We start from the raw sequence: 228,934 nt of genomic DNA on the forward strand, positions 1-228,934 counted from the left end.
GTCTATATCAATTTGATACTCACCTTTGTTGCCATTGGGGTATGGCATGGCGCCGGCTGGAATTTTCTGCTTTATGGTTTCTGCCATGGCGTGTTGGTGGCGTTTGAGCGCTATATGCGTAAGTACGGCTGGTTTGGCAAGCAAACAGGCTGGCGTTGGGCGCTGGCAGTGCTTAGAACGTTTTTCCTGGTATGTTTGCTAAGGGTAATGTTCAGGGCTGAGGATCTGCATCATGCGGGTGGCTATTTACAGGCTATCTGGCATAACATGGCGTTATCGTTTCATCTTACTGCTGCCGGCGCGGTGGCGTTGCTGGTGGCCGTAATACTGCATTTGATCCCGCAGCATTATATTGCATTGTGGCAACAGCGTTATCTGACCATACCACAACTGCTGCAGGCCTCAGTCATAGTGCTATTACTTTACAGTATGCTTATGCTGGGATCGGGCGAAGCGCCTTTTATTTATTTTCAGTTTTGAAAACCTGCTATTCAGGTGTGAATAATCAGCAACATTACGGGCTTAATAAGGATATTTTAATGACAAGTAAACACTGTATTCTGTTATTTGGCATGCCCCGTTCAGGCACTACCTGGCTTGGTAAACTGTTTGATGCACAGCGCCAGACATACTATTTGCATGAGCCAGACAGCGTGCAGCCCAATATCGCTATTCCGTTATTGCTAAAGGCAGATGAAGCCACACAGTATCCGCTGCAGTCACAACTTGAGTTGTGGTTTGCCAGCAAAGCGGAAAAAGTGATTGCCTCGCGGCCGTTTTTTGCCAAAGACTACCTTAACCCGGTTAGCTGGTTGTTGTTTCTGGGCAGTGCGTATGCCACTAAAATAGCTGGCCGCTTAGGTGCGCCCCGGTTTATCAAACCCTTACGGTTGCAATCTGTGCAGCAACAAATTGTTTGGAAGTCAATCGAGTCGCTTGGCCGTATGGCGGCGATTAAACAGCTAGTGCCAGCCCGCAGTATCCACATATTACGCCATCCTTGTGGCCATATTGCCTCTACGTTAAAAGGGCAGGACGCCGGCTTGTTTGATGGTGGTTTACCAATTTGGGAAGACTGGGATCTGTACAGTAAATTATTGCAGCAAAGTGGCGAGCAGCGCTTTAGTCTGGACAGTTTAAAGCAGATGACTAAAGAAGAGCGGCTGGCCGTACGCTGGGGCATTATTAATGATTTTGCGCTGGCGCAATGTGCGGGTGACAGCAGCAACATGGTACTGGTGTACGAGAGCTTATGTAAAAAACCACAAGAGGTGTTGCAGCAGTGCCTGGCATTTTGTGGCTTAAAAGCAGATCAGCAATGTCTGCAATATCTGGCGCAGTCAGTTCATGGCAGCGACAACAGCGCTTATTACAGTACCACTAAAGACCCGCTGCAATCTGCCTATAAGTGGCGCAAACAGTTGCCTGATGACGTGCAGCTGCGGATAAAAAATATCGTGCAGCAATTTAACGCCGGGCGCTATTACCGCGATGATTTTTAAATCTCAGCCGGCTCTGGCTGGCTGTTATACAGTTTTAACGCGGTAATGCGCCGGGTAATTTCCTGCTCCAGCTGTTTAAAGCCGGCACCGTTATAACCGCCAAGTTGCTGCTGTACTTGTTGTTCAGTTAGCCCCTCCGGTAAATCTCGCGTTGGCGGCATTATCGCTTGTTCAAAAGTCAGGCTGTTAAACTGGCTTAGCTGTTGCGGTGTTACTGATGCAAGGTGCTCAGCAAAGTGGGTGCCAGCTCTGTCTGCCGCCAGATCAACAAAGCTGAAGCCTGAACCACCTTTGTCCCGGTCTGCATCCATGATTTCTTTCAGGTTGCCAATTTGCTGCGATAGTTGAGTATTACCCAGCATTTGCAGTACCGCCGAATATAAAAAGTGTAGGGTAAGGTCGCGCCGGCCGTTTAGCAGCATGGGGGGCATATTCGGCACCTGCTGCAGCTTTACATCAGGATTGGCGTAGTAAATAAATCTTTTGCTGGCAAATGCTACGGCCAAAGCCCATAGCGCGTTGTTATACTCGGTTTCCAAATCGCTGTTATCAGCCCGGTTTGTAGCAACAAGTAACAACTCGTGAGCAAAAAATGCCAGCCGGCGTTCGCGTTTATGCTGGCGTTGTAATTGCCTTAACTGTTGCAGGTAAAACTCAATATCTTGTGCTGCCGCGCTCTGATCCTGGCCCAAACCAAATGGCCGGTGAATTTGCGGATGCAGGCTTAGTTTAATCGGGCTGGCATTAGCCGCCTCAAAGTGTAGACGGTTATTTATCAGCTCGCCTCTGGCAAACAACGCTAGCAGCTGCTGATCTGCCGGTGCGGCAATGACCGAGCGTACCATGAGCCTGAGCAATGGGTTAGCAATCCAGCCTGGTAGCTTTATTGCACCCAGTTTACAGTGTTCAATAGCGAAACCTTTGTCTGACGGCATAAACAAACAGGAAGTTTGTACACCGCGCTTAGGCCAGCTCAGCGGCAGGTTTGCCTGACCATGCAAAGCTACACCAAACGGATTAAGCACGCCACTGAACTCTACTTGTGGCAGGGCATAGCTGGCGACGTTCATCAACGCGTCTAACTGTTTTTGCTCAAAAACCAGTTTTATATTGCCGTTGGGCTGCGCTAAGTGTTGCACCGTGTCAGACAGCACGCGTTGCGCCGTATTAACGTCGCTGGCTTCTATAGTACGCTGTGATAGCACTGGTTTTGATGTAATAAGAAAAAACAAAGCCACGGTAAGCACTGCTAACAACAATACGCTGCGCAGAAAATAGCGCGATAACCTATTTAGCATGGAATGGTTAAGCCCCTGAACCCGAGAATTTTATAGTGCGCCGCAGCGCTATAGCCGGAATAAAAAACCAACACAACAGCCCAAGCAGTGTGATAAAAGCCAGGCTGTAACGCATAAATAATTGCAGCGGAGCGGCATACTGGGTTCTGTCTGTACTTAGCAAAAATTGTAACGCTGAGTAAGCTTGCTGGTATTTAACGATAACACTTTCAGTAGCGTTTTGCAGCAGCCACCAAGACAGTGGCAGCACAAATAAGATAAGTAGCGGCATATATTTCCAGCGGGTATGCACCGGTGTACTGCATTGCTGAGCCAGATAAGCGGCAGCACTGAATAACAGCATCAGCCACGCAGTCAGCGCAGTTATGGCAACCAGGCTGCCGCCATCAGCCAGCAGCTCAACAATATTGTCGGTTGCCGCCATTTTTACTACGGCCAGATACCAGAGCAGAGCCACAACGGCATTCGCACCCAGCCATAGAATAGTGGCGGGTATTTTGTTACGGCTATAAATAAATTGCATTGCAGCCATGCAGTTAAACTGGATCAGGCTAAAAAAGCCGATAAAGCGCAGCATTAGCTCAATGGCCCGTGGCAGCGTTGTCACCGGGATGCCAACAATGTCATACAGTGATTCTGCCGGCACTGTGGCATACAGCAGCCAGAATATAACCAGGCCCTGCGTAAGGCACAGCAGAGGGCCCCAAAGGATAAAACGGGCGTAGCTGTTAAACGTAAAGATGGCAGGTAAAGCCAGCAGGTACAGCATCAGGCACAAACCGGGAATAGCGCTGAGATTATCGCTTAGCAGTTCACGCACATTGTAGGGTATTACCGGCAACCGGCTTAACAAAAACATGGCCAGCATGGATATAGCCAAATGGCTGGCTAGCTTTATGTAAAGCCCTGTTGCAGTTTTGGCTGGTGGCAAAGTGAATAAGCCTGGCGCTGCGGCGTTGGTGCTATTTACCTCTGCGGTTTCTGGCCGGTGCAGGCGGCTGACGAAAAAAACAGTAAAACCAAAGCCTGCTGCAGCTCCACCTGTTTGCAGTATGGCATCGGTAATATCCACAGTTTTACCGGGCAGTGCCAGTTGCATGGCTTCGCATAATAATGCCAGGCTAATCACATAAATACTGCCAACAATCTGCAGGGTTTGTTGCTGCCAGCGCAGCGACAGCTTGCGTTGAAACAGTGCCAGTAGTACTCCAAGTGGGAAGAACACCAGTAGTTTTTGCAGTAGTGCGGTAATAGCACGGTACTCAGTGCCAAAGTACAGCGATTCCAGCAGCACCTTACCCTGTGCAGCTTGCAATCTTTGGTTGATAAAAGCCCAGTCGAAATTAAAGTTAAACGGATACCAGAATAATATTAAAACAAACAAACTGTAAGCCAGTATCGCCAGGCTCCACAGCAAGCCGTGTTTAAGCTGTGCAGCAGTTGCGTCTGTTTCACCGGCGAGTTTGTGCTGCCATAAGCGCAGTAACGTTATGCTTAACCAGGTGGCAATTAAGGCGCAGAGCACATCACTGATATCAGTAACCCGGCTATAGACAAACAGTTGGCAAAATTCCAGCAGCAGCGCCAGTAACAGCACCTTGCTGTACAACCGGATGCCTGCCTGCTGTTGTTGCAGATACAACAGCACGGCGATAGGGCACCAAAGCAGAATATCGCTTAGTACCGCGTAGCCAATTTCAGCTGCAGAGCCGCGGTAACCGGAAAATGGCAGCAATACAATGCGGCCTTCGCGCCATTTTTTGTACAGCTCTACCGGGCTTAACGTCAGATCCAGCGGTAACAGGTTGTACAGTATAAAAATGGCAACATAACCAATCAGCAGGTAAGTGACTACCGAAGCATGGCCACGAATAAGCGCCAGTGAAGCCAAAAACTGTTTTAGCTGACGGCCTTTGAAGCTGTACAGAATGATACCCAGCATGGCGCCGGAGGTTTCAGCAATAATATCGTTGATGGACACTGTTCGCTGCGGAAAATACAACTGGGTAAATTCTATGCTCACGGCCAAAGCTGCACAAAGCAGCCAGATAACGCCAGCCAGTAACGAGTTTAGTGCAGTTGCGCCGGGGCGGAAGCTAAGCGCACAAAGTAAAAAAGCGAACGGGATAAATAGCAGAATATTGGCTACCCAGTCTGCTCTTGAGCGTATGCCAAGCTGCAAATAAGGAATGTGCCAAAACCGCTCTACTGCCTCGTTAAACGGCAGCGCGACATAATGCAACGGCACCAGGCTGCCGTATATAATAAAGGCCAGATAAAGCACACAAGCCAACAGTAACCATTTGTGCAAAGCGGCTTCGTTGTTATTGCTGTACATAAGCATCCTGCTCCCTGGCGTTATTTAGCCAAACGGTATTAACAGCACTTAGTTTGTGGTCTGCACAAAATTATAGCTTTGTTGCTCAACCTGCTCGCGCCAAAGCGCTGTAGAGAAGGTATGGCTGGCATCACTGATATGATAGTGCCCGGCAGCCTGCAGACACTTACCCCAGGCTGGGTTGTCGGCACATAACTGCAAAAACTCCTGCGCCGTTAAATCGTTACCACTGCTGATCAGCAACACTTTGCCGTTAAATTGCTGCCAGCCGCTAAGCATAGCCGCAACATAGTTTTGCTCTGTTACTGTAAGCTGGGCAGTAGCTGCAGCAGTGCGGGTTTTGCTGGCCCGTAATGTCTGCCAGAACGAGCCAAGGCTGCGTCGCAGCGCCAAACCGCCGCCAAATAGCTTATGCCAGAACTGCCGGCTTAACAGGCGCTTTAAATAGTAGTGTTTTAACATGGTTTTGGCATGGCTTTGCTGCTGGCGCACCCAGGGGTTTAGCAGTATTACACCACTGACGCGTGGATCTGGCCGGTTGAGTTTAATCAAAATGGCACTGGCCGCATCGCAAAGGCCCCATAGCACCACTTGTGTTAGTTGCGGGCACTGTTGGAAAAAAGCATCAATTGCCAGTTCAATATCTGCCGTTTGCTGATAAAACGCGGCTTTACTGCCGCTGCTATCACCCATGCCGGCAGTATCCAGCCGCATTGAAGGTACGCCTTGCGCAGCCAGATAGCGGCTTAGCTTAACAAACTGGCGATGGCTGCCAACACGGTACTGTGGCCCGCCCACAATTAACAACACGCCGGTTGTTGCTGCGCCCTGATGTAAAATGGCACTTAGCTGATAACCGGCGCCTGCCAGGCTGATATAGTGTTCAGTCATGCTACGCGCCTTCAGTTAAGTGCTGTAGTGTCAGGGCAATGAGTTGCTCTGCACTGGCCAGCTCGGCTGTTTGCCAATAGGGTTCGGCTTTTAGCTGGGTATAGTTTAGCTGGCAGTGTTGTTGCAGTTGCTCACGCATTTTTTGTACGGGTAAGGCCACGGTATCCAGTTGCGACGTTTCCAGCCAGTGCAGATTAACGCTGTTTAACTGCGCCGGAATGCTGCTGTTGATATTCAGCAGGCTGCGATAAAACGCCGGGCTTATCGGGTAACCCGCAATTTCGATATTTTCGCCACTGTTAAGTTGTTGCTCCAGATCTTTCTGGCTGGTTTTATTACCTGCAGCCATGGCCTCTGCCACTTTTAACCGGACAAACTGTTGCCAGAATTTACCGACATCAAATACCGGTTGCCATAACACCAGTTGTTGCACCGGCAACGGTGAACTGTATTTATTCAGCAAGTCGAACAGTTGTATCACCCCAAAACGCACCGCAATAAAGCTGACGCTTTGGTAACCCTGTTGCTGCAACAGCAGCAATAATTGGCAGAGATCATCGCGCCAGATATCTATACTGGCCTGATCTAAATCACCGGCGCTGTCGCCAGTGCCATAGTTGTCCAGCATAAAGCAGCTGTAACCGGCAGTAGCCAACTGCCGCATAGCGGCATTGACCAAATGACGGGATTTATTCATTTCTTCGGCAAAAGGTGGAATAACCAAAATGGCATGACCGTTGTCAGTGCTGTTTTGCACGGCGCGAAGAAATAACTGCCGCTGTTGCAGTTGGATAAAACCGGTACTGAGGGGGTGTTGTTGCACTTTGCCTTCCTTGTGCTTAAACCTGAGCAAGCCCTATGATAACCGTTGCTGAGGCGATGACCAAGTTTGTATCTTGGTACTTTTTGTATTTAGGCCGCTGTGACAATGACAACTATTTGTGTTGTTGTTTGTGCGGTGGTACTGCTATAGCATAGTGCGGGTGTGAATTCATGGACTGAGTCAATGCCTGTACAATTTTCTGCGCCGCTAATGGATGCCAAACATTTCCCGCCTTCGCTGATTAAAGCAGAACCCGCCTTTAGCTTAGAAGGCAGTAGCTTACGGCGACATCCGCTACCGGTTAACGATGTCAGCACTTTCAGCCGTGCCAGATATGCGCTGGCGGCAGCGGCTTTGCATTTAAAGCATAGCGCGCAGCAAAATACCGTGTTGTTACCGGCTTATCATTGTCCGGCGTTAGTAGAGCCATTTATTTATGCCGGTTATAAAATCGTATTTTACCCGCAGTTGGCCAATTTAAGCACCGATATTGCTACTTTTAGCCACTTACTTAGCCCGCAGGTAACCCATGTGGTGGTGGTGCGTTACTTTGGTTTTAGCCAGAATGCTGATGAGCTTATTCAGGCAGCGTTTGCCGCTAACAAACAAGTAATTGAAGATAACGCACACAGCCTGGTGCATTTCTGGCAAACCTGCGCGTCACAACCGCCAGCTATCAGCGCCAGTGTCAGTAGTGTTGCTAAAACGCTCGGCAGTGCAGATGGTGGCGTGTTATATCTGCCCGGTTATAGCGGCTCAACTCAGGTAGCACCGGATTTTATAACAGAATTAAAAGCGCTGCGATCCGGTAACCGGCCGGTAACTGGCTCTGCTGATGCAGGTTTGCGTTATTTTCGTGCTGCTATGCAAACGGCCGATTGTTTGCGAGCCAGCCGCTGGCTGATGTTACGCAGTAATTACGCCGCCATTAGCAGGCAGCGGCGGGAGAATTATCAGTATCTTGCACAGCAGTTGCAGCACAGCAGTGCGGGGCGGGTATTATACCCAACACTGACACAGCAGGATGTGCCTTACGTACTGCCGTTTTTACTGCATGACATTCATGGCTTTACGCGATTGCGTCAGCAGCAAATTCAGGTGCTGCGCTGGGAAGAGCTGGCAACACCAGCAACCGGCATTGCCAGCAACTATCAACAATATTTGGTACAACTGCCAGTGCATCAGGCTTTGTCAAAACAGCAACTGCAAAACATAGTTAAGGCATTAAGCTGATTTTACGGGCTGGCGATAAAAGCGGTGTGATTATTTCGGTGCGGGTTTGTGCTTAAAATTGGCAACATAATTTGCCAGCGATCTTAGTTTGCCACGCCACGTCCGCTTATTACATAGCTGAATACCATAAAGCGGCTGTTTTGCTGACATCCAGTCTTTTTTATAATCGTCATTGCCGGTAAGAAAATCTACCGTGTTAACATTATCCCGGCAAATGACATGCTCAAGCAGTGCGGCTGTCAGCACAGTTCCCGGGCTGAAGCGGGTAAAGTCTTTGTTATAAGCCAGTTTGAAAATGGCGGCGGTTTTATCGTATACAAACCAGATTTGTGCTGCTATCGGTTCGTTATTGTAGTAAATGACCCCAATACGCAGGGCGTTAATTTGCCAGTTGTGCTGGCATATGCTGTCGATAAAAGCTGGGGTGGGTTCAGAGCGTTTCCAGCTGTGGTAATACACCTGATGGTAATCAATCAGCGCTTGCATCAGTATTTCTGCCGAACCTTCACTGTATACTTTAACGGTAAAGTTACCGTCTTTATTCATCAGCTCCTGCTTACGTTTCAGCGTATTTTTTAGCTGGCTGGGCCGGCGTTGCCAGTACTGCGCTAAGCTAGTGATATCGGGTTCGTACCAGTTTACCGAGTGTTGGTAAATAAAACCTTTAAAGCCTAAGGTGGCAAAGCTTTGGCACCAGGCCTGCGCTTGGTTGCTGTAAAGCGGCAGAATATTAATGTAATCGTAGGCTGAAAATATACTGGCGTGTTGTTGTAATGTCGCCGCACAGGGCAAAGTGGCTATCGGCTGCCCGGCAATACCATAGATTGGCGAGTAGTAATTGGTCATACTATCCAGGCTGTTACCCGGCTGGCTTGGGGTGCTGCTGAAAAAAGCCAGGCCTGCCTGTCCGGTTAAAGGCAGGCTAAAGTTGTGTTTGTTATGGTTTACATGCTCAGCAAAAGCACTGAACCAGTAGTTGCAGACAAACACCGGCGGTAAAGCTGAGGGGCTCGGTTGTACTGCGGGCTCTGTCATGGCTCTGCTACCTCTGCCATGGGTTTTTTCTTCAGTTTTTGCTTTAGCCGGGTTAATAATTGTAAGGTTTTGCCAAAGATGTTTTCTGCATACACGGTGCCGTTGTAAATAGAGCGGGTGTCGGTGGCCCATTCAAGCTGTTCTGGTGAGGCGTTAGTGTAAAAATCGACCACTTTTACGCTGTGGTTGTCAAACAGCGTATGCAGGATCTGCTTTAGCAGCAGGCGGCCCAGCGCGAAGCTTTTAAACTCTTCATCAAAAGTTGTTTTCAGAATAATCAGCATATCTTGCTTGATGCAGCAAAGCCTGGAGGCAACAAGCCGGTCTTGTATGTAGTATTCGTAAACCATGGCATTGTTCTGCTGCGCCAACTGGTACAAAAAATCGCGGTAAAACTGACCTTGCCGGTTACTGGGGTGCAGGGCTGTACCGAGTTTACCTTTCCAGCCTTTAGATTCGATCATGCCGTAGCGATCTACAGCAGACTTAATATGTTGCGCACTACTGATCTGGCGAAAATCGACAGTTGTATTTTCGCGTTGCAGGCGGTTTTCATAGCGCGACATATTTTTACGCAGGTTTTTTGACCGTAACTGCCAATAGCTGTCGAAGCCGTCTTGCAACTTGATCTGCATATTAGTGGCATAAAACGCCTGCTGATGATCATGTAGTACATTGAGTAGCGCCAGATGTTCTGCCGGATCCAGGCTGAGAAAATCGATACGGGCTGCTATGCCCGGTAATGCGCGAAGTAATGCCGTTATATCTGGCGTAAAGGCCGGATTTATCAGCAGCAAGCCAACCTGAGCCTGGCTGGGCTTATACAACTCCCAAATCAGTTTGTTTCGTTGTCGGAGCAACATCAGGCATTGCACTTGCCCCTGCCAGATGGCTCGCACCTGGTATAACGGTGTATGGCCAAAATAGGCTAATAATGAGGTAACAAACTCAGTGCCAAGTAATTGATTATTGCCATGATAGCTATTGCTTAACAGGGTCCAGTCCGCAAAAAACTGCGGATCGTTTATATCAAACAGCTGTACTTGCCAGTAAACCGGGTCAGACATGTGCAGGCTTGGTATAGTTAAGGGTTAGCCGGCAGTGGAATTTCAGCGGGCTTTTATCCCAGGGAGTAAAACGGTTTAGCAAATGGGGCGGGGTAGCTGCCGTGCAAATGCCCCAGTTAGTAATCACCGCACTGCTAAAACCGGCTTCGGTGACCAGTTTTACCGTAGTGTCATCAAAATCCGTATCTTTCATGCCGTTAGGATAAGCAAAGTGCTGCACAGGTTTGCCCAGCCAGTTTTCCAGTTGTTGCCTCGATTGAGTAATTTCCTGCAACTGCTGTTCTTCAGGCATCACTTTTAAAATAGGGTGGTTTATCGTGTGCGCGCCGATAGTGACGCCGCTGTCAGATAGTTGTTTTATCTGCGCTGGCGACATCATCAGTGGCTCTTGCTCAGTGGCATTATTTTGCTGATAAAACTGGTCAATTTTTTCCAGCCGCTGGGCTATTGGCAGGTATTTTAATTTTTTCAGCCATTGCTGCGCTTTATTGCGCCGGTCTGCGGCGTCAGTTAAGGCTAATTGCGTATCGTCCAGTAGCAATTGCTGGCGCTCAGGTTGTGAAAACAGATAAATCAGCCGGTCATTCCACATATTGCTACCCTGGCTAAACGCCGTGGCCACATACACCGTGGCCGGAATGCCGTATTTAGCCAGAATTGGCTGTGCTACTGTCAGGTTGTTCAGATAACCATCGTCAAAGGTGACACACACTGCATTGGCAGGCAAAGTATGGTTTTGCAGGTGTTGCAGTGCTTCCTGTAGTGATAAAGGGGTAAAATAGTCGCGCAACAAGCGCATTTGCCAGTCGAATATCTCTGCGGTAGGTTCACTGGGCCGCATGGGATCGGGCTTTGCCAGTACCTGATGATAAATCAGAATACTCAGCTTATTCCGGCCAAGCAATTTACCGGTAACTTGCAGTATTTTATGCAACATAACCGGCCTCATGTTGTTGCAGCCACAATTCCAGCGTAACCATAATCCATACCAGTTCACCATAATAACCCGAATGGCCTTGCTGATAGGTTTCCAGTGCTTTATCGATAAAGCTTGGCTGAATAATATTGCGCTGCTTCAGGCTGGCCAGGCTATCTGCTGTTATTTGCTGCAGTTTAGGTTGTTGTTTCATCCATACGCCAAAAGGCAGGCCAAACCCATGTTTGCTTTTACTCAGTGTGGCATCGGGCAGAAACCCGGTAAAACTGCGTTTGTAAAAATCACGCAGTTTTTGCCCCGGCGCTTTTATACCGGCGCTGACTTTGCAGCTAAAATCGACCACTTCTTTTTCAAATAATGGGTAACGCACTTCAACGCCGGCCAACTGACACATGCTGCTAACTTTAACCAGATCGTTATCTGCCAGGGTAAATTTCCAGTCCAGATACATCATGCAGTCAACGGCATCCGCAGAGCGGCAAGCCTTATAACGTTGTTGCTTCTGTTGCAATGGCAACTGGCTGTCAACATGCTCGATAAACTCTCTGCAAAACATGTCGTTAATATCAAACCGGTTTAAAAAGTTGTAGCTGTCCAGCCGATCCGGCAAGGCGACTTTTGCCTGGTTAATATAGCTATATGCTTTTTTCAGCCCCGGCAGTTTTGCGGCCAGGCCGTTGTAGAAACACAGGTCAAGCGATAAGCGCAGTGGGCCAGGCAGGGCGCGGTAATGTTCGAAGGTTTTTTGTTTGACGTAGCGCTCATTACCGGCAAATATTTCGTCGCCGCCATCTCCGGCTAGCAGCACTTTTATACCATCGTCTGCTGCCACTTTGGCACAGATATACGCCGCCATTGCCGAGGAGTTACCAAAGGGCTCATTAAAGGCGGCTGCCACGGTGCTAAAATGCTGCGTGATTTCTTCCGGCTGCAGGTAATGCACTTTATGTTCGGTGCCGAAATGTTTTGCTGTGATCAGGGCGTAGGCTGTTTCGTCGTAACCTTTGGCTTCAAAACCAATCGAATAGGTTTTTGCGTTCTGACTATGTTTCGCCAGCATACCGGCTACGGTTGAACTATCCAGCCCACCGCTTAAAAAGGCAGCGCAGTCGGGGCTGACATTACGCGCAACGGCTTCAGATATCAGTTGCTGACATTGCTGCTGTAATACCTGCTGTGGTTCGGCTGATGGGGTGAAATCCGGCTGATAATAGGTTTCGCTGTGCAGGCTACCGTCGGCGCTTATTGTAAAGGCCACACCTGGCTCCAGCTTTTTAATCTGCTGATATATGGCATCAGGTGACGGAATGCAGTGAAAATACAAGTAGTTATAAACCGCTTGTGTATCCAGGCTTACGCTGGGGTTATGCTGGCGCAATAACGACAGGCTGTCGCTCAGTACCAGCTTAGCTTGTTGTCTGCTATCGATATAACACGGCACGGCGCCGACATGGTCATTGATTATGCTGATAGTGCCCTGGTGTTTGTCGACAATGATCAACACAAAGAAACCGGCAATCTGCGGATAAAACTGTTGCGGCTGTTGCTGATGCAATTGTAAAAACCACTGTGCAGCATCGCCCGGCAGGTAATCCTGATTATAGGGCCTTACCCGGCCCAGCAGGCACACCAGTGTCTGGTCATCCTCTGCTATCTGCAGCGGGCGCTGACTAAGAATATGCAGTGTGTTGAGGGCACCTGTACCTTTAAGGTTAAGCATATAGGTATGCGGCGTGCTAGTGCCGGCATCAGCTGCTGTAGAGGTGTCAGTTCCTGCATGGCGCCACATTGTTGTATTCCTTACTTTATTCACAGTTAACAATCATTGTTTCACTTAACTAATGGCTGGTATTTTTTTACGCAAAAACAGTTTATAAAGCGGCGGTACCGCACATACAGCGCTAAGCAATATCGCTTTACCCAGCCGGTAACGATAGCGAATACAGCCCTTAAACGATACCAGCGCTTTGTCTCTGTCGCCTTGCATCATCGCATTATAGCCGTAGGTAAAATGCCGTCCGCCCAGATAGTTGTTAACTACCGCCTGAGATTCGCGCGCGCCGGAAGGGCAGGTAAGGCCGTAGCGTGCCACCGCAGATTCAAGCACCAGCAGGCTGAAATTTTTCGCGTGTACTTTCTTTGTTGTGCTATCTGGGTTATCACGGTAAACCGCGTAGGTTCGGGACAGTTTCGCCATTTGATATCGCTGCGATATCCGCAGCCAGAAATCATGATCTTCGCCAATGCGGTAATCAGTATTAAACATGCCAATGGTGTCTGTTATTTCACGGCGCATTACGGCGGTGATGGTATGAATAACCGAGTCTTTAAGCAGCTTCAGATACAACCAACCGCTGTAATAGGCATCTTCAGCTGCATCCGCCTGACCGGCATCAGATAGTTGAGCAGAGATCTGCTCCAGAGAGGTTGCACCATGCCAGATGGCCCAGCCGCAATAGCATAAGCCGATATCCGGGTGTTGCTGTAAATAGGCGATCTGCGCGGTTAATTTACCGGGCAACCATAAATCATCACTGTCATTAAACGCAATAAACTGTCCGCTGGCGATACGCATACCGGTATTTCGTGCTGCTGCAGGCCCCTGGTTAGCTTGCTGCAGCACGATAATTTTGTCGCCAAATTGGCGCAAAATATCAATGCTGTTATCGGTTGAGCCGTCATCAACTACGATGACTTCGATATTGGCGTAATCCTGTGCCAGTACACTGTCAATCGCTGCAGTAATATGTGCGGCGCTGTTATAGCACGGAATGATGACGCTGACTAAAGGGCTCGTCATTTCAGATACCATTTCAAATACCAAAGTCCTGCTTAAACTGCTGTACTTTTTCCTGCAAGCGTGCCGTGTTGTTATTAAACACGGTATTGCTGCTCAGATGCGGCGGTGTAATATTGGCAATATCTGCCAGCCTTGCCGCAACCAGATCGATATGCTGCGCTGGAGATTGCTTTGGCGGTGGCATTCCCCAGTCTGAGCGCCACAACGGCGTATTTTGCAGGCCGCGCTTAAGCATGTTTTTCAGCCGCACGGTTTTTTCTGCCGACTGATCACCTCGCCATACCGGCGGAATAGCAGAAAACTCTGCAGTTAGCTGTACCGACTGCAGCCAGTCTTGCCATTTGTATTCTGATATATGCGGATAAGCTTTTACCGGGATCCATGGCACACGAAACGAGTCGGCAAGTATGGCGCCATGCATCGCTTCTGTTAGCAGCAACTCTGACTGGCGAATGCCGTCAAACACTTGCAGAAAAGGTTTTCTCGGATCAAGAAAGTGGATACCGGCCTGCTGACATACTCTTTCCCAGTCACCCAGCCGCGCGCTTTCACAATGCGGCATAAAACTGACTTTATATTGTTTTTCGACAACAGGAGTATACAGCTGTGCAGATAACGACGCCGGATCGGTAATTGCCAGCTCTGCGGGTAGCCCCAGCGCCTGAGCTGTTAACGGGCCGCGTACACAGTAGAACTTCCAGTTTGCATTGATGGCAGGTAGCTGGCCATAACCATGACCAGAGCCAAATACTGTTACTGCCGGTGCCGTTGGAATGCGGTGGTTCAGTAGCGTGCCCACACCGACAAACAGTTCGGCTGCATCGGCACGGAAGAAGTCCGGGAACAGCTGCTGCCATAACCAGGGGTTCAGATCGTCGCCGAAATTACCTTCTTTGTCTTTAAAATAATAAAGCTGCAAAATACTGTCCTTGTATCAGAGTCTGAATTTCAGGGCCTCGTTAAAACGTTCTTTAAAACATAAGCGCAGCGTCAGCGCATAAAACACTGCACCAGTCACTACCATAATCAATAGCCTTGGCAGCATAGCCATGTCAGCCAATACCAGTTGCTGCATGCCATATAATAACCCCAGCATTACAGAGGATAACAGTAACGGCGGCATAACCGCCTTAATAATTGCCATGCTGCTTATGCCTGCGCGGGAAGCGCATAAGTATACCGCAAACAGAAAAAACAGCGGGGTGGTAATAAGCCAGGACGCCGCCACTGCGGTAATGCCGTAACCAGAGGCAAAATAAATAGCAATAGCTGTCAGCACCAGCGAAAAACTGACATGAATAAGGCCGGTAGATGGAAAGCCAAGTGCCTTCATCAGTGGCGTAAACAGGTTTGAAATAATGCGCAGCGGTATCGTTAGCAATATAAGTTGCAATGGCAACACGGCATGGCTCCAGTGCTGGCCCAGTATAAGCTGCACCAGCTCATCAGCAGTAGCGGCAAAACCGTAAAATAATGGGAAGCAAAATAACGTAATAATGCGCAGCATATAACAGAAGATCTGCTGATACCTTTGTTTGTCGTGCCCGATTGCGGCATACATAGGGTAGGCAACTTCATTAATTAGCGGCATGGCTTTTGTCATTGGCATTAATGCCAGATGCATGGCCACGGCGTAATAGCCAAGCTGGTTGGCCTCAATAAATCTGGCCGCAATCAGAATATCGGCTTTCATAAACAGGGTAAACAGTATGCCGGTAGCCATCAATGTCAGGCCAAATTTTAATGCCGGCAACATGCCATTGAACTGAAACAGAGGTAAGTAAAACCGGCGCAGCGCCAGGTTATAGCCAACAGCCCGGATAAACACCACCGCAATATTTGACAATATTAATGACCAGAAACCAAAACCGTAAAAGGCTAACAGCAATGCCAGCGCACTACCGCTAAGGGTGGCAGCAAAATCAATTTTAGAGCGGCTTTTAAAGTTCATTTCTCTGGCAAGCAGGTTGGATGACACCGTGATCCATGGCATTACCAAAAACACAGTGGCGGAAGCGTACAACACATATTCCAGTGCCGGTTGCTGGTAGAAAGCTGCCACAGAAGCGGCAAAACTAAGTTGCAATATGGCAAGGCCGCCGTTGAGCAGCATCAGTAAGCAGAGGATTTTTCTGATGTAAGACTCATCCAGCTGCTTTTGCCGCACCAGTACATCACCGAGCCCGGCACTGGCAAATTGCAATGCCAGCATCAGTACCATTTCAGCAATAGCGACTATGCCATAATCGGCAGGGGTAAGCAGACGGATAACCAACAGAGATGCCAGCCAGGTAAACACCTGTGACAGCAGGCGTAAACTTAATGTCCATCTGAAAGCCGTACGGGCCCGGCTGGATATGCTATCCATGCAATCCTCTTAGATACTTTGCCGCAACCTTTACGACAATGCGCCATTCTAACGTCTGGCGCGGTAAAGTTAAAGCCGGATGATCACTAATGCTAAATCGGCCGGATTTTGCTATGGTTAATGCGTTTTCGCTTTTGATAATGTTTATCACGGATGGTAATGATGAAAAAATCAGCTTTTATTTGTACCGCAGCCCTAATATTACCGACATATGTTATGGGCTATGATTTTACGCCTACTCAGGCAGAGTTCAACACCTGGGATCAGCGCTGTAAACTGGCATACTCGGCTACCGGTTCTGCGCGTAAATCCGGTTTGTACCCTAACCAGACTAAAGCCGACAGCACTAAGGCGCTGGCCTTTGCTGAATCAGCTGGCGGAGCCTGGCACTACTGTGCCGGCGTGGTGTATCTTAAACGCGCGGAGGCGAGCTCTGGCAATTTGCGTGAGGCAAGTTTAAAACGGGCCCTGAGTGAAATTCAGTTTACTGCGCGTAATATCAATAAAGACCACAGCTGGTATCCGGAAATTTATATTGATATGGCCAAGGTGCACTTTGAAATGGGCGATAAAAAGGCCGGTTTTGATACGTTGCGTGGCTTATTAAAAACACACGCAAATAATTCGCTGTCATACACGGCTCTGGCTTATTACCTGAAAAGAAACGGTGATGCCAAAGCGGCGCTAAAAGTGTTGAAGCAAGCCCCTGAGAATTTGCAGGCCGAATCAGCTGAACTGAATTACTTTTTGGGCTGGTATTCACTTGACGCAGGGCAGGCTGATGAAGCTGTGCAGTATGCAACCAGAGCGTATCAGCTGGGTTACCCGGTGCCGGGGCTGAGAAATAAACTGCGGGCACAAGGCAAAATAATACCGTAAAGCTCTGCGCTTAATGAAACGCAGAGCTTGGCTTTAACGCGGTGCTGTTTATTTATTACGCCAGTTTTGCCTGATATGGCTTGGTTTCTACTGCTGTATCGGCTGTAACAGGCGGTTTTCCCGGCTGATAAAGTTTGTAGATAGAAATTACTGAGACGATGCCTGCCAGGGCATAAAATAAGTCAAAGTACGCCAAACTAACGTTAGCGCCAGTGACACAGAAACCTATCAGCGATAAGGATATTGCTGCGCTGAGTTTTTCACACCAGAGCTGCTGATGTTTTTTTGCTTTTACCCGGTTGCTTCTGTTTATCCATAAAATGCTGGTTAAAATCATCAGGAAGATGGTTAAGCCAACATAGCCATGGTCGCCTAATACCTGAAAATAAATATTATGTGCCGCTTTGGGTGCTGACCCTTCAGGTATCTCCGGTGTTTCAATCGGGCCATAAAATGGTGTAAAAGGCGCATAGCTGTGCCATACCAAATGATCTGTTGCACCCATAAATCCGGCACCTGTGACCGGATGATCCCGTGCTATCATCGCTGCAATTTTCCAGGCCCATAGCCTGCCGATAAAAGAAGCATCATCGGTAGATGCAGTTTCAATAGTACTTTGTCTTTCCCGCCAGTGCTCTGGCGTAGACTGATAAGCCGTGGGCAAGATAAGAATTGCTAACAACGCCCAAAGCAGTTTACGTTTAGATTTCCACCAAAATGCTAATGCCAGTATCGCCAGGCCAATAAAACCGCCACGTGAACCCGTGCCAACAATAGCAAGAATGTTCAGCAGCAGCAGGCCCCATAAGCCAAGTTTTAAGTAAGAATGCCGGGTGGCGTAGATGAGATAAACTATTAGTGGAATACACATATTAACCGCAACGGCAAAATCGTTGCGATCGCGGATAGCACCGGCCCGGCCTGTGACCATATGGCCACCACCTGACAAAATAAACTTAACGGATTCCATGGCCGCATAAGATGAAATCGCCAGTACAATTGCCCATATTAAGGTATCTATGTGTAGTTTTTTATTGATCATCAGAGTTATAAAGAAGTAAAAAACTAACACTTTGATAAATTGCTGCCAGTAGTCTGTGGCGTAGGTAGAGATACTGTGTAAGCTGGTAAACGACGTTATTAATGTCCAGATTGCAAATAACAAGATCCAGAAACTTAATGAATTAAAAGCGAAGGTTTTTCTTTTTTGTACTACGATATAGGATATAACCGTAACCAGTACAATCGTCAGATTAAGCCGGAAACTGCTGGAAAAACCAAACGCCCAGTTTGCCGGAGCCATCAGAGAGATCCACGCCCAGGATGCAATACCTAAAAATGGCCGCTTAAAACAGAAATAAATCGCGACAAATAAAAAGCCGACCAGTAACAAATCGCGCATTAGCTTTTATCCTGCCGGTCAGCCCAATACAACAGATAGCACACCGCGATTATGGCAGTTAACAGATAAAAACTGTCGATCATACCGCTGTTACCTTACTAATAACGTAGCGATATTTGCCTGATTTTTCTGGCTTTATTTCGGCGCACTGTTGCACATTAATTTCCACACTTTGTCCCAGCCTGGCTTGGAGGCCACTGCTGATTTGCTTGCGTATTTCTGCAGGTAACTCACCCTGGTGCCATACCACCTGCACAGCAGTAAGATTGAGTGATTCCTGCACAATTTTAAAGGCTGTTATACCACTAATATCGCGCAGAATATAAATCAGTGCCAGACCATGCATCATAGTACCGTCTGCCGCCATTACAAAATCGGTGCTGCGCCCTTCAATTGACTCCAGCAGCGGCAGACTGCGGCCGCAGCTGCAACTTTCTGCCGCGATGGTGCCAACATCGCCGGTACGATAGCGCACAAAAGGGAACTCAGAAGTCGCCAGGTGGGTAACCACAATTTCTCCGGCCTGACCGGCAGGCAATACCTGGCCTTGAGCATCAACTATTTCTACAATGATATCTTCGTAGGACAAGTGCATGCCGCCGTGCGGGCATTGATGGGCAATAAAGCCGGCATCGCGGCCACCGTAGCCATTGGCTACCGGTGCGCCAAATACTGTGCTTATCAGTTCTCGCTGATAAGGGTAAAGCCGCTCTGATGTAACAAAGACCACTTTAATACCCAGATTATCCATAACAATGCCATGGCGCTGTGCTGTTTGCGCCAGCAAGTGGTACACCGACGGATAGCCGAATAACATGCGAGGTTTAACATCATGTATTTGCTGCAAAAAGCTGAGTAGTTTATCTTCAGTTAAATCAAACGCCGGTACTAGTTCTGAGCGAAACAGCCGGTCACGCCAGATACGGGCTTTGTCCTGAGCATTAAGCTCAATGGGTGAGCCCCAGGCAACAATTTCTTTGTCACCAATATCGACATCCCACCAGCGCGTTGCCCGCCATTTGGCAGCAACATCGTGCGATACCCGCTCGTTACCGAGTAAAAAAATCAACGGTTGGCCACTGGAGCCGCCGGTATTAAAGCGTTTAAGCTCGCCGGCGTTACCGGCTTTTAACGCAGTAAAGTTTTCGCTAATCAGTGGCTTAGTTAAAAATGGCAATTTGCTTAAGTCGGCCGCAGTTTGAATATCATCAGGTGTAAGGCTGTGTTGTTGCATCAGGCTGCGGTAGTAGGGCACCTGCTGATAAAGCTGAGCAATAAAGCGTTGCAGGTTGTGGTTTTGCAATTGCTGTAGTTTGTCCAGTGGCAACCACTGGCTTTGCTCTAACTGACGGCGGCGGCGCACACTGTCATGCTTTTTAAAATATTCCTGCAGCGGGAAAATAACGGCTGAAATAAATCGGGTATAAAGCGCTGTCATGCCCTGTGCTCCATGGCGCGTATTGCCGAATTGTAATGTCCGGCTAGCTGGCTGCCGACAATATGCCAGTGAAAGCGACCGCTGTTTAGCAGGCCATTTTGCACTAATTGCTGGCGCAGCTCTGGTGAAGCCAGCAGCTGTTTTGCATAGGTAAACATTGTTTGATAATCGCCCTGCTCTGTCAGCAGAGCATCGATTTTATCTGTTACTAAACGTGGAATACCGCCAACGTTAGTGCTTATTATCGGCACGCCACAGGCCATCGCTTCAATAACAGAATTGGGGGAGTTATCAACCAGGCTGCTGTTTAGCATAATATCGGCACTGCGGTACAATTCGGCCATTTGTGTTGTGTCCAGCCGCCCGGCAAAGCTCACTGCCTGAGTTAAGCCGCTTTGTTGCACCTGTTGCTGCAACTGGGCTAACAAAGGGCCGGTACCGGCAATGGTTAACTTTGCCTGTGGATACTGCTGATAAACCAGCTCAAAGGCTTTTAGTGCGGTAGCAACATCGTAAATGGCTTCCAGATTACGGGTAACAATAAAATGTGGTGCTGTTACCGGCTTCGCTTTGGGCGCTGAGGCTGGATAAAACAGCGTATGATCAAGGATATTTGGCACTATCGCTGATGGCTGATCATAGCCGGCAAATACCTGCTGCAAAAAAGCAGAGGGTACCAGCACGGCACTGGCGTGGCGCAGCGAGAACTGCACTTTGCGCCAACTGGCAGCAAAAAAGGTTTCGGCGTGTCCGCCGCGGTAATTCACAATAACCGGTGTGCGGCGCAGGTAACTTATCCAGATAGCCGGTGCGGCAAATAAATGCCATGACCAGCCAGAATTAGCCATTATATGCACCACTTGTGCTCTGCCAACGGCCTGATACAGGTTAATAATATAAGGTACCAGCCTGAACAGAGCCCGTAGCCCCACAATGCGGCCAGCAAATGCCGGGCGATAAGGCGCATTTACCGCAACCAGTTCAACAGTTGCGCCATCTTGTTGCAACAGTGCTTTGAGTTGCCGGGTTTGATTTGCCATGCCACCAGCGGGCGGCGGGATAGGGCCCACCAGGCAAATATGCATGTTGCTTACGCTATCAGACACGAGCCAGCCTCGTGTAGATATCAGTATAGCGGCCTACAGATACCGCCCAGTTACGCTCTGTCTGGATGTAATGCAGCGCGTTATCAATAATGCTGTCGTTGGTACTGAAATTCTTTAACGCTCTGACAGCTTGCTCGGCCAGATCATCAATATTGTCGCGCTGAAACAGCCAGCCGGTTTTGGCATGCTCAATCAGCTCCAAATGGCCACCAACGTCAGATGCCAGCAGCATCATACCTTGTGCCATGGCTTCCAGAGGCTTTAGTGGCGTAACCAGCTCGGTTAAGCGCATGGCTTTGCGCGGATACACCAGTAAATCGACCAGACTGTAATATTGCATTACATCGCTGTGTGGCACCCGGCCTGGCATAATCACAGCATCATCAAGCTGAAGCTCGCTAATCAGCAGCTGCAACGCCTCTTGTTGTGGCCCGCCACCAACAAGCAACAACATAGCGTCCGGCACTTTTTGCCTGATCAATGGCAGGGCCCTGATCAGCAGATCCAAGCCTTCATAGGCGTAAAACGAGCCAAGGAAACCTAATACCGGCTTGTTTTTCAGTTTAAACTGCATTTCAAGTGCGGCGTTTTTTTCACGGATAAGCTGAAACTGCTCCGGGTCAACGGCATTGGGGATCACGGTTATTTTGTCTGCGCTGATACCCCTGCTAACCAAATCCTGTCTTAAGCCTTCACAAATAGTGGTAACAGCATCCGCTTTTTTCGCCACGTGGGTTTCCAGCGATTGCGTCATATTATAGCGCAGATCACCTTCGGTGCAGGTACCATGATCAACGGCAGCATCTTCCCAAAACGCGCGTATTTCATATACCACCGGCAGTTTGGCTTTTTTTGCGGCCCATAATGCAGCCAGGCCATTTAGTGCCGGTGAATGAGCATGCAACACGTCGGGCTTTTCCTGGCTAATAATCTGCAAAATACGCTTTTTCAGCGCCAGTACCACGGCCAGCTCTTTTAACACCGGTAAGCGCCAAAACCAGCCGCTGTAGGGCAGGGTGCGGTAAAAGCTGAAACCTTCTGCTTGCTCTGTGCCTTGCTCCTTAGTTGGATGCTTCGGGCTGGTAACATGACATGTCTGATAGCCGAGTTTACGTTGTTGCTGCAAAATAGCGCGTGAACGAAAAGTGTAACCACTGTGTAATGGCAAAGAATGATCGAAAATATGCAGGATCTTCATTTGCTGTTGCGCTCCAGGAAGGCGGCAAACATCAGCAGTGTCCATAGCGCGGCGCTATTATCTTTTAGTGCGCGTTTATGATCGTCAATCAGCTGCTTTAGCTCGGCAACATTAAAGTAGCCGCTGTTAATCATGACATCGGACAGCAACTTATCCTGCAGCTTTTGCTGCAACGGGCCGCGAAACCATTCGGCCAGCGGAACGGCAAAGCCCATTTTTTTCCGATACAGCACATCATCCGGCAAATGCGGTTCCAGTGCTTTTTTCAGCGAGAATTTACCCACGCCATTTTGCAAATTCGCGCTTGATTCGGCAGTAAAGGCCCACTCAACAAATTTGTGGTCTAAAAATGGCACCCGCACTTCAAGCGAGTGAGCCATAGAGGCGCGGTCTACTTTGGTTAGAATATCGCCCACCAGATAGGTTTTCATATCCAGATACTGGGCTATTTTCATCGGGTCCAGATGTTTAACCCTGGCACCGTGGCGACGAAACACCTCCAGTGAGCTATAGCCGTTAAGGCGCTGCTTAAACGCTGGGGAAAACAGCCTGTCGCGCTGATCCTGGCGCAAAATGGCAATGGAGTTGTGGTAACCGGCAACGGTGTCCATCGCCAATGACTGAAAGGTGGTTTTGGCGCGTAAAAAGCGCGGTGCCCAGTCCAGTTTAGGGTAAATTTTACCCAGCAAACCAAAAACCGGCTTTCTTATTGCCAGTGGCAGCCAGTTACGAAAACGTTCTTCATTCAGGTGCAGCTTATAGCGGCGATAGCCGGCAAATAACTCGTCGGCACCATCACCGCTCAATGCCACCGTAACATGCTGGCGTGCCATTTGGCAGACGCGATAGGTGGGTATTGCTGAGCTGTCGGCGTAAGGCTCGTCGTACAAGTCTGCCAGTTGATCCAACAGTTCAAAATCGTTCTGGCTAACGATATTTTCATGGTGGTTGGTGTTATAACGCGCGGCAACCTGACGGGCAAACTCGGTTTCATTAAACTGTGGGCTGTCAAAACCGATAGAGCAAGTGTTAACTGGATCACTTTGCAGGCCAGCCATCATGGCGACAACAGCGCTTGAATCGACACCGCCAGATAAAAAGGCGCCCAGCGGCACTTCTGCTACCAGCCGAATATCCACCGCTTCACGAAATCTTGTGATCAGCTCTGCGCTAAGTTCCTGCTCTGTTACGGCATCTTGCCACTGCGTGGGTACATCCCAATACTGCTTTGGTTCACTCAGCTTGGCCTGGCCGTGCTGCAACAATAAAGTATGGCCCGGCGCTAGTTTATAGCTGTGCTGGTAAATAGTGTAAGGCTCTGGAATATAACCAAAGCTGAAATAATCTTCGATAGTGCTGTCGCGCAGTGCGGTAATAAAATCCGGATGGTTACGCAACACTTTAAGTTCTGAGCCGAAAATAAACTGGCCATCATCAAGCAGCGAGTAAAACAGTGGTTTAATGCCAAGACGGTCACGGGCCAAAAACAGGCACTGACGGCTGTTATCCCAGATAGCAAACGCAAACATACCGCGCAGGTGATGCACGCAGTCTTCGCCCCATTCGAGCCAGGCATTAAGAATGGTTTCGGTATCGCCGTTGGTATTAAACTGATAGCCCTTGCCAAGTAGTTCCTGGCGCAGTTCGCGATAGTTGTAGATTTCACCATTAAACACAATACAGGCCTGTGCATTGGCGCTTTGCATGGGCTGCGGGCTGCCGGCAATATCTATAATCGATAACCGGCGGTGTGCCAGGCCGACCGTAGGCTCAAAAAAGTAATCTCCGGCATCGGGCCCGCGGTGCCACTGGCTGTCATTCATTTTGGCCAGAACTTGCGGATCAGGCGTAGCCTGGGTTTTCAGCTGATAAATTCCTGCTATACCACACATGGTTAGGTCTGCATCCTTGTCATTTCATAAAGCTTTTGATATCGCTGTACCATCGTATCTATACTAAAGTGCTGATGGCAATGGTTTTTCACCAGTTCTGCGTCATAAATCAGCGCATCGCGCTGTTGTAGGTAGCGCAGCATGGCGCTTGATAACTGCTGTCGGTTATCTGATGCCACCAGATTAGTATCAAGCAGCGCTGCCGGCAATAAATCCGGGTTGCCGCCCACTGCGGTGGCAATAACCGGTGTACCGGCTGCCATGGCCTCGAGCAACGTATTGGAAATACCTTCTGCCAGTGAGGGCAGCACAAATACATCAAAGCGTTGCATTAACTGGGGAATATCCTGCCGGTTGCCGGTAAATACCACCTGAGCGCCTAACTGCAGGGTATCGCGCAGTTGTTCAAGCTCTTGCCGGCAAGGGCCGTCGCCAACAATAATCAATGCACTTTCTGTGCTGTACTGCGGATATTGGCGCAGCAGCAAACTATAGGCGTGCAGCAGCAAAGCCTGATTCTTAACACTGGCCAGGCGGCCCACTGTAGCAAAAACAACCGGGCTAAGCGATGTAGTACCCGGCGGTAGCGCCAGTTCTGCAGGCGTGGCATTGGCGTATTTGGTAGTTTCTACACCGTTGCAAATACGTTCAACCCGGTTTTTGTCCAGTTTAATAATATCGGTCAGATAATGTTCCGCTTCAGATGACAAACAAATAAAGCGCTGAACAAAGCGTTTAAATACACGGCGTATCAGGCGGTTTTTTTTGTTACAGCCGCCGATATCATGGCTGTCCCAGCCGTGTTCGCCATGCAAACGCAGTGGCACTTTGCGCCACCAACCAACAACCTGTAATTCAAGTGTTGCCAGGTTGCGGCTGTGCAGTATGTCTGGCTGCAGGCTTTGCAACAGTGTATTTAACCGGCTAAATGTGCCCCAGTCATGGCCTTCGGTTTTGTCCAGACAATGCAGGTCGACATTATTTGTTTTGATGCGTTTTACAAACTGCGGGTCGTGGCCGGTTAGCGTGACAATACTGTGGCGAAATCTGTCCTGCGGTAAATGGTTTATCAGGTTAACCAGGCCATTTTCCAGACCGCCGGTGCTAAAGTGCCAGACAAGATGGGCAATATGCACCGGTTGTTGCTGGCGCTCAGTCATACTTGGCTCCGGCAACGGCCTGCTCTGTATTGGTTCGGGCTTGTGACAATAAGGCTGCGGCTTGTTGTAACACTGCCAGGTTTTGCTCTGAGGCTTTACCATTAACTGATACTGCAAAAATATAAGCACTGGACTGATCATCAGCCAGGTAGCTTAATGCCTGGCGTACTTTTACTTCCAGCTCGGGTACCACACGCTGTTCGTCGATCTGGTACCAGTACAATACAGTGCGTTGTTCATTCGTCAGGCTTGTTAGCTGCAATATGGCACTGTCGGCACCGGTAATACGCTGCTGTATCTGCCAGAGTTGTTTATCAAACAGGTTGTTCTGCCAGTTAATCAGTTCACCATTTTGTTGCTTATTACCGTAACGGGCAACGAAATACTCTGTCCCTGCAGTATCCTGAGCATGGTTCTGAGCCAGACTGTTTATAAAATTGATGCCCCAGTTACTTTTTTCTACCGGCTGACTGGCAAAAGGCATGGCAAGGTTATTTACTGCAGCGGGCTCTGCCATTACCTTTAGTGACAAGCGGTAGCTCAGGGTTAGCGCAATAATCGCAGTTGTCAGGAACAACATTGACGGCTTGGTTTGTAAACTAAAATGCTGTTTGCTGCGCCGTTCAAGCTGCAGGGTAGGATCTGAAAATCTTGCCCCCAGCCAGAAACCGGCCATTAACACCAGACCGAAAAATAACCAGCCATACAAATAATGATCGGCGCCAAAACCAAAGCGCATATCGGTTTTCTCACCAATATAAACCAGCATAAAAGCGCGTACACCATTGGCCAGCACCGACAACAAGGCCATAAACACCACAAAGCTGATTTGTTTCCAGATTTTGTTGTAATGCAAGTAAGCAAATAATGCTGAAATGGCCAGTGATGCAATAAGAAAGCGTAAGCCCGAACAGGCTTCTGCCACTTCAAATAAACCTACCGGAGTGGCGAGATAAAGCCCTTCACGGTATACAGGAATATTGACAACCTGCAACATCACCACGGTGAGATCGGCGGTAATGTTCTGTAAAAACGGTGACAACTCTTCGCCAAAAGGCACCAGAAAAATCAGGTATGCGATGGCAAACCAATGCAGGCGACTGTTGGTATTACCAAAGGCAAGCCATAACAGCGCCTGCAGCGACATAACGGCGGCAATATGCATCAGCAGGGCAATATCAGCCGCGTAGCCAAATAACCAAATCAGTTGCAGTAATATTAAGCCAATTGCAGGCAGCCATAGCCAGTAACCGGGTGCTGATGGCGTGATAAGCGGTGTTTTGGCGCGGTAAAAAAAATACAGGCAAATAGGCAGGATAAGATAGCAGTGATTATAAGTTGCAGAGCTGCGCCATACCCGCTCCATATCCAACCAGGTTGAGCTGTACAACATGACATAAGCCAGGCTGATAACAGCAAGCAGCAACATGTTCGCCTGGCGGTTAAGAGCCGTCATACAGACAACTCCGGATGGATAAAACTGTTTAACCGTACTAACGTTTGTTGCCAGGTAAAATGCTGTAAAATCCATTGCCGGTTGGCAGAGGGCGCTGAAGGTCGGTCCAACTGCCGTTTGCAAGCACGGATAAAGCCTTCTATACCCTCAGCAATCACGGCATCTTCACTAGCGGGTGCATTAATGCCCTCCATGGCCATGCCACTGCAAACTACCGCTTTGTTCATGGCCATAGCTTCAAGCACTTTGTTTTGAATACCACGCGCTATCAGCATTGGCGCTACAGCAAAGCGGGCATGGCTGATATAAGGTCGCACGTCATCTACGCGCCCGGTAACAACGACACCTGCCTGTTGGCTAAGGGCCCGGACTTCAGCACTGGGTTTTCCACCTACTATGACAAAATGTAACTGCGGATACAGCTGTTTCAGCCGCGGCCAGATATTTTGGCAAAACCAGCATACGGCATCTACATTGGCCCAATAATCCATGGCGCCGGTAAATACAATATACTGCTCAGGCAAAGTTTGTTCTGTCTTGCACGCTGGTGTTTCAGGCGAGAAATAGTCGGTATCCACCCCATTTAACACACTATGCACTTTATGTTGCAGCTGTACAGGCAGCATGGCCCGAAAGGCACTGGCTTCATCGTCAGAAACAAACAGGCTGCTGTTAAAGCGCTGACAAATGTGTTTTTCGTATTGCAGCAGCAATCTGGCTTCGCGCTGATAAAACCAGCGTTTTACGCCGCGGGATTTCTCGGCGTACTGGCGCCATTTATCTGAATCAATATCAACGAAGTCTATAACCCGGCTCAATGGCTGATATTCGGTTTTATCAACGTACTGAGCCATAGAGGATGAGTACACCAGTACCTTTTTGATCTTATGGGTGTTAATCGTGGCGTTTACCCAGGCCGCCATCGCGAAGCTGAAATAGTAGGGCAGGGTAATCGCCTGATTCGTAATAAAACCGCTCAAAGCGCAAAGCTTTGCCCGCCACTTGGCCTGGTTTACGCAAAAAACGGTAGCGCACCACTGGCTAAGTGTATCTATATATTGCCTGTCAAAAGGATCATCGATAAAGCAGCCTAAATGCACGGTGTAATGCTGGCTTAGCGCTTTCATTAAATTAAATGAGCGGATTTTATCGCCCTTATTAGGCGGATAAGGAATACGGTGTACCAGTAACAGCAAGTCCGGTTTAGGGTCTGTCATCCCAGATACCTCGACAGGGCTGGTCCAATCCACTGGCTTACTGACAGCGGCAGCTTTTGCCATAGCCGGATAAACAGCTGATATTTCGGATTATTAGGGCTCAGGTTCGGCAATTGTTGGGCCGTGATCAATTTATACTGATAATGTAGTTCTGTCGCTTCCATGCCCCAATGTTTTTTATACTGATAGGCACCAGAGTCCAGTTTACTGCGGCCAAAATCATAACGGTGACAGTTTTTATCCAGCCTGGCATGGCACATCAGCTGGTAGTACATATAATCATTACTTTTTAGTGATTTAGCTTCACTGATGCCGCCGCCATAATAGGGCAACACTTCACCTTTATGATAAAAACTCAGCACTGAGGATACTGGTTGCTGATCTTTACGCACGGTCAGAATTTCCGTCTGCTCGGGAAACACCTGCATAATTTTTTGGAAAAAGGCTTTGCTAAATACCGGAGTACCCAGGTTGCGTACGCTTTCTGAATAGGTTTGGTAAAAATCGGTTGGGTTTGTATCCAGAGTATGCTGCAAGGGCTCGTTCAACGCATGACGTATAACCGCACGTTGCTTTTTCTTTACGTTAGCCAGAATTTGCTCGGCAGTTTCAGCCAGTTCACAGGCAAAGTAAGCATGCTGGCTGCGGGTGGTAAAGTCGTTGTCCTGCACGGTTTTATAACGCAGTTCAATATGTTTTACCTGTAATGAAGTGGCAAGCTTTACCGCTTCCTGTTCCAAAAAGCGCTTAACGGCCGGCTCACCAATCGCACCGCCATAAACACAAAATGGCGTAGACACCAGCGCATCACCAAATAGCATACTTTTAACGCGGGCCAGCGGCAGCACACCAACAATCTGGTTATTTTGGCTCGCATACAGGTAATAGCAACGATGACCGGCATCGGCAATAATTTGTTGCCAGCCAGATAAATGAAAAAAGGTTGCTTCGTCACTGGCTGTTACAAAATTATCCCACGCCACTGCTTGCTCGTCCCTGAGCGACAATGTATTCAGTTGATACATCCGGTTCCCTTCTGTTTAAGCAAAATACGGTTGATATACTTCTTTGACGCTACGCCACTGATAGTCTTGCAGCAAGCGCACCAGTTTAGCTTCCATGCGGTTTAAGTTAGTGTAGTGTCTGAATTTTGATTTAAATGGTGCTTGCTCAAACCGCGGTTGATGCGGATCTATTTCCCACGGATGAAAATAAAACATATAAGGTGCATCACTTTGTTTCAGATAGCTGTCGATACACTTTTTGCTAAGCCAGTATGGCAACAGGCGAAAATAACCACCACCTGCTATGGGCCATTGCTTGCCAACTTTATTTAATACAGGCATTGGGCATTCCCAAATACCTTCGGTTCGTTTATAGGGTTGTTGCGGCCAATCTGGTGTGCCATATAAGTCGTGCACTACAGGGTAAGTGCTTGAGCTGTAGAGGTATCCAGCCTGCTGGAGTACATCAAACGCCCATTCATTAGTTTTACCAATAGAAAAGCTTGGCGCACGGTAACCAACCACTTCGGCACCGGTAATGTCTTCCAGAATGGCCTTAGCGCGGCTAACATCCTGCAAAAATTCAGCAGCTGTTTGCACAGAAGCTTTGGCATGAGCATAGCCATGGCTGGCAACTTCATGGCCTGCGGCGTGAATTTGTTTTACCAGTTGTGGGTAGCGTTCGGCTACCCAGCCCAAAATAAAAAAGGTGGCTTTAGCCTGATGTTTATCAAACTGTTGCAGCAAAATTTCAGTGTTACGGGCTACGCGTTGCGGAAAATCAGGCCACTGCGCCGGAGACACAGTGGCATCAAAAGCTGCGACATGAAAATAATCTTCAACATCTACAGTAAGCGCATTACTTCTTAACCGTGCATACTGCATTGGTATTAACGTCCTTTGCCAAAAAGTACAATTTCTACGGTTCTGACAAGAATCATCAAATCCAGCATCAGGCTGCGATGTTTGATGTAGTACAGGTCAAATTTGAGTTTTTCCTGTGCATCTTCAGCGGTAGAGCCATAAGGATATTTAAGCTGAGCCCAGCCTGTCAGGCCCGGTTTAACATTATGCCGCTGATTGTAATACGGGATGTCTTTGGCCAGCTGATTCACAAACTCTGGCCGCTCTGGCCTTGGCCCGACAAAACCCATATCACCCGACAAAACATTCAACAACTGAGGCAGTTCATCTATCCGGTATTTGCGGATGATACGGCCTACACGTGTAACTCTGTCATCGTCAGCCGTTGCCCAGCGCGCACCGTTTTTCTCAGCATCAGGCCGCATACTGCGAAATTTAACAATATAAAATGGCTTGCCGTCATATCCCACTCGTATCTGGCGGTAAAATACTGAAGCACCGGTTTTGCGGCCGTCTTCCAGATAAATAAGCAAGGTGGTAATTAACATAATCGGCCAGGTAACAGCCAGTAGCAAAATAGCCAGCACGACATTAAGTTTGTAATCGAGGTTGGTTTTAAAGCGCTGATTTAAATCCAGGCCATTGGCGTAAATAACCCAACTCGGGTAAATCAGGTTTACTGCAATCTGACCTGTTTCACGCTCAATAAAGTCAAGAATTTCGATGACGTCAATACCACGTGTTTTACATTTAAATAAATGCTCAACGGGCAACATATTGCGTCTTTCGTCACAGGCAATAACTAACTGATCAATATTGTGTTCTACAACATACTGATACAGGTCATTTTTATAGTCGAATTTTGCCAGCTTATGCTCAGCGATGCCGGCGTCTTTGTCGCCCTCAATCGGGGTAAAACCGACAATTTCAAAATTGCGTTTATCAACATTACGTCGCATCCTGCGCTCTATAATGGAAGCACGCTCACCCGCACCTAATATCAGCACCCGACGTCTGCTGATGCGGGTAATGTCGTTATAGTGAAAGAAAGCGCGAAATGCCGAGACGCTAATCGCAGAAAACACAGAGGCTACCGCCAGATAAAGCGAGCCGATATGCAATACGGAGAATAGCTGGAAAATAATCAGTTCAAGCAAAATTGCGTTAAACAGCAGAGTAATAACGACGCGCTTGATGATACCTTTTTGGCCCTCGCGCAGTTTCTGGTCATAAAGACCGACAGACAGGGCGCACAGCATTACCGAAGCCGCAAATAAAGCAGCATTAATAAGGCGGTGTTCAAAAGATACTGGAAACAGGTAGTAACTGTAGGCATAGCTGGCAAGTAAACTGGATAACACTAACAGTACTAATTCACCCAGCAAGAACAGCTTGTCTGCAATCGTATTTCGTCCGTAACGACTTGCTTTACTCATAACGACATCCTTGTTGCATCCATTGCATTTAGCTATCGCCAGCACCGAAAAGGTCGATGAGGCAAAACCAAGCGCACTAATTATACTATTTCTACAGCAAAACAAAAATTAAATTTTCAATTTTTACAGCACAAGGCTAAATTTTTAAGTTATATTATCAGGGCGTCAGTAAAAGGATGAGTAATATGATGGCTACACCAGCGAAAGGATATTGCGGTTTAACGTTGATTTTAGGTCTGTTTTTAGCAGGTTGCAGCAGCAACTCTACGTTGCCACCGGCAACGGTGCAAAACTCTTTGACTACCTCCGTTGATAATTACCAATATCTTATCGGCCCAAATGACACTGTTGGTATTTTTGTCTGGCGAAATCCGGAGCTGTCCGGCACTTTTATTGTCAGACCAGATGGTAAAGTATCGACTTCTCTAGTTGAAGACGTTCCTGTCAGTGGTAAAACCCCAACTCAGGTTGCCCGTGATATGGAGGCTATTCTGAGCAAATATATCCGCGATCCTGTTGTTACTGTGTCGGTGACCAATTTTGTCGGTCCATACAGTGAGCAGGTACGGGTAATAGGCGCAGCAGCCAACCCTCAGGCTATTAGTTATCGTCAGTATATGACGGTGCTTGATTTGATGATTGCAGTTGGCGGCTTAACTGAATTTGCTAACGGTAACGGTGCCAAGCTGGTAAGAACTAAAGATGGCCAGCAAATAACATTTAATGTCAGGCTTGATGACCTTATCCGCGATGGTGAAATTGCTGCCAACGTAGATATGTTGCCTGGCGACGTAGTAATTATTCCGGAAGCATGGTTTTAAGCAGCGCGGATACGCTGGTTAAGGTTCAGGGAGTGACTGATGAAAGAACTGCAACAAGCGATTGAGCAGGTACGCACCTATATTCAGGGTGTGTGGTTGCGCAGGCGCTATATCGTAATTACCGCCTGGCTGATTTGCCCGGTGGGCTGGGTGTATGTGTACAACATGCCGCCCACGTTCGAAGCTAATGCTAAATTGTACGTAGAAACCAGCACTGTGCTGGAACCTCTGTTGCGGGGCCTGGCCTTGCGAACTAACTCTGAAGATGAAATCAAGCTGATGGCGCGTACCCTGCTAAGCAGGCCGAATCTGGAAAAAATTGCCAGAGCGACCGATCTTGATATTCAGGCTAAAGATGAAAAAGCTTTTGAAGACCTGATAAATACTCTGCAAAAAGAAATTAAAATATCGGCGTCCGGCCGCGAAAATATTTATGTCATTGCCTACAACAACCCACAGCCACAAATGGCACTTAAAGTGGTGCAGGAAACGCTGAACAACTTTGTTGAAGGGCGCATTGGTTCAAGCCGTGCTGACTCTCAGACCGCAGAGCGCTTTTTAACCGACCAGATATCAGATTACGAGCGTCGCCTGATCGAGGCTGAACTTCGGTTGTCAGATTTTAAAAAGCACCGGATGAATATGCTGCCGGGTAATCAAAGTGATTATTACAGTCAGATCAGTGACGAAAAGAAACGTCTTGAAGAAGCTAATCTGGCCCTTAAGGAGCTGGAAACCCGGCTTGCGTCATCTAAAAGCCAATTGCTGGGTGAAGAGCCCGTATTTGGTGTTATGCCTTATTCCGGCAGTGCCAACAGGCCAGCCACCCAATTTGACGAGCGCATAAGAACCTTACAGTCACAACTGGATAATCTGCTGATCCGCTATACAGAGTTTCATCCTGATGTGCTGGAAACCAAACGATTACTTCAGCAGTTGGAACAACAACGTGACACTGAGTTTGAAGCTTTGGCGCAAATGTCGTCAGAAAATCCGGGACAAAGCAGTAACCTGAATCAGAATGCGGTTTATCAAGAGTTACGTATCAGCGTTTCACGGCTGGAGTCTGAAGTGGCTTCTACACGTGTGCGGGTACAGGCTTATCAGGACAGAGTAACGGCACTTGAGAGCAGGCTTAACCTGATCCCAGAGATTGAAGCGGAATTTACCGGCCTGAACCGTGATTATGATATTACCAAGTCTAAGTATGAAGCTTTGCTGGCCCGCAGAGAGTCAATGGAATTGTCCCGTCGTGCAGACGCATCATCTCAGGATGTGCAGTTTAATGTCATAGAGCCACCACGTGTGCCTCTAACACCTTCAGGGCCAAACCGTGGGTTGTTTTACTCGCTGGTGCTGTTAGTGGGGTTAGGCGCCGGGATATTTATGGCGTTTGTACGTAGCTTGATTTCGCCAGTACTTACAAGCGCTGTGCAATTACAAAGTATTAGCGATTATCCGGTGTTCGGTGTGGTGTCGCACACCGATAAACACGCTATTCTAAAGCAGGTGCGATTGCATTTTCTGTATTTTGCCATGCTAAGTGGCGGCTTATTGCTATGTTATGCAGCGTTGTTAAGTAACGAAGTGCTGTTTGGCCGATCTGCCGAGCTGTTGTTGAGGGTAATCCGGTGAGTATTATTGAAAAAGCCATAAGAAAACAGTCTGATTCGTCTGGCAAACAAGCGGATACTACACTGGAGCGTGCACAGCAGGTAACAGCACCTGATATCGATGCACCATTGCAGCAAGATGCTGCAGCGCCAAGACATGAGCCTGTTTACAGTGCTGTAGCACAGGACAGTGCTTCATCAGAAGAGCAAGCTGTAACAGGAGACTCTCAGGGGTATAAACCTTCTATAGTGCTGGACCTGAAAATACTGGAGCAAAAAAACTTTGTTTCATTATCCAGTGAGCGCCGTCTTATCAATGAAGAATACCGTGTTATTAAACGCAAGCTTATCAGTAACGCGTTTGGTGCGCTTAGCGGTACGTTAAAACACCCGAACCTGATTCTGGTTAGCAGTTCAAGACCGGGGGAGGGCAAAACCTTTTCTGCGATTAATCTGGCTCTTAGCATTGCACTGGAGCAGGACAAAACAGTGTTGCTGGTAGACAGTGATGTATTGCGTCCCAGCGTATCAAAAACACTTAATATTCATCATGATATAGGTTTGACAGATTATTTGCTGTCAAGCGACATTAAGGTATCGGATATCATTCTGAGCACCAATGTCGATCGGCTGAAAATTATTACTGCCGGACGGCCGCATCACCTATCCACCGAACTGCTTGCCAGCGAACGCATGTTGATGCTGGTAAATGAGTTTGCCTCGCGTTATTCAGACCGTATTGTTATTTTCGATGCCCCACCGCTGCTGGGTGTGAATGAAACTGCTGTAATGGCTTCTATGTGCGGTCAGGCAGTTGTAGTAGTTGAAGAAAATCACTCTAAACTGGCAGAAATAGAACAGGCAGTGGCATTGTTGCCTAAAGACATTGCGATTGGATTTTTAATCAACAAGGCTCACCGTAATCAGGGTAAAGGTTACGGTTACGGTTATTATTATGGCGCGGGCTAAAACCGTACTGTACTACCCAGCCAAATTAACCCCGCTGGTTACTGCTATTGCTGCATTGCTGGCACCTGCACAGGTGCTATCGGCAAAAACAGACATTAAGCCTGAAATAGAAACCCGTACCTATGGTTACTGGATCAGAGACGAACAGGCTGGTGGTGGCCTGGATAAGGGGATGGCTGCCTTACTGAAACCCTCAGTTGCTATTAACCTTACCGGTAAGAATGCTTCTTCAGCACTGTTTTTACAAAATGAATCAGTATGGTATGACGACTCGCAACGTACACATAAAAGCCTGGATAAATATAGCTGGCGCAATATCTTCAATGCATACGATGATCGTGTCAGCCTGGGTTTAAGTGCCGATTCAGGTTATCGGATCCGTGATTCACGCAATGGTGTATTCTCCGATATTATTACCGGCACTGAGAATCTGTCTAAAACCAGCAATTACGGTGCTAATGCAAATTTCCGGACGTCACAAACGGCAGATGTTAATGCTCAGCTGGGCCTGGCTTACAATAAGCTGAGTTCCAGGCAGCCTGAATTACAGGATAATTTCGGTGATTTCGACAATGATACCTTAACTACCTTTCTTGCACTTGGTAGTGCACAACGTCAGTCTCCTTTGTTTTGGCAATTATCCGCAAATTACAATAAAACCGGGCGTGATGGCAACAGAGGGGATTTTGTCAGTAAAAGGGCTAGTGGTACAGCTGGTTTACCGTTGCTGCCCAGTTTGTCAATGATAGTGCGCGGCAGCTATGATGAAAACGACAATACTTCTGGCTATGCCAATGAGTTTAGATCATATGGTTTGGGCCTTGAGTATCAGTTTGGCCAGGCATCGCGGATTAATGTTACGCAAAACTGGGCAACACGCTCTGTCGGTGAGCAGCAGGACGATATTGACGAAACTTATCTTGCGGCCGAAGTTTTTTTGGCACCAACGCGGCGAACGTCTTTGTCATATAGTCTTGACCGGCGTTATTTTGGCCGTAGCTCGAATTTGCAAGGGCAATACAATCTCAGGTTTTTGTCAGTCAGGTTGTCAGTTCGTGAGGATGTGCAGACATTATCTTCTTTTGACCAGATTATTGAAGATCTTGGTATTTTTGTCTGTCCCGATGGCGCTGCTCAGTTTACAGACTGTTTTAGGCCGCCAACAAATAACTATCAGTTAGGCACCGGAGAATCGTTTCAACAGCTGTTTAATGCAGAGCTTGAGCTAAGCGAGGAACTGATTAAGCGCAGAACTGCGGCAATGACAATAGGCTACAATAAAAGCCGCCTGGCGTTGAGTGTAATGCTTAGCCGAAGTGAAGATGAGTATGTTGAAACCGAACGTGAAAATAACCGTAATTCTTTCTCTGTTCAGTCGTCCTGGAAGTTGTCGAAACACTCCAGCTTGCTACTTAATGGCAATTATTACGATATTAACTATTTGACCGATGAACGCGAAGACAAAAACTTATCTGTAGAAATGGGCATTAAGCGCAAGTTGAATGAACGTTCTGAGATTAAAGCTATGCTAAAACGTATCAGCCGCAATTCGTCAGTAGACAGTTTTGATCTTACTGAAAACAGAGTCTGGTTAAGTTACACGATACGCCTGTAATTGCAGGCGCATCGGCGTCGTTATGCAGTGTTTATGATTCTTTATTATCTCTGCTGTTGAGTAATTGCTGCTGTCGTTTAAGCAACACATCCAGCTCTTTTGCCATGCGGATCTTTTGCTCCAGGGCACTGTCAAGCACCGCCGACAATTCACTTAGCATACTCTGGGTTGATACTGCCTGAGGTTGCTGCACTGACATTGCAGGCGCGGATGGTTGCTGGTTGGCAATCTCTTGCGACAATTCCTCCAGTACAGTTTTGACATGCTCTGCAGTAATAACCGGGCACTCTTCCAAATAACCAAATAACAGTATTCTGTCCATTACGGTATTAATTTTTCGCGGTATGCCGCGGCTATGTTGCTGAATAAGGGCGAAACAGGCGTCTTGTAAGATACCGGCGTTGCCGCCAGCTTGTAGCAAACGGTATTGGATATAGGCTTTGGTATCTTCAATCTGAAATGCTGAGAGATTTGATGATGCAATAATTCTTTGACGAAATTGCTCCATATTCTCGGCTTGAATAATGGCATTTAATTCATTTTGACCCAACAGAAAACTTTGTAACAGTGGTTTACCATTGAGTTGAAAATTAGACAGCATGCGCAGCTCTTCAATAGAGGCCAGCGGTAAGTTTTGGGCTTCATCTACCAGCAGCAGTGCTCTGCGATGCTGTGAATGCAGGCGTTTAAGATAGCTGTAGATAGCATCAAGATAGCTGGCTTTAGTATGCTCGGTTACCACCAAATTAAAACAGGACGCAATCATCCGAATAAGGTCGTCAGGTTCCAGTTTTGATGTGACAATCTGTTTGGCAATAATTTCGTCCTGATTCAACTGACTTAACAACTGGTTGGCAATAGTAGTTTTTCCGGTGCCAACATCACCCGTGATGACAATAAAACCCTCACCCTGGCTTAATCCATACTGTAAATAGGCGAGGGCGCGCTTATGCAGTTTGCTGGCATAAAACAAGTTCAGGCTTGGTGTAAGCTGAAATGGCCGTTCCTTTAACCCGTAGTACTTTTCGTACATAGTGAAAATCCTTTTATAGTAACGCAGGTCTTAATTACCGCGCTTGCGGCTTGTCTGATGTGGCTTAGTTTATACAAAAAACAGCCATAACACGATGCTGACAGGCAAATGCGGCAGGGGTTTTTTCTCTTTACCTGCAGCTGGCTTAAATCGATATCGTTAAATCGTTCGCTAAGCTGTTATAAAGTCTGTAATTTCAGCAGTTTTTGCCTGCAAATTCAGCATTGCGTTTAAAAAACGTCCGAACGATAAAAGCTGCTGAAAAAACTGTTGACACATTTTCAGTGGCACCCTAGAATGCGCCCCGTGTTCAGCGCTAACGCAGGTTAGCAAAAAGCACAAAAGTGTGGGGCTATAGCTCAGCTGGGAGAGCGCTTGCATGGCATGCAAGAGGTCAGCGGTTCGATCCCGCTTAGCTCCACCAAGATTTTTTCGTGCGTCCCCTTCGTCTAGAGGCCTAGGACACCGCCCTTTCACGGCGGTAACAGGGGTTCGAATCCCCTAGGGGACGCCAATTAATCTGCAATTTTGAATGAATGTCTTTGCGTCCCCTTCGTCTAGAGGCCTAGGACACCGCCCTTTCACGGCGGTAACAGGGGTTCGAATCCCCTAGGGGACGCCAATTCGCGTCATAATCTTAATTTACCAATACACATCCGCTAACAAACTCATCCTTGAGTCTTTACCTATTCTGTTTCAAACTCCACTAATCTGTTTTTAACGCTGCCAATAGCTTGCCGACAAATTCACTAATCAGCGGCTGTGCCTGGCTGTTCGGATGTATGCCATCTGGTAGCATCAGCTCACTGTTAATTGCAATGTCGTCCATAAAAAACGGCCATAGTGTTATTTGATGTTTTTTTGCCAGTTGCGGGTATAAATCACTGAATTGTCTGCCGTAACGTGGTCCATAGTTTGGCGGAATGCGTATTTGCATTAACACCGGCGTGGCATTACTCTGCAGTATCAATGAAATAATGTTATTGAGGTTCGATTGCACAGTATCAATGGCAAAACCGCGCAGGCCATCGTTACCGCCAAGCTCAATTAATACCGCGTCTGGTTGGTGTTGTTTTAACAGTGCGGGTAAACGTGCTAATCCGCCAGCGGTAGTTTCACCGCTGATGCTGGCATTAATCAACTGCCAGTCTTGCTGTTGCTGTTGTAGCAGGTGTGGCCAGCCCTGTTGCTGTTGCATGCCATAAGCTGCGCTAAGGCTGTCGCCAAGGATAAGTAATTTTTGTGCGAAACAAACCTGACTGAAAAATCCGATTAACAAAATTAAGAAAATACGCATGATGAAAATACCCGAAGTTCATATTAAGGCGGTTAACCTGGCTAAGAGCGTCAAAGTTACCGATGGTTCACTCACTATCCTGCATGATATCAGTTTGACTATCAATCGCGCTGAGACAGTTGCTATTGTCGGTGCTTCAGGCTCTGGTAAGTCAACATTATTGAGTTTACTGGCCGGACTGGATGTACCTACTGCCGGTGAAGTGCATTTAGCCGGGCACTTGCTGCATACGCTTTCAGAAGATCAGCGTGCGGCAATCCGTGCCAGAGATGTGGGTTTTGTATTTCAATCGTTTTTGCTATTACCCAGTTTGACTGCGCTGGAAAACGTTACTTTGCCTGCTGAGCTTGCCGGTGATAAACAGGCTAGACAGCGCGGGCTGGAATTATTGCAGCAGGTTGGCCTGGCACAGCGGGCACATTTTTATCCGGCGCAATTATCCGGTGGTGAACAACAGCGTGTTGCAATAGCGCGGGCTTTTATTACGCGCCCTGCAGTACTGTTCGCCGATGAGCCTTCAGCAAATCTTGATGCTACAACAGGACGTAAAATTGAAGATTTGCTGTTTAGTTTAAACGCTGAGCAGGGCACTACACTGGTGTTGGTAACACACAATGATGAACTGGCCGCCCGCTGTCAGCGACAGCACCGGATGCAGGCCGGACGTTTTGTTAGTGCAAATGAGGAAATGGCGCATGTGGGCTAGTATCGCCTGGCGCCTGTTTTGGCGCGAATTAAGCCGTGGTGAGTTATGGGTTATCGCTTTTGCTTTATTTCTGGCGGTAGGTTCAGTGGTGAGCCTCAGTGGCATTACGCAGGGGGTGAAAAGTGCCCTGATGCAACGCAGTGCTCAGTTTACCGCAGCAGATAAAGTACTACGCTCCAGCCAACCGTTTGATCCGGCGGTGATTGAACTTGCGCAGCAGAATAATCTGGCAACGGCGCAGCAAATGCAGTTTGATTCTATGTTGTTCGCCGGTGACAGTATGCAGCTGGCAACAATAAAGGCAGTGAGTAGCAGCTATCCATTACGTGGTGAGCTGTTGCTTAAAAAGTCAGAGAATATAGGTAGCGGTGAGGATGGCAATCTGGAACCCGGTTCAGTTTATATTGAAGAGCGCCTGTTTAATTTACTGGGTATAGCACCGGGTGACAAAGTTGAGATAGGCATGCTAAGCCTGACCGTTAACGGCGTTATTGCCAATGAACCTGACGCACCACTAAGCGTTTTTGGCGGAGCTCCACGGGTACTGATGCATTTGGATGATGTTGGCGCCACGCAAATTGTGCAGCCGGGCAGCCGTATTGGCTATCGTTATTTATTTGCCGGTGCAACGGCAGATCTTGCCAGTTTTGAAAACCAGATGACACCACAGCTGACAGCGCATCAGCGCTGGCAGGATATGGACCGCGAATCTGCCATTGGCAGCGCACTGGAACGTGCAGAGCGTTTCTTACTGCTGGCAGGGCTATTGGGTATTGTTTTAGCTGCCTGCGCAGCTGCTGTAGCGGCTGGTCGCTATAGTCAGCGACACACCCAGTCGGTAGCCGTAATTAAAGCTCTGGGCGCCACTACAGCGCAAATCAGGCTTATTTATGGTAGCCACCTGTTGCTGGTGGTTATGTTCAGTCTGTTGTGCGGTGCCGTTGCCGGGCAACTCACTATACAAGCCGCACAATGGGGCATTACGCAGTTTCTCAGCGATTACCGGGCTGAGTTTAGTTGGCGTCCGCTGTGGCTGGGCATACTAACCTGTGCTATTTGTGCCTTGTTATTTGCAGCCCGGCCTATGTGGCGATTATCTCAAACTGCAGCAATAGATGTGTTAAAGCAACCGGCAATAAGTTTGGGTCTGGATAAACTGCAACTGGTATCCGGTGGTGTGGCCATCTGGGGCCTAATGTGGCTGTTTAGCGGTGAATTTATCTTAAGTATTGGCTTGTTTGCGCTTTGCGGCTTGTTTGCTTTGCTGCTGCTCGGTGGCGCCAGTTTACTGGTGCGGCTGGCAAAGCCGGTGGCTGCCGGGCAAAGCAGCGCCAGGCGTCTGGCGTTAGCCAATTTACGTCGTCGGCTTTGGGCGAATAGTTTTCAGTTGATCACGTTTAGTCTGGCCATTTTTCTTGGCTTGTTACTATATTTCCTGCGCGCAGAGCTAATTGGTCAATGGCAGCGGCAAATCCCTCCGGGTGCGCCAAACCAGTTTCTGGTTAATATTACTGAACAGCAACGCGTTGATCTGAAACAGTTTGCTTTGCAGCATAATTTGCAGCTGGACGCTTATTATCCTGTAGTACGTGGCCGCTTATTGTCGATTAATGACGAGCAACTGCAGCAAGAGGCCACTAAAGAGGATCGCAGCCAGCAGCGCGTAGGGGTAGGGCGTGAGCTAAACCTGACCTGGCTGTCAGAGTTGCCGGCCAATAATCAAATTACCGCAGGTAACTGGTTTGACAGCACTGCCACTGCGCAGGTGTCGGTGGAAGCCGAGCTGGCTGAGCGGCTGGCGTTAAAGTTGGGTGATTCGCTGGTGTTTTCTATTGGTGGTGAACCTAAAAGTGCCAAAGTAAGCAGTATTCGCAAAGTCGATTGGAACAGTTTACAGCCGAATTTCTATATGATTCTAAGTCCTGACTTACTGGCAGATTTTCCGGCTACTTATATCACCGCCTTTTATCTGCAGCCTGAGCGCAACCAATTGCTGAACCAACTGGCGCGTTTAATGCCCACGGTCACAGTAATAAGCGTAGATAATATTATAAAACAGGTAAACGATATTATTGAGCAAGTGACAGTAGCACTGAGTTTTATCCTGGTGATTATCTGTCTGGCCGCCGGATTAGTGCTGGTCGCTCAGGTACAGGCTACGCTGGAGCAGCGTGAGCAGGAACTGGCTATTTTGCGCACTTTAGGGGCCCAGTATGCATTTTTGCGTAATGCTTTGATGCTTGAGTTTGCCTTGCTGGGGGCCATGGCCGGTTTATTTGCCACCATTCTGGCTGAGTTGATGCTGGTGATAGTGCAGCAGCGGGTATTTAATATGCCGTTTCAGTTGCATTACCATTTGTGGGGGCTGGGGCCTGTATTGGGTGTAGTGGCAGTAACCTTGCTTGGCTGGTGGCAGCTCAAGCGGCTGCTGCGTATGCCTGGTGCCCAGTTAATGCGTAAAGTGCTGCAAGGTTAACCTTGCAGCGCCTCCAGTGCATCGGGTAGTTGAGTATAGTTAAACGTAAAACCGGCATGTTGTAGTTTTGCCGGTATAACCCGCTGGCCGGTGAGTAACAAATCGGCCATTTCACCGAGCATAAGCTTAAGCACAACGGCCGGCATGGGGAGTATCGCGGGACGGTGCAATGCACTGGCCAGTTGCTGGCTGAATTCAGCATTAGTTACCGGGTTAGGGGCTGTAGCGTTAAACGCGCCGGTTAATGTAGGGTGCTGCAGCAAAAAGTCAGTTAAACGCAGCATGTCTTGCAAATGCACCCACGACATATACTGCTCACCAGTACCAATACGACCACCCAGGCCGAGCTTAAATGGTGGCAACATTTTTTTTAATGCGCCACCTTCATTTGCCAGGACAATACCCGTACGCAGCAAACACACCCGGGTATGTTCCGACTGAGCTTCCTGCGCCAGTTGCTCCCACTGCAAACACAGCATAGATGCGAACTCTGGGTTAAACAGAGTGTAGTTTTCATCAATAAACTGTTGTTGCTGGCGGCCATAAATACCGATAGCAGAACCGCTGATCAGTACCGACGGCGGTGAACTGGCGGCTTTAATCGCACCAACCAGTTGTTCCGTTATCATCCAGCGGCTTTCACACAGCAGGCGCTTTTGCGCATGACTCCAGCGTTTGCCAACAATAGGTTCGCCAGCCAGGTTTATCACCGCATCAATCTGGTTAAAATCAACCTGCTGCAATGACTGTACTGTGCATACCTCTGGCCCCAGCCGTTGCTGAGCTCTGGCCGGATCACGTGTTAGCACAACCAACTTATGCTGGTTAAGCCAGTGTTTTACCAGTGCTGTACCAATTAAACCGGTGCCGCCGGTCAGTAAAATATGCATAGATAAACCTTGCTGACAGCGTTGAACACAACCTCAGTATAGAGGTTATTTATTCAGCGACAGGGTAAGCGATACGGAATCTGCAAAACGCAGGGCGTGGGGTTTATCAATTTCTACTTCGGCATAACGCACTGAAGGGTGTTCGGCCGCAATGGCCAGCACTTCTGCTGTCAGTTTTTCTAATAAAGAAAAGCGCTGTTGCTCAACCAGGGCAATAATTTTTTTAGTAATAGTGCGGTAGTTAAGCGCCTTGTCCATATCATCAGTATTAGCGGCATCGGCGGCGCTGTAATGAATTTTCGCGTTAATGACTACGTCTTGCTTGTTGTTTATTTCTTCATCTTTAATACCAATGTAGGTACGTAGACGTAAGTTTTTAATTTTTATTACGGCGGGGTTATTCAGTTCCATCAGATGGTATCCAACTCAAATTAGAAATGCAGTATGCCATTACGCCCGGTTTGCCCGGCACGATCAGCACCGGGGCACAGGATAACGTATTTAGTTAAATTTCACGCTAAAACGGGCGCCGCCCAGCGGGCTGTCATCTAATACCAGTTCACCGGAATAAGACTCAACCAGCTCTGCAACAATAGCCAGCCCTACGCCATGGCCTTCACGATAAGTATCCAGCCGTGTACCGCGCTCAAACAACTGCTTACGCTTTGCCACTGGTACGCCGGGGCCATCGTCTTCAACACAGAGGCTGAACGGGTTTTGGCCAATAGTGACATAAACCTGATGCCGGCAGGCTTTACTGGCATTGTCGAGCAGATTGCCAAGAATCTCCATTAAGTCTGTCTCATCACCGCGAAATACCGCGTTAGCAGCGCAATCTACAGTGAAAGCAACATTCTTATCGCGATAAATTTTCTGCAGCGCTGAAGTAAGCTTCTCTATTAACGGTTTAACGGTAATTTGTTTTTTCCAGATATCCTGGCCTGAACTGCTGGCACGTTTAAGCTGGTGCTCAATCATGGCGGTAATACGATCCAACTGCTCTTTAAGCTCTGGTTGCTGGCTAAGGGCGGAGGTTTGTAATACAGCTACAGGCGTTTTCAGGGCATGAGCCAGATCGCTAAGGTGATGGCGGTAGCGCTGTTTTTGCCGGTTTTGGTTTTGCAGCAGTAAATTTAAGTCTTCTTTAATAATGGTCAGCTCCGCCGGATAGCGGCCAGTCAGCTGTTCCTGGCTGCCATTTTCGACCCGGCGGATTTCATGATCCAGCCGCGACAGAGGTTTGGTAGTCCAGTAATAGGCCAGCAGCATTAACAGTAGCAGCATAATGCCGATGCCGATAAACCACTGAATTAACGTTGCGCGAAATGTCTTTTGCGGAGCTATTAAACGTTCATGGGTTTGTACCACATGCATACTAAGTGGCCGGGTGTAATCTTCGGCATCAAATAATAATGAGATGGATAAAACCCAATACTGCACGCCGTGTTGTGTAACCTGGCGGAATAAATGTTCGCCTGGCGGCATCTCTTCTGCCGGTGGCACAAAGTTCTGGTTCAGTGACGAGTCCGATTGCCAGACTAAGTCCTGTTCATGGGTAATAAAAGCGCTCAGGCCAGAGTCTGGCCGGTAAAAATCCGGCGCCAGAGTATTGTTGATTAGCTCAACTTTGTCTTCTGACACGCTAAGTTCAGATAACATAGCGTACATATGCACTTCCAGCTTCTGTTCTGTGTTAGTCAGAAGCTGGGTGTAAAACGCACGATCAATCGCCAGAAAAGAGCTGGGAAGCAGCAACAGCAGCAAAAAAATGCTGATCAGCAGCTGCCTCAGCTTTAATGACAGTGCCATATCAGGCTACTGTCATTGTGAAGCGATAGCCTCTGCCACGCAATGTTTCTATGGGCTTAGTTTCGCCATCCGGGTCCAGCTTTTTGCGCAGGCGCAGTACAAAAACCTCAATAACATTGCTGTCCAGATCAAAGTCCTGATCATAAATATGTTCGGTCAGTTCTGTTTTTGAAATCACCTTGTTCGGGTTAAGCATAAAGTATTCAAGTACCTTGTACTCGTAAGCCGTAAGGTTTATTTCTTCCTCGCGAACCCAAACCTGTTGGGTGCGGCTATTCAGTGCAATAGGGCCTGCTGAAAGCGTAGGTTCCGGTTGGCCAGCTGCACGGCGGATTAACGCATTACAACGTGCCAGCAGCTCTTCGGTATGAAAGGGTTTAGTCAGATAATCATCCGCACCTGCATCCAGCCCTTCCACTTTTTCCTGCCAGCTGCCACGGGCGGTTAGCACAATAATTGGAGTTTTGAGCGCTTTTTGTCTGGCTTTACGGATCAGTGTCAGGCCATCCATTTTCGGTAAACCGATGTCAATAATTGCCAGATCGTAAGGATACTCAGACAATTTAAACCAGCCATCATCACCATCGGTCGCAACGTCAACGCTAAATTGTTGCTGCTGCAGTTGTTCTTTAATTTGCTGAGCCAGCAGGTTTTCATCTTCAACAACTAATAAACGCATTAATTTCCTTCCCTTTGCACCTGGCCGGAACGGCCATCAACTAATACTGTTACCACGCGGCCATCAGATTGTAACACCCTGATGCGATAATTTTGTTGCTCGGTTTGAACTTTGACGATTTTACCCGGATATCTCTGCTGTGCCAGGGTTGCAGCTTGTTCTTTTGACACAGCAGGTCGTTTAGGCGACGTCATGGCAGCAGAGGTAGCACTAAATAGCAGTGCAATTGTGATCAGAAGTACCTTAGTGCGAAGCATTGTTCTCTCCATAATGTATCAGCGGTACTGTACCGAACTATTAATTCAGCGGCAATCATCAATGTGTGTCAAAGACTTATCTTTGCTTTTCCATCACACTTCAGCACCTTTTTTAAGCTTCTGCCAGCAGCTTAGTGGCAGATGTCTTAATTAGCGCTGAATGTTATTGCTAACTAAATTGGATTTAGGTTAATTAAAATTTGCAAATGTGAATTTATTGGCTAATTTAAAAATGTTGGCATTCATAGATCTCCGATGCTGATTGGGTAGCCTGCCTGCCGGAATAATGCCAACCGTGGTATGTCAGGCTGTAGTCGAGGACGTCTTCAGGGATAGGGGAGCACTTTAAGGATGAAACAATGAAACAACTAGCTATTGCTGTGGGCATGACATTATTAACCTTAACTGCAAACCAGTGTCTGGCCCAGACGCAACCTGCACCTGAGGTTACCAAAGCCAGCGCAGCTGCGCATAATGTGCAAAAGGTAAATATCAACACTGCCACGCTGGATCAACTTGATGCAATTCCTGGTTTAGGCAAGAAAAAAGCTCAAGCCGTGCTGGATTACATTGCAGAAAATGGCCCGATTAAAGATCAGGCACAGCTAACTCAGGTAAAAGGTATTGGCGACAAACTTGCGGCTAAAATTGGCCCTTACCTCAGTTATTAAAAGCAGGAGCAGCCCTTGGGTTAGTCGCCAAGGGCTTTCATTTGCTCATTGGCCCACTGTACTGCCGTATGATAAGCATCAGGCACTTTATCTGACTGTAATTGCAGCATATTGATTGCCTGATTAGCTTCTTGCCACTGGCCTTGTTCATAAAACTGTATCAAGGTTATGTACTCCGACAACACACCTTGCTTTATGACCAGCGCATCTTTAATTTCCTTAGCTAAAGGCAGTTTGCTCATGACACTGTCTATAGGTTCGTCCAGAATTGCATCCATCAGCGACATCATGCCGGTAAGAAAAGCTTTGGCGGTATCTACTTTGCCGTGCAGTTCAGCAATACCTTCGGCAAAGCGGGCTCGGGTCATTGATAAACGCATTAGCTCTGCCGGTTTATCACTGCTTATTTGTGAGGTAAATAATAACGACAGAAATTTCTTAAGTTCAGCCTGGCCCAGCACAACCAAAGCTTGTTTTATGGTTTCAATTTCTGAGCGACGTTTAAAAATAGTGGAGTTGCTGTAGCGCAGCAACTTGTATGACAGGTGCACATCACGCTGAAATACCTGAGTAATTTTACCGAGATCCAGATCTGATTTAGATGTTTCATACAGCAATTCTGCCAGCGTCATTTGCGCCGGTGACAAGGCTTTACTTTGCATCATTTCGGGCTTGGAGAAAAAGTATCCCTGGAAATAACTAAAACCAAGATCAAGGGCGACCTGAAACTCTTCATTAGTTTCTACTTTTTCGGCCAGCAACTTAATATGCGGAAAATCAGCAATGGCTTGCTTAATATCAGTAATAGTATCGGTTGAGGTAGAACGAAAATCGATTTTTATTATGTCGATAAAAGGGTAAAAGTGCCGCCAAACCGGCTGATGAATATAGTCATCTAAAGCCAGCACATAGCCTTTTTCTTTTAAATCCTGGCATTCAGCCAGCAAGCGTTTACCCGGTTGTATGGTTTCCAGTATTTCTACTACAACCTGTTCTTTGGGCAGCATACTGGGATATTTTTTTTGCAGAGTATCCAGGGTGAAATTGATAAAGCCGGGTTTATCACCGAGAAAATCGTCCAGCCCGAAACTAAACTGGCTGCCTTCAACCATGCGTGACGTTGCTTCGTCGCCGTCTATGTCTGGAAATGCATTTTCAAGGCCATCGCGAAATAATAACTCGTAGGCGTATAGTTCTTTATTACGATTGAGAATAGGTTGGCGGGCCGCATAAAAATACATAGACGTATGGTCTCATAAGGAAACGCTGAATTTGTAATTTAGCAAAAAATTGTCAGCAGGGGATACAACTTTTTGTTGCTCCCCGGCTGATCTTTAAAGGTAAGTGTTATTAAGCCTGTTTCAGTTTAACCAGCATCTGCTCAAATAGCTGTTTTACTTCAGCGGAAGGCTGTTTTGTTAGTTTACTGACCAGAATAATAGTTACAGTGCTGACAATAACGCCAGGAACAATTTCATATACCACACTGCTTAGCGTATCGCCGTTTTCAAATACAGGTACGAAAATCCAGAATAAGACAGTTGCAGCACCGCTAACAATACCACTTAATGCGCCGGCAAAAGTCATACGTTTCCAGTACAAGCTTAGCACTACCAGAGGGCCAAAGGCTGAACCAAAACCAGCCCAGGCATTGCTTACCAGCTGTAGAATAGAGCTGTCTCTGTCATACGCCAGCACAATGGCAACCAGCGCTACTGCCAGCACAGATAAACGTCCAACCATAACCAGTTCATGCTGGCTGGCATCACGTTTAACAAAGGTTTTGTAAAAATCTTCTGTCAGTGAACTGGACGTTACCAGCAATTGTGATGAAATTGTGCTCATAATCGCGGCCAGAATTGCGGCCAGCAAAAAGCCGGAAATTAACGGGTGAAACAAAAACTCAGAAAACACGATAAAAATAGTTTCAGGATCGCTTAATGTCATTTTGGTGTTGGCAACATAAGCTATGCCCACCAAGCCTGTCATTACTGCACCAATTATAGTCACCAGCATCCAGCTCATACCAATACGACGTGCAGCTTTAATATCTTTTACCGAGCGTATTGCCATAAAACGTACAATAATGTGTGGCTGGCCAAAGTAACCAAAACCCCAGGACAATAAAGAGATAATACCCAGAGCTGATAAGGCTTGAGCTGTTTCGGCGTTAGTAAAAGGGTCGATATAATCTGCGTTAAGCGCTGTAACCTGCGAAAAAACCGAGCTTAAGCCGCCCAGATGATCTATGGCAACCACGGGCACCAGGATCAACGCAATAAACATAATACAGCCCTGGACAAAGTCGGTAATGCTCACCGCCAGAAAGCCACCAAATAAGGTGTAAGCCACCACCACACCGGCTGTTACGTAAAGGCCCAGCTCGTAGCTTAAACCGAACGAGCTTTCAAATAGTTTACCTCCACCAACTACACCTGATGAAGTATAAAGGGTAAAGAAAATAACGATAACGACAGAGGATACAATACGCAGTAAGCGGGTTTTGTCAGCAAAGCGGTTTTCAAAATAATCCGGAATGGTAATCGAGTCGTTTGCTACTTCGGTGTATACCCTTAGCCTTGGTGCAACGATAAGGTAGTTAAGATAGGCGCCAATAAGTAAACCTACGGCGATCCAAACACTACTGACACCCGACAAGTACATGGCGCCGGGTACGCCAAGCAGCATCCATCCGCTCATATCTGATGCACCCGCCGACAAAGCAGTAACACCAGGGCCCAGTTTGCGGCCACCGAGCATATAGCCTGAAACATCATCGCTGGACGTTTTGTAACCGTATAACCCTATCGCCAGCATGGCGATAAAATATATTCCCAATGAAATAATAGTGCCTGTTTCCAAAACAGTTTCTCCTTATTAAGCTGCACTGAGCTTTGGTTAGCCTGTGGCTAACCAAAGCTCAGTGGCCAACCAAAAAATATGGTTAACCAAAATACAGTACAAAAAAATACCTGATACGGGATCAGGCTGAGTTAACGTATTTATGCTAACAAGTTGCGGGCATGCTTACCAGCGTTAAACGGTAAGCATGCCAGGAGGGCAGGTAAAGCGTGGCAAGCCAAAAACGCTATTGTGGATATAGCGGTTGCAAGCCCGCTGAAACACTGCTGTTTTTTCTGCCGGCATCATATTGCTGCCATGCCTGCCACAGCGGCTCACCTTGCCACGTGGCAGCATCATTGCCATATAAAGCAGCATTTAGTTTTATAAGCTGGTTTTTAAGTTCAGCCGAGTGAATATGAGCGCTCATCTCAGTTAACGACTGGCAGCGTTGATCCAGTTGTTGATGGGCAAAACGTAACAGCTCCGCTTTTGCTGCTGTTGCATCACCTTGTTTGCAGGCGCGTTTAAGTTCAGTGCTGTTAAAGCTTACCCGGTTTTGTGTTTGCGTGGCAGGCCTAATGGGGGCTTTTAACCGCCATAATACATAGCTGCCAAGCAGGGTTAACAGCCAGACAGCCAGCAATAAACTGCTTATATAGTTCCATTGCCATGGCGACGTTTCGCTGCTGCTGGTTGGTGTTGCTAAAGGCGGGGCAACATTCAGCGCAGGCGATATAGTTGTGGTTTGCTCTGCGGCGCCTGCGATGGGCGCAACACTCAGTGTGCGGGCAGGCAGGCGGGCATGTTCAAGTTTATTGGTCTGGCTGTTCCACCAGGCTAAAGACACTTCAGGCAGCTCCAGTTCACCTTCAACATTGGCAATTACGGCGGTGGTAAAAATTTTCTGCGCCACCAGGCGGCCATTGCGTTCGGCACTTTTAGCTTGTGGTTGCTCCTGATATAGCCGCAGGCCATCAGGAAAACCTTGTTTTAAATCAGGTAATTGGTTTTCTGCTACGTCTACCGCAGATAAGGTAATAATGCGTGTTACCGGCTCGCCTTGTTTTAACTCGGTAATGTCCGGGCTCCACTCTTCCGTTAAAGTTACCAGGCCGGCTACCAGCCAGTTTCCCGGGAAATCAGCCGGAATAGCATTCACCACTACGTCTACCGGTTCGGCCTGCTGCACTACCGTTTTAGTGCGGGCAAAATAGTTATAGCGGGCGCTGTCGCGGTCAATCATTTCACCGCTGAAGGTTGGCGGCGTAATGGTGAAATTGCCACTGCGCTGCGGTGTAATAGCGTAACGGCGGGTAATAGTGCGGTAACGAATGCCGTTAACCAGCTCAGTACCTTCGGCATCCTGACCAACCTGCATAATACTGGCGCCGTCCATTTGCGGCTCTGATAAAGAACCGCGCTGTAAGTCGCCATTAAAATAAATCTTTACCTGATAATAACTTAATTGCTGCACATATAATTGCTGCTGTTCCATACTACCTTGCAGGAATAGTTCGGTATTGCTGCTGTTGTTATTTTGTGCTGTTTCGTTAAGCACCTCTAAGCTGATAGGTTTTGTGCTGAGGCTCTGTAAGGTGAATGCTGGTATGGTGTAGCTGCCGGCTTTTTTTGGTAGCAGCACAATTCTCCAGATAGTACTCTGGCTCGACTGGCCGTTGATGATCTGAGTGCTGGTGCTGACCGACGGCACCATTACAGTAAAATCTGATTCCAGTACTCTGAAATTAATGGCATCGGCTGCAACTCTGGCATTAGCCGTAACTTCGAGTGTAACGGCTTCACCGCGCAAGGCCGGGTTTTTATCAACGCTGGCGCTGAGCTGTGTCAGTGCCTGTAACGGTAAACTCAGCAGCAGCACGGCTGCCAGCAGCACACCTTTTACCATTGTTCATCAACTCCCTTGGGCAAACGCTGTTGTTGGCGTTTTAAATATTCTAAATACATTTTGTTGCGTAGCAGCAGGGCAGGGTCGTCCTGTACTTTACGCAGCAGATTATCCAGTTGCTGTTGCTCTTCCGGTGTGGCATTAGGCCAGGCTTCATGCACCGCTTGCTGCTGTTGCTGCTCAGCTTCATCTTGTTGGTCATTTTCTTCTGCCGGCATTTGCTGTTGCTCAGCGGGTTCCTGCTGCTCTGGCTCAGCATTTTGTTGCTGTTGCTCGTTTTGTTGTTGCGATTCGCTGTCGGCGTCGGCTTCGTTATCCGCCTCACTGTCGGCATTGTCGTCACTTTGTGGTTCGCCATCAGCGTCTTGCTGTTGTTGTTTATCGCCGTCCTGCTGCTGGTTTTGTTGTTGTTCTTGCTGCTGTTTTTCCTGTTCCTGCTGTTGCAGCAATTGCTGCATTAAATCGGCGTTTTTTTTGGCTGGGGCAAAGTCTTTATTTTGCTGTAAAGCCTGCTGATAAGCTGCCAGCGCCTCTTCATAGCGTTGTTGCTGTGCCAGGCTGTTACCCAGATTATGCAAGGCATCTGTACCGGGGCTTTGCTCTGCCGCCTGGCGAAACGCCTGCTCTGCTGCCATATAGTCGCCACTGCGATAAGCGGCATTACCTTGCCATAAAGGATCGTTAAACTTTTGCTGTGCCGCGGCAAAATCACCACTGGCATAATCTTGTTTCGCCTGTTGTTGTTTGGTCTGCCATAAGTCGCGCCACTCCACGGCATCGGCCTGGTAAGGCAACAGCATTAATACACCCAGGCTAAGCAGGCTGCTGTATTTACGTTGCAGCAGTAGCAGCGGTAATAATAACCAGATCAGATAAATGGCATTGTCCTGCCATTGGTCACCCTGAATTTGCTTGCCTGAATCTGCCTGATCCAGTGCTGAAAGCGCTGGTAAGTTAACCAGATCATCCAGCGCACTAGCCGAGGCAGTAGCCTGCACGTAAACACCGCCGCTGCGCTTGGCCAGTGCGGCTAGCTGGGGTTGTGGCAGCTTGGGCACCACTACTGCACCAGTAGCACTTTTTAGCAGCTCACCGCTTTCCAGTTTAACCGGAGCACCGGCTTCAGTACCAAAACCTAACACCGATAGCCGGTGTGGCCAGTTATTCAGGAAATCCTGTATATCACGTAAGCTATTGTTGTCAAAACCATCTGTAAAAACCACCACATCGCCTCTGACATAACCGGCCTGACGCAGCAGTTTATCTGCCTGTTGCAGTGCAGCCAGTAAATTAGAGCCTTGTGCCGGCATAATTTCGGGTTTTAAATCGGGGATCAGTAAGCGGATATTATTATGATCCGGCGTTAGTGGCGAAATAACAAACGCATCGCCGGCAAAGCTAAGCAGAGCCAGTTCGCCTTCTTTTAACTGCTCAGTAAAATCCAGTGCGGCAAAGCGCTGCTGTGTCAGCCGATCGGGCGCCATATCAGTAGCGCGCATCGACAACGACATATCCAGTACCAGTACGGTAGCTTTTTTCAGCGCAAATGCCGGTTGCGGCAGTTTTTGCCAGCTGGGCCCTGCCAGTGCCAGTGTCGTGATAAGCCAGCACAGCATCAGCAGGGGTAATGCCAGTGGTTGTTTCTTTATCAGTAGCTGGCCGCCGAGTAACACCTGCTGTAAATGCGGCGCAATAAGGCTGTGCCAGGGGCTTTGCTCGCGGCGGTAGTAATACAGCAATACACCAAATAGCAGCACGGGCAGCGCAGCCAGTAACCATAAGGGGCGTAAAAAATGAAAATCAGCCAGCATGTTTAAATACTCCACGCCAGTATATGTTGCGTGCGGCCAGCACAAATGACAGCAACAGCGCTAGCGCCAGCGGCCAGTGCAGCAAACTGCGTTGTGGCCGGTAGGTTACGCTGTCGCGCTCAATGGGTTCAAGCTGATCTATCAGTTGGTAAATCTGGTTTAGCTCATTTAAATCGCGGGCCCGGAAGTAACGGCCGCCGGTTTCGCTGGCCAGCCGGGTTAATAAGGCTTCGTCTAAATCTTGTGATGGGTTAACCATGCGCCGGCCAAAGACGCTTTGTTGCATCATTTGCTCTGCACCGACTCCGACGGTATGAATTTTTACCCCGGCGGCTTTAGCCAGCTGCAGAGCTTCAAGCGGCTGAATATTACCGGCAGTATTGGCACCGTCGCTGAGTAAAATAAGTACTTTGTTTGAGCTTTCATAAGTATTTAGCCGCTTTACCGCTAAACCTATGGCTTCGCCAATGGCAGTGCGGGTACCTACCAGGCGTAACACGCTGTCATCCAGCATTTTTTGCACGGTGATTAAATCAAACGTCAGCGGTGTTTGCTGATAAGCGGCATCGGCAAATAAAATTAAACCAATCCTATCGCCCTGGCGGCGTTTAATAAAGTCGCTGACTACCAGTTTTACCGCATCGAGCCGGTTAATGCTCTGGCCCTGATGCTGCATATCAGCAATTTCCATTGAACCGGATAAATCCAGTGCCAGCATTAAATCGCGGCCTTGCTGCGGCAAAGACACCGGCTCACCCAGCCAACGCGGTTGGGTAGCGCATAATACCAGTAACAGCCAAATCAGCATCGCCAGTACAGAGCTTAAACTGAACCAGCTGCGATCAACCTGTTTATCAGATGACGCCAGTTTAGCCAGAGCAGGCAGTGTTAAAGCGGCTTCAGAGGCCGCACGGCGTTTTAGCCGCAGTAATATAGGCGCCAGCGCCAGTAAAGCCAGCCAGGGGTAACCAAAATCAAGCATTGGCAGCCTCCGTGCTGTTGGTTGCGGTGGGTTGTGCTTTACCGCGATAGTTGCTGAGCCAGACTTTGGCAAATTGGTAAAATTGCTCATTAGCACTGCTGTCGCTGCCTGCCTGATACAGCAGACGGGTCAGATCAGGTAAGGGCTTACTGTGCTGCTGTGCCAGCCAGCTTTGCCATTGTTGTGGGGGCAGCGTTAGTGCCGGGTGTGACGGCTGATAATGCTGTAGCACCCGTTTTAGCAGTTGATTAATTTGTGCCGCGGCATCGGGTTCAGTCGATATCTGCTCCAGTAGCTGTAAAGCCTGGCGTCTGGCGGCGAAATAACGCCAGCGTTTATACAGCCGCAGTAATAAATACGCCACAGCACAAAACACTAGTATCAGCAGTAACCACCATACAGGTGCCAGCGCAAAACCCGTTTGCAACGCGGGTTCACTGATATCGGCCAGCTGGTCTAACGGCGAATGTGTATCAGCCATACCACTTTCTCTCTAATTGGCTTAGTACCGGCTCGGCAGCGCTAACCGGCAACCATTTACAGCCAAGCTGGCTGATATGCTGCTGCAATAGCTGCCGGGCATTTTGCTGCTGGCTGGCATAGCGTTGTTTTAGTGTGCTACTGCCAAGTTCAATATAGCCGGTGTCAGTGCCGTCACTTACCGCGGCAATGCCATGGCTGTTTACCGGTAGCATTAAATCCAGCGGATCGCTGATAGGGCAGCAGGTTACTTCGTTGTGCTGGCGAATGGCGCGAATATGGCGCAGGCCATCGTCGTTAAAATCGTTAAAGTCAGACAACAGATAAACCAGACTGCCGGGACGCACCAAACGGCGTAACTGGCTGAGTGCTTCGTTTAAACTCAGGCCACGGTTACCGCTGCTGGTTTGATGCACTTCTGTTAACGCATGAAAATAGCGCAGCACACCATGGCTGCGGCTTTGCGGTTTAAGTTCAAAGTGTTGCTGCTGGCTAAATACCAGGCCGCCGAGTTTGTCGCCACGTTGTTTAACGTGCCAGGCAATCAGCGCGGCTAAGTGGGCAGCCTGTACCGACTTAAACAGTAAACTGGAGCCAAAGCGCATGCTGTTGCCAAGATCGGTCAGAATAAATACCGGCCGCTCTTTTTCTTCGCGAAACAGCTTAGTATGTACTTTGCCGGTGCGGGCAGTAACACGCCAGTCAATGGTGCGCACATCATCACCGCTCTGGTAATGCCGTACTTCATCAAACTCCATGCCACGGCCTTTGCTTTTGGCCAGATAAGTGCCTGCCAGTTTGCTTTGGATCGCCATACCGGGGGTTAAATTAAGCACTTTGGTATAACGCTGATACCAAAGCAGCTCTGTCAGGCCAGGCGCCGTGCCATTAGTGCCGTTTTGTGCCAGCCATTGCTGGGCAGACAACTGAACGCTCATATCAGGCAGACGGCACCAGACGCAGAATTTCGCTCAGTACATCATCAGTAGTGATGCCTTCAGCTTCTGCGGCATAGGTCAGAATTAAACGGTGGCGCAGGGCGTTATGAAATACTGCCTGAATATCATCCGGCGTAACAAAGTCACGGCCCGCCAGCCAGGCTTTGGCCCGGGCACAGCGCTCTACGGCAATAGTGGCACGCGGGCTGGCGCCATAGCCAATCCAACTGGCCAGTTTATCGCTGTATGCTTTGGCGTTACGGGTGGCCATAATCAGTTGCACAATATAATGTTCCAGGCTGTCGGCCATATGCAGTTGCAAAATGGCTTTACGTGCAGCAAAGATATCGGCCTGGCTGATGGGAGACACCGCAGCTTGCTCACCAGACAGCGCTTCGCCGCGGGTTAATTGCAGTATCGCCAGTTCAGTAGCCGCATCCGGGTAATCGACTTTTAAATGCAGTAAAAAGCGGTCTAGCTGGGCTTCAGGCAGGGGGTAGGTGCCTTCCTGCTCCAGTGGGTTTTGTGTCGCCATAACCAGAAACAGCTCTGGCAGCGGGTAAGTTTTGCGGCCAACGGTAACCTGCTTTTCCGCCATGGCTTCAAGCAATGCAGACTGGACTTTGGCCGGGGCGCGGTTTATTTCGTCAGCCAGAATAATATGATGAAACAGCGGGCCGCTTTGAAATTCAAACTGGCCGGTCTCCGGACGGTAAATGTCGGTGCCGGTTAAATCGGCCGGTAATAAATCCGGCGTAAACTGAATGCGGTGAAACTGGCCTTCAACACCATGCGCCAGTGCATTTACGGCGCGGGTTTTGGCCAGACCCGGCGGGCCTTCTACCAGTAAATGACCATTTGCCAGCAATGCCAGCAAAATACCTTCAGTAAGTTCAGATTGACCCAGTACCTGGCTGTCCAGATAGGCTTTTAAACCGGAAAACGCATTCACCATAATGTTATCTGTCTTAATTAATTGGATTTATTGGTTGTTTTATCGCCATTGGCCGAAAAAACGGGCTAGGCTAAGACGTTATAACCTAAATATGGTTCCGTTTGCATTAAAACAAGTGTTTTAATTTTCAACGACTGTCGTTACAATCGATCGTAACAATACAGGTCAGACCTGTAATATTGATAACAAGAGGAACACTATGAGCTCGCCAATTAAACTTACCACCCGCCAGGGCGACCGGATCGCCATTGTTAGTGGCCTGCGTACACCTTTTGCCAAACAGGCTACTGAATTTCATGGTGTTTCGGCACTGGATTTGGGCAAACTGGTGGTAAACGAGCTGCTGATCAGAAGCGAGCTGGATGTAAAATTAATTGAGCAGGTGGTGTATGGTCAGGTAGTACAAATGCCCGAAGCGCCGAATATTGCCCGCGAAATTGTACTGGGTACCGGCATGAATGTGCATACCGATGCGTTTAGTGTTACCCGGGCCTGTGCTACCAGTTTCCAGTCTGTGGTCAGTGTGGCTGAATCGATGATGGCCGGTATTACCCAAATTGGTTTGGCGGGCGGGGCAGATTCCAGCTCAGTACTGCCGATTGGGGTTAGCAAAAAGCTGGCCCGGGCGCTGGTAGATTTAAATAAAGCGCGTACTTTCGGCCAGAAACTGGCTATTTTCCGCCGTTTGGGTTTAAAAGATTTATTACCGGTGCCGCCGGCGGTGGCCGAGTACAGCACCGGTTTATCGATGGGCGATACCGCCGAGCAAATGGCAAAAACTCACAATATCAGCCGGGCCGATCAGGACGCGCTGGCGCACCGCTCGCACAGTTTAGCTACCCAGGCCTGGCAAAGCGGCGTGATGAAAGATGAAGTAATGACTGCACATGTTGAGCCGTATTCGCGCTTTTTAGATATCGATAACAATATCCGCCAGGATTCTAAGCTGGAATCCTACAGTAAATTAAAACCGGTATTTGACCGGGTGCATGGCACCGTGACCGCAGCAACCAGCACGCCGCTGACCGACGGTGCTTCTGTGGTATTAATGATGACAGAAAGCCGCGCCAAAGCGCTGGGCTATACGCCGCTGGGCTATATCCGCAGTTATGCTTTTGCTGCGATAGATGTGTATGACGATATGCTGATGGGGCCATCTTATGCCACACCGATTGCACTGGACCGCGCCGGCATGTCTTTAAATGACTTAACCCTGATTGAAATGCATGAAGCTTTTGCGGCGCAAACGCTGGCTAATGTGAAAATGTTTGCCAGCAAAAAATTTGCTGAAGAAAAGCTGGGGCGTTCAACTGCTATCGGTGACATTGATATGACCAAATTTAATGTTCAGGGCGGCTCACTGGCGTATGGCCACCCGTTTGCGGCAACAGGTACCCGCTTAATCGTGCAAACTCTGAATGAATTAAAACGTCGTGGTGGCGGTATTGGCTTAACCACTGCCTGTGCAGCAGGTGGCTTGGGCGCGGCGATGATAGTGGAGACAGAATAATGACAACAACAACGAGTTTTAGCCTGCAAATTCGCGATGATCAGATTGGCGTTATCACGATGGATATCGCCGGTGAGTCGATGAACGTATTAAAAGCCGCTTTTGCTGATGAGATCAGCAGCCTGTTGGCCGACATTAAAGCCAACAGCCAGTTAAAAGGCCTGGTGTTTATCAGCGGCAAGCCTGACTCCTTTATTGCCGGAGCGGATATTTCAATGCTCGACGGCTGTAAAACTGCCGAAGAAGCGCAAGCTATTGGCCGTATGGGCCAGCAAATGTTTGATCAGCTTGAGCAATTATCTATCCCGTTAGTGGCGGCTATTCACGGTCCTTGCCTGGGTGGTGGTTTAGAACTGGCAATGGCGTGCCATGCCAGAGTTGCCAGCAATGACAGTAAAACCGTGCTGGGCCTGCCTGAAGTGCAGCTGGGGTTATTACCCGGCAGTGGTGGTACTCAGCGTCTGCCACGCTTAGTTGGCCTGCAAAAAGCACTGGATATGATATTAACCGGCAAGCAACTGCGTGCGGCACAGGCAAAAAAAGCCGGGCTGGTGGACGAAGTGGTGGCAAACAGTATTCTGTTAGAAGCCGCAGTGAAGCGCGCGCTTAAAGGTAAGCCACAGCGCGAGCAGCCAAAATTAAACCTGGTTGGCAAAGTACTGGAGCGTACCCCTTTTGGCCGCAATATCTTATTTAGCCAGGCACGCAAGCAAACACTGCAGAAAACCCAGGGTAATTACCCGGCACCGCTGAAAATCCTTGATGTGATAAAAACCGGTGTTGATAGTGGTATGCAGGCGGGGTTAGCCGCTGAGGCCAAAGCTTTTGGTGAGCTTTGCATGACCAAAGAATCTGCCGCACTGCGTAGCTTGTTTTTTGCTACCACTCAGATGAAAAAAGAAAGCGGCGCCGGTGACACTAAGCCCAATAAAGTGCGTAAAGCCGCGGTACTGGGCGGTGGCTTAATGGGCGGGGGTATTGCCAATGTTACTGCCACCAAAGCCGGTATACCGGTGCGTATTAAAGACATTAACGAGCAGGGGATCAGCAATGCGCTGAAATACAGTTACTCGTTGCTGGAGAAAAAATTCAAACGTCGTTTTATCAGCAAAGCTGAAATGCAAAAGCAACTGCTGTTGATCACCGGTACTACAGACTACAGCGGTTTTCACGATGCTGATATCGTGGTAGAAGCAGTATTTGAAGATTTAGCCTTAAAACAGCAAATGGTGGCCGATATTGAACAGCATTGCGCTGACAGCACCATTTTTGCCAGCAATACCAGCTCATTGCCAATAGGTCAGATTGCGGCCAAAGCGGCCCGGCCAGAAAATGTGATCGGCCTGCACTATTTTTCACCGGTAGATAAAATGCCGCTGGTAGAGGTAATAGCACACGAGGCTACATCGGCCCAAACCATCGCCACTACAGTGGCGTTTGCCCGCAAACAAGGCAAAACACCAATAGTGGTAAAAGATGGCGCAGGTTTTTACGTCAACCGTATTCTGGCGCTGTATATGAACGAAGCGGCTAATATCCTGCTTGAAGGTGAGCCGGTAGAAAAAATAGATAAAGCCTTAGTGAAATTTGGTTTTCCGGTTGGTCCGGTAACCCTGCTGGACGAAGTGGGTATTGACGTTGGCGCCAAAATTTCGCCTATTTTAACCACTGAGCTGGGCGAGCGTTTTGCCGCACCTGCCGCCTTTGACAAGCTGCTGGCCGATGGCCGCAAAGGTAAGAAAACTGAAAAAGGCTTTTACCTGTACGGCAAAAATGGCAAAAAAGGTAAAAAGCTGGTGGATGAAAGCGTGTATAGCGTACTGGGTGTTACGCCAGCCCCGAGGCTTAACAGCGATGAAATCAGCAACCGCTGCGTAGTACAAATGCTGAACGAGGCTGTGCGTTGCCTGGATGAGGGCATTATCGCCAGCGCACGGGACGGTGATATCGGCGCCATTTTCGGTATTGGCTTTCCGCCGTTTTTGGGTGGGCCATTCCGTTATATCGATCAATTAGGTGCAGCGGATCTGGTGGCACAACTGCGTAATCTGGAAAGCCGGTTTGGCAGCCGCTTTGCGCCAGCGCCGTTATTGGTAACGATGGCCGAGCAGCAACAGCGTTTTTATAACTAAAGCTTAACAGCAGCAATAGCAACAGGCCGGTATAATAACCGGCCTGTTGCTATTTTGAGGGGGTGTAAGTGTTAGTGTTACCGGTCGTATGGTTGCTAAGCGCCATTGGTATTTATATTGCAGCGCTTCGCAGCGGCATGAAGGCGTTTAAATGGGCGCTGGCGGCTTTATTTACCGGCCCGCTGCTGTTTGTTTAACAGCCATAAGCGCCTGCAGCTTAATAAAGCGCACGGTCGCAATACCGTGTTATTCAGGCCCTGAATATCTCCTGTTGTTATTTAGCGGTGCTGTGTAGCATGGTGCGCAATTGCGTAATAATATCGCTGATCTGGCTGCGTTGTGCGGCTTTGGGCAAGGATACAGCAAACAGTTCCCGCGTCATTACCGGTGCATCTTTAATCAGGCGTAAGCTGGCATCAGCCAGCAGGTTTTTTACCATGGTATCGGGCAAATAGGCCGAACCGCCGCTTTGCTGCATCAGCTCCAGTGCAATACGGGCACTGCCGGTACGTAACTGCGGTGGCGGTAAATCAGGGAAGAAACGCGCATGCTGGATATCAAAAGCAGTACCCCAATCAACCAGAATATATTGCTGCTGCATGGCCTCTGCGGCGTTGTTGCTGGCAAAAGTGGTAACGGGTAATAGCTTTATATCCCCCAATTTATCTATTTGCATTTCGTCTATTTTGGGCGCATCAAACAAAATAGCCAGATCGAGATGGCGCTCCAGCACTTGCCGGGCAATCTGATCTTTGCCCATCGATTCGGCCCGCCAGGATAAACCCGGCAGCGCTCTTTGGATGTTGATAAAGCCTTGCAATAAAAACGCATCCCACACATTAGCGGTAGCCGCGATAGACAGTTGCAAGGCCTGCTCAGCGCTTACCGCAACGTCTTGCCGGGCTCGTTGCAATGCTGTCAGCATGGCCTCAGCATGCGGTAATAAGCGCTCTCCGGCGGCGGTAAGCTGAATATTATTACGGTAGCGGCTAAACAGGTTAACGCCAAGTTGCTGTTCCAACTGACGGATGCGGAAGCTAACGGCAGACTGGGTCAGGTAGAGATTTTCGGCGGCTTTACCAAAATGCCTTGTACGCTGAACTTCTATAAAGGTTTTAAGCAGTTCGGTATCCAAATCGAATCCTTTAGTTTTTTTATGGTGTCGATAAAAAATATTTGTTTTACGACGGGAATTTTGTTAACCATACTCCGCACAGTTTAAACAGGCTGGCTTGATATTCAACGAGATTAGAGGAAAAAAGTGATGCAGCAAAGTTTTGTCGCTAACCGTCGCTTTTTCGATGACCGTAATTTCCCAAGAGGATTTACGCGGTCCGGGCGCTTTACTCTGGCAGAAGGTAACATGCTGGAGAAACATGGGGTGGCAATGCAGGAGCTGGAGCAGGGTAACCGCGCACCAGTGAATGATGAGGAAAAACGCTTTATATTGGTGTGTAAAGGTGAAGAGCCTGCCACCACAGCGTTTGAAAAAACCTGGCTGAAATACAAACAGCGCCTGGCAGAAAAGCGTAAGTTTCATACTGTGTTCGGTAAAAAGCGTATTGCCGATGGCAGTGACGACTTTTCTTATGTCGAGACCGACTCAGACTAACTTAAAGCCCCGTTATCGGGGCTTTTTTGTAGCTGCGGTTTGAGCATGAGCTTAGCTAAGCGCGGGTACAGCAACCGGTTTGTTGTGCTGTATTTTGTGCTGGCGTAAAAAGTCAGCAAAGTCATCTGCAGACAGCGGTTTACTGTAGTAGTAGCCCTGGATCACTTCGCAGCGCAGTTTGCGCAGCATCTCAAGCTGTTCTGCTTGTTCCACGCCCTCAGCTACTACCGTCAGGCTCAGGTTATGCGCAATGGTCACTATAGTATCTACCATATTACGGCCGCGTGCGGTGTTCATGTCGTCTACAAAAGCTTTGTCTATTTTCAGCGTGTTTAGCGGAAACTGTTTTAAATACGCCAGTGACGAATAGCCGGTGCCAAAGTCATCCATTGCCAGATGAATACCACGGGCGCGTAGCTTTTTCATGGTGTCAATCGCCTGCGGCGGCGACTGCATTACCGTGCCTTCGGTAATTTCCAGTTCCAGATGATAAGAGGGCAGTTCGGTTTCCTGCAAAATATCGTCTATCTGTTCACACAAAAATGGCAGGCTGAACTGGCGTGAGGATAAGTTAACTGCAACCCGGCCCTGAAATAAATCCTGATCGATCCAGCGTTTTACATCCTTACAGGCCTGGCGCAAAACTACTTCACCAATTTCTATGATCTGGCCGGTTTCTTCTGCTACCGGAATAAAACTGGCCGGGCTGATTAAGCCGCCCTTGGGGGTAATAAAACGCACCAGCGCTTCCATACCGGTTAGCCGGCCGGTGACAATATCCATTTTCGGCTGATAATAAACAGTGAAGTAATTTTCTTTCAGGCCATGGCGGATAAGGTTTTCTACCTGTAGCCGTTTTACTGCCAGTTTGTTCATCGAGTCATTAAAAAACAGATAGCGGTTGGCACCCTGGCTTTTCGCGTGGTACATGGCGGTATCGGCATTACGCAGCAGTGCCTGCGGATCGCTACCATCATCCGGGAACAATACTATGCCAATGCTACTGGTAATGGCCAGTTCATGCTGATTAACCAATATCGGTTGGTTTATCAGCGCCAGCAGCTCTTTTGCCAGTGAAGTGATAAAGTGCAGGTCGTTAGTGTGATCAAGCAGCAAGGCAAACTCATCGCCCCCCAATCGATACAAACAGTTCTGATAGCGTTGATAATTACTTAAGCGATCAGCCAGTTTACACAGCAGGTTGTCACCAAGTTCATGGCCGAGGGAGTCGTTAATTTTTTTAAAGTTATCTAAATCGAATACCAGCAGTGCATGCTCGGTTTTTTCAGTTACCAGTTGCGCCAGCTTTTGTAAAAATACCGCCCGGTTTGGCAGGCCGGTCAGGGTGTCACTACTGGCCAGCCGGCTTAGTTCGGCCTCTCGCAGTTTTCGCTCGGTAATGTCAGAAAATACCGCAACATACTGGCTGACTAAACCCAGGTCATCTTTAATTAAATCGAAAGTCAGCTCGGCCTGATACACTTCAGCGTTAAGGCGCTGCTCACGAATTTCACCACTCCAGCTGCCGTGCAGGTGCAGTGTGTGGCGGATATCATGCATAAACCGGCTGGGGTACATCGTTAGTTCAAAACGGCGGTTAAGCATTAATTCGCGGGATTTGCCGGTAATTTTACTAAAAGCCGGGTTTACCTCAATAATGTTAAAATCGGTATCGCAAATTACCACCGCATCGGAAATAGTTTGCAGGCAGCGGGCAAACAGTTGCAGTTGCTCTTCTGTTTGTTTTAACTGGTGAATGTTTTTTAGTGTGCCCGTCATGCGGCTGGGTTTACCGTTTTTGGCAAACTCTACGGCTTTGCCGCGGTCCAGTACCCAGGTCCAGTGCTGATCTGCAGTTTTAAGCCGGTAGGTGGCTTCAAAGTGGCTGGTTTTACCTTCCAGATGCAGCTGTAACTGCTGGCAAACGCGGTCAATATCCTGTGGATGAATTTGTTGCTTATTCGGCGGCACATCGCTGGTGTTAGGTTGTAGCTCTACCGGATGCAGCCAGGAGCTGGAGCGATACAGCTCGCCACTGCTGATATTCCAGTCCCATAGTTCATCGCCGCTGCCCCAAAGTGACAACCGCAGCCGCTCTTCACTGCTTTCAAGTTTTGCCTGATAACGGCGCATTTTTAAAATGCTGACATGCGCCAGAATTAAGGCGCCAAAAGAGCACAGTAAAACCATGCTGAGCACATAGGGTTGCAAGCTAGTCCAGCCCGCTGCATGCAGGTTAAAGGGCAAAAAGCTAAGGAGCAATGCGCTGATATTTATAATTTTTTTTAGTTTTACTAACACTTATGATGGCTAGTCAGCAATATGAACGCTTACGTTATATAACTTTACCGGCACTGTCAAAAGCAATTTGTTTTTGCGCCAGTCGTTGTTTCAGATCGGCGGCAGTACTGAACTGCAAATGGCTGTGTGTCGGCTTACCATCCGTCGCCAGAAAAATGGCATCATAATCGGGCAGTAACAGCTGCTGTAAAAACGCAATAAAGTCGCTAAGGCTCAACGCACTTAATGCGCTGGCAATCTGATCGTTTAACGCAAAACTATGGTCTTGCTGGCCCAGCGCCAGCCAGTAACGTTTTGCTCTTGCTCCCAGGCTATTGTCCCGCTCATGTAGTTGGGCCAGTAAGCCTTGTTTTATTTCGGCAAAATCCTCTGTTGACATTGTTTCAGTGTCGGCCAGAAAAGCGCGGAAAAACATGATAGTCGCTTCGTACAATTGTTCGCAGTGGGTGTTAGGAGACTGCACATAAAAAGCAATACCGGGTAGGGTGTTAATAGGCACATAACCGGTACCTACCAGATAACCCAATTGTTGCTCTGTACGTAGCTGATGAAAATACTCAGGTGATAACACATGATTTGCCAGCATAAACAGCGCCATGTGTTCAGGTGCAGCTTGTTGTGCCGGTAAATAAATCACCAGAGCATGGTCATTATGCTCGACATCCAGTTGCAGCCACACCGGGCCCTGGCCTTGTAAAGCAAACGCCGGGTTGTTTAGCCGCAAGCCTGTGCTGGGCAATTGCATTTGCCAGCTGTGCAGCACATCGGTCAGTTGAGTCGCCTGGCTGGCCGACCAGTTACCCAGCAATAAACTTTCAATATGCACCTGCTGCAGCAGATCGCGGTCAAATTGCAAAAAGTCGCTGAAGCTCAGTGCATCTAATGCATCTGCCAGTTGTTCAATTTCAGGGTTTAGTGGCTGTAAAATAGCCGATAACTGGCTGAATAAGCGCGAAACTGGTTTGTTTTTGCTGCTGTTGCGCCAGTGCCGGCCCAACTGGCGTTTTAGCTCGGCAAAGCGGATTTCGTCAAATTGCTGCGCCGGCATTTGTTTTAACAACTCTTGTAACAGCAGAATTTGGTTGGTGGCCAGGCCACTGGTGTGAATGCTGATCCCCTGGCGTTGCACATGCAGATGATATACCAGACCTATGGTGGTGGCAGCGTAAAACTGCTGGTTAATATTATCCAAGAACAGCTCAACCCAAAGCCGGGTAGCGGCCATTTGCATACAGTTATTAGTACTGTGCGGCAGGCTAAGCTGAACAAAAATGTGGCCTTTAGGGGTGTGAAAATCAGTATCGGCTTTATACCAGACGCTAAGTGCCTGCTGCTGGTATATCGCTTTGGGCAGTGCCATATGCGCACTTTGTTCAAGCAGGCTGATATCGCCGGTTAAATAAGGGTTGGCCGTGGGCAGGTTAATGGCGCTGTCAGGCTGGCAGTTATCCAACTGACGCAGTAGTTCTGCGCTTAGCGGCTCTACACTGTAGGGTGTTTGATACCAGCGCGCCTCATGAGTGGTGGTAACACCCGGTGCAATAAACATTAGCCGCATATTGTTACTGCTAAAATAGCCTAACACCTGCTGGTATAACGCTGTATCTGGCAGTTCCATACGGTAATCACCGAAGATGACATCTTCCATCGGGTAGTGCTGCATACTGACTGATAAATGATTGGCCGTTTGCTGCGCTGTTGAAGGCTCCTGATACAAATAACTCCAATGCAGCAGTTTTTGCCGCTCGGCAAATAAGCCGGTAGGTAAAGGCTGGCGTTTTAGCTCTGCCAGTGCACTGAACAGCGCCTGCAAAATAGTGTCACGGCCGTTAAGGCCTGCATCGGTCAGCTCAAAGGCGATGGTAAAGTCTTTATAGTTACTGCCATCTATGCCACCGCCTGCACTTAGCTGGTTTACCAGGCCCAGCTGCTTAAGGTAACTGAGTAATGAACCCTGGCCTTCATCGCCCAGTAAATGGGCAATAAAGCTGATGATTTTATGTTTATACCAGTGCTGAATATCTGGCATGGCAAAACTAACCACTAATTTTTGTGTGTCACGGTGCGGCTGAATATTAAGCTGTATTGCCTGATGCTCGGGTAAATACAGTGGCACTGTCAGGGCGGTTTTTGCCGGTAAATGGGATGGTAGTGCATTGAAATACTGCAACACTAACTGTTTTTGCTCTGCTAAGGTTAGCGATGAGACCAGGGCCATTGTCATACGGCTGGCACTGTATTGTGCGGTAAAAAAATCAAGTAGTGCCTGTTGCAGGCTGCCCTCGGCAGTGTCGGCCAGGGTACTCAGGTTACCGACAGAAAATTTAGCAAACGGATGCGCCGGATTAATGGTTTCTTTATGCACCTGATAAATCCGCCGGCCATCGTCTTTTAATTTTAGCGAAAACTCGGCCTCAATAGCGTGGCGTTCTTTTTCGACATATTCCTGGCTAAACAACGGCTGGCTAAACATATCGGCGAAACGGTCCAGCCCTTCGGCAAAAAATGCGGTATCAATATCAAAGAAAAAACTGCTGTGCTCGGTGCCGGTCCAGGCGTTATGGCTGCCCCCGTGATGGCTGATAAACTGCTGGTAGTCACCTGCTACAGGGTAGCGTACAGAGCCAAGAAACAACATATGCTCTAAAAAGTGCGCCAAACCTTCGCGCGGCAGTGGATCATCAAAGTGGCCAACATTTACCGTAAGCGCGGCGGCACTTTTTTCACTGTCAGCCTGATGTACCAGTAATACTGTTAAGCCATTGCTTAGTTGCAGGTATTCATAGCTGCTACTGTCGTTAGGGCTTTGCAATATCTGACTATTTTTCAAAAGTTATCCTTTTTTATGCGGTACTGGTGTGGCTCTGAACGGCTTTATCATAGCGATAAGTAATAAACAGCTTAGATGTTATGCGTTATTAGCAGTTACTCTGGACGACAACTTTCATTATCATAGCGCACAATTTTTACCCGGCGTATTGTTATCTTCCCGGGATTTAACAGGACTCAAACAGCAGTATGGTACTTAAGCAATGGTAAATCTCGTTATCATGCGTCATGGTGAAGCAGAGCCGCTATCATCGGAAGATAGCCAGCGACAGCTAAATGCCAGAGGTCAGCATGAGGTTAGCCAGATGGCGTTATGGTTACAGCACCACTATGCCGCCTTTGACTGGGTTTGGGCAAGCCCCTATCAACGAACCCGTCAAACTGCAGAGCTAATGTTAGCCAAGCAGGCGCCGTTTAGCCAACTTGAGATTGTGTCGCAACTGGTACCAGACGGTGATGCCGCGTTATTTAAAGCCTATTTTGACGCCCGCATCAGTGAAAAGCCCGATGCGCGTGTGTTGCTGGTATCGCATATGCCATTAGTCAGTTTTTTGGTGGAAGCTTTTACTGTGCCGGATCAGGCGCCAATATTCAGCCCGGCGCAGCTGGCTTGTATTGATTATCAGCCAGGGCAGGCTGGGCGTTTGTTAGAGCGGTTAGCTCCACAGGAGCTGGCGCTGCTGAGTTTCTGATTTTAGCTGGCTATTTTCAGTAACAGTATCAGCGCGCCATGCTTGCCCCAGCTTTTCGGCGCGGTATGAAAGGCACGTACATTAGGGTGTTGTATCAGCCAGTTAGGCACTTTTTTCGCTAAAATACCCAAACCTTTACCATGTACTACGCAGGCACAGTTAAATTGCTGTTTTTCACAGTACGCCAAAAGGCCGGCCAGTTCCGTTTTTGCCTGTTGGGTGGTCATGCCGTGTAGGTCTAGCACCACCTGGGGCTGAAATTCACCGCGGCGCAAACGTCCGGCTAAATGCGGATCATCACCGTTTTGTATCCAGCTCAGGCAGGCACCGTCGGCAACATAACCTTCAAACTCATCTGAAAACCAGAATAAATTTTCATCAAGCTGTTTGCTTAAGACGTCTGTACGTCTTTTTTTCTTGCGAGGGGCGGCAACTGGCGGTATCTTGTCCTGCGCAATAGGCTGTGCGCCTGTTATCGACTCGCGAAACAGCTGGCTGTCCTCGGCACTAATGCCGGTTGATGTTACAATGGCTTTCTTTTGCATCGCGCAAGTCTACTCAAACTGACCGGTTATTACAAAAAGAGCTTAAATCCATCATGTCCGATACTGGCGAAATCCTGTTTACCCCTGAGCTGATTAGCGACGCCCTCGCTGAACTTATTACCGTGCACGACTGGTTGCGTTTTGCCGTCAGCAAATTAAACCAGGCGCAGGTTTATCTGGGCCACGGCACCGATAACCCCTGGGATGAAGCTGCAGCACTGCTAACGCATGTGTTGTTTTTGCCGCCAATGACAGATGAAAAGCTGTTTTCGGTGCGCCTTACCCGCGTAGAACGCCAGAGCTTTATCAGCCTGTTAAAACAGCGCATTGAACAGCGCCTGCCAGCGGCTTATTTAACGCATCAGGCTTATTTTGCCGGTCTACCGTTTTATGTGGATGAACGTGTGCTGGTGCCGCGCTCGCCAATTGCTGAATTAATCAGTGCTAAGTTTATCCGTCAGTTGGGCGGTAAAACACCAAACCATATTCTGGATTTATGCACCGGCTCGGGCTGTATTGCTATTGCCTGTGCTTATGCTTTTGCTGAGGCTGAAGTGGATGCGGTGGATATCAGTGAAGATGCGTTAGAAGTGGCACAGCTAAACATTGAAAGCCATGACCTGGAACACAGAGTATTCCCGATATTATCGGATGGCTACAGCGCTTTGGCCGGCGCGCAGTATGATTTAATCGTGACCAACCCGCCGTATGTCGATGCTGACGATATGGCCGATTTACCGGACGAATACCGCCACGAGCCTGAGCTGGGCTTAGCCTCTGGTGAAGATGGCCTGGCACTGACACGGCGTATTTTGCGTGAAGCTGCCGCTCATTTAACCGACGGCGGTGTGCTGGTATGTGAAGTAGGCAACAGCATGGTGCAGTTGCAGCAGGATTTCCCCGAAGTGGCATTTGACTGGCTGGAATTTGAGCACGGTGGTTTAGGGGTATTTGCCATTACCAAAGCCGAACTTGAACGCTGCCAGCATTTATTTAAAGACTCATTACGTTAAGGAACAGCTATGGCCGGTAACAGCATAGGGCAATTGTTTAAAGTCACGACTTTTGGTGAAAGCCATGGCCCGGCCATTGGCGGCATAGTGGATGGTTGCCCGCCGGGTATGGCGTTAACGGCCGACGATTTGCAACTGGATTTAGACCGGCGTAAACCCGGCACGTCGCGTTACACCACGGCACGACGGGAAGAAGATGCGGTAAAAATTCTGTCCGGCGTGTTTGAAAATACCACCACCGGTGCCAGCATTGGCTTGCTGATTGAAAACACCGATCAGCGCTCGCAGGATTACTCTGAGATTAAAGAGCAATTTCGCCCGGGGCATGCCGACTACACCTACTGGCATAAATTTGGTATCCGCGATTACCGTGGTGGTGGCCGCTCATCAGCACGTGAAACTGCCGTGCGCGTGGCTGCAGGTGCCATTGCAAAAAAATACTTGTTTGAGCAGTGTGGTATTGAGATCCGCGGCTATTTAGCCCAGTTAGGCCCGGTAAAAGCCGATCTGGTAAGCTGGGATGAAGTACACAACAACCCGTTTTTTTGCCCGGATCCATCCAAGCTTGAAGCGCTGGATGAGTATATGCGCCAGCTGAAAAAAGACGGCGACTCTGTCGGTGCCCGGGTAAATGTAGTGGCAACCAATATGCCGGTAGGTTGGGGTGAACCGGTGTTTGACCGCCTCGATGCCGATATTGCCCACGCCATGATGAGCATTAACGCGGTAAAAGCGGTAGAAATTGGCGACGGTTTTGCCGTGGTAGAACAGCGCGGTTCAACTCATCGCGACGAATTAACGCCGCAGGGCTTCAGCGCTAACCATGCCGGTGGCACCCTGGGCGGTATTTCTTCCGGCCAGGACTTGCTGGTCAGTATGGCGCTGAAACCGACCTCCAGTATCAGTATTCCCGGCAAAAGCATTAATACCCGCGGTGAAGTGATAGATATTGTCACCAAAGGCCGGCACGACCCTTGTGTTGGTATTCGCGCAGTGCCCATTGCTGAAGCCATGCTGGCGATAGTGCTGATGGACCACTACCTGCGCCACCGCGCGCAAAATATGCATGTGCAGGTAACCACGCCTGATATTGCCCGCAACAGCAGAGATTAAACCGCCGTATGTTTAGCATTTCCGCCCGGCCAGCCTTAGTGCTGGCCTATTTTACTTATTTTGGCGTGCTGGGTATTTTTGTGCCGTATTTCGGCCTGTTTCTCGATGGCCGCGGCTTAAGCTCGGCTGATATCGGCCTGCTGCTGGCCATTGTAACCGCCAGCCGTATTGTTGGCCCTACAGTATGGGCATTGATAGCCGAGCGCAGCGGTAAGCCGTTAACCGTAATGCGCCTTGGCGCCTTGTTAGCGGCTATTGGTTGGCTTAGCAGCTTTGCTGATTATGGTTTCTGGCCTTTGCTGTTGGGTTTTGCGCTGTTCAGTTTTTTCTGGACCGCCATTTTACCGCAGCTGGAAGTGGCCACTTTTGCTTTTGTTAATGACGATACCCGCGCTTACAGCCGTATTCGTACCGCAGGCAGTGTGGGTTACATTGTGCTGGTTATGCTGGGGGGCTGGCTGTTTGAGCGCTACGGCAGTGAGTTTTTGCCGTTATCGGCATTGTTGTTTTTAGTCTTGCTGCTCACCAGCTTATTTTTACTGCCGAAGGTTAGTGTGAACGCTGAGCTGAGCAGCGAGCCGGTACGTTTTAGCAAACTGATCAAAAACAGCGTGTTGCTGCGTTTTATGCTGGCAGCTTTATTACTGCAAATGAGCTTTGCCCCTTTTTATGGTTTTTTCACACTATACAGCCGCGATCTGGGTTACAGCGGTACGCAAACCGGCTTGTTTATTGGCCTGGCGGTGGCGGCCGAAATAGCGGCGTTTTACTTTGCCGGCAACTTAATGCGTAACCGCAGTTACCGGGTGCTGTTAAGCGTGTGTTATGGCTTAACGGTGCTGCGCTGGAGTTTGCTGGCAACGGTGGCCGATAACGTCTGGCTGCTGTGTTTTAGCATGCTGCTGCATGCTGGCAGCTTTGCCATCGCCCACAGCTGTGCCATGCAGTTTATCCAGCAGTTTTTCCCGAAAAAACTGCGCAGCCGCGGCCAGGCGTTGTATGCCGGTGTTATTTTCGGTGGCGGTGGTGCAATTGGCGCTTATTTCTCTGGCTTAATCTGGCAAAACGGCAAGGGGGCCAGTTTAGCCTTTATGATTGCCGCCTTGCTGGCACTGGCGGCAACAATGCTGGCATTAACCTTGCCGGGTAGCAAAGCTGGCGCCAAGGCTTTACAATAGCCGCCATTTTTTAGGTACGCTAAAGGATATTTGCAGCATGGCAAATCTGTTTCGGCTTGGGCTTATTGTTAATCCGCTGGCCGGTTTAGGTGGCAGCGTGGCTTTAAAAGGCTCCGACGGCCAAGCCGAACAAGCTCTGGCACTGGGTGCGACACCACAGGCGATGAACCGTACCACTACTGCGCTAACTGAGCTGTTACCGCAGCGTGATAAGTTTGCTGTGTATACCGTAGCCGGTGATATGGGCCAGAGCGTGTGTGACGCGCTGGGGCTGAATTATCAGCTGGTATATCAGCCACAAACGTTGCCATCAACAGCTGCAGACACTGAGCACGCCGCCAGGCTGCTGGCCGAAAAGGGCGTAGACATTTTGCTGTTTGCCGGTGGCGATGGCACTGCGCGCAATATCTGTGCAGCGGTGGGTGAGCAAACTACAGTGCTGGGTATTCCGGCCGGGGTAAAAATTCATTCCGGCGTTTATGCTATTTCACCCCAGGCCGCCGGTAAGCTGGTGGCTAAATTAATTGCCGGTGAGCTGGTGTCACTTAGCGAAGCAGCTGTAATGGATATTGACGAGCAGGCATTTCGCGATGGCGTAGTAAAAGCCCGCCGTTTTGGTGAGATGCGCATACCTGCGCAATTGCGTTATGTGCAAAGCGTGAAAATGGGCGGGCGCGAGTCTGAAGAGCTGGTGCTGGCCGATTTAGCCGCTTATGTTACCTCGCAAATGGAAGACAACGTACGCTACGTGATGGGCTCAGGCTCTACCGTAGCGGCAGTGATGAGTGAGCTTGGGCTGGATAACACGCTGCTGGGCGTGGATGTGGTAGAAAATGGTGAGCTGATTGCTAAAGATGTTAGCGCAGCACAGCTGCTTGAGCTGGTGCAGGGCTATCCGAGTAAATTAGTGATCACGTTAATTGGTGGCCAGGGCCACGTGTTTGGCCGCGGTAACCAGCAGTTGTCGCCAGATGTTATCCGCGCCATTGGCCGCGACAATATTGTGCTGATTGCCGGTAAAGCCAAACTGCAGCAGCTTGAGGGCAGGCCGTTACTGGCCGATACCGGCGATGCCAGGCTGGATCAGCAACTTACCGGTTTAATTAATATCGTTACCGGCTATAACGATTACGTAATGTACCGCTTAGGGTACGAGGATGAAAAGTAATATGACAGCAGTATCAGTACCAGAGCAGTTTATCGACGCTGCCGCCGATTTGTTTGATGCCTTAGTGCCGGTTGCTACCGATGACGAGCTATTTGCTGCCGGTTACCTGCGTGGCCATTTCGATTTAGCCGTCGGTACCTTGCAGGTGGCTGCTGAACCTTTTACCGCCGCCGATGTTATAACTCAGGTCAGCAGCACGTTGACGCAGGCGATAGCTAATGGTGAGCTAACCGAGCAAGACCAACAGCATGTTAATGCTATCTGGTTGCGGGTACAGCAACTGGCTGACTGAGGCGGCAAGACATTCATGCGTTTTTGCGATAGCATAGGCGCACTTTTTAACCCGAAGCATTGGCTTCGTTAGCATAAGTGGAACTCATGTCAGATAAATACACAACGCTTGAACAGCACGCCAGCTATGGTATTGGTTTACAAATGGGCCAGCAACTGGCCGACAACCCGTTTGACGGCTTAGATATTGACGCCGTTGCCGCCGGTGTGATCGCCGCCTATACCGAGCAGGACGCTGAGGTAAGCGACGAGCAAATTCGTGCCGCCTTTGGTGTGATCAGCGAGCGTATGCAAGCAGAACAAGCTGAGAAAGCTGAATTACTAGCCGGTGCCGGTGAAGCCTTCCTGGCAGAAAACGCCAAGCGCGCTGAAGTAACCGTAACCGCTTCAGGCCTGCAGTATGAAGTACTGGTAGCGGCTGAAGGTGAAAAACCCACCCGCAATTCAACGGTACGCACGCATTACCACGGTACCTTAATTGACGGTACTGTGTTTGACTCTTCTTACCAGCGCGGTGAACCAGCAGAATTCCCGGTATCAGGCGTTATCGCTGGCTGGACAGAAGCACTGCAGCTGATGTCGCCAGGTTCAAAATTACGTTTATATATCCCGCACGATCTGGCCTACGGCGAGCGCGGTGCCGGCAATGCCATTGCCCCGTTCAGTGCACTGGTATTTGATGTAGAGCTGTTAGCTATTCTGTAATAGCGTTGCAGTAGCGCTGTAATAGTTAGTCAAGCTAAAACCTAAGCCCTGCATTGCAGGGCTTAGTGTTTTTTACTGTTTCATTTTTGCATCAACTAACATAACTCCCGCATGTTGTTGTAACGCTGTGCTGGGTAATTCAGTTAACCCGTTATTTGTCTGGTCAATAAACAGTACGGCCAGATTAAACTGCCCGGCTACCTTACTGCCTTGCTCTGATCCCAAACACAATAACGCTGTAGACCAGGCATCGGCTTCGGTTAAATCATTATGTATCAGCGTGACTGACACCGTTTGGTGCGTTACCGGCGCTTTGCTGCGTGCATCGATGATATGGCTGTAACGCTTACCTTCGTTGTCGTAATAATGGCGGTAAGTGCCGGATGTCATAATAGCCAGCGGCGCCGTTTGCTTTACCTGTACTATTTTTTGTAACTGCTGTGCGCCCGGCAGAGGCCGCTCTATCGCTACCCGCCAATTGCTGCCATCGGGTTTGTTGCCGCGGGTTTGCAGCTCACCGCCAATTTCAATCAGGTAATTATCAATACCAAATTGTTCAGCCACCTCTGTCAACCGCTGTACCGAGTAGCCCTGGGCAATAGAGGATAAATCGATACTCAGCTTTGGCTGCTGCTTTTGCAGTGCGCTACTATTGACGACGTCAACCTTGCCGAGCCCCAGCTGCGGTGCAAGTTCGGCTAGCTGCGCCGCAGCCGGAATACTAAGCTTATCGCCACGAAAACCCCATAGCGCAAACAGTGGTTTGATGGTCGGGTCATAGCAGCCGGCTGTGGCTGCACTGATAGTTTTGGCAATGTTGACCAACCGGACTATCTCTGCACCCACTTCAATCGGGGCAGTGCTTTGGCTTTGGTTAAATTGCTCGATTACCGAGTCATCACGGTAATTAGACATCAGTTTATCCAGCCGCTGTAATTCGGCGGCAATGGCGGCTTCAAACTGTGGTTGCTCAACCGCAGCAGTGCTCCAGTAGGTCAGGCTGTAACTGGTGCCCTGGGCCGTGCCGGAAAATTTATGTAAAGCCGGTGCTTTGTCACAGCCTGCCAGGGTGAGCAGTGGCAGGGTGAATAGCAAGATTACTCTTATCAAACGCATTATCGGTTTCTCTTACGCTGTGTCAGGGCGCTTAGCATAAGTGTTTCGCCGCCGCTTTTATCCTGCTACCAGCAAAATTTTACGAAATCTTTATGCCTAACGGCCCGGGCCAACTGGAGACTTTACGCCGCTTGCGCCTATCTTTAGCGCCGTGTTGTTCACACTAAGGATATGGCAAATGGGTTGGGTTTTACTGTTGTTAGTTGGCGCATTAAGCGCTGTGTTAATCGTTGCCATGTTGGCACCTGAAAAGTTCTGAGGAGTTGGCAATGGAAGTCATATTGATTTTTACCCTGGCACTGCTGTTAGCCTGGCCGTTAGGGCACTATATGACCGGCGTATTTTCCGCCGGACCACACTGGAGTGACAAGGTTTTTATGCCGCTGGAAAACGGCATCTTTAAACTGCTGGGCGTAACGCCAACGCAGGGTATGAACTGGAAAAGCTATGGTATTGCTTTTTTAATCAGTAACCTGGTGCTGGGCATTATTGCTTATCTTATTTTGTTGTTTCAGCACGTTTTACCGTTAAATCCTAACGGTATCGAGGGACTGAGCTGGGATTTAGCGCTGCACACTGCAGTGTCGTTTTTAACCAATACCAATCAGCAACACTATTCCGGTCAGGCCCAGCTTACTTACCTGAGCCAGGGTTTCTTAATTGTTACGCTGCAGTTTGTGACACCGGCGATGGCATTGGCGGTATGTGTGGCGATACTGCGCGGCATCTTAGGCGGCCGCAATGCCGATGACGCTGCTGAGGGCGAAGAGCGTGACCTGGGCAACTATTATCAGGACACGGTGCGTGCTGTATTGCGCCTGATGCTGCCACTGGCCGCTGTGGTTGCTGTGGCCTTGTCAAGCCAGGGCGTACCCGCCAGTTACAGCGCCAGCCCCACCGTGCCGGTGCTTGAACAAGGGCAAAGCCTGTCTGAACAAAGCCTTTCTGAACAAACGATACCGCTGGGTCCTGTATCAGCCATGGTAGCGATTAAGCAACTGGGTACTAATGGTGGTGGCTGGTTTGGCCCTAACAGCAGTAACCCACAGGAAAACCCGACACCGGTCAGCAATGCCATTCAGACTATCGCTCTGGTATTGGTGCCAATGGCGGTGGTGTTTATGGCCGGCGGTATGGTGCGCCGCCGCGGTTTTACGCTGTTGTCGCTGTCGGTGATGGCGTTTTTAAGCCTGTTGTTTATTGCCCTGGCAGTGTACAGCGAGCAGCAACCGAACGCCGCCTTTACCGGACTGGCGCAGCAAGCCGGTAATATGGAAGGCAAAGAGGTGCGTTTTGGTACTGATGTCTCGGCACTGTGGGCTACCTTTACCACCCAAACCTCAAACGGCTCAGTGAATGCGATGCATGACTCGTTAAACCCGCTGGCAGGCTTGGTAACGCGCTCGGGCATGTTAATTAACGGCATCTGGGGCGGCATTGGTTGTGGTTTTGTCAATTTCCTGGTCTATGTCTGGCTGGCGGTATTTATTGCCGGATTGATGATTGGCCGCACGCCGGAGTTTTTTGGCCGTAAGCTGGAAAAGCGCGAAATAAGCTGGCTCGGCGTGCTGTTGGTGCTACCCAGTGCGGTGATCCTAACCTTTACTGCCATTACCGTGGCCTTCCCGTCACTTACCGGTAACTCTAACCCCGGCTTACACGGCATAGCGCAGGTGTTTTATGAATATACCTCGGCCTTTGCCAATAATGGCTCCGGCTTTGAAGGCCTGGGTGATAACACACCCTGGTGGAACCTTACTTGTGTAGTGGTGCTGATCCTGGGCCGTTATCTGCCGCTGGTTATTCCACTGTTGATTGCCGGTTCCTTAGCGAAAAAACGTCGGGTACCCACTACGGCCGGCACCCTGCCGCTGTTTAACCCTACCTTTGCTGTCACGCTGGTTACCGTGATCCTGGTGGTTAACTTCTTATCTTTCTTACCGTCGATGGTGCTTGGCCCTATTGGTGAAGCGCTGGAACTATCACAGCAGAGCGCTGTGGTAGCAGGTCAATAGTCGTATGCAGGTGAATAATATGAATACTAGTTCAGCATTAACACAAGCCAGCCAGCAGGCCTTTGCCAAGCTGCATCCCAGGCTGGCGTTTAAAAATCCGGTGATGTTAGTGGTGTGGGTTGCCACCGTCATTGCCATGCTGATGACAGCGCAGCAACTGGCAACTGGCGCTAGTTTTGGCTTTGCGCTGGCCAGCAGTGTGATTTTGTTTTTTACGCTGTGGTTTGCCAACTTCGCTGAGGCCATTGCTGAAGCACGCGGCCGTGACCAGGCCGCCAGCTTAAAAGCTACCCGGCGCGATCTGACGGCGGTAAAACTTGACAGCACAGGTGAGCGCAGAATATCAGCCAGCGAGCTTAAAGCCGGTGACAACATTCTGGTGCAGGCCGGTGAGCTTATTCCGGCAGACGGCGAGATTGTGATTGGTGTGGCCAGCATTAATGAGTCGGCCTTAACCGGTGAGTCGGCACCGGTGCTGCGCGAAGCCGGCACCGATCACTCCGGTGTTATCGCCGGCACCAAAGTACTCAGCGGCACTATTACCGTGCAGGTTACCGCCGAATCAGGCCACAGCTTTCTGGATAAAATGATCCGTCTGGTAGAAGGTACTAACCGGCAGAAAACCCCGAACGAGTTGGCGCTAACGGTATTGCTGTCGGCGCTGACGCTGGTGTTTTTAATTGCGGTAGCCACTTTGCCGGCCATGGCAAGCTTTGTCGGCATTGAGCTGGACTGGCTGATGCTGATTGCGCTGGTGGTGTGTTTAATTCCTACCACTATTGCCGGTTTACTGCCTGCCATCGGTATTGCCGGTATGAACCGTGCGCTGGCGGCCAATGTAATTGCCAAATCCGGTAAAGCGGTGGAAGTGGCCGGTGATATAGACACCCTGCTGCTGGATAAAACCGGCACTATTACCTTTGGTGACCGCCAGGCCACAGCATTTTTGCCACTGCCGGGGGTTGCGCAGGCAGAGCTTATCAAAGCCGCGCTGTGGTGCTCATTACAAGATCCGACCCCGGAGGGTAAATCTGTGGTGCGCCTCGCCAACGAGCTGGACTATGCCTCACCGGCGTTGGCTGACAGCGATGAGTTTACCCCGTTCAGCGCGCAGACCCGGTTGTCGTCTATCCATTTGGCCAGTGGCGAGCAGTTTGTTAAAGGTGCTGCCGATGCAGTAAAAAGCTGGGCTAAACGCCAGGGCTTGTCAGTACCCATTGGTTTAGATCCGATAGTGATGAAGGTGGCGCAGCAAGGTGCTACACCGCTTTTGGTGGCAAGCAACCACCGCGTGCTGGGGGTTATCCAGTTATCCGATGTGATTAAACCCGGCGTGGCAGAGCGTTTTGCCAAGCTACGTGCCATGGGCGTGCGCACAGTAATGGTTACCGGCGACAACCCTATTACGGCCGGTGCTATTGCCGCAGCCGCCGGGGTGGATGATTTTGTCGCTGAAGCCAAACCGGAAGACAAACTGGCGCTTATTCGCAAAGAGCAGGCGCAGGGCCGCTTGGTGGCCATGGTTGGTGATGGCACCAACGACGCCCCGGCACTGGCGCAAGCCGATGTTGGTCTGGCGATGAATTCCGGCACCCAGGCGGCGAAAGAGGCCGGCAATATGGTGGATCTGGATTCTGATCCAACTAAGTTGCTGTCGGTGGTGGAAGTGGGCAAACAAATGCTTATTACCCGCGGCGCCTTAACCACCTTTTCGCTGGCGAATGATATTGCCAAGTACTTTGTTATCGTGCCGGCGGTGTTTGCCACTGCCATGCCTGGCATTGCTGCGCTGAATATTATGCAACTGCCGGATCCGAAAATAGCTGTGCTGTCAGCACTGGTATTTAACGCCTTAATTATTCCGGCGCTTATTCCGCTGGCACTAAAAGGCGTAAAAATTAAAGCGATTAGCGCAGAAAAGTTATTACGTAACAATATGTTGATCTACGGCTTGGGCGGTGTGGTGCTGCCTTTTATTGCCATCAAACTGATTGATGTACTACTGAACGGGGTATTTTAACCATGAGTATTATTCAACCCGGCTTTAGCCAAAACCCTGCTGAATCTTCGGCAAACTTACGCCCGGCGCTGGGGCTGGCGCTGGTGATGCTGGCAATCTGTGGCGGTATTTACAGTGCAGCGGTTACCGCTATTAGTGGTGCTTTGTTTCCACAGCAGGCCAACGGCAGTTTAATCAGCCAGAACGGCAAATTGGTTGGCTCGGCGCTGGTGGCGCAGCCTTTTAGCGCAGAGCACTACTTTCATGGCCGGCCCAGCAGCGTGGGTACCGACCCTATGGCAACCGGCGGCAGCAATTTAGCGCCGTCTAACCCGCAGTTACGCCAAAGGGTGGCGCAAACCAGTGCTGAGCTAACCGCGCGCTACCAGGTTGCCGCTACAGACTTGCCGGTAGATTTACTCGCCAGCTCCGGCTCGGGTGTCGACCCGCATATTTCGCCGACAGCCGCCATGCTGCAATTGCAGCGTGTTGCTGCAGCGCGCGGTATTTCGCCAGCGCAGTTGGAACAACTGGTGCAGCAACACACCGAGCTGGCGCAGTGGGGCCTGTTTGGCCAATCACGGGTCAATGTGTTGCTGCTAAACCTGGCGCTGGATGCACAACATCCGCTGCCATAAGTGACTTATTTTAGCCGGTTGTTACACGGGGCAACCGGCTGCTACCCGCGCAACAGGCTGCTGGTGGTTGTTTTTCCCGTTTCTTTATGCAGGAATTTATTATGCGTTTAGTATTATCTGTTTTATCCGGTTCGGTATTGGCTGTCGCCGCCGCTGCCGTATTTGCTCTGCCATCAGTTGCTAAGGCCACTGAAATCAGTAGCAGCGGTGCTGTGCTGTTTACCTCTGATTATTTATACCGCGGTATTTCGCAAACCGACGAAGGCCCGGCGTTGCAGGGTAGCTTAACGCTAAGCCACGATGATGGCTGGTATGTCAGCGCCTGGGGCTCGAATATTCAATTTGGTGACGGCAGTATGGAGCTTGATATATCGCTTGGCCGCAGCTGGTCGTTAAATGATAACTGGGCGCTGGATGTCGGCCTGATGCAGTATCGCTACCCCGAGGGCGATAACGACGCTACAGGTTTTAACTTTTTTGAAGGCTACGCCAAACTCAGTTATCAGGATTGGCAGCTCGGTTTAGCAGTTACCGATGACTATTTTGGCACCGGTGTCGGCAAATTCTGGTATCTGACCGCCGGCTGGCAGCAAAGCCTGAGCGAACAACTTCAGCTTAATTGGCATATTGGGTACAATAAGTTTGCCGATGCGGCTGAGTTTCAAACCTTTCTGGGCTCAGATGTGCGTGATGGTTCCGGCTATACCGACTGGAGCCTGACATTAGCGACACAGCAACTGGGTGTTGACTGGTCACTGGGTTATGCCGGTACCTCCATCAATAGTGCGGCCTGCAATGCGCTGTGTGATAATCGCTGGGTATTTAGCCTGGGCAAAAGCTTTTAATCCAGATTATTTGCTAAGTTAATAAGGATAGACGCCGTGGCACAAGATGTACGCAGCCAAAAAGCCGATGCGCTACTTAAAAGCCTGCAACAGCAGCAGGGCGGGCAACTAAAGATATTTTTAGGTGCAGCGCCCGGCGTAGGTAAAACCTGCGCCATGTTAAATGCCGCCAAAGAGTGTATGCAGCAGGGCGTTAAGGTAACAGTGGGCCTGATTGAAACCCACGGCCGCGCTGATACCGAAGCCATGCTGCAAGGCTTTAGCTTCTTGCCACGGCGTGAACTTAACTATCATGGCCAACAGCTGACCGAGTTTGATTTGGATGCCGCACTGGCTGCCAAGCCGGAACTTATTCTGGTAGACGAGTTGGCGCATACCAATGTGCCCGGTAGCCGGCATAAGCGGCGCTATCAGGACATTGCTGAGCTGCTGTCTGCCGGTATTAATGTGTATACCACGCTAAATGTGCAACATATTGCCAGCCTGAACGATTTGGTGCTGCAAATCAGTGGCGTGCGGGTAAGTGAAACCGTGCCGGATCAGTTTATCGACCAGGCACAGCAACTGGTGTTTGTTGATTTAGCGCCGAATCATCTGCTGGATCGTCTGGCGCAGGGCAAAGTCTATCTGGCCGATTATGCGCAGCAGGCAGTACAGCAGTTTTTCCAACTGGAAACCCTGACAGCGCTGCGCGAAATGGCGATGAAGCTGGTAATGGGCCATGTCGATAGCCAGCTGAAAACCGAGCAGGACGCCAAAGCACGCAGCAGTGATTACCTGATTAAAGATAAACTGCTGGTATTAATATCTAACCGCCGCGACCATGAATACCTGATCCGCATTGGCCGGCGTATGGCCGAAAAACGCCAGACGCCCTGGCTGGTGGTGTGGGTCGATACCGGCCAGTTGCAATACCAGGCCGCGCAAAAACGGCTGCAATCGGCTTTTGCGCTGGCACGGGAGCTGGGCGCACAAACAGAAATTCTGCGCGGCCCGTCAACCTTGCAAACCATACTGCCTTATCTGGCAGAGCACCGGATTAATACGGTATTGGTAGGTGCCGGCACTAAACGGCGCTTTCAGCCCTGGCGTAAGCCGTTGTATCAGCAGCTTATTAACAGCGGCTTACCGCTGGAAGTGTCAGTCTGGCGTGCTGCTGAGCGCAGTAGTTTGCCGGCTTCAGCAGCGCAAGCGTCTACCACCTTTGGCCAAAAGGCAGGCTATGTTTACGGCCTGCTGTATACCGCTATCGCCAGCCTGGTGGTGCTGGGGTTAAGTAGCTGGTTGCAAAGCGGCAATTTGGTGCTGGTGTATGTGTTGTCGGTAGTAGTATGCGGCCTTAAATATGGCGCACGGCCGGCCATTTTTACCGCTGTATTATCATTTTTAAGCTTTAACTTTTTCCTTACCGAGCCTTATTACACCTTTTTCGTCAATAAAAACGCTGATATTGCCACCTTGCTGTTTATGCTTGTTATCGGTGTGGTGTGTGGCCCGGCCGCATCCCGAATACGCCGGCAGTTTCTGCTGTTAAAAGAAGCCAATCGCTACAGCGAATTGCAGCGTGATTTTGCCCAGCAACTTACTGTTATTAATCAGCCGGATGAACTGTGGGCTACGTTGGCGACGCAATTAAGCCAGGCATTACATTGCCCGGTGCACATAGTGGCAACAACCGAACAGCAACAGATTATACCCGCGTTAAAACAACCGCTGCAGGCGTTGGACCAGGCGATGATCGACTGGTGTCAGCGCCATCAACAACGGGCCGGCCGCTTTAGTGAAACCCTAAACGCCAGTGACTGGACTGCCTTTGCGCTGACGGCGCAGGAGAAAACAGTAGCGGTGTTGTTAGTGCAATTTTCACCGGCGCAGCAACTGCTGCGGCCGGACGATACCGACCTGTTGACCAGCTTAAGCCAGCAAGCCTTTAACGTGTGGCAGCGTATGCAGTTAAATACTGAACTGGAAAGCTCTAAACTCAAGGCCGAAATGGAACAATTGCGCTCAGCGCTGCTATCGTCGGTATCGCATGATTTACGCTCGCCGTTATCAGCCATGATGGGCAGTGCCGAGAGCCTGCAAATGCTGGACAATCAGTTATCTGCGGAGGATCGCAAAGAGCTGCTGGATACCATAGTGCAGGAAAGCGGGCGGCTGGACAGGTATATTCAGAACCTGCTGGATATGACGCGGCTGGGCCACGGTACGTTAAAACTGGAACGTGATTGGGTGTCGGTAGCCGACATTATTGGCAGTGCACGCCAAAGGTTAAAGCGTTTTTTCCCCGAGGTAGAATTAACTTATCAGTCGGAACCTGATATGCCGCTGCTGTATGTGCATGCGGCACTGCTGGAGCAGGGTATTTTTAATATTCTGGAAAATGCCGCCAAATACAGCCCGCCGGGCGAGCCGGTATTGGTGTTTGTCAGCCATAAAGCCAATATCTGCCGCATTGAAATTGAAGACAGTGGCCCGGGCATTGCTGAATCGCTGCGGGAAAAAGTGTTTGATATGTTTTATGTGGTCGCCGACGGTGACAGTAAGCGGCATAATACCGGCATGGGACTGGCGATTTGCCGTGGTATGATTGGCGCTCACGGTGGCACAGTAAAAGCCGATGCCGCCCGTGTGGGCAGCGGCTCGCGTTTTATTATTGACTTACCTTTACCTGAAGCTCAGGCCGGAGATTAACGCTATTGTCGGCGCATATTTTAGTTATTGATGATGAAAGCCAAATTCGCAAAATGCTGCGCATTGCGCTGAAAAGTGTCGGTTATCAGGTATCTGAGGCCGAATCGGTGGCCACCGGCCTGGCCGCGACGGTACGTCAGCAGCCGGATTTAGTGGTGCTGGATCTTGGCCTGCCCGATGGCAATGGGTTAGAGCTGCTGACTGAGCTGCGCAGCTTTTCTAAGGTGCCGGTGATTATATTATCGGTACGCAGCGGCGACGCTGATAAGGTACAAGCGCTGGATATCGGCGCTCAGGACTTTGTTACCAAACCTTTTAGTGTGGAAGAATTGCTGGCCAGGATAAGAGCGCAGTTACGCGACCGCCTGCCCGACACAACACCGGCATTGCTGGATGATGGTTATCTTAAAATTGATCTGGCACGGCGCCTGGTGTGTTGCAACGGTGAGGTTGTTGATTTGACACCAAAAGAATATGCGGTGCTGGCCAAACTGGCGCGGCATCGACAGTGCGTGATCACACAAAAACAATTGCTGGAAGAAATCTGGGGCCCCAGTCATGGTCAGGATACGCATTATCTGCGCATTGTGGTCAGCCATATCCGGCAGAAAATAGGCGACGACCCCACCACACCGCGCTACTTAATCACCGAGGCCGGTATCGGTTACCGGCTGATGTTGTGATTCAGGTCATTTTAAGCCGGTAGCCGACGCCGGGCTCGGTTTTCAGGTATACCGGTGCGGCCGGGGTGTCTTCCAGTTTTTGCCGTAGCTGTGCCATATGTACCCGCACATATTCCGGCCGGTCGGTATAGGTTTTACCCCATACCTGAGTCAGGATCTGGTTGTGGGTCAGTACTTTATCGGCATGGCGCATCAGCAAAAGCAAAATATCATATTCGGTTTTGGTCAGGTGTACTTCAGCACCGGCGCGGCTAACCTGACGTAGCACCGGGTCCAGCCTGATATCACCAAAACTGAATGCCTGCTGCTGTGGCGTATTATGGCGTAAGTTCGCCCGAACGCGTGCCAGCAGCTCTGCCGCACTAAAGGGTTTGGTGACATAGTCGTTAGCGCCGTTATCCAGCGCCTGCACTTTGTCCTGCTCACGGTGGCGGGCGGAAATGACTATTACCGGCGTGTCGCACCAGCTGCGTAATTGTGCCAGCCACAGCTGGCCGTCCATATCTGCCAGGCCTAAATCCAGCAAAATTAAATCTACCGGCTGTTGCACCAGATGCTGCAAAGCGGCGATACCTTCACTAAAGCTATACACCTGATGCTGCTGGGTTTTAAGTAAGGTGCCAAGAAAGCTTTGCATCGCCGGGTCGTCTTCCAGCACCAGTATTGTTTCAGCCATGCTGTACTCCGTTGTTACTGGTTAGCGGCCAGCTTAGCAGGGCAGTAACACAAGCGTGCTCTGTGTCGTGCTGCAAACTAAAGTCGCCGTTATGTAAATGCATCACTGCTTTGCAAATCGCGGTGCCAAGGCCGGTGCCACTGTCCCGCTGCACGTTACGTTTAGGCGCTGCAGCATTGCAAACGCTTAGCATAAAATGGCCGTTTTGCTGGGTAAAATTAATGCTAACCGGGGCCTGGCCGTGTTTGACCGCGTTTTCCAGCATATTCGCCAAGGCGATTTCCAGCAAGGTGGCGTCGGCAAAGCAGTCGGCTGTGCTAAGCTGCACATCAAACGGCTGAGTGGTCAGTAAGGCGGCGCGCCTGGCAATGGCGGCTGAGATTACATCGGTAACGGCAAGCGATTCCAGCTGCATAGTGCTTTGCGGTTGCTGCACCCGGCTTAGCTCCATGACTTTGTCAAAGTGCTCGCTAAGCAGGCTGCTCTGGCGGTAAATATTGCCGGCCTGCTCACGCACTTCTGCTTCGCTAAGCTGAAGTTCTTTATCGGCCAGCATGCTGGAGGCGCCCATAATGGTGGCCAGCGGTGTGCGTAAATCATGTGAAATAGAGCGCAGCATCATAGCGCGGCTGTGTTCAAGCTCGGCCTGCATCCGGGCCTGGCGTGTTTTACCGGCCAATAGCTGGCGCTGGCGCATATGTTTTTTCGCCCGTGCCAGTTCAACGCGTAAACGGCCGGATAACCTGCCAATAAAAATGCCCAGCAGTAGCATCACAATAAAGGTGATTAGATAGTCAATGTGGTGCACATATAAGGTGTAGTAGGGCGCCACAAAAAGAAAATCCAGCAGCACCACGCTGTTAATGGTGGTAATAATGGCCCAGCGCTGCCCGGCCTGCTGCGCTATCCAGGTTACCCACAATAGTTGCAGCATGGCCACATCTGTGGTGGTCAGTAATGCTCTGGCAGGTAACAATGCCAGCGTAATTAACAGCGGAACAACAAGCGCCAGCAGTAATAGCTGCCACATGGCATAATGCCCGCTTTGCAGTAATTTCATTGGTGGTATCAACTCAGTAGCGCCAGTACATAGGCGTAAATAACAGTAACATAGTTAAAATTTCCAGTCGCCCCAGTAACATACCCAGGGTTAAACTCCATTTTGCGCCATCCGGCAAGGACGCAAAGTTACCGGCCGGGCCGATAATATCACCCAAACCGGGGCCAACGTTACTGACAGCCGTAGCGGCAGCGGTGATCGCGGTAACAAAATCCAGGTTAAACATCGACAGCACCAATGCCAGTATGGCTATGGTAGCAAAATAAACAAAGGCGAACGCCAGTACTGCGCCAAGCAGCGCATCGTCTACTTTTTTGCTGCCATATTTTTGTGTCCAGATAGCGTTGGGATGGATCAGTAAATTTAATTGTTTCAGCAATAAATAACCGGCCAGCTGGGTACGGAAAATCTTTAAACCGCCCGAGGTTGAGCCAGAGCAGCCGCCACTAAACGTCAGGTAAAAAAACAGCACTACCGCCATACTGCCCCAGAGCGAATAGTCCTCAGAGGCATAACCGCAGGTGGTGATCACCGACACTACATTAAACAGGGTGTGTGTCAGGGCATCCAGCCAGGGCCTGTCGTGATGCTGTATCTGATACAAGGTTAGCATCAGGGTAACGGCCAGCACTACCGCCAGAAATGCCTTTACCTGTGGATCGCGCAGCAAAGCCCATTTGTCACCTTTGGCCATACCAACAAACAACACAAAGGGCAGCGCTGCCATTGTCATCCATAAACTGGCCAGCCACAGTAGCCAGGGCTTGTCATTAAAGTAGCCGAACGAGGCATCATAATTAGCAAAACCGCCGGTGGCGGCCGATGTCATGGCATGGGTAATAGCATCAAACCACGACATACCACCAATAGCGTAGCTAAGGGCCGCCGCCGCGCTGATGCTTAAATACACCAGCAGAATATAGGCCGACAAACTGCTGCTGCGTGGCAGTATTTTTTCAGAAATGTCCGAGCTTTCGGTTTTAAACAGCTTCATACCGCCAATTTTCAGGGCCGGCAAAATGGCAATCGCCATTACGATAATGCCGATGCCGCCAATCCATTGCAGCAGCGCGCGCCAGAACAACACGCCCCTTGGCATGGTATCCAGGCCGCTTAAGACGGTAGAGCCGGTGGTGGTAATGGCCGATACCGTTTCAAACCAGGCGTCGGTAACGCTAAGGCCGGGAATACTCAGGTAAAGCGGCAACGCCGAAAACACGCAAATCGTTAGCCAGCAAAGCGTGGTGAGTAAAAACAAATACCGTTTTTTTAGCTGCACAACGCCGCCAGAGCGCACAACCAGCATGCTACCGGCAACGGCCGTAATACAGGCCGATAATAAAAAGCTCCAGAAAGCTTTGTCGGCCAGGCTAAAGCTGACAATGGTGGTGAGCAGTTGTGCGCCGCTCAGGCTAAGCAGTAAATAGCCAATAACCCGGTAGAAGAAATGCCTGTTGCCGGTGTCGGTACCGGCAAAAGAGTAGGAGTAGGTCGACATAAGGTACTGCGGTCAGGCGGGTTGGTAGGTAAAGCCTAACGATTTTGGCTGCTTGATGCTGTAAAGCTTTTCTAAAGATTAGGCGGCTGATTATAAAGATTTTATAAAGATTGGTACCAAGCCGCAGACAGCCGCCCGGTTTGGGTTTTTAATGCGGACTATTTTTCATAGTGGCACAGTTAAAATGGCACAATTTGCAGTAATAGGGCTGGGCCGGTTTGGCTCAGCCGCATCACTTGAATTGATGCGCCTGGGGCATCAGGTGATTGGCATTGATAGCAATAGTAAGTTTATTAACCGTCTGGCAGATCAGCTAAGCCATGCCGTAATAGCCGATGCCACTGATGAGCTGGCGTTGCAAGAGCTGGATATTGCCGGTTGTGATGCAGTGCTGGTGGCCATTGGCGAAAACCTTGAGGCCAGCATTTTATGTGTGCTGAACCTGAAAAATATCGGTGTTAGCCAGGTTTGGGTAAAAGCCACCTCTAAAGCACACCATATGATTTTATCGCGACTCGGCGTAAGCCGGATTATTCACCCGGAAGAGGAGATGGGCGTTAAAGTTGCGCAGGCGCTGAACTACCCGATGGTAAGCCAGTATATGGCGCTGGGAAATAACCAGTATCTGGTTGAGATTGATGTAAGCCCGCGTCTTGAAGGGCATCGCATTAATGAGTTACTGGCCGAGGGCGCCGCTTTTGTCAAAGTGGTGCTGGTAAAGCGGCGCGACAAACTGCTATCACCTGTAGCAACAGATTTTGTGTTAGAGCGCCATGACAGCCTGATACTGGCCGGCAGCCTGGAAATTCTTAAATCACTGGCACCTAAGCTAAGCTGATGAAAAACTGGCTACCGCAATTCCTGCCTTATATTCGTCGCAGGCCATTATCGTCGCGCACGCTAAGCTTAAGCCCACCTGCGGTGTTAGCGCTGGGGTTTGCTGGTTTGATAGTACTTGGCGCGCTGTTATTGTCGTTACCCGCAGCAACAACGGCACCGCTTAACCTGCTACAAGCCTTATTTACTGCAACATCGGCAGTAACGGTAACCGGCCTGGTGGTAGTGGATACCGGTACACATTTTACGCTATTTGGCCAACTGGTTATTGCGGCACTTATCCAGGCCGGTGGGTTAGGGTTTATGACATTTGCCGTGGTGGCGGTAATTAGCCTGGGCGCAAAAATTGGCCTGACACAGCAAAAAATTGCTCAGGAAGCCATGAGCCAAACCAGCCTGGCGCAGGTGGTACAAATTGCCAAGGCGGTATTGCTGTACTCTGTGGTTATTGAACTGGCCGGTATTTTGCTGCTAACGCTGACATGGTATCGCGAGCTTGGCCTGGCCACAGCAAGCTGGCATGCGGTGTTTTATACTATATCGGCCTTTAATAATGCCGGCTTTGCCCTTAGCAGCGACAGCCTGATGCCTTATGCCGGTAATATTGCAGTGAATATGATTATCAGCAGCTTGTTTATTATTGGTGGTATCGGTTTTACCGTGCTGATCGATCTGAAAAAACAACAGCGCTGGCGTTTACTCAGTGTGAATACCCGTATTGTTCTGCTATCTACACTGATTATCAATGTCATCGCCTTTTTGCTGCTGTGGATATTAGAGGCAAATAACCCGGCCACGCTGGCTAATTTGTCGGTAAAAGATCAGGCACTGGCAGCCTGGTTTCAGGCGGTAACGCCGCGTACGGCCGGTTTTAACACCCTGGATTACAGCCAGATGACAGACGCCAGCAATGTGCTGACCTTACTGCTGATGTTTATCGGCGGCGGCTCGCTCAGTACTGCCAGCGGTATTAAACTGGGCACCTTTGTTATTTTAATTATGGCAACCTATGCCTTTTTACGCCGCCGTGATGATGTGACCTTGCTCCGGCGCACTATACCCAATGCACAGGTACTGAAGGCACTGGCGCTGACATTTGTTTCTATGGCATTGGTGTTTATCGCTATTTTTGTGTTAACCGCGCTGGAAAAAGCACCTTTTCTTGATATTGCCTTTGAAGCGGTATCAGCCCTTAGCACCGTAGGGTTATCCAGAGGACTGACCGGCAACCTCAGTGTGCCGGGCCAGTGTGTCATTATCTTTCTGATGATTGCCGGAAGGCTGGGGCCGCTAACGCTGGCGTATTTTCTCGCTACACCTAAACAGCGTAAAACCAGCTATGCCGACACCAAAATTCAGGTCGGTTAAGCGGGCCTGGCTAAACTAAAGCCACGGCAAGGCTAAGACAAAATCCTGCCGGGGCATAGGCTGCAGCAGGTTGCTCTGCTATGCTGCCGGCGGTTTTTGTCAGAGGCTAAATAATGTACCACATTCGATCCTACCAACCCGGCGAAGAGCCGCTACTGCGCGAGCTGTTTTATAACACGGTGCATAACGTTAACCAGCGTGATTACAGTGTTGAGCAGCGCGAAGCCTGGGCGCCACAGCGTTATGACGCTAATGTCTGGGCAGCGCGCCTGGCGCAAAGCGAGCCTTTTGTCGCACTAAACAACGAAGAAATTGTCGGCTTTGCCGATGTGCAAACAGACGGCTATATCGACTTTTTCTTCTGCCATCAGGCGTATCAGGGTAAGGGCGTGGGCAAAGCATTAATGAAACACCTGCTGAAAACCGGCAAACGCTATGGCGTAAAACGCTTTTACGCGGATGTCAGCATTACCGCTAAGCCATTTTTTCAGCATTACGGCTTTGAAGTGGTGCGCCAGCAGCAAAAAGAAGTGCGCGGTGCAGTGCTAACGAATTTTTTAATGGAAAAGCGAACACTCTGACCGTCCTGACGGTCAGCTAATTTTACAAATCCTAATTTAACTTAAACCCAGCCCTTGAAATGCCTTTGCCCTAACCACATATATCGTTGCATCGCGATATATAAATTAAAGATGAGCGTATGACGGCACTTAACCCAAAACAAATAGATGACCTGATAAAGGCGGTGGCGCATCCGGTGCGGCGCGATATTTTGCACTGGCTAAAAACGCCGGAGCAGTATTTTGCTGATCAGGACCATCCGCTGAGCCTCGGCGTATGCGCCGGTAAAATTGAACGTAAAACCGGCTTGTCACAAAGCACGGTGTCAGCCCATTTGGCTACTTTGCAACGGGCCGGTGCTATTACCAGCCAGAAAGTAGGGCAGTGGCATTTTTTTAAACGGGATGAGGTGCTGATCCAGCAGTTTCTGGCACAGATCAGCAGCCAGCTCTAAGTAACAAGTTTTAATTACACAGCAGCTTAACCACACAGGATTATATTATGACAACACTATTCGACCCGATAAAAGTAGGCGATTTACAGTTACCCAACCGCATTATCATGGCGCCATTAACTCGCTGCCGTGCCAGTGAGGGCCGTGTGCCAAATGAGCTGATGGCAGAATATTATGTGCAGCGCGCCAGTGCCGGGCTTATTTTAACCGAGGCCACTTCTGTTACGCCAATGGGCGTGGGTTACCCCGATACGCCGGGTATTTGGTCAGACGAGCAAGTTGCCGGCTGGAGTAAAATTACTGCCGCAGTACATAACGCCGGTGGCCGCATTGTATTGCAGTTATGGCATGTTGGCCGTATCTCTGATCCGCATTATTTAGACGGCCAGTTGCCGGTTGCCCCAAGCGCCATAGCTGCAGAAGGTCACGTTAGTTTAATGCGGCCGAAAAAGCAGTACGTTACGCCAAGAGCACTGGAAACTAACGAGATTGCCGGTGTTGTTGAAGCCTACCGCCTGGGGGCTGAAAATGCGAAAAAAGCCGGTTTTGACGGCGTGGAAATCCACGGTGCCAACGGCTATTTACTGGACCAGTTTTTACAGGACAGCACCAATAAACGCACCGACAACTACGGCGGCAGTATTGAGAACCGTGCCCGTTTAATGCTGGAAGTAACCGATGCTGCTATTGGCGTGTGGGGCGCTGGCCGCGTGGGTATGCATTTAGCGCCACGCGCAGATGCACACACTATGGGCGACTCGCACCGTGCCGATACCTTTGGTTATGTAGCGCAGCAGTTAGGCAAGCGCGGTATCGCCTTTATTTGTGCCCGCGAAGCACAGGGCGATGACAGCCTGGGGCCACAACTAAAACAGCAATTTGGTGGTGTGTATATCGCCAACGAGAAATTTGATAAAGCCTCGGCTAATGCTGCCCTGGCAGCAGGTACGGCCGATGCGGTAGCCTTTGGTGTGCCTTATATTGCTAACCCCGATTTAGTGCAGCGCTTTGCCAAAGATGCGCCATTAAATACGCCTAAGCCAGAGCTGTTTTATGCCAGTGGCGCTGAAGGTTATACCGATTATCCTGCGTTTAGCTAAGACGAGAACCGGCTTGCCCTAAGCCAACCGTTGAAGGCATGGATGCCTGAGTCGAGCCCCCAGGGAGGGGTCTACGGCGTGTTGGCGTGGGCAAATCGGTTCGTGCTCTGGTTACTAATCGCGATAAGGGTTGTTGCTAATCCGTACCGGCTGGCTTAGCAGCAATATTGCTGCTATTACGGCATAAATCCAAAGCGATACCGCACTCCAGAATGCCATACTTTTATCTAAAAACTGCCAGCTGGTGTCACCACAACTGCCGGTGGGTTCAAACACCGCAGGCAGCCACTGATCCAACGGCATCCAGGTAGGAAACTCAGCAAACAGCGCGCAACTGAAAAAGCCGCCTTCTGCCAGCAGTTGCTCAATGTGTAACAGCTCGTTGGCTTGCATAATGCCAAAACCGGCAGCTGCAAGCGCGCCAAACAGGGCTAGTAGCCTGAACAAGGCATTGGCAGGCGCCAGTAAACCAATAATGGCGGCCACTAGCACACCAGCAAAAGCACTGCGAATATAAATGCATTTAATACAAGGCTGTAAGTTTAGCCCGTACTGAAAATACAGCGCGCTGGCCAATAATCCCAGGCAGGACAATATCAGCAGCATCCAGAGCCAGCGCTGCATAGATAAACGTTTGATTTTTTGTAGCATTTTTTATCCTTCTGACGGGAATTTTCTTCAGCTGTGGTTAATCTACGGTATTTAAGCGTAATGCACAATCCGGCTGCGGTGTCGGGCTAATTTAGAAGGGTGGCTTGTTAACTGTTGGCGCTCTGGTACAATCAGTCAACTTTTTTTCTGAACAAAAAGACGGACAGATCCGCATGACTAATCTGATTAAAGCACAAAGCCCGGCCGGGTTTGCTGAAGAGTATATTGTTGACTCGATCTGGAACGGAAAATTTGCCCCTGGTTCTATATTACCAGCCGAGCGTGAATTGTCTGAACTGATAGGCGTAACCCGTACCACTTTGCGTGAAGTATTACAGCGTTTAGCTCGTGACGGCTGGCTAACTATTCAACATGGTAAGCCTACAAAAGTAAATAATTACTGGGAAACCTCAGGCTTAAATATTCTCGAAACGCTGGCCCGGTTAGACGAAGACCAAATGCCCAAACTGGTAGATGATTTATTATCTGCCCGTACTAATATCAGCGCGATTTATATCCGTGGTGCGATCAAAAACAACGCCCAGCAGGTAGTAGAACTGTTTGCCAGTGCCGAAGCGCTGGAAGATACCGCCGAGGCATTTGCCGAATTTGACTATAATTTAAACCACGAACTGGCACTGCATTCGGCTAATCGTATTTATGTGCTGATTTTAAACGGCTTTCGCGGTCTGTATAACAAGATTGCCCGTTTTTACTTTTCGCATCCTAAAGCCCGTGAGCTGGCGCGTAAGTATTATCATCAGATTAAACTCTATGCCGAAAACGGCAAGTTTGACGAAGTGGTATTTGCCGTACGTAAATACGGTAAAGAAAGCGGCTTAGTCTGGTCAGAGTTACGGCCGCAGATCCCCAAAGATCTGGTCGAGTAAACAGCTAAACACAAACCGCCTTCGGGCGGTTTGTTATTTAATGCGCTATTGACGCTTGAGCTGTGCCAGCCAGCCAGTTATTATTGTGCGGAATAACATATTCTTTTTAGTTATAACAGGCAGAGGCAAATGCTATGAAAGGCGCGGCGCATACAGAAGTGTATCTGGATAACAATGCTACCACACCGGTACTGCCGGTTGCTGCAGAGGCAGCGATGCATGCGATGCAGCGTGGCTATGGTAACCCCAGCAGCAGCCACGCTACCGGTATTAAAGCCAAAGCAGAACTGGAAACTACCCGCGCTTTGGCGCGGCAGTTAATCGGCGCCCGCAGTGGTGACATTGTATTTACCTCAGGGGCGACAGAGGGCATTCAAGCCTCGATTGTTTCGGCGTTAATGGCGGCCCGGGCGCAGGGCAAAACCGGCGCAGCAACCTTATTGCTGTATGGCGCTACTGAGCATAAAGCGGTGCCGGAAAGCCTGAAACACTGGAACCGGGTATTGCAGCTTAATGCCACGGTAAAGGCCATTCCGGTTAATCAGCATGGTGTTTTAGACAACGACTTTATCCGCGAGCACCTGCCCTGTGCAGTAATGATTTGCACTATGGCGGCGAATAATGAAACCGGCGTAAAGCAGGATCTGGTGGCGCTGGAGCAACTGATCCGCAGCGTTAACCCGCAAGTTTACTGGATGGTAGATTGTGTGCAGGCGCTGGGCAAAATGTCGCTGAATATTGCCGATACCAGCATTGATTACGCGCCCTTTAGTGGCCATAAGCTGTACGCGCCTAAAGGCATCGGCTTTTTGTATGTACGCAAAGACACGCCTTATCAGCCTTTTATTGCCGGTGGCGGCCAGGAAAGTGGTTTACGCTCGGGTACCGAAAACCTGCCTGGTATCGCCGCTTTGCACGCCATTTTTTCTGAACTGGCCAAAACCAGCGGCTCTGTTTTTCAAACTGAAGCCACACTGTGGCACTACCGCCAGCAACTTATTGCAGCATTACAGCAGGTGTTTCCTGCTTTGGTGCTTAACAGTGATATACCGCATGTGGTGCCCACTACGATTAATTTTTCGGTGCCGGGTTTTTACAGCAAAGACATTATGGATTTGTTTGATGCTGCCGGTATCCGCGTAAGTTCGGGTTCGGCCTGCAGTTCTAAAGTGCCCAGCAGTTTTGTGCTTGATGCCATGGGGCTGGACAGCTGGCGCTCACAAGGTGCTATCCGCTTATCCTTTGGCCCGGCGATGACTAAAGCGGAATGTGAACACGCTTGCCAGGCTATTACTGCGCTTAAAGCAGTGGTATCTAAGCATTGTCTGGTGCTGACCGATGCCACACCAACACTGGAAATTCATGCCCGCGGCTTACTGCAGCTAAAGCATGAAGCCTTATGCAGCTATGTACTGATCTGCCCTGACAGCCTCGAAGCACTGGTGATAGATCCGGTATTGCCGCTGGCCGGCCGTATTGCCAATATTATTCAGGGCCATGGCTTACAGTTAAAAGCCGTACTGGATACTCATTTGCATCAGGATCATCAGTCGGCACGCACAGAATTATTAACCTTGCTGGGTAATCCCTGCGCCGGTAGCGGCTGTGATGTATTAGGCTGGCCTGAACACAGCATTGAAATTCAGCTTGGGCCCTATCAGTTAACCCGGTTGGCCACACCGGGTCATACGCCTGAAGCGGTGAGTATTTTGCTGCACAAACAGCAACAGCTGCTATGCGCTTTTACCGGTGATGTGATACTGCCAGGTGGAGTGGGCCGCACAGATTTACCCGGTGGTGATATTTCAGCACTGGCAAACAGCATCCGGCTACTGGCAGGCAAAGTAGGGCAGCAGACCTTGTTGTTATCCAGCCATGATTACGCGCAACGCTTTTTTACCAGCCTGGCACTGGCAGCATCAGAGCAGCCGCTGATCCAGGCCCTGCTGAACAATCAGCCGCACACCGAATGGCAACCGCAGTTACAGCAACAGGCTGTTACTTTACAGCAGGCCAGCAGTTATTTTTGTGGCTTGGTTGAGGTAAGTTTATCTGATGCCACTGATGTGATTGCACCAGAGCAACTGGCCGCATTTTTACAGCAATGGCCACAAATGCAGGTGGTGGATGTACGTGAGCCGCATGAGCAAAGTGCCGGTGCGCTGGCACAGTATTTACCGGCAGCTTATCTGGCACAACACAGCGTGCAGGAAATACCGTTATCCAAGCTGGCCGATGCGGTTATTCACCAGCAGTTGCACAAGGAGCAGCCTTTGTTGCTGGTATGCCGCTCAGGTAACCGTAGCCTGGTAGCCTGCAAAGTGCTGGGGCGTTTGGGCTTTCAGCAGGTATTTAACCTAAAAGGTGGCACTGCGCTGCTGTGTTAAAACAGTTGTGAAAAAAACGCCAGCAGTTGCTGGCGTTAATCGGGTATGGCGGTTAGTAAAAAAACTGCTGTAGCGGGTTAAGTAACCGGGTTAAGCCTTTTTTAAACTTTAACGGCGCACTTAGTACCGACAGGCATAAGCAATCTTCGTCCGCCATGGTGCGCGGTGTGTGGGTATCGTCCGGTGAGTTAATCAGCAAATCACCGGCTTTATATTCGCCGTTTTCATCAACAATTTTACCGGCCAGCACTAATGTCATTTCCAGCCCCAGGTGAGTATGCTGCGGCACTTCAGTGTCTTTACTGATATACAGTAACGATACATGATAATCGTTGCCTGCTGGCAATTTCGCCGTTGCTATACCACCCAGATGCAACCATTTGCCGTGGTTTGCTGCCAGGCGTTGTAAGGCACGCGGCACAACAAACTCACGCTGGTTAACTATAATGGGCTCAGCGGCCTGTGCAGACAATTGCGCCTGCGTGGCAGCAGCCTGTTTAGACAATTGCGGCTGCGCCATAATGTCGTTCAGCATATGTTGCCAGTCGGTAGTGTTGGTTTTAACCGGTTGCTGCGTCAACTGACAGGCTAAATCCGCGGTAATATCACGGCTAAGCTGCTGACAATGCGGGCACAGGTCAATATGCGCTGCCACAGCCAGCGCTACGTCGGCGCTTAAAGAGCCTTCGGCATGTTGCTCCAGCAACGACATGCCAGGGTGAAACTTAATTGCGTGCGCCATCTAATGCCTCTCTTAATCTGTCCAGCGCTAAGCGGATGCGCGACTTCACTGTACCCAGTGGAATAGCCAGTTCATCCGATACTTCCTGATGCGATTTTTCCTGCAAATATACTCTTTCCATTACCTCGCGCTGTGCCGGCGGCAGGCTGGCAAAGTGCGGTGCTAATTTTTCCATCAGCAACTGTGTGTCCCATTGTGAGGCATCGGTGTCGGCTTCCTGCTCCGGGTATTCACCGTTAAGCCATAAATCATCAGCACTGACATCATCTTTGCGGCTTTGCTTTTTGCGGAGCATATCAAAGCGCACATTTCGGGCTATGGTAAAAATCCAGGTAGAGGCACAGCCGCGGGATGCATCAAACAACGCGGCTTTTTTCCACACGTTCAGCATGGTGTCTTGCACCATTTCTAAAGCCTGCTGCTCGTTACCAAACATTTTCATGCCAAAGGCCTTCAGCCGTGGTGCAAAGTAACTAAATAGTTCAGCATAAGCACTGCGGTCACGCTGCAGAGCAACAAAAGTGAGTGCCTCTTCCCAGTTGTTATTGGCGATTTCTTGCCTTGTCATAGAGGCCTGAGTATCCGGTATTAGCGAGGGGACCCTATCATGCCTTGGTACGTTGATTGACTTCAACATGTTTTATGTTCCTGATTATGGTGTTACCGGCATTGTTGCTGTGTAACTCTATTTACGCGCGGTAACGCGCACTGGATTGCTACTTAATAAAATTAAAAAATAGAAAGGTGTGTACGTTTTAATCTGATTTTCTTCCTAAAAAATTGCGTTATTATGGCTTCACTTAAAAAGGGAGACCATCATGAAACATATTTTACTGATTAACAGTTCTATTAACGGTGACAAAGGTCACTCGGCTCAGTTAGCCCAACAATTTATTGCCCAGTTGCCAAAAGGCAGCTTTAAACTGGACACGCTGGATTTAAACGCCACACCGGTGCCGCATCTGGAGATGACAGAAATGGCTGCCTGGATGACGCCGGCAGAGCAGCGCAGCAGCGAGCAGCAGCGTTTGGCCGCTATATCTGACGACATTGTGGCCCGTATTAAAGCAGCCGACGTGATTGTTTTAGGCGTACCGATGTACAACTTTGGTATACCGTCTCAGTTAAAAGCACTGCTTGACCGCGTAGCTCGCGCCGGTATTACCTTTAAGTACACCGAGCAGGGCCCGGTTGGCTTGCTGGATGATAAGCCGGTGGTAATTTTTGCCGCCCGTGGTGGTATTTATCAGGGCACCGGGCTGGATAGCCAGACACCGTTTTTACAAACATTTTTTAACTTCGTTGGTTTAAAAGACCTGCATTTTGTTTATGCTGAAGGCCTTAATATGGGAACGGACGCACAACAGGCGGCACTTACCGCAGCAAAAGCCCGTTTAACTGAAATCAGCGCTAAAATCGCCGCTTAACTTCTCCACAGCTGTTCGAATACTTGTTATTCACGCTGTATTTGCCGGTCTGGTTCAGGCCGGCTTTTTTCTGTCTATTAATCTTATCTGCTTTGCTGTCAGCCGCATCTGTTGGTGTGTCAGTTGCGTTACATCTGCGCTCTTTGTATAACAGAGCGTCTTTTACTACTATAAGAAACTCACTATGACTAAGATCCGTCATTCAGTGCTGGCTGTCGCGTTGTGCAGTTTAGTGCTAACCAGCCCGTTGCAGGCCAAAAAAGCCGAGCCACAAACCTATCAAACATCAGCTATCAGCGTTCCCCAGGTTTTTAATGGCGATGCCAGCATCAAACTGAGCATGGAGCAGATTATGGCTGATCCAGACTGGCTTGGCCGCCAGCCCGAGCAGGCGCTGTGGAGTGCTGACAGCCAGCAGGTGTTTTATCAGCGTAAGCAGCAAGGCAATGAACTGCGCGACTGGTTTGTCCGGCCACTGACCGCGCAGGGCAATGGTGAGCAGGTGGCATTAGCCAGCCAGCATCAGATAGGCAGTGCCAGTGCGGTATACAATAAAGATCGCAGCCTGCAGGCTTATATTTTTGAAGGCAATTTGTTTGTGCGCCGCATGGCAAGCGCTGAGTTAATTCAGTTAACCCGCGACAGCGCACTGCAGTCAGATCCACTATTTTTGCTTGATGGCCGCCTAGCATACCGCGAAGGTTGGAGCTATTACGCCGTCGACCTGGCTTCAGGCAACCGCACCGAGCTGGCTAACTTGCAACTGGCCGAAGCACCCAAGGCACCGGCAGTGCCTAAAGGTTACCTGGCACAAGAGCAGCGTAAATTGATTGAGTTTGTGGCGCTGGAGCAAAAAAATGCTGAACAGCGTTATGCCGCGCAGCAGCAGTTACAGGCGCAAAACAGCAGCATGGCGCCCAAAGCGTTTTATCTGGGTAAAGATTTACAGGTAGTTGGCGCCAGCTTGTCACCTAAAGCCGACTATATGCTGGTATCGGTGCGTAAAGCCGGTAAGCGTAATGACAAAGATATTATGCCAAATTACATTACCGCGAACGGTGATATCGCCGCACAGCCGGTGCGTGGTCGGGTTAATGATGTTATTCCTGCAGCGCAGCGCATTTTGCTGCTAAACCTTAAAGACGGCAGCAGCAGCGAGTTAAGCTACACCAGCCTGCCAGGCTATAACGAAGATGTGCTGGCTGAGGTTAAAGCAGAAAATGCCAAAGCCCGCGGTGAAAAATACAAAAGCGAGAAAGTGATCCGCGATATCGGCCTGATGAATGACTGGTACTGGACGCAAAGCGCTATGCGCTGGCACAGCAGCGGTGAGCAGGTTGCTCTGATGCTTAAAGCGCTGGACAACAAAGACCGCTGGATAGCTACTGTCGATTTACAGAAAAAAACACTGGTGCCACAGCACAGGTTACATGACACCGCCTGGATTAATTATTCTTTTAACGATTACGGCTGGTTAAACAACACAGACAGCCTGTACTACCTGTCAGAAGAATCCGGTTACTCTCATCTGTATGTTAAACCGCTGAAAGGCAAAGCTAAAAAACTGACCAGCGGTACTTTTGAAGTCAGCGATCCGGTGCTTAGTAGTGATGACCAGTTTATTTACTTTAAAGCTAACGTGGCGCACCCGGGCAACTACGAGGTGTACCGTGCGGTATTAGCCAGTGGTAACACTGAACAGCTAACCAAACTGGGTGGCAGCACCGACTTTACGTTGTCGCCGGACGAACAAAAACTGTTGCTGCGCCATTCAACCAACCTGATGCCGGAAGAGCTGTACGTAGTTGATGCTGCACCGGGCGCAGAAGTTAAGCGCCTGACTGACACCATATCGGCAGAATTTAAACAGTTACCGCTGGTAGCACCGCAGATCGTAGCTGTACCTTCCAGCCATGGCGAACAGCCAGTGTTTTCTAAAGTGTATTACCCGGCCGATTACCAGCAGGGCGAAAAACGCCGCGCTGTTATTTTTAACCATGGTGCCGGTTATCTGCAAAACAGTGATATGGGCTGGTCAGGCTATTTCCGTGAGTTTTTCTTCCATAACCTGTTGGTACAGCAGGGCTATGTGGTAATGGATATGGATTACCGGGCATCAAAAGGTTATGGCCGCGACTGGCGCACTGCCATTTACCGCCGCATGGGTACACCAGAGATTGAAGATTTGGTTGATGGCGTAAACTGGATGGTGGCCAATGCCAATGTAGATCGTAACCGTATTGGCACTTACGGTGGCTCGTACGGCGGCTTTATGACCTTTATGGCATTGTTTACCGAGCCGGATTTATTCCAGGCCGGTGCAGCACTGCGCCCGGTGAGTGACTGGGCCTATTACAATCATGCGTATACGTCGAATATTCTGAATACGCCTGCTATTGACCCTATCGCTTATGAGCGCAGTTCGCCAATTTACTTTACCCAAGGCCTTAAAAAGCCTTTGCTGATCAATGCGCCTATGGTTGATGACAACGTATTCTTTCAGGATGTAGTGCGTTTAGTGCAGCGGTTAATTGAGCAGGAAAACATTAACTTTGAAACGGCAATTTACCCGGTAGAGCAGCATGGCTTTCGCCAGCCAAGCAGCTGGCTGGATGAGTACCGCCGTATTTATAAGTTATTTGAGCAGAATTTATAATGCTGTAACAATACGGCCGCAATACTTAACAATTCTAAAACGTCTCCTTGTGAGGCGTTTTTTTATTCGCCTTTTAACTTGGCGGTAGCACTGACAAAGTCAGTATCTGCATCAAACCTTAGCCGTTTGCCGTTGTATGGCTGGTTTAACTCCAGCGTGGCGGCATGCAGTAACAAGCGCGGGGCTGCATTAAGGGCGGCGCCACTGGCATAAAATGCATCGCCCAGTATCGGGTGCCCCAGCGCCAGCATATGCATACGCAGCTGATGCGAGCGCCCGGTAACCGGTTTTAGCTCTACCAGTGCCCGATCAGGTAATTGCTGCAACAGCCGGTAATGGGTAATAGCGCTCTTGCCCTGGCTGTAACACACTTTCTGTTTTGGCGGATTACTGCTGTCGGCTATCAGTGGCATATCAACAGTGCCTTCTGCCTGTAGCAGTGTGCCCCAAACCACTGCCAGATAGCGCTTACTGACCGTGCGATCAGCAAATTGCTGCTTTAACGCCCGTTCGCTAGAGCGGCGCAGCGCAATAACCACCACGCCGGAGGTGGCCATATCCAGCCGGTGTACCAGTTGCGCCAGCGGGTATTGCTGCTGCACGCGGCTTAGCAGGCAGTCGGCTAAATGTTCGCCGCGACCGGGGTTAGTCAGCAGGCCGCTGGGTTTATTCAGCGCAATCAGATCTTTGTCCTGATATAGCACCTCAAGCCAGGGCTCTGCGGGCGGGGTATATACAAAAGGTTCGGTCATAAGGTGGCAGCTTTAGCGGCAAAGCGCTTAGCTTAGCCGAATTTAACCAGCAGACGAAGGGGTTTTACGGCATAATAGCCGCCGTTAAAACTACGGAGAACCCCATGAGTAACAGCACTGACGATCTGGCGATATTGCCGGCAACCAGCGAGCCATACCAGATAGTGTACGAAGACGATGTGCTGCTGGTGGTGAATAAACCGGCACAGCTGCTTACCGTGCCGGGGCGGCATCCGCAAAATCAGGATTGTCTTATCCGCCGCGTACAGCGCGAATTTCCTTTTGCCGAGGTGGTACACCGGCTGGATTACGATACCTCCGGGCTGGTGATTCTGCCGCTGACTAAAAGGGTATTATCAGATATCAGTAAGCAGTTTCAGGCCCGTACCGTGCAAAAACATTATGTTGCGGTGGTGGAAGGCAAGCTTGCCAAAGCCAAAGGGGTGATTGATTTAGCCATAGCCGCCGATGAGCAACGCCGGCCACTGTATAAAATATGCCCGCAACAGGGTAAGCCATCACAAACCCGCTATCAGCTGTTAAGTTATAACGCTGGCACCAATCAAAGCCGGGTAAAACTGGAGCCGGTTACCGGTCGCTCGCATCAACTGCGGGTGCATATGCTGGCGCTGGGTCATGTCATGCTGGGCGATACCTTGTATGCGTCGCAGGCTATTGCCGCAAAAAGCCCGCGGTTAATGCTGCATGCTGAATATATCCGCTTTGTGCACCCGCTTAGCGCTCAGGTGATGGAGTTTACTGCCAGCGCGCCGTTTTAATACTTTTTACTATGTGACCTCGCCGGTTTTTATGCTGGATCAAACCCCGCTAAGCTGCTATCTGTAAACTGCAACAGCCGATAAAGCCAGCGGAGCGGGCATGACCAGTTTACAACTTCTTACTGCCTTAATGCCGTTACTCAGTGTTTTTGTGCTGCTGGTGCTACTGCGTTTACCGGCACGCCAGGCCATGCCGCTGAGCTTGTTGTGTTCAGTGCTGCTGGCGTGGCTGGTCTGGCAAATGCCAATACAGCAAATGGCCGCAGCGCTGGCTGAGGGGCTGGTTATTGCGCTTACGATTGTCTGGATTGTGTTTGGCGCTATCTTACTGCTAAAAGTGCTACAGCAAACCGGTGCTATTGATGTTATTAAACAAGGTTTTAGCCAGGTAAGCACAGACAAAAGAGTACAGCTGATTATCATCGCCTGGCTGTTTGGCAGCTTTTTGGAAGGGGCAGCTGGTTTTGGCACACCTGCCGCCATCGCCGCGCCTTTGCTGGTTGCTTTAGGCTTTAGCCCGATGGCAGCGGTGGTGCTGGCGCTCATTGCCGACTCCTGCGCGGTGTCCTTTGGCGCTGTAGGCACGCCGGTACTGGTTGGCTTAGCGCAGGGCGTGGCGCAGCTTAGCAGCAGCGATCTGCAGCAAATTGCCCTGCGGGCGATCAGTATTGATATTATGGTGGCGTCCATGTTGCCGGTTATTATGTCGGTGCTGTATTGCCGCTTTTTTGCCAGCCAACCCAGCTGGCAAGCCGGTTTTGCCATCGCCCCCTTTGCACTGGTAAGTGGTTTGGCGTTTACCGTACCGGCCTATATCGTTGCTTTGTTGCTGGGGCCGGAATTTCCGTCGGTGCTTGGGGCGCTTACCGGGTTGGTTATTGTTTGCAGTCTGGCAAAGCGGGGTATTTTATTCCCGACGGCTTTTGAGCCGGTTACCGCAGCCACGATGCAATACAGTACGCAGTCGGGTCAGTACAGCCAAAATGAGCCGCAGCCATTTGGTTTGCTGCGTGCATGGTCGCCTTATCTTATAGTGGCATTATTACTGGTGCTAAGCCGCATTCCCGAACTGCCACTTAAGGCCGTGCTGCAAAGTGTCAGCATGGTCTGGGCCGATATTTTTGGCTCGGCTATTTCAGTAACGGTTATGCCGCTGTATTTGCCCGGATCTTTATTTGCGCTGACAGCCTTGCTGGCGCTGATTATTCAGCGCGGCAGCCTGCAACATTTGCGCCTGGCATTGCACCAAAGTAGCAGCATGTTGTGGCCGTCTTTAGTGGCATTGTGCGCGGCGGTGCCGATGGTGCGTATTTTTCTGCAATCCGGTGTTAACAACGCCGGGCTTGAGGCTATGCCTATGGCACTGGCTGAGCTTGCCGCCACCCGATTAAGTGATATTTGGCTGTTAATGGCACCGTTAGTCGGGGCTTTAGGCTCTTTTATTGCAGGCTCTGCCACCTTTTCTAACTTAATGTTTGCCAGTTTTCAGCAGGCAATGGCTGAAGATGCTGGCCTTGGCAACCAACTGGTGCTGGCCCTGCAAATGCTGGGGGCCAATGCCGGTAATATGATTTGTGTGGTGAATGTAGTAGCAGCGGCCAGTGTAGTGGGGCTTAATGGCCGCGAAGGTGAGATCATCCGTTATACACTGCTGCCTATGTTGTATTACTGTTTAGCTGCCAGTCTGGTTGCCTGGTTATTTTTTGCCTGAGCGCTGCCAACCGTACAGCAATAATCCCAGGCCAAGGCCGCTGCATACGCCGTATAAATGCGCATCTGTGGCAACACTGGCGTTAATCAGCTCAGCTAGTTTTGCATCCGGCCCTTGCCATTGCTCCCAGCCAACTTTGCCTATCAGCCCGGCCAGTAACAGCCAGCCGGTGCTGAGCTTTAACTGAATATCTTTTAGCGCGCCCAGTGTTAGCATGGCATGCAGCAGGCCGGATAAGCCAACATAAATATGTATCTGCGGCGAGTAATAATACAGCGCCAGGCTTATTGCCAGGCCACACAGCAGCCATTGCAGCGTTAACATTTTACCGCGGTAATAGCTGCCATGCAGCAGCATAGCCAGCAACAAACCAGCCAGATTCATCAATAAGTGCCAGTTATTGCTATGCAGCAAATGGCCGGTAAATAAGCGCCAGTACTGGCTGTTGCTGATATCTGCCCGGTTATATCGCAGTACCTGCTGCCAGCTATCAGGCAGTATGGCGAACAAAACCATAAGGGTTGCCAATATTAAATAGGGGGTTAAATAGCTATTGGCAGGCAGGCTGTTGTTGGGCAGTAATGAGCGCAAACCAGTGTCATCAGTAAGTTATCAGGGCGCCTATGCAAAACGATTTGCTCTTTAGCGTCAAGTAAAATTTTCTGCTGCAGCCTTAGCGGTAAACTGATGCTAAAGCCCGTTCAGCCGCGTTGGTGGTTATTGATCTTAAGCTGTTATCTGGTTAGGGTGTAGGCACCTTCTTTACAAGATATCTTTTACTATGTTTGCTCGTTCAGGTTTGTATCGTACTGCGTTTATTTTTTGTGCTTTAACGGTGTTTGCAGTTACTGCGCAACAGGAAAACCGTGAGCCGGAAGCCGCTACCGGCATTTATCAGCAGCAATTGGTTAGTGGCAAGCAGTATATGGTGTCATCAGCACACCCCATGGCAACTGAAGCCGGCCGCGCGATACTGGCAAAAGGCGGCAATGCGGTGGATGCCGCCATTGCCACTCAACTAATGCTGGGCTTAGTTGAACCACAAAGCTCAGGTATTGGTGGTGGCGCTTTTATGCTGCACTGGCAGGCCAAACAGCAGCACCTTACCACCTTTGATGGCCGTGAAATGGCGCCTGCAGCCGCCACAGCTGATTTATTCCGCGATGCTAACGGCAAAACGATGGACTGGCGCGAAGCCTATGTTGGCGGAAAATCAGTAGGTGTACCAGGCGTTGTTGCTATGCTGGCACAGGCACATCAGCAGCATGGCAAATTACCCTGGGCTGAACTCTTTACTGATGCTATTGCTGCTGCGGAGCAGGGCTTTCCGGTATCGTCACGTACCGCCCGGCAACTGCAGATGGGCTGGAATAAAGGCGTATCGCAGTTTTATGAATCAAAACAGTATTTTTTCCCCAATAATCAGTCTGTGGCTGAAGGCAGCTTACTGAAAAACCCGGCTTATGCCGCCACGTTAAAAGCGATAGCCGCAAAAGGGCCGGATGCGTTTTATAAAGGCGAGCTGGCTAAAGCCATCAGCGAGCGGGTGCAAACGGCGCCGGTTAACCCGGGCAAGCTCAGTGTAGCCGATTTAGCCAATTATAAAGTGCAACAGCCTGATGCGGTATGTATGCCATACCGGCTATATAAAGTGTGTGGTATGGCACCGCCAAGCTCCGGCGGTATAGCGGTACTGCAGATACTGGGTATTTTACAGCAGTACGACTTAAACAAGGTGGCACCAGACAGTGTGCAGGCCACGCATATATTGGCGCAGGCAGCAAAACTGGCTTTTGCTGATCGCGACCGCTACCTGGCCGATCCGGCTTTTGTTGCTGTACCGGTAGCAGGCATGCTGGCGCCGGACTATCTGGCCCGCCGTGCGGCTTTAATTGATCTTAGTAAAGCGGGTGCTCAGGCCACAGCCGGCACACCAGAGGGCGCGCCGGTGCTGTTATCAGCTAAATCACCGGAACTGCCTAACACCAGCCATTTTTCTATTGTCGATGGCGACGGCAACGCCGTAAGCATGACTACCAGTATTGAAAACGTGTTTGGCTCAGGCCTAATGGTGGGGGGCTTTTTACTGAACAACCAGCTGACCGATTTTAGCTTAAGCCCAGAAATTGACGGCCATCTGGTGGCAAACCGGGTAGAAGGTGGCAAGCGGCCACGCTCTTCTATGGCGCCGATGATGGTGTTTGACCAGAATAATAAACTGAAGCTGGTAATCGGCTCGCCCGGTGGCAGCCGCATTATTAACTATGTTGCGCAAAGTATAGTGGCCGTGCTGGATTGGGAGCTGGATGTGCAGCAGGCGCTGAACCTGCCACGTATTACCCACCGTAATGATTATCTGGCGCTGGAGAAGGGCACCGCGCTGGAAAAACAGCAGGCCGTGCTTGAAGATATGGGCTATAAAGTACAGCTGCAGGATTTAAACAGCGGCTTGCATGCGATAATGGTTACTGCTAAAGGTTTGCAAGGCGCTGCAGATCCGCGCCGCGAAGGCAGTGTGGCAGGTAAATAAGGCGAAAATTTATGAGTGACATTACCCAACAAACCACACAGGGCGTGCTGCAGCTTAGCCTGAACCGGCCACAAAAAAAGAATGCCCTTAGCCAGCAGATGTACCGCGACCTTAACAATGCCCTGATACAGGCAGCAACCGATCCTGCAGTTAAGGTAGTATTGCTGCAGGGCAGCGCCGACTGCTTTAGTGCTGGCAATGACCTGCAGGATTTTATCGGCGCCGGCGAGTTAAACAGCCAGCATCCGACAGTGCAGTTTTTGTATATTCTGGCGCAGTTTCCTAAACCGGTGGTGGCTGCGGTAGCTGGGTTAGCCATTGGTATTGGTACTACTGTGTTGCTGCATTGCGATTTAGTCTATGCCGCTGACAATGCCCGTTTTCAGCTGCCTTTTACCCAACTGGGTTTATGTCCGGAAGCGGGTTCCAGTGTGCTGTTGCCAAATCTGGCCGGGTATCAGCGATCTGCGCAGTATTTATTGCTTGGTGAAGCCTTTGGCGCAACCGTGGCTGCACAGATGGGTCTGGTTAATCAGGTGGTAACCAATACTGAAGTGTGCGCGCTGGCTCTGGAAAAAGCGCTGAAGCTGGCGGCGCTGCCCGCCGATGCGGTGCAAAGCAGTAAAGCGCTGTTAAAACGTAATGCCCAGCCGCTAACGCTGGAAACCATTGCTACAGAGCTGGTGCAGTTTCAGCGCTTGCTTAACACTGACGAATGCCAGCAGCGCATCGCGGCATTTTTTCAGCGTTAGGGCTGATGGTTTAAATTAAGTGTTATGGCTTAAACTTAACGCGCACTGCTGCTGAATTTATCTACCTGAACGGATTTAACCTGCCAGCGGTTATTGTGTTTAATCACTTCAACCACCCGCAGTTCGTCAACTTGCTTACCGTCATAGGGGCCGGTAAGCAAAATGGCAATTTGTGCTTCATTTTCATATTGCTCACGCAGGTTGCCGCCGCTGCGGTTAACGCGCACTTCTACACTATCAAACGACATATTCATCAGGGTGCGGTTAACCTGGCGCACACTGCCGTAAGATTCCATTAACGCAGCGTAATCTTCGGTACTTAGCTGTTTGGCTTTTTCCAGATCTTTGTCGTTATACAGCGCATGAAAAAACTGGGTGGCAATATATTCCGGTGTACCCCACTGGGCATTTACCTTGGGCGTGCTCTCGCTGCAGGCAACCAGTAACAGCAAAAGTGGCAGTATCCAGCGTAGCTTCATCTGTGGCATCCGGTAAAAAAATCAGCACCCAGTGTGGCTTTTTTTTCTCTGGCTGTAAAGAAAAGGGCTGCAAAAGCAGCCCTTAATAGCGTTCATCATGCTGATTAGGCTTGCAATTCCTGCTCGGTGAAGACACTGGCAAACAACGGGCTGGTTAAGTAACGCTCTGCGGCACTGGCCAGGATCACGACAATGTTTTTGCCGGCATTTTCCGGTTTTGCGGCCAGGCGCTGCGCGGCTACCAGAGCTGCGCCAGATGAAATACCGGCCAGAATACCTTCTTCACGCATTAAGCGCAGTGCACCGGCAATGGCCTCATCGCTGGTAACGCGCTCAACTTCATCTACCTGTGCTAAATCCAGGTTACCCGGAATAAAACCGGCACCAATACCCTGAATTTTATGTGGGCCGGGTTTTAACTCTTCACCGGCTTTGGCCTGAGTAATCACCGGTGATTCCGCCGGCTCTACCGCTACGGTTAATAACGGCAACTTCTTTTCGTTTTTCAGATAACGGCTAACACCGGTAATAGTACCGCCTGTGCCGACACCGGCGACAAAAATATCAACCTTGCCGTCTAGATCATTAAAAATTTCCGGTCCGGTGGTATCAAAATGAATTTGCGGGTTGGCCGGGTTTTCAAACTGGCCCAGAATTAAATATTTATTCGGGTTAGACGCCTGAATTTCTTTAGCTTTTTCAATTGCGCCTTTCATGCCCTTAGGGCCTTCGGTCAGCACTAAATTGGCACCTAAAGCTTTTAACAGCTTGCGTCGCTCCAGGCTCATGGTGGCAGGCATGGTCAGGGTAAGCTTATAGCCACGGCTGGCGGCAACAAACGCCAGGGCAATACCGGTGTTACCGGAGGTAGGCTCGACAATTTCTTTGTCAGCCGTTAAGGTGCCTTTTTTCTCGGCGTCCCAAATTAATGCGGCACCTAAACGACACTTTACGCTGAAGCTGGGGTTGCGTGCTTCAATTTTGGCGTACACATTAGCACCGCCTTCAATAGTCCGGTTTAGTTTGACCAGCGGGGTGCGGCCGATAGACAATGAGTTGTCTGCATAGACGTTTGCCATAAAAAAACTCCGTTTACGATAAATTGGTTATAAGAATACGCCAGCGTGGCAAAAATTTCAGTAGCTTTTGGCTATAAGATATTACGTTTCACCACAAGCCTGCCAGGTTGTAAAAAGAGCAGGTTTGAACACTAAACATAGAGGGTAGAATGGCCTTTGTAAGCACCGACAACTATATAGTGTCTGACGAACTGGCATTAGCGGTAAATGCCGCCGTAACGCTGGAAAAACCATTGCTGATAAAAGGCGAGCCGGGCACCGGTAAAACGCGGCTGGCAGAAGAGCTGGCCGAAAGCCTCGGCACCGAGCTTATTCAGTGGCATATTAAGTCAACCACTAAGGCACAGCACGGCCTGTACGAGTATGATGCGGTATCCCGCTTGCGTGACAGCCAGTTGGGCAGCGACAAAGTGCAGGATATTAATAACTATATCCGCCCCGGCAAGCTATGGCAGGCTTTTACCGCGGCTAAGCGCCCGGTGCTGCTGATTGATGAAATAGACAAAGCCGATATCGAATTTCCCAATGATTTACTGCACGAACTGGACCGGATGGCGTTTTACGTGCACGAAACCGGCGAGCAAATAAGCGCCGTTCAGCGGCCGATAGTGATCATTACTTCAAATAACGAAAAAGAGCTGCCGGATGCCTTTCTGCGCCGCTGCTTTTTCCACTATATCCGTTTCCCGGATGCCGATACCTTGCGCGCTATTGTTGCGGTGCATTACCCGCATATTCAGCAGCAGCTGTTAAACGTGGCGCTGGAGGCGTTTTTTGAGCTGCGCGAATTACCGGGTTTAAAGAAAAAGCCGTCAACGTCAGAGCTGCTCGACTGGCTAAAGTTATTGCTGGCCGAAGATATTCCGCCAGAAGTACTCATCGACAAACAGCATAAGGGCGGTTTAATGCCGATGTTTGGTGCCTTGCTGAAAAACGAGCAGGATCTTAGCCTGGTAGAAAAGCTGGCGTTTTTGGCGAAAAGGCAAGGGCGATAAAGTATGTTGGTGGCATGCGCTTTGTTCGTCGGGGTCGACTGCGGCAATTATGGCAGCGAAGGATCAGAACCTTGTTCCGGTCGGCGCAGAGTGTCTGAGCGAGGGCGCCAGCCCGAACGAGTTGCTGTGACGAGCCGGGGCAAGTGTTGTGAGCCGCAGCGGGAACAATACAGCGGAACCAGCACATGCTAATTGACTTCTTTTTTACGCTGCGCAAATACGGCTTAAAAACCAGCATTACCGAACTGCTGGATTTACTTAATGCAGTTAAACAGCAGGTGATTTTCGCTGACACTGAGGCTTTTTACCAGTTAGCCAGGCTGTGTCTGGTAAAAGATGAAACCCAATACGATAAGTTCGACCGCGCCTTTGCTGAGTACTTTGAGGGCGTCGCCGAAGTGGACATCGCCGCCAGTATCCCACCCGAGTGGCTGGTACCGGAAGTGCTGCGTAAGCTTACTGACGAAGATAAAGCCAAGCTGCAAGCTTTGGGAGGGCTGGATAAACTGCTGCAAACCCTGCGCGAGCGCTTGGCTGAACAGCAAAAAAAGCATAGTGGTGGCAATAAATGGATTGGCACCGGCGGCACGTCGCCATTTGGCGCTTACGGTTATAACCCCGAAGGCGTGCGCATAGGCCAGCAGGGCAGTGGTGCACGCCGTGCGGTAAAGGTGTGGGATAAACGCGAATTTAAAGATTTGGACACAGATAGCGAGCTAAATAACCGCAGTATTAAACTGGCGTTAAAGCAGCTGCGTAAATTTGCCCGTAGTGGCGCAGAAACCGAGCTGGATTTACATGGCACTATTCAGGCTACGTCTGAGCAGGCTGGTTGGCTGGATTTACGCTTTATGCGCGAGCGGCACAATGCCATTAAACTGCTGGTGTTTTTTGATGTCGGCGGCTCAATGGACGACCATATCGAACAATGCCAGAAACTGTTTGCCGCCGTTAAAACCGAGTTTAAACATCTGGAGTTCTTCTACTTTCATAATTGCGTGTATGAAGGTGTGTGGCGCGATAACAAACGCCGTTACACCGAGCAGATAAAAGTAGACGATATTATTCATACCTACGGTAGCGACTACAAACTGATCTTTGTCGGTGATGCCACTATGGGCCCGTACGAGATTGACTACCCTGGCGGCAGTGTTGAGCACTACAACGAACTGCCCGGCAAGGTATGGTTGCAGCGTTTACTAACGCAATATCCCAAAGCGGTGTGGCTAAACCCGCAGCCACAACAGTGGTGGGGGCACTATTATTCTATTGGCATGATAGAGCAGCTAATGCAAAAACGCATGTATGCTCTAACGCTGGATGGCTTAGGTGCGGCAATAAAACAGTTGTTGTAACCACAGCGCACTTAATTGCGGCCACTGCCAGCTTGCTGTAGTTTGTACACTAAGCAGAAAAATAACGATATGGCCTCTGTATGTTTGAAACCCTGACCCAAATTGGTTTACCCATAGCGCTGATCCTGATTATGGCCGGTGTTGGCTTAAGTTTAACGCCGGCAGATTTTCAGCGGGTGTTTCGCCAGCCGCGTGGTTTTTTACTGGGTGCCTTGGCCCAAATGCTGTTGCTGCCGCTGTCTGCGGTGGCGATTATTGCGCTGTTTAAGCTCGAAGGCGAGTTAGCAATAGGCTTATTTATTCTGGCGTTATGCCCTGGTGGCACCACGTCAAACTTGTACAGCTATTTATGTAAAGCCGATGTGGGCTTGTCGGTGTCGTTAACTGCTGTGATTGGTTTTATTACCCCCATTACTATTCCGTTGCTGGGCGCCTGGGCGCCTGGGCGATAGGTTATTACAGTGACGCCGAATCAATGCTGAGCCTGCCGGTGCTAAGCACCTGGTTTAAGCTGATGATCATAACCGTATTTCCGGTTCTGTTGGGTATGGCGCTGCGGGCGAAATGGCCGGCATTCGCCCGCCGGGCTGAGCCGTTAATCAGCAAGTTTTCCGTGGTGGTGCTGGCGCTGCTGATTGTATCTATTGCACTGGATTTAGGCGATGCGCTTTGGGTTTATCTGGCCAAAGCCGGCCCGGCCGCGTTAACGCTGAACCTGCTGACCATGCTGCTGGGATATCTGCTGGGTAATTACCTGCTACACAGCGAGGCGCAGGCGCGCACGGTTTGCCTGGAGGTAGGTTTGCAAAACGGCACTTTGGCACTATTGGTAACCACCGGCATTTTGCAAAACCAGCCTATGTCGGTGGCACCCAGTGTGTACAGCTTACTAATGTTTGTCAGTGCCACCTTGTTTACCTTGCTGGTACTGCGTAAAGACAAGCTGGCTGCCACAGCGAACACCACTGGCTAACGGCTGCCAGTGGTATTCGGGCAGAGGGTATTTAGCCGGTTAGTTGATAAACTCTTCAATACCCTCATCAATATCGGTCATATTTTCCATTCTTACGTACAGGCCCGACAAATTCAGGTGCAGGCTGTGTACCAGCTTGGCAGGAAAGTCATCAAAAATACCTTGCTCAATTTTGGCTTCGTTATCCAGCATATACTGGGCAATAAGAATGCTGCTGGCATACTTTGACGGCTCTTCCTGAGCGCCTGGTTGCTCCTGCCAGCGGATGGCAGTAACGATATCTTGCGGAAAGTGCCAGTAATCTGCCAGCTCGCTGCCGGCTTTGGCATAATCAAAGCCCAGCAATTGTTGCTCCAGCCGGGAGCGGTTTTCGCCTTTAGCTACCCGTTTGTCTATTAAAATAGCTTCTTCCTGTTTTACCAGGTGAATAAGATACTCACCAATGGCATGCAGCAAGCCACAGGTATAGGCAATTTCCGGGTCTGTTTTCAGTGATTTAGCCAGCCATTTGCAGCGGTTGGCCACTTTAAACGACTTTAACCAGAATTCTTTAATATTAAAACCTTCAGGTGCTTTTAATGTAGAGACAAAACCTACCGACAGCACCAGGGTACGTAACGAGTCGATACCCAACACGATAACTGCATCTTTTACCGAGCCCACTTTACGGTGGCCGCCATAACGCACCGAATTAGCCATCCGCAGCACTTTGGCAGTTAATGCCTGATCGCTGCTTAAAATTACCGCTATGCGGTCACTGTTTATTTTTTCATTACTAAAACTGGCAATCAGCTCCTGCACTACCTTGGGTATGCCGGGTAAATTTGTCGCTTTTTCAATCAGTAGCTTCATAGTCGTGCTCTTGTTGTATACCGGTTTGGGATTATTTAATGTGCCGCAGCATAACCATAGCTCAGCTATGGCACTTTGTTGTTGTTTTGTATCTGAAATAGTGTGCGACGGCAAAAAAAGCAGACTAACTAGACAGGCCGTAGCACTGGCTTTATATTGGCTGTTACCAACTGTAACTGTTTAGCTGTAAGGACAGTACGTGAACAGACAAAGCCAGAATATTCGTTGCGGCAAAGATTTACAAAGCCTGTTCGCAGCCCAGCCTATTTTTGATCGTAATAAACAACGCTACGCGGTAGAGCTGCTGTATCGCAGCGACACCGGTGTTACCGCGCTTGAATTGGGTGATGTTAAAGCCACCACTGAACTGCTGTATAACCTGTGCGGCGGCATTACTGAGCAAATTGAGCAGTACCGTGCGCCGGTATTTATCAACGTTTGTGCTCAGTTTTTACTGTCGCGCAGCTTTTTGCCGCTTGAGCCATCACAAGTGGTTATAGAGCTGATTGAACGCATTGAGCCCACTGCGGAATTTATTGCCGCTGTTGCCAGTTTTAAGCAGCAGGGCTTTCGTTTTGCTCTGGACGATTTTGAATTCAACGATACCTGGCAGCCATTGCTGGAGCTGGCCGATATTATCAAAATAGATGTGCTAAACAGCAGCCTGGCTGAAGTAGAGCGTTATAAAGCGCAGTACAGCAGGCCAGGGCTGGTTTGGCTGGCTGAAAAGGTAGAAACCGAACAACAGTTTATTGCCTTTAAAGCACTGGGCTGTGAGTTATTTCAGGGCTATTTTTTAGCTAAACCCTTACTGATCGCCGGTAAAAAAATTGAACCCAGCGTAATGCGGCTGGCAGAAATTATTGGCTGCCTGTTTGCCGACGAGCCAGATATTAACCAACTGGTTTTATTGCTGCAGGACGAACCGGCCATAGTGATGGGCATGCTGAAAATTGTGAACAGCCCGCTGTACCGTAAAACGCGCGAAGTGAGCTCGGTCAAAGAAATGATTACCCGGCTTGGGCTGGAGCTGGCGCGCAAATGGGTGCTGATGTATGCCGTACTTAACAATACCGCACCAACTGCGGCGATAACGGTACTAACCCGCGCGTACACTGCGCAGCGTATTGCCAAACTGTGGCAGCTTGGCAACGAGCAGTGCCATCAGTATTTTCTCGCCGCGTTAATTTCGGGCTCGGACATGTTGTTTGGTGTCGAGTCAGAGCGCTTTTTACAGCATTTAAATATTAACCCGGATATTAAGCAGGCTATCAGCTGCAACAGCGGCCGGATGGCAGAGGCATTGGCCATTGTGTGTAATATCGAGCGCGGCTATGCATTAAAATTAGCCGCCAGTGCTGCCGAGCTGCCTTATATCAGCTGCTATAACCAGGAACTGGCCGACGTACAAAAACGGCTGGCGCCGGTGTTGTAATGGGCTTTCTGATAACAAAATGTTCGGCCAGAGTACACAGTGAATGGTTAATGAAACAATTTAATAGTTTCCACGCAAGACTGGTTCTGTTATTCGGCAGCCTGTTTTTAGCGGTAAGTATCGGTTTAACGGCTTATTTAGATCGTCTTGCCTCAGTAACCTTAGCTAAAGCCGCTGGTGATGCGCTGTTTAGCACCGGTAATTCCGCTGCTATGCTGATCAGCAGAACACTGGCTGAGCGCGAGCGCGAAATACGGCTGTTAAGTAAAAGCCATTTACTTACATCCGGTGATTTACAGGGCGCTGAAGTACAGCAATTGCTGGACGATATCCGCCAGTCGTATCCGTTTTACGCCTGGATTGGGTTGGCCGCACCAGATGGTAATGTGCTGCAGGCCACAGACGGCTTGCTGTTAAAGCAGAATGTGGCGCAGCGCCCTTGGTTTAGTGGCGGTTTACAGCGCAGCTTTGTTGGTGATGTGCACGAAGCGGTATTGCTGGCCAGGCTGCTGCCAAAGCAAAACAGCAACGAGCCACTGCGTTTTGTTGATTTTGCCGCACCGGTGTATGGCACGGACAATAGCATCCGTGCTGTGGTGGCTACCCATGTACACTGGAGCTGGGTGCATGATGTGCTCAGTTCTGTGCTTACCGCTGATGCCGCCAATAGCGGAGTAGAGCTGCTAATTCTTGGCAGTGCCGGGCACTGGTTACATCCGTACGAATATATAGGCCAACTGGCGGTGCCGGCTGATCTGCCACCGGCGGGGCAGGTGGCATTGATAGATTGGGGAGGTAAACAATACCTTACCAGCCGCATTCGTATTAGCACCCAGTTTGGCGATGATCTGGGCTGGCAGCTTATTTTGCGTCAACCTGCAGAGCTGGCGCTGGCACCGGTAACCAAACTTAACCGCCAGCTTCTGTGGTATGGCGCCATTACATTAGTGTTGGCAATGGTGCTGGCATACCGCCTTGCCAGTCACTTTAGCCGCCCCGTTGAGCAACTGGCCAGCCTGGCGGCTAAAGTGGCGCAGGGAGGCGAAAATGTGGTGTTTAACGTAAGCAGCAAGCTGACAGAAATACGTTATCTCAGCAGTGCCCTTAGTAGCATGATGGTTAAAATGGCAGCCAAGCGCCAGGCATTGTTGCAAGCCAATATTACGCTGGAGCAGCAGGTAGCAACACGCACAGCAGATCTAGAGCGCGCTAATGCCAGGTTGCAGGAGCTAAGCCTTAAAGATGCCCTGACCGGTATTTACAACAGGCGAGCGGCTGATGAGCGGCTGCAGGCAGAATTTGCTACAGCAAAACGCCGCAATCATCGTTATGCTGTACTGTTGATGGACATTGATCACTTTAAACAAATTAACGACCAGTTTGGCCATGAAACCGGCGATCAGGTTATTCAGCAACTTGCTAAATTACTGCAGCAGGCTATCCGCGAAAGCGATTTTGTTGCCCGTTATGGCGGCGAGGAGTTTATTGTTATCCTGCCCGCCACAGAGCAATCTGGTGCCATTACCATGGCAAATAAACTCTGCCGCCAGATAGAACAGCAGCAATTTAACACTGTCGGGCAGGTCACTATCAGTATTGGTGTAGCATCTTCAGCCACAGACGATACCGATGCCGACGCTGCAGTACGTGAGGCAGATGTGGCAATGTATGAAGCCAAGCGTGCTGGCCGTAACCGGGTAATGCCGCAAGAATAAAACCAAAAACAGATTATTTTTTCTGACTAAAGTAAAAACATCATGAATATTATTGCCGATAAGCTGGAATCTGCCGCTGTAATCGCGTTACTTGAAGGCCATCTGGCCGATATGTATGCCACCTCGCCACCGGAGAGCGTGCATGCACTGGATATCAGTAAATTAAAAGCGGCAGATATCCGCTTCTGGACTGCCTGGCACGGTGATATCTTGCTCGGCTGCGTGGCGTTAAAACAACACCGTGCTGATATGGGCGAGATTAAATCAATGCGCACCGCGCCCGAAGCCCTTGGTAAAGGCGTTGGCCGTGCCTTATTGCAGCATTTACTTAACGCGGCACAGCAAAGCGGTATCAGTGCTGTATATCTGGAAACCGGCTCAATGGACTTCTTCCTGCCTGCCCGCACCTTGTACCAAAGCGCCGGTTTTCACTACTGTGGTCCTTTTGCTGATTACACCGACGATCCCAATAGTTTGTTTATGTGCAAAATACTGGAATAAGGCTGCCACACGATGAATAACGCACAAACAGTACTGCCGGTACAACGTCAGCTGGATGCTTACAACGCTAAAGATCTCGCTGCTTTTATCAGCTGTTATCACAGCGATATTGCCATTTACCGCATGCCAGCAACGGAACCCTCCTTAAAAGGCCGCACTGCGCTGGAGGCATTTTACAAAACCGAGCGCTTTAGCATAGCCGCACTGCGCGCCGAAGTGCTGCAGCGAATGGTGGTCGGTAATAAGGTAATTGATCACGAAAGGGTATACGGTTTAACCGAACAGCCGTATGAGGTAATGGTGGTGTATGAAGTACAAGATGGCCTGATAGTAAATGCCTGGTTTTATCCGGTTAAATAGAGGTTTGAAATTGGCTGCTGTGCGCCAGATTTGGACTTACAGCTTAATCTTGTTCTGCTCCTCAAATTTAAATTTCTATACTAAGTTGATGTAGTGTATGGTTATTTCGTTCGTCATATACCGGATAACCATATGGATGTAGTACTGCAAGAAGTCGCAGTAAAAGGCAGAACTAAGCTTTGTACAATCCTGCTGGTAAATTGCATTATTTTAGGTGCCGCCTGTGTCGGCTACAAATACGTGCCGGCGATGATTGATTTGGACCCACGCTATGGCAGATTAATGGTACTGGTGGCTATGGCACCGGTTTTAGCACTTTTTTTGTCCATTTCGATAGGCGTAAAGCAACCTAGGCAATTTAGGGCGAATACTGAGGGTATTACACTAGGTAGTTCCGCAGTCAGCAGCGATTTTTACTACTGGAGTGACATCACCGAATTTAACTTATGCCCAAACAGCAAAGTGCTCAAATTTCGGGTTGATAGTCAGCATCTGAGCGAAACCCTTAAGCTGAAGAAATTCAGCATCAGCCAGCAGCAGTTTGACCAGTTGCAGCAACTGGCTATTGCCAGTTTAAAAAGAAGGTAGAGGAACAGCTGGTTTATACCAAAAGCAGAAATTCCATCTGGTATGCATCATTGCACTCACATCGCTTTATTTATATCCAATTCGGTTAAAGCCAAACGTGCTTTGTTAGACGGGTTAACCCGTATTTTTCGCTAGCAAAAATATAAGCTGTACCGATAAGTTATTGTAAGTTTTAAAGAAGCGGTGTAGTGTCTTGTACATTAAATTTACAAAGGCAGGTTAGCCCGTGTTTAAGTGCGGGCCGACCCGTCGAATAAGCGTTAAGACCCTATGAGAAAATTTCGGAATCTACCAAAATCAAAAAACACCGAGATCTCTAAAGATTTTGGCAACTTGTTAAAAATGAATGATGACTGCTCACCTGATGAGTGTCGCTGGGTTGCTGTAACAGTCTTTGATCATTGGTTACACACATCAAATTCCTTTGACAGGATCGAAAGTGCTTCTGATTCTGATAAGGAGCTTTGGGGTTCCAGGATTAATAACTTTCTACGTCAGTTAGTAGAAGTTGAGACACCTACTTGCTACAAAGAAATAGGTAAATGGTCGAAGAGAAAGCTGCAATTTCGCGAGTATATTGGCTTTAAACCAATGTCTGAATATATAACAGACCTTTTTAAAGAAACTTACTCTCCTCAGTTGGCATTTGTAGAGCATAGATTTCATGTATGGTTTCAAGATTATTGGGTTATTTATTTGATATATAAGGATGCTGAGTTACTGGATGAAGTTTTTGATATAGCCGCAGAAAATGATTTATTTTTTCTTCCTGTTTACTCAATAGGGCATCTGAATCAGTACTATGAAATTGAAGATAAACTGAAATCAAAAGGTCTTAACAAAGCAATACACGCGATAAACGCGTGATTGCAGCGTTAAATTCTTGGAGAGCGGATGTCTTTCAGTCTTAATCAAATTGACGAATATATGTCGGCTCTTATCGTAAATGCTAGTGAGTTACTAAGAGAGTCTGAAATTTTGTTCGAAAACAAAGCTTTTTCTCGCTCTTATACGCTAGCTCATATAGCGAGAGAAGAAATTGCTAAGTGCAAAATTCTTTATGCTGCTGGCCGCAGGCTTGCTTCTGGAATAGAAATAGATTGGAAACTTACAATTAAGAGACTACGAGATCATCAATCTAAGCTAAGGCAAGAAACAGTCGGGAACTCAATTCTAGCCGCAATGTTGGGTGATGAAGAAAGTTTCGAGAATATTATCGGTGGCGCATCGGCCTTATCGGACAAGAGAAACCAAGATAAAAACAACTCTCTTTATGTTGGTATATCGCCTGATGGCAAGATTAGCCTTCCAAACAAGGTTATAGATAGAGATTTATCCGAACGTAATATTCAGCTAGCTCGCCATGCGATTAGTGAAGAAGCTTCATTCCAAACTAAAGTGGGAAAATTATCAGAAATGAAAATGGAAAGCATGCCTGATATTAGTTCTATTGACGGTATGAGTTCTGAGGATATGAAGTCAATGATTAAAAATGTTGCTTTTATATTAGCGAAGCATACTGGCAAATGAATTTAACAAGGCTAGCCAACATTGCTGCTTCGCAGCTGGACGGCCTTTCCGGCGCTTCGCGCCTCCAAGTCCGCCGTTGCTAGCGGCGTTATGCACTAAAAGAAACGGCGTCATGACCTACGAAAAAACTCGAAAAGGAAATCCGCTGCAACTAACCGTTGAGCAGCATTTTCACACTGCGCACGCAATAGCCAAGTTTTACAATACGAATGGCAATGTAGAGGTTAAAGACATAAACACTGGTGAGGTGCTGCAACGTCATAAGCGCGCTAAAATTTTTAGTACAAAGAGAAACTGGGATGAAAGAGCTGAAAAGGGATATATGGCTCATATTGAAGCCGATTTTCATAATCAAATAGATAGTCTCAATCTCGGTCGTCCTAGAGATGATGCTGCAATTTCTAAATATTTAGCATTATGGCGGCTGCGCCATAAATTTCACCTAGAGCGTTCATCAGATGCGCCGTTATTTGGAATTGATGGCGAATATTTGACGAAGGAACAGCAAGAGATATTAGAGAAAAGAGGTATCGGCTATATAAATGAGCGTGCAGAAATTCCTGCTAGGCAATTAACCGGAATCCAAATTCAAATCGGTGTTGATCAGCTTATGCAAACTCTAGGGGGTATAAAGTGGGGCTTACTACACTCGAAAAATAGTCAATTTCTATGCGCGGATTGCTATCATAGATTTTTATTTATCCCTGTATCTCCAGTTCTTGCATTAGCAGGTAACTTGCCAGATCAAGAACTTACTGATGCTGAGGTTTCAATTGCGAATCATCATAGTGTTAATAGTGCAAGTCAGTTCTACTTTGGTAGCTATTTAGAAAAATGTCCAATTGCATAACAAGGCGCTGTTACGGACTGTTTTTTTCGCTGCGCTCCAAAAACATCCGCAAAGCGCGGCGTTATACGTACTTATGAATATGCCACATTTAATAAAAATTTTTGTATTTTCCATACTTTTAACATATTGCTACCGTTCCTATGCTATTGAAATAGTTGGTGATGTTAGTGATTCAGTAAAGCAAGAAGTAATTAGTGCATTTAAAGGTGGGCTTCCGATAACTCATCTTGGCCATGTAATAAAGGTATACCCTGAACAAACCGGAGCGACAGTTTACAAAATTGAAGGAAATGAAGCCATTTTCACTATTTACCACTCTCGTCATGAATATGGGTATAAGTATTTTAATGCGAAATATAGCTGTCCTGACGGTGAGTGTTTTTTGGTCTTTTACAATGATTTTCAAGTGCTGTATTGACGTCTATATGTATAACAAGTTTCTTAATTTCGCTCCGGCCACAAACAACGTGGCCTCCACGGGACGGCCTAAACTGCGTTTCGGCTGCTCATTAGCAAATAGTTAGGGTCAGAATCACTATGAGCGAATTGAAAGAAATATATTGTGACCTGAATGCGAGGATGACAGAGAAAGGTTATTCTTTAGAGCGTCGAGGAAGCGTCGGTGACCTTAGAATCCGCAAAGGGGTTACGGTTTAGATTTTATATGGACGACGCCGATGTTGACGGAACGCCGAATGACATCATGTTTGAAGGCGTAGTTATTCTGAATGATGAGTTTGGATTTCTAGCGGAGCAAGAGAGTGAAATCTTCTGGCGTAGTGATCTACCTAATCCAAAAAATATTTAACAAGTTTGTCCACTTTTTGCTAAAGCCGCTTTATTCAGATTGTGGTATCAAAACGTTAAACCCATGCTCTGAGGTAAGAAATGCCTCTATTCCTTGCGCTAGCTGAGCCAGCACTGCGTAGTGTTGCTCTGTCACTGTTGGCGGCACACATGCACTGGTTAAATGAAAACTGTCAGTTTGCGTAAGCGCAACCAATGCAACAACCTGGTCTTTTGCAGACACCCGCAGTGTATCGCTACTGATACTATCGCCAAATCGGGTTTTACGGTTGGTAAAAACAGATTGGTAGCTGTACCGGCTATCGTCCGGATGGGAAATCACCAGCACTTCGGTATCCGGTAAGCTATCCATTTCAATCAGCGAGGTAAGCTCATCAGGCACGATTGGCGAAAACAGCACTGAGCTAAACGATGTGTTTAAGTCGTCATTTGCTGGAATTTTGCGGTACTCGTTGTCAGACAACTGCTCAAATCCGACTGGGATATGCCAGTTACAGCCGATAAAATTGTGGCTGGTAGCCGCAGTGCTACAAGCGGTAATCAGCAAAATAACGCCGAGCAATCTCTTCATAGTTTAATAGCCTATTCGCCTAAGGATTAGTGCTTTAGAAATTAACGCATAGCGCACATGGGCGGCAAATAATTTTTGAGTCAAAGAAAAATTAGCCTGGAAGCCTGATAGTGTCTTCATCTTCGCTGGTTTGGCAACGGTTGGCTGGGCTGGTATGCTTAATTTTGCTGCCTGGCGCCATACCGTGCCCAGCGACATGATCTGAAGGGGCGCTTATATTATGCAGCATCGCGTACATCGCTTAACCCGCAGACAAAGCCTTAAATTACTTGCTGCCGCTATGGCTGCTAGCTTGTTACCGGCATTCCCCGGTTTTGCAGCTGGCGGCGGGCGCTGGCAAAAGCCCATTCCCAATAGCAATAAAGCGCTACCGGTAATTGGCATGGGTACCTGGCGTACCTTTAATGTTGGTAACGATGCCAAGTTGCTGGCTGCTCGTACCGAACTGGTAAAAACCTTCTTTGAACTGGGTGGTGGCCTGATTGACTCATCTCCTATGTATGGCTCGGCACCCGATGTAATGGGTCACGCCTTATCGAAGCTAGGTATAACCGATAACCTGTTTGCTGCTGAAAAAGTCTGGAGCCCGGCTGGTGGCTCAGCGCGCGAGCAGGTTGCCGATTTGCAAAAGCGCTGGAATATCCCGCAATTTAATTTACTGCAGGTACATAACCTGAGTGACTGGCGCGAACACCTGGCGGTGCTGCGAGAGCTAAAAGCGGCAGGCAAGGTTGGCTATATTGGTATTACTACCTCACATGGCCGCCGGCACGATGAGGTTGAACAGATTATGAACTCTGAAGATATCGACTTTGTGCAACTAACTTACAATATTACTGAGCGCGAAGCAGAAAGCCGTTTGCTGCCATTGGCAGCAGAGAAGGGCGTAGCGGTAATTGCCAACCGGCCTTACAACGGCGGTAGTTTGATTAAAAACCTGAAGCGGCGCGCCGAGCCTTTGCCTGGCTGGGCGGCCGAGTGGGGCTGCACCAGCTGGGCAGAATTTTTGCTGAAGTTTATTGTTAGCCACCCGGCTATTAGCTGCGCTATTCCGGCAACTACCCGAATTGAGCATTTACAGGAAAATATGCGCGCCGGCCTTAACCCCATGCCATCTGCCGCTGCCCGTAAGCAAATGGCGCGCTTTATAGAAGCCGTATGAATAGCTTTGCCAGCTACCAGCTGCAAGATTTTGTTCCTTTTAGTGCCGACGTGTATTTTCGCCTGCTTGAGCGTATAAGCGAAACCTGGTGGCCACTGCATTTAGTTAGCCTGACACTGGGCGCCGCAGCGCTTATGCTGGCGCTGTTTGTACGGAAATATGAGCAGCGTGGCCGGCTGGCTTGCCTGTTAATGGCACCGGTTTGGGCCTTTGTTGCCGTGGTGTTTTTTATCCAGCACTATGCTCAGCTTAACTGGGCGGGTAACTATGTTGGCTACGCTTTTTTGGCTCAGGCCATACTGCTGTTATGGCTGGCGCTAACCGGTTTTGGCTTAAGTAAGACGCCGGCCACTAAAATAGGCCCTGTAGCTGGCAGCCGCCTGGCTGCTATTGGCGTGGCAATCGGTATTGCCATTGCTGTTACCGGCCTGATTGTCCAGCCACTTATTGCACCGCTCCTTGTTGCAACAGATAGCGGCAGCAGTTGGTGGCAGGCACAGGTGTTTGGCATTCATGCTGATCCCACAGCAATAACGACACTTGGCCTGATGCTTATTCTGCTGCGGGGTTGGCGTTTGTGGCTTGTTGCTTTTATGCCGATGCTCTGGCTGTTGCTGTCGGGCCTGACGTTGTGGGTGCTCGAAGCGGTAGAAGCTGTATTGCTATTCTCGGTATTGGCCGCCGCTTTGGCCGGTTGCGGGCTTTTATCCGGTCGCGTAACGAAAGTTACATAAGTTTGTACAACATAAAATACTTGATTTACATTCCTCTGACAGAATAAACTCTTGCTCCCGCAAAAGGGGACCAAACCATAGCCCGCCTGTTTTATGCTGTATATAAGTGCTTAGGGTAGTAATGCAGGTTGCAGAGCAAAGAATTAAACAACTGAATAACTCTGTGCCGTATTAGCAAAGGATGAGATGTATTTGTGAATAAAACCATGAAGTGGCTGCTTGCGATATTTGTACTTATTGCAGCAGTGTTTGGCGCCTATCAGCTTATTACCCGCATGCCGCTGGGCAGCAGTGTTTTGCCGGGTACGCAGATTGATGATTTAAACGGCGTGGCTATTTACTATAACGGCGGGGTAAATCAGTCGCATGGCAGAAACTTATCCACGGGTGGTTACAACCTTGGTATCAGGTATCAGTGTATCGAGTTTGTAAAACGCTATTACTATGAAAGGTTTGGCCATCAGATGCCAGATTCTTACGGGCACGCCAAAACATTTTTTGACCAAACCCTGCCTGATGGCGCCTTAAATGAACAACGCGCTTTACTGCAATACCATAACGGCGGTACCACCATGCCAGCGGCGGACGATATTATTGTTTATGGCCCGTCGTTATTTAATCCCTATGGCCATGTAGCTATTGTGGCGCAGGTGAACCCGTATGCTGTTGTGGTAGCGCAACAAAATGCGGGGCCGGTGTATTCTTCCCGTGAGGCGATACCGCTTACCCAGCAAGATAGCGGCTACCGGCTGGGTAATAGCCGCGTGCTGGGTTGGTTGCGCCTGCCGCCTCAACTTAACCGTGCACTGAAACTTAATGCAACAACCGGCAGCTTTAAGCCAGATGCCAACTTTGTTTACCGTGATATGGTCGGCGGCCCTTATTTTGATGAATGGTATCTTGAAGGCGATCTGGTTGGCAGAACAACGCTTAAATTACAGCGCGAAGGTAAATCCGGCAGTTTAGCCGTGCCCGTCGCAATAGCCTGTGAATCACGTACGTTAACCGTTACCGGTGACGGGCTGGTGTTTGGCCATATAGCGATATCAGCAGCAGAAGCACAAAACTATCTTATGGCGGATATTTCTGCTGCTGTTATGGATAACGCCTGTGCAAGCCACTAACAGCGTTATTGGCTGACTAAGACAGGTAAAGGAAAGAGGCAGCGCTTTGGCTCTGCAAATGTAACCGCGGCTAATAATACAAAGTACATACTGGGATCAAACATGAAAGTCATTGCAATCGTTAAATATTTATTCACTTTAGTTGGCTTTGCTATGCTGGCGGGGGCGTTTTTTGTTTACAACAGTACCAGCTCATTTTTAAAAGAGGCCGCAACGGCAGAAGGTATTGTGGTGGAGCTGTTGGTATCACGCACGAGTAATTCCATTAGTTACCGGCCTTTAGTTGAGTTTACTACCCAAAACGGCCAGGTCATTGAATTTGCCCCGTCAGCCGGCAGTAATCCGGCGCGTTATGCCGAAGGCGAGCAGGTAGAAGTGCTGTACCAGGCCGCGCGGCCATCAGATGCCAAAATTAATGACTTCTTTTCGCTGTGGAGCGTTGCGCTTATTTTAGCGGGTATGGGCGCGGTATTTTTTCTGGTAGGCGCCGTCATTATTGTGTTTATCGCGTTAAAAGGCCGGCAGGATGAAAGGCTAAAAACCAGTGGCGTGGCAATAGACACCCAGTACCAGAGCGTTGAACAGAATACGGCGTTGTCCGTAAATGGCAAACACCCGTTTCGGGTGTTAACGCAGTGGCAAAACCCGGCCACGTCTGATATTCATATCTTTAAAAGTAATAATCTGTGGTTTGACCCGTCTGCTTATATCAAGCAAGAAACGATCAGAGTATTTATCGCCCAGGGCAACCCAGCAAAATACTACGTCGATTTATCGTTTCTGCCAAAGCTGAAATAGGTAGCATTTGAGAAGGACTTTAAAGTGAAAAATGTAACAGTGTTATTACTGCTTTCAGGACTGTTGAGTGGCTGTGTAATGGTTCCACAAGATGACCAAGTTAAGGTTAATCGTTGTGAAATCTCAAGTGACCGCAAAACGCTTAAGGTCATCAATGGCTTCGAGGAGGCTAATAGCTTCTACTCGATCAGCGGGCTGGTTCTTCTTCCAATTTCAGGAGTATTGTCAGGGGCTTATGTGGCTGTCAACAATATTTATCACCTCGGGGAAGAGCGTTTTGTCTGTGGTCCTGAAAAGCAGCAAATATAACACGCTGTTTAATTCAGTTCCGTTATTATCCGGTGCTGCAATGCAGTTGGCACCAGGTTCAGCTGGTTTTGCATGCTGGCTTTAGTGTCGTTCTTATGCAAAATGCTTGGTTTTTGATATTGCTTGCGCTGTTGCGGGGTTTGGAAATCATGGTTTTGAGAAATACCAACAAAATCCAGCCTAAAGAAGGCGTAAGTTGTGGTAAAAAAGGCCGTAAAAATTGAAGTTAGTGCTATTACCCGGAATGGATGGAACCGGAATGTTGTTTGGCCCGCTGGTGGCGAATATTCAGGGCATAGAGGTAATAGTTTTACCGCTACCAAACGAGGGCGCGCAAGATTATAAGTCTCTGTCAGAGTGGATATTAAAACGCCTTCCTGATGAGGATTTTATTCTTGTTGCCGAGTCATTCTCCGGCGGTATTGCCGCATTGCTATCACAGCAGCTAGTGCCGCATTTAACAGGCATAATCTTTGTTGCTTCGTTCTTATCGGCGCCGAAAAAGTTGATGGCGCACTTTGCGTCGTTGTTACCAATACGCTATTTCGCCCATCTGCCGTTTTCCGGCATCGTTTACAGGCTGTTCTTTCTGGGGAAAGACGCCGGCAATAAAGAAATTGAGTTGTTCAGACGCGCTATAGATGCCGCTCCGGTTCGCGCTCTTAAATTAAGGCTTAAAGTCATCGCTCAGGCAAAATATGACGGCTTTAAGTCGGGCGTTCCGACGGTATATATTGGCGCTGCACACGATATGCTGGTGCATCAGCGGAAAAGGCTGGAGTTTGTGCAAGCCTACAGCGACATTACCTTTGCAGAGCTTGACGGCCCTCATTTTATTTTTCAGGCTAAACCCAAAGAAGGGGCGACAGCGATTACAGAGGCTGTACACCTTTTAACCGGTAAAGTAACAAAAGCCTGATAACACCGCAGCTTTTTAGCGTTAAGGACCGCTGCGGTAAGAACAGTGTCAAAAATGGAGCAATGAATGTCAGAAATGTTGTTTTTCCCGGTTATTGAAACTGAGCGGTTAACATTGAAACCTTTAGTATCCGCTGATTCGGCCAGCTTACTGGAAATATTTTCTGATCCTGAGGTAATGAAGTACTGGAATACGCCACCCTGGTCTGGCATTCAGGATGCTTATCGTTTCGTAGATAACAGCAACGATGCGATGCAGCGTCAAGAATCACTGGTGCTTGGCGTATATGTTAAGTCTACTGCTGAGTTGGTTGGCAAATGTATGTTGTTTAGTTATGACAAAGAATCGAAACGGGCTGAAATCGGTTTTGGTTTAAGCCGGGCTTGTTGGGGTAAGGGCTATATTACTGAGGCTGGTGAAGCACTAATTCAATATGGCTTCAATTCTCTGGGCCTTCGCCGGATTGAGGCTGAAATCGACCCGGATAACCAGTCCTCAGCAAAAGCACTAGAAAAGCTTGGGTTCTATCAAGAGGGCTTACTGAGGCAGCGCTGGGAAATCAATGGTATTGTTTCTGATTCCGCACTATATGGAAGATTGGCCAGTGATCCTTCACCACAGCACATCAAAGCCATGCACACCTCAAACGCCTGTGCAATGTAAGCAGGCTATGACTGTGATTACCTTTCGGCCTGCTGAGGATTTAGCAAAAGCTGCAGAGTTAACCCTTACCAATATGCGTTCATATTACGCACAATATTCGGTAGAGTGGGATAAGGCGAAAATCCGGGACATGACTCAGCAATTGCTTAACTGGGACATTTTAATGGCAGGCCAGGTCGTAGGAGTTATGAGATTATCTTTTGACAGTGAGGGCTGCTACCTGCGCGATTTGCAAGTAGATCAACAGTTTCAAAACCGGGGCATTGGTGCTTTAGCACTGGCAGAAGTAGAAAAGTTAGCCAGGGCATCCAAAGCGAGCCAACTCAGGCTAAGAGTATTTAAAAACAGCCCGGCTGTGCAATTATACCAACGCCACGGCTTTAGCATAAATGACGAGGACGACCGCTTTTACTATATGGATCGTAGCGTCTGCTTGTAAAGGTAAGTTCAGTAAAAGTATGCATGTTATTGCGCTTGTAGCAGTAAACTTTAGTTGTCTTACGATAGTGTTTAATCAGGCTGCGTTATAACGCATTTTAATTTCAACCTTTGAGGGGATTTAATGAACGGCCCGGCAAAACATGGTGCTTTAGTTTATTCAAACGACATAAAAAATCTGGCCGGATTTTACACAGCGCTTTTTGCGATGGACGTGATCCGGGAGACAACTGAGTTGATCAGCCTGGTTAAAGATGGTTTTAACATTGTTATTCATACGCCACCGGTAACGATGCCGCCGCCGGATTTTAATAGCGTAAAACTGTTTTTAACCGTTGATAATATTGAAGATGCAAAGCTAAAAGCAGAAGAGCTGGGTGGCCGGTCATTTGAAGGTTTATGGTCTAATCCGCTATTTACCGTGTGCAATATCGCAGACTCAGATGGCAACCATATCCAGTTGCGCCAATTCAGATAACAGCGCGGCCTGATATCATCAAAAATCAGTAGTTAAAAATTGTCGGGTTAAAATACTATGTGGATTAAACAACAAGAACTGGTTGGCCGTTTTGTTACGCTGGAGCCTTTGGCAGAAAGCCATATCGGGCCGTTACAACATGCAGTGGCAGATGGTGAGCCCGGCAAACTATGGTTTGCTCATGTACCTGCAGTAAACCAGATGGCAGATTACGTTGCTGCGGCCATCGCTGCTGCAGCGCATGGCGATGTACCTTATGCGGTAAGGTCAACAGCAACAGGTGAAATTGTAGGAACAACGCGCTATTACAATGTTGATGCACCAAACAGAAGAGCGCTGATTGGTTATACCTGGTATGCCGATTGTGCTAAAAGAACGCCGGTTAATACCGAATGCAAGCTGCTATTGTTAGCGCATTTATTTGAACAACTAAACGCCATTGCCGCAGAGTTTCGCACCCATTATTTTAACCGGGCATCACGTGCTGCCATCGAGCGGCTTGGCGCTAAGCAAGATGGTATTTTACGTAACCATCAGATAATGGAAAATGGCTCTTACCGCGATACAGTGGTTTATTCCATTATTGCCAGTGAATGGCCAGCCGTTAAAGCTAATTTGTTAAGTAAACTAAGCCAATAAGGCTAAACCATAACAGCACCGGATAATCCAAAAAAACGGCACTCAAACCATTGGTAAAATATGAAAGATATGAATTTTATTGCTTCTATCAATGAGCGGGATATTGGTCTGCTGATATTGGAAGAGCTGACAGTCAGTGATGAGTTTCGTGATTGGTTTAGTGCCAGATTATTTGGTTGTACGGTTTACAACGCCGCTGGCGGTGCATGGCACTCAGTGGTTGCCGGCGACAATCGTGAGTCTGATTTACTGTTTATCTTCTTATCGCAAAGCGGTGAACGCATTGCAATTTTGATTGAAAATAAAATTGATGCGCCGCCTCAGCCACAACAAGCGCAAGGCTATAGAAATCGTGGTGAGCAAGGTGAGGTAGATGGCTTTTGGGATTCATTTAAAACCTGCCTTGTCGCCGGAACGCTATTTAGCGTCTTCACGCCAAACAGAGCTGTACGATCGCGAAGTTAGTTATGAGGAAATTCTGGCTTATTTTTCGCCAAGACGTTTTCGCGATAATCGCTTTGGCTACAAAGCAAAAGTAATACAGGAAGCCATAGAGCAAAATCGTAGGGGGTATCAGCCGTTATTTAGCCGGGAAATGACAGTTTTTGTTGAGAAATATGTCATGTACGCGGAGCGGCATTTCCCGCTGCTTGGTGTGCAAGCTGCAAAGCCACGTCCGGCCGGTAGTACCTGGATTAAGTTCAGGCCGGCAGGTTTAGCAACATCAATGGATCTGTGTCATCAAATGACGGCTGGCTACGCCAAAGTATTTTTTACCGGTGCTATTGAGCAACTCGAAGCCATTACTAACAAATATGCACCTTACCTTACTGAATATCAGCTCATAAGCGCAACTGGTAAATCGGTATCAATTACTGTGGAAGTGCCAAAGCTGGAACCGTTACAAACCTTTGAACAACAGCAGGAAAAAGTTGCAATAGCCTTGCAACAGCTGAGTACGCTGCTGCAAGTTCTGGTAAAAGCAGCCTAAATCTGTCGCCGGGAATCTACTTTTTATATGGGTAATAACATTAGAAAATGGATGATAAAACTCGCGAAACACTTGTCATATACAGTGCATACGGCTATTTAGGTTGTCTTTGCTCGATGATTGTTGTGGCCATGATTTTTGGTAAACCTTATGGCCGTGCGGTGCTATATACGCTGATCCCGCTGTATTCGCTTTATTACGCAGTAATGTACTGGCGTGTTTGTCGTTGGTATAAGGATCCAGTGAAAAGGATATCTGCATTCGGCATTATTGGCAGAGGTACCTTCGTAGGCGCCATGTATTATTTGTCACTATTTTTTTGTGCTGTGTTGCTATACCTTTTTGTCAGCGTTCTCTTTGCTCTTTAAGTTAGAAGAAAATTGCATCAGAGAGCAGCGCCCATGCAGCATTTGAAGCACACTAACTATCGGACAGACCTTTGATCAACATCGAAACAAACCGCTTAATGTTAAGCCCGTTACAACAACAGCACTGGCCGTTGTTTTTGCGCTTGCATACTGATCCGCAAATAGTGGCGCTGTGTTTTGATGTGCCGCCGCAAGATATGATAAGACAGAAGTTTGCCGCGCGACTTAAACCCTGGACGCCCGACAGCGACAACTGGCTCGGGCTGGTGGTGGCTGATAAGGTTACCGGCGCAGAATTGAGGGTTACCGGCTTGCAGCTGCAAGACGGCGTTGCCGAAGTGGGTTATCTGTTTCTACCGGAATTCTGTGGCAAGGGTTATGCGGCGGAATCTCTGCAGGGGCTGATCAATTGGGCAACGGACACACAGCAGATAAACCGTTACCAGGCATTGGTAACAGAAGGCAATACCGCATCAGAAAAGGTGTTAACCAAATGCGGCTTTGTGCTTAAGCAAATTGTACCCAGCGCCCATAATATTGGCGGTAAGTATTTTGCTGACCATATTTACCAAATGCAGTTGCAGCGTTAAGCCTGTTTAGCCATTACTGACGGATAAACGCCAGAATATCTTTGGTTAGTTTGTCTTTGTCTGTGACAAATAAACCGTGTGGCGCGTTCTGGTATTCAATAAGGGTTGCCTGGCTAATGCCTGCTGCCGCCAGCCTGGCTGAGGCGTCAATCGGCACAGTTTTATCTTCAGTGCCATGAATAATCAGTGTTGGTACTTTGAAATGTTCCAAATCCGGGCGAAAGTCGGTGCTGGAAAATGCCTTCAGGCATTCCAGCGTTGCCCGGATACTGCCTTGCATGGCAACGGCGGCCATATGCCTGAGCAGTTCGTCACTAACGTTATTACCCGGCGTACCTACGCCAAAAAATGTATTAAAAAATTCGGTAAAAAATGCCGCACGGTCTTTATTAATCGCGCGGGCAGTTTTGTCGAACGCTTCCTGCTCGGTGCCGCTGGGGTTGTCTTCAGTTTTCAGCCGAAACGGCACCACAGATGAAATCAGAGCTGCTTTTACCACCGATTTAGCGTTATGGCGCGACATATAACGGGCTACTTCACCTCCGCCCATGGAAAAGCCGATAATGATTGCGTTTGGGGCATCTGCATAGGCAATAACTGCTGCCAGGTCGTCACTTAAGGTGTCGTAATCGTAGCCACTCCACGGTTGTGACGAGCGGCCAAAACCACGCCTGTCGTAGCTAATGGCGCGGTAACCGGCAGCGACAATAGCCATAGCTTGCTCGTCCCAGGAATCTGCAGACAGTGGCCAGCCATGTATTAATATAACCGGTTGGCCTTCACCCCAGTCTTTGACATAAAGTTTGGCGTTATCTTTGCTGCTGATAAAGTGCATAGCGTTGCTCCTTGTGGCGCTTAAAAACGCGGCACCGGCAACAATATTGAGCCGATGTGTTCTGCGCCATAGTAGCGGGTTGCCAGCATACTGGCTGTGCGCCAGCGCACAAATGCTATTCCGGCAAATGGCTGCGCTGTAAAAGGTTATATATGCCTGGCTGATACCATAGCGCTGATACAGAATAGGCAATCGGGTTTAGATCTTTGCGTCAAGCTGCTAAATTAGCGTGTATTACAGTAAGTTTTTAAGGGATTAGTGTGACCAAGCAAGCCGATTTAGAACGTCTTGAACGTTATAACAGCCAAACGACAGATTACACTTTGGCGATTATCACTGACGAAGATCATGCGTCAAAAGTGGAATTGGAGAACGGACAGACTGCCTGGACATCTAAACTGCGCTATGACCGGTTGTTCCGGCATCAGGACAGTGTTACCGGCGAAATAAGCTATAAGCTGGAAATGGTGCCAGCGGAGCAGGGTGGTGAACACCAGTTGATCAGCCTGATTGCGGAAGGTGGCCGGGGAGCAGAGTTTTCAGAGCTGGTTAAGTTTGGCTCACGCCTGATGACCTTTGATGATCGTACCGGCCTGGTGTGTGAAATTCGCAACGAAAATCAGCTTGTGCCACGCCATATTTTGATGGCTGGCAGTGGTGATGAAAAATTTAAAGGTTTTAAAAGTGAATGGGCAACGCTCAAAGGCGATGAACTGATTATTGGCAGTCATGGCAGAAAGCGCTCTCATCAATGGATTAAAATACTACGGCGGGATTATGCGTTGTCCAGCGTAGATTGGCGAGACCGTTACAGGTTGATGCAGCAGGCACTGAATTTAAGCGAAGAAGGCTATGTGATCCATGAAGCCGCAGAGTGGCACCCCTATCGTAAAGAGTGGCTGTTTTTTCCGCGGAAAATTTCCGATGCTCCATTTGACAGAGCCCGGGATGAAACCGACTGCGGTAACAATACGCTTATTATTGCCAGCGAAGACTTTAGCCATATCCGCACCGTTACCGTTGGCACACGCGATCCTGAACGGGGTATTTCATCGTTTAAGATATTGCCGGGCCATCCAAACGAATGTATAGGGTTAAAAAGCATTGAAATTGGTGAGCGCACCGAGTCTTACCTGTTCTGTTTTAACCTTGATGGCGAAGTGCTGCAGGAAGATACGTACATTGGGCCTTACAAATGCGAAGGCATTGAAATTCTCTGACCATACAGACCGGTGCTTACTTTTGTTACTTAGCGTATGCGCTGGCAGCATTATGGCTGTCAGCTGCACACTTGCCTTACCAATGTTTACTGAGCTGTAAACCCACACCATTTAAACCAGCCGTTGGAGTAATTTGCACGCCATAAAACGGTTCGGCGAACCAGTAGCTGGCGGCGATGCCGATTAGCGCACCGGCCAATACGTCGCTGGTGTCGTGATGATCATTGTTTACCCGGCTGTAGCCGACATAGGTTGCCAACGCATATGCCGGGGCGCCGTATTTCCAGCCGTAGCGACGCTGCATAAAGGCCGCGCCCTGAAACGCCATAGAGGTATGACCCGAAGGAAAGGCGTCATCGTCTGAGCCGTCTGGGCGGTTTTTATGGATAGCCGTTTTCAGTGCATAAGTAGCCGCGATCGTGCTGGCAAAGCTGTAGTAAAACTGAGTGCTGCCTTCGTCATCAGCAAAATACTGTGTCATACCCCAGGCTGCGGCTGGCAGGGCAACGCGCAATACGTCGGCTGCGGTGTCTTCTGTATTGGCTGTAGCATTTTGCAGCGGTAACAGGCTTAGCAGCGTAGCAGTTGCCAGGTGGCAAAAATGTTTATTCATTATGCTTTGGTTCATCCTAGCTGCGCGGCGAGCCGCGGCTTATAGCTCTAAATACTGCGGCCAGCCTAGTAGCGGGTTACTTAAGCCTTGCTTACCTTCAAAAGCGTCGAGCTTTTCCGGTGAGGCATCGGTGTGTGCCATGGTTTTATAGTCTTTGGCAAATTTTAACGTTCGCAGCAGTGCCGGAATAAAATGCTGGCCTAAATCGCTACGGATAGCGTCGGCATTGGCGGCTGGCAGCTCTGCCAAAGTGGCTTCAGTTTGTAGCTGGAAAAAGGTGTCGTTAAACCAGTGCGGTTGCAGCTCAATATTGCGGATACGCTTTTTTAAATCCTGGCGTACTTTATCGCCACCGGTAAGCGCGCGGTAAAATACCACTTCGGCCAGCACTTCTTCTAAGCTGAAATGCTCAAACTCGTCAAAGTGGCTGCGGGCGTAAAACTGCTGCTGCAGTAACTGCATAGACTGAGTGCGGCGGTGATCTTTCAGTGCCTGCTGGTACTGTGCCCAGCCGCTCCATTCTTCAGCATCGGGCGGTGTGGCAATGCTTTGCAGCAATTGTTCTTCCACATCGCCGTACAGTGAGTTTTTACCGGTTTTCTTGCTGACGGTGCTTAGCATATTCCAGCCTTTTTGAAACGGCTTTACCACGCCCTCCGGCGCCAGCAGCAGTGTTAACGCCCGCTCCGGGTCATTATCGCTAAGCTCCAGCAGGCCCAAGCTGACTACGCCGATAATATCGTGCGCTGCTTGTTCCAGCAGGTGCATTTTGTATTTATTGTAGAATTTATCGGCAAATTTTAAGCTCATCAGCACGGCTTTGCTTTTAATTTGCTGCAAATCATGATGGCTGAGCTTGTCGTCGGCTTGTGCTTTGCTGATAACCTGGGTTAAAAACGGGCCAAAGCTGCCATCGCGTAGCATTAACTGCATGACGTTATTCCTTAGTCGAGAAAGCTGAACATGTCGTCTACTTCGGCGTATTCGTCTGTGGCCTGGTTTTTCTCTTTTGCCTGCATCACCAGCTCGGTAGCGAACTTACTGATAATACCTTCCCAGCCGGAGTTTTCGTTGCGAATAAGCGCTTTAATCGCTTGCTCTACCTGCGGTGCTAACTGGCGGATCAAGGCCAGTAAACTGCGCGGATCGTCAAAGCCCAGGCCGTGTGCGTCTTCGGTTATTTGCCGCTCGGTGTAGCTGAGGGCTTCTTCTAAATCTTCTTCTTCTTCGTGCAGGGTGTCGGCGTAAAAGTCTTCATCGGCGATCTGTTCGCCGCGGTAAATTTCAATAAACGGAATAGATAAATAAAACAGCCCGGCAGGGTCTTCTGCTATGCATTCTAAAATAGCGGCTTGTTTGTCTTCGTTATCCTGGGTGCGGATTAAATAAGTTAAAAAATCAAAGGTATGCTGCTTGAGTTCTTCAGCATTGTTTTTGATTTTTTCTTCCCAGTACAACGGCTGCTGGCAGACGATATCGCGGATACGCTCGGGTGTCATCAGCTCAGAGATAATAGAAGGAAAGGAAAGATCATGCTCGCTGTTAATCTGGGTAAGCGTAACAATGTCTATATTTTCAATCACTTCTACCAGTTGCTCATCACTCATAGTATTGGCAATCAGCTCAAATTTTTTACTGGCTTGTTTGGGCTCTACTACGGCCAGCTGTTTAATTTCTGCTACGGCAATTTCAATTAAGTTAGTCGTCATTAAGGTTTTTCTCCGTCAAAGCGAATGTCGTCGTACTGATCGTCGTAACCTTCTTCGTCGCTGTCGTCATCATTGCCGTAATCGTCGCTGTCGTAGTCGCTGTGGTAGCTGTCTGTCTCTTCGTCATCATCGGTATCGTAGCTTGGATCTTCGTTATAGGTTTCGCTACCGTTACGGCGTTTGGCGGTAATTTTGCCACCTTCAAGTAAAAACAGCACAGCACAGGCTTCGATTAACTGCGCTTCAGAGTAAGCACGAATAGCTTTTACCAGCTCAACGTCGGCGTTGTTAAAGGCTACTGAGGTTTTAAACTCGTCCCAAAGTGGTGCTGTACTGCTATTTAACCACTGTTGCCACTGCGTTTTGGCCGCCGGCGGAAACTTGACCCGGCCGTATAATGCCATTGGCAAATACTCGGGTACGGATTCGAGCATTTGTGGATCAGCCAATAAAATGGCTTTCATCTTTGCGGTAAATTGCTCCAGCGCTTTGGGCGTGTCTGGATCCATGTAGGATTCAATATTTTCCAGCGCATCAGTTTGCAGGGCGCGAATGCGCGCCATATTCAGTTTGTTTGCCATAACCTGTTCACGACCATGATGTTTTATGAATAGTACTGATCCCACAGCTCCTGCATGGCAGAGGCGGGGTCGGTAACAATAACATTGTTAAAATCTTTGATAAAAGCAGCTTTTTGTTTTGCATCAGATAACACCTCATAAGCGGCCTTTACCCGTTGTAACTGGGTTGCGGCCTGATCTTTTTCATCGTCAGTCAGGCCAAGCAGTTTATCCGGGTGATACTTATTGGCGAAGCGCTTATAGGCTTTTTTAATATCGTCATCGCTGGCATTGGTTTTTACACCAAGTACGCGAAAGTGGTTAATCATAAGAGTTCCTGCACAAGCAAAGCGGTATCAGTATAGGTTGCCTGTTAACGGTGGTAAGGCAGGTTAACAAACAGCCGGTAATGATAGCAGACCGGCGCTGCTTCACCTAGTGCTGCAGCGGGATGATTTTCCGCTGCCATAAAGCCGGTCTTTGCTGCCTAGTTGCCAGCTAAGGGCCTTCCGCCGTCCAGCGCAAGCACTCTACCGGTGATGTAACGGCTGTTAAGCAGATACACTACTGTGTTTGTCATTTCGTTTGCTCCCGGCTCTATTTGCAGCAATGACTTTTTCAGCGCTTTTTCACGGTACTCATTATCGTCATCGCTGTTAAACATAAGCAAAGCAGGGGCTATGGCATTTACTTTTACCTTCGGGGCCAGCGCTTTGGCAAAGCTGAAGGTCAGGTTTTCCAGTGCCGCCTTAGATGCAGCATACGCCATATGTTTACCGCTGCCGGTACTGGCAACATAGTCAGTCAGGTGAATAATATCGCTAATGCCGTCATTGGCCTGTAGCAGTGGTGCCAAGGCCCGGTTTAGCAGGTAGGGGGCTTTGGCATGTACAGCTTGCATGGCGTCATATACTGCACTGTCGCCGGCCAGCGCAGTAACCGTATTGTCGCTTTGCGGCAAATCTTTTTTCCAGTCTGATGCATTGTGGATCAGTGCCCGTAAGCTGTTGTGTTGTTGTTTAATCTGGGCAATAAAATCGGTTAGCTGTGTGTTGTCTGTCACATCCAGTTGCACGCATTGCACCCCGGCGTCACGCAGCTGTGTTAAACCGGGTTTTTCTGTGCGCCAGGTTGCTATCACATTGTAGCCAGCGTGTTTTAATGCCAGCGCGCAATGCAGGCCAAGGCGCTGTGCTGCACCGGTGATAATAATATTGTTGCTCATCAAAGAATCCTATGCACTACGTTTGTAAACTGATTGCTGTAACCGATACGTGACGTTGGCGCTTTGGTTTAGTTTTTTCTGTTACATAGCAAACTAAACCGCTTGCGGCTTAACGCAGTAGTACTAAGCGATGGTTAAAAACAATAACAGTAGCATTAAGTGCAGACGTGTAATGACAATATCAGAGGAAAAGTTATGACAACCAGCAGAAGACGTTTTTTAAAACTATCGGCCGGCGGTGTAGTGGGCTTAAGTATGGGCGGCATCAGCTTAAAGGCTTTTGCCAACGAGCAACTGGATCCGGAAAACCCACAGGCGAAAGCATTGCAATATTTACACAAATCGGCAAAAGACGGGCAAAACTGTGCCAACTGTGCCCTTATTCAGGGCAATGAAGGTGAGCAGTGGCGGCCATGTGGTATTTTCCCGGGCAAACTGGTGAACAGCGAAGGCTGGTGCGCAGCATGGGCGAAAAAGCCGGGGTAAGCCTCAGCTCAGGCTACGCAAGAATCGGTTTGCTCTAAACCAACCGTTGAAGGCATGGATGCTGACAAATTCGCCGGGAGCGAATTTGAACAGCTGTGCTGGTCCGCAGGATGAACTTCATGGATGAAGTTCATAGTCGAGCCTACAGGGATGTATTTACGGCGTGTTGGTGTGAGCAAACCGGTTCGGCTACAAAGTGTTGATACCGGCTTGCTTTATACGTCATTGCAACTGCTTAACACTCGATGATATTAACTGCCAAACCACCGCGTGAGGTTTCTTTGTACTTGGTTTGCATATCTTTACCGGTATCCCACATGGTTTTAATCACTTTATCCAGTGATACCTTTTGATCGCCACTACCACGCAGTGCCAGCCTTGAAGCATTAATGGCTTTAATCGATCCCATGGCGTTACGTTCAATACAGGGCACCTGCACCAAACCACCAACAGGATCGCATGTTAGCCCCAGATTATGCTCCATACCAATTTCAGCGGCGTTTTCTACATGTGACGGTGTGCCGCCCTGAATTTCAGTTAGTGCGGCAGCAGCCATAGAGCAGGCCACACCCACTTCGCCCTGGCAGCCGACTTCGGCACCGGAGATAGAGGCATTTTTCTTATACAAAATGCCAATAGCGGCCGCGGTTAACAGATACTGCACGGCGATATCGGGGGTTACCGGTTGAATAAACTTGTCGTAGTACATTAGTACTGCCGGAATAATACCGGCGGCACCGTTAGTGGGGGCGGTAACTACGCGGCCACCGGCAGCGTTCTCTTCGTTAACGGCTAGGGCGAACAAGTTTACCCAGTCCATCACCTGCAGCGGATCGTTACTTTTTTCCGCCATCAGTTTTTTATACAGCGCCGGGGCGCGGCGTTTTACTTTTAACCCGCCCGGTAATATGCCTTCGGTTTTAATGCCGCGCTCGATACAGGCGCGCATGGTTAACCAGATATTGTTCAGCTCGTCAGTAATCTGCGCCGGGCTGCGTAATACTTTTTCGTTTTCCAGCATTAAACCGGCAATCGACAGGCCATGTTCTTTACATAGTGCCAACAGCTCCGCGCCAGATTCAAACGGAAACGGTGGTGGGTTGTCAGCAGCAAACTGGCTGGCCGCCTCTTTTTCCTTGGCAAAGTCTTCGGCTTTTACTATAAAGCCGCCGCCGATAGAGAAGTACACATCGCGTAGCACGATGTTTTTTTCTTTATCATAGGCAATCAGCTCCATGCCGTTGGAGTGCTCTTTTAAAGTTTTACGCCGGTGAAATACAATGGCGCCTTCACGCGGGAAGCTAACCGGTTTTACTTTTGCCAGGCGGATTTGCTGCTCATCACTGACTTGCTTTAACAAGCCGGGAACAGCGTCGGGATCAACCGTTTCCGGCAGGTAGCCGGCCAGGCCCAAAATTACTGCTTTGCCGGTGCCGTGGCCAATGCCGGTTTGGCCTAATGAGCCAAACAGCTCTACTTTAACGGCGGTAACGCTGTCTAGCAGGTTGTTGTTGGTTAAATCGTCGGTAAATTTTTTCGCTGCCCGCATCGGGCCTACAGTATGTGAGCTGGACGGCCCTATGCCGATACTGAACATGTCAAAAGCGCTGATAATCATAATAAATTCTGCCGGGTGGTTAGCATAATGGCGCCATTGTAACGGAAGGCGTTGTGTTCTGTAAGTGAGTTGGTAACTGGTCGGTGCTTATTACAGCAGCGTAAAACAGCCAACTGCAAAGCGGTATTTCTTCGAAGAGAAACCGGCTTGCTCACGCCAACACGCCGTAAACCCATCCCTGGGGGCTCGTCTCAGCCCGTCCGGGGCTTCAACGGTTAGCTTAGAGCAAGCCGGTTTCTCGTCAGGGAGTATGTTTGCGTATCGTAAAATTTACACTTACGCAAGTTGCACACACAACCGGTGCAAAATTGCCGCTGTAGCGCCCCAAATAAATTTATCCTGATACGGCATTGCATGCAGTTGCTGCACCTTACCACGAAGAGGCAGGCTGAACTGATGACGGTTTTCCTGCTGCAAAAAATGCGTTAACGGCACTTCAAAAATGCCAGCTACTTCATCGGCTTGCAATAACCAACTGCGCTGCGGTTGCAGCAAGCCAACCCAGGGCTGGATAGTAAAGCCGGTACTGGTGCTTTGCAGTGGCAGCCTGCCAAGTAACTCAACCGCAGCTGGGGCTAAGCCAATTTCTTCGTGCGCTTCACGTAGTGCAGCAGTATGACTTTGCTCACCGGGTTCAATACGGCCGCCCGGAAAGCTTATTTGCCCCGGGTGATGGCGCAGGTGCAGCGCCCGCTGGGTAAACAGCACATGCAGCTTATTACCGTAATCAATAATGGGGATTAGCACTGCAGCCTGATGTTGATCGCTGTGCAGTATCGCCCCGGCTTTAGCGGCCGTTTGCAATAAAAAACGCTGGCGAAACTCTGCAGCAAGCATTCTTATTGCTCCTTAGCTGCCAGCACCGGCAGAATTTTGTTCACTTTATCTAAGGTTTCCTGATATTCGCTGTTAACTTCCGAGTCGGCTACTATGCCGCCACCGGCCTGGCAATGAATTTGCCCTTCGCTGCAAATCAACGTGCGGATTGCGATATTGGTATCCATATCGCCGTTACTGTTAATGTAGCCAATAGCGCCGCAGTACACTGAACGGCGTTGTGGCTCCAGTTGTTCAATGATCTGCATTGCCCGCACCTTAGGCGCGCCGGTAATAGAGCCCCCCGGGAAGGCGCCGCGCAGTAAATCGCAGGCGCTGTACTGTGATGCCAGGGTGCCGGTTACCGTGCTGACTAAATGATGCACCGCCGGAAAGCTTTCAATAGCAAACAGTTGTGGTACTTCAACAGAGCCTGGCAGACAGACTTTACCTAAATCGTTACGCAGTAAATCGACTATCATCACGTTTTCGGCGCGATCTTTGGCGGAATTGCGCAGATTGCTGGCTTCCACTTCGTCCGTCATCGGGCAAATACCGCGCGGCCGCGTGCCTTTAATCGGTTTGGTTTCAACTTTGTTACTGTGTAGCTGTAAAAAGCGCTCCGGTGAGATACTCAGCACGGCACCCTGCGGCAGGCGGATAAAGGCAGAAAAGGGCGCCGCATTTTTATCGCGCAGTTTAAGGTAAGCCTGCCATTCATCGCCGTGATAACCGGCACTAAAGCGCTGTGTCAGGTTAATTTGATAGCAATCACCGCTGAGCAAATATTGCTGTACCTGATTAAAGCGGGCTACGTAACCGGCTTTATTCATATTAGCCTGCCAGTTACCGCTTAAGCTAAATGGTGCTGATGCCGCTAACTTCTGTTGCAGCCTGGCGTGCAGCTTATGCCAGCCGGCTTCGGCCTCGCCGTGGTAATCGACATACCACAACTGCTTAAGTTGCTTATCGAGGATTAGCGCCCAACGATAAAAGCCTACTGCCATATCTGGCAGGCTGATGTCGGCTTCTGCAGTGGCGGGCAGCTTTTCAATATAGCGGCCCAAATCATAACCAAAGTAGCCCAGAGCTCCGCCAATAAAGGGCAGGTTGCTAACTGCAGCTTTAGGGAAATAGCGCTTTAACGCACAGTTCAGCACGGTAAAGGGGTCTTCGTTGTAGGTATGAGCGCCGTGCTCGTCGGTGAGTATGCTGCAGCCGGCTTTGGCTTGTAAGGTGGCCAGCGGCTCTGCCACTAAGATGTCATAGCGGCTGTTAACATGCTCTGGCGCAGCCGAGTCGAGCAGCATGGCCCAGGGCTGCTGAGCGAAGTAGCTGAACTGCGTAAGTAAATTGTCCGGCGTTTCACCGTAAATTTCCGGCGGAATAAGGTACTGCTGCATGAATGGGGCTAGCCGCTGTTTCTGATGCGCGTTATCATACCAGCACCGACACTAATAGTTAAACATGGCGCTGCCAGAGGCGTCAGAGGACAGGTAAAACATGACGGTTATTCGCCAGCAAGACTTTATCGACAGCATCGAAGATGCGCTGCAGTATATCTCTTATTATCACCCGCTGGATTTTATCAAAGCACTGGAAGTGGCCTACCACAAAGAGCAAAACCAGGCGGCGAAAGATGCCATAGCGCAAATTTTAATTAACTCGCGTATGTCGGCTGAAGGCCATCGGCCTATCTGCCAGGACACCGGCATCGTAACCTGCTTTGTTAAAATTGGTATGGACGTAAAGTGGGATAAAACCGATATGACGGTGCAGCAGATGGTGGACGAAGGAACCCGTCGTGCTTACTTAAACCCGGACAACCCGCTGCGTGCTTCCATAGTGGCAGACCCTGCCGGCGCGCGCAAAAACACCAAAGACAATACGCCCTCTGTAGTACATATCGATTTAGTCGCCGGCCATCATGTTGAAGTGATGATTGCTGCCAAAGGCGGTGGCTCGGAAAATAAAACCAAGATGGCGATGTTAAACCCATCTGATTCCATTGTGGATTGGGTGCTGGAAACGCTGCCGAAAATGGGCGCTGGCTGGTGTCCACCGGGCATGCTCGGCATAGGTATCGGCGGTACAGCCGAAAAAGCGGCCGTACTGGCCAAAGAAGCCTTAATGGAACCGGTAGATATTCAGGACTTAATTGCTAAAGGTGCAGAAACAGCTGATGAAAAGCTGCGCTTAGAGCTGTATGAAAAAGTGAATAAACTGGGTATTGGTGCCCAGGGCCTGGGCGGTTTAACTACGGTAGTGGATGTAAAAATTAACAGTGTGCCAACCCATGCCGCCAGCTTGCCGGTCGTGATGATCCCTAACTGTGCCGCTACGCGCCATGTGCATTTTCATTTAGATGGCACAGGCCCTGCTGATATTCAGCCACCAAAACTGGAAGACTGGCCACAGGTAACCTGGGAGCTGGGTGCTAATGTGCGCAGGGTAAACCTGGATACGGTAACACCACAAGACGTATTAGAGTGGAAAGCCGGTGAAACCGTGCTGCTAAGCGGCAAGATGCTTACTGGTCGTGATGCTGCGCATAAACGCATTGCCGATATGCTGAATAAGGGCGAAGCGCTGCCCGATGGCGTCGACTTTAAGAACCGCTTTATTTACTACGTTGGCCCGGTAGATGCGGTAGGCGATGAAGTTGTAGGCCCGGCCGGCCCGACTACTGCCACCAGAATGGACAAATTTACCGATATGATGCTGTCGCAAACTGGTTTGCTTGGCATGATTGGCAAGTCAGAACGTGGTGACAAAACCGTGGCCAGCATTAAGCAGCACAAAGCGGTGTACTTAATGGCGGTGGGCGGTGCGGCCTATTTAGTGTCTAAAGCGATTAAAAAATCGCGCGTGGTGGCCTTTGCCGACTTAGGCATGGAAGCCATTTACGAATTTGACGTACAGGACATGCCGGTAACGGTAGCGGTAGACTCCAATGGCAATAACGTGCATCAACAAGGCCCGGCCATCTGGAAAGTGAATATTCAGCAAATGGACAAAGCGTAATTGCTTTACCATCGGGGCTGTAGCATTGCTGCAGCCTTATTTTTTTCAGCCTATAAAACAAAAAAATCCAGGGAATACGCATGAAAAAGACCTTACTCACGCTGGCACTGCTAGCAGCAGGCAGTGCACTGGCTAAAGCTCCGCTGACGGTAGAGCATTTAAACCAGTTTAATAAGCTGCACGATGTGGTGTTATCGCCAGATGGCCGTTTTTTAGTGTATGGCCAGACTAACGGCGGCTTTAGCCCGGCAGATAGCTCCAGCGATTTATATCTGATGGATTTATCTAACCTGAATAAGGTCACCCGTCTGACGCAAAGCGCGGGGCGCGAAAGCCAGTTGCAGTGGGCGGCTGGTGGCCAGAGTATTTATTTTATTGCTAACCGTAGTGGCACTAATCAGGTATGGCAGTTGCCGTTATACGGCGGCGAAGCGTTGCAGCTTACCGATTTACCGCTGCCGGTAGAGGGTTTTAAAGTGTCCTCAGATGGCAAGCAAATTGCGCTGTCGCTGTCGGTAAAACCGGGTTGCCAGAACCTGCAATGTACGCTGGATGCTAAAACAGCTGATGCGGCGAAAAAAGATACCGCCATGGCATACGAGCAGTTGATGGTGCGCCACTGGGACAGCTGGTTAACACCGTATCGCAGCCATTTGCATGTGGCGCCACTGGGCAAAGGTGTGGTGAAAGATGCTACTAACCTGATGAGTGAATGGAATACTGATATTGCAGGTATTAACGAGGTTGCCTTTACACCAGATAATGCAAACCTGGTGTTTAGTGCCAAGATCCCGGCCGAAGATCAGGCCTGGCACACCAATTACGACATCTTTAAGGTGCCGGTAGCCGGCGGTGAAAAGCAAAATATGACGGCAGAAAACCCGGCCTGGGATGCACAGCCGTCGTTCTCTGCCGATGGCCGTTTTATGGCCTACAAAGCCATGAGTAAGCCACAGGCTGAAGCCGATAAATTCAGTTTGGTGTTGCTGGATATGGTAACAGGGCAGCGCAATGAACTGGCACCGGAGTTTGATCGCTCAATCAGCGATTACAAATTCGGCCCGGATAACCGCACAATTTATGTCACCACTCAGGATGTGGGCCAGTATGCCATTTATGCCATTAACACCAGCTTTGGTGATGTGCGCAAAGTGTATGGCGATGGCACTGCCGGGTCTTTGAATGTGGCCAGTGACAAAATTGTCTTTACTAATCACAAACTGGATATGCCGCCTGAGGTATTTCAGCTAAGCACAGACGGTGGCAGCCTGACACAGTTGACCGATATCAACGCTGACTGGCGTAAAGACGTGCAATTTGGTGATTACGAGCAGTTCAGTTTTAAAGGCGCCAACGACGAAACTGTATATGGCTATTTAGTAAAGCCATGGGATTTTGACGCCAATAAAAAATACCCGATGGCGTTTTTAGTGCACGGCGGGCCGCAGGGCAGTTTTGGCAATATGTTTAACGAGCGTTGGAATGCGCAAATGTATGCCGCCAAAGGCTATGCGGTAGTGATGGTCGATTTCCATGGCTCTACCGGTTATGGCCAGGCTTTTACTAACTCTATCAGTCGCGACTGGGGCGGTAAGCCGCTGGAAGACCTGAGAAAAGGTTTTGACTATATAGTACAGGCGCAACCGTGGATTGATGGCAGCCGCGCCTGTGCGCTGGGGGCTTCTTATGGCGGCTATATGATGAACTGGATTGCCGGTAACTGGCCAACGGGTTTTAAATGTCTGGTAAACCACGCCGGTTTGTACGATATGCCAAGCTTTTACGGCAGCACGGAAGAGCTGTGGTTTCCGGAGTTTGATTTAGGCGGCCCGGTTTGGCAGGCTGAGTCGGATTATCAGAAATTTAACCCGGCTGCGTTGGCGGATAAATGGCAAACCCCGATGCTGGTTATTCATGGCTTAAAAGATTACCGCGTACCTTATGCTCAGGGCTTAGGTGCTTTTACTAACCTGCAACGCAAAGGGATCGATTCACGGTTGGTGATCTTTCCGGACGAAAATCACTGGATCTTAAATAAAGATAACCGTGTGCGTTGGTACAACGAAGTGTTCCAGTGGTTGGATAAGTATACTAAAGGTTAATTTATTTAGCTTTTGCGACAGTAGTATTTACCGGCGGTATGCAAATATTACCCGCGCCATATACTCACCCGGCGCAGCTTAGCCGTGGTAATAAACAGGAATATCGCTCAATATCAGCAATATAAGTGTGTATTTACCACGGCGAAAATGTGTTGGTACAACAGTTGCGTAGTTAATGCCAGCTGCACTTTCGCAGCACAGTTTATTTAACAACTGAAGGAGATTTGACATGAAAAAACATATCAATTCTGCACTGGTATTAGCTTTATCGCTAGTGAGTGGCTCGTTGTTGGCAGCTAACAATATGAATGACATGAATAACAACCAAATGGGTGAGGTAGACCAAGACAACAATGGCTCGGTCTCTAAAACAGAGTTCGAAAGGCATATCGGTGACCGTTTTTTTGGCAAAATGGATCGCAATAGTGACGGCATGATTGACGAAAGCGAATTCAGTGGTACCCGTTTTGGTAGTAAGCTGTCTGAACTCGATCGCGATGGTGATAGCCGGCTAACTAAAGCTGAGTTGTACAACGGTTTGTTTGAGACATTTGATACTAACCGTGACATGGTGCTGGACAAAGACGAATGGAAAAAAGTTCAGAGTGCTGGCATCAGCCATTAATATGCCGATGATATAACAAAGCCTACGCTGTACCAGAGAAGGTTAACCACCTTCTCTGGTGCTTTGGCGTTATTTTTACTTCCCTTCCACGTTAAGCCTTGCTTATTATGCTGTTGTACAAAGCCCCTGTAATAAATCTACTGACAGCAGATACCAAGGACAGTTATGAATTTTCAACAATGCCGTGATCATTGCCTGATGCAACTGCAAAGCATTGAGGATTTCCCGTTTGGCCCTGATGCTTATGTTTATAAAGTGGCGGGTAAAATTTTCGCGATCCTAAGTGAAAAGCAAGGTGTTGCCCGGGTAAATTTAAAGTGTGATCCAGCCGAAGCACTAATGTTGCGCGATATTTTCCCTGCCGTTACGCCTGGTTACCATATGAACAAACAGCACTGGAATACCGTGTTGCTTGATGGCAGTGTGCCGGATAACGAAATAAAGCGGCAGATTGAAAACTCATATCAGCTGATTATAAAAAGCCTGCCGAAAGCGAAAAGGCCAGCACTAAACTCAAATTAAGTCACTTGTATAGCCGGTCTTGCTCTGCCTTGACAAGATTGCAGTCTACTACCAAAATACATACATAATTGTGTGTACATAGAGGTGGCTATGTCTGCGGTAAGTCGTGTGTTTATGAATGGTAACAGTCAGGCTGTGCGGATCCCGCAGGAATTCCGCCTGGATACTAACACCGTTGAGATAAGCCGTAATGAGCAGGGTGATTTGGTGATCCATCCTCTACCACCAAAACGGGGTGAGGCTTTAATGGCAGCACTGGATGGGTTCGATGCTGACTTTGTTGCAGAACTTGAAGCAGAATATCGTGCTCAGCCTTTGATGCAAGATAGGGAAGAATTGTGATCTATTTGCTGGATACCAATATTCTTATTTATCTGTTAAAAAATAATCCTCCTTCAGTTGCTGCACATATCGACACTTTGCCGGCAGATACACAATTAAGAATGTCATTTTTTACCTATGCCGAGCTACTTAAAGGTGCACAGAATAGTAATAGAACAGCTGAGGTTATGCGAAAGCTGGCAGTGCTGACCAGGCAAATTCAGGTTCTATATCAATCTTCTGCTTCACTTTGTCTTCATTACGCTGAGCAATTTAATCGCTTAAAATCAGCTGGTACACCTATAGGGGCGAATGATTTATGGATAGCCAGCCATGCACTGGCTGAAGATGCCATACTGGTGACAAACAATACACGGGAGTTTAATCGCGTAACGGGATTGAGGGTGGAAAACTGGGTATGACCGTAATGAACTTAGCGGACATAGTAATTTTAGCTGGCGCCCGCACGGCTATTGGTAGCTTTGGCGGCAGCTTGGCTGCATTAAGCCCGGCGCAGCTGGGTACTGCGGTAGCAAAAGCAGCGATCAGCCGTTCTGGCGTGGTGCCAACAGATGTCGATCATGCGGTATTTGGCCATATTATTACCACTAGTGCTGAAGATGCTTATTTAGCCAGACATATAGCGCTAAGCAGCGGTATGGCTGCTACGTCTGTCGCTTTTAACGTAAACCGCTTATGTGGCTCGGCTGTGCAGTCGGTAATATCGGCCGCACAGTTAATCCAACTGGGGCAAAGCACAATTGCCCTGGCCGGCGGCGCTGAGAGCATGAGTAACGGCGCATATTTACTGCCTAATGCCCGCCGTGGCTTGCGAATGGGCCACGCTGGTATCACAGATCTGACGTTGGGTATTTTAACCGACCCGTTCGGTAGTGGCCATATGGGGCTTACTGCTGAAACCATTGCCGCACAATACGGCTTTAGCCGCACTGATTTAGATGCTTTTGCTGCACAAAGCCAGCAGCGTGCTGCTTTCGCCCGGCAGCAGGGCTATTTTGACCAGCAGATTGTGCCGGTAACGGTAAAAAGTGGCCGTGTTGAAAATGTATTTAACCGGGATGAACATATCCGTGGTGATACTACTATAGATAGTTTATCCAAGCTAAAGCCAGCGTTTAAATCTGATGGCATCGTTACTGCTGGCAATGCATCTGGCTTAAATGATGGCGCTGCGGCAATGCTGTTGACCAGCCGGTTTGAGGCTGAAAAACGTGGCCTTAAGCCCGCAGCACGGCTGCTCGGTTATGCCTTCGCCGGCGTGGAGCCCGGCGTAATGGGGTTGGGGCCAATACCGGCGGTGCAACAAGTACTGGCTCAAACCGGTTTAACGGTAGCTGATATCGATGTGATTGAGTCAAACGAAGCTTTTGCTGCTCAGGCACTGGCTGTAACACAAACTCTGGGGTTCAGTCCCGCCAGGGTTAACCCCAATGGCGGCGCTATCGCGCTGGGCCATCCGGTAGGCGCGACAGGTTCAATTCTCATTATTAAGTTACTGGCCGAGCTGGCACGTATCGGCGGCCGTTATGGCTTAGTTACCATGTGTATAGGCGGCGGGCAGGGTATCGCCTTGCTGCTGGAGTCTTTATAACTGGTGCAAGGAACTTTACTGCTATCGACGCACCTTAAAGCAAAGTTTATAGGTGTTGCAAGGAGCATGCTATGCCGGTTGTTGTGTTATCCCGCCTGCTAAAACCAGGCTTATTGTTATCGCTGTTGTTATTGCCGCAGCACAGTATTGCAGAAGTGTTTAGCGATAAACTGGTAGAGGCTGCGCTAAAACGCACAGAGCAACAGGTGCGTTATGATGGCCGCTATGTACGTATTGCTTATCCTAATGGTGATGTGCCGGCTGATATCGGGGTTTGTACAGATGTGGTGATCCGCAGTTACCGGGCGCTGGGTACAGATTTACAGCAGTTGGTGCACGAGGATATGCGGGGTAACTTTGCTGCGTATCCATCAAAACGGATTTGGGGTTTAACCAGGCCAGACAGTAATATTGATCATCGCCGCGTTCCTAACCTGCAAACCTTTTTTAGTCGCCATGGCAAGAGCTTAACGGTTAGTCAGCAGGGCAGCAGTTATCAGCCGGGTGATCTGGTTACCTGGATGTTGCCAGGTAATTTGCCACATATAGGCATAGTGGTTAATAGAACCTCCGCCGACGGCCTGCGGCCGTTAATAGTGCATAATATCGGCGCCGGGCCGGTACTGGCAGATATGCTGTTTGATTACAACATTACCGGCCATTACCGTTTTACGCCTGACACAGGCTCTCAGTAGCGGTTTAAGCCATTTCTGTGGCGATTTGCTGCAGGCTGGCTGCCAGTTGGGCTGGCTCCTGCGCGCCCGAGATAAGATAGCGGTTATTAATAATAAACGCCGGTACCGATGAAATGCCGGCTTGTTGATAATTCGCTATATCTTCAGTTACGTTATCGGCGTAGTCATGTCCAGCCAAAATGCGCTTAGCCTGTGTTTTATCCAGCCCGGCCTGTTCGGCGCAGTTAGCTAAAACGGCTGCGTCAGATACATCTTTAGCTTCACCAAAATAGGCTTCGAATAATGCCAGCTTCATCGCAGTGGCTTTGCTCTGTGTGGCTGCCCATTTTACCAGCCGGTGGCCATCGAAAGTATTACAGGTAAAACGCTGCTGCATTTTGCTGAAGTTAAGCCCCAAATCTGCAGCTATTTGCATCATATTGGCCTGGCTAGCGCGCATTTCATCTTCGCTGCGGCCATATTTGCGGCTTAGCGCCGGTAAAATGGGCTCTTGTGGCGCGTTTTTATCCGGGTTTAGCTCAAACGCATGCCATTCCAACTCAGTTTGCAACTGCGGCAATGTCGCCAGCGCGTGCTGCAATCTGGCGTAGCCGATAGCGCACCAGGGGCAGGCAATATCTGATACCAAATCAATTTTCAGTGTTGTCATTCGGTTGCAACCTCGGGTGTTAAAGTCAGTAAATAATTTACCAGCGCATTAAACTGCTGCTGCGATGACACCGCGCTTATATTTACCAGGTATTTGTCGTTAATAATAAAACTGGGCACTGAGCGCACTGCTGCTTGCTCAATGGCCTGGTCAAAATCTGCCACCATGACAGTAACCGGCATACTATCGAAGTTAGCGTCAAACTGTCTGGCGGTTACTCCGGCTTTGCTGAACAGGGCTTGAAGCGCTGCTCTGTCTGCGGGTGGTTGGCGTTGCTGGTGAATTTGCGTAAACAGCAACGGGGTAAACTGCTCTTCAACATTAAGCGTTACCGCCATGGCATGGGCGCGTTGCACTGTTGGCGCCATTTTGCCGCCATGAAAAGACACCGGTACTTTTTGGACCTTGATACCTGCAGGCAAAGCCTGTTTTAGCTCTGCAACTATGGGTTCAAAGTTATAGCAAAACGGGCAGTAGTAAGAAAAAAACTCCACTACCTTGGTATTCGCACTTTGCGCTGTATTAAGCACCTGATAGTGCTCACCTTCGTTAAATTTGTCGCTGGCATTTGCAAAGCTGGCGCCCAGTAGCAGGGTAAAAGCAAAAAGGAGTTGTTTCATCACATATCCAAAACAGTCAATAATACTAAAACGCTATCACAGCACAGGCTGACAGCCAAGCCAGACTGCTACAAATACGCAGTTAATTAAGCTTAGCGGCAAGATAATCTACCAATACCCGTACCTTGGCAGATAAATGCCGGTTTTGCGGATATATCGCCCAGATACCATCATCTGGTTGGCGCAGCTCGTTTAGCACAGCCACCAGCTCACCGCTTTGTAATTTACTGCCAACGTAATAATCTGGTAGCTGCACCAGCCCGAGGCCTTTAAGTGCAGCGTCCATTAGTGCTACACCACTATTACAGACAATACGGCCCTGCGGTTTAAACTGCACTAATTTTCCCTGTTGCATAAAACGCCACTGTGCCACTGTGCCGGTTAAACACTGGTGCTGCGTAAGATCAGTCAGGTTTTGTGGCGTACCGTGCTTAGCTAAATAAGCCGGGGAAGCTACGACATACTGAGTACGGCTTGCCAGTTTGCGGGCTATCAGGCTGGAGCTTTCCAGCGTGCCTAGCCTGATGGCTAAATCAAAGCCACCCTGAACTAAATCCAGCTTGTTATTGGTTAGTTGTAAATCCAGGTCGGTGTCGGGGTATTGCTGCATAAAATCATGCAGTAGCGGCGCTATACTGGTTTCGCCATAAAATACCGGCGCGGTCAGTTTAATCTGGCCGCGTGGCGTGGCTTTTAAGTTAGCCAAAGTGCGGTTAGCTTCTTCTAAACTGGCCACCAGATGCCGGCAGTGCTGTAAGTAAAGTAAGCCTTCTTCGGTTAAGCTGACGCTACGCGTACTGCGATACAGCAGTTTTATTGCCAGTGTGACCTCAAGTTCAGCAATATTACGGCTTACCTGGGCTACTGAAATGCCCAGTTGCTTCGCGGCTTTGGTAAAGCTTTGCAGCTCTGCTACCGCTACAAATTCGCTGATGCCAATCCAATGTTTCACTAGAGCCTTCTTCTGCATAAACTTCTGCGTAAAAAGGCTGCTTGCGTTACAACACCCGTCCTGGCTCGCCACAGCAACTCGCCCTACTGCCTGCGGCAGGGCTCAGACACTCTGTGGCGACCAAAACGGGGTTCTAACCGCAGCCTGTCGTTAATCAGTTTTTCATATATGAAAAACTGATTTGCATTTTAGTGCTATTCATACTGATATGGCAAAAATAAAAATCAGGTTACACTTGTAGCCAATGCTAGTATTGCCAGTGCAACTTACGTAAAAGGACAACTAAATGAAGATGATTAAAACACGCGCCGCGGTAGCCTGGGGCCCGGGCCAGCCATTATCGATTGAAGAAGTGGATTTAATGCCACCGCAAAAAGGCGAAGTGTTGGTTAAAATTGTTGCCACCGGCGTGTGCCACACCGATGCTTTTACCTTATCGGGTGAAGATCCCGAGGGTATTTTTCCGGCTATTTTAGGCCACGAAGGCGGCGGTATAGTAGAAGCTGTAGGCGAGGGCGTAACTTCAGTTGCCGTGGGCGACCATGTTATTCCGCTGTACACACCAGAGTGTGGTAAATGTAAGTTTTGTTTATCCGGCAAAACCAACCTGTGTCAGGCTATTCGCGCTACCCAGGGCAAAGGTTTAATGCCGGATGGCACCACGCGTTTTTCTAAAGACGGCAAGCCAATTTATCACTATATGGGCACCTCAACGTTTTCTGAGTACACGGTACTGCCAGAAATTTCGCTGGCTAAAATTAATAAAGCCGCACCGCTGGAAAAAGTGTGTTTACTGGGCTGCGGCGTAACTACCGGCATGGGCGCGGTAATGAACACGGCCAAAGTAAAAGAAGGTGACACCGTCGCCATTTTTGGTTTAGGTGGTATTGGTTTATCTGCCATTATCGGCGCGGTAATGGCCAAAGCCAGCCGCATTATTGCCATTGATATTAACGAAAGTAAGTTTGATATCGCGACAAAGCTTGGCGCGACTGATGTCATTAACCCGAAAAACTTTGCTAAGCCAATTCAGGATGTCATTGTTGAGATGACAGAAGGCGGGGTAGATTTCTCGTTTGAGTGTATCGGTAATGTTAATGTGATGCGCTCGGCGCTGGAATGCTGCCATAAAGGCTGGGGCGAATCGGTCATTATTGGTGTAGCCGGTGCCGGCCAGGAAATTTCTACCCGGCCATTTCAACTGGTTACCGGCCGGGTTTGGCGCGGTACGGCTTTTGGTGGAGTAAAAGGCCGCACTGAGCTGCCAGATTATGTCGAGCGCTATTTAAACGGTGAGTTCGAGCTGGATACTTTTATTACCCACACCATGCCGTTAGAGCAAATTAACGAAGCTTTTGATTTGATGCATGAGGGTAAGTCTATCCGCACAGTAATTCATTTTTAATATCAAGCAAATGTAATTGGTGGACGGATTAGAACCCCGTTTTGGTCGCCACAGAGTGTTTGAGCCCTGCCGCAGGCAGTAGGGCGAGTTGCTGTGGCGAGCCAAGGCGGGTGTTGTAATCTGTCCTTACTGAACACTATGGACAGACTATGACAACTTCAGCATTAACCAAAGTCAGCGAACAGCTTTGCTTTGGTGGCAAACAAATCCGTTTTACTCATACATCCACTGTACTGAACTGCGATATGCAGTTCTCGGTGTTTTTACCGCCGCAGGCAGAAACACAGGCTGTACCTGCGCTGTATTGGCTGTCGGGTTTAACCTGTACTGATGAAAACTTTTCTGCCAAAGCCGGTGCACAACGCGTTGCGGCTGAGCTTGGTATAGCACTGATAATACCCGATACCAGCCCGCGCGGCGACGGCGTGCCGGATGATGCTGAAGGTGCCTACGATTTTGGCCTGGGCGCAGGCTTCTATGTTAACGCCAAGCGCGAGCCGTTCGCCAAGCACTACCGTATGTACGACTATATCGTCAGTGAATTACCACAAATGCTTGAAGCTGAATTGCCGTTATCGGCTAAACGCGCTATCAGCGGCCATTCAATGGGTGGCCATGGTGCTTTAGTTATTGGCCTGCGTAACCCGCAACGTTATAGCAGTATGTCGGCATTTTCACCGATTTGTAATCCGGTGAATTGCCCCTGGGGTATTAAAGCTTTTAGCGGCTATTTGGGCGATGATAAAAGCCAATGGCAGCAATATGATGCATCTGTATTGTTAGCTGCAGCGCAAGATCCGTTACCGCTATTGGTTGATCAAGGCACAGCAGATAACTTTTACCCTGAGCAATTGTGCACTGAAAGCTTAATTGTTGCGGCTAAGCAAAGCGGTGCTAAAGCCGATATTCGTATGCAGGCAGGCTATGACCATAGCTACTATTTTATTGGTAGCTTTATTGAGCAGCATTTGCGGTTTCATGCAAAGTATCTGATGGGTTGATAAAATTTGCCGCAATGCCTGATTGAGCCCGGCATAATACTTTTTAGCCGGAACCGTTGAGCGCCCGGACGGCGCGAATCGAGCCCCCACGGATGGGTTTACGGCGTGTTCCGGTAAAAATGTATGGCGCCGTGCGATAAAGCCCGCGTTTGTGAGCTAATGCGTGTCATCAAAAGCTGGTTTTATGTCATCAGATACTGGCATACTTGGTTAAATTGGCCCGCATAAAGGAGAGCTGCATGAGCTACGATAACGACAATATTTTTGCCAAAATTCTGCGCGATGAAATCCCCAGCTTTAAAGTGTATGAAGATGACTACACCCTGGCTTTTATGGATATTATGCCGCAGGCCGACGGCCATACGCTGGTGATCCCGAAATTTCAGGCAGAGACGCTGTTAGATATTCCGGCGGACGAGCTTACCCACACCATGACCACAGTGCAAAAAGTGATGTCGGCGCTTAAATCTACGCTTGGTGTTGAAGGTGTCGTACTGCTGCAGTTAAATGGCACCGCTGCAGGGCAAACTGTGCCGCACCTGCATTTTCACTTAATTCCGGAGCATTTAACTAAATTATCCGGCCACGGTGCGGCAATGGGTGATATGGAAAAAATAAAAGCACTGGCAGAGAAAATCAGCGAAGCACTCTGATTTTCAGCAAAAACCGGATAGCTGTGAGGGCGGCGGTTTGCTGCCTTGGTTAAACATGCCGTTGCAATAAATCCCACTTATTGCCGTATAAGTCTTCAAACACCACTACGGTAGCATAAGCTTCCTGGCGTGGTGTTTCGTGAAATATCACACCAGCAGCCTGCATAGCATGGTAATCATGCCAGAAATCATCGGTTTGCAAAAACAGCCATACCCGGCCACCGGCCTGATCGCCCACGGCTGACTGTTGTTTTTCGTTACTGGCTTTGGCCAGCAGCAAGGCTGTGCCGCTGTTGTTTTTCGGCGCAACCTGTACCCAGCGCTTGCCACCGCCGAGGTTGCTATCTTCCAGTAAATCAAAGCCCAATTTCTGGGTATAAAAGGCAATAGCCTCATCGTAGCCTGTTACCAGTAATGCTACATTTGCAATTGCTGCCATGCTTAAATCTCGTTACTGTCGGTTGCTATAAGGCAAGGATCCTGCCTGTTGGCTCCTGCTAAAACAAGCCGCAATAATAGATTTTAACTTGAGATCACGCTGGTTTGTGCTTAAGGTAGCGGCCAATATCTTTGCACTATGCACCGTAACAAGGTTTGCCGGTTATGCGATTTACCTCTTCACTGCTTTTTTCTGCCATGCTACTGGCCGGTTGCGCTTCAGCCCCGTCATCAGCACCAGAGCCTGGTTTAACCTTAAGCCTTATTCATATTAACGACACCCACTCGCAATTTGACGCCAGCCCGGCCAGTGTAAAAGACGTCAGTGGTGAACCGCTTTACACCTATATTGGTGGCCATCCGCGTTTGTTAACCAAGGCGCAGCAGTTACGCGCGCAAGCAGCACAAGAGGGGATACCGGCGCTGTTTTTGCACGGCGGTGATGCCTTTAAAGGCAGTGCTTATTTTGAGTTGTTCGAGCAGCGCATTAACATTGATGTACTAAACCGGATGAACATCGACGCCATGGCACTGGGTAACCATGAGTTTGATATAGGTTTAACCAAGCTGGCCGATTTTGCTGATAAGGTTAATTTCCCTGTTCTGGCGGCCAATATAGATACCGCGGCTGAGCCGCTGCTGGCTAACAGCCAAAACCTGAAACCATACAGCTTATTTGTGCTTGATAACAACCAACTAAAGCCGCTGGCAAGCGTTAACGCAGCGGCAGGGCGGGCAGTGGTGGCGGTATTTGGTTTGGCGCTTGAAGATATGCGCGCTATAGTACCCGATACCGGCGCTGTGGTGTTTAACAATGAAATACAAAGCGCACAGCGCACCGTAGATACCTTAACGGCACAGGGCGTGCAACATATTATTGCGCTGACGCATTTAGGCCACCAGCGCGACTTGGCCCTGGCCAGTGCCGTTAATGGTATAGATGCTATTGTCGGCGGCCATTCGCACAGTTTGCTGGGCGATTTTCGGCACTGGTATTTGGGCGCGCAGCGCCCATACGCTGAGATAGTGACTAACCCTGATGGCAAAGGCCAAACCTGCATAGTGCAGGCCGGGCAGTTTGCTCAGGCCGTAGGCCAGGCCAGGCTGAAGTTTAACCCGGCAGGTCAGTTGATAAGCTGCGCCGGGCAGAATACGTTACTGGCAAGCACGGATTATTTCAGCTCGGCACTGCGTGATAAACCAAGCCGTATCAGCGCAGATAAGCAAACACAGACAGAGCGCTATATCGCCAGCCTGCCGCGAACGGCGATTGTGCAGGAAGATACTGCGCTGCGCACCTTGCTGGATAGCCAATACTTACCGGCCGTGCAGCAGGCCTATGGCGCAGTAATCAATACCACTGAAGCTGAAATACCTCATGTGCGTTTGCCTGGCTCTGCAGGTAGTGATAACCACGGTTCTGTGTTGGCTGGGTATATTGCGGATGGGATGCTGGCATATGTTAATCAGAATGCCGTACAAAGCCTGATCCAGCGCCCGGTACAACTGGCATTAATTGGCGCGGGCAATATTCGCGCGCCGCTATTAGCCGGCGAGGTACGTGAGGGCAATATCCGCTTAGAGGTGTTGCCCTTTGACAGCCCGCTTAGCGTGCTTAGCATCAGCGGTACGGATTTACGTGCCTTGCTAACCGATATTATCAGCCAGTCTGTTGTACCCGGCGCCCATACTGGCAAGTATCCATATGTTGCGGGGATACGTTATGTGGCAAAACAAACCGGGCCTGATGCCGCAGAGCTAACCACACTGGATATAAGGCAGGAAAATGGCTGGCAAGCTGTCAGCGATCAGCAGCACTATACCTTGGTAACCACCAGTTATCTGGCCGATGGTAACGATGGCTGGCAACTGTTGCAACAATTGCAGGCAAAACAGAGCGACCGGCAGGATATAATACTGCGCCACCAGCAGCCCCAGCTGTATCCGGTGGCAAGGGTTGAGGCAGTACAAGATAGCAGCGGGGCGCAGTCGTTTAGCGCCCGCTATCGCAATAGTGACGGGCTACCATGTAAAACCGAAGGGGTAGATTGCAAAGTTGCAGCACAGGCGTTTATAGATTATCTGAAAGCCAACCCGCAGTTATGGCAGCAAAAGCGCGAGCCAACGGTAACGTTGCAGCGATAAAGCGAATTCGGGGCAGCTTTGCTGCCCTGATTTTCAGCGCTTAAATTTGGTCTCTAAAATAACCGACGAGTTAGTACGCTCTACACCGTCTAAATTACCGATATCATCCAGAATATGGCTTAGCTGCTCGGTGCTTTGTGCCTGCACTATGGCGATAAGATCGTACTCGCCGCTGATGGCGTACAGTGCTGAAACCTGGGCAATTTGTTTAAGCTCAACATTGGTTTTGGCGGTAAGCTTTTGCCGTACTTTAATGCTGACATGCGCCGACACCAGCGACGCCAGATAGTCCTCACCGTAATCTACCGAGTAGCCTTTAATTACACCGCTTTGCTCCAATTTGGCGATACGGGTTTGCACGGTAGAGCGGGATAAATCCAGCATGCGGGCTAAGTCAGATATACTGGCGCGGGCATTGTGCTTTAGTACGGCTAATAATTTTTCATCTTCCTTGCTTATCATTTTGCTAACCTTTTCCGTTGAATTGCAATTTAAGCTTGTTAAATTGTCGATAATGGTACTGCAATGTGACAGTGGTGAGCAATATAATAGAGTTAAATTTATCCGAGCCTGCCCGCGTTTATCTTTATAAAGACAGGCCATTTCAACAGACACAGTGAGGTAGTTATGCAGGTTTCAAGAAGCGTATTCGATGATGTGATGGTACCAAACTATGCACCGTCCAAAATTATTCCGGTAAAAGGCGAGGGCTCACGTGTGTGGGATCAGCAAGGCCGTGAATTTATCGATTTTGCCGGCGGTATCGCTGTTAACTGCCTTGGCCATTGTCATCCGGCGTTGGTAACTGCGTTAAAAACACAGGCTGACAAACTGTGGCATTTATCTAACGTAATGACCAACGAGCCTGCGCTGCTGCTGGCCCAGGCTCTGGTTGACGCTACTTTCGCTGAAAAAGTGTATTTTGCCAACTCAGGTGCTGAAGCCAACGAAGCAGCACTGAAACTGGCGCGCCGCTATGCCAAAGACAAATACGGCGAGCAGAAAAACCAGATTATCTCCTTTAAGCAGGGCTTTCATGGCCGTACTTTCTTTACCGTTACTGTGGGTGGCCAAAGTGCTTATTCAGATGGTTTTGGCCCGAAGCCAGAAGCCATAGTGCACGGAGAATTTAATAACCTTGATAGCGTAAAAGCGCTGATTAACGCCGACACTTGCGCAGTAATGGTAGAGCCGGTGCAAGGCGAGGGTGGTGTAATGCCTGCCACGGCTGAATTTATTAAAGGCGTGCGCGAGTTGTGCGATGCCCATAATGCGCTGCTGATTTTTGATGAAGTGCAAACCGGCGTGGGCCGTACCGGCGAGCTGTATGCCTATATGGGTTATGGTGTAACGCCGGATATTCTGACGACAGCCAAAGCGCTGGGTGGCGGTTTCCCGATTGGCGCCATGTTAACCACTACCGACATTGCCAAGCACTTAGTGGTAGGCACACATGGCTCGACTTATGGCGGTAACCCGCTGGCCTGTGCCGTTGCGCTGGCTGCAGTTAATACAGTAAATACACCGGCCGTATTATCGGGTGTTAAAGCCAAAGCTCAGCTGTTTCAGGATGGCCTGAAAAAAATTAATGATAAATACCATGTGTTTAGTGAAGTACGCAGTGCAGGTTTACTAATTGGTGCCGTACTAAACAGCGATTACGCCGGTAAAGCGCGTGATTTTATGCTGGCTGCGGCGGATCAGGGGTTAATGGCATTGGTTGCCGGTGCCAGCGTGGTGCGCTTTGCGCCATCGCTGATAATACCTGACGCCGACATTACCGAAGGCTTAGCCCGCTTTGAGCAGGCTGTAGCTCACGTAGTGAAGGGGTAAAACCATGTTAGTGATCCGGCCGATAACGGCAGCTGATTTTGCAGCGCTGAAAAACATCGCTATAGAATCCGGCGCCGGTTTTACCTCGTTGCCGGTAAACGATGCGCGGTTAAAGCAGAAAATTGAACATGCCGAGCACAGCTTTGCGGCCGAGGTGAATACACCGGGCGATCAGGGTTATCTGTTTGTGCTGGAAGATACCCAAAGCGGTGAAATTGTTGGTACTACCGGCATAGAAGCTGCGGTGGGTACCAGCACGCCGCTGTATCACTTTCAGCAGAATACCGTTATTCACCACAGCGCTGAGTTAAATGTATTTAACCAGTTAAAAACGCTGACACTGTGTAACGATTACACCGGCGCGTCAGAAATTTGCACGCTGTTTTTGCGTGAAAGCTACCGGCGCAACCATGCCGGGCGGTTTTTATCCAAAGTGCGGTTTTTGTTTATGGCCGAGTATCCACAGCGTTTTAGCGACAGAGTAATAGCTGAAATGCGTGGCGCAGCCGACACAGATGGCCAGCCACCATTTTGGCATTGGTTGCAAAAGCTGTTTTTAACCATTGATTTCCCCACGGCAGATCATTTAATTGGCGTGGGCAAAAAAGCCTTTATTGCTGAGCTGATGCCGCGCCATCCTATTTATGTTGGCTTACTGCCGCAGGCCGCGCAGGATGTTATCGGCCAGGTGCATCAAAATACCAAGCCAGCGCTTAACATGCTGGAGAATGAAGGCTTTGCCCATCGAGGTTATATCGACTTATTCGATGCCGGCCCCACGGTAGAAGCACGTTTAAGCCAGATAAAATCGGTGGCGGCCAGCAAAAAAGTCAGGATTAAAATCGCTGAAGTGCAGGGTGGGCAAACGCTGGCTGTGGCGAATACGGCATTGCAGCAGTTCAGAGCCAGTTTTGGTAAGAACGCCAAGTTTGATGCAGATCAGCAACAGCTACTGCTAAGCGCAGAATTTGCCGATACACTGCGTCTGCACGATGGCGATATGGCAAGATTTATAGTGTTAGACAAGGCCTGAGGGCCAGACAAGTAATAACCGGTAAATGTTAAGGCGGAATAAATATGCACACTGATGTAAAAGCGTTGTTTGCCAACCTGTGGCAAGACTATGTAGCCGTGACTCCTTCTGCCAAAAAAGTACACCAGTTGCTGGGTAGCTCGCAGCAGGATGACGTGATTAACGATCATATTGCGCTGCGCACTTTTAATCTGGAAAAGGTAGGGTTGGAAAAACTGGCTGCACATTTTAAAGCACTGGGCTATGAAGAATGCGGCGAGTATCATTTTGAAGCGAAAAAGCTGTATGCCAAGCATTATGAGCATGCCGACCGTAGCTTACCCAAAGTGTTTATCTCTGAGTTGCTGTTAGATAAATGCTCGGCTTACCTGCGCGATACTATTACCGCGCTGGTTGAACAAATTCCGGCTGAAGCGGTAACGGCAGACAACTTCCTATACAGCGGTACACACTGGCAGGTAAGCCAGGCTACCTACGAGAAGTTGCTGGCAGAAAGCGAATATGCAGCCTGGGTTGCGGCCTGGGGTTACCGGGCTAACCACTTCACTGTTAGTGTGAATGACTTGCAAAGCTTCGCGACCTTAGAGCAGGTAAACAAGACATTAAAAGACGAAGGTTTTTTATTAAATACCTCAGGTGGTGAAATTAAAGGCACGCCAGAGGTATATTTAGAGCAGTCGTCGACGCTGGCTGATTTACACCCGGTGCAGTTCAGCGATGTTGTTGCTACCATTCCAAGCTGTTTTTATGAGTTTGCCCGCCGTTATCCAATGACAAACGGTTTACTGTATACCGGTTTTGTTGCGGCTTCGGCAGATAAAATTTTCGAGAGCACCAACGCTCGTTAAGGTTAGAGTGCCCTAAATTTTGTTACACAATTGAAGCCGGTATTTACCGGCTTTTTGCGTTATCATCCGGATAAGATTAAGTTACGTAATACTATTTGTTCACCTAACGTCTTAACCGGGATAAAAATAATGAAAAAAGTCAGTGCGCTGCTGTTCGCCTTAGGCTTTGTCTGCGTTGATGCATTATCGGCACAGTTAGATAAAGTCACGGTTGCGCTGCAACATCCTGCTAATGGCAACATTATCCATTTGCCAGAGCGACAGCAGTTGCTGGTGTCAGGTTTTAGCCAGTTTACCCGCTGGTTGTCGGTAATAGATTTAACCGATTATCAAGTACAGTTGTTGCCGATACCGGACGACGCGCAGTTTTTTAACAAAGCCATACTGGCAGGCGATAGTAAACCGCAGCTGGTCTTTCTCGGGCTGGGGGGCATTAGCCGGTTAAATGCCGCTAATACGGCAGCTGAGCGGCTTGTTACCAGCACATCCTTGTACCGGGTGTTGGATCAAAACCGGCTGCGCGAGGCCAATTTTGTTGTCGATCTCGGCTCTGGCTTAAGTGATTTTATTATTGCGGATTTTCAGCACACGCATTTATACCGCCTGCAGGCTGATGGCAGTTTTACCCACTATCCGCTGCAAATTCCGGCGTTTGTGCAAAGCTGGCGTGCCAGCCCCGATTACAGCCCGCGTAAGCACTATCTGGCTGATGTAAACATGGATGGCAAAACCGATTTATTGTTTGTCTGGCAGGGCAAGTTTCAGGCATTTTTACAGCAATCGGATGGCAGTTTTGCTACCGAGCCTGTGGCAATGAACTGGCCGGTAGGGTTGTCTACCGAGCAGGAAGCCGATCAGCGCAACGATGCCGGGCGCAGTTACAGTGGCCAGAATATCGACACGCTGCGTGATATCACCGACATTGATGGCGATGGCATAGCTGATCTGGTGATTAACCGCGAGCAGCTGGCCGATGCACTGGAACGCAATAACAGTTTTCGTATTCACTTTGGTACTGCCACTGAGCAGGGGTTAAGCTTCAGCGCCGAACCGGATACCCGTATTACTACCGACACCTCGCCGATAGATGTGGTGATTGATGATTTTAACGGCGATGGTCGCAAGGATTTTTATATTCCCAGCACCCATTTTGGCGTAGGTACTCTGGTCCGGGTGTTGCTGCGCGGCAGTGCTAATCTGGATATTGATTTTTATCTGTTAAATGAGCAACGCCAGTACAGTGCTAAAGCCGATTTTCGCCAGCAAGCTACCATTGAGGTTAGCATTGGTAACTTTCGTTACGATATGCCGCTGTTTCAGGTGGCGAACCTCAGCGGAGACGGCTTTAAATCGTTGTTAGTGGGAGATGGCCGCGAGCAACTGCGGGTGTATCAGCATGATAATACACGCTTGTTCAGCCGGCGCAGTGAAAAGCTAAAAGTGGATTTACCGCGTGATGCCAGCAAAGTGCAGGTAATGGACCTTACCGGCAATGGCAAAGATGATTTGGTATTGCCGTTTGATACTCAGGATAACGAAGCACTGCGTAATCAGATCCATTTTTTGCTCAAACGTTAGGTTGTTATCGTTACATACTTATTGTGAGGCAGTAATAAAGCCCCGGACCTATGCCGGGGCTTGGTGTTTTAGCGTGGCTCAAACTCAAATAGCTGGCGTTTACGCTCGCGCAGGCCAATTTCGTTCATGCTGTTGGCATCAAATAAGCGGCCGTTTACCATGGTGTGGCTAACACGATCGCTTACGCGAATATCATCCAGCGGGTTGCCGTCTATCACAATTAAGTCGGCCAGTTTACCGGCTTCCAGTGAGCCTAACTGATGGTCCATACCAAAGGTTTTGGCCGGGTTGATGGTAGCGGTTTTTAATGCTTCCAGCGGGCTCATGCCGCCCTGGGCAAACATCCATATTTCCCAGTGTGCGCCTAAGCCTTCACGCTGGCCATGAGCACCGATATTAGCTACCACACCGATATCGCTTAGCTCTTTGGCCGTTTTTACTACATTAAAATGGTTGTAGTGGTTATCTGGTGCCGTAGGGCGGCGCATACTGCGTGGTGCTAACTGATCCATCGGTACGTAGCTGCGCATTTTCGGGTGTTTCCACACTTCGGTTTTATCGTACCAGTAGTTTTCACCCCAAATACCGCCATAAGCTACCACCAGTGTAGGGGTATAGGCGGTTTTGCTGGCCTGCCATAATTGCTTAATGTCGTTATACACTTTTGCTGCCGGCAGCGCATGTTCAACGGTGGTGTGACCATCGACTATCATGGTCAGGTTATGCTGCATTAATGAGCCGCCTTCGGGCACCACCATCATATTTAGCTCGCGGGCGGCCTGAATAACCTGCTGGCGTTGGTTACGCCGTGGCTGGTTGTAGCTTTTTACACTGAAAGCGCCAGCTTTTTGCAGGCGCTCTAAATGAAATTTAGCATCGTCCAGGCTGTCGATATGCGAGGTGTAACCGGCACCTTCGGCGCCGTATAAAATAGTACCGGTAGAGAAAATACGTGGCCCGGCTATCATGCCAGAGCGTTGCATTTCGCTGGCGGCAAACACCTCGCGGGTATCGTTAGACGGGTCATGAATGGCGGTAACACCAAAGGCGAGTGATGCATAGTTCTGCCAGTTTTGCTGCGGTATTATCTGATTACTGCCCTGTGAGCTGTGGGCATGGGCGTCAAACAGGCCTGGCATAATGGTTTTACCGCTGATATCAAATACTTTTGCGTCAGTAGGTACAGCAACATCACTACGTTTGCCGACGGCTTTAATTTTGTTGTTTTCAACCAGTACTACGCCGTCCTGAATCACTTCATCACCGTTCATAGTGATCACCTGGCCGCCAACAAAAGCCACACTGCCACGCGGTATGTCGGCCGGTACACTAAAGCCGAGGTTAACGCCGTTTTTAGCGGCAAAATCGGTTTTATCACCAAAATCAAACAAGCCTTCAATGCTGGCATGATACAGCTCCGGCCCCAGGCTCCAGTAGATATGGCGGCTGTTACCGCTCCAGCTGATATATTCACCGGCACGCACAGACAGCTGTTTTACCGGGAATTGCTTATCGGTGCCGCTGATATCAATGGCTTTGCCGCGCTCGGTAAACGGTGTAACAAAGACTTTAAAACGATCGGCAAACGCCAGATATTTACCATCCGGCGACAGTTTAAATTCAGTGCCGAATTTGGCGGTGTACAGCGTTTGCTGGGTATGTTTGGTCAGATCAATGCGGATAAGGCTGGGCGAGCTACCGTAGTCCATGGCATAAACGGCGTTATTGTCTGCGCCAAACATAGGCGCGCGGCCGTTACTGCTGATAAGCTCCGGTGTGCCGCCTTTGCTGCTGATTTTATATAAACCGGTATTTAGCGACCATTGGCGCGGCAGTAAGCTGCCAGCACCGGTTTTGCGGTATATTACCGTTTTACCATCCGGGCTAAATACCGGCTCTACATATTTGCCCGGTTCGCCGGTCAGTTTGCTGATACGGCCATTGCGCAGGTTAACAATATTCACTGCACCCTGGCCGTTGTCGTTCCAGCTCACATACACCAGCTCTTTACCATCACGGGAAAACTGCGGGTAGTATTCAAAGTCGGTGCTTTGTTTTGTCAGGCGCCGTGGTTTCGGGTTAGCCACATCGGTAATATACAAATGCCCCAGTGCGGTAAATACTGCCTGGTTACCGTCTGGCGACACCTGAATAAAACGCAGCATTTGGGTGTTGAACTGATCTTTATCCAGATCCTGCTGTACCCGCACCGCAGTTTGAATTTGCTTACTGGTTGTTACATTAAACGCTATAGTGCTGGCTTGTTTATCAGCAATATTCAGCTTTTTAATTTCACCACCGGCCCAGAATACCAGCGCTTTATTATCGGGTGTCCAGCTAAGCGTAGGGTAAACACCGTGTATGGCCCAGGTTTCCTGCATATCACGGTCCAGGCCGTCATACAGCTTAATATGTTCGCCGCTGGTTAAATCATATAAAAACAGCGTGCTTTGAAAATCTACCCGGCGGATATACGCCAGATATTTGCCATCTGGCGACGGTGTAGGGCGGATAGCACCGCCGGCGCCGTCCAGTACCACTTCCCACTTGCCGGTTTCGCGCTCAAAACGTTTGATCACATAAATGCCGCTTTCAGAGTCTTTGCTGTAATGAAAGGTTTTGCCTGGTGTATCATCCTGCGAGAAGTAGATATATTTACCATCTGGCGAAAATGCCGGTTCGCCTAAGTCTTTTTGATCATTAGCCCTTTCGGTCAGCATGATGCCGTTACCGCCGGTTTTATGATACTGCCATATCTCACCGGCACCTAACGAGCGGCTGGCAGTAAAGTGTTTACGGGCAACAATAAATTCGCCATCCGGGCTCCAGGCCGGGCTGTTCAGCAGACGGAATGTCTCGTTGGTTACAGCACGTGGCTCGCTGCCGTCGGCATTCATGATCCAGATATTATCGCCACCGCCTTCATCGCTGGTATAGGCAATATGTTTACCATCAGGGCTGAAAGTAGGCTGCATTTGCCAGCCAATGTCTTTGGTCAGTTGTGTGGCGTTGCCTCCGCCGATTGGCATGGTGTAAATATCACCGAGTAAGTCAAAGGCGAGGGTTTTACCATCCGGGCTTACTGCCACGTTCATCCAACTGCCTTGCGATACGTTAATATCGACGGTTTCAAACTGGCCTTGCGGTGCATTAACGTCCCAGGCGGGTGCTTTGTCAGTCTCGGCTTGCAGAAAAAAACTGCTTAGCGCAAGTGCAATAAGCGAAGGGGTTATTGGTTTCATTGGTAGGTTCCTGTATTTTCTTATCATAGTTTTATTCTCTGCTGTAGAGTGGCATAAAGCCGCAGCGGAGTTAAGCGTTGTATGCCGGCCTTGCGTCAGAACTCATGCAACAAAAGATAAAAGCAAGGAGTAAAATGTGGTTGAATCGCCCTGCGTAGCCAGTTGCCGGCTTAACAGCGATAAGCTATGTGTTGGTTGTTATCGTCATATCAGTGAAATAGTGGACTGGAATAAGCGCACAGACGAGCAAAATATCGAGATATTACAAAAAGTTGCCAAGCGTAAACATTTTGCTGCCAGCCATAATGTGCCACAAGGTGAAACCAGCCCGATAACACAGGCAGAGTGGCAGGCAGCCAAATCTTTAACGCGAACATGATCCACATTAATAGGTGTAATTGGTTATTACGCTACTATATTAACCACCGGATAAAAAGGATAAACAGATGCTGGAAGCGGTGTGGATAGGCTTTGCATTTTCTTTGGGTTTGCTGGTGCGGGCCATCGGCCTGCCGCCTTTAGTCGGCTATTTGCTGGCTGGTTTTGTCATTTCTGCTACGGCCTCTGATTTAAACCTGCCATCAGAAGGGCCATCTATTATTCATCATGTGGCGCACCTGGGTGTGTTGCTGCTGCTATTTACCGTAGGTTTAAAGCTCAATGTCCGCAGTTTAGGCAAGCCAGAAGTACTGGGTGGCAGTATCCTGCATTTTTGCTTGTCGATTATTCTTACATTACCGGCCGTGCTGCTGATTTTTGACGTAAGCTGGTATCAGGCATTAATGCTGGCCGTGGCGCTGGCATTTTCCAGTACGGTACTGGCGGCTAAGGTGCTGGAAGGCAAGCGTGAAATTCGCGCTTTTCATGGCCGTGTCGCCATTGGTATTCTGATCATGCAGGATTTACTGGCACTGCTGGTTATGAGCCTGGCCAATGGCACCGTACCATCGCCCTGGGCACTGCTGGTATTTGCTCTGCCGCTGCTACGGCCGCTGTTATATAAATTGCTTGATGCCAGTGGCCATGAAGACCTGCTGATTTTATTTGGCTTACTATTGGCACTGGTAATTGGCGGCCAGGGCTTTGAACTGGTGGGGTTAAGCTCTGAGCTTGGCGCGCTGGTATTTGGCGCTATGCTGGCAAAACATGCGCGCGCAGGCGAGCTATCCAAATCGCTCTGGAGTATTAAAGAGTTTTTTCTGGTGGGGTTTTTCCTGCAAATTGGTATCGATGGCCTGCCGGATGCAAATGCCTGGCTGTTTGCCGGTATCATGTCATTATTGTTACCGATCAAAGCGATATTGTTCTTCTTATTATTAATCCTGTTCAAGTTACGCGCCCGCAGTGCTTTTTTAGCCAGCATCAGCCTGACCAATTACAGTGAGTTTGGCCTGATAGTTGCCAGTGTGGTGTTGCCCGAATGGCTTATTCCTCTGGCTCTTACCGTTGCTATTTCGTTTGTGATCTCCGCGCCGTTAAATCGTTTGGCGCACCCTTTATATGACAAGCTGTGTAACCGGCTGCTGAAGTTTGAACGTAATATCCATCATCCGGATGAGCAACCGGTGTCATTGGGTAATGCGAATGTACTGATTATGGGCATGGGGCGCACCGGCACTGCAGCGTATAATTATTTAGCCAGCAGTCGCGCTATTATTGCCATGGATTCTGATCCGGCTAAAGTTGCCGAACATCAAAAAAAAGGTATTAATATTTTCTATGCTGATGCTGAAGATCAGGTGTTTTGGCAAGGCCTGGATTTTGGCAGTGTAGAGGCCGTGATCCTGAGCATGAATGATGTTGAAGCCAAGATGATAGCCGCAACGAAATTACGCCTGGCCGGTTTTAATGGCTTTATTGTGTCGCACAGTATGCACGATGATGAAGCGCGCAATATTATTGCTGCCGGCGCGGATCAAACCTACTTAACGATGTCAGAGGCCGGTGTCGGTATCGCAGAGCATGTCCGACAGCATTGTTTTAATATAAAAGCCTGATACAAAGCCGCTGCAGCTGAACTGACAGCGGCTTTTTTTAACCAGATTGCTTTTAAGAGCTTAGCTTTAAGCCAATGATTCCGGCCAGAATCAGCATAATACTCAGTACCCGTGGCAGGTTAACCGGATCATTAAACAGGATAATACCGGCAATAACGGTACCCACAGCGCCGATACCTGTCCAAATAGCGTAGGCTGTGCCCACCGGTAGCTGGCGCATAGCCAGGCCTAATAAGCTGATACTGATCAGCATAGCTATTAATGTAAATACTGATGGCCAGAGTCTAGTAAAGCCCATACTGTATTTAAGCCCAAGCGCCCAGCCAATTTCAAACAGGCCAGCCAGAGAAAGTAAAAACCATGACATAGTGGTAGTACCAAAAGCGGGTGGGGTCGTCCCCGTTACAGATGCGCTGGCGGGTCGTCCCGTCAGGTCAGGTTGAAAGCGGATTATAGCAAAGCCTGGCGCTAAGCCAAGCATTGCAGAAAAAACAAAGGCGCCAAACTGGCGCCTTTATTAAAAGAATTAGCTTATTAGCTGGCGCTACGCTCTTTGATAGTAGCGATAATTGGCGATGCAGCAAAACCATTGCTTGTTGCCCACTCTGCATCACCTGATGCGGCAACCAGGCTGCCTGGTAACTGGCTAAGAATAAAGCCTGCAGTATCAGCAGCATTGTGCTTGATAGCATGACGAACCAGTGGTAAACCGTCACATACGATACCATCGTATACCGCACGTAAACGTAAACGGTTGTCAGCTAAGGTTTTACGCAGGTTGTTTTTGTTGTCTGCTGCAACGTAAGAGCAGATTGATTGTGCCAGCTGGTCGTTAGCTGCAACTGGAGTGCTGATAAATGAAGTGGCGGCGATAACAGTAGCTAAGGTGATTAATTTTGCTTTCATAGTCGTGCTCCAAAATGAGTTATTTCACAATCTTTAATTAAGCAGCTTCAGTCATTTGAAGTGCTTATCGCGAAAGGACATGCAGCATGTCGAGTAACTCTGACAGAGCAGAATAAACATCGCATTTGCGACGGCAGCCCAGCTATCGTAGATGTCATTACTTGACAACCCTTAGACCTGAAGCTTTGCGTGTACTTCCTTTCGGAAGACTTGCCTTTCGAGCGAGCGCATTCTAATTAGTGCTCGTTTTTTATGCAAGCTTAATTTGCGCTAGATCAAAATTATTTTTTAAATAAACCGGTTAAGGCTATTAACCACCACATTATATAACTGTAGGCACCTTGGTTTACCGCTTTGCACCAGAGCAAAATATATTTAAACATTGGCAGCGGTTTTAGCGTTATGCTGCAGTGATTGTTCAGCCGGGCAATTATTAGCCCGGTGGCTTATAACACAGGGGTAAAGTGAGCATGATAGTAACCTTTAAATCCAAAGCCAGCGGCGATCTTGTTTATTTTAAAGATGTGGCGCTTAAATTATTAAAACTAATGGGCCGTGACGAAAAAATTCCATCGGCATTATTTACCGAAGACATTGCAACAGCGCTGGCACAGCTGCAGCAGGGATTGAATGCGATAGCTGAAACAGAGCGGGAAAAAGCAGCACAAACTGACGCTGAGCAAGTCAACAAAGGGCAAAGCGACACTGGCAAAGCCTATATTAGCCTGAACGTACGGGCGATGCCGTTAGTGGAAATGCTGCAAAAGGCACAGAAAAAGCAATGCCCGGTACAATGGGAATAAAAAGCTTATAGCGCCGCGGGTGTTTGCCTGGGCAATTGCACCGTGACCTCAAGCCCCGGTGGCTGATTACGCAAACTGATGCCGCCGCCATGCGCCTCGGCAATATCACGGCATAATGTCAGGCCAATACCAGAGCCCTGGGGTTTGCTGGTATAAAACGGTACCAGCGCATGTTGTAATACCTGGTCTGTCATACCGCCTCCGCCGTCCTGCAATATCAGCAGTAGCTTGTCTGGCGTTTGTTTTATCCGCAGTGAGATTTGCTCTGGGTTGCTGCCGCTTTCATGGGCATTTTTTAGCAAGTTCAGCAGTAACTGGGTTAACTGTTGCGGATCGGCCTGCCAGCTTTGGTTTGGCAGTTCGCCCTGCAGTTCAAACTCATATTGATCCTGTAGCTGGTTTATCAGCCTGGGCCAGTTAATGTCGCACAATTGCGGCGGCGGCAATTTGGCAAACTGAATATAGGCCTGCACAAACTGATTAAGTTGCAGGCAGCGCTCGCTGATGGTGTCAAACAATTGCCCCAACGCCGTACTATGTTGCTGCTGCGCCAGCTGGCTGCCAGAAAATGCCAGCGACGATAGCGGCGCCAACGTATTATTCAGTTCATGGCCTATTACCCTTAGCAGTTTTTTCCAGGCGTTTAGCTCTTCGCGTTGAATTTCGCGGGTAAGGGGTTTTAGCAAGTACAGCCAGTGCTGCTTCTGGTTAAGCTGAAACTGGCTGACAGATAAATGCCATACGGCTTGTTCAGTGTTTTCCAGCCGGATCAGGCCTTGCTGGCGGTTATGCAGGGCTGCAGCCAGCTGTGGCTGCATACCGGTAACGGCAAACAGCTTGCTGCCATCAAAGGCTTTACCGCTGTTAAGTAGCAGCCGTGCGGCCGGGTTAGTCATTAATACGGTATCGCTGGCATCGGTTAGCAGCAGCGCCGTCGGGCTGCTTTGTAATACAGTATCAAGCAGTAACTCGCGCTGATATAACGTGGCGCGCTCGGTACGCAGCTGAGCCGACATGGCATTTAAGCTGTTAGCCAGGCTGCTAAGCTCATGCACTCTGAGCTGATTAGCGCTGGTGTTAAAACTGCCATCCTGCAGGTTTTGCGCGTGCAGGTTAAGTGCCTGAATTTCCAGCATTAGCGGTTTTAACGCCTGGCGCAGTAACAGCGCCAAAGCCACCACGCCAACGCATATCACCAGGGTGACGATGGCGTTGGCAGCAAAAAAAGCGTACTGAACTGCCAGCAACAGCAGGGCGATCGCTGCACATAGCGCATTTAACCGGCTATTGGTGGTTAACTTTGTTAATCCTGGCAGATAAAAACGCTGCTTAGGGCGCATCAATACCGTAGTACTCCATACGCCGGTACAACGCCTGGCGGCTGATGCCAAGCTGTTTAGCGGCGCGTGACACTACGCCACCGGCTTGTAGCAGTGCCTGTTGCAGTTGGGCTTGGTCTATATCATCCAGTGCTCTTTTACCCGCCTGGGCAAACTGTGGTAGACCCAAATCGCTGCTTTGAATATCATTAGTGCTGCTTAGCAGCAAGGCACGCTGGCAAACGTTTTGCAGCTCGCGCACATTGCCGGGCCAGGCGTAGTGTTGCAGTAATTGTTCGGCAGCAGCGCTTAAGGTTTTTTTACCGGCGAGAAAATAACGAGCCAGTGGCAGGATGTCATCCGGCCGCTCACTTAAAGCTGGCAGTGCCAGTTGCACCACGTTAACGCGGTAATATAAATCCTGGCGGAACTGGCCCAGAGCAATAGCGGCGGTTAAATCGCTATTAGTGGCGCTGATTAGCCGTACATCTACTTTGCGCGTTTGGCTGGAGCCTAAGCGTTCAAACTCGCCGGTTTGCAGCACCCGCAGCAGCTTGGCCTGGCCGGCCAGTGACAAATTGCCTATTTCATCCAAAAACAAACTGCCGCCATCTGCGGCTTCAAAGCGGCCAATACGGGTTTTAGTTGCGCCACTATAGGCACCGGCTTCAGCGCCAAACAGTTCGGCTTCCATTAAATCAGCGGGCAGGGCGCCCATATTCACCTTAATAAAGGGCTTATCTTTACGGGCAGAATTAGCATGCAATACATTGGCTATGCCTTCTTTACCGGCGCCATTCGGCCCGGTGATCAGCACAGCTGCATTGGCTGGTGCCAGTTGCAGCGTCATTTGCAGCAGTTGCTGCATTTGGCTGCTGGCAAACACCAGGCCGCACAGGTCTTTGCCGGCAAAGGCAGCATTACGTTCGCGTTCAGCGCGCTGCTGTTGCTCGGTCAGCTGTTTTAATTTGAGTGCATTGGCTACGGTAAGCAGCAGGCGCTGATCGTTCCAAGGCTTGGCAATATAGTCGGTGGCACCGGCTTTAACCAGTTCCACCACCATTTCTAGCTGGGTCCAGGCAGTCATCAATACGACAGGAATATCCGCATATTGCTCTCGCAGCTGGTAAAACAACGCTTTGCCCTGATCGCCCTGCATTTCACCAGCGCTAAAGTTCATGTCCTGTAATATTAAGTCAATGCTGTGCTGGCCAAGCAACTGCCAGGCCTGCTCAGGGGTATGGGCACAAAACACCTGATAACCCTGCAACGCAAACAGCGTTTGCAGGGCCTGACCGATTGGCTGATTGTCATCAATAACCAATAATTTCAGCATAGTTTATAAGGTCTTAGTCGCGGTAGCGGGTGACACCCTGGTAGCAATAGCTGCAGGATACCATGTGGCTACTGTGACACAAAGCAACAAGATAGCGCAGGTTGCCAGCGGTAACCACCAGCTGAGAGGTGGAATACTGATCACCTGTGACAACAGCTGATTTAACACTACGGCACAGCCAACACCAGCTATAGCACCCAGTACGGTGCTTAGCCAATTTTCACTTAGCAGCTCGGTGAAAATACGGCGTTTACTGGCCCCCAGCGCACGTTTAATACCAATTTCCTGCTGGTGCTTTAACGTATGAAAATAAGCATTGCTGTAGCTGGAGATCATACTTACCAGCAACATTAAAACACTGAGCAAACTTAGCAAGCTGGCCAAGCCAAACTCGTTGCTGTACAAACGTTGCAGTTGCTCTTGCAGGGTACGAACAGAAAAAATTTCAATGTTGCTGTCTACCTGTTGCAGCACCTGCGGCAATGCCTGACGAACTGTTTCAACAGTGTCCGCTGTAGTGCGTATTAGCAGGACGTAGCCCCAATCGGCGTTCCACAGCGGTGCTACCTGAACAGAGTTAAAATTAATTTCAATTTCATTGCGTTTACGCTGGCCGTAAAAGTCTGCCACTACCGCTGCCACCGGGCCGCGATTTAGCTGTCGGCCGATAGCCGGCTCACCGTCAAACACTTTATTTGCCAGGCTTTGGGTAATCACCACTGGCGACGGCGCTATACCGTCTATGGCAATTTCACTTTGCGGCAGTTCACCGGCCAGCAGCGGCAGTTGTAGTACGGCAAAAAAATCTGTTGATACATTATAAAGCGGCACACCGTTAGCTTTACTTAATTCTTCGCGATCAGGGTCATGTATATTGCCGTTACTACCGCCTTCATGCAGGGGGCTTTGATTACTATAAGCCACTGCAACGACGCCCGGTATAGCACGCACGGCCTCTAACTGGCGGACCAGTAAATCACCCAGCGCCGGGTACTGGCGTAGTGCTATGCTGGTTGGTTTTAGCTGTACCTGCAATGTTTGCTGCAATGGCAGCCCGGTAGGTTGTTGCAGCTTTTGCCGGGTTTGTTGTGCCAGCAACATGCTGTTGAGTAACAGGGCAAATGTCATGGCCAATTGTATTAGTAGCAGTGCTGTTACCATTTTGCGCCTGAGCAATGATTTAAACAGTAAATGTAATGGCATCAGAGTCACTCCTTAAGTTGCTTGTTCAATGAGCCAAAAGAGGCGCGTAATGACGGATATAGCGTAACCAGATAACTACACAGTAGGGTAAGTGCTGCAAGTGCAAGCATTAGCTGCAGATCCCAGCTGGCAAACAAACTGTTGGATGGCCACAGATAGTTCATTAATTTAATGCCACCATAGGCAATAATAGCGGCCCCGGCGAGTGTGAAAGTACTCATTAGGCCCATATCTACCAGTAACTGTACTTGTAGCTGGCTGCGGTTAGCTCCCAATGCCCGGCGCAGGCTGAATTCGTACTGGTTACTCAGGTAGCGGTTTAGTGATAAATGGCTGGCATTAAACACGCATACCAGTAAAAACAGCAGGGTAACAATAGCAAAGGCTTTGATATCGCCGGATTCGCCATCGAAGTAGCTGACAATATCACGCATCATCACTAACTGGTTTGCCTCGGCGCTGGGGTGGCGGCCTGCAGCTTTTTCATCGGCTACCAGGTTAGCCATAAACTGGCGGTATGCCTGCTGCTGTGCGGGAGTATCTAATTGAACCCAGTATTGCAATTGGTGTATGGCTTTTGTACGGCCGTCTGTGGCCAGTTTGCGGTAATCGGCATCTTCGAAAGTAGACGAGTTGGTATTTGATAAATAGTTATAGTCGTAACCGCTTTCCAGTGGCAGGTAAATGTCTTCTGTCGGATTGAGGTAATTACGGTTAAAAGCATCATAGAGTTTGGGCAGCATTTGCCACTGATCCAGCACGCCAATGATGGTAAACAACCGATCATCAAGCAGCACTTGTTGCCCTGTTACGTCGGTGCGGCCAAACAGTTTCTCTGCGGTGGCTTTGCTTAACAACAACTCGTCCCGTGGCTGATTGTCAGGCCAAATGCTACCGTGCAGCAGCGGCACATCAAACATGCTGAAAAAGTCGCGCTGCGTAATACGCACTGTCACCGGTGTTGGGGCTTGTTCAGCATTAAGCCGCAGATAGCCGCCGGCACTGTACATAGCCGCTTTAGCACTGGGGATGTCGCTGGCATTAAGTTTGGCGACATTGCTGTAGCTTAGCACTGACGGTGGTTTACAGTTGCTGCACTGATAAGGTACCAGCAGCATCATCGGGAAAAACAGCTTGTCGCTTTTAGCCGGCAACGGATCGCTGTTAATACGATAGTAAAAAGTGGCATTGCTGAAAAATACCCCCAGCCCCAGGCTTAAGATAAGTACTGTCAGCATATAAGGTAGCGGTGCCCGCTTTACGCTGAACCAGCTGACTTTGAGGTAGTAAAATAGCTGTTCCATAAAATGTCCTTAAGCAGTGTGCTGCGCCAGTGGGTCGTACATAGTAGAGTCGTGTAACTGGCCGTCGATGATCTGGATATTACGTCCGGCGCGCCGTGCCTGATCTGGGTCGTGCGTTACCATTAAAATGGTGCAGCCTTGCCGGTTAATTTGTTCCAGCAGTTCCATTACCTGGCGCGCCATTAACGAATCCAGGTTACCGGTAGGTTCGTCGGCCAGTAAAATACGTGGTTCACCGGCAATAGCCCGGGCGATGGCCACCCGTTGCTGTTGGCCACCGGACAGCTGGCCCGGCAGGTAATCACGCCGCGCATGCAGGCCAACCAGCTCCAGTGCCCGCTCTATACGCTGCTTGCGTTCTGCCGCTTTTAAGCCGCGGTAGCGCAGTGGTAATTCGATATTGTCGTAAATGCTGAAGTCTTTAATTAAGTTAAAGCTTTGAAAGATAAAGCCTATCTTTTCATTGCGCAGTTTGGACAGCGCCGCATCTGACAGCCCTTTTACTGATTTGCCATCCAGTTGGTAGTCACCGCTATCGAAGCTTTCTAGTGTGCCAAGAATATTCAACAGCGTGGACTTACCCGAGCCAGACGGGCCGGTAAGGGCGGCAAACTCGCCTTCATTTACCTGCAGGTTAACGTCACGCAGGGCATGGGTTTCAATTAATTCGGTGCGAAAAACTTTGCCTAAGTTGGTTAGCGTTATCATTTGTTATTCCTATATGTAATTCGTTGCATGGTTAATTCAGGTTTACCCGGTTTTGATCTTTAAAGTCGGCTAAATTGGAAATGACCCATTGCTCGCCCTCGGTGGCACCGCTGAGTATTTCTACCCACTGTACCGATAAGGCGCCTAATTCAACCGGCTTGCGTATGGCCTGGTTATTCAGCACCTGATAGGCCTGGCGGCCGCCACCTGAGCTGATAAAATCACCGCGGGCAATTTTCAGCACATTTTCTTTATGCTCCAGTATTACCCGTGCGGTTAAGCGCTGGCTCTGGCGCAGTTGCCGGCTGTCGGCCTGGCTAAAGCGCACCCTGGCACTGACCTGATTGCTGCGCACTTCCGGCGCAATGTAGCTAATGGCACCGCTTAACTGTTGGTTGCCTAAATCGACTTCTACCTGCTGGCCGGGTAATAAATCGCGGGCATAGCTTTCCGGTACAGCAAGTTCGGCTTCGTATTGGCTTAAATCAATAACGGTTAACAGCGCCTGGCCTGGTAGCACGTGGCTTTGTTGCTCAACCAGCCAGTTACCGAGCTGACCGGTAACCGGCGCAGTAATATTTAATGCGGTGACTTTGCGCTCCAACTCGTTTACCACCAGTTGCTGGCGGTGAATATCCTGCTCTCGTGAGCTGAGCTCAAAGCTGAGTTTGTCTTTTGCCAGTTCAACTTTGCGCTTGGCGTGATCAAATTCCAATTCCGCTTTAGTGAGATTGTCGGTGGCGATATCAAAATCCAGTTTGCGAATGACGCCAAGTTCAATCGATTGGGTCGCCCGTTGCAATTCGCGCCTTGCTGCCAGTAAATTTACCTGAGCGGCATTCATTACCTGCTCCATATCCAGCTGTTGTTCACGCGCATCTAACTCTGCACGTTCAGCTTCGCTTTGCATGCTGGCTAATACGGCTTGTTGTTGTTGTAAATCGTTTTGCAGGGCCGGGCTGGTAATGGTAGCCAGTAAATCGCCCAGCGTTACTGCTTCGCCCGGCTGTTTAAATAACTGCACCTGGCCGGTTTCCTGGCTGTACAGGGTAGGGGCATTGGCGGCCACAATACGGCCCTGCACCGCTATATCGCGCACTAAATCACCGCGCTGCACACTGGCAAACTGCATTTGGCTGCGTGGTAAAACTAAACTGGCACTTTCGCCAACCGATTGAAAAAACGCCACCGCCAGTACCAAAGTGGTACCGGCGATAGCAACGGCTGGGAGAAACCGGCGCAGCGCGCTTTTAGCCGGGCGCTGAATAATATTGTCTTGTTGTTCTGTACCCTGGATCATCGTTACTGTGCTCTTATCCGTTAGCAATGTAGTGTTATAGCAGCTTTAATGCCAACATTTAACTATTTGAATTTTAATGATTTGTTGTGTTTTGGATGGCTTTTGAAAGTGTCCGCGGACATTTGCAGTGTCCGCAGCAAAGTTGCGGACAACAGTTGCCAAAACAATTGCTTAACGTAGAATCGGTGTTGCAGATAATAATAAAGCATGAGACTAAAATGGATTTATCCGCCCAACAGTGTGATAACTGCTACACCACCTTACAAGCCAGCTTTTGCCATCAGTGTGGCCAGGAAAAGAAAAGCTACATTCGTAATGTCAGTGGTGTGGTAACAGAATTTTTCGGTGAGTTTAGTAACTGGGATACCCGCGTCTGGCGCACACTGGTGCCGCTGTGGTTCCGGCCCGGTTATTTAAGCCGCCGTTATGTGCAAGGCCACCGCGTACCTTATGTACCGCCATTGCGGCTGTATTTATTTACCTCAATTATTGCCTTTTTGCTGTTTGCTAAATTAGTGCCGGAACAAGTCGTTACGGTAAATACGCCAAACGCTAATACTCAGCTAGCTGCTGATGGCAATACAGCAAACCAGACAGAAAATATTCCCGGCCTGATAAGCGGCATTAATGAAGGTGTAAAAAAGCAGGGGCCGACTGATAACGATCTGATGTTTTTATCAGATGACGACAAAGACATCTTTTACACTAAACTGGATGCTATTATTGCCAACCCAAAACTGGCGATAAATAAATTCTTTAGTCTGGCGCCGCAAATGATGTTTTTGCTACTGCCATTATTTGCGCTGCTGCTTAAGCTGCTGTATATCCGCTCAGAGCGGTATTATACCGAGCACTTAATTGTAGCACTGCACAGTCACAGTTTTATTCTGCAGTTCTCAGTGTTGTACCTGGCATTGCAGGCTCTTGCTGCTGTTAGCTGGCCCTGGCTGGCGCAGCCCATTGAATGGCTGGCTACGGCGACCCTGATTTGGATCCCAACTTATTTATTGTTAAGCCAAAAATTTTACTACCAGCAAGGCTGGGGTAAAACCCTGCTGAAATTCTGGCTTACCAGCGCGTTGTATAACATATTGTTTATGTCTGCAATTATTGGCTTAATTATCTTAAGTATTTTGTGGTCTTAAATGGGTAGCGCAAAAAGATAAAGCTTAAAATCTGCGCTGCAGCGTACAGCGGCCTGCTATCTTTATTGCTAAAACCCACAACTAGCAGGCGGCTGACAAATGGCACAGTTTCTGGACGTAATTATCGGCAGTTTTCTTGGCAGCAGTGTGGTAACTGCATTACTGGGCGTGCTGTTTTTACGGCGCAATAAAACTATTGAAACCCAGATAGAAGCCCAGTTTAGCCAGGGCTTAAAGGTGTTTGAATCTACCCGCAACTGGAAAGAGCAAGCACTGGCCGAACTGTTTGGCCCGATGCAAATGCAGTTAGAGCGCACCAAGCGCGCCTTTCAGCGCTGGGATAATAAAAACCTGCATTTAGAAGCCGAGGTTATTCAAAAGGGCAATATCGCCATTCGAGATCTGTTACTGGCTAAAGGCCACCTGATCCCCGCACAGCTAATGGCCCACGCCGTTAGCCTGATAGAACACTACGACGCCTGGATAGAAGCCTATAACCGCATTCGCAATGACAATAACCTGACCGCCCAAACCGATTTCGTGTTTGTCGGCCCGGCAGGGTATCCCTTTCCGACCAAAGCAGAACAAGCATTTAAAGACGAGTTTCACGCCTTGCAGCAAGCGTTGTATGGCGTGTAAATTAAAATAAATTGCATGGATAACATAAATATTTTGGTAAATTTATTTTTGTTAGGAACATTCATTGGGTGAAATCGTATATGGTCCGAATTATAAAATTGTTACATTGGAGGCGGTAGATGGCTGAGCGTAGCTTGGAAGCATGGAAAAGTTGGAAAGACGCACAATTAAAATATGATTATTACATTGTAGGCCTTGTTGCAGCATTATTTGCATATGTAGGAAGCGGTTATACTCCTGAAAAATTAGCTTTTTCACAAAACACGTTTGAACTACTTTCTATTATTCTTTTAGTCATATCACTGATTGTTGGCATTAAGCGTCTAGAAATAGATTTATCCTTGCAGACAATTACATTAAAGCAATGTGAGGCAAAAGAAATAATGAATGCTGCAAATAAAATCGCAGCCTTCGGTGGATCTCGAAACCTTGATACTGGCAGCGTTATTTCGATTGAGGATGCATTAGAAAGAGCTGAGCAAATGCAGTCATCACTTAGCGTCCTCGACCAACTCTTTGGGGCAGAATCTGAAATGGCAGTGCGACTCTTTCAAATAAGGAATTGGATGTTGACGCTCGGTTTTATTAGTCTTGCTATATCTAAAGTGGTAGGTGTTTACAATGTTTAGCAAGGTCAGTCAGCAACGTCACTGCGTTGATAGGTCCTCAAACCTACTGCTGGCTACGGCAGCTGAAGCTCAATCACGGGAAACGCTATGGATGAAGAGTTAGTTACATTCGATTTAGCAACAGATTTGCATATTTCGTTGAACTGCCTATCTGATGTTTTAAAGCAGGCGATTAGTAATGAGCACAAGTATCTAAAATGGGCAATTATATACAGTCACAATTCAGTGCAGTCAGCAATGTGTTTGGCATTGACAACGTCCGACTCTCGCCTGACGCGAAAAAGGGATAGCTATGATCGAGACTATGGTGAGTTAGACAACATCGAATGGCTATACGAGAAATTACTTAACCCAGACATTTTGCCTTACATGGGAAGTAAAACAATTGATCCGGCGCTATTTAATAAAGCGATTGTTTCAAGGCTGCAAACTGTGAGGAATAAATTTATCCACCAACAACCAATAACTTATGTATTTACAAAAACAGAGCTGATAGGTCTAATAGATTTCTCAGTTTCAATTCTTGATTTTTTAATCTCACATAGTGAGCGTACTGCTCTAGGTCCAGCTAAAGAAGCTATAGTAACTCTAATTGATAAAATAAAAGAACAGCTAATAAGTTACTGCACCGGAAAAGTTACTCGCTGGCGCTTGTCATTTTCTGGCGAGTGATACGTTAGGACTATTGCAATAAATGGATAATCTCCCAGATAAGTACAGATTTAGTCATGAATTTTGCTTCTTTCTGCACGACCAGCTCTTAGAGGCGCTAAAGTCAGGGGAGAAAGCCAGCATTTTTCATCATGAAATTAAAATGAGGGCTCATGAAATATCTGCAATCGAAGGACTTAGCGGAGAAAGCCTTTTAAATTGGTTAGAAGAGAATGGCCATAAAGACCTTGTGTTGATCTTATATTACAAACAAATATGCGCAGCTTTGATCTCAGATATGCTGCATTTTATATACGAAGCGCTACAGTGTTCAAAAAAAGGCAAGCTGACCGTCGCATACGCTTTGCTTAGAAAGCCGTTTAAGGAGAATTTATTCTACCTCGAATGGCTATTAGGCGACCCTGTTAATTTCTTATCTCGTTTCGATCTTGGGAATATAAAGGAGCTTTCTATCAACTCTGCTCTGAACGAAAAAGAAAAAATAGAAATAATTGCAAAAGCCCTTAATAAAACATCTGTCGGTGACTGGTTAAGCGCTGAGTATATTTACGCCCTGCGATTCGATAAAAAATTTGAACATAGCTTGGAACCATTGTTTCAAAAGGCTAATCATCTTGTTACAACTTTTAGATTTCTTGAAACCGAAGGCCAGAATTTCAATTTCGTTTTTTCCGATCATGATTCATGGGAAAGTCAATGGAATCACTTATACACTTTTTTGCCAATTCTATTATTTCATGCGGTTGAGGTTTTCGAAGCTTTACTTGCAAAATTCGCTACGCGAGCGGACGGTTTTGACTTAACCGGAATAAGAACCCTAATTGGCTTTGCATTCTGGTCGAAGGATTGTGAACTTGAGTTTGATCATGGCGCTTTATTCACAGAAATCCGTGGGAAGCTAACGTCAGCCAATTTACTATGTGAGACATGTAAAACGCCTATCGAGTTTGATGATCAACAACTGCTTAACCTTTACGAAGACTACTTGATAAGTTGCAATAAATGCGAGTGGGAATTTGATTTATGGAGTATGCATAAAGAGCCCTCACACATATGAGCCTTCCCGGAGTAAATAGGTAAAACAAATCTTCTGGACGTGTTAACGGCCAGTGTGTGTTATCCATCAATAAGATAGACTGCTTCATCTGTCATCATGGTTGCCAGGTGATAGCCTGCAACAAACACACATGAGAGTTACCTTTTGTGTTTGATTACGGATTCGACACCCGTATCAAAACTGGTAACTCTCATCTTTTCAAGTGAATGTGTCAGATCAAGTCGGGACTAATACAACACTTATACAGATTTTTTATACTATCCGTATTAGCTTTCTTTTTCTGGCTTACTTCCCAGCTTCCCTATATCAAATTTACCTTGTTCCTCGATAAAGTCATCTAACTCTGTAACCATTTTTATAGAATGCACTTCCCAAGATTGGTCCGCTTTGTAAAATTCCATATGTAAAAGCAATGGCTGTCTCTGAAATTTTAAAATATACCATCTGGCGATGAATGTTCCTTCAATGCCTTGTTCATGAAGGATGTCGTGACTGTAAAATTTGCCCATTATTTTAAAGTTGCTATCAAACTGGCTATCAGTTTGATTCATATCTGACTTGCTTATGTAATCAGACACGGAGCTTTTTGCTAGAGCTGTTGAGGCTATTTTGCTGAAGTCTCCTTTTTTAAATAACTCTATAACAGGTTTCGCTAATTTATCGATTTCAGATTTATCATCTGCAAAAGTAAAAACAGAAATAGACATTAATATTGGAATAAGTAAATATTTCAATTTTTTCTCCTTGAATGCTGACAACCAATTATGCCGAAATGTCCGTATTCAAACACCGGCTTTCCGATTTTTTGAAATTTAACGCGCTTAACATTACGTACAGTTTCCCGAAAACACAATGGCTTGATCGGCGAGAAGAATGTTGATTGGCTGAAAAGACGGGCGCACCCGTCTGATAAGGCTGCTTTGCTGTATGTGTTTTAGCCGAGGCTATAAACCGGCTTGCTCCAGTAAGGTTGCCATATGCTGTAATGCCGTTAAGCCCTGAATATCGGTAGCTTGCAGTGGCATTTTGTAATGCGGTAGTTTGGCAAAATCGTGCTCTATCTGGGCTAAATGCACTTTTTCCTGCGCATGTCGTGCGGCGAGGAAGTCGCCGTCGGCACTGTCGGGTAATATGCGGTTTACTGTCAAACCTGCCAGCGGCAGCTTTTCCTGCAATAAGCTTTGTACTGCGCGACCGGTTTCCAGTATCGGCAGTTTTTCTGGCGTTAATATAAACAGCAGGGCAGTGCGGCTACTGTCGGTTAATACTTCGCGGGTACTTTGCAATAAGCGCTGGCGCGCCAGTAAGGCTTCGGTAGTGGCTTTATAGCAATACGCTCAAGCATCGCTGCTTCCAGCGCACCGGCAGATTGGCGGGTTAAGCGCATTTGCCGCTCAATGTCGCTGTGCTGCATCTGCGACTATAGGCTAGTATTCAGTGAGGAAATACCGTGTTATTCTGCCGGATCATAAAATAAGTGCTAACCAAGTATCCTAGTTAATTTACCTAAATACCTGAAGTAATAAGGAATTTTATAATGCTGATTTTCTTTGCCTGCATAGCCATACTTCTTGTCGGCTATAAGTTCTACAGCCCCTTTGTTGAAAAACAAGCCGGTATAGACCCTAATATCAAGACGCCTCAAGAACGTTTAAATGATGGTGTCGACTATGTTGCAGTCAGTCCCTTTAAAGCGTTTTTAATCCAGTTTCTAAATGTTGCTGGTGTCGGTCCGATTTTCGGGCCTATTTTGGGCGCGTTGTACGGCCCTGTGGCACTGGTCTGGATAGTCATTGGTAATATTGTTGGTGGTGCGGTACACGATTATTTTTCCGGTGTGATGAGTCTGAAAGAAGACGGCAAAAGCTTACCGGAGATTGCAGGCAAATATTACAACGTAATATTTAAAGGCGTCATGTTGGTATTTACTGCCATGCTGCTGTTTTTTGTTGGTGTGGTGTTTATCATGAGCCCGGCCGGGTTATTGAGTAATTTGTCTTATTTTGAAGGTACTTTTTTGGCAGGTAACACCTTTTGGGTATTGGCAATACTGGTGTATTACTTTTTAGCTACTTTGTTACCGATTAATAAAATTATCACTAAGCTGTATCCGGCATTTGGTTTGCTAATGATTGTTATGACAACATTAATTGCCGTTGCGTTGCTGATGGAGGCGCCACATCTTCCACAGGTAAATGATATCTTTGCCTATTTTCATGGTCATCATGATCATGACTTTTTAGCGCCAAATCCAGATGGTTTGCCAGTTTGGCCATTGTTGTTTTTAACTATTACCTGTGGTGCTATAAGTGGTTTCCACTCTACACAATCGCCTATGATTGCCCGTTGCCTGACAAATGAAAAATATGCCCGTCCAGTTTTTTACGGTGCAATGATGTGTGAAGGTATTGTAGCTTGTGTTTGGGCGTTGGCCGGTATTGCTGCGTTCCCTGGCGGTTATGTTGAATTAAAAGCTATGCTGGCTCAGGGTGGGCCAGGTTTAGTGGTTAACCATATTGCGACCAGCTATCTTGGTATTTTCGGCGGTGTTATGGCTATTCTTGCAGTGGCTATTTTTCCGATTACCTCTGGTGACACTGCGTTTCGTTCTTTGCGTTTAACCATTATGGATGCGTTTAAAATTTCGCAAACAACCCTGCACAGACTTGCGTTGGCGGTACCAATACTGGGCGTTGCCTATTTGATGACGTTCCTGGATTTCTCGTTGATCTGGCGTTATTTCGCGTTTTCTAACATGCTGCTGTCAACCAGCGTATTGTGGTTAGCAACAAAATACCTGTTTGACAGAGGTACGTTCCACTGGATTGCCAGCATTCCGGCTGTAATTGGTACTGCTATAACGGTGGCTTATATTGCTACAGCGGGTATTGGTTTGAATTTACCTGCGACATACAGTAAGCCGATAGGTATAGTGATTGCGGTAGTGTGTTTGATAGGGTTGGTAACGGCGCATAATAAACGCACAGCAACAGCATAAAGCTTTAATTTAAAAACGGCGCTTGTGATTAAGCGCCGTTTTTTTATACCTAATTATTGACACTTACTGGCCCGTTGATGATTTGTTACGGCCCTCAGCTTTGGCCTGATACAGCGCATCATCGGCGCGGCCAAGAGTAATGTTCAGTGCTTCGTCAGGCCGGTTTTGCGCAATACCCAAACTGCAGGTAATAGAAAACGGCTTTTTGCTGTCACTTATGTTAATGGCAGCAACGGCATGGCGCAAACGTTCGGCTATTACTTCTGCTTGTATCAGCTCGGTGTCGGGCAACACGATTAAAAACTCTTCACCACCGGTGCGGCCAAAGTGGTCTTGTTCCCGCAATAAACTGCTGACAGTAACACTGAATTGCTGCAGGGCTAAATCGCCAGCTTCGTGGCCATAACGGTCGTTTACCTGTTTAAAATGATCCAGGTCGAGGATTAAAAAGCTCAGAGGCAGGGTGGTATCCAGCGCTTTTACCCGCTCTTGCTCGGCCAGCAACATAATGCGCCGCCGGTTGGCAATACCGGTTAGCTCGTCTGTCATGGCAAGATTATGCAACCTGCGGTTGCGCCGTTTTAGCGATAGGGCAGCAGTAAACAAAATCAGCAGCAATAGTGCAATTAAGCTCAATGCGGCGTACTGCCAGCGCTGGGCCAGCTGTAAGGTGCTGACATGCTGTTGCATCAGAGTTTTTTCTGCCGCCAGTTGCTGGTTGCGCTCTTGCTGACGGGCTGAGTCAAACTGGATGCGCAGTAAATTACTTTGCTGCTCTTTGGCCTGTTGCTGTTGCTGCTGATTACTGCTGAGGTAGTGTTGCAACATTTGGTAAGCCGCTGGCATATCACCAGTAGCTGCCAGAGCCTCAGCTTTTACTTTGTACAGCATCAGCCGGTAGCGGGGGTTGTCATCAATGCTCAGGTGCTGTTCGGCCAGCGTAACCTGATGCAATGCATCTTCGGGTTGTTGCAGGGCAATAAGCGTTTCGCCGTGGTACAGCGCTAACAGCCCTTTGTAGGTAGCAAGCGACGATTCATCCGGTACGGTGCTGCTATTAAGCTCATCGAGCGCTTGTTGGCTATAGGCCAGGGCATTGTCATATTGCTGCAGCAGGTTATACACCCACACCAGGTTTACCTTAATGGAGGTTTGCCATAAGGGTTCATTCAGCTGTTTATACGCCTGCAAAGCTTGTTCAAACAGCTCCAGTGCCTGCTGTGGCTGGTTCATCTCAGCATAAGAGAACGCTTTCTCGTTTAAGATCATCGCCAGACGAAATTGCTCGTGTGGCGCGGTAAATTCCTGCTCTGCCTGAGCCAGATAATCCAGCGCATCCTGATACAAGCCCATACGACGGTAAGTTGCCGCTATGGCGAGCACTAAGTCGCTGATATAAGGTTTGTATCCCAGGCTAAGTTGTAACTGATAAGCGCTAACGTAATGCTGCATCGCATCGGGATAGTGGCCCCGATATGAGGCTATATCGCCCAGTAAGCTTAAACTAATGGCAATACTCAGCGGGTTTTCACTGGTGCTGGCCGCTTCATAACTAAGCTGTGCATTTTGTTCTGCCAGTTGGGTTTGCCCCAGTTGGCTGTAAAGGTAATAGCGGCAACCATAATAATCGGCTAATGCTTCGTGATCCTGGTTTTTTTTAGCCAGGCTGAGCTTCTCATCGCTAAAGCTGATGCCTTGCTCGGGTTTATCAAAGTAAGCCAAAGTGCAGCGTAAACGGTCGAGCATACTGCCACGCTTGGTGTCATTAGCGGGTAGGGCGGTTTCAAGCTCAAGCAGCGCTTGCTGATAATCCGCAATACTGAAAAAAGGCCGCTCACCCCGTTCTATTTGTTTTACCAGCGCGTCAAACTGTTGTGGCTGTGCCTGCGCACCGGCGCTGTAAAAACTGCCGTAAAACAAGCAAAAAAAGCAGAGGTAAGGTTTTATTGGCATAGATAAACCCTATGCGCCAATAGCCAATAACCTGGAGGAACCGGCATCTTAGCTACAGATGCCGGTTTGGAATATACAAGGCTGACTGGGCCGGGGTTCAGGGCTTTTTAATCCAGTTACCGTCGAGCAAAATATAATGGCCGGCGCTGGTGCGCTCAAGGGCTTTTTTGCCTGCCATTGCCTCTACGTCTGCTACCGCTATGTTGTTTTGTTGCGCCAGTTTGGCATATTCAGCACGGCGGGCGTCGTTAATTAGTTTAACAATATTGGCCGCATCGCCACTGTTGCTGACAACCCCTAAATAACCGTTAGCCTGCTCGCCAACCAAACCTTGTGTTTTGGCCTGGCCCAGTGCTGACATCGCTTGTTGTAAATTCATTGCCAATACCGGCAGGCTGATGGCAAACAGTGCCGGTAACAGTAGCATTTTTAGTTTATTAAACCGTTTCATCATGTGCTCCTTAGAATAAACCACTGTCATCGCTGAATAATTCATCCAGCTGTTTATCGACTTTAATATAGATCTCATGCTGAATTTTTACATTCAGGTTGATGTTAATCGGTTCGGCTGGCAAAGCCACCTGCACTTTGGGAGTGCAGGCGGCCAGCAATAATGCCAGAACGACTGCCCCACTGAGTTGTTGTATCATGGTTGTACTCCGTTAGCGCGTTTTGCGCCTGACTGTTGTAAACGTTGTTGCACCCGTTGCTTTATTTTATCGCTGATTTTGCTGCTAAGCTGCAGGCTGGTGATCAGCGCCGGTATATCTTCTTCCAGATTAATATTCAGGTTTATCGCCCGACCAGCTTCCAGCGCCGGGTTTTGGCCTTTCAGGGTTAGCCCCAGCAACAATTTACCACTGGTATCATAGCTGACATTGCTCGATAGCACCGAATAATGAAAATCGTCCAGCGCTTCCAGCACCACTTTCATGCCCTGATTGCTTGCTGCCATAGATTGCGCTGTAGGCGGGCGGTACTGTAACTTGCCGCCCGGGCTTTCTGCCGCAATACTGCCATCTTTAACGCTGGCGCCGTTACGCCCAAGCAGCAGTGGAATAGTGCCGGAGATCCGGCCATTGCCGGTTAGATCGGTAGTGGGGTGTTGTTGTAGCAACTGGGTTAAATCAATTTGTTTGAGTTGCAGCAGTAATTGCTGCTCTGCCAGCGATAAATCCAGCAATACCGGTTCCACCTGCACCTGCCCACCCATTGCCAGCAGTTGTAGCTGCTGGATATCCAGTTTACCTGCGGTAATGGCATCGGCAGTAGTATTATATTGCGCATTCAGTTTTAGTGGCCCGACAACTACGCCGTGCTCAATTTCGGCCACGGTGGCATCAGTTGTACCCAGTTGCACGGCATCGGCCTGGTATTTTAGCTGCAGTGCGGCAGTTAACTCTTTAAACAGGCTACGATCATAAATGCCACTGACACCCGACAAATTTACCTTTGCGCTGGCACTGACTGCCGGTAACAGGGTTAATTCACCTGAGCTGGCAATACGGCCGCGGTTAAACTCCAGTAAAGCAGGCCAGGCGGTTAAGGTTGCCGCCAGCGGGTTACCTGCCAGCAAAAACATATCATCCAGTTGCCAGTTAAGTTTAAGCTTATCATCTTGGTACTTTAGCTGATGTGTAAGCCCCAGGCTGGCGGCGTTGCTTATATGGCCGTCCAGTACCAAATCGTTTAGATCGCCACTGAGTTTACTTTGCCACTGCCAGCTTTGGGGCTTTAACTGCAGATGCGCCAGTTCGCTGATACTCAGCTTGATATCAGAGTGCAGCTTAACCTGACTAAAGCGGCTGTCACCACTAAACTGGCCGGGGCTGATGCTGAGCTTGATATTGCGGCCACTGATATCGGGCGCACTCAGGGTGGCGATGTCGGCGGTTAACTGCTGTACATCCAGCTGCCAGCTGTCGGCCAGCCAGTAGGCGTTAAATTCACTGTTAAGCTGTACCTCGCCCAGTTTAGTGTCTGGCGCCGGGTTAAAAAGCTGTTGCTTCAGGCTTAACGTTGCCTGTTGCAGCTGTGCGCTGATTGGTGGAGTAAGGTTAAGCATGGCATTGCCACTTAAGCCCAGCGCTGTTCTGCCTTCGCTGGTAAGGGCTATCTGCAGTGGCAGGGCGTTAAGTTGTGGTTGATTTTTGCCATCGGCGTTTACCGTAATATGCACTGCATCAGCATTAAGGCCCAACTGCAACAAATCACCGGACAACTGTGGTTTTAATAAGGTTAACTGGCTATTTAACTGGTACTGGCTTAGCTCGCCTTGTTCAAGGCCAAGCTTAGCGGCAACCGTGCCTTGCAACTGGCCTATGCCCGGCAGGCTAAGCGGTGTGGGCAGGTTAGCACTTAGTTGCCAGCTGCCACTAGCCTGCTGGCTCAGGTTGGCCAGGTTAAGTTGCTCCGGCAATGCCAGTTGCCAGTTACTTTGCAGCGTTACCGGTGCGGTAAACTGCGTTAAAGCATCTGCCGGCAGCTCAATTTGCCACAGCTTAAACTGTTGTAATAACCAGGGCGAGGGCGGGGCAATATCCAGCTTAAGTTCGCCGCTGGCATTAATGCCGTTTTGGGCGGAAAGCTGCTGGCTGAGTGTAAGCCAGGCACTGTCATCCAGCGTGAGTTGCGCATTAAGCAGTGGCAGGTTTTGTATGGCCTGGTAATCGCCGCTCAGGCTTAACCGCGCTATATCGCTGCTAGTAGCGTCGGCACTGTATGTGTCGTTACTGGCAGCATCAGCAACAGTAAGTTGGTACTGCAGTTTTTGTTGCACAATGCTGATGTCGGCTTGCAGCTGATAACTGCAGCGGCTCTGGCCGCAGGGCAGGTGGATACCAAGCTGTTGTAGCGAAACTGTGCCGGGCAAAATAGCTGGCAGTTGCCAGTTTTCTGGCAGGCTAAAAGCAGGCATTGCTGTATCCGCAGTGCTCGCATCTGTTTGCGGCCAGGTGGTCAGGGTAATATTGCCACTACCCAGCTGAACATGATCCAGTGCCAGACTAAACCAGGCCGGAAACAGCCAGCTAACTGCCACATCATTCAGTTGCACGTGAACATCTGCAGAGCTGATATTAAAGCTGACATGGCTTAACTGCAGTTGATGCAGCGACAACGCTTTGACTTCATAATGCAGGTTTTGCACCGGCAAAGCTGCCAGTGTTTTTTGTAGGTACCAGTAACCCGTAGCCAGTAACAGCAGCATTAGCACTAAGCTTGTAAGCAGCGTTTTATGCCACCAGCGCATGGGTATGATCCTTTATTTAATTAAACCGACAGTAAGCTGAACTCACTGAATAGATTATGAATATATCAGCTGGGCCGGGTTATCTCTATGTAGCAGTGGTATAAAACCGCGGCAATAAAAAAGGGCAGCCTTGGCTGCCCCGGGGATCATCAAGTTTTTTTATTTACGCGCATCAGCTGATGCATCGCGTATTGCCTTAAATTCGTTACCCTGATTCCAGTTTGGCCAGTTGCGGCTGTTAGCCAGCTCGTTGCCAACCTGATAAAACAGGAATAAGTCTTGCTGTGCGCCACGCAAATCCCAGTCGTCGTTCCACTCGTCGTTTACCTTGTGGTAGCAACAGGTATTGTATTCAGCACGCTGAGCTTTACCCCATTCTGCGCCATTTTCAAAGTGGTCGTTACCGCCTTTTGCATAAAGAATTGGCACGCCTTTTTTTGACAGATTAAAGTGATCTGAGCGATAAGCAATACCGGCTTCCGGGTTATGCTCACGCACGGCATAACGGCCTTGTTGTTCGGTGTATTTGATCAGGATATCTTCAGCGTTGTTATTACCCAGGCCAACAATCACCATATCTTTCATCGGGCCATACACGTTCATTACGTCCATGTTAATGCCGACGACAGTTTTTTCCAGTGGGAATACCGGGTTAGCGGCATACCAGGCTGAACCTAACAAACCGCGCTCTTCTGCTGTTACCGCGACAAATACCACTGAGCGCTCTGGCTTAGGTTGCTGGGTGAAATACTCTGCCAGTGCCAGTAAGCCGCCGGTGCCGGATGCGTTATCCTGGGCGCCGTTAAATACTTTGTTTGTCGGGTTAGAGAAGTCCATGCCCAGATGATCCCAATGCGCCATATACAACACATATTCATCCGGATATTTGCTGCCTTCGATATAGCCCACCACGTTGCTGGATACCAGTTCGCGTAGGTTGTTTTTTACACTGACTGACGCTGTGGCGTTAAGTGCGACCGGGGCAAAATCTTTTTGCAGGGCGTTTTTGTGCATAGTAGCTAAATCGGTGCCGATATTAGCAAACAGCTTTTCGGCGGCTTCAGTAGTTACCCAGCCTTCTACTTTGGCGCGGTCCATGTTTTTGTTTTCGTTGATTAAATCAAATTTAATCGGTGAACCATGAGCTACTACGCCCCAACCGTAGCTGGCCGGTGCGGTTTCATGAATAATCAGTGCCATAGCGGCACCCTGACGGGCAGCTTCTTCATATTTGTAGGTCCAGCGGCCATAGTAAGTCATGGCATTGCCGTTAAATAGTGCCGGGTCCTGGGTGGCAAAGCCCGGATCGTTAACAAACATCACCACGGTTTTGCCTTTTACGTCTAAACCTTCGTAGTCGTTCCAGCCGTATTCCGGTGCCACTATACCGTAGCCAACAAATACCATTTCGCTGTCGGTTACCTCAACCTGTTCGGTCACCTGGGTGGTCCAGGCTGTCATATCGTCACGGTAGTTAAACTGCGCCGGTAACTTAGCGCCCTTTAATGTCATGGCCGATACCTGAACCGGATCAATTTGTACCAACGATACCGGTTGCTTATAGCTGTCGCCGTCGATAGGTTTTAAACCGATGCGGCGAAAGTTGTCTTCCAAAAAGGCAACGGTTAACTCTTCGCCTTTTGTTGCCGGCGCACGGCCCTGAAACTCGTCTGCTGATAGCGTTTTAATATATTCGCCTAAGCGTGGGTTAACTTCACTAAACTGTAATTCGCTGCTTTTAGCTGCAGTTTCGTTTGCGACTGTGGGATTAACTTCTGCTGTTTTTTCGCTGGCGGGTTGCTCTGAGCAGGCCGTTAATACTGCCATGGCTGTCAGCGCAGTGACAAATGTGCTAAAGCGGGAAAGGGTAATCATAGTGGCTCCGTAGTTTTTTATTGTTGTCTGTTTTGTTAGCTAACGCGCAATGGCGGCGCCAGTTGGGCAAAATCAGTTTATCTTAGCGTAACTGAAATCAGGCGACCAGTTTGCCGGTCGCCTGTGCCGGGGGATTAGTCTTTATAGCCCCATGGCGTTGGCGGTAGAGCGACCGGTTTGGTTAAATCAAAATCAACCCGGAACTCGCGGCCTTCGCGGATCAAGCGGTAGCTAAAGGTTTGCGGGTAAATATACATTTGCCAGATATTGGTATTTGACTGCGGGTTACCTAAACGTGAGAACAGCTCTTTTGAATATTGATCGGCCGGAAAGCTCTGCACATTAGCCCAGCCGGCATCTGTGGTATGGCCGCCGTACATGGTAGAAACATCATGGCTGCCGTCTTTTTTGCGGTGATCGTGCTTTAAACTCAGGCCTGAGCCGGTTTTGGTAATAATCCAGGTGCGGGAATGATCATCACCCACATGAAACGGAATTTGTAATTGACTGTCAGTACAGTTACGCACATGCATAACTAAACGGCCTTCAAAGCCACCACTTTGCGGATTATCAATGCTGACTTTGCCTTCATAGGCTTTACCGCAGTGGGCACGCAGGTTGTCGAAGTAAGCATCGTGGCTGGTAATAGACACCAGTGGTGCATCCTGCACGATATTTGCCGCAGCGGCGGCAGAAAATGTCAGGGCAATAGCGGTTGTAATCAGTGTCTTGTGCATATATTTCTCCTTATAACACCGCCGGACTATAACCTTTGTGCGTATTGGCTGCAAACTGGTGTTACGCTTAAGCCAACTGAGACTGGAGCAAAAAACAGATGCAAAATGAACTGGATGCTAAATTTTTATTCAGCGTGTTTAGTAAAATTGAAAAACACGGCAAAGCGATTAACAACGAGCTTGGCGCAGGTTTTGAGCTCGAAGGAGTTACGGTAAATTCCGGCTTTGATGGTTACGAGGTGTATTTTAGCAATGGCAAGGTGCAGTTAACCTTGGGTTTTCATAACAAATGGCACAGTGATGCGAAATCAGAAACCGATATGGATGAATTTATGGCGCAGTTGCGCAAAATTAACCGGCAGCACTAAATTATTTTATTGCTTTATTTCACTTCGGCTAAGGATTTGTTCAGTTTAAACCGCTACCATAGCGCGCAGTTATAAGCGCTGGCAGAGACGACGGCGGGCGTTACCTGAGTAACTATTTTTTAGACGGCTAAAAGGCTATTGCCTGTTCAGGCAAAACAAGGTAAGGTGTCGCCCGTCAATCATATCTGATAGACCAGAAGAGGCGCGTTAGCCAGGTAGTTCAGGACAGATGTCTATACATCGTAGCCTGAATAAGGGGGACTAACGCCGAGAAAAGCGCAGTTATAGAGCTGCACTTTTCGGTCGTTAAGGCTGAATCCTTGCGACTGTCACCTGAATTTCGGTGGAGAGCTTCTGGCCTTTGTTAACTACAGTTTACAGAAATTACAGAAGCAATCTGTGCCATTCTCGTTTTGCTGTTAGCAAATGCCATGCTCTGCTTATTATGTTTTATAAGGAGAGGCACCCTTGTCCAAACTTATTGTTGCAAAATTCGGCGGCACCAGTGTCGCAGACTTCGATGCTATGTCGCGTTGTGCTGACATTATTCTGGCTGAACCCACTATCCGTTTAGTGGTGGTTAGCGCCAGTTCCGGCGTCACTAACCTTTTAGTTGATATTACCAAACATACCGATGTTACCGAGCGCTATGCCTGTTATCAGGGCATCGAGGGTATTACGCTGGCGGTATTAAACCGTTTGCAGCAGCCCGATGCAGTAGCAGCTGATATTGACCAGCTGCTATCGGCACTGAAAGAGCTGATAGAGCAGGGCGGCGCGGTGTACAGCGGCGCGCATAAAGATGAAATTCAATCTTTCGGTGAGCGCTTAAGCTCAGTGCTGTTTGCTCAGGTGCTGCGTGAGCGTGGTGCCGCAGGTTTATGCTTTGATGCCCGCCGGGTAATGCGCACTGACAGCCGCTTTGGTAAAGGCGAACCGCAAATTACGCAAATCAGTGAGTTGTGTGCAATTCAGTTACAGCCCTTGCTGGCGGATAACGTAGTCGTTACTCAGGGCTTTATCGGTGCCGATGATATCTGCCAGACCACCACACTTGGCCGTGGCGGTTCCGATTACAGTGCAGCTTTATTGGGAGAAGCCTTAAATGCAGCGGTAGTACAAATATGGACCGATGTAGTCGGTATTTTTACCACTGATCCACGCTTAACTGATCAGGCGCGCTGCATTAAAGAAATAAGCTTTGATGAAGCCGCTGAAATGGCCACTTTTGGTGCCAAAGTCTTGCACCCGGCAACGCTGATACCAGCGATGCGGCGTAATATTGGTGTGTTTGTCGGCTCCAGCCGCGAGCCACAAGCCGGTGGCACCTGGATAGCCAAAGACGTAAAAGATCGCCCGCCGTATCGTGCAATAGCACTTCGAAAAGCACAAACGCTGATCACCGTAAAAAGCCCGGCCATGTTGCACGCTGCCGGTTTTTTAACCCGGGTGTTTGATATTTTAAGCCGCCACCAGATTTCGGTTGATTTAGTGACAACTTCTGAAATCAGCGTAGCGCTGACGTTGGATGAAGGCGGTATGAGCAGTGCTTTTAGTGCGTCGGTAGAGCCGGCACTGGCAGAGCTGCGCAGTTTTTGTGAAGTGTCTGTGGAGCAGGGGTTAAGCCTGATTGCCGTGATTGGCAACCATCTGCACAGTAGCAAAGGGGTGACCGGCGATTTATTTAATACGTTGGAGCGTATTAATATGCGGCTGATCTGCCATGGCGCTTCTAAACATAACCTGTGCTTTTTAGTACAGGATGCAGATGCCCCGGCAGTGGTAAAACAGCTGCACCAAAGCCTGTTTAGCGCAGCGTAATAAGCACTGCAGTAGCGTCTTTTACGATGCTACTGCAGTATTGTGTTGTGCCGGCTCTGCGGGAGTTTGTACCAAACCTTCTGAGCGGCCAATCACCAGTGCTACCATAGTATCGCCTGTTACATTGGTGGCGGTGCGCATCATATCGATAATCCTGTCTACCGCGGCAATAAAAGCGATGCCTTCAATCGGTAAACCCACCACACTTAAGGTTACTGTTAGCATAACCATAGCAGTACCCGGTACACCGGCGGTGCCAACAGATGCTAATGTCGCGGTGCCGGCAATCAGCAAATAATCGACTGTTGTAAGATCTATTCCATACAGATGGGCAATAAAAATGGCTGCTATGGCCGGGTAAATACCGCCACAGCCGTCCATATTAATGGTGGCGCCCAGTGGCAGTACAAAGCTGGCATAATCTTTTGATACACCTAAGTTTTCGGTTACCACTTTATGGCTTACCGGCAGGCTGCCGTAGCTGCTGGCGCTGCTGTAGGCGACTAACTGCGCCGGTAAGATAGCTTTAAAGTAATCGCGCACACGCATACCACCAAACAGCTTAACCAGGCCGCCATAGGTAAATACAATGTGGATAATACAAGCCAGATAAATGGCCAGAATAAATTTGCCCAGCGGCAACAAAGTGTCCAGACCATAATTACCCACTACCCAAGCCATTAAACCAAATACGCCAAGCGGGGTTAACTCCAGCACCATACGGGTGATCTGATACATAATATCGGCACCGGACAGCAGCACTTTTTTCATCGGCGCGGCTTTTTCGCCTATTTTATTAATAGCGATACCCACTAAGGCAGCAAAGACAATAATTTGCAGAATATTACCGTTTACCATAGCCGCCAGCGGGTTGGTAGGGATAAGGTTGGTCAGTACATCGGCTACCGGTGGAATGTCGCGCGGCTTTATCTCTGCAGCAGTTAATTGTACGGTATCGCCCCAGTTCACCAGTGAGCCTACCGTTAAGCCAATTAAACTGGCAATAAAGGCAGTCAGTAAAAATAACCCCACGGTTTTAAATGCCAGCCGCTGCATTTTACCGCTGTCGGCCAGTGAGGTAATGCTGCTGATCAGGGCAAAAAATACCAGCGGCACTACCAGCATGCGAATGGCATTAATAAATAAGGTGCCTAACGGTTTAAAGACAGTGGCCGTTTCGCCCAGCAGTGCACCGGTAGTGACACCCAATAACAGGGCTCCCAGCACTCTTTGCCAAAACGGAATTGCAAACCAGAAAGCCAACATAAAATAGCGCCATAATTCAATTTTACGTCATTATAGAGACAACAAAAGCGGCAACAAGGCCGCTTTTCTATATGTTATAACCAGGTATGTGGTATTAGCTCAGGTTTTGCTCATACGGCAGCGGATCGGTAACCTTATTCAGCGTAAAGGCTTCTAACCGCTCCTGACAAGAACCACATTTACCACAGGCTTTTTCGCGGCCGTTGTAGCAGGTCCAGGTTTTGCTGTAATCCAGCCCCATAGCCAGGCCATCGGCCAGGATTTCTATTTTGGTTTGCGCCAGATAAGGGCTGATAATATCGACAGGTTCATAGTTGGCTATCTGGCAGACATCATGCATTTTTTGCACAAATTCCGGCCGGCAGTCGGGGTAAATAAAATGATCGCCCGAGTGCGCACCGTAATACACCTGCGATGCGCCCAGCGATACCGCGTAACCTACCGCCAGCGACAGTAAAATCATATTACGGTTGGGTACCACGGTAGACTTCATATTGTCAGCCGCGTAATGGCCTTCGGGGATATCAATATCATCGGTTAATGAGGAACCCGCCAGCAGTTGATTAATCGCCGAGATATCAACAATTTTATGCTTGATACCCAGCTCCTGACAAACCTGTGCGGCACACTGCAGTTCTTTTACATGGCGCTGGCCATAATTAAAAGACAGAGCGTACACATCATGGCCGGCCTGCACGGCTTTGTGTAACACAGTGAAGGAATCCATCCCTCCGGAGTAAATCACCACAACTTTGTTCGGCATAGCAGGCTCTCTCTTGTATAATACGGCTTAAATTTTTAATGAATGCTGCCGGCCCTGAAGCCGGGCGCGCATTGTACTGTAATTCAGCCACAGGCTAAAGGGCAAAGCACAGAGTGTATAAAGTTAACGAGGTTTTTGAAACCATTCAGGGTGAGGGCAGTTTTACCGGTGCCGCAGCCATTTTTATCCGCTTGCAGGGCTGCCCGGTGGGATGCAGCTGGTGCGACACTAAGCACACCTGGGATATTAAAGACGAACTGGCACTGCCGCTGGGCGATATTGTGATTAAAACGGCCGAGACAGAGCACTGGGCACAAGTTACCGCGGCAGAGTTACTGGCGCGGTTTACTAAAGAAGGTTACCAGGCGAAGCATGTGGTAATTACCGGTGGTGAGCCATGTATGTACGATCTTAACCCCCTGTGTGAACTGCTACACCACAATGGCTACAGTACGCAAATTGAAACCAGTGGTACTTTTACCATTAAAGCACCAGCGCAAACCTGGGTTACCGTATCACCCAAGGTGAATATGGCTGGTGGCTACAAGGTTTTGCAAAGCGCGCTGGACAGAGCTAATGAGATTAAACACCCGGTTGCGATGGAAAAACATGTCGATGAGCTGTTGCAGTTATTGCAACATACTGATACTAAAGCTAAGCTGATTTATCTGCAGCCGATCAGTCAGCAGCGCCGGGCAACAGAACTGGCAATAGCAATGTGTAAAAAACATAACTGGCGGCTTAGTGTGCAGGTGCATAAATATTTAGGGATCAGCTAAATGCCACAAAATATTGAGCCGTTTTTTCAGCGTTATGCCGACGCCTACTCCAATTACCAGTTGTCGCCTTTGCTGGAATTAGTCTCATTGCCGTGCATGTTATTAGCCGACGAAAGCAAAATGATGTTTTCTGAGCCTGAAAGCCTGCGGCAGTATTTTGAGCAACAGTTTGAACAATACCGCCAGGTAGGGGTAAGCCGGGTGAGCTTTCGCTTGCAAAGCCAGGTACGGCTGTCAGAAAGCTTAAGGTTTGTCAGCCTGTACTGGTATTTCTATGGTAACGGCGATCAGGTGCTGTTTACCTGCCATACCTCTTATACACTGCAATCACAGCAAGGTAACTGGCATTTGGTTGCATTAGTTACTGATGACGAGCAAGCCGCTTATCAGCGTGTACGCAGCGCTCAGGCCTGATGCGACAACCAGGCTTGTAAGCTGTCCAGGCAAGGCGACGGGCTGTTTTCCTGCGCTAGTTTTTGCTTAAGTGCCGGTTGCATCGGAATAAGTTCCAGCCAGCGTGATGCCAGCCAGGCAGCGTCGGTATATTTAGGCGTTGGGTAAAGCTGGTTGAGTGCCGGGTACTCTTGTAGCAGTTTTTGCAGTTGCCTGATAAGCGGGGTGTATTCTGCATTCACATCTGTGGTAGCCCAGTTTTCCATAGGCTCTGTCATCGCAACGTGCAGCTGATCAGCCTCCTGCCAGCGTTCGGTAATTTTTACCCGCTCAATACCGGCAATGGTGATACCCAGCAAGCCATCTTCCAATTGCTCAAAATCTTCAATTTTTACCCGTGTTGCTAATGGCAGAATGCGATCAGTATGTTGCTTACTGACATAAGGATTAATTTGCGCCAGAGCAAAATCGCGTTTACCGGCACTGGCTTCGCTGACTAAGCGGACATAGCGGCGTTCAAACACACGTAACCGCATGCGCCCTTCAGGTAAGATAAAACTGTTTAGCGGAAATAATGCCAGTTCTTTCATAGTGCTGCTGATAAAGTTGTATAGTTGCCTGTTATACGTAACATGAGCGGCAATGGTTTGGCCAAAGCAGAGGTTTTATGACATTACAACACTGGATTTATCTGATAACGGCTGTGCTGGCACTGAATATCGTGCTATTGCTGCTGTTATTATTACGCCGTGCACCGGGCAGTGGCCTGGCTGAGCAACTGGCGCAGCATAAGCTTGAGCTGGTGCAACAGCAGGGGCAGTTTCAGCAACAGTTGCTGGAGCAGCAGCATTTGCAGCGCCAGCATTTACAACAACAGCAGCAAGAGCATTTACTGCAGGTACTGCAAAAAATAACCGATACCCAGCAATCAGCCCGTTTTGAGCTGAGCAAAAACCTGCAACAGCAAGCAATTATGCTGGCAGAGCAGGTAAAGCAACTTACGCAGAGCATTGATCAACGCTTAAAAGACATCGCCGGCCAGGTAGAACGGCGTTTAAGCGAAGGCTTTGAAAAAACGAACCAAACCTTTACCGATATCGTTAAACGGCTGGCGCTGATTGATGATGCCCAGAAAAAAATTACCGAGCTGTCTACTAACGTCGTCAGCCTGCAGGAGGTATTGGCTGATAAGCGCTCCCGTGGCGCTTTTGGCGAAGTGCAGTTAACCGCGCTGATCCGTAATGTGATGCCCGAGCAACATTTTTCTTTGCAACATACGTTAAGTAATGGCCGTATTGCCGATTGTGTGCTGTTTTTACCCAAACCCAGTGGCAATATTGTTATCGATGCCAAGTTTCCGCTGGAAAGTTATAAAAAAATGACCGATCCGCAATTTGGCCCGGAACAGCGTAAGCTGGCACAGCGCCAGTTTAAGCTGGATATTAAAAAGCATATTAACGATATTGCCGATAAATACATTATTGCCAACGAAACTGCTGATGGCGCGATAATGTTTTTACCCGCCGAGGCCATTTTTGCAGAGCTGCATGCCTATCATGCGGATATTGTAGAAGAAGCTTACCGCCGCCGGGTATGGTTAACCTCACCAACTACGTTAATGGCCGTGCTAACCACGGCCCGTAGTGTGTTAAAAGACGACGCGACACGGCGGCAAATTCATTTAATTCAGGAGCACCTGGTTAAACTGGCCGAGGATTTTGACCGCTTCCGCGGCCGCTTTGATAATCTGGCTAAGCATATTGATCAGGCTGCAACTGATGTAAAACAGATCCATACATCAGCACATAAAATAAGCAGCCGCTTCAGCCAGATAGAAAAAGTGGAATGGCTGGAAGAAAGCGACTAGGCTGTATTTGCAACCAATAATTTAAGTTAAAACTGACGCAGAAACCAGTGACTGCCTGCCCAAGGAGTTTAGCTAATGCCAATAGCTGCATTGTTACTGTTTCTGCTGTTTTATGCCGCAGTAGCCTTGCCAGACAAAGCGCCGCTTTATGCTATTGTCAGTGAAACCAACACTCCTCCTTACGCTATTTTTAATGCCGATAACGAACTGCAAGCAGGCTTGAGCAAAGATATTATTGACGAACTGGGCCTGCGTATTAACCGCACGGTACAGTATATTAATTTACCCCGCGCCAGAGTTGAGCCCTGGCTGATTGAAGGACAGGCAGAAATTGCCTGCTTTTTAAACCCTGACTGGGTAAACGAGCCTGATAAGCTGCTATGGAGCACGGCACTATTTAGCACGCGGCAATTGTTGGTGCGCCGCCGCGAAAGTGAGCCAATTACAGCCATCCAACACCTGGCGGGTAAAAGAGTAGGGACTACACGTGGTTTTACCTACCCGGAGCTGGAGCAGGTATTTCAAAGCGGTGATGTGATCCGTGATGATGCGCACTCGTTACAAAGTAATTTATTACGCTTAAAACAAGGGCGGCTAGATGTGGTGATGACAGTTGATTTGTCTTACCATTTTTTTGTCAAAACGCTGGATGATCAGAGTTTTAGCGCGGATCCCTTGTGGTCAAAAGCACCAACAGTCTATTGCGGCCTAAGCCGGCATAACCCAAAAAATGCGCAGTTGCTGTACGATACGCTGCAGCAGATAACCGCCAGCGGCTTTATTCAGCAACGGCTGGCGTTTTATATGGGGCAGCGGCTGGATAATTAACGTCTGGGGTCGTCTTTCAGCTTGGGTATTTTTAGCCCAAGCTCCTGGCCCCGGTGGCGGGCATAATAAGTACAACCAACAAACATCAGGCTGGCCAGTACCAGCTCCACTACTGACAATAGTTGATGCATACCGCTGCTTACCCAAAGGTTAGTCAGGCTATGCAAAAAATAAATCATCACAATAAAGTTGGCCCAGGCCATGGTATAAGCATGGCCTTTGACAATGCCATAAAACGGCAGCCACAGCGGCAGCCAGAGTAACGCGAGCAACACATAAGCATTACCCATTTGTGGTGGTGCCAGCCATAAAATCCATAGTGGTTGTAATAACCACAAACCAAAAAAACCAATACGGCCCAGTAATAAGTAACGTGCTGTTTTGGCCGCCATTGGCGCAGTGCTGCTTGGTTGCATAATTTATAACCTGTGTTGTTTTAATTGCAGGCTTAGCGTAGCCAGCCGTTTACCAAAGGCAATGGCCAGCCGTTGTTCATCCACACTGAGTTTGTCATCGCTATGGTGGCCACTGACATGTGTAGGGCCGTAGGGAGTGCCACCGGTTTGCGTTTGGTGTAACTCCGGCTCGCTATATGGAATGCCGGTTAGCAGCATACCGTGATGCAACAGCGGCAGGCTCATGCTAAGCAGGGTGGCTTCATTACCACCATGCATGCTGCCAGATGAAGTAAACACACCGGCAGGTTTGTCTATTAGTTCACCCTTAAGCCAGACACTGGTTGTGCTGTCCCAGAATGCTTTGGCATCAGCAACCATATTGCCAAACCGCACCGGGCTGCCAAAAGCCAGGCCGTCACAACTGGCCAGCTCTTTAAGCTCAACTACGGCATGGCGGCTGGCATGTTGTTTATCCAGTGGCGGAATACAACGCACCAGTGCTTCGGCGCCACTTTGCTGTACACCAATAGCGATTTTATCTGCCAGTGCAGCCACAGCGCCGTGGCGTGAGTAATACAAAATCAGAATACGGCAGCTCATGATAACAACGACAGTATATTGCTGGCCGGGCGGCCAATAACGGCTTTATTACCTTTAATAATAACCGGGCGTTCGATCAGTTTGGGCTGTTGCGCCATCGCGTCAATCAACTGCTGCTCGCTTAGCGACATATCATCCAGCCCCAGTTGTTTGTATTCGTCTTCTTTGCTGCGCAGTAACTGGCGTGCCGGTATACCCAGCTTGCCTAATAAGGCAGCAAGCTCATCTGCTGTCAGCGGGGTTTTTAAGTACTCAATCACTTCAACTTGTAATGCTTGTTGTTGCAGCAGTGCCAGCGCTTCCCGGCTTTTTGAACAGCGCGGGTTATGCAAAATTTTTATCATCAGTGTATTCCTGTTTCGGCAGGGCCTGAGCGTTACATACGCTGCAGGCGGTTAAATTCGGCCTGTAATTGTCTTTTCTTTGCTTCCAGCCGGCGGTTTTCCAGTTTTTGCTCCGGCTTAAGATGATTTAATGCTTCGTTAAGATCATCAATGGCTTTGGGGTAATTGGCTAACTGATAAGCCAAATCGGCGTTAGCTTCATAAAATTTGCCAAAATCGCCTAAGGCTTTGTAGGCGTCAGCCAGTAAATCGTAGGCCAGTATGTTGTCGTTTTTGTAAAACAACAGGCTTTTCAGTAAATGAATTGCCAGATGATGGCCGCCGGATTTCATCGCCGCATTGGCGTAGTTTAACGTAACCACCTGATTATTTGGTCTTAACAGATATTGCTGTTCCAGCATATCAAGACAAAGCTGGTACTCTTTTTGCTCAAGCAGAATGTCGGTGTACACATCAATGTAGTACAAGTTATGTTCGTCTTTTTCCAGCAACTGCTCAATCAGTTTACGGGCCTGATCCAGTTTACCGGTATCCAGCAGTGTTATCGCTAAACCATACTGATTAGCTTTGGTATTGCCTCCGGGCTCGCTGAGCATTTTGCGAAATACCTGCTCAGCATCTTTTTTATTGTACTGATAGCGCGCCAGTACCCGGGCTTTGCTCAGGGTAAAGTCCTGGCTGTCTGGAATAAAGCGTTGTGGAAATTGCTCTGCCCGCATCCGTGTATCACTTACCCGGCTTTGTGATAACGGGTGGGTTTGTAAAAAAGATAGCTGCTGGCTGAGAAAACGGCTTTGCTCAGTCAATTTGCGGAAAAAGTTAGGTACTGCATAAGGGTCAAAGCCGGCATCGGCCATAACCTGCATACCGATGCGATCGGCTTCTTGCTCATTGCTGCGGGTAAAGTTTATTGAGCTTTGCTGCGCGGCGCCCTGGGTTGCCATCATGGCTGCCATGCCAGCTTCCGGGTTCACGGTTGCCAACACGATGGCGCCTAACACACCGGCCAGAGTTAACGGTGCTTTCTGGCTTTGCGCTTCAACAAAACGAGCGATATGGCGCTGGGTTACGTGCACAATTTCGTGCGCCATTACCGAGGCAAATTCACTTTCACTGTCGGCAACGGCCAGGGTGCCGGTATGTGATGCTATATTGCCGCCCAGCGTGGCAAAAGCATTAATGTTTCTGTCTTGCACCCAGTAAAACTTAAATGGAAAGCGCACATCGTTAGCCCGCGCCACCAAACGGTTACCCAGCGAGTTTATATATTCATCAAGCAACGGATCATACACCATGGGCAAACTGCCACGGGTTTGGCGCATCATCACATCGCCAAGCTGCTTTTCCTTATCAGGTGTAATGACGCTAAAGCCATTTCCGCCTAAATCCGGCAAACTGCTGGCAGCACACACTGAACTGAGCAGGCTGGCTGCAAACAGGCATGATGTTAAAGAGTTGGTTACTGCTGGAAATTTCATGATAACAACGCCCGGGCTCTTCTGTATGTCAGATCAACAATGCAGACTTTGTCTGCCTTTTTGCTGATTAGTTCCAGTGTTTGTGTCGTGCTAATTTACCATATATTTTGTCAGCTCAGTGTGTTAACTGCCAAATTATCTGTGATCTCCGGTATACTCAAAACGCTACAGCAATCGTTTAACCCCCTGTAACACGGAGTAATAATATGCTGGACTGGCTGAAGAAATGGTACACCAATAAGTTTTCTGATCCTCAGGTGGTTACGTTATTCCTGCTATTATTGATTGGTTTTTTGGCTATTTACTGGCTAAGCGGCATTTTGGCACCGGTATTAGTGGCTATTGCGTTTGCTTATCTACTGGAGTGGCCGGTAATGCGGCTTGGCAAACTGGGGTTGTCGCGTGGTGTCAGCACTATAGCGGTTGTAGCAGGCTTTTTGGGCCTGGCTACGCTGATCCTGATGTGGATTATTCCTATTTTCTGGTACCAGGGCCGTAATTTACTGCGTGATTTACCGCAGATGATAGAGCAGGGCCGGGCTTATATGCTTGAGTTACCTGAAAATTTTCCCGGTATTGTCAGCGTTGAGCAAATCAACATTTTAATGCACTCGGTTGATGAGCGCGTGATGACATTTGGCCGCAATATGCTGGAGTTGTCGCTGGCTTCAATTGTTGATTTAGTGGCGCTACTGATTTATCTGGTATTGGTGCCGCTGATGGTGTTCTTTATGCTAAAAGACAAGACACAACTAAGCGCCAGCTTTGTACAGTGGTTGCCAACCGAGCGTAAGCTTATTACGCAGGTATGGCATGAAATGAACACCCAAATCATGAATTATATTCGTGGCAAAATTCTTGAGATCCTGATTGTCGGTACAGTGAGTTATGCTGTGTTCGCGCTGTTCGGGCTGAATTACCCACTTTTACTGGGTGTGCTGGTGGGCTTGTCAGTATTAATTCCTTATGTTGGTGCGGCGGTAGTCACCTTGCCGGTAGCACTGGTAGCGTTTTTTCAGTGGGGCCCAACAGCCGAGTTCGGTTATCTGATGCTAGCATATGGCATTATTCAGGCGCTGGATGGCAATTTGCTGGTGCCGTTGCTGTTTTCTGAAGCGGTAGATTTAAACCCGGTGTTTATTATTATTGCGGTACTGTTTTTTGGCGGCCTGTTTGGCTTTTGGGGTATTTTCTTTGCTATTCCGCTGGCATCCCTGGTTAAGGCTACCGTTAATGCCTGGTCGACCAGAGTACATCCATACTCTGAACCGACCGATTAGGAGCCGACCGATTAGCTTAAGGTTACCAGTTGTAGCCGATGCTGATACCGGCACTAAGCTGACGACCCGGTGCCGGTTCAATGGCGCGGCCATTGCTCTGGTTTACAATAACTGACCCAACGTAATCTTTATCACTGACATTATCCAGTACCAGCCAGTAGGCCAGATTAAGCTGTTGCCATTGCTGGCTATGGCGTGCGCTGAGTGAAAATGTCAGCGCTGACGATGCGCTGTCGCTATTGGCATCATCAATATACACTTTGCTGCGATACTGGCTGTGCAGGGCAAATTCAGTATTGTCTTGCCAGGGCTGAACGGCCAGTTGCCAATGTAGCTGGCTGTTAGCTATGCCTGGTAAATGTTTGCCATCAAGCCCGGCATCGGCAAACTTAGCGGATAAATAACTGGCGTTCAGCTGCTGGCGTATATAAGCATTAGTTTGCCAGTTAAGCTGCAACTCAGCGCCGTGGCGCTCTGTTTTGGCGGCATTGCGGTAACTGGTTCTGCCACCATTACTGCTGGCAACTAACAGCTCATTTTTGCTATCAACGTTAAAATAGCTCAGGCTGGCGCTTAAGCCGTCACTTAGCCATTTAAAGCCGCTTTCCCATTGCTGGTTTGTGCTGGCATTTAGCGCCAGGTTCACGCCGGTATCATCTGTCTGGTAGGCAATCTCTGCCAGGGTAGGGCTTTCAAACCCGGTACCAGCGCTGACAAACCAGCTAAAACCCGCTGCAATGCGATAGCTTAAACCCAGAGCAAAGGCGTCGTTGTAAAACTGCTTAGCCCCGCTGTCGTCAGGGTTTTGTGGCAAAATAAAGCGGTCGGTAATGCTGAGTTTTAACTCGCTGTAACGCCAGCCGCCCTGTACCTGCCATAAATCTGCCGGTTGCCAGTTAAAACGAACAAATGCATCAGTATTGTTGGCACTGTCGGTTTGATCGCGGCGCAAGTCGCCACGCTGGCCAAAGTCATTAACAAAGCCCAGGCGCTCGTCGTCACTTTTTACCAGGCTGCCACCGGCGCGTATGCTGTAGTTATCGCCGTGTAGCAAGCGATAGCTGCCATTGATACCTTTAAACTGGCGTTGCAACACCACTTCGCCCCCGGCAGAAGATAACGCACTGCCGGTAAAGGCCAGACGCTGGTTAATCTGTCTGTCGCCAAGCCAGCTACCGAGTTGCCAGCGGTCCGGATCATCATAGGCTGATAAACTCAGGCTAAGCTGGCGGTGGCGGCTGGTTTTTTCGGTATCGAACGTTTCTGCGGCGCTATCGGTTTGCTGCGGGTTTTGTTGCCAGTTAGCCAGCGATAAACCCAGTGGGTCCTGCAGGGCAGGATCACGGGCATAATCCAGCCTTGCACTAAGACTAATGCTGTTTGCCAGCAGCGTTTTGTATAGCAGCTGCGCCTGTTGTTTTTCTGCAGCAGAGTGCGGCCGGTAACCGTCAGTACGAAACTGTTTTACCGCCGCGCTTAAGCTGTGATCACCACTAACCCAGTCGGCCTGCAGCTGATACTGCCGGTGCTGCTCGCTACCTGCCACACTGGCGGTAACGGCGTTTTGTACCGGTGTGCGGCTGTATAGCGAGATAACGCCACCAGAGGCGTTGCCATACAGTGCCGCCAGCGGGCCTTTTAGCACTTCTACCTGTGCTATGCTGTCTAGTAATACGCTGGATAGCTGGCCCTGACCATCGGGCGTAGACAACGGAATACCATCTTGCTGCAAATGCAGGCCGCGAATACCAAAAGCACTGCGACTGCCAAAACCACGGATACTGACACGGGTGTCCTGGGCAAAATTGGCTCTGCTGTCTGCCTGCACTCCGCTGATGGCGCCAAATATTTGCGCGCTGTCGATAATAATACCTTGCTCTGGTAACGGGCTAAGCTCTACCGAGGCGGCACTGTCTAGCCAGGATTCAGACTGCGCTGAAGCACTTATCACAATAACTTCGGTTTCTTCAGCGCGTAAACTGTGGCTGAACAGGCATGGCAAAGCCAGAGCCAGCGCCGACAAAGCCGGTAGGCTGGCGGTAGATTTTACTTTTTTCACGGGATTATTTCGCCGGTGTTAAACGTAATAACTGACCGTCTGAGCTGTCAGTCAGTAAGTAAACTGCACCATCTGGCCCTTGTTCAACGTCACGGATGCGATGGCCGATCATAATGCGCTCTTCGTGGCTGACTTTTTCACCATCAAGCTCCAGGCGCACCAACTGACCGAATTTCAGCGAGCCAACCAGCATATTATTTTTCCACTCACTAAACATATCGGCTGTGTAAAAAATCAGGCCACTTGGTGCTATAGACGGTACCCAGTAATGCAGCGGCTGCTCAAGGCCACTCTGCTCTTTTTTACCAATTACGCCGCCGCCATATTCTTCGCCGTAGGTAATAACCGGCCAGCCGTAATTTTTAGTCGGCTGGGCGATATTAATTTCATCACCGCCCTGAGGGCCGTGCTCGTGTGTCCACAGTGCGCCGGTTTGTGGGTGCAATGCTGCGCCCTGAATATTACGATGACCATAGGACCAAACTTCTGGCTTGGCCTTGCTGTCTTTAATATACGGGTTGTCTTTTGCCGGTGTGCCATCGGTATTAATGCGGATAACTTTACCGATATGGTTGTCCAGTTTTTGTGCTTGATCGCGCTGGCTGCCGCGATCACCGGTGGTAATAAACAGCTCGCCATTTTTGTCAAACACCAGGCGGCTGCCAAAGTGGTGGTTGCTTTTGTATTTGGGCTGCTGGCTAAAAATCACTTTCACATCTGTTAGTTTGTCGCTGCTAAGTTTGGCGCTGGCCACTGCTGTGCTATTGCTGTCAGCACCAGGCTCACTGAAACTGAAATATATAGTGTTGTCGGTCGCAAAGTCGGGAGATAAGGCTACATCCAGTAAACCACCCTGGCCGCGGGCATCAATTTCTGGTAAACCCGCCAGCGGCGCGCTTTTATTACCTTGTGCGTCAACAACGATCATGCCGCCATTACGCTCGGTTACCAGCACTTTGCCGTCAGGCAGAAAAGCCATGCCCCACGGATGTTTTAGCCCGGAGGTCACACTGCTTACGGTCAGAGGCGTTTTCTCGGTTGTCAGATCAGCGGCCTGTGCAGATGGAGCTATTGCCAGGGCAATAAGTGCTGCCATTAAATGTTTTTGCATGTGGTGCTCCTGTAAAAATTGAATAATCAAAGATGAGAATTGAAGAACTGTAAAAAACCATAGCAGGTTACGCCGTGCACTACGGCAAAATTAAGACCAAATACAGTACAGGCACGGCGTATTGTTAACAGGGTTAGCTTAAATAATTTAACACGACCTGGTGGTGATCTTTGGTCTTAAAGTTGTCAAAAACCTTTTCGATCTTACCGCCCTGGGCAATTAAGAAACTGATGCGGTGTAAACCGTCATAGACTTTGCCCATAAATTTTTTCTCACCCCATACGCCAAAGGCGTCGGCAACTTTATGATCTTCATCCGAAAGCAGAGTAAAGTTTAGCTGGTCACGCTGTGCAAACTTAGCCAGTTTAGCCGGTGCATCGGTACTGATACCCACCACGGTTACGCCTTTGGCTGCCAGCTCTGCTTTACTGTCGCGCAGCGCACAGGCTTGTACCGTGCAACCTGGCGTCATGGCTTTGGGATAAAAATACACTAACACCCGCTGTTGTTTTAACAGTGCAGATAGCTGTACCGGATTATTCTGCTGGTCTTGCAGGGTAAAATCAGGCGCGCTGGCGCCGGCGCTTAAATATGTCATTAGGCACTCCATTTCAGGTTTGGGCATGAAAACTGCCGGTTAAATTCATTGTTTGCATTAGCGCTGTAATGTCTGCTTTTATTTGTTCTGGCTGCTCGCCTTCGGGCAACTCCAGTGTCATCAGGGTATGCATTACGGCTTGATTGTTATCAGTGCCGGGGCGGCTTTCTGATTGCAGTGAACCAATATATACCTGTCTGCTTGCCAGCAAACCGGTTATGGCGCCAAGGGTACCAACCCGATCCGGGCCGGTGTATTCCAACACGTAATGCGCTGCCACCGGTTTTCTCTGATGGGCACTGGTACGTTTGGTCATGGTAGTCAGATCAAGTTCCAGCCCCAGGTTGGGTAATAAATGTTCAATACGGCTTATGGCCGCCGGATCACCGGACAACAGCATAATAAAGGTAAATTCGCCGCCGAAAATGGCCATTCTGCTATCAATAATATTGCAATTGCAGTCAGTAACCAGCCGCGCCAGTTTACTAACAATACCGGTACGATCGGTGCCGATGGCGGTGACAACAAGTTGTTGCGGCATAATAAAACCCCGGGAGAAACATAAAAAAGACAAAGTAAAACAATGCGCGGCAGTGTAGCACAAGGCTGGAATATTTCATCCGTTTACACCAAGTTGCAATAAGCGTGGATCCATTCTTGTGTTTGCTGCCTGCTGTCTTTAACATAGGCGCCCTTAACGTAAAAAGGGTTGCGCTTTACATGTTTACAGGAAGCTGGGTTGCACTGATAACGCCAATGACTACAGAAGGCGAAATTGACTACACAGGCTTAAGTGCGCTGGTTGATTTTCATTTAAAAAATGGCACTCAGGGCCTGGTGATAATGGGCACTACCGGTGAGGCGGCCACTATTAGTTTTAATGACCAACTGCAGGTCATTGCTGCGGTATGCAAACAGGTTAATGGTGCTATTGCCGTTATTGCCGGTAATGGCGCTAACGCCACCGCTGAAGCGGTAGAGCGCACCAAAGCCTTATCAGATTTGCCCATCGCCGGTTTTTTAACGGTAACGCCGTTTTACAATAAACCCATGCAAAAAGGCATGGTATTACATTTTAATGCCGTAGCGGCTGCCACAGACAAACCGGTATTGTTGTACAACGTACCCGGCCGTACCGGGGTAGATTTATTACCTGAAACTGTAGCTGAGCTGGCAAAGACAAAAAATATTGTCGGTATTAAAGAAGCGACGGGTTCAATGCAGCGCCTGACAGAGCTACAGCAATTATGCCCTGAAGATTTTGTACTGCTAAGCGGCGATGATGCATCGGCGGCTGAATTTATGCTGCAAGGTGGCCATGGTGTGATTTCTGTTACCACCAATATAGCCCCACGTTTGATGGCTGACTTGTGTCAGGCTGCTACGCAGGGTAACCGGGCAGAAGCTGAGGCTATCGACAAAAAGCTGCAGGCACTGCACCACGATTTATTTATTGAAGCTAACCCCATTCCAGCCAAGTGGGCTTTGCACAGAATGGGCTTGATAGGTTCGGACATGATGCGTTTACCATTAACGCAACTGGAACCAATTCATGCGGCGGTAATCGAACAGGCATTAAAGCAGGCTGGTATTGAGCTGTCGTAATGCATAGCGTTATTTATTAGGAGTAGTTAAGTGCAATATTGGGCCAAAAGTAGTATTGCTGTCAGCGTTTTGCTGGCAGGTTGTTCCATGTTTGACGGCAGTCAGGGTGATGCCACAGCGCCACAGCGTAGCGTTGAGAGCATTAAAGTTCCGGCCGGATTACAACAACCCGCCAGACCCGGCCAGTTCGATATCCCGGCAACGGATGCAGCAGTGGCTGATGTGGAAATAAAAGCACCATCGCTGGTGCTGGCAACGGCGTCCAGCAGCCGCGTAGAAGAAGGTGAGCGCCTGGCGCGTGTCTGGTTTGACCGCAACGATTTTACCGGCGATCTTATTCCCTTTTTACAACAAGCCTTAACCGCCCAGTTTGCTGAACAAGGTGTATCCCTGCAACAAACAGACGAAAAAGGCCTGGAATATACTACCGGCTGGATAAAACGTTCAGATGAAACCGGCTTTTGGTTCTGGAAATCTACCTCTGAAACTGAGCAGGCACGTTTTAAATTATTATTTGAACCGCGTCCGCACGGCCGCTCTGCCAGTTTAACGGTAACCATGCTGGAGCATGAGTACTTTGTCGCCGAAAATAAACTGGCTGGGCGCGAAGCGCATCGCCAGGAAGTGGCCTTGCTAAACCAGATTATTGACCGGGTAGGCAAAGAAGAAATTGCAGTTGCATTGGCCAACAAAGCCAAAGCGCCTGATGTTTCGGTAGAGCCAGGGCTGGATAGTGACGGTAATCCGGCGCTGTTAAGTTCGCAATCGGTTGATGTGGTATGGTCACAGCTGGAAGCCGTATTTACGGCGTTAAATTTAACCGTAACCGATATGAACCGGTCCGCGTTTACCTACTATCTGGACTATCAGAAACCAGAGCAGGGCTTTTGGAGCAGTATTTGGGGTAACGACGCGCCAATCCAGTTACCGTTGCAGGAAGGTGAATACCAACTGGTGCTGAAACGTAACAACAATGGTACCGCAATGACCATTCAAAATAGCAGTGGTGAGGCATTAAGTGCTGATACGGTGCTGGCACTACATGATCCTTTTGTGCAGGCTGTACGCCAGGCAAGGGTTGAGCTTTAATTACACAGCAAACAGAAAAGGCAGTTGAATAAAGGGCAAAGATCTTTATACTCTGCGGCTGAATTTTTCGCTGCGCGGCTGGAGTTTTAGAATGGTTCAGAAGACAACCGAGTTGTACCGTGGTAAAGCTAAGACGGTATACAATACAACAGATGATAACTTGCTGGTGTTGCACTTTCGTAATGACACGTCAGCTTTTGACGGCGAGCGTATCGAACAGCTTGACCGTAAAGGGATGATTAACAACAAGTTCAACTATTTTATTATGCAAAAATTGCAGGCCGCAGGCATTCCTACTCAGGTAGAACAGCTGTTGTCTGACGATGAAGTGCTGGTGAAAAAGCTGAACATGATCCCGGTTGAGTGTGTGGTGCGTAATTTTGCTGCTGGCTCTTTGGTGCGTCGCCTGGGTGTTGCAGAAGGTACAGCGTTAACGCCGCCAACCTTTGAGCTGTTCCTGAAAAACGATGCTCTGCATGATCCTATGGTGAATGAGTCTCTGGCTGTCGCCTTTAACTGGGCCACTGAAGCCCAACTGGCAAAAATGAAACAGCTTACTTTTAAAGCTAATGAAGTGTTAGCTGCGCTGTTTGATGCTGCCGGCATGATGCTGGTAGATTTTAAGCTGGAATTTGGCGTTTTTAACGGCGAAATCGTGCTTGGCGATGAGTTTTCACCGGATGGTTGCCGTTTATGGGATAAGGCCACCCGCAAAAAGCTGGATAAAGACCGCTTTCGTCAGGGGTTAGGTGGTGTGGTAGAAGCCTATGAAGAAGTGGCTAACCGCCTTGGTGTTAAGCTGGATTAAAGACTACGTTCCCGATAAAGCCACCGTAAGGTGGCTTTATTTTTTATAACACATTGAAACGGATTTGCTTTTGTCATTACACTGCAGTTATCGCATGCATAAATAACGCAGTTTGATTATGCTGGAAATATAAAATATTAATTGGATTACCCGGGTAATGGGGCTGATACTGGCTGCCATTGCGGTTGAATTTATCGGTGCCGGGTTAAAAGGTATTTTCCCGGTATTGGCCTGAGGTTACACCTGATGAAACACTATTTTTCTATCGTCGCATTTTTGCTCTGCATGCTGTATCTGCAACCTGTTTTTGCTACTCAAATTGCTGATTTATATCAGGCTGATGTTGACTCCACAACATCCGGCAATGAATGGCAGCGTCAGGCGCTGGCGCAGGTATTGGTGCGGGTTAGCGGTAAAGCTGAGGTTACAGAGTTACCACAGGTAAAGGCTGAACTGGCAAAAGCAGCCGGCTATGTTAAGCAATTTGAAAACGTGCGCCAGGCTGGCGGCAACCGGATGCGGGTATTGCTTGATGCTGAAAAGGTTAACCAGTTGCTGCAGCAGCAAGGAATAGCAGTATGGGGCGCCTTACGTCCGGATACCTTGATCTGGCTGGTAGAGCAAAATGGCTCTGAACGTCAGTTTATCCGCCAGAGCAGCCACCCTGTTAATGCTGCTATGCAGCAGGCGTTTCGCCAGGCCGCACTGCCATTAACATTACCACTATACGATATGGATGATTTGCTCAGTTTATCTGAGACTGATGTCTGGGCTGGCTTTTGGCAACCTGTTGAACAGGCCAGTAGCCGTTACTCAGCTGATGTAGTGATAATAGCCAGTATTGAAAAGCAAAGTACCGACGGCAAAGAGCAGTTACGGCTTAACTGGCAGCGTCAGGCCGATGGCAAAACGTTGCGCGATGAAATTACCGCAGCTGACGAAACGGCATTAATGCAGCAGTTTGCTGTGGTACTGGCGGCTCAGCTGTCAGAGCGTTACGCCAGTGTGTTGTCTGCAGAAGGCGGGGCGCAGTTTACGCTGCAGGTGCGCCAGCTTGGTAATCTGACCGACATTGTTCAGGTGCAACGTTTGTTGCAACAGGTGGTAGGCGTGTCGCAGGTTACTGTCAGCAGTTATCACGCGGGTATTGCGCACTATGCGCTGCAGGCCGCGATTTCCGCCGACGGTTTGCTTAACGCGTTACGCTTTAATAAGCAGTTACAGCTTGTACCGGCTAATGATGCTGTAGCACTGAATGAGCAACCGCAGCCAACATTGGCGACATACCGCTATCTGAGGCCCTGATGCAGCCGTTGCAATACACGCTGGCGGTAACCTTGCCGGAAGATGAAACACTGGACAGTTTTTACGCTGCCGGGCAAACCGCGGCGGTAGCGTTTTTAAAAAACTATCTGCAAAAGCCGGCTGATCAAAGCCCGGTTTATCTGTTTGGTGCCAGTGGCAGTGGCAAGTCACATTTGTTATATGCCGCTTGTGTGCAGGCACAAGAGCAGGGCCTGACCAGCCAACTACTGACATTGGATGACTGGCGTTTACTAAGCCCGCGTTTGCTGGATGATTTAGAGCAGCTTGATCTGGTGTGCCTGGATAATATTCAGGCTATTGCCGGTGAATTAAGCTGGCAAACGGCGGTGTTCGATTTATATAACCGCATGGCAGAGCAGGGTAAAGCGCTGATTATTGTTGGCAACGAAGCGCCACAGCAACTTGGCCTGCAACTGGCCGATCTCGTGTCGCGCCTGCAGGCCTGTACCGGGTTTCAGCTGCGTTTGCTGACCGATGACGACAAGCACAAGCTGCTGCAACAAAAAGCCCGCCTGCGTGGTATGGAGCTGCCGGATGAGGTGGCGCGGTATTTATTGAATCATCAGGATCGGGACATTCGCGCTTTGGTGTCTATTCTGGATAAACTGGATAAAGCCACCATAGTGCATCAGCGTAAGCTGACAATTCCATTTGTTAAAGAAATCCTCAGTTAATCTGTAATATTATTTCAGCCTGCTTTTTAGAAAAAATGCCTTAACAGCCTGCGTTTAGCAGCAATTCTGGTGTATCATTGGCGGCTTTGACACGATTTAACCCCTAGCTGCTTTGAGGACACGCATGAACCTAACAGCAATATTGGAAAACGCCTTACAGGCCGTTGCCGGCGCCGCAGATATTCCGGCACTGGAAACTATCCGGGTAGAGTTTCTTGGTAAAAAAGGCAGTATTACTGAATTATTGAAATCGCTGGGTGCGATGGACCCTGAGCAGCGCAAACAAGCCGGTGCTGAGATCAATGAGTTAAAACAGCAGGTGCAGGATGCATTAAATGCCCGCCGCGATTTACTGCAAAATGCCCAACTGGCTGCCAAACTGGCACAAGAGCAAATTGATGTGACGCTGCCGGGCCGTATGCTGGAAACCGGTGGTTTACACCCCGTTACCCGCACCATTGAGCGTATTTCTGCTTTTTTCGCTGAACTGGGCTTTGAAGTTAAACAGGGCCCGGAAATTGAAGATGACTTTCATAACTTCGATGCGCTGAATATTCCGGAGCATCACCCGGCACGGGCTGATCACGATACCTTTTATTTCAACCCAAAACTGATGCTGCGTACCCAAACGTCCGGTGTGCAAATCCGTACTATGGAGCAGCAACAGCCGCCACTGCGCATTATTTCGCCTGGCCGGGTATACCGTAACGACTACGACCAAACCCATACGCCGATGTTTCATCAGGTAGAAGGTTTAATGGTCGACACCAAAGTCAGCTTTACCGAGCTAAAAGGTATATTGCACGACTTTTTACATAACTTCTTTGAAGAAGACTTACAAATCCGCTTTCGGCCATCGTTTTTCCCGTTCACTGAGCCTTCAGCTGAAGTGGACGTAATGGGTAAAAATGGTAAATGGTTAGAAGTGCTGGGCTGCGGTATGGTGCACCCTAATGTGCTGCGCTCTGTGGGCATTGATCCTGAAGTGTACAGCGGTTTTGCTTTTGGTATGGGCGTAGAGCGCCTGACTATGCTGCGCTACGGAGTGACCGACTTGCGTGCCTTCTTCGAAAACGATTTACGTTTTTTAAAACAGTTCAGATAAGCGGAGTTAATTTAGATGAAATTCAGTGAAGCTTGGTTACGCGAGTGGGTAAATCCAGCCATTGACACCAACACCTTATCTGAACAGCTGTCTATGGCAGGCCTGGAAGTTGACGGCATTGAAACCGTAGCCGGACAATTCAGTGGTGTAGTGGTGGGCGAAGTGGTTGAATGTGGCCAGCACCCTGATGCCGATAAGTTACAGGTAACCAAAGTCAATGTTGGCGGCAACGAGCTGCTGGATATTGTGTGTGGTGCTAAAAACTGCCGTAAAGGCTTAAAAGTGGCAGTGGCGACTGTGGGCGCTGTATTGCCGGGCGATTTTACCATTAAAGCTGCTAAGCTACGCGGCCAGCCCTCAAACGGCATGTTGTGTTCATTATCAGAGCTTGGTATGGCTGAGGATTCTGATGGCATTATCGAACTGCCGCACGATGCGCCGGTCGGGCAGAATATCCGCCAGTATCTGCAACTGGATGACCATATTATTGAAGTAGATTTAACACCAAACCGTGCCGACTGCTTAGGTATTAAAGGCCTGGCGCGTGAAGTTGGCGTGTTAAATAAGCAAGCCGTATGCGAGCCGCAAATTACCCCGGTTGCCGCGACAATCAGCGATAAAAAAGGCATTACGTTAAGCGCCCCGGATGCTTGCCCGCGTTATTTAGGCCGTATTGTACGTAATGTAAATGTACAGGCACCAAGCCCCTTGTGGCTGACTGAAAAACTACGCCGTTGTGGCGTGCGTAGCATTGATGCGGTGGTTGATATTACCAATTTCGTGCTACTGGAGCTGGGCCACCCGATGCATGCCTTTGATCTGGCCAATATAGACGGTGACATCAACGTACGTCTGGCAACCGAGGGCGAAAAGCTGGTATTGCTGGATGAAAGCGAAGTCACGCTAAAAGCCAATACCCTGCTTATTGCCGATAACAGCAAAGCGCTGGCGATGGCCGGTGTGTTTGGTGGCTTGCATAGCGGTGTTACCGCACAAACTAAAGGCGTATTTTTAGAAAGCGCATTCTTTGCTCCGCTGGCCATTGCCGGTAAAGCGCGCCAATACGGTTTACACACTGATGCATCACACCGCTACGAGCGCGGCGTGGACCCGCAGTTGCAACATGCCGCGATGGAGCGGGCAACGGCGTTATTACTACAAATTTGTGGTGGCGAAGCCGGGCCGGTTGTTGAAGCTGTATCTGAGCAGCATTTACCTGCAGTTGCCAATATCAGCCTGACAGAAACCAAGCTGGCGCGCATTTTGGGTATCAGCATTGCTAAAGCTGAGGTAACGGCTATTTTCAGCCGGTTGGGGCTGAATGTAAGCGAAACAGCCGATGGTTGGCAGGTTAGTGTTCCGGGTTATCGCTTTGATATCAGCATTGCTGAAGATTTAATTGAAGAAGTCGCCCGGGTATACGGTTACAACAGTATTCCGAATGTCGCGCCGCAGGCTGCACTGAAAATGCGCAGCTTTAACGAGGCAGGGCTGAATGTTCAACGTTTGCGCACCGTGCTGGTAGATAGAGGGTATCAGGAAGCGATTACCTATAGTTTTGTTGATCCTAAAGTACAGCAGCAGCTGCTTCCACAGCAAACTGCACTGGTGTTGCCTAACCCGATTTCAGCCGACATGTCGGCTATGCGGTTAAACTTATGGCCGGGTTTGTTGCAAACTGTGCAATATAACCAGAATCGCCAGCAAAGCCGCATTCGTTTATTTGAGTATGGCCTTAAATTTATACCTGATGCTACAGCAGAAGGCGGTGTGCGCCAGGAAGCCGTGATCGGCGGTGTTATTGTTGGTTCTATGCATAACGAACACTGGAATATGGAAAACCGTACTGCGGATTTCTATGATGTTAAAGGCGATGTTGAGGCGCTGTTGGCGCAAACGTCAGCCACAGAGCAGTTCCGCTTTGTTACTGCTGAGCACAGTGCTTTGCATCCGGGGCAAACGGCAGCGATTTATCGAGGCGATGTGTTGGCCGGCTATGTAGGCGCACTGCACCCGGAGGCCGAGCGTAAACTTGGCATTAAAGGTAAAGCCTATCTGTTTGAACTTAATGTCGCTGCGCTTGGTCTGCGTGATATAGTGCAGGCACGTGAGCTGTCTAAGTACCCTGCCAACCGGCGCGATTTAGCGCTGGTAGTGAAATCAGAGGTGCGTTTTGCTGATATAGCTGCTACTATAAAAAAAGTTGGCGGAAATCAATTAGTTGACCTAAAATTGTTTGACGTGTACACAGGACCGGGTGTGGCAGAGGGTTTTAAATCGCTGGCCATTGCTCTGACCCTGCAGGATATAGCGCGTACCCTGGAAGATAAAGATATCCAACAGTTGGTAAATCAAGTAGTTAACGCGCTTGGTGAAGAGTTCAACGCAACGTTGAGGGATTAAGAATGGCGCTTACCAAAGCCGATTTAGCAGAACGTCTGTTTACAAAATTTGGTGTTAGCAAACGCGATGCCAAATTAATAGTGGAAGCTTTTTTTGAAGAGATCCGCGCAGCTCTGGAAGCGGGGGATCAGGTTAAGTTATCAGGCTTTGGCAATTTTGACCTGCGGGTTAAAAATCAGCGCCCTGGCCGTAATCCAAAAACGGGTGAGGATATTCCTATTTCTGCCCGTTGTGTCGTGACTTTTCGGCCGGGACAAAAGTTAAAGTCCCGTGTTGAGGTTGGCACCAGTAAAAAATAAGTTATTGTTATTGTGAATAACAAAGCGGCAAGTTGCGCAGGCAACTTGCCGTTTTTTTATGCATGTAACACTGCGCGGCTAAAATTTTCCGATCCAAATTGTTTCGCCTGCTGTAATTAATATTGGCTTGAATTAAACGGTAATATTATGACGATAAAAGTAGGGATCAGTGCCTGCGTGCTGGGTGATAAAGTGCGCTACGATGGCGGACATAAAGCATCGGCTTTTTGTTTACAGCAACTGGCACCTTTAGTTGAATATGTAGCAATATGCCCGGAAATGGCTATTGGCATGAGCTCCCCGCGTCCGGCAATCAGGCTGCAGTTAGACGACGGGCAAAATGTGCATCTGGTGCAAAGTAATAACAGCAACATTGACCATACCGCTGCCATGCTGGACTTTACCGCGAAAAAGCTGCCTGAGTTAGCAGATTTTTGTGGTTATATCGTCTGTGCCAAATCACCCAGTTGTGGCATGGAGCGGGTAAGGTTATTTGATGCTGCAGGCCAGCAGCTTGGCAAGCTGGGGGTAGGCCTTTATACCCGCCAATTGATGCAGCACTATCCCTGGTTGCCGGTAGAAGAAGATGGCCGTTTATTTGATGCCGCACTAAAAGAAAATTTTATCTGCCGCGTATTTAGCTGCTACGACTATCAGCAGAGTATGCAAGACGGTTTTTCTGTCGGTAAGCTGGTGGCATTTCACAGCCGCTATAAATTTCTGGTTATGGCGCATAGCCCGGTGGCATACCGCGAATTGGGCCGGCTGGTTGCCCAGGCTAAACTGTTTTCAGCGCAGGAATTACAACAGCGTTATCTGCAGGATTTAATGCAGGCACTGAAGAATATCGCTACCCGTAAGCAACATACCAATGTGCTGCAGCATTTGCAGGGCTTTTTAAAACATGGTTTAACGGCAGAAGCGAAGCAAGAGCTGTCTGAGCTGATCCATCGCTACCGCCAGGGCTTTGTGCCGCTAATGGCACCACTGACCTTGTTGCAGCATCATTTAAAGCAATTCCCTAATGCTTATATCAGCGCCCAGCGGTACTTTTCACCTTATCCTGAAAACCTTGGGCTGAGGGCCTGATATGCAGCAGTTGAATGTGGTTTGGTTACGTAACGATTTACGTAGTTTTGATAATGCAGTGCTTAGCAGTGCAACAGAAGATGCCGCCAGAACCGGTGCCGGGGTTATTGCTTTGTATATTGCCACGCTAAAAACCTGGCAATTACATGATATGGCGCCAATTAAGCAGGATCTTATTCGCCGGCGTGTTAAGCAACTACAACAAGAACTGGCAACGCTTAATATCCCTTTATTAGCCGTAGAGGGTAGCAGTTACCAGCAAATACCCGCTGTGTTTAATCAGCTGGGGCAACATTTTTTATTAAAAGTATTTGGGCAAAGTGAATATGAACTGCGCGAGCAGCAGCGTGATAACGCGGTTGAGCAAGCTGTGCTGGCATTAAATGGCCAGTTTATCCGCTTTGATACGCAGTGCATTATGCCACCGGGTTCTGTACGCACTCAGCAGGGTGATATCTACAAGGTGTTTACCCCATTTAAGCGCAGCTGGCTGGCGCAGTTAAAGCAGCACGGCGTCAGCTGTTACGCCCGGCCTAAACCAGTGGCGCAAGTTGAACTTAAGCTGCCGGATTTTCCGCCGTTAAAAGCCGGCGATAACAGCTCTGCAGAGTGGCCGGTAGCAGAGCATGACGTATTGCAGCTAATGCGTGCTTTTTGCCGCGAAAAAGTGAAAGACTATCAAACAGCCCGTGATTTTCCAGCCATAGAAGGTACTTCAAAACTGTCGGCTTATCTGGCAATAGGTGTTGTTTCTGCCGCACAGTGCATTGCACGTTTGCAACTGGAAGCCGCCGACAGCTGGCAGCAGGATAAAAGCGGTGCGGAAGTCTGGTTGTCTGAGCTTATCTGGCGTGAGTTTTATAAACACATTTTGCTGGCTTATCCCGATTTAATAAAACATCAGCCATTTCAGGCTGAAACCGCCGCTATTCGCTGGAGTAACAACTCTTCGCTGTTTAAAGCCTGGTGTGATGGTATGACCGGGTATCCGATTGTTGATGCGGCGATGCGCCAGTTAAACCAAACCGGCTGGATGCATAACCGCCTGCGCATGATCACGGCCAGCTTTCTGGTAAAAGATCTGCACATCGACTGGCGCTGGGGCGAGCGATACTTTATGTCAAAGCTGATTGACGGTGACTTTGCGGCCAATAATGGCGGCTGGCAATGGGCTGCTTCTACCGGTACCGATGCTGCGCCTTATTTCCGTATTTTTAATCCGGTCAGCCAGAGTGAAAAGTTTGATCCAAAGGGTGACTTTATCCGTTTCTATGTGCCACAGCTAAGTAAGCTGCAAGGTAAAGCTGTACATTGGCCACATGGGGCTGGGATTGCTAACGGTTATCCGGCGCCGGTTGTTGACCACGGTGCAGCACGTAAACACACATTAGCGCTTTTTGCAGAGGTAAAGAAAAAAGCATGAATACTGCAGCAGCTCCACGCATTGAACAATTTTTGGCGTTTTATAATGGTTTGTCCAGCCAGAATATGCAGAAATTGCAGCAGTTGTATCATGCTGACGTCAGCTTTATCGACCCGGTACATGAGCTACATGGCCGCAACGCGCTGACAGAGTATTTTGATCATGCCTACGCCCGTTTGCAGCACTGCGAATTTACTGGCTTGCAGCAAATGGAGCACGGTGAGCAGGGCTTTCTCAGCTGGCAGATGCAGTTTAGCCACCCGGCAATTGGTAAAGGTAAAACCATAATAGTGCACGGTTGCAGTGTATTACGCTGGCAGGACGGGCTGATTATTTATCACCGCGATTACTACGATTTAAGCGAAATGGTGTTTCAGCACTTACCGGTTATTGGCTGGTTAACCACTAAAGTAAAACAACGTATGGCCAACGGGCAGTAATTTAGCCAAAAGATAGAGTGGTATAAGGGAGCAGTATGCGTATAGCGGTAGTGGGTGGTGGTATTTCGGGCATGATGGCGTGGTATCTGTTGCAGCAAAAGCATGATGTAACGCTACTGGAAGCTAACGATTACCTTGGTGGTCACACAGCAACAACAGACGTTGAAGTTGCGGGTAAGTCGTATGCTATTGATACTGGTTTTATTGTGTTCAATAACTGGACTTACCCAATATTTAACCGTTTTATCGCTGAGCTCGGTGTAGAGTTTGAGCACACCACAATGAGCTTTTCAGTAAAAAACAGTGCGCAGGATCTGGAATACAACGGTAACACCCTGGCCAGTTTATTTGCCCAGCGCCGCAATGTGTTGCGGCCATCATTCTGGCTAATGCTTAGTGACATTATGCGTTTTAATAAACTGGGTAAGCGCTTGCTGGCAACTGATGATGCTGATCTGAATTTAGCGCTGGGAGACTTTTTGCTGAAACATGATTTTGATAACGGTATCCGTGACAACTATTTAATGCCAATGGGCGCTGCGATCTGGTCGGCAGGTTTGGCGGATATGCCGGCCTTTCCGGTACGTTTTTTTCTGCGGTTTTTTAATAATCATGGTTTGCTAAATATTACTGACAGGCCGCAGTGGTCAGTCATTAAAGGGGGTTCCAGAAGTTATGTACAGGCTCTACTGGCAAAACTGGGGCATGACAAGGTAAAACTACAGCAACAGATTAGTGCTGTTTCGCGCGATGAACACGGCGTAACACTAAGCTTTGCTGATGGGCGCACTGAGCACTACGACAAGTTGATACTTGCCTGCCACAGTGACCAGGCGCTACGTTTGCTGGGTGATAACGCCACAGAACAAGAGCGTGCAGTATTAGGCGGTATTGCTTACCAGCAGAACGAAGTGGTGCTGCATACTGACACCCGCTTACTACCCAAACGGGAGCGTGCCTGGGCTGCCTGGAATTATAATCTGGATGCTAATGTAAATGATCGCGCTACGCTTACCTACAACATGAATTTACTGCAAGGGATCAGTGCACCGGTCACGTTTTGTGTCACGCTGAATAATACTCAGGCTATTGATCCGGCTAAAATTATCCGTGTTTTCCAGTACGATCATCCGGTATACAACCATTACACTCTGGCCGCACAGCTGCAGCGGCATAAAATCAATGGCCATCATCAGACCTATTATTGCGGTGCCTACTGGCATAACGGCTTTCATGAAGACGGTGCCAGAAGCGCGGTAGAGGTTGCTGCGTTGTTAGGTGTGGATTATTAATGCACTCTGGCCATGCGGTATATCAGGGCGAAGTAGGGCATTTGCGCGTATCCCCGCGCGAGTATGGCTTTAGCTACCCGCTGGCGCATTACTGGCTTGATTGCAACATGCTGGATAAAACCTCATTGCAAGCCTGTGGTATTGCGTTTGAACGCTTCGGCGCGCTGAGCTTTCGGCGCAAGGATTATCTGCCAGGCAGCGGCAGTGTACACAGCGCAGTATGTAGCAAAGTCGCTGAGCTTGGTGGCACCACTACACCGGCAAAAGTGTATATATTGACGCCACTGGCTAATTGGGGGCTGTATTTCAGCCCGTTAACACTTTACTACTGCTATGATGAACAAGATCATTTTTGCTATTTGTTGGCCGAAGTAACCAATACGCCCTGGAATGAGCGTCATTATTATTTGCAGACTATGCCGCTGCATGCTTTGGATGACGGTTTGCATCATTTTGTGCACGAGAAAGCGTTTCACGTATCACCATTTCATCCAATGAATATGCAATACCATTGGCAAATCAGCACTCCGGCTCAGCATTTACATTGCAGCATTCGCAATACTGAGGCAGAGAAACAAATTTTCAGTGCCTGGATCACGTTAACCCGGCATGAGCTCAGCGCTGCCTGGCGGCGAAAATGGCTGATCCGCCAGCCATGGCAAAACGTACAGGTAGTACTACGAATATACTGGCATGCCGTTAAACTTTATTTTAAAAGAGTACCTGTGCATGCCCACCCCAAGACGAAGGATACAAATGCATGACCATGAGCCTTACTGAAGCTTCAGTGTTTGATAATCTGAGCTGGTTTGACCGCTTATGCCGCAAATTTGCGCTGGACTTTATCAGCCAGTTAAAACATGGCGATATTACCGTTGTAGAAGGCAACCAGCGCTTGCGCTTTGGTGATGAGCACGCCGAATTAAAAACGGTTATTACCGTTGTCGACCCGGGTTTTTACCAGAAAATGGTAATGGCCGGCTCAGTTGGCGGTGGTGAAGCTTATATTTACGGTTGGTGGCGCTGTGACAACTTAACGGCTTTGGTACGTATTTTTGCTCTTAACCTTGCCACTCTGGATAAGCTAGATTCAGCCATAACCCGATTAGGCCGTCCGCTGTTAAAACTACTGAACTGGCGTAACCGTAATTCAAAACAGCAAGCCAGAAAAAATATCGCGGCACATTATGATCTTGGTAACGACATGTACCGGCTGTTTTTAGACAGTAGCATGATGTATTCCAGCGCCGTTTATCCTGATGCTGCAGCCGATCTGGCCCAGGCACAGCAGCACAAACTGCAAATGATCTGTGAAAAGTTACAGTTAAAGCCTGACGATCATCTGATTGAAATCGGCACTGGCTGGGGCAGCATGGCGATATTTGCCGCGCAGCACTATGGCTGCAAAGTTACCACTACTACCATATCACAGCAGCAGTACGACTACGCCAAGGCCCGTATTGAGGCATTGGGGCTGCAGCAGCAAATAACCCTGTTGCTGAATGATTACCGCGATCTGACAGGCCAGTATGACAAGTTAGTGTCGATAGAAATGATAGAAGCGGTGGGCGAAGACTATCTGGATACCTATTTTGAAAAATGCGCCAGCCTGCTTAAACCAGACGGTTTAATGGTGCTACAGGCTATTACCATCGTTGATCAGCGCTACAGCCAATACGTGCGTGAGGTAGATTTTATTAAGCGTTATGTGTTTCCCGGTGGTTGTTTACCTTCGGTCAGCCGGATGACAGATGCCATTGGCCGCAAAACTGATCTGGTTGTGCGCCATCTGCAGGATATTGGTTTTGATTACGCCCGTACGTTAAGAGACTGGTGCGATAATTTTATGCACGCCCGCGATAAGGTACATCAGCTGGGGTATGACGATAACTTTGTCCGGCTATGGCACTTTTATCTTTGCTACTGTGAGGGCGGTTTTAGAGAGCGCGCCACCAGCGCCGTGCATTTAGTTTTATCCAAACCGCAAAACCGCAGTGCTTAACGGTTTATATTTCGGAAAAAGTTGCAATGACACCGGTAAAAGCTACTTACGTTTATTAAATATAATTTAACAATTCGCTCTAAGCTAAAAATAACACTATGAAAAATATAGTGTTATTTTTATTTTTATTTGTGGTATATGCCTTGCTTTACTAATGTTGCTACTGCAATACGTGACTGAGTAATTAAAACGTATTTGCAGTGTTTAGTATCTAACTAACAGTGGAGCAAGATTATGAATAGTGATATTGCAGAAGGCAAATGGCGTCAGGTTAAAGGCTCTGTTAAAGAAAAATGGGGCAAGTTAACTGACGATGATCTGGCAGAAGTAAATGGCCGCTTTGAAAAGTTCTGTGGCAAAATGCAAGAGCATTATGGCATGACCCGCGAAGAAGCCGAAGACGAGTTTAAGCGCTTCAGAGAATAATGCCACCAGATTAAAAGGGCCGTATGGCCCTTTTAACTGTTTACCAGAATGATACCTGCTTCCAGAATAACAATTTTCTTATCTTTATATAAAGTACCAATAGCTTGCTTGTAGGCTTTTTTGCTAACGCCAAAGGTAGCGTAAATCAGCTCGGGTGAACTTTTATCTGTTAATGCCAGCTTGCCACCGTTTTGTTGCAGTTTTTTCAGTACCTGCTCAGTAAGTTCCAGTGCTTGCTTGTAAGTGGTAGCGTTTAAGCGCAGGTCAATTTTGCCATCGTCGCGTACTTTAACAATAAAAGCCTGCATTTTTTCGCCCCGGCGCAGCGGTTTAAATACCTCGTTTTTGTACAATACGCCCCAGTGCTGATGATTTACGATAGCTTTATAGCCAATGTCAGTTTGTTCGCTGACAATAATGTCGATTTTATCACCAGGGTTATATTCAGGTGTGGTTTTGTGTAAGTGGCGGTCAAGTTTGCTGGAGGCAACGATGCGGTTGCTGTTGTCGACATAACAATACAGCAGGTATTTATTGCCTTCTTTTAGCGGAATTTGCTGCTCACTGAAAGGCACCAATAGATCTTTTTTCAGGCCCCAATTAACAAAAGCGCCCACTTTAGTGGTGGCAATAACCTGTAGCTGGGCCACTTCACCGACTTTAATTTTCGGTTGTTCAGTTGTAGCGATAAGCTGATCTTCTGAGTCCAGATACAAAAATACATCCAGTTGCTGGCCAATCTCCAGGCCCGCCGGCGCCACATTATTGGGCAGCAGAATTTCACCCCAGCTTAAACCATCCAGATAAAAGCCAAATTTAACCTGTTTTTTTACCGTTAAACGGTTAACTTTTCCAAGAGCCAGCATGCAGTATCCAAAAGTTTGCCCTGAGCGGGCAGATTACAATGGCGGCTATTGTAGCGGTTTTTTTGCAGCACTGCTTCATATTAGCCATAGCATGATAAACTTAGCGCAATTTTTCCTGATACAGGCTCTGTCATAAAGTGTCGTCACAACAGTTACTTCATCCTCGCAATCTTCATCAGGGGCGCTACGACTTTGCCGCGCTGATTGCAACTTTACCGCAACTTGAAGCTTATGTGCGGTTGAATCCGTCGGCAGAGCCCACCATCGACTTTACTGACAGCCAGGCTGTGTTGCTGCTTAATCAGGCTTTACTGGCAAAATATTATCAGGTGAAGTACTGGCAGTTACCACCGGGCTATTTGTGCCCGCCTATTCCGGGCCGGGCCGACTATGTGCATTATCTGGCAGATTTATTGGCGCGCAGCTATAACGAGCTACCAAAGGGCAAACAAATTAAATTGCTTGATATTGGCACCGGAGCCAATGTTATTTATCCGGTTATCGCCAGCCAGAGCTACGGCTGGCAGGTGTGTGGTACAGATATTGATGCAGTAGCAGTGAAAGCCGCAGCACTTATTGTTGCGGCTAACCCGGCGCTTAAATCGCATATTAATATTGTGCAGCAGCATGAGGCAAAGGCAATTTTCAGTGGGATAATTAAAAGCGACCAGCGGTTTCATCTGACCATGTGCAATCCGCCGTTTTTTGTATCTTCAGCAGAAGCTGAAGCGGCCAGTAGCAGAAAATGGGCTAATCTTGGTAAAGCCGGTCAGGGACATCAGCGCAACTTTGCCGGACAACAGCATGAGTTGTGGTGCGAAGGCGGAGAGCTTAAATTTATCAGCCAGATGATTACTGAAAGCCAGCTGTTTAAACAGCAGGTATCCTGGTTCAGTACTTTGGTATCACAGCAAAAGCATGTGAGCATACTGAAAAAACTGCTACGCAGTGTTGGCGCTGTGCAATCTGAAGTGATAGAGATGCGCCAGGGGCAAAAAGTCAGCCGTATTCTTGCCTGGAGCTTTCTGACACCACAGCAACAAACTCAGTGGTAATCTATAGTTTAATGTATTACTGCTAACGGCAGGCAGGTTAGTTTATACACTCTACTTTTTTACCAGCCGGTTCAGTATTGCGCAGTTTTTGCCAGATTTTTTCATGGAAGAAGTAACCGACGGTATTTACAGCGGGCTCTACTACCGCGATCAGGCCACCCAGCACAAAGCTGCCAGTGATCAGGTAAGTAACGGCAAAAGCAATGGTAAAATGCATAACAGCAAAAGTGATGGTCTTAGTCATGGTGATATCCTCTGTAATCGCTATAGGTTAAATGATAGCGATTCTTAATATTGTTTAAAGTGAATAAACTGATTTAAGCTAATCGCTTTTATCAATGATGTTGTAACAAGCTTACCGGAGATAGGTATGGACTGGCGACAATGGTTAGAGGTAAAACAGTTTGAGTTTCTACTGCATTGGTTTATGCGCCGCCAGCGCGAGTTAAAACTGGCTGAATTAAACGAGCCTTTAGCATATGACGGCTTTAGTATGTACGACCAGTTATGTCAACAGATGCTAAAAGAGGCTGAGGTGGCTTATCTGGAGCGATTTTCTCAGCCGGTAGTGCCTATTGCATTAACCAATATATTGCATCTGGCAGAGTTAGAGCTGGCTGGCAGGCCAGCCAGGCGGCCTGCGCAAACAGTGCATTAAAGAGGAGAGAGTTAATGCTCAGGTGTTTCGATCCGCTTTAACGCATCAATTAGCATGGGCAAATCAAGTTTATCGTTTAACGGCAGCAGTGTACCGGCAGACCAGACACCGTAACTGCCATCGGCACGCAGTATTACCATCTTGTCCTTTTTAAAGCTGATAATTTCCTGACCGCTGATATTAAGTTTAGGTAATGAGCGCGGTTTAAGCAGATTGTCACCCAGCCAGCTGCCATGAGCGCTGCAGCCAGCCTGGGCTAATAAGGTAGGTAGCCAGTCCAGATGCTGGGTTACCTGGTGCGGCTGTAACTGGCGCAAAGCAGCCCAGTTTGACCAGACGTGAGCGGGCGCCAGATTAAACTGATTATGGCTGCCGGTAATGTTCATCAGCACGATATTGCTGTACTGCTGATATTCTTCCCAACGCAAATCTGGAGCGTCATCAAATAAAATAGCAAACTGACCGGAAACGCCGGTTTGTAGCCAGGGCAGGCCTATAACTTCAGTATCAGCGCTGCGGTTGATGCTGATATTGGCGGAAGAAAGCTGACCTAGCCAGCCCGGCTCTGCCAGCAGCTGCTGCTCTGTTTGGTTATCTATCATAAACTTACCATACAGTAAGTTTAGTAAAGCTTCATTTTCAGCGCGCGGTGCAAAATGCTGCTCCAGCGGCCTTAAGCCCCGGCTGGCAGCAGAGCTTTTCAGCTGTTCGCTAAAGTTGCTGGTAACCAGCAACAGGGTTGACGCACCGGCATGATCCGCGCGGCATTCCAGCGCCTGATGAATAAACTGATTTGGCAGGCTGAGTTTATCCAGCTGAACCAGGGCACGGTTGTTTAAATCTACCAGCTGGTAACGGGCCAGAAAGGTTTTTGCGGTGGCCGGGTAAGATAGTGGCAGTACATTGTCCTGTTTGGTGACGTCGTACTTCAGGTTAGCATCTGCATAGATGTGTAGCAGATGGCTTAGCATAAAACTGCCGATAAAAAGCGTAAATAACGGCCGCGTAATACCAGATTGCTTTAAACGTTCTACTTTTTTCCAGCAGTAGTTGCTGAGTGTCAGCTCAACAGCCAGCAGCAAAGTACCAACTGCCAGTACGATCAGTACAAAATTACGTAAGTTGGTTACAATTTGCTGGCGCAGCAGCTCTGTAGCCTGTTCAATTGACGCACTGCCGATATGATAACCAAGGCTGGCATAGACATAGGCATCGAAAATCAGCACAACCAACGCAGTGGTGGCCAATATAGCAGCCAGCCCGCGGACATGGCGCTGATATGGGAATACCAGCGACACCGGAAAAATAGTCAGGATAAAAAACATAAAGCATAAAAAAGCGGTGTGACCAATCCAGTTTAACAGCAGATACAACCAACCCAATACGGAAACCGGAGAAGGCTCGGCTAACCAGTAAGCGGACGTAACAGCCAGTGCCAGCAGAATATTAAAAAAACTGAACCAATGGCCCCAGTTAAGCAGGCGGTTTACTTTTTTTACCAGTGACAGATTATTTTCCAGCACCATAAGCGCTTAGTTCACTTTAGTATTTACGGCATCAGTTAATGCCTGATTAAAGTGTGCCACAACGGTTTGGCGCTGAGCGGCCGGTACGCTGCTGTTAACAACATGGCTAATGGCATTACCCAGGCACATCAGGCTGAGTTCTGTGGTGGCTTTTTCGTTATGCAGTACGTCCAGTAACTGATTTACCAGTTTTTCAATCTGGGTGGTGGAATACTTTGATACAATTGGCATGAATTATCCGCAAGTCATGTGGTTTAAACAGTTAGAATAGTAACAGAATTCATTTTAAACAGGAAAAATTATGTCAGTAGATGTGCAGCAGTTGGCGATAAATTACCTTGAGCTGGATGAACAAACGCAGAGTAAAGCGCACTACCGGCCATCTCTGGTTACACCTACGGCGGCGGTAGCGCATTTGGTTGAACAGTTACATCTGGCGTACAACGGTAAACCCGCCAAAGGCTATGCGGCTTTTAACGCCGATAAAGACCCGCAGGTTATGACAGTACTGAATGACTGGCAAAAGCAAACCTCAGACTTTCTCGTGCTTGCTAATATCTCTACCGCTGCGCTGGAGCAACAACTGCAGGCGCATCAGTTGCCGGAAAGCGGTTATTTGCTGATTTGTCATTACCGCTATCTGGCCAGTGATTATCTGCTGTATTGCTTGTTAGGTAGTAAAGATCACTTCTCATTAAGTGATGATTTAGAGCTGGCAACATCACGCCATCTGGATATAGCCCGCATGCAACTGGCGGCACGGATCGATCTGACCGAGTATAAAAGTTCACCGGAGCAGGGCAAGTACATTAGTTTTATCCGTGGCCGGGCCGGGCGTAAAGTAGCTGATTTTTTTCTGGATTTTTTAGGCTGTGAAGAAGGCACAGATGCCCGGGTTAACAGTAAAGTGGTGTTGGCCTCGGTAGAAGAGTATTTTAGCGCTGCCGAGTTTGACAGTAATGAAAAAACGGATGCCCGTAAACAAGTGTTCAGCTACTGCGAAGAACGAGCCAAAGCCGGGCAGGATGTGGTGCTAACAGAGTTGTCGGCAGTTATTGATGAACAGGAGCAGCAAGGCTTCTTGCGCTATTGTCAGGAGCAACAGCTTGAAGTGGCTGATCAGTTTCCGGTTGAGGTAAAGGAGCTGAAAAAGCTGATTAAATTTGCCGGGCAGGGGGCGGGCTTATCGTTAAGTTTCGAGCAGAAGTTGCTTGGCGACAGAGTGCAGTATGATCCACACAGTGATACGATTTTGATTAAAGGCACACCACCAAACCTGCGCGATCAGTTACAGCGCTTTATTCAGGGCTATTCGGCGTTTGATCGTGAACAGGGTTCCGCAGAGTAGTGTTATGCTGCTTGGTAACGTTATCTTTATTGCCCTCTGCCTGTTTTGGTGATGAGGGCATCTTTAACTTTGCCGCGTGTTTTATCAGCAAAAGGTTGCTGATAACCACGCCAAAGGCCAGGATCAACGCCCAAAACAGCGGCCAGTTCATAGCTCTGCCAGGCAAATATTAGCGACATAGCGGTTGAAAATAGCGTCGAGGTGAGTTAACACCAGTTGCTGCTCCGCCAGTGGATGTTGTATCAGGCATTGACGCAATATATCGGCATTAAAGTTAGCCAGATAGACGCTGGCCAGCGGTTGGTAGCTTAGGTGCCAGGGTTCGGCGGCAACTCCTCCCTGAAACTCGCGGTAGGGCAGAAAAAAGCCAAACTCAGCCGCATATACGCTTAGCCACTGCTGTAGGCGGTAAAATGGGCCATTCGGGCCATATTCTGCCGGCTCAAGTTGCGGTTTGTAGTCTGGTGGCACTGCGCCAGCATCATATATATCAAGCTCTGTGCCCCAGTGATGGCGGCTGGCTCCGGGCAATGCAGAATACAGCAGTACCGCATCGAGTTTAGCTTTGCCGGTTAAGCTGCTGATATCAATTACTTGCCCATCCTGATCGTAAACAGGCCTGTTGCCCGCTAACTTTGCCTGCCAAATAGCCGCCTGGCGCTGGTAAGAGCGAAAAGCAGAAACAATTTTTATCTCAATGCCAGCGGCTTTCGCTGCTGTACATAATGCGCTAAAGGGCTGCGCAACAGCTTTATGCAGCATAAAACCGTCTGAACGCGTTAGCAGGTGCTGCTCGCTCAGGCCAGTCAGAATATCGTTGCTGCAGTCAATCATAAGCTTAATTCAAGCTGTTCCAGTACGGCTTCGTACATTTTGGCCAGTTGCTCCAAATCAGTTACTGACACACATTCATTAATTTTATGAATGGTAGCATTGCAGGGACCAAGTTCAACTACCTGGGCGCCAGTGGGGGCGATAAAGCGGCCGTCTGAAGTGCCTCCGGTGGTTTCCAGTCGGGTTTCAAAGCCTTGTACCTGATAAATTGCTTTGACGGTAGCCGCCACCAGGCTGCCGCTGTCAGTTAAAAATGGCAGGCCGTTTAGTGTCCAGTCCAGATCATAGTTCAAACCGTGTTTGTCCAGCAGTGCGATAACACGTTGCTGCAGTTGCTCTGCGCTGCTTTGGGTGCTGTAGCGGAAGTTAAACATAACTTTTAGCTCACCCGGGATCACGTTTGACGCGCCGGTGCCGGCATTAATATTGGCAATTTGAAAACTGGTTGCCGGAAAATAAGCATTACCGTTGTCCCATTGCTCTGCTGCTAGCTCCGCTAATGCTGGGGCGGCTTTGTGTACAGGGTTGTCTGCCAGTTGAGGGTAGGCAACATGGCCCTGAATACCTTTTACCGTAAGATGGCCGGTTAATGAACCGCGCCGGCCATTTTTAACCACATCACCGGCTTTTTGGCTGCTGGATGGCTCACCCACAATGCACCAGCTTATTTTTTCGTTACGTGCTTCCAGGGTTTCAATTACACGTTTGGTGCCGTTGATAAAAGGGCCTTCTTCATCGCTGGTAATCAGGTAAGCCAGATCGAATTTCGGCGTCGGATAGCGCTGCAAAAACCGCTCAGTGGCCACTATCATCGCTGCCAGGCTGCCTTTCATATCCGCAGCGCCGCGGCCATACAGCGTGTCGCCAATAATGGTTGGTTCAAACGGCGGGGTGTGCCATTGTCCAACCGGCCCTGTCGGTACTACGTCAGTGTGGCCAGCAAAACAAAATACCGGTTTGTCGTTACCACGGCGGGCCCACATGTTTAACGTGTCGTCAAAATGCATAACTTCAATATTAAAACCCACAGCGGCTAAACGCGCTGCCATCAGTTGCTGGCAACCGGCATCGTCTGGTGTAACTGAGGGGCGCGAAATTAAGTCTTGTGTTAATGCCACTACGGCGCTTACAGCGGTCATGTTTTAAGTCCAAAAATATGTTGATAATCGGCAGGTTTAAAGCCCAAATAATGT

At 48.9% G+C, this 228,934-nt stretch carries 228 protein-coding genes, 3 tRNA genes and 2 riboswitches (2 of these 233 only partly in view); of the genes, 125 read left to right on the plus strand and 106 right to left on the minus strand.

From position 1 onward, the window contains the following. Positions 1-480 carry the 3' end of an MBOAT family O-acyltransferase gene (locus AR688_RS14290; protein ID WP_068235263.1) on the plus strand. The gene continues 912 nt to the left of window position 1, outside the view, so only the last 480 of its 1,392 coding nucleotides appear in the window; its start codon lies beyond the left edge, outside the window; its stop codon occupies positions 478-480. Between the two features lie 59 nt (positions 481-539). Beyond that, on the plus strand, positions 540-1,502 hold the full coding sequence (locus AR688_RS14295; RefSeq protein ID WP_068235266.1) for a sulfotransferase: 963 nt from the start codon (positions 540-542) through the stop codon (positions 1,500-1,502). On the opposite strand, the gene AR688_RS14300 is transcribed toward AR688_RS14295, so the two are convergent. From AR688_RS14300 to AR688_RS14315, 4 genes are read right to left on the minus strand one after another with little or no spacing between them, the layout of a single operon-like run. Then, positions 1,499-2,800 carry a hypothetical protein gene (locus AR688_RS14300; RefSeq protein ID WP_068235268.1) on the minus strand — a complete coding sequence of 434 codons (1,302 nt, stop codon included), beginning with the start codon at positions 2,798-2,800 and terminating at the stop codon, positions 1,499-1,501. The genes AR688_RS14295 and AR688_RS14300 overlap by 4 nt on opposite strands. 7 nt (positions 2,801-2,807) lie before the next feature. Beyond that, positions 2,808-5,138, minus strand: coding sequence for a VanZ family protein (locus AR688_RS14305; RefSeq protein WP_068235269.1), 2,331 nt, complete (start codon positions 5,136-5,138; stop codon positions 2,808-2,810). Positions 5,139-5,186: 48 nt separating this feature from the next. Then, the gene (locus AR688_RS14310) at positions 5,187-6,029 is read right to left on the minus strand and encodes a hydrolase 1, exosortase A system-associated (protein ID WP_082694790.1); all 843 of its coding nucleotides are present in this window, start codon (positions 6,027-6,029) and stop codon (positions 5,187-5,189) included. 1 nt (position 6,030) lies between these two features. Then, complete coding sequence (locus AR688_RS14315) at positions 6,031-6,852, minus strand: alpha/beta hydrolase (RefSeq protein ID WP_068235272.1); 822 nt, start codon at positions 6,850-6,852, stop codon at positions 6,031-6,033. A gap of 183 nt (positions 6,853-7,035) precedes the next feature. Between AR688_RS14315 and AR688_RS14320 the strand changes: the two genes are divergently transcribed. Further along, a complete protein-coding gene (locus tag AR688_RS14320; protein ID WP_068235278.1) occupies positions 7,036-8,085 on the plus strand; it encodes a DegT/DnrJ/EryC1/StrS family aminotransferase in 1,050 nt (349 codons plus the stop codon). A gap of 30 nt (positions 8,086-8,115) precedes the next feature. Here AR688_RS14320 and AR688_RS14325 read toward each other — a convergent pair whose 3' ends face one another. From AR688_RS14325 to AR688_RS14355, 7 genes are read right to left on the minus strand one after another with little or no spacing between them, the layout of a single operon-like run. Continuing rightward, on the minus strand, positions 8,116-9,120 hold the full coding sequence (locus AR688_RS14325; RefSeq protein WP_068235279.1) for a GNAT family N-acetyltransferase: 1,005 nt from the start codon (positions 9,118-9,120) through the stop codon (positions 8,116-8,118). Continuing rightward, the gene (locus AR688_RS14330; protein WP_068235282.1) at positions 9,117-10,187 is read right to left on the minus strand and encodes a GNAT family N-acetyltransferase; all 1,071 of its coding nucleotides are present in this window, start codon (positions 10,185-10,187) and stop codon (positions 9,117-9,119) included. Before AR688_RS14330 ends, AR688_RS14325 begins: the two co-directional genes overlap by 4 nt. Beyond that, positions 10,180-11,124 carry a polysaccharide deacetylase family protein gene (locus AR688_RS14335; RefSeq protein WP_068235283.1) on the minus strand — a complete coding sequence of 315 codons (945 nt, stop codon included), beginning with the start codon at positions 11,122-11,124 and terminating at the stop codon, positions 10,180-10,182. The genes AR688_RS14330 and AR688_RS14335 overlap by 8 nt, the downstream gene beginning before the upstream one ends. Continuing rightward, the gene (locus AR688_RS14340) at positions 11,114-12,913 is read right to left on the minus strand and encodes an asparagine synthetase B family protein (RefSeq protein WP_231732080.1); all 1,800 of its coding nucleotides are present in this window, start codon (positions 12,911-12,913) and stop codon (positions 11,114-11,116) included. The genes AR688_RS14335 and AR688_RS14340 overlap by 11 nt, the downstream gene beginning before the upstream one ends. A gap of 45 nt (positions 12,914-12,958) precedes the next feature. Continuing rightward, complete coding sequence (locus tag AR688_RS14345) at positions 12,959-13,924, minus strand: glycosyltransferase (RefSeq protein WP_068235944.1); 966 nt, start codon at positions 13,922-13,924, stop codon at positions 12,959-12,961. 13 nt (positions 13,925-13,937) lie between these two features. Beyond that, positions 13,938-14,843 carry a polysaccharide pyruvyl transferase family protein gene (locus AR688_RS14350; RefSeq protein WP_068235285.1) on the minus strand — a complete coding sequence of 302 codons (906 nt, stop codon included), beginning with the start codon at positions 14,841-14,843 and terminating at the stop codon, positions 13,938-13,940. Between the two features lie 15 nt (positions 14,844-14,858). Then, complete coding sequence (locus AR688_RS14355) at positions 14,859-16,292, minus strand: lipopolysaccharide biosynthesis protein (RefSeq protein ID WP_068235286.1); 1,434 nt, start codon at positions 16,290-16,292, stop codon at positions 14,859-14,861. A gap of 159 nt (positions 16,293-16,451) precedes the next feature. Here AR688_RS14355 and AR688_RS14360 point away from each other — a divergent pair, with 159 nt between their 5' ends. After that, positions 16,452-17,171 carry a tetratricopeptide repeat protein gene (locus AR688_RS14360; RefSeq protein ID WP_156420307.1) on the plus strand — a complete coding sequence of 240 codons (720 nt, stop codon included), beginning with the start codon at positions 16,452-16,454 and terminating at the stop codon, positions 17,169-17,171. A gap of 55 nt (positions 17,172-17,226) precedes the next feature. Here AR688_RS14360 and AR688_RS14365 read toward each other — a convergent pair whose 3' ends face one another. The 11 genes from AR688_RS14365 to AR688_RS14415 all read right to left on the minus strand — a co-directional run bounded on the left by AR688_RS14365 (position 17,227) and on the right by AR688_RS14415 (position 31,344). After that, positions 17,227-18,573, minus strand: a complete 1,347-nt coding sequence (locus AR688_RS14365; RefSeq protein WP_068235290.1) for a putative O-glycosylation ligase, exosortase A system-associated — start codon at positions 18,571-18,573, stop codon at positions 17,227-17,229. A 79-nt stretch (positions 18,574-18,652) separates the two neighbouring features. Beyond that, positions 18,653-20,011 carry a phenylacetate--CoA ligase family protein gene (locus AR688_RS14370; RefSeq protein WP_068235293.1) on the minus strand — a complete coding sequence of 453 codons (1,359 nt, stop codon included), beginning with the start codon at positions 20,009-20,011 and terminating at the stop codon, positions 18,653-18,655. Then, positions 20,008-21,051 carry a glycosyltransferase family 4 protein gene (locus AR688_RS14375; protein ID WP_231732082.1) on the minus strand — a complete coding sequence of 348 codons (1,044 nt, stop codon included), beginning with the start codon at positions 21,049-21,051 and terminating at the stop codon, positions 20,008-20,010. The genes AR688_RS14370 and AR688_RS14375 overlap by 4 nt, the downstream gene beginning before the upstream one ends. Positions 21,052-21,109: 58 nt before the next feature. Beyond that, on the minus strand, positions 21,110-22,315 hold the full coding sequence (locus AR688_RS14380; RefSeq protein ID WP_068235299.1) for a TIGR04063 family PEP-CTERM/XrtA system glycosyltransferase: 1,206 nt from the start codon (positions 22,313-22,315) through the stop codon (positions 21,110-21,112). Then, the gene (locus AR688_RS14385) at positions 22,312-24,207 is read right to left on the minus strand and encodes an XrtA/PEP-CTERM system amidotransferase (RefSeq protein ID WP_068235302.1); all 1,896 of its coding nucleotides are present in this window, start codon (positions 24,205-24,207) and stop codon (positions 22,312-22,314) included. The genes AR688_RS14380 and AR688_RS14385 overlap by 4 nt, the downstream gene beginning before the upstream one ends. A 2-nt stretch (positions 24,208-24,209) precedes the next feature. Next, the gene (locus AR688_RS14390; protein ID WP_068235304.1) at positions 24,210-25,367 is read right to left on the minus strand and encodes a TIGR03088 family PEP-CTERM/XrtA system glycosyltransferase; all 1,158 of its coding nucleotides are present in this window, start codon (positions 25,365-25,367) and stop codon (positions 24,210-24,212) included. After that, complete coding sequence (gene xrtA, locus AR688_RS14395; RefSeq protein ID WP_068235306.1) at positions 25,360-26,823, minus strand: exosortase A; 1,464 nt, start codon at positions 26,821-26,823, stop codon at positions 25,360-25,362. The genes AR688_RS14390 and xrtA overlap by 8 nt, the downstream gene beginning before the upstream one ends. Next, the gene (locus AR688_RS14400; protein ID WP_068235308.1) at positions 26,820-28,040 is read right to left on the minus strand and encodes a TIGR03087 family PEP-CTERM/XrtA system glycosyltransferase; all 1,221 of its coding nucleotides are present in this window, start codon (positions 28,038-28,040) and stop codon (positions 26,820-26,822) included. Before AR688_RS14400 ends, xrtA begins: the two co-directional genes overlap by 4 nt. Continuing rightward, positions 28,037-29,065 (minus strand): FemAB family XrtA/PEP-CTERM system-associated protein, encoded by a 1,029-nt coding sequence (locus AR688_RS14405; protein WP_068235309.1) that lies wholly within the window; start codon positions 29,063-29,065, stop codon positions 28,037-28,039. The genes AR688_RS14400 and AR688_RS14405 overlap by 4 nt, the downstream gene beginning before the upstream one ends. A 15-nt stretch (positions 29,066-29,080) precedes the next feature. After that, positions 29,081-29,929 (minus strand): XrtA system polysaccharide deacetylase, encoded by an 849-nt coding sequence (locus AR688_RS14410; protein WP_068235310.1) that lies wholly within the window; start codon positions 29,927-29,929, stop codon positions 29,081-29,083. 5 nt (positions 29,930-29,934) lie between these two features. Then, complete coding sequence (locus AR688_RS14415; RefSeq protein WP_068235311.1) at positions 29,935-31,344, minus strand: TIGR03013 family XrtA/PEP-CTERM system glycosyltransferase; 1,410 nt, start codon at positions 31,342-31,344, stop codon at positions 29,935-29,937. Positions 31,345-31,529: 185 nt separating this feature from the next. Here AR688_RS14415 and AR688_RS14420 point away from each other — a divergent pair, with 185 nt between their 5' ends. Genes AR688_RS14420 through AR688_RS14435 form a run of 4 tightly spaced genes read left to right on the plus strand, consistent with a single transcriptional unit; the run spans position 31,530 to position 36,362 of the window. After that, entirely contained in the window at positions 31,530-32,165 is a 636-nt protein-coding gene (locus AR688_RS14420; protein WP_156420308.1) for an XrtA/PEP-CTERM system exopolysaccharide export protein, read from the plus strand. Between the two features lie 39 nt (positions 32,166-32,204). Beyond that, positions 32,205-33,800: an XrtA system polysaccharide chain length determinant gene (locus AR688_RS14425; protein WP_068235312.1), complete on the plus strand. Its 1,596-nt coding sequence runs from the start codon at positions 32,205-32,207 to the stop codon at positions 33,798-33,800. Further along, complete coding sequence (locus AR688_RS14430; RefSeq protein WP_068235314.1) at positions 33,797-34,747, plus strand: XrtA-associated tyrosine autokinase; 951 nt, start codon at positions 33,797-33,799, stop codon at positions 34,745-34,747. The genes AR688_RS14425 and AR688_RS14430 overlap by 4 nt, the downstream gene beginning before the upstream one ends. Beyond that, positions 34,734-36,362: a TIGR03016 family PEP-CTERM system-associated outer membrane protein gene (locus AR688_RS14435; protein ID WP_068235315.1), complete on the plus strand. Its 1,629-nt coding sequence runs from the start codon at positions 34,734-34,736 to the stop codon at positions 36,360-36,362. The genes AR688_RS14430 and AR688_RS14435 overlap by 14 nt, the downstream gene beginning before the upstream one ends. A gap of 31 nt (positions 36,363-36,393) precedes the next feature. Here the strand turns inward: AR688_RS14435 and AR688_RS14440 are convergent, their stop codons facing one another. Beyond that, a complete protein-coding gene (locus AR688_RS14440) occupies positions 36,394-37,395 on the minus strand; it encodes an ExeA family protein (protein ID WP_068235319.1) in 1,002 nt (333 codons plus the stop codon). Between the two features lie 348 nt (positions 37,396-37,743). Between AR688_RS14440 and AR688_RS14445 the strand changes: the two genes are divergently transcribed. The 3 genes from AR688_RS14445 to AR688_RS14455 all read left to right on the plus strand — a co-directional run bounded on the left by AR688_RS14445 (position 37,744) and on the right by AR688_RS14455 (position 38,017). Further along, positions 37,744-37,819 (plus strand) — tRNA-Ala (locus tag AR688_RS14445). A gap of 14 nt (positions 37,820-37,833) precedes the next feature. Continuing rightward, a tRNA-Glu gene (locus AR688_RS14450) sits at positions 37,834-37,909 on the plus strand. Between the two features lie 32 nt (positions 37,910-37,941). Beyond that, positions 37,942-38,017: transfer RNA gene (locus tag AR688_RS14455), tRNA-Glu, on the plus strand. An 84-nt stretch (positions 38,018-38,101) separates the two neighbouring features. Here AR688_RS14455 and AR688_RS14460 read toward each other — a convergent pair. After that, positions 38,102-38,692 carry an arylesterase gene (locus AR688_RS14460; RefSeq protein WP_068235322.1) on the minus strand — a complete coding sequence of 197 codons (591 nt, stop codon included), beginning with the start codon at positions 38,690-38,692 and terminating at the stop codon, positions 38,102-38,104. On the opposite strand from AR688_RS14460, the gene AR688_RS14465 reads away from it, so the two are divergent. Both AR688_RS14465 and AR688_RS14470 read left to right on the plus strand, forming a co-directional pair. Beyond that, the gene (locus tag AR688_RS14465) at positions 38,691-39,398 is read left to right on the plus strand and encodes an ABC transporter ATP-binding protein (protein WP_068235325.1); all 708 of its coding nucleotides are present in this window, start codon (positions 38,691-38,693) and stop codon (positions 39,396-39,398) included. The two genes, AR688_RS14460 and AR688_RS14465, sit on opposite strands and share 2 nt — an antisense overlap. Continuing rightward, positions 39,388-41,874: an ABC transporter permease gene (locus AR688_RS14470; protein WP_068235326.1), complete on the plus strand. Its 2,487-nt coding sequence runs from the start codon at positions 39,388-39,390 to the stop codon at positions 41,872-41,874. Before AR688_RS14465 ends, AR688_RS14470 begins: the two co-directional genes overlap by 11 nt. Here AR688_RS14470 and AR688_RS14475 read toward each other — a convergent pair. From AR688_RS14475 to AR688_RS14495, 5 genes are all read right to left on the minus strand, one after another. Next, on the minus strand, positions 41,871-42,764 hold the full coding sequence (locus tag AR688_RS14475) for a TIGR01777 family oxidoreductase (RefSeq protein ID WP_068235329.1): 894 nt from the start codon (positions 42,762-42,764) through the stop codon (positions 41,871-41,873). The two genes, AR688_RS14470 and AR688_RS14475, sit on opposite strands and share 4 nt — an antisense overlap. A gap of 45 nt (positions 42,765-42,809) precedes the next feature. Next, positions 42,810-43,175: a dihydroneopterin triphosphate 2'-epimerase gene (gene folX, locus AR688_RS14480; RefSeq protein WP_068235332.1), complete on the minus strand. Its 366-nt coding sequence runs from the start codon at positions 43,173-43,175 to the stop codon at positions 42,810-42,812. Positions 43,176-43,265: 90 nt separating this feature from the next. Then, positions 43,266-44,573 carry an ATP-binding protein gene (locus AR688_RS14485; RefSeq protein WP_068235333.1) on the minus strand — a complete coding sequence of 436 codons (1,308 nt, stop codon included), beginning with the start codon at positions 44,571-44,573 and terminating at the stop codon, positions 43,266-43,268. Position 44,574: 1 nt separating this feature from the next. Next, on the minus strand, positions 44,575-45,252 hold the full coding sequence (locus AR688_RS14490) for a response regulator transcription factor (RefSeq protein ID WP_068235334.1): 678 nt from the start codon (positions 45,250-45,252) through the stop codon (positions 44,575-44,577). Beyond that, the gene (locus AR688_RS14495; protein ID WP_068235335.1) at positions 45,252-45,509 is read right to left on the minus strand and encodes a PepSY domain-containing protein; all 258 of its coding nucleotides are present in this window, start codon (positions 45,507-45,509) and stop codon (positions 45,252-45,254) included. The genes AR688_RS14490 and AR688_RS14495 overlap by 1 nt, the downstream gene beginning before the upstream one ends. A gap of 359 nt (positions 45,510-45,868) precedes the next feature. Here AR688_RS14495 and AR688_RS14500 point away from each other — a divergent pair, with 359 nt between their 5' ends. Further along, on the plus strand, positions 45,869-46,180 hold the full coding sequence (locus AR688_RS14500) for a ComEA family DNA-binding protein (RefSeq protein ID WP_068235338.1): 312 nt from the start codon (positions 45,869-45,871) through the stop codon (positions 46,178-46,180). A 20-nt stretch (positions 46,181-46,200) separates the two neighbouring features. On the opposite strand, the gene AR688_RS14505 is transcribed toward AR688_RS14500, so the two are convergent. The 8 genes from AR688_RS14505 to AR688_RS14540 form a co-directional block, all read right to left on the minus strand. Further along, positions 46,201-47,421 (minus strand): EAL and HDOD domain-containing protein, encoded by a 1,221-nt coding sequence (locus AR688_RS14505; protein WP_068235341.1) that lies wholly within the window; start codon positions 47,419-47,421, stop codon positions 46,201-46,203. Positions 47,422-47,530: 109 nt separating this feature from the next. Further along, positions 47,531-48,997, minus strand: a complete 1,467-nt coding sequence (putP, locus tag AR688_RS14510) for a sodium/proline symporter PutP (RefSeq protein ID WP_231732101.1) — start codon at positions 48,995-48,997, stop codon at positions 47,531-47,533. Between the two features lie 271 nt (positions 48,998-49,268). Beyond that, a complete protein-coding gene (locus AR688_RS14515) occupies positions 49,269-50,930 on the minus strand; it encodes a BatD family protein (RefSeq protein ID WP_068235347.1) in 1,662 nt (553 codons plus the stop codon). Further along, entirely contained in the window at positions 50,924-52,741 is a 1,818-nt protein-coding gene (locus AR688_RS14520) for a VWA domain-containing protein (RefSeq protein WP_068235353.1), read from the minus strand. Before AR688_RS14520 ends, AR688_RS14515 begins: the two co-directional genes overlap by 7 nt. Further along, complete coding sequence (locus AR688_RS14525) at positions 52,731-53,723, minus strand: vWA domain-containing protein (RefSeq protein WP_068235358.1); 993 nt, start codon at positions 53,721-53,723, stop codon at positions 52,731-52,733. The genes AR688_RS14520 and AR688_RS14525 overlap by 11 nt, the downstream gene beginning before the upstream one ends. Further along, the gene (locus AR688_RS14530; protein WP_068235359.1) at positions 53,716-54,204 is read right to left on the minus strand and encodes a DUF4381 domain-containing protein; all 489 of its coding nucleotides are present in this window, start codon (positions 54,202-54,204) and stop codon (positions 53,716-53,718) included. The genes AR688_RS14525 and AR688_RS14530 overlap by 8 nt, the downstream gene beginning before the upstream one ends. Further along, positions 54,197-55,141 carry a DUF58 domain-containing protein gene (locus tag AR688_RS14535; protein ID WP_068235362.1) on the minus strand — a complete coding sequence of 315 codons (945 nt, stop codon included), beginning with the start codon at positions 55,139-55,141 and terminating at the stop codon, positions 54,197-54,199. The genes AR688_RS14530 and AR688_RS14535 overlap by 8 nt, the downstream gene beginning before the upstream one ends. A 1-nt stretch (position 55,142) precedes the next feature. Continuing rightward, a complete protein-coding gene (locus tag AR688_RS14540; protein WP_068235364.1) occupies positions 55,143-56,096 on the minus strand; it encodes an AAA family ATPase in 954 nt (317 codons plus the stop codon). Between the two features lie 199 nt (positions 56,097-56,295). Between AR688_RS14540 and fadI the strand changes: the two genes are divergently transcribed. From fadI to AR688_RS20675, 3 genes are all read left to right on the plus strand, one after another. Beyond that, a complete protein-coding gene (gene fadI / locus AR688_RS14545; RefSeq protein ID WP_068235366.1) occupies positions 56,296-57,606 on the plus strand; it encodes an acetyl-CoA C-acyltransferase FadI in 1,311 nt (436 codons plus the stop codon). Continuing rightward, positions 57,606-59,738 carry a fatty acid oxidation complex subunit alpha FadJ gene (fadJ, locus tag AR688_RS14550; RefSeq protein ID WP_068235368.1) on the plus strand — a complete coding sequence of 711 codons (2,133 nt, stop codon included), beginning with the start codon at positions 57,606-57,608 and terminating at the stop codon, positions 59,736-59,738. Before fadI ends, fadJ begins: the two co-directional genes overlap by 1 nt. Before the next feature lie 68 nt (positions 59,739-59,806). After that, positions 59,807-59,935 carry a hypothetical protein gene (locus tag AR688_RS20675; protein WP_269433708.1) on the plus strand — a complete coding sequence of 43 codons (129 nt, stop codon included), beginning with the start codon at positions 59,807-59,809 and terminating at the stop codon, positions 59,933-59,935. A gap of 77 nt (positions 59,936-60,012) precedes the next feature. On the opposite strand, the gene hdfR is transcribed toward AR688_RS20675, so the two are convergent. Continuing rightward, a complete protein-coding gene (gene hdfR, locus AR688_RS14560; RefSeq protein WP_068235377.1) occupies positions 60,013-60,873 on the minus strand; it encodes an HTH-type transcriptional regulator HdfR in 861 nt (286 codons plus the stop codon). A 129-nt stretch (positions 60,874-61,002) separates the two neighbouring features. Between hdfR and maoP the strand changes: the two genes are divergently transcribed. Continuing rightward, complete coding sequence (gene maoP, locus AR688_RS14565; protein WP_068235379.1) at positions 61,003-61,350, plus strand: DUF413 domain-containing protein; 348 nt, start codon at positions 61,003-61,005, stop codon at positions 61,348-61,350. Positions 61,351-61,401: 51 nt separating this feature from the next. Here maoP and AR688_RS14570 read toward each other — a convergent pair whose 3' ends face one another. Both AR688_RS14570 and AR688_RS14575 read right to left on the minus strand, forming a co-directional pair. Continuing rightward, positions 61,402-63,540, minus strand: a complete 2,139-nt coding sequence (locus AR688_RS14570; protein WP_231732083.1) for a putative bifunctional diguanylate cyclase/phosphodiesterase — start codon at positions 63,538-63,540, stop codon at positions 61,402-61,404. 145 nt (positions 63,541-63,685) lie between these two features. Then, the gene (locus tag AR688_RS14575) at positions 63,686-66,481 is read right to left on the minus strand and encodes an insulinase family protein (protein WP_068235386.1); all 2,796 of its coding nucleotides are present in this window, start codon (positions 66,479-66,481) and stop codon (positions 63,686-63,688) included. A 202-nt stretch (positions 66,482-66,683) separates the two neighbouring features. Here AR688_RS14575 and sixA point away from each other — a divergent pair, with 202 nt between their 5' ends. After that, entirely contained in the window at positions 66,684-67,172 is a 489-nt protein-coding gene (sixA, locus tag AR688_RS14580; protein ID WP_068235387.1) for a phosphohistidine phosphatase SixA, read from the plus strand. A gap of 2 nt (positions 67,173-67,174) precedes the next feature. Here sixA and smrB read toward each other — a convergent pair whose 3' ends face one another. After that, complete coding sequence (gene smrB, locus AR688_RS14585) at positions 67,175-67,717, minus strand: endonuclease SmrB (protein ID WP_068235388.1); 543 nt, start codon at positions 67,715-67,717, stop codon at positions 67,175-67,177. Positions 67,718-67,770: 53 nt separating this feature from the next. On the opposite strand from smrB, the gene prmB reads away from it, so the two are divergent. From prmB to AR688_RS14615, 6 genes are all read left to right on the plus strand, one after another. Next, a complete protein-coding gene (gene prmB, locus AR688_RS14590) occupies positions 67,771-68,730 on the plus strand; it encodes a 50S ribosomal protein L3 N(5)-glutamine methyltransferase (RefSeq protein ID WP_068235391.1) in 960 nt (319 codons plus the stop codon). Between the two features lie 9 nt (positions 68,731-68,739). Further along, positions 68,740-69,843, plus strand: coding sequence for a chorismate synthase (aroC, locus tag AR688_RS14595; protein ID WP_068235393.1), 1,104 nt, complete (start codon positions 68,740-68,742; stop codon positions 69,841-69,843). An 8-nt stretch (positions 69,844-69,851) separates the two neighbouring features. Beyond that, positions 69,852-71,021, plus strand: a complete 1,170-nt coding sequence (locus AR688_RS14600; protein ID WP_068235394.1) for an MFS transporter — start codon at positions 69,852-69,854, stop codon at positions 71,019-71,021. 37 nt (positions 71,022-71,058) lie between these two features. After that, the gene (locus AR688_RS14605) at positions 71,059-72,189 is read left to right on the plus strand and encodes an ATP-NAD kinase family protein (RefSeq protein WP_068235395.1); all 1,131 of its coding nucleotides are present in this window, start codon (positions 71,059-71,061) and stop codon (positions 72,187-72,189) included. Position 72,190: 1 nt separating this feature from the next. Next, on the plus strand, positions 72,191-72,481 hold the full coding sequence (locus tag AR688_RS14610; RefSeq protein ID WP_156420309.1) for a YfcL family protein: 291 nt from the start codon (positions 72,191-72,193) through the stop codon (positions 72,479-72,481). 86 nt (positions 72,482-72,567) lie between these two features. After that, complete coding sequence (locus tag AR688_RS14615) at positions 72,568-73,185, plus strand: FKBP-type peptidyl-prolyl cis-trans isomerase (RefSeq protein WP_068235399.1); 618 nt, start codon at positions 72,568-72,570, stop codon at positions 73,183-73,185. A gap of 72 nt (positions 73,186-73,257) precedes the next feature. On the opposite strand, the gene AR688_RS14620 is transcribed toward AR688_RS14615, so the two are convergent. After that, a complete protein-coding gene (locus AR688_RS14620; protein ID WP_197412232.1) occupies positions 73,258-74,280 on the minus strand; it encodes an FAD:protein FMN transferase in 1,023 nt (340 codons plus the stop codon). A 290-nt stretch (positions 74,281-74,570) separates the two neighbouring features. On the opposite strand from AR688_RS14620, the gene kdpA reads away from it, so the two are divergent. The 6 genes from kdpA to AR688_RS14650 all read left to right on the plus strand — a co-directional run bounded on the left by kdpA (position 74,571) and on the right by AR688_RS14650 (position 83,175). Next, entirely contained in the window at positions 74,571-76,316 is a 1,746-nt protein-coding gene (gene kdpA / locus AR688_RS14625) for a potassium-transporting ATPase subunit KdpA (protein ID WP_068235403.1), read from the plus strand. 19 nt (positions 76,317-76,335) lie between these two features. Further along, the gene (gene kdpB / locus AR688_RS14630; protein ID WP_197412233.1) at positions 76,336-78,336 is read left to right on the plus strand and encodes a potassium-transporting ATPase subunit KdpB; all 2,001 of its coding nucleotides are present in this window, start codon (positions 76,336-76,338) and stop codon (positions 78,334-78,336) included. Positions 78,337-78,338: 2 nt separating this feature from the next. After that, positions 78,339-78,953, plus strand: coding sequence for a potassium-transporting ATPase subunit KdpC (gene kdpC, locus AR688_RS14635; RefSeq protein WP_068235408.1), 615 nt, complete (start codon positions 78,339-78,341; stop codon positions 78,951-78,953). 101 nt (positions 78,954-79,054) lie between these two features. Beyond that, positions 79,055-79,798, plus strand: coding sequence for a TorF family putative porin (locus AR688_RS14640; protein WP_197412234.1), 744 nt, complete (start codon positions 79,055-79,057; stop codon positions 79,796-79,798). A gap of 36 nt (positions 79,799-79,834) precedes the next feature. Next, positions 79,835-82,492 carry a sensor histidine kinase gene (locus AR688_RS14645; RefSeq protein ID WP_068235415.1) on the plus strand — a complete coding sequence of 886 codons (2,658 nt, stop codon included), beginning with the start codon at positions 79,835-79,837 and terminating at the stop codon, positions 82,490-82,492. Positions 82,493-82,497: 5 nt separating this feature from the next. Continuing rightward, complete coding sequence (locus AR688_RS14650; RefSeq protein WP_082694795.1) at positions 82,498-83,175, plus strand: response regulator; 678 nt, start codon at positions 82,498-82,500, stop codon at positions 83,173-83,175. Position 83,176: 1 nt separating this feature from the next. On the opposite strand, the gene AR688_RS14655 is transcribed toward AR688_RS14650, so the two are convergent. From AR688_RS14655 to AR688_RS14665, 3 genes are read right to left on the minus strand one after another with little or no spacing between them, the layout of a single operon-like run. Next, on the minus strand, positions 83,177-83,851 hold the full coding sequence (locus AR688_RS14655; RefSeq protein ID WP_068235421.1) for a response regulator transcription factor: 675 nt from the start codon (positions 83,849-83,851) through the stop codon (positions 83,177-83,179). Then, positions 83,844-84,911, minus strand: a complete 1,068-nt coding sequence (locus AR688_RS14660) for a sensor histidine kinase (protein ID WP_068235422.1) — start codon at positions 84,909-84,911, stop codon at positions 83,844-83,846. The genes AR688_RS14655 and AR688_RS14660 overlap by 8 nt, the downstream gene beginning before the upstream one ends. A 13-nt stretch (positions 84,912-84,924) precedes the next feature. Then, on the minus strand, positions 84,925-86,409 hold the full coding sequence (locus AR688_RS14665; protein ID WP_068235423.1) for a TrkH family potassium uptake protein: 1,485 nt from the start codon (positions 86,407-86,409) through the stop codon (positions 84,925-84,927). Between the two features lie 184 nt (positions 86,410-86,593). On the opposite strand from AR688_RS14665, the gene AR688_RS14670 reads away from it, so the two are divergent. The 5 genes from AR688_RS14670 (at position 86,594) to AR688_RS14690 (ending at position 90,729) form a co-directional block, all read left to right on the plus strand. Next, a complete protein-coding gene (locus AR688_RS14670; protein ID WP_068235953.1) occupies positions 86,594-87,247 on the plus strand; it encodes a potassium channel family protein in 654 nt (217 codons plus the stop codon). Further along, the gene (locus AR688_RS14675) at positions 87,247-88,614 is read left to right on the plus strand and encodes a TrkH family potassium uptake protein (RefSeq protein ID WP_068235426.1); all 1,368 of its coding nucleotides are present in this window, start codon (positions 87,247-87,249) and stop codon (positions 88,612-88,614) included. The genes AR688_RS14670 and AR688_RS14675 overlap by 1 nt, the downstream gene beginning before the upstream one ends. Positions 88,615-88,727: 113 nt before the next feature. Continuing rightward, positions 88,728-89,195: a GNAT family N-acetyltransferase gene (locus tag AR688_RS14680; RefSeq protein WP_068235429.1), complete on the plus strand. Its 468-nt coding sequence runs from the start codon at positions 88,728-88,730 to the stop codon at positions 89,193-89,195. A 119-nt stretch (positions 89,196-89,314) separates the two neighbouring features. After that, positions 89,315-89,629, plus strand: coding sequence for an ArsR/SmtB family transcription factor (locus AR688_RS14685; RefSeq protein WP_068235432.1), 315 nt, complete (start codon positions 89,315-89,317; stop codon positions 89,627-89,629). A gap of 47 nt (positions 89,630-89,676) precedes the next feature. Continuing rightward, the gene (locus AR688_RS14690) at positions 89,677-90,729 is read left to right on the plus strand and encodes an alkene reductase (protein WP_068235435.1); all 1,053 of its coding nucleotides are present in this window, start codon (positions 89,677-89,679) and stop codon (positions 90,727-90,729) included. Positions 90,730-90,843: 114 nt separating this feature from the next. Here the strand turns inward: AR688_RS14690 and dsbB are convergent, their stop codons facing one another. After that, positions 90,844-91,380, minus strand: a complete 537-nt coding sequence (gene dsbB, locus AR688_RS14695) for a disulfide bond formation protein DsbB (RefSeq protein ID WP_068235438.1) — start codon at positions 91,378-91,380, stop codon at positions 90,844-90,846. 173 nt (positions 91,381-91,553) lie between these two features. Here dsbB and fadR point away from each other — a divergent pair, with 173 nt between their 5' ends. Together fadR and AR688_RS14705 are read left to right on the plus strand one after the other, a co-directional pair. After that, positions 91,554-92,270 (plus strand): fatty acid metabolism transcriptional regulator FadR, encoded by a 717-nt coding sequence (gene fadR / locus AR688_RS14700; RefSeq protein WP_068235442.1) that lies wholly within the window; start codon positions 91,554-91,556, stop codon positions 92,268-92,270. Positions 92,271-92,404: 134 nt separating this feature from the next. Continuing rightward, the gene (locus AR688_RS14705; RefSeq protein WP_068235445.1) at positions 92,405-94,657 is read left to right on the plus strand and encodes an aminotransferase class V-fold PLP-dependent enzyme; all 2,253 of its coding nucleotides are present in this window, start codon (positions 92,405-92,407) and stop codon (positions 94,655-94,657) included. Between the two features lie 52 nt (positions 94,658-94,709). Here AR688_RS14705 and AR688_RS14710 read toward each other — a convergent pair whose 3' ends face one another. Beyond that, entirely contained in the window at positions 94,710-95,399 is a 690-nt protein-coding gene (locus AR688_RS14710; protein ID WP_068235448.1) for a ChrR family anti-sigma-E factor, read from the minus strand. After that, a complete protein-coding gene (locus tag AR688_RS14715; protein WP_068235451.1) occupies positions 95,383-95,967 on the minus strand; it encodes a sigma-70 family RNA polymerase sigma factor in 585 nt (194 codons plus the stop codon). Before AR688_RS14715 ends, AR688_RS14710 begins: the two co-directional genes overlap by 17 nt. 250 nt (positions 95,968-96,217) lie before the next feature. Between AR688_RS14715 and AR688_RS14720 the strand changes: the two genes are divergently transcribed. After that, entirely contained in the window at positions 96,218-96,826 is a 609-nt protein-coding gene (locus AR688_RS14720; RefSeq protein WP_068235454.1) for an FMN-dependent NADH-azoreductase, read from the plus strand. Positions 96,827-97,010: 184 nt separating this feature from the next. Beyond that, positions 97,011-99,482, plus strand: coding sequence for a S9 family peptidase (locus AR688_RS14730; RefSeq protein ID WP_068235460.1), 2,472 nt, complete (start codon positions 97,011-97,013; stop codon positions 99,480-99,482). Between the two features lie 62 nt (positions 99,483-99,544). Here the strand turns inward: AR688_RS14730 and AR688_RS14735 are convergent, their stop codons facing one another. Then, a complete protein-coding gene (locus AR688_RS14735; protein ID WP_068235462.1) occupies positions 99,545-100,234 on the minus strand; it encodes a pseudouridine synthase in 690 nt (229 codons plus the stop codon). A 104-nt stretch (positions 100,235-100,338) separates the two neighbouring features. Here AR688_RS14735 and AR688_RS14740 point away from each other — a divergent pair, with 104 nt between their 5' ends. After that, positions 100,339-101,013 (plus strand): RluA family pseudouridine synthase, encoded by a 675-nt coding sequence (locus tag AR688_RS14740; protein WP_068235465.1) that lies wholly within the window; start codon positions 100,339-100,341, stop codon positions 101,011-101,013. A 100-nt stretch (positions 101,014-101,113) separates the two neighbouring features. After that, a complete protein-coding gene (locus AR688_RS14745) occupies positions 101,114-102,724 on the plus strand; it encodes an L-lactate permease (protein ID WP_068235468.1) in 1,611 nt (536 codons plus the stop codon). Here the strand turns inward: AR688_RS14745 and rrtA are convergent. Further along, positions 102,710-103,315: a rhombosortase gene (rrtA, locus tag AR688_RS14750; RefSeq protein WP_231732090.1), complete on the minus strand. Its 606-nt coding sequence runs from the start codon at positions 103,313-103,315 to the stop codon at positions 102,710-102,712. The two genes, AR688_RS14745 and rrtA, sit on opposite strands and share 15 nt — an antisense overlap. Before the next feature lie 190 nt (positions 103,316-103,505). On the opposite strand from rrtA, the gene ggt reads away from it, so the two are divergent. Together ggt and AR688_RS14760 are read left to right on the plus strand one after the other, a co-directional pair. Then, entirely contained in the window at positions 103,506-105,254 is a 1,749-nt protein-coding gene (ggt, locus tag AR688_RS14755) for a gamma-glutamyltransferase (RefSeq protein WP_068235471.1), read from the plus strand. 11 nt (positions 105,255-105,265) lie between these two features. Further along, the gene (locus AR688_RS14760; RefSeq protein ID WP_068235474.1) at positions 105,266-106,006 is read left to right on the plus strand and encodes an enoyl-CoA hydratase; all 741 of its coding nucleotides are present in this window, start codon (positions 105,266-105,268) and stop codon (positions 106,004-106,006) included. Positions 106,007-106,041: 35 nt separating this feature from the next. On the opposite strand, the gene AR688_RS14765 is transcribed toward AR688_RS14760, so the two are convergent. Together AR688_RS14765 and cysK are read right to left on the minus strand one after the other, a co-directional pair. Continuing rightward, on the minus strand, positions 106,042-106,485 hold the full coding sequence (locus AR688_RS14765) for a hypothetical protein (protein ID WP_068235476.1): 444 nt from the start codon (positions 106,483-106,485) through the stop codon (positions 106,042-106,044). Positions 106,486-106,589: 104 nt separating this feature from the next. Continuing rightward, positions 106,590-107,564, minus strand: a complete 975-nt coding sequence (cysK, locus tag AR688_RS14770) for a cysteine synthase A (protein WP_068235479.1) — start codon at positions 107,562-107,564, stop codon at positions 106,590-106,592. 149 nt (positions 107,565-107,713) lie between these two features. Between cysK and AR688_RS14775 the strand changes: the two genes are divergently transcribed. The 4 genes from AR688_RS14775 to AR688_RS20520 all read left to right on the plus strand — a co-directional run bounded on the left by AR688_RS14775 (position 107,714) and on the right by AR688_RS20520 (position 110,887). Continuing rightward, entirely contained in the window at positions 107,714-108,559 is an 846-nt protein-coding gene (locus AR688_RS14775) for an AAA family ATPase (protein ID WP_068235482.1), read from the plus strand. A 185-nt stretch (positions 108,560-108,744) separates the two neighbouring features. Next, a complete protein-coding gene (locus AR688_RS14780) occupies positions 108,745-109,914 on the plus strand; it encodes a vWA domain-containing protein (protein ID WP_068235485.1) in 1,170 nt (389 codons plus the stop codon). A gap of 80 nt (positions 109,915-109,994) precedes the next feature. Next, positions 109,995-110,366, plus strand: coding sequence for a bile acid:sodium symporter family protein (locus AR688_RS20515; protein ID WP_231732092.1), 372 nt, complete (start codon positions 109,995-109,997; stop codon positions 110,364-110,366). 62 nt (positions 110,367-110,428) lie between these two features. Further along, on the plus strand, positions 110,429-110,887 hold the full coding sequence (locus AR688_RS20520) for a hypothetical protein (RefSeq protein WP_231732093.1): 459 nt from the start codon (positions 110,429-110,431) through the stop codon (positions 110,885-110,887). A gap of 39 nt (positions 110,888-110,926) precedes the next feature. Here the strand turns inward: AR688_RS20520 and AR688_RS14790 are convergent, their stop codons facing one another. Continuing rightward, entirely contained in the window at positions 110,927-111,739 is an 813-nt protein-coding gene (locus AR688_RS14790) for an HDOD domain-containing protein (protein WP_068235488.1), read from the minus strand. 199 nt (positions 111,740-111,938) lie between these two features. Between AR688_RS14790 and AR688_RS14795 the strand changes: the two genes are divergently transcribed. The 10 genes from AR688_RS14795 (at position 111,939) to AR688_RS14840 (ending at position 119,526) form a co-directional block, all read left to right on the plus strand. Further along, positions 111,939-113,174: an EAL and HDOD domain-containing protein gene (locus AR688_RS14795; protein WP_068235491.1), complete on the plus strand. Its 1,236-nt coding sequence runs from the start codon at positions 111,939-111,941 to the stop codon at positions 113,172-113,174. 50 nt (positions 113,175-113,224) lie between these two features. Next, positions 113,225-114,889, plus strand: coding sequence for a sensor domain-containing diguanylate cyclase (locus AR688_RS14800; RefSeq protein WP_197412236.1), 1,665 nt, complete (start codon positions 113,225-113,227; stop codon positions 114,887-114,889). Positions 114,890-114,931: 42 nt separating this feature from the next. After that, a complete protein-coding gene (locus tag AR688_RS14805; protein WP_068235497.1) occupies positions 114,932-115,390 on the plus strand; it encodes a GNAT family N-acetyltransferase in 459 nt (152 codons plus the stop codon). A gap of 12 nt (positions 115,391-115,402) precedes the next feature. After that, positions 115,403-115,750 carry a nuclear transport factor 2 family protein gene (locus tag AR688_RS14810; RefSeq protein ID WP_068235500.1) on the plus strand — a complete coding sequence of 116 codons (348 nt, stop codon included), beginning with the start codon at positions 115,403-115,405 and terminating at the stop codon, positions 115,748-115,750. A 132-nt stretch (positions 115,751-115,882) separates the two neighbouring features. After that, complete coding sequence (locus AR688_RS14815) at positions 115,883-116,338, plus strand: hypothetical protein (protein WP_068235503.1); 456 nt, start codon at positions 115,883-115,885, stop codon at positions 116,336-116,338. Between the two features lie 270 nt (positions 116,339-116,608). Then, positions 116,609-117,205, plus strand: coding sequence for a hypothetical protein (locus tag AR688_RS14820; protein ID WP_068235507.1), 597 nt, complete (start codon positions 116,609-116,611; stop codon positions 117,203-117,205). Between the two features lie 27 nt (positions 117,206-117,232). Beyond that, a complete protein-coding gene (locus tag AR688_RS14825; protein WP_068235509.1) occupies positions 117,233-117,868 on the plus strand; it encodes an AbiV family abortive infection protein in 636 nt (211 codons plus the stop codon). 112 nt (positions 117,869-117,980) lie between these two features. Beyond that, positions 117,981-118,718: a hypothetical protein gene (locus tag AR688_RS14830; RefSeq protein ID WP_068235512.1), complete on the plus strand. Its 738-nt coding sequence runs from the start codon at positions 117,981-117,983 to the stop codon at positions 118,716-118,718. Between the two features lie 73 nt (positions 118,719-118,791). After that, on the plus strand, positions 118,792-119,136 hold the full coding sequence (locus AR688_RS14835) for a hypothetical protein (RefSeq protein WP_068235514.1): 345 nt from the start codon (positions 118,792-118,794) through the stop codon (positions 119,134-119,136). 246 nt (positions 119,137-119,382) lie between these two features. Continuing rightward, the gene (locus AR688_RS14840; RefSeq protein WP_156420311.1) at positions 119,383-119,526 is read left to right on the plus strand and encodes a hypothetical protein; all 144 of its coding nucleotides are present in this window, start codon (positions 119,383-119,385) and stop codon (positions 119,524-119,526) included. A gap of 30 nt (positions 119,527-119,556) precedes the next feature. Here AR688_RS14840 and AR688_RS14845 read toward each other — a convergent pair whose 3' ends face one another. Further along, a complete protein-coding gene (locus tag AR688_RS14845; RefSeq protein WP_156420312.1) occupies positions 119,557-120,096 on the minus strand; it encodes a hypothetical protein in 540 nt (179 codons plus the stop codon). Positions 120,097-120,316: 220 nt separating this feature from the next. On the opposite strand from AR688_RS14845, the gene AR688_RS14850 reads away from it, so the two are divergent. From AR688_RS14850 to AR688_RS14915, 14 genes are all read left to right on the plus strand, one after another. Beyond that, positions 120,317-121,258, plus strand: coding sequence for an aldo/keto reductase (locus tag AR688_RS14850; RefSeq protein ID WP_068235523.1), 942 nt, complete (start codon positions 120,317-120,319; stop codon positions 121,256-121,258). Beyond that, on the plus strand, positions 121,255-121,992 hold the full coding sequence (locus AR688_RS14855; RefSeq protein WP_068235526.1) for an MFS transporter permease: 738 nt from the start codon (positions 121,255-121,257) through the stop codon (positions 121,990-121,992). The genes AR688_RS14850 and AR688_RS14855 overlap by 4 nt, the downstream gene beginning before the upstream one ends. Positions 121,993-122,198: 206 nt before the next feature. Beyond that, positions 122,199-123,116, plus strand: coding sequence for a CHAP domain-containing protein (locus tag AR688_RS14860; RefSeq protein ID WP_082694796.1), 918 nt, complete (start codon positions 122,199-122,201; stop codon positions 123,114-123,116). A gap of 102 nt (positions 123,117-123,218) precedes the next feature. Next, entirely contained in the window at positions 123,219-123,914 is a 696-nt protein-coding gene (locus tag AR688_RS14865; protein WP_068235529.1) for a DUF3592 domain-containing protein, read from the plus strand. A 24-nt stretch (positions 123,915-123,938) separates the two neighbouring features. Then, complete coding sequence (locus tag AR688_RS14870) at positions 123,939-124,223, plus strand: hypothetical protein (RefSeq protein WP_068235532.1); 285 nt, start codon at positions 123,939-123,941, stop codon at positions 124,221-124,223. 229 nt (positions 124,224-124,452) lie between these two features. Then, the gene (locus tag AR688_RS14880; RefSeq protein ID WP_331458834.1) at positions 124,453-125,142 is read left to right on the plus strand and encodes an alpha/beta fold hydrolase; all 690 of its coding nucleotides are present in this window, start codon (positions 124,453-124,455) and stop codon (positions 125,140-125,142) included. A 66-nt stretch (positions 125,143-125,208) separates the two neighbouring features. Then, complete coding sequence (locus tag AR688_RS14885; RefSeq protein WP_068235541.1) at positions 125,209-125,805, plus strand: GNAT family N-acetyltransferase; 597 nt, start codon at positions 125,209-125,211, stop codon at positions 125,803-125,805. Positions 125,806-125,812: 7 nt separating this feature from the next. Further along, complete coding sequence (locus tag AR688_RS14890) at positions 125,813-126,244, plus strand: GNAT family N-acetyltransferase (protein ID WP_068235543.1); 432 nt, start codon at positions 125,813-125,815, stop codon at positions 126,242-126,244. Between the two features lie 123 nt (positions 126,245-126,367). Further along, positions 126,368-126,721 (plus strand): VOC family protein, encoded by a 354-nt coding sequence (locus AR688_RS14895; RefSeq protein ID WP_068235546.1) that lies wholly within the window; start codon positions 126,368-126,370, stop codon positions 126,719-126,721. Positions 126,722-126,778: 57 nt separating this feature from the next. Further along, entirely contained in the window at positions 126,779-127,360 is a 582-nt protein-coding gene (locus tag AR688_RS14900) for a GNAT family N-acetyltransferase (RefSeq protein WP_068235549.1), read from the plus strand. A 60-nt stretch (positions 127,361-127,420) separates the two neighbouring features. Continuing rightward, entirely contained in the window at positions 127,421-127,825 is a 405-nt protein-coding gene (locus AR688_RS14905) for a hypothetical protein (protein ID WP_068235553.1), read from the plus strand. Beyond that, the gene (locus tag AR688_RS20225) at positions 127,734-128,351 is read left to right on the plus strand and encodes a hypothetical protein (RefSeq protein WP_156420314.1); all 618 of its coding nucleotides are present in this window, start codon (positions 127,734-127,736) and stop codon (positions 128,349-128,351) included. Before AR688_RS14905 ends, AR688_RS20225 begins: the two co-directional genes overlap by 92 nt. Before the next feature lie 47 nt (positions 128,352-128,398). Beyond that, the gene (locus tag AR688_RS20230) at positions 128,399-128,719 is read left to right on the plus strand and encodes a hypothetical protein (RefSeq protein ID WP_156420315.1); all 321 of its coding nucleotides are present in this window, start codon (positions 128,399-128,401) and stop codon (positions 128,717-128,719) included. A gap of 71 nt (positions 128,720-128,790) precedes the next feature. Next, the gene (locus AR688_RS14915; RefSeq protein ID WP_197412237.1) at positions 128,791-129,309 is read left to right on the plus strand and encodes a GNAT family N-acetyltransferase; all 519 of its coding nucleotides are present in this window, start codon (positions 128,791-128,793) and stop codon (positions 129,307-129,309) included. 13 nt (positions 129,310-129,322) lie between these two features. Here AR688_RS14915 and AR688_RS14920 read toward each other — a convergent pair whose 3' ends face one another. Continuing rightward, positions 129,323-130,144, minus strand: a complete 822-nt coding sequence (locus AR688_RS14920; RefSeq protein WP_068235962.1) for an alpha/beta fold hydrolase — start codon at positions 130,142-130,144, stop codon at positions 129,323-129,325. 260 nt (positions 130,145-130,404) lie between these two features. Here AR688_RS14920 and AR688_RS14925 point away from each other — a divergent pair, with 260 nt between their 5' ends. After that, complete coding sequence (locus AR688_RS14925) at positions 130,405-131,364, plus strand: hypothetical protein (RefSeq protein ID WP_068235559.1); 960 nt, start codon at positions 130,405-130,407, stop codon at positions 131,362-131,364. Positions 131,365-131,440: 76 nt separating this feature from the next. Here the strand turns inward: AR688_RS14925 and AR688_RS14930 are convergent, their stop codons facing one another. The 6 genes from AR688_RS14930 to folM all read right to left on the minus strand — a co-directional run bounded on the left by AR688_RS14930 (position 131,441) and on the right by folM (position 135,471). Beyond that, entirely contained in the window at positions 131,441-131,977 is a 537-nt protein-coding gene (locus tag AR688_RS14930; RefSeq protein WP_156420323.1) for a phosphatase PAP2 family protein, read from the minus strand. Positions 131,978-132,016: 39 nt separating this feature from the next. Beyond that, entirely contained in the window at positions 132,017-132,910 is an 894-nt protein-coding gene (gene atcC / locus AR688_RS14935; RefSeq protein WP_068235565.1) for a cold adaptation protein AtcC, read from the minus strand. Positions 132,911-132,921: 11 nt separating this feature from the next. Continuing rightward, a complete protein-coding gene (gene atcB, locus AR688_RS14940; protein ID WP_068235569.1) occupies positions 132,922-133,686 on the minus strand; it encodes a cold adaptation protein AtcB in 765 nt (254 codons plus the stop codon). Then, positions 133,686-134,267 (minus strand): cold adaptation protein AtcA, encoded by a 582-nt coding sequence (gene atcA / locus AR688_RS14945; protein ID WP_068235572.1) that lies wholly within the window; start codon positions 134,265-134,267, stop codon positions 133,686-133,688. Before atcA ends, atcB begins: the two co-directional genes overlap by 1 nt. A gap of 23 nt (positions 134,268-134,290) precedes the next feature. Beyond that, a complete protein-coding gene (gene atcJ, locus AR688_RS14950; protein WP_068235575.1) occupies positions 134,291-134,575 on the minus strand; it encodes a cold adaptation protein ActJcold adaptation protein ActJ in 285 nt (94 codons plus the stop codon). 158 nt (positions 134,576-134,733) lie between these two features. Then, complete coding sequence (gene folM, locus AR688_RS14955) at positions 134,734-135,471, minus strand: dihydromonapterin reductase (protein ID WP_068235578.1); 738 nt, start codon at positions 135,469-135,471, stop codon at positions 134,734-134,736. Positions 135,472-135,666: 195 nt separating this feature from the next. Here folM and AR688_RS14960 point away from each other — a divergent pair, with 195 nt between their 5' ends. Further along, positions 135,667-135,957, plus strand: coding sequence for a high-potential iron-sulfur protein (locus tag AR688_RS14960; protein WP_068235581.1), 291 nt, complete (start codon positions 135,667-135,669; stop codon positions 135,955-135,957). A 235-nt stretch (positions 135,958-136,192) separates the two neighbouring features. On the opposite strand, the gene AR688_RS14965 is transcribed toward AR688_RS14960, so the two are convergent. From AR688_RS14965 to pabB, 3 genes are all read right to left on the minus strand, one after another. Then, the gene (locus AR688_RS14965; RefSeq protein WP_068235584.1) at positions 136,193-137,575 is read right to left on the minus strand and encodes an L-serine ammonia-lyase; all 1,383 of its coding nucleotides are present in this window, start codon (positions 137,573-137,575) and stop codon (positions 136,193-136,195) included. A gap of 276 nt (positions 137,576-137,851) precedes the next feature. After that, a complete protein-coding gene (locus AR688_RS14970; protein ID WP_068235587.1) occupies positions 137,852-138,412 on the minus strand; it encodes a CoA pyrophosphatase in 561 nt (186 codons plus the stop codon). Positions 138,413-138,414: 2 nt separating this feature from the next. Next, entirely contained in the window at positions 138,415-139,794 is a 1,380-nt protein-coding gene (pabB, locus tag AR688_RS14975; protein WP_068235590.1) for an aminodeoxychorismate synthase component I, read from the minus strand. Positions 139,795-139,894: 100 nt separating this feature from the next. Here pabB and AR688_RS14980 point away from each other — a divergent pair, with 100 nt between their 5' ends. The 8 genes from AR688_RS14980 (at position 139,895) to AR688_RS15015 (ending at position 147,292) form a co-directional block, all read left to right on the plus strand. Next, positions 139,895-141,415, plus strand: a complete 1,521-nt coding sequence (locus AR688_RS14980) for a fumarate hydratase (RefSeq protein WP_068235593.1) — start codon at positions 139,895-139,897, stop codon at positions 141,413-141,415. 80 nt (positions 141,416-141,495) lie between these two features. Next, positions 141,496-143,517, plus strand: a complete 2,022-nt coding sequence (locus tag AR688_RS14985; RefSeq protein WP_068235595.1) for an alpha/beta hydrolase family protein — start codon at positions 141,496-141,498, stop codon at positions 143,515-143,517. A gap of 229 nt (positions 143,518-143,746) precedes the next feature. Beyond that, the gene (locus AR688_RS14990; protein ID WP_068235598.1) at positions 143,747-144,142 is read left to right on the plus strand and encodes a hypothetical protein; all 396 of its coding nucleotides are present in this window, start codon (positions 143,747-143,749) and stop codon (positions 144,140-144,142) included. A 165-nt stretch (positions 144,143-144,307) separates the two neighbouring features. After that, on the plus strand, positions 144,308-144,664 hold the full coding sequence (locus AR688_RS14995; protein ID WP_068235601.1) for an MmcQ/YjbR family DNA-binding protein: 357 nt from the start codon (positions 144,308-144,310) through the stop codon (positions 144,662-144,664). 90 nt (positions 144,665-144,754) lie between these two features. Beyond that, positions 144,755-145,006, plus strand: a complete 252-nt coding sequence (locus AR688_RS15000) for an antitoxin (protein ID WP_068235604.1) — start codon at positions 144,755-144,757, stop codon at positions 145,004-145,006. Then, the gene (locus tag AR688_RS15005) at positions 145,003-145,407 is read left to right on the plus strand and encodes a type II toxin-antitoxin system VapC family toxin (protein WP_068235607.1); all 405 of its coding nucleotides are present in this window, start codon (positions 145,003-145,005) and stop codon (positions 145,405-145,407) included. The genes AR688_RS15000 and AR688_RS15005 overlap by 4 nt, the downstream gene beginning before the upstream one ends. Beyond that, the gene (gene bktB, locus AR688_RS15010; protein ID WP_331458832.1) at positions 145,404-146,597 is read left to right on the plus strand and encodes a beta-ketothiolase BktB; all 1,194 of its coding nucleotides are present in this window, start codon (positions 145,404-145,406) and stop codon (positions 146,595-146,597) included. Before AR688_RS15005 ends, bktB begins: the two co-directional genes overlap by 4 nt. Positions 146,598-146,668: 71 nt before the next feature. Continuing rightward, complete coding sequence (locus AR688_RS15015) at positions 146,669-147,292, plus strand: DUF1287 domain-containing protein (RefSeq protein ID WP_068235609.1); 624 nt, start codon at positions 146,669-146,671, stop codon at positions 147,290-147,292. A gap of 4 nt (positions 147,293-147,296) precedes the next feature. On the opposite strand, the gene AR688_RS15020 is transcribed toward AR688_RS15015, so the two are convergent. The 3 genes from AR688_RS15020 to AR688_RS15030 form a co-directional block, all read right to left on the minus strand. Then, positions 147,297-147,941, minus strand: coding sequence for a DsbA family oxidoreductase (locus AR688_RS15020; RefSeq protein ID WP_068235612.1), 645 nt, complete (start codon positions 147,939-147,941; stop codon positions 147,297-147,299). Then, positions 147,938-148,561: a thiol:disulfide interchange protein DsbA/DsbL gene (locus AR688_RS15025; RefSeq protein ID WP_068235615.1), complete on the minus strand. Its 624-nt coding sequence runs from the start codon at positions 148,559-148,561 to the stop codon at positions 147,938-147,940. Before AR688_RS15025 ends, AR688_RS15020 begins: the two co-directional genes overlap by 4 nt. Positions 148,562-148,643: 82 nt before the next feature. Next, complete coding sequence (locus AR688_RS15030; RefSeq protein ID WP_156420316.1) at positions 148,644-149,513, minus strand: LysR family transcriptional regulator; 870 nt, start codon at positions 149,511-149,513, stop codon at positions 148,644-148,646. 295 nt (positions 149,514-149,808) lie between these two features. Between AR688_RS15030 and AR688_RS15035 the strand changes: the two genes are divergently transcribed. The 3 genes from AR688_RS15035 to AR688_RS15045 all read left to right on the plus strand — a co-directional run bounded on the left by AR688_RS15035 (position 149,809) and on the right by AR688_RS15045 (position 152,572). Then, the gene (locus AR688_RS15035) at positions 149,809-150,918 is read left to right on the plus strand and encodes an S-(hydroxymethyl)glutathione dehydrogenase/class III alcohol dehydrogenase (RefSeq protein ID WP_442966011.1); all 1,110 of its coding nucleotides are present in this window, start codon (positions 149,809-149,811) and stop codon (positions 150,916-150,918) included. A gap of 149 nt (positions 150,919-151,067) precedes the next feature. Then, the gene (gene fghA, locus AR688_RS15040) at positions 151,068-151,919 is read left to right on the plus strand and encodes an S-formylglutathione hydrolase (RefSeq protein ID WP_068235624.1); all 852 of its coding nucleotides are present in this window, start codon (positions 151,068-151,070) and stop codon (positions 151,917-151,919) included. A 239-nt stretch (positions 151,920-152,158) separates the two neighbouring features. Further along, the gene (locus tag AR688_RS15045; RefSeq protein ID WP_068235627.1) at positions 152,159-152,572 is read left to right on the plus strand and encodes an HIT family protein; all 414 of its coding nucleotides are present in this window, start codon (positions 152,159-152,161) and stop codon (positions 152,570-152,572) included. Positions 152,573-152,621: 49 nt separating this feature from the next. Here AR688_RS15045 and AR688_RS15050 read toward each other — a convergent pair whose 3' ends face one another. Further along, positions 152,622-153,011, minus strand: coding sequence for a VOC family protein (locus AR688_RS15050; protein ID WP_068235630.1), 390 nt, complete (start codon positions 153,009-153,011; stop codon positions 152,622-152,624). 164 nt (positions 153,012-153,175) lie between these two features. Here AR688_RS15050 and AR688_RS15055 point away from each other — a divergent pair, with 164 nt between their 5' ends. Beyond that, positions 153,176-155,155 (plus strand): bifunctional metallophosphatase/5'-nucleotidase, encoded by a 1,980-nt coding sequence (locus AR688_RS15055; RefSeq protein WP_082694798.1) that lies wholly within the window; start codon positions 153,176-153,178, stop codon positions 155,153-155,155. Between the two features lie 33 nt (positions 155,156-155,188). Here AR688_RS15055 and AR688_RS15060 read toward each other — a convergent pair whose 3' ends face one another. Beyond that, positions 155,189-155,758 carry an Lrp/AsnC family transcriptional regulator gene (locus AR688_RS15060; RefSeq protein WP_442966010.1) on the minus strand — a complete coding sequence of 190 codons (570 nt, stop codon included), beginning with the start codon at positions 155,756-155,758 and terminating at the stop codon, positions 155,189-155,191. A gap of 24 nt (positions 155,759-155,782) precedes the next feature. Here AR688_RS15060 and AR688_RS15065 point away from each other — a divergent pair, with 24 nt between their 5' ends. From AR688_RS15065 to AR688_RS15080, 4 genes are all read left to right on the plus strand, one after another. Further along, positions 155,783-156,988 carry an aspartate aminotransferase family protein gene (locus AR688_RS15065; protein ID WP_068235635.1) on the plus strand — a complete coding sequence of 402 codons (1,206 nt, stop codon included), beginning with the start codon at positions 155,783-155,785 and terminating at the stop codon, positions 156,986-156,988. A gap of 4 nt (positions 156,989-156,992) precedes the next feature. Then, entirely contained in the window at positions 156,993-158,021 is a 1,029-nt protein-coding gene (gene astA / locus AR688_RS15070; protein ID WP_068235638.1) for an arginine N-succinyltransferase, read from the plus strand. A 44-nt stretch (positions 158,022-158,065) separates the two neighbouring features. Then, positions 158,066-158,869 carry a DUF1338 domain-containing protein gene (locus tag AR688_RS15075; RefSeq protein WP_068235641.1) on the plus strand — a complete coding sequence of 268 codons (804 nt, stop codon included), beginning with the start codon at positions 158,066-158,068 and terminating at the stop codon, positions 158,867-158,869. Between the two features lie 129 nt (positions 158,870-158,998). After that, complete coding sequence (locus tag AR688_RS15080; protein ID WP_068235644.1) at positions 158,999-160,447, plus strand: FG-GAP repeat domain-containing protein; 1,449 nt, start codon at positions 158,999-159,001, stop codon at positions 160,445-160,447. 68 nt (positions 160,448-160,515) lie between these two features. Here the strand turns inward: AR688_RS15080 and AR688_RS15085 are convergent, their stop codons facing one another. After that, positions 160,516-163,689, minus strand: coding sequence for an amidohydrolase family protein (locus tag AR688_RS15085; RefSeq protein ID WP_068235646.1), 3,174 nt, complete (start codon positions 163,687-163,689; stop codon positions 160,516-160,518). Positions 163,690-163,825: 136 nt separating this feature from the next. Here AR688_RS15085 and AR688_RS15090 point away from each other — a divergent pair, with 136 nt between their 5' ends. Further along, a complete protein-coding gene (locus AR688_RS15090; protein ID WP_068235649.1) occupies positions 163,826-164,068 on the plus strand; it encodes a DUF1289 domain-containing protein in 243 nt (80 codons plus the stop codon). Positions 164,069-164,135: 67 nt separating this feature from the next. Continuing rightward, positions 164,136-165,686 carry a cation:proton antiporter family protein gene (locus AR688_RS15095; RefSeq protein ID WP_068235652.1) on the plus strand — a complete coding sequence of 517 codons (1,551 nt, stop codon included), beginning with the start codon at positions 164,136-164,138 and terminating at the stop codon, positions 165,684-165,686. A gap of 52 nt (positions 165,687-165,738) precedes the next feature. Here the strand turns inward: AR688_RS15095 and sugE are convergent, their stop codons facing one another. Both sugE and AR688_RS15105 read right to left on the minus strand, forming a co-directional pair. Beyond that, on the minus strand, positions 165,739-166,053 hold the full coding sequence (gene sugE, locus AR688_RS15100) for a quaternary ammonium compound efflux SMR transporter SugE (protein ID WP_068235654.1): 315 nt from the start codon (positions 166,051-166,053) through the stop codon (positions 165,739-165,741). A 167-nt stretch (positions 166,054-166,220) separates the two neighbouring features. Further along, positions 166,221-166,592, minus strand: a complete 372-nt coding sequence (locus AR688_RS15105; RefSeq protein WP_068235657.1) for a DUF3718 domain-containing protein — start codon at positions 166,590-166,592, stop codon at positions 166,221-166,223. Positions 166,593-166,721: 129 nt separating this feature from the next. Further along, positions 166,722-166,817: riboswitch (cyclic di-GMP riboswitch) on the minus strand. Positions 166,818-167,062: 245 nt separating this feature from the next. Between AR688_RS15105 and AR688_RS15110 the strand changes: the two genes are divergently transcribed. Beyond that, positions 167,063-167,395 (plus strand): DUF1840 domain-containing protein, encoded by a 333-nt coding sequence (locus tag AR688_RS15110; protein WP_068235660.1) that lies wholly within the window; start codon positions 167,063-167,065, stop codon positions 167,393-167,395. 5 nt (positions 167,396-167,400) lie between these two features. Here the strand turns inward: AR688_RS15110 and AR688_RS15115 are convergent, their stop codons facing one another. The 6 genes from AR688_RS15115 to AR688_RS15140 are packed head-to-tail and all read right to left on the minus strand — an operon-like array spanning position 167,401 to position 174,565. Continuing rightward, positions 167,401-168,735, minus strand: a complete 1,335-nt coding sequence (locus AR688_RS15115) for a sensor histidine kinase (protein WP_197412252.1) — start codon at positions 168,733-168,735, stop codon at positions 167,401-167,403. Then, the gene (locus AR688_RS15120) at positions 168,725-170,050 is read right to left on the minus strand and encodes a sigma-54-dependent transcriptional regulator (protein ID WP_068235662.1); all 1,326 of its coding nucleotides are present in this window, start codon (positions 170,048-170,050) and stop codon (positions 168,725-168,727) included. Before AR688_RS15120 ends, AR688_RS15115 begins: the two co-directional genes overlap by 11 nt. A 3-nt stretch (positions 170,051-170,053) precedes the next feature. Continuing rightward, on the minus strand, positions 170,054-171,253 hold the full coding sequence (locus AR688_RS15125) for an FtsX-like permease family protein (RefSeq protein WP_068235665.1): 1,200 nt from the start codon (positions 171,251-171,253) through the stop codon (positions 170,054-170,056). A 5-nt stretch (positions 171,254-171,258) separates the two neighbouring features. Beyond that, the gene (locus tag AR688_RS15130) at positions 171,259-172,557 is read right to left on the minus strand and encodes an ABC transporter permease (protein WP_068235668.1); all 1,299 of its coding nucleotides are present in this window, start codon (positions 172,555-172,557) and stop codon (positions 171,259-171,261) included. Between the two features lie 9 nt (positions 172,558-172,566). Next, positions 172,567-173,265 carry an ABC transporter ATP-binding protein gene (locus tag AR688_RS15135; RefSeq protein ID WP_068235671.1) on the minus strand — a complete coding sequence of 233 codons (699 nt, stop codon included), beginning with the start codon at positions 173,263-173,265 and terminating at the stop codon, positions 172,567-172,569. Positions 173,266-173,296: 31 nt separating this feature from the next. Then, positions 173,297-174,565, minus strand: a complete 1,269-nt coding sequence (locus AR688_RS15140; RefSeq protein ID WP_068235674.1) for an efflux RND transporter periplasmic adaptor subunit — start codon at positions 174,563-174,565, stop codon at positions 173,297-173,299. Between the two features lie 218 nt (positions 174,566-174,783). Between AR688_RS15140 and AR688_RS15145 the strand changes: the two genes are divergently transcribed. The 5 genes from AR688_RS15145 (at position 174,784) to AR688_RS15165 (ending at position 178,707) form a co-directional block, all read left to right on the plus strand. Beyond that, on the plus strand, positions 174,784-175,710 hold the full coding sequence (locus AR688_RS15145) for a DUF3667 domain-containing protein (protein ID WP_068235677.1): 927 nt from the start codon (positions 174,784-174,786) through the stop codon (positions 175,708-175,710). Between the two features lie 99 nt (positions 175,711-175,809). Further along, positions 175,810-176,349, plus strand: a complete 540-nt coding sequence (locus AR688_RS15150) for a hypothetical protein (protein ID WP_068235679.1) — start codon at positions 175,810-175,812, stop codon at positions 176,347-176,349. Positions 176,350-176,468: 119 nt separating this feature from the next. Continuing rightward, complete coding sequence (locus tag AR688_RS15155; RefSeq protein ID WP_068235682.1) at positions 176,469-176,978, plus strand: hypothetical protein; 510 nt, start codon at positions 176,469-176,471, stop codon at positions 176,976-176,978. 87 nt (positions 176,979-177,065) lie between these two features. Continuing rightward, the gene (locus tag AR688_RS15160; RefSeq protein WP_068235685.1) at positions 177,066-177,650 is read left to right on the plus strand and encodes a hypothetical protein; all 585 of its coding nucleotides are present in this window, start codon (positions 177,066-177,068) and stop codon (positions 177,648-177,650) included. 22 nt (positions 177,651-177,672) lie between these two features. Beyond that, positions 177,673-178,707, plus strand: a complete 1,035-nt coding sequence (locus tag AR688_RS15165; RefSeq protein ID WP_068235687.1) for a hypothetical protein — start codon at positions 177,673-177,675, stop codon at positions 178,705-178,707. A gap of 266 nt (positions 178,708-178,973) precedes the next feature. Here the strand turns inward: AR688_RS15165 and AR688_RS15170 are convergent, their stop codons facing one another. The 3 genes from AR688_RS15170 to AR688_RS20370 all read right to left on the minus strand — a co-directional run bounded on the left by AR688_RS15170 (position 178,974) and on the right by AR688_RS20370 (position 180,121). After that, positions 178,974-179,441 carry a hypothetical protein gene (locus tag AR688_RS15170; protein WP_156420317.1) on the minus strand — a complete coding sequence of 156 codons (468 nt, stop codon included), beginning with the start codon at positions 179,439-179,441 and terminating at the stop codon, positions 178,974-178,976. Positions 179,442-179,651: 210 nt separating this feature from the next. Next, a complete protein-coding gene (locus tag AR688_RS15175) occupies positions 179,652-179,993 on the minus strand; it encodes an ArsA family ATPase (protein ID WP_197412239.1) in 342 nt (113 codons plus the stop codon). Beyond that, on the minus strand, positions 179,969-180,121 hold the full coding sequence (locus AR688_RS20370) for a hypothetical protein (RefSeq protein WP_197412240.1): 153 nt from the start codon (positions 180,119-180,121) through the stop codon (positions 179,969-179,971). The genes AR688_RS15175 and AR688_RS20370 overlap by 25 nt, the downstream gene beginning before the upstream one ends. A 123-nt stretch (positions 180,122-180,244) precedes the next feature. Between AR688_RS20370 and AR688_RS15180 the strand changes: the two genes are divergently transcribed. Beyond that, positions 180,245-181,705, plus strand: a complete 1,461-nt coding sequence (locus AR688_RS15180; protein WP_068235693.1) for a carbon starvation CstA family protein — start codon at positions 180,245-180,247, stop codon at positions 181,703-181,705. Positions 181,706-181,768: 63 nt separating this feature from the next. Here the strand turns inward: AR688_RS15180 and AR688_RS15185 are convergent, their stop codons facing one another. The 6 genes from AR688_RS15185 to AR688_RS15210 form a co-directional block, all read right to left on the minus strand. Further along, on the minus strand, positions 181,769-183,658 hold the full coding sequence (locus tag AR688_RS15185) for a tetratricopeptide repeat-containing diguanylate cyclase (protein ID WP_068235696.1): 1,890 nt from the start codon (positions 183,656-183,658) through the stop codon (positions 181,769-181,771). 97 nt (positions 183,659-183,755) lie between these two features. After that, positions 183,756-184,109 (minus strand): YdbL family protein, encoded by a 354-nt coding sequence (locus AR688_RS15190; protein ID WP_068235698.1) that lies wholly within the window; start codon positions 184,107-184,109, stop codon positions 183,756-183,758. 10 nt (positions 184,110-184,119) lie between these two features. Continuing rightward, on the minus strand, positions 184,120-184,308 hold the full coding sequence (locus AR688_RS15195) for a YnbE family lipoprotein (RefSeq protein ID WP_068235700.1): 189 nt from the start codon (positions 184,306-184,308) through the stop codon (positions 184,120-184,122). After that, positions 184,305-186,908, minus strand: a complete 2,604-nt coding sequence (locus AR688_RS15200; RefSeq protein ID WP_068235701.1) for an intermembrane phospholipid transport protein YdbH family protein — start codon at positions 186,906-186,908, stop codon at positions 184,305-184,307. Before AR688_RS15200 ends, AR688_RS15195 begins: the two co-directional genes overlap by 4 nt. Before the next feature lie 159 nt (positions 186,909-187,067). Further along, positions 187,068-188,783, minus strand: a complete 1,716-nt coding sequence (locus AR688_RS15205; protein WP_068235703.1) for a M28 family metallopeptidase — start codon at positions 188,781-188,783, stop codon at positions 187,068-187,070. 134 nt (positions 188,784-188,917) lie between these two features. Further along, positions 188,918-189,520: a hypothetical protein gene (locus AR688_RS15210; protein WP_068235706.1), complete on the minus strand. Its 603-nt coding sequence runs from the start codon at positions 189,518-189,520 to the stop codon at positions 188,918-188,920. Positions 189,521-189,618: 98 nt separating this feature from the next. Between AR688_RS15210 and AR688_RS15215 the strand changes: the two genes are divergently transcribed. Together AR688_RS15215 and lysC are read left to right on the plus strand one after the other, a co-directional pair. After that, complete coding sequence (locus AR688_RS15215) at positions 189,619-189,888, plus strand: DUF3081 family protein (RefSeq protein ID WP_068235709.1); 270 nt, start codon at positions 189,619-189,621, stop codon at positions 189,886-189,888. 189 nt (positions 189,889-190,077) lie between these two features. Beyond that, a riboswitch (Lysine riboswitch) is annotated at positions 190,078-190,250 on the plus strand. A 106-nt stretch (positions 190,251-190,356) separates the two neighbouring features. Further along, the gene (gene lysC, locus AR688_RS15220; protein ID WP_068235713.1) at positions 190,357-191,709 is read left to right on the plus strand and encodes a lysine-sensitive aspartokinase 3; all 1,353 of its coding nucleotides are present in this window, start codon (positions 190,357-190,359) and stop codon (positions 191,707-191,709) included. Between the two features lie 21 nt (positions 191,710-191,730). On the opposite strand, the gene AR688_RS15225 is transcribed toward lysC, so the two are convergent. Further along, positions 191,731-192,975 (minus strand): dicarboxylate/amino acid:cation symporter, encoded by a 1,245-nt coding sequence (locus tag AR688_RS15225; protein ID WP_068235715.1) that lies wholly within the window; start codon positions 192,973-192,975, stop codon positions 191,731-191,733. 94 nt (positions 192,976-193,069) lie between these two features. Continuing rightward, entirely contained in the window at positions 193,070-193,738 is a 669-nt protein-coding gene (gene queC / locus AR688_RS15230) for a 7-cyano-7-deazaguanine synthase QueC (protein WP_068235717.1), read from the minus strand. Positions 193,739-193,851: 113 nt separating this feature from the next. On the opposite strand from queC, the gene queE reads away from it, so the two are divergent. Beyond that, positions 193,852-194,517, plus strand: a complete 666-nt coding sequence (gene queE, locus AR688_RS15235; RefSeq protein WP_068235720.1) for a 7-carboxy-7-deazaguanine synthase QueE — start codon at positions 193,852-193,854, stop codon at positions 194,515-194,517. Continuing rightward, the gene (locus tag AR688_RS15240; protein WP_068235729.1) at positions 194,518-194,931 is read left to right on the plus strand and encodes a hypothetical protein; all 414 of its coding nucleotides are present in this window, start codon (positions 194,518-194,520) and stop codon (positions 194,929-194,931) included. Here AR688_RS15240 and AR688_RS15245 read toward each other — a convergent pair. Then, positions 194,922-195,500 (minus strand): LON peptidase substrate-binding domain-containing protein, encoded by a 579-nt coding sequence (locus AR688_RS15245; protein WP_068235731.1) that lies wholly within the window; start codon positions 195,498-195,500, stop codon positions 194,922-194,924. The genes AR688_RS15240 and AR688_RS15245 overlap by 10 nt on opposite strands. A 77-nt stretch (positions 195,501-195,577) precedes the next feature. Between AR688_RS15245 and AR688_RS15250 the strand changes: the two genes are divergently transcribed. Further along, positions 195,578-196,777: a DNA recombination protein RmuC gene (locus tag AR688_RS15250; RefSeq protein ID WP_068235739.1), complete on the plus strand. Its 1,200-nt coding sequence runs from the start codon at positions 195,578-195,580 to the stop codon at positions 196,775-196,777. 75 nt (positions 196,778-196,852) lie between these two features. Further along, the gene (locus AR688_RS15255; protein WP_068235742.1) at positions 196,853-197,605 is read left to right on the plus strand and encodes a substrate-binding periplasmic protein; all 753 of its coding nucleotides are present in this window, start codon (positions 196,853-196,855) and stop codon (positions 197,603-197,605) included. Here the strand turns inward: AR688_RS15255 and AR688_RS15260 are convergent. The 4 genes from AR688_RS15260 to AR688_RS15275 are packed head-to-tail and all read right to left on the minus strand — an operon-like array spanning position 197,602 to position 200,425. Continuing rightward, positions 197,602-198,021, minus strand: a complete 420-nt coding sequence (locus tag AR688_RS15260; RefSeq protein WP_068235746.1) for a DUF2069 domain-containing protein — start codon at positions 198,019-198,021, stop codon at positions 197,602-197,604. The genes AR688_RS15255 and AR688_RS15260 overlap by 4 nt on opposite strands. Before the next feature lie 3 nt (positions 198,022-198,024). Continuing rightward, positions 198,025-198,603, minus strand: a complete 579-nt coding sequence (gene wrbA / locus AR688_RS15265) for an NAD(P)H:quinone oxidoreductase (protein ID WP_068235748.1) — start codon at positions 198,601-198,603, stop codon at positions 198,025-198,027. Next, a complete protein-coding gene (arsC, locus tag AR688_RS15270) occupies positions 198,600-198,947 on the minus strand; it encodes an arsenate reductase (glutaredoxin) (protein WP_068235750.1) in 348 nt (115 codons plus the stop codon). Before arsC ends, wrbA begins: the two co-directional genes overlap by 4 nt. 32 nt (positions 198,948-198,979) lie before the next feature. After that, the gene (locus AR688_RS15275; RefSeq protein ID WP_068235753.1) at positions 198,980-200,425 is read right to left on the minus strand and encodes a M48 family metalloprotease; all 1,446 of its coding nucleotides are present in this window, start codon (positions 200,423-200,425) and stop codon (positions 198,980-198,982) included. A 206-nt stretch (positions 200,426-200,631) separates the two neighbouring features. On the opposite strand from AR688_RS15275, the gene AR688_RS15280 reads away from it, so the two are divergent. Continuing rightward, a complete protein-coding gene (locus AR688_RS15280) occupies positions 200,632-201,705 on the plus strand; it encodes an AI-2E family transporter (protein WP_068235755.1) in 1,074 nt (357 codons plus the stop codon). Positions 201,706-201,727: 22 nt separating this feature from the next. Here AR688_RS15280 and AR688_RS15285 read toward each other — a convergent pair whose 3' ends face one another. From AR688_RS15285 to AR688_RS15300, 4 genes are all read right to left on the minus strand, one after another. Next, complete coding sequence (locus tag AR688_RS15285) at positions 201,728-203,764, minus strand: TonB-dependent receptor family protein (RefSeq protein WP_231732095.1); 2,037 nt, start codon at positions 203,762-203,764, stop codon at positions 201,728-201,730. Positions 203,765-203,768: 4 nt separating this feature from the next. Then, entirely contained in the window at positions 203,769-204,875 is a 1,107-nt protein-coding gene (locus AR688_RS15290; protein WP_068235758.1) for a PQQ-dependent sugar dehydrogenase, read from the minus strand. A 133-nt stretch (positions 204,876-205,008) separates the two neighbouring features. Continuing rightward, entirely contained in the window at positions 205,009-205,473 is a 465-nt protein-coding gene (gene bcp / locus AR688_RS15295; RefSeq protein WP_068235760.1) for a thioredoxin-dependent thiol peroxidase, read from the minus strand. Between the two features lie 13 nt (positions 205,474-205,486). Further along, the gene (locus AR688_RS15300; protein WP_068235763.1) at positions 205,487-206,014 is read right to left on the minus strand and encodes a glycine cleavage system protein R; all 528 of its coding nucleotides are present in this window, start codon (positions 206,012-206,014) and stop codon (positions 205,487-205,489) included. Between the two features lie 179 nt (positions 206,015-206,193). On the opposite strand from AR688_RS15300, the gene dapA reads away from it, so the two are divergent. The 16 genes from dapA (at position 206,194) to AR688_RS15375 (ending at position 221,454) form a co-directional block, all read left to right on the plus strand. Continuing rightward, complete coding sequence (dapA, locus tag AR688_RS15305; RefSeq protein WP_068235766.1) at positions 206,194-207,078, plus strand: 4-hydroxy-tetrahydrodipicolinate synthase; 885 nt, start codon at positions 206,194-206,196, stop codon at positions 207,076-207,078. Positions 207,079-207,108: 30 nt separating this feature from the next. Then, entirely contained in the window at positions 207,109-208,167 is a 1,059-nt protein-coding gene (gene bamC, locus AR688_RS15310) for an outer membrane protein assembly factor BamC (RefSeq protein ID WP_068235768.1), read from the plus strand. A gap of 91 nt (positions 208,168-208,258) precedes the next feature. After that, positions 208,259-208,975, plus strand: coding sequence for a phosphoribosylaminoimidazolesuccinocarboxamide synthase (gene purC / locus AR688_RS15315; RefSeq protein WP_068235771.1), 717 nt, complete (start codon positions 208,259-208,261; stop codon positions 208,973-208,975). 145 nt (positions 208,976-209,120) lie between these two features. Then, positions 209,121-209,210: a MarC family protein gene (locus AR688_RS20700; RefSeq protein WP_442966012.1), complete on the plus strand. Its 90-nt coding sequence runs from the start codon at positions 209,121-209,123 to the stop codon at positions 209,208-209,210. 11 nt (positions 209,211-209,221) lie between these two features. After that, positions 209,222-210,280, plus strand: a complete 1,059-nt coding sequence (locus tag AR688_RS15320) for a DUF2066 domain-containing protein (RefSeq protein ID WP_068235774.1) — start codon at positions 209,222-209,224, stop codon at positions 210,278-210,280. Continuing rightward, positions 210,280-210,975 carry a DnaA inactivator Hda gene (gene hda, locus AR688_RS15325; protein ID WP_068235776.1) on the plus strand — a complete coding sequence of 232 codons (696 nt, stop codon included), beginning with the start codon at positions 210,280-210,282 and terminating at the stop codon, positions 210,973-210,975. Before AR688_RS15320 ends, hda begins: the two co-directional genes overlap by 1 nt. 124 nt (positions 210,976-211,099) lie before the next feature. Then, positions 211,100-212,080, plus strand: coding sequence for a phenylalanine--tRNA ligase subunit alpha (gene pheS, locus AR688_RS15330; RefSeq protein ID WP_068235781.1), 981 nt, complete (start codon positions 211,100-211,102; stop codon positions 212,078-212,080). Between the two features lie 15 nt (positions 212,081-212,095). After that, positions 212,096-214,483, plus strand: a complete 2,388-nt coding sequence (gene pheT, locus AR688_RS15335) for a phenylalanine--tRNA ligase subunit beta (RefSeq protein ID WP_068235783.1) — start codon at positions 212,096-212,098, stop codon at positions 214,481-214,483. A gap of 2 nt (positions 214,484-214,485) precedes the next feature. Next, positions 214,486-214,782, plus strand: coding sequence for an integration host factor subunit alpha (gene ihfA, locus AR688_RS15340; protein ID WP_068235786.1), 297 nt, complete (start codon positions 214,486-214,488; stop codon positions 214,780-214,782). A gap of 147 nt (positions 214,783-214,929) precedes the next feature. Beyond that, a complete protein-coding gene (locus AR688_RS15345; protein ID WP_068235789.1) occupies positions 214,930-215,871 on the plus strand; it encodes a YbgA family protein in 942 nt (313 codons plus the stop codon). A 1-nt stretch (position 215,872) separates the two neighbouring features. Then, on the plus strand, positions 215,873-217,294 hold the full coding sequence (phrB, locus tag AR688_RS15350) for a deoxyribodipyrimidine photo-lyase (protein ID WP_068235795.1): 1,422 nt from the start codon (positions 215,873-215,875) through the stop codon (positions 217,292-217,294). Further along, positions 217,291-217,734: a nuclear transport factor 2 family protein gene (locus tag AR688_RS15355; protein ID WP_068235798.1), complete on the plus strand. Its 444-nt coding sequence runs from the start codon at positions 217,291-217,293 to the stop codon at positions 217,732-217,734. The genes phrB and AR688_RS15355 overlap by 4 nt, the downstream gene beginning before the upstream one ends. 35 nt (positions 217,735-217,769) lie before the next feature. After that, on the plus strand, positions 217,770-219,026 hold the full coding sequence (locus AR688_RS15360) for an NAD(P)/FAD-dependent oxidoreductase (RefSeq protein WP_068235801.1): 1,257 nt from the start codon (positions 217,770-217,772) through the stop codon (positions 219,024-219,026). After that, positions 219,026-219,790 carry a DUF1365 domain-containing protein gene (locus AR688_RS15365; protein ID WP_068235803.1) on the plus strand — a complete coding sequence of 255 codons (765 nt, stop codon included), beginning with the start codon at positions 219,026-219,028 and terminating at the stop codon, positions 219,788-219,790. The genes AR688_RS15360 and AR688_RS15365 overlap by 1 nt, the downstream gene beginning before the upstream one ends. Then, a complete protein-coding gene (locus AR688_RS15370) occupies positions 219,787-221,028 on the plus strand; it encodes an SAM-dependent methyltransferase (protein WP_068235806.1) in 1,242 nt (413 codons plus the stop codon). The genes AR688_RS15365 and AR688_RS15370 overlap by 4 nt, the downstream gene beginning before the upstream one ends. A 234-nt stretch (positions 221,029-221,262) precedes the next feature. After that, positions 221,263-221,454: a CsbD family protein gene (locus AR688_RS15375; protein WP_068235808.1), complete on the plus strand. Its 192-nt coding sequence runs from the start codon at positions 221,263-221,265 to the stop codon at positions 221,452-221,454. 32 nt (positions 221,455-221,486) lie between these two features. Here AR688_RS15375 and AR688_RS15380 read toward each other — a convergent pair whose 3' ends face one another. Then, positions 221,487-222,320 carry a CvfB family protein gene (locus AR688_RS15380; protein ID WP_068235809.1) on the minus strand — a complete coding sequence of 278 codons (834 nt, stop codon included), beginning with the start codon at positions 222,318-222,320 and terminating at the stop codon, positions 221,487-221,489. Between the two features lie 137 nt (positions 222,321-222,457). Between AR688_RS15380 and rlmF the strand changes: the two genes are divergently transcribed. After that, positions 222,458-223,375: a 23S rRNA (adenine(1618)-N(6))-methyltransferase RlmF gene (gene rlmF, locus AR688_RS15385; RefSeq protein WP_068235812.1), complete on the plus strand. Its 918-nt coding sequence runs from the start codon at positions 222,458-222,460 to the stop codon at positions 223,373-223,375. Between the two features lie 37 nt (positions 223,376-223,412). Here the strand turns inward: rlmF and AR688_RS15390 are convergent, their stop codons facing one another. Further along, the gene (locus AR688_RS15390; protein ID WP_068235814.1) at positions 223,413-223,619 is read right to left on the minus strand and encodes a DUF2061 domain-containing protein; all 207 of its coding nucleotides are present in this window, start codon (positions 223,617-223,619) and stop codon (positions 223,413-223,415) included. Positions 223,620-223,745: 126 nt separating this feature from the next. Here AR688_RS15390 and AR688_RS15395 point away from each other — a divergent pair, with 126 nt between their 5' ends. Next, positions 223,746-224,033 (plus strand): hypothetical protein, encoded by a 288-nt coding sequence (locus AR688_RS15395; RefSeq protein WP_068235817.1) that lies wholly within the window; start codon positions 223,746-223,748, stop codon positions 224,031-224,033. 11 nt (positions 224,034-224,044) lie between these two features. On the opposite strand, the gene AR688_RS15400 is transcribed toward AR688_RS15395, so the two are convergent. After that, entirely contained in the window at positions 224,045-225,559 is a 1,515-nt protein-coding gene (locus AR688_RS15400) for a DUF3413 domain-containing protein (protein ID WP_068235821.1), read from the minus strand. 6 nt (positions 225,560-225,565) lie between these two features. After that, on the minus strand, positions 225,566-225,790 hold the full coding sequence (locus tag AR688_RS15405; RefSeq protein WP_068235823.1) for a DUF1414 domain-containing protein: 225 nt from the start codon (positions 225,788-225,790) through the stop codon (positions 225,566-225,568). Between the two features lie 70 nt (positions 225,791-225,860). On the opposite strand from AR688_RS15405, the gene yejK reads away from it, so the two are divergent. Next, on the plus strand, positions 225,861-226,907 hold the full coding sequence (gene yejK / locus AR688_RS15410) for a nucleoid-associated protein YejK (protein WP_068235826.1): 1,047 nt from the start codon (positions 225,861-225,863) through the stop codon (positions 226,905-226,907). Here the strand turns inward: yejK and AR688_RS20730 are convergent. The 4 genes in view from AR688_RS20730 to AR688_RS15425 are tightly spaced (each overlapping or abutting the next) and all read right to left on the minus strand, a layout consistent with a single transcriptional unit that may run on beyond the window. After that, entirely contained in the window at positions 226,858-227,058 is a 201-nt protein-coding gene (locus AR688_RS20730; RefSeq protein ID WP_082694799.1) for a DUF2897 family protein, read from the minus strand. The genes yejK and AR688_RS20730 overlap by 50 nt on opposite strands. Next, on the minus strand, positions 227,055-227,741 hold the full coding sequence (locus AR688_RS15415) for a M15 family metallopeptidase (RefSeq protein WP_068235828.1): 687 nt from the start codon (positions 227,739-227,741) through the stop codon (positions 227,055-227,057). The genes AR688_RS20730 and AR688_RS15415 overlap by 4 nt, the downstream gene beginning before the upstream one ends. Then, entirely contained in the window at positions 227,738-228,880 is a 1,143-nt protein-coding gene (gene dapE / locus AR688_RS15420; RefSeq protein WP_068235829.1) for a succinyl-diaminopimelate desuccinylase, read from the minus strand. The genes AR688_RS15415 and dapE overlap by 4 nt, the downstream gene beginning before the upstream one ends. Beyond that, a protein-coding gene (locus AR688_RS15425; RefSeq protein ID WP_068235830.1) for an ArsC family reductase crosses the window boundary here: on the minus strand, positions 228,877-228,934 show its 3' portion. Its footprint extends 296 nt past the window's final position; 58 of the gene's 354 nt are visible here — the last part of the coding sequence; its start codon lies off the right edge, out of view; its stop codon occupies positions 228,877-228,879. Before AR688_RS15425 ends, dapE begins: the two co-directional genes overlap by 4 nt.

This window comes from Rheinheimera sp. EpRS3 (genome assembly GCF_001513785.1).
Classification (GTDB): Bacteria; Pseudomonadota; Gammaproteobacteria; order Enterobacterales; family Alteromonadaceae; genus Alishewanella.

Bases quoted from the DNA above. Each gene is read 5' to 3' on its own strand.
- AR688_RS14295 (WP_068235266.1), top strand. From the start codon at position 540: ATGACAAGTAAACACTGTATTCTGTTATTTGGCATGCCCCGTTCAGGC.
- AR688_RS14300 (WP_068235268.1), bottom strand. From the start codon at position 2,800: ATGCTAAATAGGTTATCGCGCTATTTTCTGCGCAGCGTATTGTTGTTA.
- AR688_RS14305 (WP_068235269.1), bottom strand. From the start codon at position 5,138: ATGTACAGCAATAACAACGAAGCCGCTTTGCACAAATGGTTACTGTTG.
- AR688_RS14310 (WP_082694790.1), bottom strand. From the start codon at position 6,029: ATGACTGAACACTATATCAGCCTGGCAGGCGCCGGTTATCAGCTAAGT.
- AR688_RS14320 (WP_068235278.1), top strand. From the start codon at position 7,036: ATGCCTGTACAATTTTCTGCGCCGCTAATGGATGCCAAACATTTCCCG.
- AR688_RS14325 (WP_068235279.1), bottom strand. From the start codon at position 9,120: ATGACAGAGCCCGCAGTACAACCGAGCCCCTCAGCTTTACCGCCGGTG.
- AR688_RS14330 (WP_068235282.1), bottom strand. From the start codon at position 10,187: ATGTCTGACCCGGTTTACTGGCAAGTACAGCTGTTTGATATAAACGAT.
- AR688_RS14335 (WP_068235283.1), bottom strand. From the start codon at position 11,124: ATGTTGCATAAAATACTGCAAGTTACCGGTAAATTGCTTGGCCGGAAT.
- AR688_RS14340 (WP_231732080.1), bottom strand. From the start codon at position 12,913: ATGTGGCGCCATGCAGGAACTGACACCTCTACAGCAGCTGATGCCGGC.
- AR688_RS14345 (WP_068235944.1), bottom strand. From the start codon at position 13,924: ATGACGAGCCCTTTAGTCAGCGTCATCATTCCGTGCTATAACAGCGCC.
- AR688_RS14355 (WP_068235286.1), bottom strand. From the start codon at position 16,292: ATGGATAGCATATCCAGCCGGGCCCGTACGGCTTTCAGATGGACATTA.
- AR688_RS14360 (WP_156420307.1), top strand. From the start codon at position 16,452: ATGATGAAAAAATCAGCTTTTATTTGTACCGCAGCCCTAATATTACCG.
- AR688_RS14365 (WP_068235290.1), bottom strand. From the start codon at position 18,573: ATGCGCGATTTGTTACTGGTCGGCTTTTTATTTGTCGCGATTTATTTC.
- AR688_RS14370 (WP_068235293.1), bottom strand. From the start codon at position 20,011: ATGACAGCGCTTTATACCCGATTTATTTCAGCCGTTATTTTCCCGCTG.
- AR688_RS14375 (WP_231732082.1), bottom strand. From the start codon at position 21,051: ATGGCAAATCAAACCCGGCAACTCAAAGCACTGTTGCAACAAGATGGC.
- AR688_RS14380 (WP_068235299.1), bottom strand. From the start codon at position 22,315: ATGAAGATCCTGCATATTTTCGATCATTCTTTGCCATTACACAGTGGT.
- AR688_RS14385 (WP_068235302.1), bottom strand. From the start codon at position 24,207: ATGTGTGGTATAGCAGGAATTTATCAGCTGAAAACCCAGGCTACGCCT.
- AR688_RS14390 (WP_068235304.1), bottom strand. From the start codon at position 25,367: ATGACTGAGCGCCAGCAACAACCGGTGCATATTGCCCATCTTGTCTGG.
- xrtA (WP_068235306.1), bottom strand. From the start codon at position 26,823: ATGACGGCTCTTAACCGCCAGGCGAACATGTTGCTGCTTGCTGTTATC.
- AR688_RS14400 (WP_068235308.1), bottom strand. From the start codon at position 28,040: ATGACAGACCCTAAACCGGACTTGCTGTTACTGGTACACCGTATTCCT.
- AR688_RS14405 (WP_068235309.1), bottom strand. From the start codon at position 29,065: ATGTATCAACTGAATACATTGTCGCTCAGGGACGAGCAAGCAGTGGCG.
- AR688_RS14410 (WP_068235310.1), bottom strand. From the start codon at position 29,929: ATGCAGTATGCACGGTTAAGAAGTAATGCGCTTACTGTAGATGTTGAA.
- AR688_RS14415 (WP_068235311.1), bottom strand. From the start codon at position 31,344: ATGAGTAAAGCAAGTCGTTACGGACGAAATACGATTGCAGACAAGCTG.
- AR688_RS14420 (WP_156420308.1), top strand. From the start codon at position 31,530: ATGATGGCTACACCAGCGAAAGGATATTGCGGTTTAACGTTGATTTTA.
- AR688_RS14425 (WP_068235312.1), top strand. From the start codon at position 32,205: ATGAAAGAACTGCAACAAGCGATTGAGCAGGTACGCACCTATATTCAG.
- AR688_RS14435 (WP_068235315.1), top strand. From the start codon at position 34,734: ATGGCGCGGGCTAAAACCGTACTGTACTACCCAGCCAAATTAACCCCG.
- AR688_RS14440 (WP_068235319.1), bottom strand. From the start codon at position 37,395: ATGTACGAAAAGTACTACGGGTTAAAGGAACGGCCATTTCAGCTTACA.
- AR688_RS14465 (WP_068235325.1), top strand. From the start codon at position 38,691: ATGATGAAAATACCCGAAGTTCATATTAAGGCGGTTAACCTGGCTAAG.
- AR688_RS14460 (WP_068235322.1), bottom strand. From the start codon at position 38,692: ATGCGTATTTTCTTAATTTTGTTAATCGGATTTTTCAGTCAGGTTTGT.
- AR688_RS14470 (WP_068235326.1), top strand. From the start codon at position 39,388: ATGTGGGCTAGTATCGCCTGGCGCCTGTTTTGGCGCGAATTAAGCCGT.
- AR688_RS14475 (WP_068235329.1), bottom strand. From the start codon at position 42,764: ATGCATATTTTACTGACCGGCGGCACCGGTTTAATTGGTACAGCACTG.
- folX (WP_068235332.1), bottom strand. From the start codon at position 43,175: ATGGAACTGAATAACCCCGCCGTAATAAAAATTAAAAACTTACGTCTA.
- AR688_RS14485 (WP_068235333.1), bottom strand. From the start codon at position 44,573: ATGGCACTGTCATTAAAGCTGAGGCAGCTGCTGATCAGCATTTTTTTG.
- AR688_RS14490 (WP_068235334.1), bottom strand. From the start codon at position 45,252: ATGCGTTTATTAGTTGTTGAAGATGAAAACCTGCTGGCTCAGCAAATT.
- AR688_RS14495 (WP_068235335.1), bottom strand. From the start codon at position 45,509: ATGCTTCGCACTAAGGTACTTCTGATCACAATTGCACTGCTATTTAGT.
- AR688_RS14500 (WP_068235338.1), top strand. From the start codon at position 45,869: ATGAAACAACTAGCTATTGCTGTGGGCATGACATTATTAACCTTAACT.
- AR688_RS14505 (WP_068235341.1), bottom strand. From the start codon at position 47,421: ATGTATTTTTATGCGGCCCGCCAACCTATTCTCAATCGTAATAAAGAA.
- putP (WP_231732101.1), bottom strand. From the start codon at position 48,997: ATGCTGGCGATAGGGTTATACGGTTACAAAACGTCCAGCGATGATGTT.
- AR688_RS14515 (WP_068235347.1), bottom strand. From the start codon at position 50,930: ATGGTAAAAGGTGTGCTGCTGGCAGCCGTGCTGCTGCTGAGTTTACCG.
- AR688_RS14520 (WP_068235353.1), bottom strand. From the start codon at position 52,741: ATGCTGGCTGATTTTCATTTTTTACGCCCCTTATGGTTACTGGCTGCG.
- AR688_RS14525 (WP_068235358.1), bottom strand. From the start codon at position 53,723: ATGCTTGATTTTGGTTACCCCTGGCTGGCTTTACTGGCGCTGGCGCCT.
- AR688_RS14530 (WP_068235359.1), bottom strand. From the start codon at position 54,204: ATGGCTGATACACATTCGCCGTTAGACCAGCTGGCCGATATCAGTGAA.
- AR688_RS14535 (WP_068235362.1), bottom strand. From the start codon at position 55,141: ATGAGCGTTCAGTTGTCTGCCCAGCAATGGCTGGCACAAAACGGCACT.
- AR688_RS14540 (WP_068235364.1), bottom strand. From the start codon at position 56,096: ATGGTGAATGCGTTTTCCGGTTTAAAAGCCTATCTGGACAGCCAGGTA.
- fadI (WP_068235366.1), top strand. From the start codon at position 56,296: ATGAGCTCGCCAATTAAACTTACCACCCGCCAGGGCGACCGGATCGCC.
- fadJ (WP_068235368.1), top strand. From the start codon at position 57,606: ATGACAACAACAACGAGTTTTAGCCTGCAAATTCGCGATGATCAGATT.
- maoP (WP_068235379.1), top strand. From the start codon at position 61,003: ATGCAGCAAAGTTTTGTCGCTAACCGTCGCTTTTTCGATGACCGTAAT.
- AR688_RS14570 (WP_231732083.1), bottom strand. From the start codon at position 63,540: ATGGTTTTACTGTGCTCTTTTGGCGCCTTAATTCTGGCGCATGTCAGC.
- sixA (WP_068235387.1), top strand. From the start codon at position 66,684: ATGGTAAATCTCGTTATCATGCGTCATGGTGAAGCAGAGCCGCTATCA.
- smrB (WP_068235388.1), bottom strand. From the start codon at position 67,717: ATGCAAAAGAAAGCCATTGTAACATCAACCGGCATTAGTGCCGAGGAC.
- prmB (WP_068235391.1), top strand. From the start codon at position 67,771: ATGTCCGATACTGGCGAAATCCTGTTTACCCCTGAGCTGATTAGCGAC.
- aroC (WP_068235393.1), top strand. From the start codon at position 68,740: ATGGCCGGTAACAGCATAGGGCAATTGTTTAAAGTCACGACTTTTGGT.
- AR688_RS14600 (WP_068235394.1), top strand. From the start codon at position 69,852: ATGTTTAGCATTTCCGCCCGGCCAGCCTTAGTGCTGGCCTATTTTACT.
- AR688_RS14605 (WP_068235395.1), top strand. From the start codon at position 71,059: ATGGCAAATCTGTTTCGGCTTGGGCTTATTGTTAATCCGCTGGCCGGT.
- AR688_RS14610 (WP_156420309.1), top strand. From the start codon at position 72,191: ATGACAGCAGTATCAGTACCAGAGCAGTTTATCGACGCTGCCGCCGAT.
- AR688_RS14615 (WP_068235399.1), top strand. From the start codon at position 72,568: ATGTCAGATAAATACACAACGCTTGAACAGCACGCCAGCTATGGTATT.
- kdpA (WP_068235403.1), top strand. From the start codon at position 74,571: ATGGAAGTCATATTGATTTTTACCCTGGCACTGCTGTTAGCCTGGCCG.
- kdpB (WP_197412233.1), top strand. From the start codon at position 76,336: ATGAATACTAGTTCAGCATTAACACAAGCCAGCCAGCAGGCCTTTGCC.
- kdpC (WP_068235408.1), top strand. From the start codon at position 78,339: ATGAGTATTATTCAACCCGGCTTTAGCCAAAACCCTGCTGAATCTTCG.
- AR688_RS14640 (WP_197412234.1), top strand. From the start codon at position 79,055: ATGCGTTTAGTATTATCTGTTTTATCCGGTTCGGTATTGGCTGTCGCC.
- AR688_RS14655 (WP_068235421.1), bottom strand. From the start codon at position 83,851: ATGGCTGAAACAATACTGGTGCTGGAAGACGACCCGGCGATGCAAAGC.
- AR688_RS14660 (WP_068235422.1), bottom strand. From the start codon at position 84,911: ATGAAATTACTGCAAAGCGGGCATTATGCCATGTGGCAGCTATTACTG.
- AR688_RS14665 (WP_068235423.1), bottom strand. From the start codon at position 86,409: ATGTCGACCTACTCCTACTCTTTTGCCGGTACCGACACCGGCAACAGG.
- AR688_RS14670 (WP_068235953.1), top strand. From the start codon at position 86,594: ATGGCACAATTTGCAGTAATAGGGCTGGGCCGGTTTGGCTCAGCCGCA.
- AR688_RS14675 (WP_068235426.1), top strand. From the start codon at position 87,247: ATGAAAAACTGGCTACCGCAATTCCTGCCTTATATTCGTCGCAGGCCA.
- AR688_RS14680 (WP_068235429.1), top strand. From the start codon at position 88,728: ATGTACCACATTCGATCCTACCAACCCGGCGAAGAGCCGCTACTGCGC.
- AR688_RS14685 (WP_068235432.1), top strand. From the start codon at position 89,315: ATGACGGCACTTAACCCAAAACAAATAGATGACCTGATAAAGGCGGTG.
- AR688_RS14690 (WP_068235435.1), top strand. From the start codon at position 89,677: ATGACAACACTATTCGACCCGATAAAAGTAGGCGATTTACAGTTACCC.
- dsbB (WP_068235438.1), bottom strand. From the start codon at position 91,380: ATGCTACAAAAAATCAAACGTTTATCTATGCAGCGCTGGCTCTGGATG.
- fadR (WP_068235442.1), top strand. From the start codon at position 91,554: ATGACTAATCTGATTAAAGCACAAAGCCCGGCCGGGTTTGCTGAAGAG.
- AR688_RS14705 (WP_068235445.1), top strand. From the start codon at position 92,405: ATGAAAGGCGCGGCGCATACAGAAGTGTATCTGGATAACAATGCTACC.
- AR688_RS14710 (WP_068235448.1), bottom strand. From the start codon at position 95,399: ATGGCGCACGCAATTAAGTTTCACCCTGGCATGTCGTTGCTGGAGCAA.
- AR688_RS14715 (WP_068235451.1), bottom strand. From the start codon at position 95,967: ATGACAAGGCAAGAAATCGCCAATAACAACTGGGAAGAGGCACTCACT.
- AR688_RS14720 (WP_068235454.1), top strand. From the start codon at position 96,218: ATGAAACATATTTTACTGATTAACAGTTCTATTAACGGTGACAAAGGT.
- AR688_RS14730 (WP_068235460.1), top strand. From the start codon at position 97,011: ATGACTAAGATCCGTCATTCAGTGCTGGCTGTCGCGTTGTGCAGTTTA.
- AR688_RS14735 (WP_068235462.1), bottom strand. From the start codon at position 100,234: ATGACCGAACCTTTTGTATATACCCCGCCCGCAGAGCCCTGGCTTGAG.
- AR688_RS14740 (WP_068235465.1), top strand. From the start codon at position 100,339: ATGAGTAACAGCACTGACGATCTGGCGATATTGCCGGCAACCAGCGAG.
- AR688_RS14745 (WP_068235468.1), top strand. From the start codon at position 101,114: ATGACCAGTTTACAACTTCTTACTGCCTTAATGCCGTTACTCAGTGTT.
- ggt (WP_068235471.1), top strand. From the start codon at position 103,506: ATGTTTGCTCGTTCAGGTTTGTATCGTACTGCGTTTATTTTTTGTGCT.
- AR688_RS14760 (WP_068235474.1), top strand. From the start codon at position 105,266: ATGAGTGACATTACCCAACAAACCACACAGGGCGTGCTGCAGCTTAGC.
- AR688_RS14765 (WP_068235476.1), bottom strand. From the start codon at position 106,485: ATGAAGCTACGCTGGATACTGCCACTTTTGCTGTTACTGGTTGCCTGC.
- cysK (WP_068235479.1), bottom strand. From the start codon at position 107,564: ATGGCAAACGTCTATGCAGACAACTCATTGTCTATCGGCCGCACCCCG.
- AR688_RS14775 (WP_068235482.1), top strand. From the start codon at position 107,714: ATGGCCTTTGTAAGCACCGACAACTATATAGTGTCTGACGAACTGGCA.
- AR688_RS14780 (WP_068235485.1), top strand. From the start codon at position 108,745: ATGCTAATTGACTTCTTTTTTACGCTGCGCAAATACGGCTTAAAAACC.
- AR688_RS20515 (WP_231732092.1), top strand. From the start codon at position 109,995: ATGTTTGAAACCCTGACCCAAATTGGTTTACCCATAGCGCTGATCCTG.
- AR688_RS20520 (WP_231732093.1), top strand. From the start codon at position 110,429: ATGATCATAACCGTATTTCCGGTTCTGTTGGGTATGGCGCTGCGGGCG.
- AR688_RS14790 (WP_068235488.1), bottom strand. From the start codon at position 111,739: ATGAAGCTACTGATTGAAAAAGCGACAAATTTACCCGGCATACCCAAG.
- AR688_RS14800 (WP_197412236.1), top strand. From the start codon at position 113,225: ATGAAACAATTTAATAGTTTCCACGCAAGACTGGTTCTGTTATTCGGC.
- AR688_RS14805 (WP_068235497.1), top strand. From the start codon at position 114,932: ATGAATATTATTGCCGATAAGCTGGAATCTGCCGCTGTAATCGCGTTA.
- AR688_RS14810 (WP_068235500.1), top strand. From the start codon at position 115,403: ATGAATAACGCACAAACAGTACTGCCGGTACAACGTCAGCTGGATGCT.
- AR688_RS14815 (WP_068235503.1), top strand. From the start codon at position 115,883: ATGGATGTAGTACTGCAAGAAGTCGCAGTAAAAGGCAGAACTAAGCTT.
- AR688_RS14820 (WP_068235507.1), top strand. From the start codon at position 116,609: ATGAGAAAATTTCGGAATCTACCAAAATCAAAAAACACCGAGATCTCT.
- AR688_RS14825 (WP_068235509.1), top strand. From the start codon at position 117,233: ATGTCTTTCAGTCTTAATCAAATTGACGAATATATGTCGGCTCTTATC.
- AR688_RS14830 (WP_068235512.1), top strand. From the start codon at position 117,981: ATGACCTACGAAAAAACTCGAAAAGGAAATCCGCTGCAACTAACCGTT.
- AR688_RS14835 (WP_068235514.1), top strand. From the start codon at position 118,792: ATGAATATGCCACATTTAATAAAAATTTTTGTATTTTCCATACTTTTA.
- AR688_RS14840 (WP_156420311.1), top strand. From the start codon at position 119,383: ATGGACGACGCCGATGTTGACGGAACGCCGAATGACATCATGTTTGAA.
- AR688_RS14845 (WP_156420312.1), bottom strand. From the start codon at position 120,096: ATGAAGAGATTGCTCGGCGTTATTTTGCTGATTACCGCTTGTAGCACT.
- AR688_RS14850 (WP_068235523.1), top strand. From the start codon at position 120,317: ATGCAGCATCGCGTACATCGCTTAACCCGCAGACAAAGCCTTAAATTA.
- AR688_RS14855 (WP_068235526.1), top strand. From the start codon at position 121,255: ATGAATAGCTTTGCCAGCTACCAGCTGCAAGATTTTGTTCCTTTTAGT.
- AR688_RS14860 (WP_082694796.1), top strand. From the start codon at position 122,199: ATGAAGTGGCTGCTTGCGATATTTGTACTTATTGCAGCAGTGTTTGGC.
- AR688_RS14865 (WP_068235529.1), top strand. From the start codon at position 123,219: ATGAAAGTCATTGCAATCGTTAAATATTTATTCACTTTAGTTGGCTTT.
- AR688_RS14885 (WP_068235541.1), top strand. From the start codon at position 125,209: ATGTCAGAAATGTTGTTTTTCCCGGTTATTGAAACTGAGCGGTTAACA.
- AR688_RS14890 (WP_068235543.1), top strand. From the start codon at position 125,813: ATGACTGTGATTACCTTTCGGCCTGCTGAGGATTTAGCAAAAGCTGCA.
- AR688_RS14895 (WP_068235546.1), top strand. From the start codon at position 126,368: ATGAACGGCCCGGCAAAACATGGTGCTTTAGTTTATTCAAACGACATA.
- AR688_RS14900 (WP_068235549.1), top strand. From the start codon at position 126,779: ATGTGGATTAAACAACAAGAACTGGTTGGCCGTTTTGTTACGCTGGAG.
- AR688_RS14905 (WP_068235553.1), top strand. From the start codon at position 127,421: ATGAAAGATATGAATTTTATTGCTTCTATCAATGAGCGGGATATTGGT.
- AR688_RS20225 (WP_156420314.1), top strand. From the start codon at position 127,734: ATGGCTTTTGGGATTCATTTAAAACCTGCCTTGTCGCCGGAACGCTAT.
- AR688_RS20230 (WP_156420315.1), top strand. From the start codon at position 128,399: ATGGATGATAAAACTCGCGAAACACTTGTCATATACAGTGCATACGGC.
- AR688_RS14920 (WP_068235962.1), bottom strand. From the start codon at position 130,144: ATGCACTTTATCAGCAGCAAAGATAACGCCAAACTTTATGTCAAAGAC.
- AR688_RS14930 (WP_156420323.1), bottom strand. From the start codon at position 131,977: ATGAATAAACATTTTTGCCACCTGGCAACTGCTACGCTGCTAAGCCTG.
- atcC (WP_068235565.1), bottom strand. From the start codon at position 132,910: ATGCAGTTAATGCTACGCGATGGCAGCTTTGGCCCGTTTTTAACCCAG.
- atcB (WP_068235569.1), bottom strand. From the start codon at position 133,686: ATGACGACTAACTTAATTGAAATTGCCGTAGCAGAAATTAAACAGCTG.
- atcA (WP_068235572.1), bottom strand. From the start codon at position 134,267: ATGGCAAACAAACTGAATATGGCGCGCATTCGCGCCCTGCAAACTGAT.
- atcJ (WP_068235575.1), bottom strand. From the start codon at position 134,575: ATGATTAACCACTTTCGCGTACTTGGTGTAAAAACCAATGCCAGCGAT.
- folM (WP_068235578.1), bottom strand. From the start codon at position 135,471: ATGAGCAACAATATTATTATCACCGGTGCAGCACAGCGCCTTGGCCTG.
- AR688_RS14960 (WP_068235581.1), top strand. From the start codon at position 135,667: ATGACAACCAGCAGAAGACGTTTTTTAAAACTATCGGCCGGCGGTGTA.
- AR688_RS14965 (WP_068235584.1), bottom strand. From the start codon at position 137,575: ATGATTATCAGCGCTTTTGACATGTTCAGTATCGGCATAGGGCCGTCC.
- AR688_RS14970 (WP_068235587.1), bottom strand. From the start codon at position 138,412: ATGCTTGCTGCAGAGTTTCGCCAGCGTTTTTTATTGCAAACGGCCGCT.
- pabB (WP_068235590.1), bottom strand. From the start codon at position 139,794: ATGCAGCAGTACCTTATTCCGCCGGAAATTTACGGTGAAACGCCGGAC.
- AR688_RS14980 (WP_068235593.1), top strand. From the start codon at position 139,895: ATGACGGTTATTCGCCAGCAAGACTTTATCGACAGCATCGAAGATGCG.
- AR688_RS14985 (WP_068235595.1), top strand. From the start codon at position 141,496: ATGAAAAAGACCTTACTCACGCTGGCACTGCTAGCAGCAGGCAGTGCA.
- AR688_RS14990 (WP_068235598.1), top strand. From the start codon at position 143,747: ATGAAAAAACATATCAATTCTGCACTGGTATTAGCTTTATCGCTAGTG.
- AR688_RS14995 (WP_068235601.1), top strand. From the start codon at position 144,308: ATGAATTTTCAACAATGCCGTGATCATTGCCTGATGCAACTGCAAAGC.
- AR688_RS15000 (WP_068235604.1), top strand. From the start codon at position 144,755: ATGTCTGCGGTAAGTCGTGTGTTTATGAATGGTAACAGTCAGGCTGTG.
- bktB (WP_331458832.1), top strand. From the start codon at position 145,404: ATGACCGTAATGAACTTAGCGGACATAGTAATTTTAGCTGGCGCCCGC.
- AR688_RS15015 (WP_068235609.1), top strand. From the start codon at position 146,669: ATGCCGGTTGTTGTGTTATCCCGCCTGCTAAAACCAGGCTTATTGTTA.
- AR688_RS15020 (WP_068235612.1), bottom strand. From the start codon at position 147,941: ATGACAACACTGAAAATTGATTTGGTATCAGATATTGCCTGCCCCTGG.
- AR688_RS15025 (WP_068235615.1), bottom strand. From the start codon at position 148,561: ATGAAACAACTCCTTTTTGCTTTTACCCTGCTACTGGGCGCCAGCTTT.
- fghA (WP_068235624.1), top strand. From the start codon at position 151,068: ATGACAACTTCAGCATTAACCAAAGTCAGCGAACAGCTTTGCTTTGGT.
- AR688_RS15045 (WP_068235627.1), top strand. From the start codon at position 152,159: ATGAGCTACGATAACGACAATATTTTTGCCAAAATTCTGCGCGATGAA.
- AR688_RS15050 (WP_068235630.1), bottom strand. From the start codon at position 153,011: ATGGCAGCAATTGCAAATGTAGCATTACTGGTAACAGGCTACGATGAG.
- AR688_RS15055 (WP_082694798.1), top strand. From the start codon at position 153,176: ATGCGATTTACCTCTTCACTGCTTTTTTCTGCCATGCTACTGGCCGGT.
- AR688_RS15060 (WP_442966010.1), bottom strand. From the start codon at position 155,758: ATGGCCTGTCTTTATAAAGATAAACGCGGGCAGGCTCGGATAAATTTA.
- AR688_RS15065 (WP_068235635.1), top strand. From the start codon at position 155,783: ATGCAGGTTTCAAGAAGCGTATTCGATGATGTGATGGTACCAAACTAT.
- astA (WP_068235638.1), top strand. From the start codon at position 156,993: ATGTTAGTGATCCGGCCGATAACGGCAGCTGATTTTGCAGCGCTGAAA.
- AR688_RS15075 (WP_068235641.1), top strand. From the start codon at position 158,066: ATGCACACTGATGTAAAAGCGTTGTTTGCCAACCTGTGGCAAGACTAT.
- AR688_RS15080 (WP_068235644.1), top strand. From the start codon at position 158,999: ATGAAAAAAGTCAGTGCGCTGCTGTTCGCCTTAGGCTTTGTCTGCGTT.
- AR688_RS15085 (WP_068235646.1), bottom strand. From the start codon at position 163,689: ATGAAACCAATAACCCCTTCGCTTATTGCACTTGCGCTAAGCAGTTTT.
- AR688_RS15095 (WP_068235652.1), top strand. From the start codon at position 164,136: ATGCTGGAAGCGGTGTGGATAGGCTTTGCATTTTCTTTGGGTTTGCTG.
- sugE (WP_068235654.1), bottom strand. From the start codon at position 166,053: ATGTCATGGTTTTTACTTTCTCTGGCTGGCCTGTTTGAAATTGGCTGG.
- AR688_RS15105 (WP_068235657.1), bottom strand. From the start codon at position 166,592: ATGAAAGCAAAATTAATCACCTTAGCTACTGTTATCGCCGCCACTTCA.
- AR688_RS15110 (WP_068235660.1), top strand. From the start codon at position 167,063: ATGATAGTAACCTTTAAATCCAAAGCCAGCGGCGATCTTGTTTATTTT.
- AR688_RS15115 (WP_197412252.1), bottom strand. From the start codon at position 168,735: ATGCGCCCTAAGCAGCGTTTTTATCTGCCAGGATTAACAAAGTTAACC.
- AR688_RS15120 (WP_068235662.1), bottom strand. From the start codon at position 170,050: ATGCTGAAATTATTGGTTATTGATGACAATCAGCCAATCGGTCAGGCC.
- AR688_RS15125 (WP_068235665.1), bottom strand. From the start codon at position 171,253: ATGCCATTACATTTACTGTTTAAATCATTGCTCAGGCGCAAAATGGTA.
- AR688_RS15130 (WP_068235668.1), bottom strand. From the start codon at position 172,557: ATGGAACAGCTATTTTACTACCTCAAAGTCAGCTGGTTCAGCGTAAAG.
- AR688_RS15135 (WP_068235671.1), bottom strand. From the start codon at position 173,265: ATGATAACGCTAACCAACTTAGGCAAAGTTTTTCGCACCGAATTAATT.
- AR688_RS15140 (WP_068235674.1), bottom strand. From the start codon at position 174,565: ATGATCCAGGGTACAGAACAACAAGACAATATTATTCAGCGCCCGGCT.
- AR688_RS15145 (WP_068235677.1), top strand. From the start codon at position 174,784: ATGGATTTATCCGCCCAACAGTGTGATAACTGCTACACCACCTTACAA.
- AR688_RS15150 (WP_068235679.1), top strand. From the start codon at position 175,810: ATGGCACAGTTTCTGGACGTAATTATCGGCAGTTTTCTTGGCAGCAGT.
- AR688_RS15155 (WP_068235682.1), top strand. From the start codon at position 176,469: ATGGCTGAGCGTAGCTTGGAAGCATGGAAAAGTTGGAAAGACGCACAA.
- AR688_RS15160 (WP_068235685.1), top strand. From the start codon at position 177,066: ATGGATGAAGAGTTAGTTACATTCGATTTAGCAACAGATTTGCATATT.
- AR688_RS15165 (WP_068235687.1), top strand. From the start codon at position 177,673: ATGGATAATCTCCCAGATAAGTACAGATTTAGTCATGAATTTTGCTTC.
- AR688_RS20370 (WP_197412240.1), bottom strand. From the start codon at position 180,121: ATGCAGCACAGCGACATTGAGCGGCAAATGCGCTTAACCCGCCAATCT.
- AR688_RS15180 (WP_068235693.1), top strand. From the start codon at position 180,245: ATGCTGATTTTCTTTGCCTGCATAGCCATACTTCTTGTCGGCTATAAG.
- AR688_RS15185 (WP_068235696.1), bottom strand. From the start codon at position 183,658: ATGCCAATAAAACCTTACCTCTGCTTTTTTTGCTTGTTTTACGGCAGT.
- AR688_RS15190 (WP_068235698.1), bottom strand. From the start codon at position 184,109: ATGAAACGGTTTAATAAACTAAAAATGCTACTGTTACCGGCACTGTTT.
- AR688_RS15195 (WP_068235700.1), bottom strand. From the start codon at position 184,308: ATGATACAACAACTCAGTGGGGCAGTCGTTCTGGCATTATTGCTGGCC.
- AR688_RS15200 (WP_068235701.1), bottom strand. From the start codon at position 186,908: ATGCGCTGGTGGCATAAAACGCTGCTTACAAGCTTAGTGCTAATGCTG.
- AR688_RS15205 (WP_068235703.1), bottom strand. From the start codon at position 188,783: ATGATTACCCTTTCCCGCTTTAGCACATTTGTCACTGCGCTGACAGCC.
- AR688_RS15210 (WP_068235706.1), bottom strand. From the start codon at position 189,520: ATGCACAAGACACTGATTACAACCGCTATTGCCCTGACATTTTCTGCC.
- AR688_RS15215 (WP_068235709.1), top strand. From the start codon at position 189,619: ATGCAAAATGAACTGGATGCTAAATTTTTATTCAGCGTGTTTAGTAAA.
- AR688_RS15225 (WP_068235715.1), bottom strand. From the start codon at position 192,975: ATGTTGGCTTTCTGGTTTGCAATTCCGTTTTGGCAAAGAGTGCTGGGA.
- queC (WP_068235717.1), bottom strand. From the start codon at position 193,738: ATGCCGAACAAAGTTGTGGTGATTTACTCCGGAGGGATGGATTCCTTC.
- AR688_RS15240 (WP_068235729.1), top strand. From the start codon at position 194,518: ATGCCACAAAATATTGAGCCGTTTTTTCAGCGTTATGCCGACGCCTAC.
- AR688_RS15245 (WP_068235731.1), bottom strand. From the start codon at position 195,500: ATGAAAGAACTGGCATTATTTCCGCTAAACAGTTTTATCTTACCTGAA.
- AR688_RS15250 (WP_068235739.1), top strand. From the start codon at position 195,578: ATGACATTACAACACTGGATTTATCTGATAACGGCTGTGCTGGCACTG.
- AR688_RS15255 (WP_068235742.1), top strand. From the start codon at position 196,853: ATGCCAATAGCTGCATTGTTACTGTTTCTGCTGTTTTATGCCGCAGTA.
- AR688_RS15260 (WP_068235746.1), bottom strand. From the start codon at position 198,021: ATGCAACCAAGCAGCACTGCGCCAATGGCGGCCAAAACAGCACGTTAC.
- wrbA (WP_068235748.1), bottom strand. From the start codon at position 198,603: ATGAGCTGCCGTATTCTGATTTTGTATTACTCACGCCACGGCGCTGTG.
- arsC (WP_068235750.1), bottom strand. From the start codon at position 198,947: ATGATAAAAATTTTGCATAACCCGCGCTGTTCAAAAAGCCGGGAAGCG.
- AR688_RS15275 (WP_068235753.1), bottom strand. From the start codon at position 200,425: ATGAAATTTCCAGCAGTAACCAACTCTTTAACATCATGCCTGTTTGCA.
- AR688_RS15280 (WP_068235755.1), top strand. From the start codon at position 200,632: ATGCTGGACTGGCTGAAGAAATGGTACACCAATAAGTTTTCTGATCCT.
- AR688_RS15290 (WP_068235758.1), bottom strand. From the start codon at position 204,875: ATGCAAAAACATTTAATGGCAGCACTTATTGCCCTGGCAATAGCTCCA.
- bcp (WP_068235760.1), bottom strand. From the start codon at position 205,473: ATGACATATTTAAGCGCCGGCGCCAGCGCGCCTGATTTTACCCTGCAA.
- AR688_RS15300 (WP_068235763.1), bottom strand. From the start codon at position 206,014: ATGCCGCAACAACTTGTTGTCACCGCCATCGGCACCGATCGTACCGGT.
- dapA (WP_068235766.1), top strand. From the start codon at position 206,194: ATGTTTACAGGAAGCTGGGTTGCACTGATAACGCCAATGACTACAGAA.
- purC (WP_068235771.1), top strand. From the start codon at position 208,259: ATGGTTCAGAAGACAACCGAGTTGTACCGTGGTAAAGCTAAGACGGTA.
- AR688_RS15320 (WP_068235774.1), top strand. From the start codon at position 209,222: ATGAAACACTATTTTTCTATCGTCGCATTTTTGCTCTGCATGCTGTAT.
- hda (WP_068235776.1), top strand. From the start codon at position 210,280: ATGCAGCCGTTGCAATACACGCTGGCGGTAACCTTGCCGGAAGATGAA.
- pheS (WP_068235781.1), top strand. From the start codon at position 211,100: ATGAACCTAACAGCAATATTGGAAAACGCCTTACAGGCCGTTGCCGGC.
- pheT (WP_068235783.1), top strand. From the start codon at position 212,096: ATGAAATTCAGTGAAGCTTGGTTACGCGAGTGGGTAAATCCAGCCATT.
- ihfA (WP_068235786.1), top strand. From the start codon at position 214,486: ATGGCGCTTACCAAAGCCGATTTAGCAGAACGTCTGTTTACAAAATTT.
- AR688_RS15345 (WP_068235789.1), top strand. From the start codon at position 214,930: ATGACGATAAAAGTAGGGATCAGTGCCTGCGTGCTGGGTGATAAAGTG.
- phrB (WP_068235795.1), top strand. From the start codon at position 215,873: ATGCAGCAGTTGAATGTGGTTTGGTTACGTAACGATTTACGTAGTTTT.
- AR688_RS15355 (WP_068235798.1), top strand. From the start codon at position 217,291: ATGAATACTGCAGCAGCTCCACGCATTGAACAATTTTTGGCGTTTTAT.
- AR688_RS15360 (WP_068235801.1), top strand. From the start codon at position 217,770: ATGCGTATAGCGGTAGTGGGTGGTGGTATTTCGGGCATGATGGCGTGG.
- AR688_RS15365 (WP_068235803.1), top strand. From the start codon at position 219,026: ATGCACTCTGGCCATGCGGTATATCAGGGCGAAGTAGGGCATTTGCGC.
- AR688_RS15370 (WP_068235806.1), top strand. From the start codon at position 219,787: ATGACCATGAGCCTTACTGAAGCTTCAGTGTTTGATAATCTGAGCTGG.
- AR688_RS15375 (WP_068235808.1), top strand. From the start codon at position 221,263: ATGAATAGTGATATTGCAGAAGGCAAATGGCGTCAGGTTAAAGGCTCT.
- AR688_RS15380 (WP_068235809.1), bottom strand. From the start codon at position 222,320: ATGCTGGCTCTTGGAAAAGTTAACCGTTTAACGGTAAAAAAACAGGTT.
- AR688_RS15390 (WP_068235814.1), bottom strand. From the start codon at position 223,619: ATGACTAAGACCATCACTTTTGCTGTTATGCATTTTACCATTGCTTTT.
- AR688_RS15395 (WP_068235817.1), top strand. From the start codon at position 223,746: ATGGACTGGCGACAATGGTTAGAGGTAAAACAGTTTGAGTTTCTACTG.
- AR688_RS15400 (WP_068235821.1), bottom strand. From the start codon at position 225,559: ATGGTGCTGGAAAATAATCTGTCACTGGTAAAAAAAGTAAACCGCCTG.
- AR688_RS15405 (WP_068235823.1), bottom strand. From the start codon at position 225,790: ATGCCAATTGTATCAAAGTATTCCACCACCCAGATTGAAAAACTGGTA.
- yejK (WP_068235826.1), top strand. From the start codon at position 225,861: ATGTCAGTAGATGTGCAGCAGTTGGCGATAAATTACCTTGAGCTGGAT.
- AR688_RS20730 (WP_082694799.1), bottom strand. From the start codon at position 227,058: ATGAACTGGCCGCTGTTTTGGGCGTTGATCCTGGCCTTTGGCGTGGTT.
- AR688_RS15415 (WP_068235828.1), bottom strand. From the start codon at position 227,741: ATGATTGACTGCAGCAACGATATTCTGACTGGCCTGAGCGAGCAGCAC.
- dapE (WP_068235829.1), bottom strand. From the start codon at position 228,880: ATGACCGCTGTAAGCGCCGTAGTGGCATTAACACAAGACTTAATTTCG.